General features: G+C 44.4%; 181 protein-coding genes, 1 other RNA gene and 1 pseudogene. 60 read left to right on the forward strand and 123 right to left on the reverse strand.

All coding sequences use genetic code 11. The features are described from left to right. Positions 1 to 218: 218 nt before the first annotated feature. The 10 genes from ACWI_RS13735 to ACWI_RS13780 all read right to left on the reverse strand — a co-directional run bounded on the left by ACWI_RS13735 (position 219) and on the right by ACWI_RS13780 (position 9,670). A complete protein-coding gene (locus ACWI_RS13735) occupies positions 219 to 506 on the reverse strand; it encodes a VRR-NUC domain-containing protein (protein ID WP_070372013.1) in 288 nt (95 codons plus the stop codon). A 166-nt stretch (positions 507 to 672) separates the two neighbouring features. Beyond that, complete coding sequence (locus tag ACWI_RS13740; RefSeq protein WP_070372014.1) at positions 673 to 3,018, reverse strand: virulence-associated E family protein; 2,346 nt, start codon at positions 3,016 to 3,018, stop codon at positions 673 to 675. After that, the gene (locus tag ACWI_RS13745; RefSeq protein WP_070372015.1) at positions 3,011 to 3,442 is read right to left on the reverse strand and encodes a DUF7768 domain-containing protein; all 432 of its coding nucleotides are present in this window, start codon (positions 3,440 to 3,442) and stop codon (positions 3,011 to 3,013) included. Before ACWI_RS13745 ends, ACWI_RS13740 begins: the two co-directional genes overlap by 8 nt. Next, entirely contained in the window at positions 3,423 to 3,647 is a 225-nt protein-coding gene (locus ACWI_RS13750; RefSeq protein WP_070372016.1) for a hypothetical protein, read from the reverse strand. The genes ACWI_RS13745 and ACWI_RS13750 overlap by 20 nt, the downstream gene beginning before the upstream one ends. Before the next feature lies 1 nt (position 3,648). Continuing rightward, positions 3,649 to 4,314 (reverse strand): Rha family transcriptional regulator, encoded by a 666-nt coding sequence (locus tag ACWI_RS13755; protein WP_070372017.1) that lies wholly within the window; start codon positions 4,312 to 4,314, stop codon positions 3,649 to 3,651. A gap of 293 nt (positions 4,315 to 4,607) precedes the next feature. Continuing rightward, positions 4,608 to 6,602, reverse strand: coding sequence for a DNA polymerase (locus ACWI_RS13760; RefSeq protein WP_070372018.1), 1,995 nt, complete (start codon positions 6,600 to 6,602; stop codon positions 4,608 to 4,610). 222 nt (positions 6,603 to 6,824) lie between these two features. Then, positions 6,825 to 7,391 carry a DUF2815 family protein gene (locus ACWI_RS13765; protein WP_139142378.1) on the reverse strand — a complete coding sequence of 189 codons (567 nt, stop codon included), beginning with the start codon at positions 7,389 to 7,391 and terminating at the stop codon, positions 6,825 to 6,827. Position 7,392: 1 nt separating this feature from the next. Beyond that, positions 7,393 to 8,520, reverse strand: coding sequence for a DUF2800 domain-containing protein (locus ACWI_RS13770; RefSeq protein WP_070372020.1), 1,128 nt, complete (start codon positions 8,518 to 8,520; stop codon positions 7,393 to 7,395). Continuing rightward, entirely contained in the window at positions 8,510 to 8,851 is a 342-nt protein-coding gene (locus ACWI_RS13775; RefSeq protein WP_070372021.1) for a DNA ligase, read from the reverse strand. The genes ACWI_RS13770 and ACWI_RS13775 overlap by 11 nt, the downstream gene beginning before the upstream one ends. 309 nt (positions 8,852 to 9,160) lie before the next feature. After that, positions 9,161 to 9,670: an RNA polymerase sigma factor gene (locus ACWI_RS13780; RefSeq protein ID WP_070372022.1), complete on the reverse strand. Its 510-nt coding sequence runs from the start codon at positions 9,668 to 9,670 to the stop codon at positions 9,161 to 9,163. A 689-nt stretch (positions 9,671 to 10,359) separates the two neighbouring features. Here ACWI_RS13780 and ACWI_RS13790 point away from each other — a divergent pair. The 3 genes from ACWI_RS13790 to ACWI_RS13800 all read left to right on the forward strand — a co-directional run bounded on the left by ACWI_RS13790 (position 10,360) and on the right by ACWI_RS13800 (position 15,018). Further along, complete coding sequence (locus tag ACWI_RS13790; RefSeq protein WP_070372023.1) at positions 10,360 to 11,295, forward strand: hypothetical protein; 936 nt, start codon at positions 10,360 to 10,362, stop codon at positions 11,293 to 11,295. 157 nt (positions 11,296 to 11,452) lie between these two features. After that, positions 11,453 to 12,388 (forward strand): HamA C-terminal domain-containing protein, encoded by a 936-nt coding sequence (locus ACWI_RS13795; RefSeq protein WP_070372024.1) that lies wholly within the window; start codon positions 11,453 to 11,455, stop codon positions 12,386 to 12,388. Next, on the forward strand, positions 12,385 to 15,018 hold the full coding sequence (locus ACWI_RS13800; RefSeq protein WP_070372025.1) for a DEAD/DEAH box helicase: 2,634 nt from the start codon (positions 12,385 to 12,387) through the stop codon (positions 15,016 to 15,018). The genes ACWI_RS13795 and ACWI_RS13800 overlap by 4 nt, the downstream gene beginning before the upstream one ends. Before the next feature lie 44 nt (positions 15,019 to 15,062). On the opposite strand, the gene ACWI_RS13805 is transcribed toward ACWI_RS13800, so the two are convergent. From ACWI_RS13805 to ACWI_RS13865, 13 genes are all read right to left on the reverse strand, one after another. Then, the gene (locus ACWI_RS13805; RefSeq protein ID WP_070372026.1) at positions 15,063 to 15,296 is read right to left on the reverse strand and encodes a hypothetical protein; all 234 of its coding nucleotides are present in this window, start codon (positions 15,294 to 15,296) and stop codon (positions 15,063 to 15,065) included. A gap of 187 nt (positions 15,297 to 15,483) precedes the next feature. Next, positions 15,484 to 15,882, reverse strand: a transfer-messenger RNA (tmRNA) gene (gene ssrA, locus ACWI_RS13810). Between the two features lie 9 nt (positions 15,883 to 15,891). After that, positions 15,892 to 16,350, reverse strand: a complete 459-nt coding sequence (smpB, locus tag ACWI_RS13815; RefSeq protein ID WP_070372027.1) for an SsrA-binding protein SmpB — start codon at positions 16,348 to 16,350, stop codon at positions 15,892 to 15,894. Positions 16,351 to 16,403: 53 nt separating this feature from the next. Next, entirely contained in the window at positions 16,404 to 18,536 is a 2,133-nt protein-coding gene (rnr, locus tag ACWI_RS13820) for a ribonuclease R (protein WP_070372028.1), read from the reverse strand. Positions 18,537 to 18,550: 14 nt separating this feature from the next. Continuing rightward, positions 18,551 to 21,196: a DNA mismatch repair protein MutS gene (gene mutS / locus ACWI_RS13825; protein ID WP_070372029.1), complete on the reverse strand. Its 2,646-nt coding sequence runs from the start codon at positions 21,194 to 21,196 to the stop codon at positions 18,551 to 18,553. Next, entirely contained in the window at positions 21,150 to 22,568 is a 1,419-nt protein-coding gene (miaB, locus tag ACWI_RS13830; RefSeq protein ID WP_070372030.1) for a tRNA (N6-isopentenyl adenosine(37)-C2)-methylthiotransferase MiaB, read from the reverse strand. The genes mutS and miaB overlap by 47 nt, the downstream gene beginning before the upstream one ends. A 243-nt stretch (positions 22,569 to 22,811) precedes the next feature. After that, the gene (locus tag ACWI_RS13835) at positions 22,812 to 24,005 is read right to left on the reverse strand and encodes a cation diffusion facilitator family transporter (RefSeq protein WP_070372031.1); all 1,194 of its coding nucleotides are present in this window, start codon (positions 24,003 to 24,005) and stop codon (positions 22,812 to 22,814) included. Positions 24,006 to 24,196: 191 nt separating this feature from the next. Beyond that, positions 24,197 to 25,690, reverse strand: a complete 1,494-nt coding sequence (locus ACWI_RS13840; RefSeq protein WP_070372032.1) for a bifunctional ADP-dependent NAD(P)H-hydrate dehydratase/NAD(P)H-hydrate epimerase — start codon at positions 25,688 to 25,690, stop codon at positions 24,197 to 24,199. 132 nt (positions 25,691 to 25,822) lie between these two features. Continuing rightward, complete coding sequence (locus ACWI_RS13845; RefSeq protein ID WP_070372033.1) at positions 25,823 to 26,506, reverse strand: peptidoglycan-binding domain-containing protein; 684 nt, start codon at positions 26,504 to 26,506, stop codon at positions 25,823 to 25,825. After that, positions 26,499 to 27,236 carry a YebC/PmpR family DNA-binding transcriptional regulator gene (locus ACWI_RS13850; RefSeq protein ID WP_070372034.1) on the reverse strand — a complete coding sequence of 246 codons (738 nt, stop codon included), beginning with the start codon at positions 27,234 to 27,236 and terminating at the stop codon, positions 26,499 to 26,501. The genes ACWI_RS13845 and ACWI_RS13850 overlap by 8 nt, the downstream gene beginning before the upstream one ends. A gap of 82 nt (positions 27,237 to 27,318) precedes the next feature. Continuing rightward, positions 27,319 to 28,122 carry a GTP pyrophosphokinase gene (locus tag ACWI_RS13855; protein ID WP_070372035.1) on the reverse strand — a complete coding sequence of 268 codons (804 nt, stop codon included), beginning with the start codon at positions 28,120 to 28,122 and terminating at the stop codon, positions 27,319 to 27,321. A 5-nt stretch (positions 28,123 to 28,127) separates the two neighbouring features. Next, entirely contained in the window at positions 28,128 to 29,063 is a 936-nt protein-coding gene (gene mnmL / locus ACWI_RS13860; protein WP_070372036.1) for a tRNA modification radical SAM protein MnmL/YtqA, read from the reverse strand. Between the two features lie 73 nt (positions 29,064 to 29,136). Next, on the reverse strand, positions 29,137 to 29,547 hold the full coding sequence (locus ACWI_RS13865) for a hypothetical protein (protein WP_070372037.1): 411 nt from the start codon (positions 29,545 to 29,547) through the stop codon (positions 29,137 to 29,139). Between the two features lie 139 nt (positions 29,548 to 29,686). Here ACWI_RS13865 and ACWI_RS13870 point away from each other — a divergent pair, with 139 nt between their 5' ends. The 3 genes from ACWI_RS13870 to ACWI_RS13880 all read left to right on the forward strand — a co-directional run bounded on the left by ACWI_RS13870 (position 29,687) and on the right by ACWI_RS13880 (position 32,685). Then, entirely contained in the window at positions 29,687 to 30,469 is a 783-nt protein-coding gene (locus ACWI_RS13870; protein ID WP_070372038.1) for a PP2C family protein-serine/threonine phosphatase, read from the forward strand. A gap of 93 nt (positions 30,470 to 30,562) precedes the next feature. Next, positions 30,563 to 31,699 carry an MGDG synthase family glycosyltransferase gene (locus ACWI_RS13875; RefSeq protein ID WP_070372181.1) on the forward strand — a complete coding sequence of 379 codons (1,137 nt, stop codon included), beginning with the start codon at positions 30,563 to 30,565 and terminating at the stop codon, positions 31,697 to 31,699. Positions 31,700 to 31,839: 140 nt separating this feature from the next. Beyond that, positions 31,840 to 32,685, forward strand: a complete 846-nt coding sequence (locus tag ACWI_RS13880) for a DegV family protein (RefSeq protein WP_070372039.1) — start codon at positions 31,840 to 31,842, stop codon at positions 32,683 to 32,685. A gap of 80 nt (positions 32,686 to 32,765) precedes the next feature. On the opposite strand, the gene ACWI_RS13885 is transcribed toward ACWI_RS13880, so the two are convergent. Next, positions 32,766 to 33,230 (reverse strand): ribonuclease H family protein, encoded by a 465-nt coding sequence (locus ACWI_RS13885; protein ID WP_070372040.1) that lies wholly within the window; start codon positions 33,228 to 33,230, stop codon positions 32,766 to 32,768. 5 nt (positions 33,231 to 33,235) lie between these two features. Beyond that, positions 33,236 to 35,647 (reverse strand): leucine--tRNA ligase, encoded by a 2,412-nt coding sequence (leuS, locus tag ACWI_RS13890; RefSeq protein WP_070372041.1) that lies wholly within the window; start codon positions 35,645 to 35,647, stop codon positions 33,236 to 33,238. Positions 35,648 to 35,952: 305 nt separating this feature from the next. Between leuS and ACWI_RS13895 the strand changes: the two genes are divergently transcribed. Beyond that, positions 35,953 to 37,071: an alanine/ornithine racemase family PLP-dependent enzyme gene (locus ACWI_RS13895; RefSeq protein ID WP_070372042.1), complete on the forward strand. Its 1,119-nt coding sequence runs from the start codon at positions 35,953 to 35,955 to the stop codon at positions 37,069 to 37,071. 32 nt (positions 37,072 to 37,103) lie between these two features. After that, positions 37,104 to 38,222 (forward strand): Ldh family oxidoreductase, encoded by a 1,119-nt coding sequence (locus ACWI_RS13900; RefSeq protein WP_070372043.1) that lies wholly within the window; start codon positions 37,104 to 37,106, stop codon positions 38,220 to 38,222. 73 nt (positions 38,223 to 38,295) lie between these two features. On the opposite strand, the gene rbr is transcribed toward ACWI_RS13900, so the two are convergent. The 3 genes from rbr to ACWI_RS13915 form a co-directional block, all read right to left on the reverse strand. After that, positions 38,296 to 38,892, reverse strand: coding sequence for a rubrerythrin (gene rbr / locus ACWI_RS13905; RefSeq protein WP_070372044.1), 597 nt, complete (start codon positions 38,890 to 38,892; stop codon positions 38,296 to 38,298). Between the two features lie 73 nt (positions 38,893 to 38,965). Beyond that, a complete protein-coding gene (locus ACWI_RS13910) occupies positions 38,966 to 40,747 on the reverse strand; it encodes a phosphoenolpyruvate carboxykinase (ATP) (protein ID WP_084633709.1) in 1,782 nt (593 codons plus the stop codon). A gap of 9 nt (positions 40,748 to 40,756) precedes the next feature. After that, positions 40,757 to 41,410, reverse strand: a complete 654-nt coding sequence (locus tag ACWI_RS13915; protein ID WP_070372045.1) for an HAD hydrolase-like protein — start codon at positions 41,408 to 41,410, stop codon at positions 40,757 to 40,759. A gap of 236 nt (positions 41,411 to 41,646) precedes the next feature. Here ACWI_RS13915 and ACWI_RS13920 point away from each other — a divergent pair, with 236 nt between their 5' ends. Then, positions 41,647 to 42,204 (forward strand): LemA family protein, encoded by a 558-nt coding sequence (locus ACWI_RS13920; protein ID WP_070372046.1) that lies wholly within the window; start codon positions 41,647 to 41,649, stop codon positions 42,202 to 42,204. A gap of 260 nt (positions 42,205 to 42,464) precedes the next feature. Further along, positions 42,465 to 44,390, forward strand: a complete 1,926-nt coding sequence (locus ACWI_RS13925; RefSeq protein ID WP_070372047.1) for a DUF2207 domain-containing protein — start codon at positions 42,465 to 42,467, stop codon at positions 44,388 to 44,390. Positions 44,391 to 44,478: 88 nt separating this feature from the next. Here the strand turns inward: ACWI_RS13925 and ACWI_RS13930 are convergent, their stop codons facing one another. From ACWI_RS13930 to ACWI_RS13940, 3 genes are all read right to left on the reverse strand, one after another. Next, complete coding sequence (locus ACWI_RS13930) at positions 44,479 to 45,411, reverse strand: sugar-binding transcriptional regulator (RefSeq protein WP_070372048.1); 933 nt, start codon at positions 45,409 to 45,411, stop codon at positions 44,479 to 44,481. Positions 45,412 to 45,525: 114 nt separating this feature from the next. Beyond that, a complete protein-coding gene (locus tag ACWI_RS13935) occupies positions 45,526 to 46,386 on the reverse strand; it encodes a sensor histidine kinase (protein WP_070372049.1) in 861 nt (286 codons plus the stop codon). After that, positions 46,383 to 47,096, reverse strand: a complete 714-nt coding sequence (locus ACWI_RS13940; protein ID WP_070372050.1) for a LytR/AlgR family response regulator transcription factor — start codon at positions 47,094 to 47,096, stop codon at positions 46,383 to 46,385. Before ACWI_RS13940 ends, ACWI_RS13935 begins: the two co-directional genes overlap by 4 nt. A 276-nt stretch (positions 47,097 to 47,372) precedes the next feature. On the opposite strand from ACWI_RS13940, the gene ACWI_RS13945 reads away from it, so the two are divergent. Next, the gene (locus ACWI_RS13945) at positions 47,373 to 48,371 is read left to right on the forward strand and encodes a dihydroxyacetone kinase subunit DhaK (RefSeq protein WP_070372051.1); all 999 of its coding nucleotides are present in this window, start codon (positions 47,373 to 47,375) and stop codon (positions 48,369 to 48,371) included. A 255-nt stretch (positions 48,372 to 48,626) separates the two neighbouring features. Here ACWI_RS13945 and ACWI_RS13950 read toward each other — a convergent pair whose 3' ends face one another. From ACWI_RS13950 to ACWI_RS13975, 6 genes are all read right to left on the reverse strand, one after another. Next, entirely contained in the window at positions 48,627 to 50,114 is a 1,488-nt protein-coding gene (locus tag ACWI_RS13950; protein ID WP_070372052.1) for an FGGY family carbohydrate kinase, read from the reverse strand. Between the two features lie 297 nt (positions 50,115 to 50,411). Beyond that, complete coding sequence (locus tag ACWI_RS13955; protein ID WP_070372053.1) at positions 50,412 to 51,224, reverse strand: methyltetrahydrofolate cobalamin methyltransferase; 813 nt, start codon at positions 51,222 to 51,224, stop codon at positions 50,412 to 50,414. Between the two features lie 96 nt (positions 51,225 to 51,320). Continuing rightward, positions 51,321 to 51,953, reverse strand: coding sequence for a cobalamin B12-binding domain-containing protein (locus ACWI_RS13960; protein ID WP_070372054.1), 633 nt, complete (start codon positions 51,951 to 51,953; stop codon positions 51,321 to 51,323). 28 nt (positions 51,954 to 51,981) lie between these two features. After that, positions 51,982 to 53,136, reverse strand: coding sequence for a uroporphyrinogen decarboxylase family protein (locus ACWI_RS13965; RefSeq protein WP_070372055.1), 1,155 nt, complete (start codon positions 53,134 to 53,136; stop codon positions 51,982 to 51,984). Between the two features lie 367 nt (positions 53,137 to 53,503). Continuing rightward, complete coding sequence (locus tag ACWI_RS13970) at positions 53,504 to 54,271, reverse strand: DeoR/GlpR family DNA-binding transcription regulator (RefSeq protein ID WP_070372056.1); 768 nt, start codon at positions 54,269 to 54,271, stop codon at positions 53,504 to 53,506. A gap of 176 nt (positions 54,272 to 54,447) precedes the next feature. After that, positions 54,448 to 55,371: a sugar-binding transcriptional regulator gene (locus tag ACWI_RS13975; protein ID WP_070372057.1), complete on the reverse strand. Its 924-nt coding sequence runs from the start codon at positions 55,369 to 55,371 to the stop codon at positions 54,448 to 54,450. 206 nt (positions 55,372 to 55,577) lie between these two features. Between ACWI_RS13975 and ACWI_RS13980 the strand changes: the two genes are divergently transcribed. From ACWI_RS13980 to lsrF, 4 genes are read left to right on the forward strand one after another with little or no spacing between them, the layout of a single operon-like run. Continuing rightward, positions 55,578 to 56,204 carry a DAK2 domain-containing protein gene (locus tag ACWI_RS13980; RefSeq protein ID WP_070372058.1) on the forward strand — a complete coding sequence of 209 codons (627 nt, stop codon included), beginning with the start codon at positions 55,578 to 55,580 and terminating at the stop codon, positions 56,202 to 56,204. Between the two features lie 26 nt (positions 56,205 to 56,230). Then, positions 56,231 to 56,551, forward strand: coding sequence for a VOC family protein (locus tag ACWI_RS13985; protein WP_070372059.1), 321 nt, complete (start codon positions 56,231 to 56,233; stop codon positions 56,549 to 56,551). A 43-nt stretch (positions 56,552 to 56,594) separates the two neighbouring features. Beyond that, on the forward strand, positions 56,595 to 57,593 hold the full coding sequence (locus ACWI_RS13990) for a dihydroxyacetone kinase subunit DhaK (RefSeq protein ID WP_070372060.1): 999 nt from the start codon (positions 56,595 to 56,597) through the stop codon (positions 57,591 to 57,593). 2 nt (positions 57,594 to 57,595) lie between these two features. Next, complete coding sequence (gene lsrF / locus ACWI_RS13995; protein ID WP_070372061.1) at positions 57,596 to 58,474, forward strand: 3-hydroxy-5-phosphonooxypentane-2,4-dione thiolase; 879 nt, start codon at positions 57,596 to 57,598, stop codon at positions 58,472 to 58,474. A gap of 62 nt (positions 58,475 to 58,536) precedes the next feature. Here the strand turns inward: lsrF and lepA are convergent, their stop codons facing one another. Then, the gene (gene lepA, locus ACWI_RS14000; protein WP_070372183.1) at positions 58,537 to 60,342 is read right to left on the reverse strand and encodes a translation elongation factor 4; all 1,806 of its coding nucleotides are present in this window, start codon (positions 60,340 to 60,342) and stop codon (positions 58,537 to 58,539) included. Positions 60,343 to 60,518: 176 nt separating this feature from the next. On the opposite strand from lepA, the gene rpsT reads away from it, so the two are divergent. Then, positions 60,519 to 60,785: a 30S ribosomal protein S20 gene (rpsT, locus tag ACWI_RS14005; RefSeq protein ID WP_070372062.1), complete on the forward strand. Its 267-nt coding sequence runs from the start codon at positions 60,519 to 60,521 to the stop codon at positions 60,783 to 60,785. 222 nt (positions 60,786 to 61,007) lie between these two features. On the opposite strand, the gene holA is transcribed toward rpsT, so the two are convergent. Beyond that, complete coding sequence (holA, locus tag ACWI_RS14010; RefSeq protein ID WP_070372063.1) at positions 61,008 to 62,024, reverse strand: DNA polymerase III subunit delta; 1,017 nt, start codon at positions 62,022 to 62,024, stop codon at positions 61,008 to 61,010. Between the two features lie 58 nt (positions 62,025 to 62,082). After that, a complete protein-coding gene (locus tag ACWI_RS14015) occupies positions 62,083 to 64,503 on the reverse strand; it encodes a DNA internalization-related competence protein ComEC/Rec2 (RefSeq protein ID WP_070372064.1) in 2,421 nt (806 codons plus the stop codon). Between the two features lie 191 nt (positions 64,504 to 64,694). Between ACWI_RS14015 and ACWI_RS14020 the strand changes: the two genes are divergently transcribed. The 4 genes from ACWI_RS14020 (at position 64,695) to ACWI_RS14035 (ending at position 68,639) form a co-directional block, all read left to right on the forward strand. Next, on the forward strand, positions 64,695 to 65,633 hold the full coding sequence (locus tag ACWI_RS14020) for an alpha/beta fold hydrolase (protein ID WP_070372065.1): 939 nt from the start codon (positions 64,695 to 64,697) through the stop codon (positions 65,631 to 65,633). A gap of 16 nt (positions 65,634 to 65,649) precedes the next feature. Continuing rightward, the gene (locus tag ACWI_RS14025; RefSeq protein WP_070372066.1) at positions 65,650 to 67,272 is read left to right on the forward strand and encodes a putative manganese-dependent inorganic diphosphatase; all 1,623 of its coding nucleotides are present in this window, start codon (positions 65,650 to 65,652) and stop codon (positions 67,270 to 67,272) included. Positions 67,273 to 67,295: 23 nt separating this feature from the next. Next, on the forward strand, positions 67,296 to 68,129 hold the full coding sequence (locus ACWI_RS14030; RefSeq protein WP_207648658.1) for an FMN-binding protein: 834 nt from the start codon (positions 67,296 to 67,298) through the stop codon (positions 68,127 to 68,129). Positions 68,130 to 68,258: 129 nt separating this feature from the next. Next, positions 68,259 to 68,639 carry a helix-turn-helix domain-containing protein gene (locus ACWI_RS14035; protein ID WP_026394608.1) on the forward strand — a complete coding sequence of 127 codons (381 nt, stop codon included), beginning with the start codon at positions 68,259 to 68,261 and terminating at the stop codon, positions 68,637 to 68,639. 176 nt (positions 68,640 to 68,815) lie between these two features. Here ACWI_RS14035 and ACWI_RS14040 read toward each other — a convergent pair whose 3' ends face one another. Beyond that, entirely contained in the window at positions 68,816 to 69,445 is a 630-nt protein-coding gene (locus ACWI_RS14040; protein ID WP_070372068.1) for a redox-sensing transcriptional repressor Rex, read from the reverse strand. Positions 69,446 to 69,593: 148 nt separating this feature from the next. Here ACWI_RS14040 and ACWI_RS14045 point away from each other — a divergent pair, with 148 nt between their 5' ends. Both ACWI_RS14045 and ACWI_RS14050 read left to right on the forward strand, forming a co-directional pair. Continuing rightward, positions 69,594 to 71,522, forward strand: a complete 1,929-nt coding sequence (locus ACWI_RS14045; RefSeq protein ID WP_070372069.1) for an ABC-F family ATP-binding cassette domain-containing protein — start codon at positions 69,594 to 69,596, stop codon at positions 71,520 to 71,522. A gap of 41 nt (positions 71,523 to 71,563) precedes the next feature. Then, positions 71,564 to 71,797, forward strand: coding sequence for a hypothetical protein (locus tag ACWI_RS14050; RefSeq protein ID WP_070372070.1), 234 nt, complete (start codon positions 71,564 to 71,566; stop codon positions 71,795 to 71,797). 101 nt (positions 71,798 to 71,898) lie between these two features. Here the strand turns inward: ACWI_RS14050 and groL are convergent, their stop codons facing one another. The 16 genes from groL to ACWI_RS14130 form a co-directional block, all read right to left on the reverse strand. Next, on the reverse strand, positions 71,899 to 73,530 hold the full coding sequence (gene groL / locus ACWI_RS14055) for a chaperonin GroEL (RefSeq protein ID WP_070372071.1): 1,632 nt from the start codon (positions 73,528 to 73,530) through the stop codon (positions 71,899 to 71,901). A gap of 30 nt (positions 73,531 to 73,560) precedes the next feature. Next, the gene (gene groES / locus ACWI_RS14060; protein ID WP_070372072.1) at positions 73,561 to 73,845 is read right to left on the reverse strand and encodes a co-chaperone GroES; all 285 of its coding nucleotides are present in this window, start codon (positions 73,843 to 73,845) and stop codon (positions 73,561 to 73,563) included. Positions 73,846 to 74,081: 236 nt separating this feature from the next. Continuing rightward, complete coding sequence (gene tsaD, locus ACWI_RS14065) at positions 74,082 to 75,095, reverse strand: tRNA (adenosine(37)-N6)-threonylcarbamoyltransferase complex transferase subunit TsaD (RefSeq protein WP_070372073.1); 1,014 nt, start codon at positions 75,093 to 75,095, stop codon at positions 74,082 to 74,084. Between the two features lie 33 nt (positions 75,096 to 75,128). After that, positions 75,129 to 75,821: a TIGR01906 family membrane protein gene (locus tag ACWI_RS14070; RefSeq protein ID WP_070372074.1), complete on the reverse strand. Its 693-nt coding sequence runs from the start codon at positions 75,819 to 75,821 to the stop codon at positions 75,129 to 75,131. Then, the gene (gene rimI, locus ACWI_RS14075; RefSeq protein WP_070372075.1) at positions 75,814 to 76,257 is read right to left on the reverse strand and encodes a ribosomal protein S18-alanine N-acetyltransferase; all 444 of its coding nucleotides are present in this window, start codon (positions 76,255 to 76,257) and stop codon (positions 75,814 to 75,816) included. Before rimI ends, ACWI_RS14070 begins: the two co-directional genes overlap by 8 nt. Continuing rightward, positions 76,254 to 76,940 (reverse strand): tRNA (adenosine(37)-N6)-threonylcarbamoyltransferase complex dimerization subunit type 1 TsaB, encoded by a 687-nt coding sequence (tsaB, locus tag ACWI_RS14080; RefSeq protein WP_070372076.1) that lies wholly within the window; start codon positions 76,938 to 76,940, stop codon positions 76,254 to 76,256. Before tsaB ends, rimI begins: the two co-directional genes overlap by 4 nt. A 119-nt stretch (positions 76,941 to 77,059) precedes the next feature. Next, complete coding sequence (locus tag ACWI_RS14085; protein ID WP_070372077.1) at positions 77,060 to 79,663, reverse strand: glycoside hydrolase family 3 C-terminal domain-containing protein; 2,604 nt, start codon at positions 79,661 to 79,663, stop codon at positions 77,060 to 77,062. 240 nt (positions 79,664 to 79,903) lie between these two features. Next, the gene (gene proC, locus ACWI_RS14090; RefSeq protein WP_084633713.1) at positions 79,904 to 80,719 is read right to left on the reverse strand and encodes a pyrroline-5-carboxylate reductase; all 816 of its coding nucleotides are present in this window, start codon (positions 80,717 to 80,719) and stop codon (positions 79,904 to 79,906) included. 270 nt (positions 80,720 to 80,989) lie between these two features. Then, entirely contained in the window at positions 80,990 to 82,246 is a 1,257-nt protein-coding gene (gene purD, locus ACWI_RS14095; RefSeq protein ID WP_070372078.1) for a phosphoribosylamine--glycine ligase, read from the reverse strand. A 167-nt stretch (positions 82,247 to 82,413) separates the two neighbouring features. After that, a complete protein-coding gene (purH, locus tag ACWI_RS14100; RefSeq protein WP_070372079.1) occupies positions 82,414 to 83,943 on the reverse strand; it encodes a bifunctional phosphoribosylaminoimidazolecarboxamide formyltransferase/IMP cyclohydrolase in 1,530 nt (509 codons plus the stop codon). Between the two features lie 219 nt (positions 83,944 to 84,162). After that, entirely contained in the window at positions 84,163 to 84,801 is a 639-nt protein-coding gene (purN, locus tag ACWI_RS14105) for a phosphoribosylglycinamide formyltransferase (protein WP_070372080.1), read from the reverse strand. Next, positions 84,792 to 85,838: a phosphoribosylformylglycinamidine cyclo-ligase gene (gene purM, locus ACWI_RS14110; RefSeq protein WP_070372081.1), complete on the reverse strand. Its 1,047-nt coding sequence runs from the start codon at positions 85,836 to 85,838 to the stop codon at positions 84,792 to 84,794. Before purM ends, purN begins: the two co-directional genes overlap by 10 nt. A gap of 47 nt (positions 85,839 to 85,885) precedes the next feature. Next, complete coding sequence (gene purF, locus ACWI_RS14115) at positions 85,886 to 87,274, reverse strand: amidophosphoribosyltransferase (protein ID WP_070372082.1); 1,389 nt, start codon at positions 87,272 to 87,274, stop codon at positions 85,886 to 85,888. Positions 87,275 to 87,347: 73 nt separating this feature from the next. Next, the gene (purC, locus tag ACWI_RS14120; protein WP_070372083.1) at positions 87,348 to 88,055 is read right to left on the reverse strand and encodes a phosphoribosylaminoimidazolesuccinocarboxamide synthase; all 708 of its coding nucleotides are present in this window, start codon (positions 88,053 to 88,055) and stop codon (positions 87,348 to 87,350) included. A gap of 50 nt (positions 88,056 to 88,105) precedes the next feature. Next, a complete protein-coding gene (gene purE / locus ACWI_RS14125) occupies positions 88,106 to 88,600 on the reverse strand; it encodes a 5-(carboxyamino)imidazole ribonucleotide mutase (RefSeq protein ID WP_070372084.1) in 495 nt (164 codons plus the stop codon). 61 nt (positions 88,601 to 88,661) lie between these two features. Beyond that, positions 88,662 to 92,411, reverse strand: a complete 3,750-nt coding sequence (locus tag ACWI_RS14130) for a phosphoribosylformylglycinamidine synthase (RefSeq protein WP_070372085.1) — start codon at positions 92,409 to 92,411, stop codon at positions 88,662 to 88,664. A gap of 235 nt (positions 92,412 to 92,646) precedes the next feature. On the opposite strand from ACWI_RS14130, the gene ACWI_RS14135 reads away from it, so the two are divergent. Next, positions 92,647 to 93,345, forward strand: coding sequence for an MBL fold metallo-hydrolase (locus ACWI_RS14135; protein WP_070372086.1), 699 nt, complete (start codon positions 92,647 to 92,649; stop codon positions 93,343 to 93,345). 37 nt (positions 93,346 to 93,382) lie between these two features. Further along, entirely contained in the window at positions 93,383 to 95,518 is a 2,136-nt protein-coding gene (locus ACWI_RS18565) for a diguanylate cyclase domain-containing protein (RefSeq protein ID WP_084633714.1), read from the forward strand. A gap of 55 nt (positions 95,519 to 95,573) precedes the next feature. On the opposite strand, the gene ACWI_RS14145 is transcribed toward ACWI_RS18565, so the two are convergent. Both ACWI_RS14145 and ACWI_RS14150 read right to left on the reverse strand, forming a co-directional pair. Continuing rightward, positions 95,574 to 96,176, reverse strand: coding sequence for a protein-L-isoaspartate(D-aspartate) O-methyltransferase (locus ACWI_RS14145; RefSeq protein WP_084633715.1), 603 nt, complete (start codon positions 96,174 to 96,176; stop codon positions 95,574 to 95,576). Positions 96,177 to 96,215: 39 nt separating this feature from the next. Further along, complete coding sequence (locus tag ACWI_RS14150; protein ID WP_139142379.1) at positions 96,216 to 97,157, reverse strand: EFR1 family ferrodoxin; 942 nt, start codon at positions 97,155 to 97,157, stop codon at positions 96,216 to 96,218. 239 nt (positions 97,158 to 97,396) lie between these two features. On the opposite strand from ACWI_RS14150, the gene ACWI_RS14155 reads away from it, so the two are divergent. The 3 genes from ACWI_RS14155 to ACWI_RS14165 all read left to right on the forward strand — a co-directional run bounded on the left by ACWI_RS14155 (position 97,397) and on the right by ACWI_RS14165 (position 104,642). After that, on the forward strand, positions 97,397 to 97,969 hold the full coding sequence (locus tag ACWI_RS14155; protein WP_139142380.1) for a GGDEF domain-containing protein: 573 nt from the start codon (positions 97,397 to 97,399) through the stop codon (positions 97,967 to 97,969). A gap of 289 nt (positions 97,970 to 98,258) precedes the next feature. Further along, complete coding sequence (locus ACWI_RS14160; RefSeq protein ID WP_070372089.1) at positions 98,259 to 101,375, forward strand: methyl-accepting chemotaxis protein; 3,117 nt, start codon at positions 98,259 to 98,261, stop codon at positions 101,373 to 101,375. Positions 101,376 to 101,921: 546 nt separating this feature from the next. Beyond that, positions 101,922 to 104,642 carry a methyl-accepting chemotaxis protein gene (locus tag ACWI_RS14165; RefSeq protein WP_070372090.1) on the forward strand — a complete coding sequence of 907 codons (2,721 nt, stop codon included), beginning with the start codon at positions 101,922 to 101,924 and terminating at the stop codon, positions 104,640 to 104,642. Between the two features lie 118 nt (positions 104,643 to 104,760). Here the strand turns inward: ACWI_RS14165 and ACWI_RS14170 are convergent, their stop codons facing one another. From ACWI_RS14170 to ACWI_RS19490, 3 genes and pseudogenes are all read right to left on the reverse strand, one after another. Continuing rightward, entirely contained in the window at positions 104,761 to 106,014 is a 1,254-nt protein-coding gene (locus tag ACWI_RS14170) for an HD domain-containing phosphohydrolase (RefSeq protein WP_175440954.1), read from the reverse strand. A 183-nt stretch (positions 106,015 to 106,197) separates the two neighbouring features. Next, complete coding sequence (locus tag ACWI_RS19485) at positions 106,198 to 106,788, reverse strand: HD-GYP domain-containing protein (RefSeq protein ID WP_341465161.1); 591 nt, start codon at positions 106,786 to 106,788, stop codon at positions 106,198 to 106,200. Continuing rightward, positions 106,762 to 107,139: pseudogene (locus tag ACWI_RS19490) on the reverse strand (GGDEF domain-containing protein); the annotation flags it as partial. The pseudogene ACWI_RS19490 and the gene ACWI_RS19485, both read right to left, overlap by 27 nt. A gap of 407 nt (positions 107,140 to 107,546) precedes the next feature. Between ACWI_RS19490 and ltaE the strand changes: the two are divergent. From ltaE to ACWI_RS14195, 4 genes are all read left to right on the forward strand, one after another. Continuing rightward, entirely contained in the window at positions 107,547 to 108,578 is a 1,032-nt protein-coding gene (gene ltaE / locus ACWI_RS14180) for a low-specificity L-threonine aldolase (RefSeq protein WP_070372093.1), read from the forward strand. A 96-nt stretch (positions 108,579 to 108,674) separates the two neighbouring features. Beyond that, entirely contained in the window at positions 108,675 to 109,793 is a 1,119-nt protein-coding gene (locus tag ACWI_RS14185; RefSeq protein WP_070372094.1) for a hypothetical protein, read from the forward strand. Between the two features lie 244 nt (positions 109,794 to 110,037). Continuing rightward, positions 110,038 to 112,794 (forward strand): methyl-accepting chemotaxis protein, encoded by a 2,757-nt coding sequence (locus tag ACWI_RS14190; protein ID WP_070372095.1) that lies wholly within the window; start codon positions 110,038 to 110,040, stop codon positions 112,792 to 112,794. 71 nt (positions 112,795 to 112,865) lie between these two features. After that, on the forward strand, positions 112,866 to 114,218 hold the full coding sequence (locus ACWI_RS14195; RefSeq protein WP_070372096.1) for a diguanylate cyclase domain-containing protein: 1,353 nt from the start codon (positions 112,866 to 112,868) through the stop codon (positions 114,216 to 114,218). Between the two features lie 139 nt (positions 114,219 to 114,357). Here the strand turns inward: ACWI_RS14195 and ACWI_RS14200 are convergent, their stop codons facing one another. Genes ACWI_RS14200 through pyrB form a run of 8 tightly spaced genes read right to left on the reverse strand, consistent with a single transcriptional unit; the run spans position 114,358 to position 120,482 of the window. Further along, positions 114,358 to 114,879: a type 1 glutamine amidotransferase domain-containing protein gene (locus ACWI_RS14200; RefSeq protein WP_070372097.1), complete on the reverse strand. Its 522-nt coding sequence runs from the start codon at positions 114,877 to 114,879 to the stop codon at positions 114,358 to 114,360. Between the two features lie 32 nt (positions 114,880 to 114,911). Further along, a complete protein-coding gene (gene pyrE, locus ACWI_RS14205; RefSeq protein ID WP_070372098.1) occupies positions 114,912 to 115,487 on the reverse strand; it encodes an orotate phosphoribosyltransferase in 576 nt (191 codons plus the stop codon). 26 nt (positions 115,488 to 115,513) lie between these two features. Then, positions 115,514 to 116,419 carry a dihydroorotate dehydrogenase gene (locus tag ACWI_RS14210; protein ID WP_070372099.1) on the reverse strand — a complete coding sequence of 302 codons (906 nt, stop codon included), beginning with the start codon at positions 116,417 to 116,419 and terminating at the stop codon, positions 115,514 to 115,516. After that, positions 116,412 to 117,113: a dihydroorotate dehydrogenase electron transfer subunit gene (locus tag ACWI_RS14215; RefSeq protein ID WP_070372100.1), complete on the reverse strand. Its 702-nt coding sequence runs from the start codon at positions 117,111 to 117,113 to the stop codon at positions 116,412 to 116,414. Before ACWI_RS14215 ends, ACWI_RS14210 begins: the two co-directional genes overlap by 8 nt. After that, on the reverse strand, positions 117,104 to 117,964 hold the full coding sequence (gene pyrF / locus ACWI_RS14220; RefSeq protein ID WP_084633717.1) for an orotidine-5'-phosphate decarboxylase: 861 nt from the start codon (positions 117,962 to 117,964) through the stop codon (positions 117,104 to 117,106). Before pyrF ends, ACWI_RS14215 begins: the two co-directional genes overlap by 10 nt. Beyond that, a complete protein-coding gene (locus ACWI_RS14225) occupies positions 117,939 to 119,111 on the reverse strand; it encodes a dihydroorotase (RefSeq protein ID WP_070372101.1) in 1,173 nt (390 codons plus the stop codon). Before ACWI_RS14225 ends, pyrF begins: the two co-directional genes overlap by 26 nt. 13 nt (positions 119,112 to 119,124) lie before the next feature. Beyond that, positions 119,125 to 119,559, reverse strand: a complete 435-nt coding sequence (locus ACWI_RS14230; protein ID WP_070372102.1) for an aspartate carbamoyltransferase regulatory subunit — start codon at positions 119,557 to 119,559, stop codon at positions 119,125 to 119,127. Then, complete coding sequence (gene pyrB, locus ACWI_RS14235; RefSeq protein WP_070372103.1) at positions 119,556 to 120,482, reverse strand: aspartate carbamoyltransferase; 927 nt, start codon at positions 120,480 to 120,482, stop codon at positions 119,556 to 119,558. The genes ACWI_RS14230 and pyrB overlap by 4 nt, the downstream gene beginning before the upstream one ends. A 385-nt stretch (positions 120,483 to 120,867) precedes the next feature. Here pyrB and ACWI_RS14240 point away from each other — a divergent pair, with 385 nt between their 5' ends. Continuing rightward, complete coding sequence (locus ACWI_RS14240; RefSeq protein ID WP_070372104.1) at positions 120,868 to 121,761, forward strand: fumarylacetoacetate hydrolase family protein; 894 nt, start codon at positions 120,868 to 120,870, stop codon at positions 121,759 to 121,761. Between the two features lie 118 nt (positions 121,762 to 121,879). On the opposite strand, the gene ACWI_RS14245 is transcribed toward ACWI_RS14240, so the two are convergent. The 3 genes from ACWI_RS14245 to rsmA are packed head-to-tail and all read right to left on the reverse strand — an operon-like array spanning position 121,880 to position 124,636. Then, positions 121,880 to 122,680, reverse strand: a complete 801-nt coding sequence (locus ACWI_RS14245; RefSeq protein WP_070372105.1) for a hypothetical protein — start codon at positions 122,678 to 122,680, stop codon at positions 121,880 to 121,882. Then, positions 122,677 to 123,723 (reverse strand): ABC transporter ATP-binding protein, encoded by a 1,047-nt coding sequence (locus tag ACWI_RS14250; RefSeq protein WP_070372106.1) that lies wholly within the window; start codon positions 123,721 to 123,723, stop codon positions 122,677 to 122,679. Before ACWI_RS14250 ends, ACWI_RS14245 begins: the two co-directional genes overlap by 4 nt. Before the next feature lie 19 nt (positions 123,724 to 123,742). After that, on the reverse strand, positions 123,743 to 124,636 hold the full coding sequence (gene rsmA, locus ACWI_RS14255) for a 16S rRNA (adenine(1518)-N(6)/adenine(1519)-N(6))-dimethyltransferase RsmA (RefSeq protein ID WP_070372107.1): 894 nt from the start codon (positions 124,634 to 124,636) through the stop codon (positions 123,743 to 123,745). Between the two features lie 800 nt (positions 124,637 to 125,436). Between rsmA and ACWI_RS14260 the strand changes: the two genes are divergently transcribed. The 3 genes from ACWI_RS14260 to ACWI_RS14270 all read left to right on the forward strand — a co-directional run bounded on the left by ACWI_RS14260 (position 125,437) and on the right by ACWI_RS14270 (position 128,036). After that, on the forward strand, positions 125,437 to 126,375 hold the full coding sequence (locus ACWI_RS14260) for a CHAP domain-containing protein (RefSeq protein ID WP_070372108.1): 939 nt from the start codon (positions 125,437 to 125,439) through the stop codon (positions 126,373 to 126,375). A 269-nt stretch (positions 126,376 to 126,644) separates the two neighbouring features. Then, positions 126,645 to 126,977, forward strand: coding sequence for a hypothetical protein (locus ACWI_RS14265; protein ID WP_070372109.1), 333 nt, complete (start codon positions 126,645 to 126,647; stop codon positions 126,975 to 126,977). Positions 126,978 to 127,046: 69 nt separating this feature from the next. After that, positions 127,047 to 128,036, forward strand: a complete 990-nt coding sequence (locus ACWI_RS14270) for a 2-hydroxyacid dehydrogenase (protein WP_070372110.1) — start codon at positions 127,047 to 127,049, stop codon at positions 128,034 to 128,036. Positions 128,037 to 128,130: 94 nt separating this feature from the next. Here the strand turns inward: ACWI_RS14270 and ACWI_RS14275 are convergent, their stop codons facing one another. The 5 genes from ACWI_RS14275 to ACWI_RS14295 form a co-directional block, all read right to left on the reverse strand. Then, positions 128,131 to 128,541, reverse strand: coding sequence for a DUF3592 domain-containing protein (locus ACWI_RS14275; RefSeq protein ID WP_070372111.1), 411 nt, complete (start codon positions 128,539 to 128,541; stop codon positions 128,131 to 128,133). 99 nt (positions 128,542 to 128,640) lie between these two features. After that, positions 128,641 to 129,402, reverse strand: coding sequence for an NAD(P)H-dependent oxidoreductase (locus tag ACWI_RS14280; protein WP_070372112.1), 762 nt, complete (start codon positions 129,400 to 129,402; stop codon positions 128,641 to 128,643). 19 nt (positions 129,403 to 129,421) lie between these two features. Beyond that, positions 129,422 to 129,679, reverse strand: coding sequence for a hypothetical protein (locus ACWI_RS14285; protein WP_070372113.1), 258 nt, complete (start codon positions 129,677 to 129,679; stop codon positions 129,422 to 129,424). A gap of 159 nt (positions 129,680 to 129,838) precedes the next feature. Next, a complete protein-coding gene (locus ACWI_RS14290; protein ID WP_070372114.1) occupies positions 129,839 to 130,849 on the reverse strand; it encodes an ABC transporter permease in 1,011 nt (336 codons plus the stop codon). Continuing rightward, entirely contained in the window at positions 130,843 to 131,574 is a 732-nt protein-coding gene (locus tag ACWI_RS14295) for an ABC transporter ATP-binding protein (protein WP_070372115.1), read from the reverse strand. The genes ACWI_RS14290 and ACWI_RS14295 overlap by 7 nt, the downstream gene beginning before the upstream one ends. A gap of 158 nt (positions 131,575 to 131,732) precedes the next feature. On the opposite strand from ACWI_RS14295, the gene ACWI_RS14300 reads away from it, so the two are divergent. After that, a complete protein-coding gene (locus tag ACWI_RS14300; protein ID WP_070372116.1) occupies positions 131,733 to 132,332 on the forward strand; it encodes a TetR/AcrR family transcriptional regulator in 600 nt (199 codons plus the stop codon). 76 nt (positions 132,333 to 132,408) lie between these two features. On the opposite strand, the gene ACWI_RS14305 is transcribed toward ACWI_RS14300, so the two are convergent. From ACWI_RS14305 to ACWI_RS14315, 3 genes are all read right to left on the reverse strand, one after another. Then, the gene (locus ACWI_RS14305; protein WP_139142381.1) at positions 132,409 to 133,155 is read right to left on the reverse strand and encodes a thymidylate synthase; all 747 of its coding nucleotides are present in this window, start codon (positions 133,153 to 133,155) and stop codon (positions 132,409 to 132,411) included. A gap of 198 nt (positions 133,156 to 133,353) precedes the next feature. Next, a complete protein-coding gene (locus ACWI_RS14310; RefSeq protein ID WP_070372118.1) occupies positions 133,354 to 134,637 on the reverse strand; it encodes a carbohydrate-binding domain-containing protein in 1,284 nt (427 codons plus the stop codon). A gap of 278 nt (positions 134,638 to 134,915) precedes the next feature. Next, positions 134,916 to 136,865, reverse strand: coding sequence for an oxidoreductase (locus tag ACWI_RS14315; protein WP_070372119.1), 1,950 nt, complete (start codon positions 136,863 to 136,865; stop codon positions 134,916 to 134,918). Between the two features lie 306 nt (positions 136,866 to 137,171). Here ACWI_RS14315 and ACWI_RS14320 point away from each other — a divergent pair, with 306 nt between their 5' ends. Together ACWI_RS14320 and rsmH are read left to right on the forward strand one after the other, a co-directional pair. After that, positions 137,172 to 137,546, forward strand: coding sequence for a hypothetical protein (locus ACWI_RS14320; protein ID WP_070372120.1), 375 nt, complete (start codon positions 137,172 to 137,174; stop codon positions 137,544 to 137,546). A gap of 18 nt (positions 137,547 to 137,564) precedes the next feature. Further along, entirely contained in the window at positions 137,565 to 138,614 is a 1,050-nt protein-coding gene (gene rsmH / locus ACWI_RS14325) for a 16S rRNA (cytosine(1402)-N(4))-methyltransferase RsmH (protein ID WP_070372121.1), read from the forward strand. A gap of 219 nt (positions 138,615 to 138,833) precedes the next feature. On the opposite strand, the gene ftsH is transcribed toward rsmH, so the two are convergent. From ftsH to ACWI_RS14380, 12 genes are all read right to left on the reverse strand, one after another. Further along, a complete protein-coding gene (ftsH, locus tag ACWI_RS14330; protein ID WP_070372122.1) occupies positions 138,834 to 140,648 on the reverse strand; it encodes an ATP-dependent zinc metalloprotease FtsH in 1,815 nt (604 codons plus the stop codon). Positions 140,649 to 140,843: 195 nt separating this feature from the next. After that, positions 140,844 to 141,416 (reverse strand): TetR/AcrR family transcriptional regulator, encoded by a 573-nt coding sequence (locus tag ACWI_RS14335; protein WP_070372123.1) that lies wholly within the window; start codon positions 141,414 to 141,416, stop codon positions 140,844 to 140,846. A 95-nt stretch (positions 141,417 to 141,511) separates the two neighbouring features. Then, the gene (locus ACWI_RS14340; RefSeq protein WP_070372124.1) at positions 141,512 to 143,068 is read right to left on the reverse strand and encodes an ABC-F family ATP-binding cassette domain-containing protein; all 1,557 of its coding nucleotides are present in this window, start codon (positions 143,066 to 143,068) and stop codon (positions 141,512 to 141,514) included. Between the two features lie 171 nt (positions 143,069 to 143,239). Next, the gene (locus tag ACWI_RS14345; RefSeq protein ID WP_084633720.1) at positions 143,240 to 145,627 is read right to left on the reverse strand and encodes an MFS transporter; all 2,388 of its coding nucleotides are present in this window, start codon (positions 145,625 to 145,627) and stop codon (positions 143,240 to 143,242) included. Positions 145,628 to 145,649: 22 nt separating this feature from the next. After that, complete coding sequence (locus ACWI_RS14350; protein WP_070372126.1) at positions 145,650 to 146,087, reverse strand: MarR family winged helix-turn-helix transcriptional regulator; 438 nt, start codon at positions 146,085 to 146,087, stop codon at positions 145,650 to 145,652. Between the two features lie 244 nt (positions 146,088 to 146,331). After that, on the reverse strand, positions 146,332 to 146,889 hold the full coding sequence (locus ACWI_RS19395; RefSeq protein WP_070372127.1) for a uroporphyrinogen decarboxylase/cobalamine-independent methonine synthase family protein: 558 nt from the start codon (positions 146,887 to 146,889) through the stop codon (positions 146,332 to 146,334). Beyond that, positions 146,855 to 147,412, reverse strand: a complete 558-nt coding sequence (locus ACWI_RS19400; protein WP_070372128.1) for a uroporphyrinogen decarboxylase/cobalamine-independent methonine synthase family protein — start codon at positions 147,410 to 147,412, stop codon at positions 146,855 to 146,857. The genes ACWI_RS19395 and ACWI_RS19400 overlap by 35 nt, the downstream gene beginning before the upstream one ends. 348 nt (positions 147,413 to 147,760) lie before the next feature. Further along, complete coding sequence (locus ACWI_RS19060) at positions 147,761 to 147,901, reverse strand: hypothetical protein (protein WP_175440955.1); 141 nt, start codon at positions 147,899 to 147,901, stop codon at positions 147,761 to 147,763. Positions 147,902 to 147,981: 80 nt separating this feature from the next. Then, positions 147,982 to 148,542 carry a hypothetical protein gene (locus tag ACWI_RS14365; protein WP_070372129.1) on the reverse strand — a complete coding sequence of 187 codons (561 nt, stop codon included), beginning with the start codon at positions 148,540 to 148,542 and terminating at the stop codon, positions 147,982 to 147,984. 123 nt (positions 148,543 to 148,665) lie between these two features. Next, on the reverse strand, positions 148,666 to 149,994 hold the full coding sequence (locus tag ACWI_RS19405) for a GNAT family N-acetyltransferase (protein WP_070372130.1): 1,329 nt from the start codon (positions 149,992 to 149,994) through the stop codon (positions 148,666 to 148,668). A gap of 21 nt (positions 149,995 to 150,015) precedes the next feature. After that, complete coding sequence (locus ACWI_RS14375) at positions 150,016 to 150,594, reverse strand: GDSL-type esterase/lipase family protein (protein WP_084633721.1); 579 nt, start codon at positions 150,592 to 150,594, stop codon at positions 150,016 to 150,018. A gap of 141 nt (positions 150,595 to 150,735) precedes the next feature. Next, complete coding sequence (locus tag ACWI_RS14380) at positions 150,736 to 153,813, reverse strand: methyl-accepting chemotaxis protein (RefSeq protein ID WP_070372132.1); 3,078 nt, start codon at positions 153,811 to 153,813, stop codon at positions 150,736 to 150,738. Between the two features lie 542 nt (positions 153,814 to 154,355). Between ACWI_RS14380 and ACWI_RS14385 the strand changes: the two genes are divergently transcribed. The 7 genes from ACWI_RS14385 (at position 154,356) to ACWI_RS14415 (ending at position 160,474) form a co-directional block, all read left to right on the forward strand. Then, complete coding sequence (locus tag ACWI_RS14385; protein WP_070372133.1) at positions 154,356 to 154,763, forward strand: Rid family hydrolase; 408 nt, start codon at positions 154,356 to 154,358, stop codon at positions 154,761 to 154,763. Beyond that, complete coding sequence (locus ACWI_RS14390; protein WP_070372134.1) at positions 154,763 to 155,092, forward strand: (2Fe-2S)-binding protein; 330 nt, start codon at positions 154,763 to 154,765, stop codon at positions 155,090 to 155,092. Before ACWI_RS14385 ends, ACWI_RS14390 begins: the two co-directional genes overlap by 1 nt. Beyond that, a complete protein-coding gene (locus ACWI_RS14395) occupies positions 155,079 to 156,686 on the forward strand; it encodes an FAD-dependent oxidoreductase (RefSeq protein WP_070372135.1) in 1,608 nt (535 codons plus the stop codon). Before ACWI_RS14390 ends, ACWI_RS14395 begins: the two co-directional genes overlap by 14 nt. Before the next feature lie 17 nt (positions 156,687 to 156,703). After that, a complete protein-coding gene (locus ACWI_RS14400; RefSeq protein WP_070372136.1) occupies positions 156,704 to 157,033 on the forward strand; it encodes a (2Fe-2S)-binding protein in 330 nt (109 codons plus the stop codon). Beyond that, the gene (locus ACWI_RS14405; RefSeq protein WP_070372137.1) at positions 157,026 to 158,153 is read left to right on the forward strand and encodes an NAD(P)/FAD-dependent oxidoreductase; all 1,128 of its coding nucleotides are present in this window, start codon (positions 157,026 to 157,028) and stop codon (positions 158,151 to 158,153) included. The genes ACWI_RS14400 and ACWI_RS14405 overlap by 8 nt, the downstream gene beginning before the upstream one ends. A gap of 247 nt (positions 158,154 to 158,400) precedes the next feature. Next, positions 158,401 to 159,264, forward strand: a complete 864-nt coding sequence (locus ACWI_RS14410; protein ID WP_070372138.1) for a helix-turn-helix domain-containing protein — start codon at positions 158,401 to 158,403, stop codon at positions 159,262 to 159,264. A gap of 67 nt (positions 159,265 to 159,331) precedes the next feature. Next, entirely contained in the window at positions 159,332 to 160,474 is a 1,143-nt protein-coding gene (locus ACWI_RS14415; RefSeq protein WP_070372139.1) for a tyramine oxidase subunit B, read from the forward strand. A gap of 136 nt (positions 160,475 to 160,610) precedes the next feature. On the opposite strand, the gene ACWI_RS14420 is transcribed toward ACWI_RS14415, so the two are convergent. From ACWI_RS14420 to ACWI_RS14440, 5 genes are all read right to left on the reverse strand, one after another. After that, positions 160,611 to 161,135 carry a GNAT family N-acetyltransferase gene (locus ACWI_RS14420; RefSeq protein ID WP_070372140.1) on the reverse strand — a complete coding sequence of 175 codons (525 nt, stop codon included), beginning with the start codon at positions 161,133 to 161,135 and terminating at the stop codon, positions 160,611 to 160,613. A gap of 1 nt (position 161,136) precedes the next feature. Beyond that, positions 161,137 to 161,985: a prenyltransferase/squalene oxidase repeat-containing protein gene (locus ACWI_RS14425; protein ID WP_070372141.1), complete on the reverse strand. Its 849-nt coding sequence runs from the start codon at positions 161,983 to 161,985 to the stop codon at positions 161,137 to 161,139. Between the two features lie 45 nt (positions 161,986 to 162,030). Beyond that, the gene (locus tag ACWI_RS14430; protein ID WP_070372142.1) at positions 162,031 to 162,663 is read right to left on the reverse strand and encodes a class I SAM-dependent methyltransferase; all 633 of its coding nucleotides are present in this window, start codon (positions 162,661 to 162,663) and stop codon (positions 162,031 to 162,033) included. A 76-nt stretch (positions 162,664 to 162,739) separates the two neighbouring features. Beyond that, positions 162,740 to 164,203 (reverse strand): helix-turn-helix domain-containing protein, encoded by a 1,464-nt coding sequence (locus ACWI_RS14435; protein WP_070372143.1) that lies wholly within the window; start codon positions 164,201 to 164,203, stop codon positions 162,740 to 162,742. Between the two features lie 108 nt (positions 164,204 to 164,311). Further along, entirely contained in the window at positions 164,312 to 164,662 is a 351-nt protein-coding gene (locus ACWI_RS14440; RefSeq protein ID WP_338078303.1) for a MerR family transcriptional regulator, read from the reverse strand. Between the two features lie 82 nt (positions 164,663 to 164,744). On the opposite strand from ACWI_RS14440, the gene ACWI_RS14445 reads away from it, so the two are divergent. The 6 genes from ACWI_RS14445 to ACWI_RS14470 all read left to right on the forward strand — a co-directional run bounded on the left by ACWI_RS14445 (position 164,745) and on the right by ACWI_RS14470 (position 169,643). After that, complete coding sequence (locus ACWI_RS14445) at positions 164,745 to 165,131, forward strand: carboxymuconolactone decarboxylase family protein (protein WP_070372144.1); 387 nt, start codon at positions 164,745 to 164,747, stop codon at positions 165,129 to 165,131. Between the two features lie 427 nt (positions 165,132 to 165,558). After that, on the forward strand, positions 165,559 to 166,365 hold the full coding sequence (locus ACWI_RS14450; RefSeq protein WP_084633722.1) for an alpha/beta fold hydrolase: 807 nt from the start codon (positions 165,559 to 165,561) through the stop codon (positions 166,363 to 166,365). Positions 166,366 to 166,385: 20 nt separating this feature from the next. Then, positions 166,386 to 167,249 carry a MerR family transcriptional regulator gene (locus ACWI_RS14455; protein ID WP_070372145.1) on the forward strand — a complete coding sequence of 288 codons (864 nt, stop codon included), beginning with the start codon at positions 166,386 to 166,388 and terminating at the stop codon, positions 167,247 to 167,249. A 75-nt stretch (positions 167,250 to 167,324) separates the two neighbouring features. Continuing rightward, positions 167,325 to 167,792 carry a hypothetical protein gene (locus tag ACWI_RS14460; RefSeq protein ID WP_070372146.1) on the forward strand — a complete coding sequence of 156 codons (468 nt, stop codon included), beginning with the start codon at positions 167,325 to 167,327 and terminating at the stop codon, positions 167,790 to 167,792. Next, on the forward strand, positions 167,789 to 168,430 hold the full coding sequence (locus tag ACWI_RS14465; RefSeq protein WP_070372147.1) for an NAD(P)H-dependent oxidoreductase: 642 nt from the start codon (positions 167,789 to 167,791) through the stop codon (positions 168,428 to 168,430). The genes ACWI_RS14460 and ACWI_RS14465 overlap by 4 nt, the downstream gene beginning before the upstream one ends. 199 nt (positions 168,431 to 168,629) lie before the next feature. Further along, positions 168,630 to 169,643, forward strand: coding sequence for a 4Fe-4S binding protein (locus ACWI_RS14470; protein WP_070372148.1), 1,014 nt, complete (start codon positions 168,630 to 168,632; stop codon positions 169,641 to 169,643). A gap of 555 nt (positions 169,644 to 170,198) precedes the next feature. Here ACWI_RS14470 and ACWI_RS14475 read toward each other — a convergent pair. Next, the gene (locus ACWI_RS14475) at positions 170,199 to 170,879 is read right to left on the reverse strand and encodes a Crp/Fnr family transcriptional regulator (protein WP_070372149.1); all 681 of its coding nucleotides are present in this window, start codon (positions 170,877 to 170,879) and stop codon (positions 170,199 to 170,201) included. A gap of 115 nt (positions 170,880 to 170,994) precedes the next feature. Here ACWI_RS14475 and ACWI_RS14480 point away from each other — a divergent pair, with 115 nt between their 5' ends. After that, positions 170,995 to 171,477, forward strand: coding sequence for a permease (locus ACWI_RS14480; protein WP_070372150.1), 483 nt, complete (start codon positions 170,995 to 170,997; stop codon positions 171,475 to 171,477). Beyond that, complete coding sequence (locus ACWI_RS14485) at positions 171,474 to 172,202, forward strand: permease (RefSeq protein WP_070372151.1); 729 nt, start codon at positions 171,474 to 171,476, stop codon at positions 172,200 to 172,202. The genes ACWI_RS14480 and ACWI_RS14485 overlap by 4 nt, the downstream gene beginning before the upstream one ends. Before the next feature lie 140 nt (positions 172,203 to 172,342). On the opposite strand, the gene ACWI_RS14490 is transcribed toward ACWI_RS14485, so the two are convergent. Beyond that, a complete protein-coding gene (locus ACWI_RS14490) occupies positions 172,343 to 172,753 on the reverse strand; it encodes a hypothetical protein (RefSeq protein WP_070372152.1) in 411 nt (136 codons plus the stop codon). 264 nt (positions 172,754 to 173,017) lie between these two features. On the opposite strand from ACWI_RS14490, the gene ACWI_RS14495 reads away from it, so the two are divergent. Further along, positions 173,018 to 173,938, forward strand: a complete 921-nt coding sequence (locus ACWI_RS14495) for a chitobiase/beta-hexosaminidase C-terminal domain-containing protein (RefSeq protein ID WP_070372153.1) — start codon at positions 173,018 to 173,020, stop codon at positions 173,936 to 173,938. Positions 173,939 to 174,247: 309 nt separating this feature from the next. Beyond that, entirely contained in the window at positions 174,248 to 175,294 is a 1,047-nt protein-coding gene (locus ACWI_RS14500) for an alpha/beta fold hydrolase (RefSeq protein WP_228878799.1), read from the forward strand. 48 nt (positions 175,295 to 175,342) lie between these two features. Here the strand turns inward: ACWI_RS14500 and ACWI_RS14505 are convergent, their stop codons facing one another. Next, positions 175,343 to 178,492 carry a methyl-accepting chemotaxis protein gene (locus ACWI_RS14505; RefSeq protein WP_070372155.1) on the reverse strand — a complete coding sequence of 1,050 codons (3,150 nt, stop codon included), beginning with the start codon at positions 178,490 to 178,492 and terminating at the stop codon, positions 175,343 to 175,345. A gap of 249 nt (positions 178,493 to 178,741) precedes the next feature. Between ACWI_RS14505 and ACWI_RS14510 the strand changes: the two genes are divergently transcribed. Further along, positions 178,742 to 180,010 (forward strand): PAS domain S-box protein, encoded by a 1,269-nt coding sequence (locus ACWI_RS14510; protein WP_070372156.1) that lies wholly within the window; start codon positions 178,742 to 178,744, stop codon positions 180,008 to 180,010. Between the two features lie 112 nt (positions 180,011 to 180,122). Here ACWI_RS14510 and ACWI_RS14515 read toward each other — a convergent pair whose 3' ends face one another. Further along, a complete protein-coding gene (locus ACWI_RS14515; protein WP_070372157.1) occupies positions 180,123 to 180,644 on the reverse strand; it encodes a 3-isopropylmalate dehydratase small subunit in 522 nt (173 codons plus the stop codon). 15 nt (positions 180,645 to 180,659) lie between these two features. Beyond that, on the reverse strand, positions 180,660 to 181,946 hold the full coding sequence (locus tag ACWI_RS14520) for a 3-isopropylmalate dehydratase large subunit (RefSeq protein WP_070372158.1): 1,287 nt from the start codon (positions 181,944 to 181,946) through the stop codon (positions 180,660 to 180,662). A gap of 410 nt (positions 181,947 to 182,356) precedes the next feature. Between ACWI_RS14520 and ACWI_RS14525 the strand changes: the two genes are divergently transcribed. Continuing rightward, positions 182,357 to 183,094, forward strand: coding sequence for a MerR family transcriptional regulator (locus tag ACWI_RS14525; RefSeq protein WP_139142384.1), 738 nt, complete (start codon positions 182,357 to 182,359; stop codon positions 183,092 to 183,094). 368 nt (positions 183,095 to 183,462) lie between these two features. Beyond that, positions 183,463 to 183,855: a hypothetical protein gene (locus tag ACWI_RS14530; RefSeq protein ID WP_070372159.1), complete on the forward strand. Its 393-nt coding sequence runs from the start codon at positions 183,463 to 183,465 to the stop codon at positions 183,853 to 183,855. Positions 183,856 to 183,874: 19 nt separating this feature from the next. Here ACWI_RS14530 and ACWI_RS14535 read toward each other — a convergent pair whose 3' ends face one another. Both ACWI_RS14535 and ACWI_RS14540 read right to left on the reverse strand, forming a co-directional pair. Beyond that, positions 183,875 to 185,506 carry a leucine-rich repeat protein gene (locus ACWI_RS14535; protein WP_070372160.1) on the reverse strand — a complete coding sequence of 544 codons (1,632 nt, stop codon included), beginning with the start codon at positions 185,504 to 185,506 and terminating at the stop codon, positions 183,875 to 183,877. Between the two features lie 394 nt (positions 185,507 to 185,900). Next, positions 185,901 to 187,091: an MFS transporter gene (locus tag ACWI_RS14540; protein ID WP_070372161.1), complete on the reverse strand. Its 1,191-nt coding sequence runs from the start codon at positions 187,089 to 187,091 to the stop codon at positions 185,901 to 185,903. 568 nt (positions 187,092 to 187,659) lie between these two features. Between ACWI_RS14540 and ACWI_RS14545 the strand changes: the two genes are divergently transcribed. Next, on the forward strand, positions 187,660 to 188,319 hold the full coding sequence (locus tag ACWI_RS14545) for a TetR/AcrR family transcriptional regulator (protein WP_070372162.1): 660 nt from the start codon (positions 187,660 to 187,662) through the stop codon (positions 188,317 to 188,319). A 71-nt stretch (positions 188,320 to 188,390) separates the two neighbouring features. On the opposite strand, the gene ACWI_RS14550 is transcribed toward ACWI_RS14545, so the two are convergent. The 3 genes from ACWI_RS14550 to ACWI_RS19075 form a co-directional block, all read right to left on the reverse strand. Continuing rightward, a complete protein-coding gene (locus ACWI_RS14550) occupies positions 188,391 to 189,554 on the reverse strand; it encodes an MFS transporter (RefSeq protein WP_070372163.1) in 1,164 nt (387 codons plus the stop codon). Positions 189,555 to 189,710: 156 nt separating this feature from the next. After that, a complete protein-coding gene (locus ACWI_RS14555) occupies positions 189,711 to 190,820 on the reverse strand; it encodes a GGDEF domain-containing protein (RefSeq protein WP_070372164.1) in 1,110 nt (369 codons plus the stop codon). Continuing rightward, positions 190,805 to 190,948 (reverse strand): hypothetical protein, encoded by a 144-nt coding sequence (locus ACWI_RS19075; RefSeq protein WP_175440956.1) that lies wholly within the window; start codon positions 190,946 to 190,948, stop codon positions 190,805 to 190,807. The genes ACWI_RS14555 and ACWI_RS19075 overlap by 16 nt, the downstream gene beginning before the upstream one ends. Before the next feature lie 159 nt (positions 190,949 to 191,107). Between ACWI_RS19075 and ACWI_RS14560 the strand changes: the two genes are divergently transcribed. Further along, complete coding sequence (locus tag ACWI_RS14560) at positions 191,108 to 192,400, forward strand: metallophosphoesterase (RefSeq protein WP_070372165.1); 1,293 nt, start codon at positions 191,108 to 191,110, stop codon at positions 192,398 to 192,400. Between the two features lie 112 nt (positions 192,401 to 192,512). On the opposite strand, the gene ACWI_RS14565 is transcribed toward ACWI_RS14560, so the two are convergent. The 15 genes from ACWI_RS14565 to ACWI_RS14635 form a co-directional block, all read right to left on the reverse strand. Continuing rightward, positions 192,513 to 192,899, reverse strand: a complete 387-nt coding sequence (locus ACWI_RS14565) for a DUF3795 domain-containing protein (RefSeq protein WP_070372166.1) — start codon at positions 192,897 to 192,899, stop codon at positions 192,513 to 192,515. A 31-nt stretch (positions 192,900 to 192,930) separates the two neighbouring features. After that, the gene (locus ACWI_RS14570; RefSeq protein ID WP_070372167.1) at positions 192,931 to 193,767 is read right to left on the reverse strand and encodes a lipase family protein; all 837 of its coding nucleotides are present in this window, start codon (positions 193,765 to 193,767) and stop codon (positions 192,931 to 192,933) included. 137 nt (positions 193,768 to 193,904) lie between these two features. Then, a complete protein-coding gene (locus ACWI_RS19270; protein WP_207648659.1) occupies positions 193,905 to 195,059 on the reverse strand; it encodes a DUF924 family protein in 1,155 nt (384 codons plus the stop codon). Between the two features lie 501 nt (positions 195,060 to 195,560). Next, positions 195,561 to 196,088 (reverse strand): DUF2284 domain-containing protein, encoded by a 528-nt coding sequence (locus tag ACWI_RS14580; protein WP_070372168.1) that lies wholly within the window; start codon positions 196,086 to 196,088, stop codon positions 195,561 to 195,563. Between the two features lie 105 nt (positions 196,089 to 196,193). After that, on the reverse strand, positions 196,194 to 196,919 hold the full coding sequence (locus ACWI_RS14585; RefSeq protein ID WP_070372169.1) for a GntR family transcriptional regulator: 726 nt from the start codon (positions 196,917 to 196,919) through the stop codon (positions 196,194 to 196,196). Continuing rightward, positions 196,916 to 197,566 carry a cobalamin B12-binding domain-containing protein gene (locus ACWI_RS14590; protein WP_070372170.1) on the reverse strand — a complete coding sequence of 217 codons (651 nt, stop codon included), beginning with the start codon at positions 197,564 to 197,566 and terminating at the stop codon, positions 196,916 to 196,918. The genes ACWI_RS14585 and ACWI_RS14590 overlap by 4 nt, the downstream gene beginning before the upstream one ends. A 141-nt stretch (positions 197,567 to 197,707) precedes the next feature. Beyond that, the gene (locus tag ACWI_RS14595; RefSeq protein ID WP_070372171.1) at positions 197,708 to 198,511 is read right to left on the reverse strand and encodes a dihydropteroate synthase; all 804 of its coding nucleotides are present in this window, start codon (positions 198,509 to 198,511) and stop codon (positions 197,708 to 197,710) included. Between the two features lie 16 nt (positions 198,512 to 198,527). Then, on the reverse strand, positions 198,528 to 199,652 hold the full coding sequence (locus tag ACWI_RS14600; protein WP_242871626.1) for a uroporphyrinogen decarboxylase family protein: 1,125 nt from the start codon (positions 199,650 to 199,652) through the stop codon (positions 198,528 to 198,530). Next, a complete protein-coding gene (locus ACWI_RS14605; protein ID WP_070372173.1) occupies positions 199,649 to 200,266 on the reverse strand; it encodes a cobalamin B12-binding domain-containing protein in 618 nt (205 codons plus the stop codon). Before ACWI_RS14605 ends, ACWI_RS14600 begins: the two co-directional genes overlap by 4 nt. 259 nt (positions 200,267 to 200,525) lie before the next feature. Then, complete coding sequence (locus tag ACWI_RS14610; protein ID WP_070372174.1) at positions 200,526 to 201,005, reverse strand: hypothetical protein; 480 nt, start codon at positions 201,003 to 201,005, stop codon at positions 200,526 to 200,528. Positions 201,006 to 201,020: 15 nt separating this feature from the next. Then, positions 201,021 to 201,617 (reverse strand): GTP-binding protein, encoded by a 597-nt coding sequence (locus ACWI_RS14615; RefSeq protein WP_070372175.1) that lies wholly within the window; start codon positions 201,615 to 201,617, stop codon positions 201,021 to 201,023. Between the two features lie 175 nt (positions 201,618 to 201,792). Next, positions 201,793 to 202,086 (reverse strand): type II toxin-antitoxin system RelE/ParE family toxin, encoded by a 294-nt coding sequence (locus tag ACWI_RS14620; RefSeq protein ID WP_070372176.1) that lies wholly within the window; start codon positions 202,084 to 202,086, stop codon positions 201,793 to 201,795. 2 nt (positions 202,087 to 202,088) lie between these two features. Next, positions 202,089 to 202,430 carry an AbrB family transcriptional regulator gene (locus tag ACWI_RS14625; RefSeq protein ID WP_070372177.1) on the reverse strand — a complete coding sequence of 114 codons (342 nt, stop codon included), beginning with the start codon at positions 202,428 to 202,430 and terminating at the stop codon, positions 202,089 to 202,091. A gap of 215 nt (positions 202,431 to 202,645) precedes the next feature. Continuing rightward, positions 202,646 to 204,781 carry an acetyl-CoA decarbonylase/synthase complex subunit alpha/beta gene (gene acsB / locus ACWI_RS14630; protein WP_070372178.1) on the reverse strand — a complete coding sequence of 712 codons (2,136 nt, stop codon included), beginning with the start codon at positions 204,779 to 204,781 and terminating at the stop codon, positions 202,646 to 202,648. A gap of 219 nt (positions 204,782 to 205,000) precedes the next feature. Then, the gene (locus tag ACWI_RS14635; protein WP_070372179.1) at positions 205,001 to 206,929 is read right to left on the reverse strand and encodes a sigma 54-interacting transcriptional regulator; all 1,929 of its coding nucleotides are present in this window, start codon (positions 206,927 to 206,929) and stop codon (positions 205,001 to 205,003) included. Positions 206,930 to 207,145: the final 216 nt, after the last annotated feature.

The raw sequence follows: 207,145 nt of genomic DNA on the forward strand, positions 1-207,145 counted from the left end.
ACATATCATGGACTTTTCCCGTGAGATCAGTTATCGGATGGAGGATACCATCGCCTGGCTAAAGAGCACCAACTAGTGGACCACTTTTGAAATAAAAATCTGGACCATTTTTCACTTGACGAAAGCATAACCTAAGCCCATATTCAATAGAATCGCTGCAATCCGATGTTTTTCGATGTATCGGACTGCAAATTTCTGATAATCATGTGGTATGAACTTCATAAGGCATCACCTCCAATTTCTCTAATTATTCCTTCTATCTGTTCCTCATCATCCAACACAAACACTCGAAAGCCGATCCGCTGTAACATACCATGCCTTGCCAGCTGCAGTGGTCTCGGTTTTTCTCCCGGCGCTTTCACTTCTACAAATGCAAACTTTCCAAAGGGAAGGAGCACCAAGCGGTCTGGCATACCATCAAATCCGGGAGATGTGAATTTTGGACAGATACCACCGTGCTTTTTGACTGCCATTACAAGTTTTTGTTCAATCGCTTTTTCTTTCATTTGCTCTCCTGAGAAATGACAATGTGACAAATATGACAGCGTATCCTATATAATCCTTACGTGCGTACAGACATACACCTATATCCATATAACATAATATTTAATCTATATATAATAGTTGTCATAATTGTCATGAGAAGTCAAAAAGTCCTTTGTTAAAGCCAATTTATGACAATGACAGCTTTTCATACATTCTCTGCTGACCATACAATGAAATCTTTTTTCGTTTGCTGCTTTTTTCCCACCCATCGATTTTTATCATAATTGCAGCTATCGCATAGGAATCCGCAGATTTAATGGCAGACAAATTGTTGCCGAAACATTCACACCATATTTCCGCATTGCAGACCTGCTTTCTTTCCACCGTGCCTATCTTAGATCCGCCGAAATCATCGCCACTTAAAAAGTTCTTTCGCTCAAAGAGGCTCATGGACTCCCAGTTTTCCGGGAGCAGGGTGTTTAAGTAATCCTCCACTAAACCCTGTCTTTCATCAGTTTCCATTGCCTGCTTCTGCTGTTCTTCAGCAATTATTAAATCTTTGCCTTCCAGGTATAAATTCTCACCCTGATTGTATAAATAAAGCGTTTCTGCCCATATTTGCGATACCTCATTCTCCGTCAGCTGCCATGATTTTTTAGCGGATTCACTGTGTACATTCACAGGCCAAAAACGTCTATTCCCTGTAATATCGCGCAGGAAACCATTTTCTGCATTGGTAGAGCCCACTACAATACACTGCCTTGGATGACTTTCGACAACTCTCCCATAAGACGGACGGTAAATATCATCTGTACGACTTAGGAATGATTTTATGATTTCAATATCTACCTTTTTCATCCCCGCCATTTCGCCCAATTCCAAAATCAAAAATCCCTGCAGCTTTTCCGCTCCCGATTTATCCTTCATATCGGTAAGAGTCAAGCTGTCAGAAAACCAGCTGCCTGCCAATTTTGAAAAGAAGGTTGATTTGCCGATTCCCTGTGTCCCCACTAAAATAAGGGCACTGTCAAATTTAACACCGGGATGGTATGTTCTTGCCACTGCCGCAATTAGAGTTTTTCTCATAGTTGCTTTCGTATAGGTGTTGTCCTCTGCACCGAAATAATCAATGAGAAGGCTTTCGATTCTCTGAACTTTGTCCCATTCAGGCAGACTGTCAAAATAATCTCGGGCAGGATGAAAGTGGCGATCCTCAACCGCCTTCGTAAAAGCCACATCATGGTTTCGGCTGGAAAAAGATTGATATTTGATGTCGATAAGCGCTTTCATTTGAGCTGTATCCGCATCTCGCCAGAACCGGTTGTCCACAGGGCGTTCCCACGGAACACTGCCTGTAATTTCAATTCTGCCCGCCATCTCATTAAATGCGATATTAGCAAAATCGGTATCATTATTTAGGATCAGCATCAAATTCCACACACTGTTTTCAAGGCACTTACTCCTTGGCATATATCTGAGCTTCGATCGCCAATCACCATCATCCGAAAAATCATCATCAATCTGTGACTGTCTTTCCTCCAACACACGCAGTTTTACCTTTTCCTGCTTCATTGCGAACTCACACATGCTTTTAAACGATTTGTTATCATCATCGTTACCAAATTTGTGAATACGGACAATATCAAATGCATTACAAAGTTTGAGATATGCTGGGTCTTTGGCATGGTGGCTGTAAACAAATTTACCGTTTTCCTTTATCTCAACACCTGCCATACTACTTGATGCAATAAGGTGGAAACGACTGTCGCTGTCGGTTGGTTCATATACATCAGAGAGAAATGTATCAATGGCAAGTGTAACCGGGAAGAATACTCTGTTGAATAAACCAACCACACCTTCTTTTTCAAGCGGATCCTGCACCTTTTGGAAATTTGCAGTATTTGCCTTACTCTCCCTTGAAGATGTAGGCAGTCTAGTGGGATCAGTCCATTCCGGGTGTGCCAATAAAATATCATCGGGATTAATCCAGTCACCATCTATCTCTTTATACAGAAAAGTTCCATTTGCCGGAGTGCTAGGCCAGTACATCAGCTGATTCGGCTGATAGGAGCATTCGTCAAAATAATCCATCCCCAGCATCTGTGCCAGATATCTTGCTACCGCAACATACTCTTCCTGATTGACATCCCTTGTAAGTGGAAATACTAAACGAACTCTCGGATTTTCATCCGTATGGCTGTGGGTTGTATATAAAACAGAGGTATAGGCGGTATTCTTCTCATAGTCCAATAAAAACGCTTCATCTATTCTGTCACCATCCAGTGCTACCATAGAACGGGACTCCACCGAATCAATTCTTCGTCTGCCGCCCTTTAGTACACCTGCTACAAACCCGCCGTGGTCTTTCGCATCATCTCTTTTTGCTTTGGAGAACTTTGCATATTCCTCTGCTGACTCTGATGTTCTGATTGTAACTTTCAGCCGCTCCTTCAGTTCATCGAAGCGAATGTTCTTATTGCTCCATTGTTTTGCCGCGCGGCTGTTTCCATAAGCAATATTCAAATCACGCATGATCAATAACCTCCTGCAAATCGCTGCAAAAATATCGCAGTTTGATATTTTTTCTCCTGGCTCTCTTTATTTCAGCAACCATCCCTGCTGATATGATTTCTCCAAACACCCACACCTCACTGCAGTAGCTCATTAAAACATTTCCAAAATGAACCCCCAGTTCTCGCTCCATCAAAGCATTATCATTAAGAAACTTCGGAAACAGCAAATGCGGAGTAATTGGGATACATCCCTGCTCAACAACAAACCGGCTGTACTTTCGTGCATTTTCATCGTTCCCGGCAACATCCCCTGAAAAAGGGGAGCATACATATACCATTGGTCTGTACGCTCTTATTGCTTTTGTTTCCTTTTCAAGATTGGATGTAAAACAGCAAGTGATTGGATCAGGATAGCCTTCGCAGTTATACTTGCTCACAGCCACTGTCCTTACCTCCCATCAATTTTTTGCTGCAGCTGCCACATAGTACCGATGTACCAAAAAGGTCAATCTCTCCATCATCAAACACATCCGCCAAGTCGACCTGAACCTCCGAGCCACAGTGCGGACAGCGACAGAAAACATTCTCATCGTCAATTTCGATGGAAACTTCCATTGCATCATTTAACTGTTCTTTTACATAAAACATTTTATTTGTCCTCCTCCAATTTGGTTTTGTACCATTCCAGACGGCGTTTGCGATCTTCATAATTCGGAAAAGCAACGAGCAATCCCACGTCGACCTTCTGCAAAGTTTCCAGCATATCAATCTGTTCTTTGGATAGGTATGGTCTGATGCTAATTCCTTTTTCAATGTTATTTGCAAGTCTGAACTGCTTTGCAGTCATTCCAATTACAATACGATTTAACATATCGCATTCATTGCTGAAGTGATACGGCTTTGGATTGTCATGGAGCAGCTTGATATTTCCAGTCAAAAGTGGGAACTCTTTTCTAGCTGAAACCATATTCTTAATAAAGTCATCCATCTCATTAAATCTGCGAATATACAATTCCTTAAATTTCATAGCTTTTTTGCCAGTGTATCCCATTGCCAGCATTGTAAATCCGTCACGAGTCAAGCAGTAGCATGGTTGTTTTTTATTCTGGAAATTCGTGTATGAGGACGGCGCAAAATTGCGCTGTCGAAAATCCGCACTCAATCCAGATTCAGAGTCAACGATCTTTCGAATATCACGCAGTACCTCTTTATGATTTTTCTCAAAAAAGTCTGCCACATACAAGCTGTCAACCCTCGCAACGTCATGGGTGTCTGCAAAAATTCCGAATTCGTCTTTGGGTATCAATTCTTTCATTGAAATACCTCCGTTCCTAAAAGTAGGGCTTTGCCCTCTAATAGTCAAAGGACAAAACCCTATGTTTTAAGAACCATATTTCTAATCTTTTTGTAAAAATATCCTTCTGTATCCTGAAATCCAATTTTGGCCATGTGCTTTATCAGCAGATGAGCATATTTCTTTTACAGCCTTTTTGTACCATCTTCACGGATCACATTTTTGTGATTCGTTACCTCCCGATTTTTTCAAAGTGAAATAATCCCCCTACCTCATAGCCTTGGGAGGTGCCAAAAGTTGAGGATTTTTTAAAATTAATCTTTTTGATAAAATTGACAGGTATAGCCATCGGCTCGCAGTAACAGGCCTTTTGCCCAGGTTGGTGTTCTTGCCATTTGCTCACAAACAACAGAAAGTGACATGCGCATATCCGCCTCAATTATCACTTCATCATGGACATGGGCCACGATCATACAATTCTTTAAAGTCTCCATGGCAAAACACAAAATATCTCGGCTGATTGCCTGAACGATATTCTCGACAAATTTCGGTCCGTAACTCTCAATACGTTCCCATTTCTTTGTACCGCCCACCCCTTCATAGGTCACCGACTCACCACCAAAACGGTTCTCCCCAATTCGGGGTTTGACATAAGCCAGTTTTCTGCCAGAAGGAAGGGTGATAAATAAAAAACCGCTCTGATAAGAAAAATAAATACCATGAGTTTTTGTTGACGTTTTTTGTTTGATACATTCTTTTACGGCACGATCCACCGCCCACCAGAAACGAACGATGTTTGGATTAGCCTGACGCCAGGCATCAACCAGCGGCTTTAGCTCATCTTCCTGCATCCCGGATTCTAGAGCACCCATTGCTTTTAATGCACCGACTGATCCGCCATAACCACAGCTAAGTTCGCATTGCTTCCCTTTCTGTCTGAGATCTCTATTTTCGCCATGTTTGACCACGTTGCAGTGAAACATCTTTGATGCGGTCGCACAGTAGATGTCCCCGTTATCTGCAAAAACATCCATCCGCCAGCTTTCACCCGCAAGCCACGAAAGCACTCTTGCCTCAATCGCTGAAAAATCGGCAACAATAAACTTCATGCCATCACGTGGGACAAAAGCAGTACGAATCAGCTGCGACAGGGTGTCCGGGATATCATCATATAAAAGTTCCATTGCAGCATAATTGCCAGACTCCACAAGACCCCGCGCCAGCTCCAAATCTGGCATATGGTTCTGCCTAAGGTTTTGTAATTGGATGAGCCTTCCAGAATACCGACCCGTTCTATTACCGCCATAAAATTGAAACATTCCTCTCGCTCTGCCGTCCGCACAGACAGCGTTATTCATAGCTTGATATTTTTTTACGGAGGATTTAGCAAGCTGCTGCCGAAGGTTTAAAACTTCTGCCAGCTCCTTTGGAGCAGTTTTAACCGCCTGTGCTACTTCTTTTTTGCCAATGCTGTCCATTTCCAGTCCGTTATCTGCAAGCCAAAGTTTCATCTGCATTACAGAGTTTGGGTTCTCAAGACTGGTCAACTCCTGCATTTTATGCAACAGTTCTGACTTAGATTTTGCATCAAAATCAAGGGCGTTCTCAACCACTGCCATATCAAGGGCAATCCCACGGTCATTGATTTCCTGGTCAAGGTGGTATTCCTCCCAAACAAAATCCGGCACCGGATATTGTTTCAGCTTTTCCTGAATGGATATCTCCACTTCAACATCACGTTTGTTATAGAATTTAAACAGATTCCATTTTTCTTCATTATGCACCGGTAAATTACGCGTTCTTCCTCCGTTAACTTTGGTCGGCTTGCAGGGAACACAAAAATAGCGAATGAGTTCTTTGCCTTCCTTCAGTTTCTGTTCCGCCAAACCAAGGACTGCACCAACACCTGCAAGAGACAACGGCAGTCCCATGTATGCAGACCATATCATGGAGCATTTCCAGGCCGATGGGTCAAGATAGTCTCCGACTGTGTCTTCTTCAATGCTGTAGCTGCTAAAATATTCTGAATAATTCCGACGAAGCCATACTGATAAACAGATCCTCTCGAATGCACAGTTAAAACTCCATTTAATGACAGAATCATCAGTTAATGCTTCTATAATTTCCTGTGGAATTTTCTCCCCAAAGGAAAGGTCAATCACATGTATCTCACCACCATCGACAGCATATCCAAACAGGAGTATTTCGAAATTGGGAGATTGGGCATATTTATATAAGCCGCATTTTTGCAAATCCACATCAGAAAAAGTTTCTAGATCTAAATTTATGCACTTAATCTTTTTTTTCATTTAGTCACATCCTTTCAATCAGCAAAGCGGCGAAGGATTACCTACGCCGCCCACCGATTCTGATCACGCTTCTTATTCCGCAGAGTCTTCCTTTTTCTTTTTAAACTTTTTAACTGCACTGCAGATAAGATATATCACATCTGCGAGAAGGTAACCCATCACTGATCCGAAGCAGAATGCAAGCATTAAACTCTGAACTGTTGTCATATTCTATTGCCCTCCTTATGCGAGAAAATCATCATCGATATCTGTTGCAAAATCGTCCTCAGCACGGCTTTTTCCACCAAGAGGATCTCCATCTTTAATTTTCTGAAGATTGTTTAATCCACAGGCGATACCCTTATTGCCATTGGAATTAAAGGCATAGAAATTGATCGACGCACGGCCATATACCCCACTGTATACTTCACTGCGGTCAAGGATAGGTTGACGGTCGGCATCGACAACACCGGGAGCGGCCACACTGTTTGCATTGACAAAAAAGCAATTTTCATAGGCTTCATCGTCTGGACGTTCCAAATCGCCATCCCTCATTGGTGTTTTAAGAACTGAAAGTGCAGGCACGGTCTTTCCGCTACCCTTCAACTTGGATTCGCCCTCCTCATATGCCGCCTGAATGGCTGCTTTAATCTTGTTCACGGTTACGGTATCGTCCTTCGATATAATAAGGCTGACGCTATATTTCGGGGTTCCTCCCGCGATACTTTTTGCATCCCAAATGTTAGCATATGACCATCTCGTGTTTACTCCAGTGATTACCTTGGTTGGGTTCGTATAATTCATTGACATATTAATTGTCCTCCTTAAAATCATTTGCTGCTGTATTCATAGCCGGACGTTTGTCCGAAATTGGTACTAAAGTTGCCTTGCCCTGCGGTTTCTGTGTTAACCCGTAGAGCAGTTCTTCGAATTTTTTCTTGCCGAGCAGTTTAGTCATTTCAGTAATTCCGAAAACTTTGTGTTCATACGGATCATAACCTGCTTCCCTGACCGTATCTGCCACGGCATCCTCATTTACATATTTCCGATTGGAGCGGCCTTCGACGATCTTCCAATCTTTCCATTCTTTGCCGTTGACTGCCTGCTGTAAAGCATATTCTTTAATATCGCCTGCCCAGGATACCAGCACGTCAACTTTTGATAAAATGGCCTCAATCTCGTCATCTTCAAGGGTGGAAGGCATTTCAAAATCATAACGCGCTAGTTCAAGGATATATTCGGCTCGTTTACGGCAGGTCGCTTTAATCTTACAGAATTGACAATGGTTACCAGCTTTGTATTCGCCTTCGCCCTTGGCCGCAAGCTGTGCTGTAGGTGCAAGCACTTCATCAGCCCATTTCAGAAGTTCTTCTTTTGAAAGTGTATAGATGCTAACACTTTCACGTCTTGGCTGAAAGATGGTCATAGAAATAGAATTAATATCGTAAATACCATCAAACAGCTGTAAGGCTCCCAACGCATAACACATCATTTGCGGATTTTTCTCTGCATCTACTAAAATGCCGACACCATATTTAAAGTCAATGACTGTGAGCATTTCATCCGCAACAATCACGCAGTCCCCAGTCCCAAATCCCTCCGAAACCCATTTGGAAAAATCAAGACGCTGTTCAATCAGAACAATCGGGTCATTACATTTTTCCTTTGCCGCAGCAAGCTGCTCCAGCACATACTGAGTATACATATCCGAGCAGTCAGCCATTTCCTCATCGAAATACTGTAACTCTGCTGTTGGGTCGTCTGACTTCTGACCCAGTGCGATTTTTAGCTTATATTCACAAAGGACGTGGGCATCAGTACCCTGTAGTGCAAACTCACTTGCAGTATCGCCAATCTTGGAGCAAAGCAGTGCTGATGGAGGACACAGTAACCACCTGTGACTGGAGGATGCTGATAATACTGCGTGCTTATTCGGCATTGCCAAGTACCTCCACTTCCGCAAGTAGTGCCTTATATTCTGCCGGGTCTACCGATGACAGTTTCTCTGCTCCATGTTTGGTGAGAATTTCCTTTACCTCTTCTGTAAATCCATTTCGGGATTTATCAGCACATATTGCTCTAACATCTTCAAGGGTCAGAGCCTTTTCTTCTTGCGGCTTAGTCTCCTTAGCAATTTTCTTTTTTGCAGGCTGTTTTTCTACATCTGAACCACTAAACATTTCTGCCAGTTCCTGTGAGATATCTACCAAAGTTTCGCCGCATTTTCTAAGTTCAAGGGTGAGCATGGATAATTCGCTTACTTTGCCCATTTTGATTGCCTCCTTCCCCGGTTTTTTCGTCGCCGCTGACTTTAGAAATCCTGTCAGCGATTCGTCTTGACACGACACTAATTGCAATCAGTACGTCAGATAACTCACGGTCGAGTTCCTGACTGATATTTGCTTTTGTGCCTGATCTGCATCGGTTGCCCATAGTTGACACCGTCCTTTCCGAGTTGCTATCTTGCCCCTCTGAGAGTAAAAGGACATCTGCAGATGTTTTAAGAACCAAAATTTTTTAAAAAAACTAAAAAAACCTGCGCCATCACATTTTGCGGTGGCGCAGGCGGTTCTTACTTCTTATTTATAATCGTTTAGCCTAGTTTTAAGTTTTAGCAGCGCCTTGTGTTTGCGCTTATTAACGCCTTTTTGGCTCATACCGATAGCTTTTCCAATTTCTGCTTCACTGTGGTCATGGCTGTACATTTCCATAATGGTTCGGTCAATTTCTTCTAACTCATCAAGCGCCTTATGCAGTTCATCAATCATGACCCGTTTTAAAATATCCGCTTCAAGGTCAGAGTTATCGGCTGTTTCGTACTCGGTTTCCTCATACATTTTATCTAGCGAAACCATCGGCTCCTGACGCTGTTCACGCTTGTCCTCACGCCACAGTGGACGCATATACTCGTAATACTGTTCCTTCGTTACGGAAACCATAATAACTCTCTTGAGTTTGTTCCCGATTTTAGTCCAGACCACATCCGCCGAGTTAAGACCGAAATCTTTAATTGTTTCTGATGTCACTTCCATCGGGATATAATACTGTTTGCTGCCGTCGTTTGTCTGTAGATTTTCAATTTTTTCCATTGTGGAGACCCTCCTTCGGTCTGAAAACCGAAGTGAGAATCCACGCAGGACTTCCCATAATAATTGGCCATAAAAAATGAATCCTCACTTCTTGAATGGCCAACCGCTCCCAGTGGGTTGACTGTATTTACTTGTTTCCGTTTCGCCGCTCTGGGCACCGCTGATCAGGCAGTGAACATTGAAACGGGTCTAAATCATGGGTATATGAATGTTTGCAAGTCCGGTATCAAAGGTCTTATCACCTTTCATGATTTTATTTTACGTTTTTTTTCGATTAAATTTTATGCCCTGACTCTGCCTGTTTCATGCCTCGTTTTATGCCCGAATGTTGCCTGCTTTCAAATATATTCTTTTTTATATATAAATTAAGCTTTTAATCATTAAATGTTTTCTTGCACAGAGATCAACTTGCTACTTGTGTATTTTTATGCTATGCTGAAATCTATTCATTTAAATCGTTATCAGAATATGGAATTTTGTTGCAAAAAATTATGTAAACTATTAGTAGCAAATGGGATGATGAAAAAAGAATTTAAGTTCAAAGCCAATATCACATTCACCTCTATGACGAAAATGGGAAACAATCAATCTGCGGGCAAGGAAATTCTCGAAAGAATCTGTGTTCCACTTCAATGCAAGATTAGAAATAAAGTAGATGTTTTTTTAGAAAAATCAAAGGAGGCATCGGTTTGATACGCTTTACTTCTGGCTCTGTATTCAAAGCCATTTCATTATGTAAAACAGGACGAAGGTACTCCGATGATTTAATTGCGAGTACACTTTTTCCTGAAACATATACAACTAACTATATTGCTCATGTAAAAAACTGCACAAAAAATCTGCCTGATGAAATTTCTCAATTTATGAAAGAGAATCAACAGACAGATATTGCTGAAATTTTGTACAATAATGTAAATGAAGTGTTCAGTAAGATGATAAGCACCGAAAAGCAACCGTATCTAATTGCTGCATTACAGCAAATCTTAGAGGACGACAGCAATTTATCCGATACTGTTCAAATAGGTTTTGACAGCAAATATACGAAAAAACGTATGATATCAGCAACTTCTATTTCTCCCGTGGAGTTCATTGCTAATGTTTTGTTCTGTGTTTGCAGTCAGCAAAATAACCCCGAAGGGAAAGATGGAATTGCAGCTATAGATGTGACTTATATAGATAATGTAAAAGACCGTGCAAGTAAAATAACTTTTTTGGCGTGGGTGGCTCCTCTGTTGAAAGAAGCCGAGCATATTTCATCTCCTACTATTTCCGGAGATGATTATCAAATTATATATGAAAAACCGGAAGGTGAACAAACCGTAGTTATTTATGAAAGATTTACACACTCATGGAGAATAAAGAACACAGGATTGGTGGAATGGTCAAATCGTTTTATCATACTGACAAACAGTGATTCTACACGAATAAAACAATTGGAACAGCCTATACTTATATCAGACTTAAAACCGGGTGAAAATACTACAATTATCGCAAGATTTGATGCACGATACTTTGAAGGAAAACACAAACTTGAATTGGACATTCAAACTGAAGACGGCATAAGCTGTTTTCCTAACAAAACGGATGACCTTTCATTTGAAGTGACAGTAAAAAATAATTTATAAAACTCCCTTGTATGGCCCAGTTATGAAATATATTGTATGAAACATTTGCATCGGTGTCAGAAATATTCATCATTTAATATGAATTGCCTGAACTAGAACTTTTAATTGTAGCTGTATTACATGAATATGTTGTGAAAAAAATCAACAGGAGGTAACTATGAAAAATGATATAACCGGAACAATAAAAAAGAAATCCTTGGATGGTGTTTTTAACGAACTCAACCATTCAGAAGTTCTTGGAATAAGTAATAATGAGCAGTTATGCTTATTTCATCTTAAGGTGCGGGGCAAAAAGTTTTATACAGATGATCTTCAGACTGCTCTTTATCGGAATATTGGAAAGTATGTATTTTCTCGCGCTGCCTTAGAAGACTTTCATATTAATGGAGATGAAGACACTATTATCTCACAGGCTTTAAAAGTAATGAATGAAAATGGTGCCGCTGATACCAAAGGAACAGGAAACGAACTTGGAGAAATGCTAGTTTATACTCTTCTCGAGGAAAAACTTGATGCTCCTAAAATATTAAGCCGTGTAGAAATCGCGACTGATGCTGTTACATATGCAAGTGAATGTGAAAGCATACACTTACTTACGCTTGGCGATTCCAATAGTGGTTTAACATACGAAATGGTATTTGGTGCTTCAGATACTGTGGGTGACATAAAAGATGCCATTGACCATGCTTTTGAAGCAATAGATCGCATTGAGCAACGCAGTTCTAAAGAAATCAAAATGGTGGAAAAAACCGCTCTCAACCGCTTTTACAATCCTCATGAAATTGATTTTATAAAACAGCTTATTATTCCACAACCAAGAAATAGCGGAATTTATGAAATTGCATATGGTGTTTTCCTTGGTTACACTCTTGGCATAGACCCAACAGGTTACACAAATGATCAATATGCAGAAATGATGGAAAAAAGGCTTGCACTTGACATTACACATCACACAGATTACATTGCTCAAAAAATAAAAGATTATAACCTTGATGGGCATTCTTTTTATTTTTACATTCTTCCCTTCGATAACGCTGAAGACAATAAAAAAGAGATTATGACAAATGTTATGAAGGGAGATGTTACTTTATGAATAATAATTTAATAAATCTTGGCGAATCGATTTTTAATGAAATAGATAATAATGACTTTTTAAATAGTAATTATGATAATTTGCTTTACAACTATGCTCTCATAAAATTTCACTTAATTGACAAGCGTCAAAATAGAGAGGTTGATACGGATGCAGTCCTACGTTTTGCTGATTTGCTTTCTAAATCGACACATTCTACAAAAAAAGATCAGCATAAAATGTGGGCACAGGAAATCATATCATTGCTACTTGAATTAGAACCAGACAACAATAATATAAAATATTATGCGGGTTCTATTTTATCCAATGTTGGAAATTTTCGTGGAAGGGACTTAGTTGATTCTCAATATAAAGAAATAACCCTGCAAGAAAAAGCTTTTGCTGCATTTTGCAAAAATTATCTAACAATTCCATCAGATAAGACAAAGACTTTTTTTCTCCAACAGAAAAACATCTACGATAGAATGGGTGGAGATTTTCTGAGTTACTCTGCTCCAACTTCAATGGGAAAATCATTTATAATGCATATGTTCATTCAAGAACAAATTTTGAACGGCAAAAAGTTAAACTTTGCACGAATTGTCCCTTCAAAGGCTCTTATTAACGAGGTGCGCAGTGATACAATCAACGATTTAAAAAACATTCTAGAGGAGAAGAACTACCGCGTTGTTACTGCAGCCAGTGACATTTCTCTCGAAGAAGAACACAATTTTATTTTGATAATGACTCCTGAAAGACTGTTATATCTGCTCATAAACAATCCAGATTTTGAAATTGACTATATATTTGTTGATGAGGCTCATAAGATTTCCGGAAGAAACAGTCGTGGTCCATTTTACTATAAAGTGATAGATATGCTTGCCAGAAAAAATCCAATGCCACACTTTATTTTCGCATCACCTAATATACCCAACCCCGAAGTTTATCTTAAATTGGTAACTGAAGCTGAACGAGGAACAGAGAATGCTGTAACCTCATCCTTTGCGCCTGTTACACAATTCAAGTTTTTAATAAACTGCGAAGAACAATCCATAAGCATTTATAATGACCATACTAAAAATCCGGTCTTCGTGTGTAAAATCAATCAATCAGGAACAACTGTGATGGATTATATTCTTTTGATGGAGCAGTACGATACCCAGCATAAGCAAAAAACACTTGCATATTTCAACAGCAAAAGTGCCGCTATTGCAAAAGCACTAGAATTCTCACAATATCGACAAAAGCAAGATATACCCGAATTAAAAAAACTTGCAGCTGACATAAAGCGGGAGGTTCATGGTGATTATTTCCTTACAGAAATTATTGAGAAAGGTGTAGCTTATCACATTGGATATCTTCCATCTTCAATCAGACAAAGAATAGAACAACTTTTTAAAGAAGGAAAAATTACAGCTATGTTTTGCACTAGCACATTGATTGAAGGTGTTAATCTTCCCGCAGATAATCTTTTTATTGCAAATAATTATAACGGCAGACCTAAAATGAGTGGTGTCGAATTTAAGAACCTTATAGGTCGTGTTGGCAGGATAAAATTTAATCTGTATGGAAATGTATTCTTTGTAACTGATGGCAAACGCACTACAGAAAAAGATTATCTGGGGTTGCTACAGGAACCGGTAAAAGAACAAAAGCTTTCTGTTGTTCAGGACCTAAAACCAAAATTAAAGAAACATATCATTGAAACACTTCTTGCAGGCGACTCGGTTATTGATAAGTATAATGATCACCAGCCCGAAGAAGAATATGTCATGATGCGGAAATTCGGTATGATTTTGCTTCAAGATATCATGGATGAAAGGGACAGCTTAGTCAGTAGGGAATTTTCAAAATACCTTCCAGATGGTGGCGTTGAGCAAATACGAGCGTCATTTAGCAACAGTAGAAAATACATAGATAATGATATAAATATTTCTGTTGACCAAACCAGGAGACTAGCAAATGCCATTAGAAATGGAAGCAGCTTTCCAGAAATTACTGATGGTAAATTCAATCATAGTGTCGTCTTAGGTTTTCTCCAAGAGTTATGTTCTATTTTTGATTGGGATAGATATGAGTTTTCTACCCTCGGAAAAAGAGACAATGACGGAAATTACCGCAAGCTTTCATGGTATGCTGTCATCTTAGCACAATGGATGGAGGGACACGGTCTAAATTATATTATGCGTCAGGCTATCCGATTCAGGCAGAATAATACCTACCCATTCTATTTGAATAGCTATACAGTTGTAAATTATGATGATTCTCCGGAGCATAGAAATGTTGTGTTTTCTGACACATTGGAGGTCATAGAAAACATCATTCTTTTCAGCATATCAAATTATTTATTGCGATATGCCAATATGTACAAAAGTATTCATGGTGAAACCTCCCTAGACAAAAACAACTGGTATGAATACGTGGAGTATGGAACAACTAATGAAATGACAATTTTTTTACAGAGAAATGGTTTCTCAAGAGAATCTGCCACATACATTAAAGAGTATTTAGATGACTACGTTATTTTAACTGAAAATCAGGAGTATAAACTCCAAAGGAATCTTCTCGAATGTGAAAATGCAAATGTAAGAGAAGAAGCGAATTCTATAATATATAATATCCCGCAGCTTTTCTATAGCGAAACTATTTAATCTTACAATTTAGTCCGAACATGACATTAAGACTGCTCGGACTTTTACGTCAATACCTCTGTAATAATAGCTTGAATAGTTTCCACCACACCACGATCAGTCGCAGCCCGACGTGCAGTTCCTTGCAACAGGTATCGGAGAAGGTAGTCGTATAACATTTGCATTCTTGAACTTTTTTCTTTTATAGCATTTGCTGAATTGCCAACAAAATTATTATAAGAAGTAGAATACCCAACCAGAAAATGCACACCCCTGTCAAAAAATGCACCCTTTTGCACACCCCTACTCTTGTAAAAACTTTTCTACACTTTAGCAATCATTCCCAATTTCCGACTAACAACCTTTTTAATTCCGTCAAATTTACATCAGCTATCAAACCGCTATATAAAGCCATTTCTTTCAAAAAATACAAAAGCCACCTCATCACAAGGTGGCCTTAATTGTATTAATTTTTACGTGCGAATTTGGTGGAGGTGAGGGGAGTCGAACCCCTGTCCGAAAGTCCATTCACAGGAGCTTCTCCGAGTGCAGTCATTGTTTATTTTCTTATTCCCCTCTTTCTCCAATGACATAGAAAAAGTGGAACCAGCCTCTTGATCGTTAATGGTGCGAGACACTACCAAAAACGGTTCCCTGCTTCAATGAACGCCGAAACCCAAAACCACAGGTTGAGTTGGGAGGCGTGCAGCATTAATTATGCTGCGAAGTCTTAGTATTAAACTTTAGAGCGAATTACGCTGCTAAAGCTAACCCGTAACTTTTTTCTGTTTTTGCGTTTATATTTATGCGCCATTTTTAACGATGATTGGCAACATCGACTCGCTACTCAAGCTTCAAAACCCCCGTCGAAACCAGTACACCCCCAAATAATAACTAGCCATTATGCCGCATGCTTTTTTGAATCCGCCGGTCGGAATCCCGCTCGGCAATGGCATGTCGCTTGTCATAAAGCTTCTTACCTTTAGCCAGGGCCAGTTCCATTTTAACCCGGCCATCCTTAAAGTACAGTCTCAGTGGTACCAGAGTATAGCCTTCCCGTTGCTTCAGCCCGATCAGTTTTCGGATCTGCTGTTTGTGAAGCAAGAGCTTTCGGATGCGCAGCGGGTCTTTATTGTAAATATTCCCCTGCTCATAGGGATCGATATGCATCTGATAAACGAAAACCTCGCCGTTGTGGATATCGGCAAAACTTTCCTTCAGGCTGACTTTTCCGGCCCGGATCGATTTCACTTCCGTCCCTGATAAAACCAGGCCCACCTCATAGGTATCTTCGATGGTAAAATCATGACGTGCTTTTCTATTTTTGGCCACAATTTTAATAGTCTCACCCATACGCAACTCCTCTGTTTCTTCTCTAGCATCACATTATAACACGGATTCCTTAATTAATCCATAGGTACAAAATCAATTTGTTTGGAACTCACGTCAGCTTTTGCCACTTTTATTTTGATTTCCTGGCCCAATCTAAATATCTTTCCCCGATGTTCCCCAATATGCTGATGCAGATCCGGGTCATAGTTATAATAATCATCCTTTAAATCTGCCAGCCGCACCAGACCTTCGATGGTATTTTCCAGTTCAACAAAAAAGCCAAAGGAGGTAACCCCACTAATCCGCCCGGTAAATTCATCACCAAGATGGCGGGTCATGTACTCGGTCATCTTGAGCTTGGTGATTTCCCGTTCGATGTTCTCCGCCCGGCGCTCTGTTTCAGATGCGTGGCTGGCCACCGCATCAATATTTTTCTCCAGATAATCCAATGATTTTTTATTGATTTTTCCAGTCATCGCCTTGGCCAGATAGCGGTGGACAAAAAGATCCGGGTAGCGACGGATCGGTGAAGTAAAGTGGGTGTAAAAGCTTGCCCCGAGGGCATAGTGACCCAGATTACGGCCTTCATAAACGGCCTGTTGCATGGTCCTTAGCATCAGCAGGGTAATCACCCGTTCTTCATTTTTACCTTCAATATCTACTACCAACTGCTGAAAGTCGTGACCGGAAGGTACCTGATCGTCGTTTTTCCCCAGCTTAAAGCCGTAGCGATTGATAAAGGTGCGAAAGGCGACCAGCTTTTCAGGGTGAGGTTCGGGATGGTTCCTAAAAATAAACGGTGCATCCAGTTTGGAGACGTGCTCGGCGATGGTTTCATTGCAGACCAGCATAAACTCTTCAATGATGCGGTGAGAAATCAACCGCTCATCAATGATCACTTCTTCAGGAAACCCATGATTATCCAGTAATATCTTGGCTTCAGGGAAATCAAAATTAATTGCCCCCCGGTTTAAGCGGCGCTTGACCCGCAGAATTTCATGCAGCTCCTCCATTAACACCAGTTCACTGCGAAAGGGTTTTAGCTCAGCGGCTTCATCGATCCGGTCGGCCAGCAGCGCATTAACCTTTTTATAGGTCATCCGTGCCTTGGAACAGATCACCGATTTAAAAATATCATAGCGCACTACCTGGCCATCTTTATTGATTTCCATTTCACAACTGAAAGTCAGTCGGTCCTTGTTGGGCACCAGACTGCAGACATCATTGGAAAGCTTAAACGGCAACATCGGCACTACCCGATCGACCACATAGACGCTGGTGCCCCGTTCCAGGGCGGACTCATCAATGGCACTGCCCGGCCGGACATAGTGGCTGACATCAGCAATGTGCACCCCCAGCAAAAAATTACCATCTTTTGTTTGGGTTAGCGAAACGGCATCATCAAAGTCCTTGGCATCATCTCCATCGATGGTAAAAATCTGCTGGTCCCGCAGATCCCGCCGTTTTTCCAGTTCACTCTCCGATATCCGGTCGCTTAACTGATTGGTTTCCCGCTCCACGTCATTGGAGAAATCCATCGGGATGTCATATTCTTTAATGACTGAGAGGATATCAATCCCCGGTTCGCTTTCATTACCAAGAATTTCCAGGATCTCGCCTTCGGGATTTTTACCAGTCTCCGACCAGGAGACGATCTGGGTGACCACCTTATCGCCGGTTACAGCTTTTCGACCCCGCCGTTCGGGAATAAAAATATCCTTACAAAGGCGATCATTATCCGGTACCACAAAACCAAAGCCCTTGCCTTTTTGATAACGGCCAATAATTTTCTGATGTCCTCGGGCAATGATTTCGACCACTTCTCCTTCTGGTCGTTTATCTCCCGGTTTAGACGTTAGGCGCACCCAGACAGTATCCATGTCCAGAGCGCCATGGAGGGCCTTCTCGGGAATAAAAACATCTTCCGAGAAAATCGAGTAATCCGGAATAACAAAACCAAAGCCCCGCTGGTTGCCCCGCAGCACCCCAACGATTTTAGGAGCACCATTGCCCTTTTTGTAAGTGCCGTTGCCGTCTTTCTCGACCTTACATTTGACTTCCAGTTCTTTTAACACATGGGACAGCATCTGGCGATCCTTCTTTTTAGACAAACCGATAAAATCCGATAATTGATCGAACGTCATATTTCGATATTTTTTATCATTCATCAAACGCTTGACAATGCGTTTTAATTCTTTGGTTTTCATCTTTACTCCGATCACTATAGTTTTTTTCGTAATTGGTCGATCACAATCATGACTTCCAGGGGGCTCATTTTTTCAATTTGCATTTCCCGAATGGTTTCGAGTGCTTCTGCTTCGGCATCGGTCATCGTCTGAGCAACATCAAAGAAATTCAACTGGTTGCCGCTGTCACCGTATAGAACCGTCGGTTCGGCCACCAGCAGCTCCTGGCGGTAGGTATCTTCGCCCGATTCCAGATGGCCAAGAATTTCCTGAGCCCGCCGGGTGACTCCGGCCGGAAAACCGGCCAGCTTGGCGACTTCAATGCCATAACTCTGATCAGCTGGACCGGGAATGATTTTTCTTAAAAAGATCACTCCATCGGGGGTATCCTTAAGCCGGATAGAAAAATTCTTAATCCCCGGTTTTAAGGTTTCCAGCTCAGTCAGTTCATGATAATGGGTGGCAAACAAGGTTTTGGCCCCGATGCTGTCCGGATTGTGGAGATATTCCACCACCGCCCAGGCAATGCTGATGCCGTCAAAAGTAGAGGTGCCCCGACCGATTTCATCAAGGATTACCAGACTGCGGGCGCTGGCATTTTTTAAGATATTGGCCACCTCGGTCATTTCCACCATAAAAGTACTCTGACCACTGGCCAGATCGTCACTGGCTCCGACCCGGGTAAAAATCCGGTCGACGACGCCGATGCTGGCCGCATCGGCAGGAACAAAGGAACCAATCTGAGCCATCAGGGTAATAATCGCCACCTGGCGGATAAAGGTCGATTTCCCGGCCATATTTGGTCCGGTAATAATCAGCATCCGCTGATCATCCTGATTGAGTAGACAATCGTTACCAATAAAATGGTTGGTTCCAATCATATCCTCCACCACCGGATGGCGACCGTTTTTGATCAGTATCGTACTGTCTTCCCGAATCTCCGGACAGACAAAACGGTTTTGAAGCGCCACTGCCGCCAACGCATAGATGGCATCGAGTTCCGCCACTTCCCGGGCTTTTTGCTGAATCCGGGGGATTTCTTTGAGCAGACCATCACGGATTTCCTGAAACACCTGGGTTTCGCAGCGGAGCAACCCTTCCTGGGCTCCGAGAATCCGACTTTCCATTTCTTTTAGCTCCGGCGTAAAATAGCGCTCGGCATTGGCCAAGGTCTGTTTACGAATATAGTCCTCCGGTACCTGGTCAAAATTACTTTTGGTCACCTCAATAAAATAGCCAAAGACCCGGTTATATTTCACCTTCAAATTTTTTATCCCGGTGCGCTCCCGCTCCTGGCATTCCAGATCGCAAATCCAGTCCTGACCCTTCTCAGCAGCTTCCCGAAACGCATCGATTTCTGGATGGAAGCCGGTTTTAATCACGTGTCCGTCTTTTAGAACCAGTGGGGCCTGATCATCGATCGCCTGCTCAATTTGTTCCCATATATCAGTAAGCAGCTCATCCGGATCAAACAGTGCAGTAAGTGGTTCTGCGTCCAGCTGCACCACAAAATCCCGGATTAATGGCAGCGCCCCCAGTGATTGTTTGAGGGCCAGCAGATCCCGGGGATTGACGGTGCCAAAAGCCAGCTTGCCACAGAGCCGTTCCAGATCATAAACCCTAGTCATAATCGTTTTAAACGATGGTAGATCGGCGGCATGATTAAAAAAAGCTGCCACCCCACCCTGACGCTTAAGAATCGCATCACGATTTAAAAGCGGCGCCTCGACCCAGCGGCGTAGGGTGCGTCCGCCCATGGCGGTAACAGTCTTATCCAGAACCCCAAGCAGACTGCCTTTTTTTTCCAAGGTTCTAAGGGTCTGGGTCAGCTCCAGATTGCGCCGGGTCGACAAATCCAGCACCATATAGTCCCTACTGTTATAATAGCGGATCGTTTTAATATGGGTCAGGGCCCGTTTCTGAGTTTCATCGAGATAAAGTAGCAGTGCCCCGGCGGCAGCAATGGCATGATCCCGGCGCTCCAGATCAAGCGCCCCCAGAGCAAAAACCTGAAACTGTTCAGTAATCCGCTGGCTGCCGTTTTTGACCGAGAAGTATTTTTCCGGATAAAGACTGGCCAGTATTCCAAAACGGTTTTCGATCAGGGTCAATGCCTGACCGTCTTTAAACAGTGCCCCATTAAGAATCACCTCAGCCGGTAATAACCGCCCGATTTCATCGGACAGCTGGGACAGCCACTGATCGCGACTTCTGGCTTCGATCTGGGTGACGTAAAAATCCCCGGTTGAAACATCCAGACTGGCTATCCCGAGGCTATTGTTTTCCAGAAATAGGGCCATCAGATAATTGTTTTTCTTGGATTCCAGCAATTTTCCTTCAGAGATGGTACCCGGCGAAATCACCCGAATAATTTCCCGACGGACAATCCCCTTGGCTTCTTTGGGGTCTTCAACCTGTTCGCAGATGGCTACCTTATAACCTTTTTCGACCAGCCGGGTAATATAGTTCTGGGCCGCATGATGGGGCACCCCACACATCGGCGCCCGTTCTTCCAGCCCGCAATCCCGGCCAGTCAGGGCAATTTCCAGCTCCCGGGAAGCAGTCAGGGCATCATCGAAAAACATCTCATAGAAGTCACCAAGCCGAAAGAAAAGCAGGGCCTCCGGTACCTCCTCATGAATTTGCAGGTATTGGGTCATCATTGGAGTGAGCTGCGCCATCGGTGTCCTCCTGTGGAATTTTTTCACCATCCAGACTAAAGGTTTTGGCCTGGGTAATCTTAACCATCAGCTGTTTGCCAATATCGCCGGGTTCACCGGGAAAATTGACCACCTTCCCGGTTCGGGTCCGGCCAGTCAGCCGTTCGGGGTTGTTGCGGCTGGTTTCTTCCACCAGCACTTCCACCACCTGATTTTGATAAGTCTGATTGATGTCGTGGCTGATCCGATGGAGCACTTCCAGGCAGCGGTTGATCCGTTCATGCTTAACCGAGTCGGGAATCTGATCGGCCATGGTTGCTGCCGGAGTGCCAGTGCGGATCGAATATAAAAAGGTAAAGGCTGAGTCAAAGTGACACAACTCAATCACTTTGAGGGTCTCTAAAAAATCTTCTTCCGTTTCCCCAGGAAAGCCGACAATCAGATCGGTGGTGATGGCCACCCCGGGAATTTTTTTGCGGATCGCGTCAACCCGATTGAGAATATCATCCTGGGTATATTTGCGGTTCATCGCTTTTAAGACCCGGCTGCTGCCGGATTGGATCGGCAGATGGATATAATTACAAACCTTGTCACACTCGGCGATGGCATCAATCACCGCATCGGTGAGATCTTTTGGGTGGGAGGTCATAAATCGGATCCGTTTGAGTTTTTCAATGGTATTAAGCTGTCGCAATAAATTGGCAAAATTTACCTCATCCCCCAGATCATTGCCGTAAGAATTGACGTTTTGGCCCAGCAGTGTCACCTCCACACAACCATCGGCCACCAAGGCGGCGACCTCGGAAAAAATACGCTCCGGCTGGCGGCTGACTTCCCGGCCCCGGGTATAGGGCACAATGCAGTAGGTGCAGAAATTGTTGCAGCCATTCATAATGGTCACAAAGCCCTTAAAGGGATATTTGCGGTCCACCGGCAGATCTTCAATGATCGTATCGGAATCTTCCCAGACCTCCACCAGCCGCTTGCCATTGACCATGTAGTTGTTAAGCATCTGCGGCAACTGATGAAAATTATGGGTCCCAAAAACCAGATCAACCTGGGGATATTTGGTGACAATCTGATTGACGATTTCGGGCTGCTGCATCATGCAGCCGCAGACCGCCAGAATTAAATCAGGATTATTTTTCTTAACCGTCTTATAGGCGCCAATATTGCCAAAGACCCGCTCGTCGGCGTTTTCCCGAACCGAGCAGGTGTTAAGAATGACCAGACCGGCCTTGTTGACATCCATTTCTTCGACGTAGCCCAGGGCTTTTAACATTCCCGAAATTTTTTCGGAGTCATTTTCATTCATCTGACATCCGAAGGTAAAAATACGAAAACTGCGGGACGCATTGTTTAAGATTCGTTGTGCAGGTTTTTTCTTGCTCATGCTATTTTGTTTCTCCTAAGATCTGAATAAATTAGGCAATTGCGAAACTGCCGTGAGCTTTGCGCCCAGTTTCGCACGAAACAATTTTTACACTGTACGGCGGACAGTTCTCTGAACTGTTCGCCTACACGTTACAAAATTGTTTGTGGAAACTGCACCCAAAGCAACCATTGTTCAGTGCTTTTTATTTCTCAATTACCTATCTGAATAAATTAATCGGGACTTGCTTGCCCGGCTACCGATTTAAACACAAAACTCGTCCTGATTGGGGACATAGTGATTATAATCAACCGTAATCACGGCGTGATAGGTCGGGTTTATTTTGTATATTTCATTGGCAATCATCATGCTCAGCTCCTCATCACTCCACGGTGCATCGTAGGGAACCACCACATCAAAAATCAGGTTGGAATGGTTATACCCCCACACCACTCGAAAATCGTGGATGTGAATCTCCGGTGAAAGTCCGGCAATGGTCTGTTCCACCTGTTCTTTCAGCGCCGTCGTTTTTTCATCGTTAGTTATAACCGGATCAAGATGAATAATCAGATGAATGTTCAGATCTTTAAGAAAATCCCGTTCAATCTGATCGATGACACTGTGGCTGATCAGGCAGTCGAGTTCCGCCGGTACCTCACAGTGCACTGAGGCATAGGTTTGGGTTTCCCCATAGCTATGAATCATCAGATCATGAAGACCAATGATGTGTTCGTAACTACGGATTTTTTCATAAATCTGATCGACCAGTTCATTCGACGGCGCTGTGCCCAGAAGCGGGCTGATGGTTTCACGAACCAGATTGATGCCACTGATGATAATGAAAATGGCCACCACCACCCCCATATAACCATCGAGGTCAAAGCCGGTCAAATAGGTAATGATGGTTGCCACCAATACGGCCGAGGTTGCCAGAATATCGTTGCGGCTGTCAATGGCAGTCGCCATCAGCGTCAGCGAGTTGATGGTTTTCCCGATTTTTCGATAAAACAGGCATTGCCACAGCTTAATCAAAATCGCAATGATCAAAACCACCACCGTAATCATGCTAAACTGGGGCAATTCCGGATGGAGAATTTTATCAAACGAACTCTCAATCAGCTGTAACCCTAAAAAAAGAATAATAAAGGAAACCACCAATCCGGAAATATATTCCATCCGCTGATGACCAAAGGGATGGTCGGCATCGGCCGGTTTGCCGGACAGTTTAAAACCCAGCAGGGTCACCAGTGATGAGCCGGAGTCGGACAGATTGTTGACCGCATCGGCGGTGATCGAAATGCTGTTAAAAACCAGTCCGATAGTTATTTTAATGAAAAATAGCAACAGATTTGAAGCAATCCCCATGATACTGGCCAATTTTCCGTAGTTTTCCCGCACCCGGGAATTTCCGGTATTCTCATAATTTTTGATCAGCTTTCTTACTAATATATTTGTCACAACGCTATTCCTTCCCAGATCATTCACTCCAGTTATCCCAAATTCAATTATCCGATACCACTAAATTCCTGGCCACGTTTTTAAAAAACTGGTAAATTTAGCCATTAACTTCATCTGATTATTATAACCCAAAATCTTCAAATCACCAAACAAAGAGAAAAAATCCCGGTAATTCCGGGATTTTGAACAACTTACTTTAAAACATATTTTAAGGATTCAATAATGCTATGTGCGGTTAGGGTACTCTGGCCAAAATGCTCGGCATAATAGTCCCCAGCCTTGCCGTGATAAAAAACGCCAGCCCGGGCAGCTTCAAAAAGATTGACGTTTTGTCCGGCAATTCCGGCAATCATCCCGGCCAGAACATCGCCACTGCCACCCGTGGCCATTCCCGGATTTCCTGTGGAATTAAACCAGATTTCGCCATTGGTTCCAAAGATCATCGTCCGATATCCTTTTAATACCACCACGACCTGATATTCCATCGCAAATTTCTGACCGTACCCAATAGGATCTTTTAAGATGTCTTCCCGAGGCACGTCAATAAGCTTGGAAAACTCAGCAAAATGAGGGGTAATAACCACCGGAGTTTTTGATTCTTTTAAAGAATCCACCACCACGGCCAGATGATGAATCCCATCGGCATCAATCACCACCGGCAGACTGCCTTCCAGTAAATGCTCCAGAATAAAGCTATAATTCTTGGCCCGGCCAATCCCCGGTCCAATTAAAATTACCTTTTTGCGGTCATGCTTGATGTCGTCCGAGGTAATATTACAGTCATAGGTCTTAATCAAAGCTTCAGCCGGGGCCCGGGCCACCACCGGAATATAAATATCCTGGGGCACATAGCAAGTCACCAGACCGCCACCGCTTTTCAGGGCCCCTTCGATTGAGAGGATTCCAGCCCCGCTCATCCCCTTGGAACCGGCAATCACAACCACTGAGCCGTAATCGTATTTATGGGTATTCTTTTTTCGTTTCTGCGGAAATTTAAGATCACTTTCCTGAGTATAGTATTTTTCATTGGGAATGCTGTTTTCATCAATCCCGATATCAATCAGAATGGTATCACCAGTATAATCAGGTCCATCATTTAACAGACAACCGGTTTTATAATTCTGGATCACAATGGTCTTATCGGCAAAAATCCCATTTCCAATGGTCAAACCAATATCGCCCCTGAGGCCAGACGGAATATCAATGGCAATTTTCTCCCGATCAAAATCATTAACCAGATCAAAGATGCGATTGTAACTGGCCGGAATTTCTTTATCCGCCAGGCCAGTACCAAAGATGGCATCAACCACATGGGTAGCCCGTTTCATAATCAGACTCAGATCTTCCAAATCAGCGTCATCCTGCAGGGTGCGGATGGGAATATTTTTATCTTCCAGCCGCTTAAGACTGATCTGACTGTCTTCCGACAATTTTTCCCGATCTGCAGTCAAGAATAAATGGACGGTATAACCATCCTCAATCAATGACCGGCCGATGACCAGTCCATCACCACCGTTGTTGCCTGGTCCGCACAAAATGATAATCTGAGCCTTTTCATCAAGATCTACCTTGATAACTTCGGCGCAAGCATGCCCCGCCCGTTCCATCAATTCAATGCTGGGTGTCCCGGCAGCTACGGCATGGCGATCCATAACCGCCATTTCTTTTGGTGTGACAACTTTCATTTCTTTCCTCTTTTCCCATCCATGAAAAATAATCCTATGTGTATTGTCATTATATCAAATAGACGGTTTTTGTAAACCATCAAACGAATAAAGCCGCCAATTCTGACGGCTTTATGATAATCCTATTTAATTTTATCTTAATGCATCAAGTGCTTTGATGGTTTTAGCATCAATTTTTCCGGTTTCGGTGAGCCCATTAGCTTTTTGGAAAGCCTTCACCGCCGTCTCAGTGGCGTCATCAAAGGTTCCCGTGGCCGACTCGGCGGCCAGATATTTCTGGGCCACTAAAATCTGCTGATAGGTTTGCAGCACTTTTCCGCTGTCGCCTTTTTCAAATTTAACGTCTTCGGCAACCAAAGAGATAATGGTGGAGCGATCCAGCTTCCCGGTTTGCTCCAGACCCTTCATCGCCTGATAGGTTTTAATCGCCGTCTGCACCTCTTCTGTCAGCTCACTGGAGGGTTGACTGATCAGAAAACCCAGTGAATATAAGATCTGTTGATATTCAAGAATCTCTTCATTTTTATCACCCAACGTGTATTCGGTTATAACGATGGTAGTACCATCGTCGGTTTTAATTTCTGTTGTCTTATCTTCGCTCTCCGCTTCACCATTATTGATGGTCAGCATTTCGGGTTCCATCCCGACGGCAATGGAATAAACATCAGAAATCCCCTTTTCGGTCATGGTCAACTGATCCGCAGCCGAATAGACATCCTCAATCACAAAGGATGAAGTCAAAAAAATCAAAAATATGGTCATCACGATATAAAGAAAAACATCTTTAAATCGTTTGAACGGGGTATTTTTATTCATCTTCCTCACCTGTCCAGTTATGCCAAACTGCCTGAACATCTTCATTATCATCAAACATATCGATCATTTTTAACATTTTTTTAATTTCAGTGGCATCGATCAGTTCGACTTCGGTGGATGGGATCATGGCAATTTCAGCCGAAGCCAATTCGTAGCCTTCCTGTTTCAGGGCATCACAAACCTGGCCAAAATCCACCGGCTCGGTGCTGATTTCATAACCTTCTTCAGCAGTTTCAATATCTTCGGCACCGGCATCAAGAGCCAGCATCATCAGTGCCTCTTCATCCAGACCATCAGCTTTTTCGATCATGATCTGGCCTTTTTTAGTAAACAGAAAACCCACACAACCACTGGTACCGAGATTTCCGCCATTTTTATCAAAGGCATGACGAACATCGCCAGCAGTCCGGTTTTTGTTGTCCGTTAGGGTCTCAACAATCACCGCAACGCCACCCGGTCCGTAACCTTCATAGGTAATTTCTTCATAGACACTACCCTGCAATTCACCGGCACCTTTTTTGATCGCCCGGTCAATGTTGTCATTGGGCATATTGGCAGCCTTCGCTTTGGCGATGGCTTCTTTTAATTTTGCATTCATATCCGGATCGCTGCCACCCTCCCGGGATGCCACCGCAATATATTTTGCTAACTTGGTAAAGATTTGACCGCGTTTCGCGTCTGCTTTTCCTTTTTTGTGTTTAATAGTCGACCATTTTGAATGTCCAGACATCGACAACCTCCTCGTTTATATATGTTTTACAATGTGTTATTATAACATACTGTTCTTTTTTAACAAGCATGTTTTTTGATTCTTAAACCTCTGCCTCAATCTTATTGACTTCCGACTCCAGTTCTTTTCGCAGTAAGATCAACTGGATAATGTCCTCCTGAGCAAACAGGTCATCAAATATTTTTTCGTAGTGGGAGGCCTTATCACCATGATTGAGTTTGTATAAATGGCCAATATTATCGAGTATGCTGGTAACCAGACTGGATTTAATACCAAACAGCCGCTGGGCACTTTGGATCTCCTCACGGATCGATGACATTTCCCGATCCACTTCGTTGACGGCATTGGCCGCATTGATTAGCCGCATTTTAATGGCTTCCGGGATGTTTTCTTTATATTTATAGTTTAAGGAATGCTCGATGATCGACCAGAAGTTCATGGCCAGGGTACGAATCTGAATTTCCACGAGGATGGACTGCTTACCGGACACACAAAAAACCGGGTAACGGATAATCAGATGATAGCTTTTATAGCCGCTTGGCTTGGCTTCGTTCAGATAATCCTTAACCTTGACAACATCCATATCGCAGTTTGTCCGTTTGCGAATCAACTCAACGACCTCGTAAATGTCTTCTTCAAACTGGCACATAATACGAATACCGGCAATGTCCTGAATGGTTTCCTCCAGGGCTTCAATATCAACGCCATACTTATTAATTTTTTCCAGAATACTGGCCACGCTCTTAACCCGGCCATAAACCGATTCAATCGGGGAGTATTCACCAATTTTCTCATACTGCTCTTTTAAACTTGTGAATTTTAATACGATCTCATCCACTGCCTGATGATAAGGGATGAGAAATTCTTGCCAATATTTTGTTCCCAAGGACTTTACCTCTTTTTATTTTTCCCAGAGAATTTTCGTCCCTGGTAATTATTTTCCTGCTCCATGCGAGCGTCAAGCTCATCTTTAATTTTCCACCAGCTGGTATTCCAGTTGGTAATAACAGAGTCCTCTTTGGGCACCCGGCCAATTAGCCGCTGTACCACAATTTTGGGGTCAAGATACTCCAAAAATAAAATTCCCCGGGTGATATAGTCATCCTTCGGGAGAAGTGTCAGCTTTCTGTCTTGATACCACTGTTCCAATAGCGTGTCTTTTTCGATGTATAAACTATGACACTTAACAAAATCAGTTTTTTTGCGGGATAAAAGCTTCGCACCGCTGATCACATCAGCTTCGCTATCCCAGGGTAAATCCAGAATCATATGGGTGCAGGTTAACAGACCGGCTGCTTTAATCCGATCGATGGCCTGTTCGTAGTCAGCCAGGGTATGCCCCCGCTTAATGATTTTCAGGGTTTCTTCGTTAGCGCTCTGCAATCCCAACTCAATTGTTACCTCAACGCCCTGTTCGGCTTTAACTGTTTCCAGAAAATAAAGCTGCTCGTCGGTGATACAATCCGGCCGGGTTGAAACCGAAATCTCCACTACATCCGGGCGAAGCGCTGCCAGAATCCATTTCTTAAAGTCTGAAAATTCACAATAGGTGTTTGAAAAGCTCTGAAAATAGGCTATAAACTTTTTTGCGTGATAGCGTTTGCCAATATAGGCAATATTTTTTTCCAGCTGTTCGCTGACGGACAACTGATCCGACAAGGTTTCGTTGCCTCCACCCTTGGCACCGCAATAGACACAGCCACCGCTCCCCCGGGTACCGTCGCGGTTGGGGCAGGTCACCGGGATATTGATTGGAATCTTATATACTTTTTCGCCATAGCGTTCTTTGAGCCAAATCGAATAGATGTTATATCGATAGTCTGTCATGGGTTTTATTTATTTCCTCAATAAGATTAAACAGACGAACCGTTTTATTGCTAATCAGGTTCGTCTGAAACGTTTATATTAATTTAGTGACACATTCTGGCAATTCTTCTTTTTCACAGCTTAAGCTGAGAACGAATTTTATATCATGTTTTTCTGTAAGTTGTTGAATTTTTTGAACAATTTTACAAATGTCCTCTGGTGACTGATAATCAATCAGCCGTAAGGTATTATCAATAAAAACAATTTTTACATCATAATTCTCTGCAATAACCCCGCTAATGAAGCCAAAAAGCTGATCTGTTCCAACGATGCCAAACTCCTCCAGGTTTGTGAATCTGATTTTAGTATCTACTTTTACTCGATATTTGTCTCTGTCATTAAGAAAAATGATATCCCCTTCGCAGGTCTCCAGCGCAGTGTTTGCCATGTCAATCATTTTTTTTGTTTTGCCGCTTCCTTTTGAACCGTATACAAATTCAATCATTTTAGACACCTCATTTCATATTGATAACTTCATTATAAGGGTAAGTATCAATAATTTCAATCATTTTTAAAGAAATCAGCATTACATTTCAAAATAATATGCTATAATAAAAAAAATTGAACCTTACGGAGGTCACCGTTTGAATACCTCAGATCACTATGAATCGCTTGTGTCACTTTTTGATAAACAATTACAATTTGCACAAAACCTACAAAAGAAGATTATTCCGTCCCCGGGCTCATTTGTGTCCGATCACTATCATTTTTACAGTTATTTAAAACCCTTTCGCAAAGTCGGTGGGGATTTCTATGATTTTCATTTTATGGATAATGGCAAGATCAGTCTTTTGATCGCTGATGCCACCGGTCACGGTATCGATGCGGCAATGATTACCAGCATGATCAAACTCAGCTATTCCTATACCATGAAAGACAGTCGCATCAACCAGTCTCCCAGCCTGGTGTTAAAGCAGATTGAGTCCGATATCAGCCAGCAAATGGACAACACCTTCTTTACCGCCATCGCTCTGGTCTTGGATCCCAGTGAAGAGGTTTTATATTTTGCCAACGCTGGACATCCCGATGCAGTGCTTTTAAAAGCCAATCACAAGATCGAGCTGCTTAAACCCAACCTGCCGATGCTGGGATTGCAGCAATTTATGAAAACCATGCACTATTTTGATATGCGCATCAATTTTTCCCGAAACGATAAACTGCTGCTCTTTACCGACGGTCTCGTCGATGCCAAAAATCCTGAGCGGGAAGAGTTCTCAATGGACCGGATCATCTCAGTTGTCAAACAGAACCCGGATCTGCCGATCAACCTTCTGGGCAGCCATATCATTGATGCCTGTGCCAAATTCAAACAGGGTCAGCCCCCATCCGATGATATCTGCATTTTAGGGATCGAGGTCGATGACTAGTTTTCTAATGGAAATCTAATCCTTTCTGACTAAACTAATGGTATACGTTATTTGGAGGTTTTCGCCAAAAATCTCATGAAAGGACGGATTACCATGTTAGAACCTAAACGAATATTAATCTTAACCTGCTCCCACGGGTCGGGCCATAAAATGGTAGCCCAAACCCTTAAAGAAAGCTTTGAAGCCCGGGGTCATCTTGTCTCGGTTGAGGATCTGTTCGATAAAACCAATCCCACGCTCAACCGGATGATTGAAAAATCCTATCTGCTTTCCTATTCGATTGGTAGCAGCTTTTACGAACGGGTTTATTACGATGTCGAAGAATATGCCCATAATAAACTGATGTACAACCTCTGGAATTTTACCAGCAAAGCCTTATTAAAAATGGTTGACGCATTTAAACCGGACTGTATTATCAATACTTATGGCTATACCATCTCAGCCATTCTAAAAAAAGATAATTACCCCCATATCAAGCTTTTTACCGTTGTCACTGATTTTTGTATTCCTAAACCCTGGATTCATCAGGAAACCGATCGTTATTATGTCGCCTGCGAAAACGTTGAAGAGACGCTGATCGGCGAGAGCATTCCTCGGGAAAGAATCTTAAAAACCGGGATTCCCATCCGGGACGCTTTCTATGCCAGGGAAAACCGTCAGGCCATTCTAAAAAAATATAATCTCAATCCCCATAAAAAAATCCTGATCATTTTTGCTGGAACCTATGGGGTACTGAAAAACATCAAGGAAATTTGTCAACGGACTGATCGGATGAATAATCTCCAGACCATTGTCATCTGCGGCAAAAATCAACATCTCCAACGGGAACTTGAAATGGAAAACCTGCAAAATACCCGGATCTTCGGTTTTGTTCCGGATATCCATGAATTTTATACTGCTGGTGATCTGATGGTCACCAAACCTGGCGGCATCACCCTGAGTGAGGTGGTAGCCAAAAAAATTCCGGTTATTCTTTATAATCCCACCCCTGGTCAGGAAGGCGAAAATGCCTGTTGGTTTAAACGACAGGGGGCCGCAGTTGTTGCCAATAATTTTAATGAACTGATCCTTGCCATTGATGCACTCAAGGAAAACGAAATTAAACGTTTTTCAATAAAAAACAGTCTGAGCAAAATTTATTATGGTCATGCAGCCAACCTGATCACCCAGGACGTTCTAACTCAGTTAACACTAGCAGATGGCGTTCCATATCTGACAGAATCCATTTAAACTAACGAAAGCTCTTTTTAAGCATATTCGTTTACCATTGGCTTGTTTACTGACAGGTGAATGTGAACTTTAGCTGCTCTGCTGATCAGCATCGTAAAGATAAATCTCTAAAGATAAATGATTGAAAAGAGGAATTAAATGTGAAACCACGAATAATCAGTGATAGCTCATGTGATTTACCTAAAGATTTTCTGGAAAAGGACGGGATTGATTTTTCGCTGGTTCCTTTAAAAATAATCGTTGGCAATCACGAATTTATCGATGATGAAACCCTCAATCCCAAAGAACTGATTGCCGCAATGAAAGCTGAAAAAACAGCGACCTCCTCGTCATGCCCCTCCCCCGAGGATTTTGCGGCTGAACTGCGAAAAAATAAGGAAAGTTATGTGATTACCATGACTTCTGGATTAAGCGGCACCTACAACAGTGCCCGGGTTGCTAAAAATATGGTTCTTGAAGAAGATGATTCCCTAAAAATCAGCCTCTTCGATACCCACGCCACCTCCCCGGTGATGATTTTAATGGTGATGAAACTCCGGGATCTGATCAAAACCGGCGATATGGATTTTGACACCATCAGTGAAAAATTATCCCTTTATCTGGAGACTCTGAATCTACGGTTTTTACTCCAGGATCTTTCTAATCTGGTTAAGAGCGGCCGGATGAATCGAGTGGCTGGCGCAGTCGCTTCAGCACTCTCAATCATGCCCATTTTCAGATCTGATGATAAAGGCGAAATTCAGCTGGTCACTAAGGCCCGGGGCATCAAAAAAGCCCTGTCCAGTCTTGCCAGCATGGTTGAAGAAAAAATCAAGACCCAACCCCAGTTTCCGGTGGTCATTACCCATTGCAATAATCTCAGTCAGGCTGAAATTCTCAAGGATCTGCTGGAAAAACGCTTTGATCTCAAAGAAATTTACATCTTTCCGATGCACGGCTTAACCACCTACTATTCCAACGATAAAGGCCTGCTCATGGCTTTTTAATAAACGCTTAAAATCACATAAATAAAAGGACTTAAGCCAGATTTGGTTTAAGTCCTTTATTTTTAACTAAATTATTAGCATTATTCCGTCAGTCGGTACTCATCCATGGCCTGATTTACCAGCAAATCAGCCCGGTTGTTGTAGGGATTGTCAGCATGGCCTTTAACTTTGTGAAAAATGACCTTATGGCGGTTGACCAGCTGATCCAGCTCGATCCAGATTTCCCGGTTTTTTAACGCCCCGGCTTTACCCCGACTCCAGTTCTTGGCCTTCCAGCTGCCAATCCAGTTCTGCAGATAGGCATTGACGACATAGGCTGAATCGCTGTAAATATGCACCTCACAGGACTCCTTTAATAGTTTCAGGCCTTCAATCACCGCCAACAACTCCATCTGATTGTTGGTGGTATTTTCATAGGCCCGCTTATACTCTTTGGTCACATTCTTTTCGGGATAAATCAGCACCCCGCCAATGGCGCCCAGATTCTCACCTTCCTTGCCATTACCCCGGCAACCCCCATCGGTATAGAGATGAATCACTTTCATCGTTGCTATTTTACCACGATGTTGAAAATTTTTCCGGGTACGTAAATCTCTTTGACAACCGTTTTCCCCTGGGTATACGCCTGGATATTTTCCTGAGCCAGAGCAATCGCTTTGGCTTCGTCTTTATCGGCAGCCACTGGAATGGTAATCGTTCCCCGCACCTTGCCATTGATCTGAACTGCCATTTCAATGACATCATCGACCGTTTTAGCTTCATCATATTGCGGCCAGACGGCATCATCAAGAGTTCCACCGAAGTCCATAATCTGCCAGATTTCCGAAGTGATATGGGGCGCGACCGGATAGAGCAATTGCAGAAAAGTCTTAAAGGCGTCGCGGGTAATTGAACCTTCCCGGTTGAATTCATTAAGCAGGGTCATCAACGCCGCAATCGCGGTATTGTATTTCATTTCTTCATAATCATCGCTGACTTTTTTAATGGTTTTATGAATGGCTGTTTCCAACACCTGACCATAGCCCGCTTCATCAGTCACAATCTCCTGAAGTTTCCAGACCCGATCAAGAAAGCGGCGACAGCCTTTTGCACCATTATCGGACCAGGGCGCCGCTTTTTCATAATCCCCGATAAACATAATGTAGGTTCTCAGGGTATCGGCCCCAAACTCCTCAATGATAACATTGGGGTTGACCACGTTGCCCTTGGATTTGGACATTTTTTCACCATCGTTGCCAAGAATCAACCCTTGAGCGGTTCGTTTGGTATAGGGCTCCCGCACCGGTACACAGCCAATGTCAAACAAAAACTGATGCCAGAAGCGTGAGTAAAGCAAATGTCTTGTAACGTGTTCCATCCCGCCGTTATACCAGTCCACCGGCATCCAGTATTTCAGTTTTTCCGGGGAGGCAAAGGCTTCATCGTTCTTGTTATCAAAATAACGCAGGAAATACCAACTGGAACCGGCCCACTGGGGCATGGTATCGGTTTCCCGTTCGGCCGGGCCACCACACTCGGGACAAGTGGTTTGATACCATTCGGGGATATTGGCCAGTGGCGACTTACCGGTATCAGTGGGGGTATAACTTTCCACCATCGGCAATTCCAACGGCAGCTGATCTTCAGGCACCGGTACCATTCCGCATTTGGGACAGTGGACAATCGGTATCGGTTCACCCCAATAACGTTGTCGGTTAAAAGCCCAGTCCTTCATTTTATAATTGATGGTGCGTTTACCCAATTTTTCCTTTTCCAGGAAGTCGATGGTTTTCTGGATCGCCTCTTTGACTTCCAAGCCGTTTAAAAAGCCGGAGTTAACCATTTCGCCCGAATCGGTATTGGTATATGCCGCTTCGGTAACATCGCCACCTTTGATAACTTCAATAATTGGCAGCTTAAATTTTCTGGCAAAATCCCAGTCTCTTGTATCATGGCCAGGCACAGCCATGATCGCACCGGTACCGTAGCCCATCATGACATAGTCGGCAATAAAAATCGGGATCTCAGTATTTGTCACCGGATTGATCGCCTGGATGCCCAGGATCCGCACCCCAGTTTTATCCTTAGCCAACTGCACCCGTTCAAATTCAGTTTTGCGTTTAGCCTGTTCCTGATAATCAACCAGCTCATCCATATTGGTAATCGCTTCGGACAGCTCGTTAATCAGTGGATGTTCGGGCGCAATAACCATAAAGGTGGCGCCAAACAGGGTGTCCGGCCGGGTAGTAAAGACCCGCAGCGCTTTGTCATAACCGGCGATGGTAAAGTCAACTTCAGCACCCACCGATTTACCAATCCAGTTTTCCTGTTCCAGGCGGATCCGCGGCAGATAATCGACGTCATCCAATCCTTTTAGCAGTTCTTCGGCATAGTTTCTGATTTTTAAGAACCAAACGTCTTTTTCCAGCTGCACCACTTCGCTACCGCAACGGTCACACTTGCCGTCCCGGAAGTCTTCGTTAGCCAGTACCACCTTGCAACCATTGCAGAAATTGACATAGGTTCGATCCCGAAAAGCCAGGCCATGTTTAAACAATTGTAAAAAAATCCATTGCGTCCATTTATAATAGCTGGGATCAGTGGTATCAATTTCTTTATCCCAGTCAAAGGCATAGCCAATCCGTTTTAACTGATTGGTAAAGACTGCAATATTCTCATCAGTCACTTCCCGGGGATGACGGCCGGTTTGAATGGCATAGTTTTCAGTCGGTAAGCCAAAGGCATCCCAGCCAATCGGAAAGAGGACGTTAAAGCCTTCCATCCGACGTTTTCGGGCAATCACTTCCAGGGATGTGTAGGCACGTACGTGACCGACGTGAAGCCCGACGCCAGAGGGATAGGGAAATTCAACCAGTCCGTAAAATTTTTCCTTATCTGAGTTTTCTTCCATCCGGAAGGTTTCATTTTCTTCCCAATGCTTCTGCCAGCGCTCTTCTATTCTTTTATGCTCGTATGTTGACATATTTCCTCCATTTACTCGCCTGCCTGTATCTCCCTGCTTAAATCAGAACAACAGTAAGCTTTTGCTTTTATTATTTTTGACGACCTGTTCAATAGCCTATTAAACATCTTTAAAAGATAAAAAATCCTTTATTTTATCCGCCGCTGCGAAAAAAAAATCCGCTCCCCCGAAAAGGGACGAACTTTTTCCGGTCTCCTAATGATCTTCAACCCTCATTATAAATAAGGGCGGAACAGCTGTCAATCATTTGTGCTTTTTTTTCGCTTATGATATACTAAACTCCAGAAAACTGCAAAGGAGCATTTATGTATCCCTTACTTAAAATCAATAAGCAAAAAATAGTTGAAAATACGCAAGCCATTATCCAGCGCACCAATAAATTAGGGGTCGCTGTCACTGCTGTCACTAAATGTACCGGCGGCAACCTGGAAATTGCCCAGGCTTTTCTGGATGGAGGCGCCACCACAATCGGTGATTCCCGGATAAAAAACCTTAAAAATTTGGCCCCACTACCCTGTGAAAAATGGCTGATCCGGGTGCCGATGCCCAGTGAGGTTAATCATGCCGTTGCCTATGCGACACTATCTTTAAACAGCGAAATAACAACCATCCGGCTGTTAAATCAGGCGGCCCAGGCTCAGGGCAAAATCCATGGCATCCTCTACATGCTTGACCTGGGGGATCTGCGTGAAGGTCTATTTATTGGTGACGGAAATCCCGCTAAACCAGAAATTGAAGCCTTAATCGCAGCCGCTTTTGCGAAACTGGATCAGGATATTAAAGAAATTGCCGCTATGAAAAATATCAAACTCCGTGGTATTGCCACCAATGCCACCTGCGTTGGTGCCACCATCCCCACTCCCCAAACCTTTGGGGCTTTTTTTAAGGTTAAAGCCCGGATTGAAGAAAATTATCAGCTTCCCTGCGAGATTGTTTCCGGTGGGAATTCCAGCGCCTATTATCTGGTCGACAATGAAACGCTTCCTGGGGAAATCAACAACCTGCGACTGGGCGATGTGATCCTGTTTGGACGGGAGTCGGCCTATTATCACTGCTATGATTATCTCCATCAGGATGCCTTTATTCTGGATGTTGAGATCCTTGAGTTGCAGGATAAACCCACCTATCCCGTTGGTGAAATCGGGCGCAATGCCTTCGGCGAAATCCCCACCTTTGAGGATAAAGGAATCCGTCGTCGAGCCATCTGCGGTCTGGGTCGCCAGGACACCGATACTGACCATATCTTTCCCCTTTTGCCGGGACTGACCATCGAAGGTTCCAGTTCCGATCATCTGGTGATTGACGTCAGCGATGCCAAAACCACCTATCAGGTCGGCGACATCATCAGCCTGCGCTGCGATTACGTCGGGGCGCTTCACGCTGCCACTTCATCTTATGTTGACAAAATTGTTATCACCCAATAAATATATAGCGAATTAGACAAGGAGAATTATTAATGAAAGACGAAACCACCTACCGCATCCCCTTTGACATTCTGGAAGCATTCATGACCGATGCCTTAAAAGGGATTGGCGTACCTGAAGAAGACGCCAAGATCTGTGCCGACATCCTGATTAGCTCCGATAAACGGGGAATTGATTCCCACGGCATCGGCCGTTTAAAACCAATCTACTACGACCGAATCAAGCAGGGCATCCAAAATCCGGTGACGGAATTTGAAGTCGTCAAAGAAACGTTTACCACTGCGGTCATCGACGGTCACGATGGCATGGGCCATGTCATTGCTAAAAAAGCCATGCAGATGGCGATTGATAAAGCCAAGATCTACGGCATGGGAATGACTGTCGTCCGAAATTCCACCCATTATGGTTTTGCCGGTTACTATCCGCTGATGGCCATCGAAAACAATATGATCGGGATGACCGGCACCAATGCCCGTCCGTCGATTGCACCAACCTTTGGGGTCGAAAACATGCTCGGCACCAACCCCATCACCGTCGGGGTACCCAGTGATGAGCCCTTCCCCTTTGTGCTGGACTGCGCCACCTCAGTTTCCCAGCGAGGTAAAATTGAAGTTTATGACCGGGAAAACAAGGATCTCCCCGATGGCTGGGTCATTGACCGCCAGGGACGAAGCCGTACCGATACTAAACAGATCCTGATCGATTTAGTCAAAGGTGAGGCTGCCCTGACACCGCTGGGCGGCATCGGCGAAGACACCGGTGGCTATAAGGGTTATGGTTATGCCACCTTCGTGGAAATCCTCTCGGCGGCCCTCCAGAGCGGGTCTTTCTTAAAAGGCCTACTTGGTTTTGACGCCAATGGCAAGGCTCAGCCCTACCATCTTGGCCATTTCTTTATTGCTATTAACATCGAAAACTTTACCGAACCAGAATCCTTCAAGAAAATCACCGGCGACATCTTAAGAGACCTTCGGGCCTCAGAGAAAATGCCCGGTCAGGAACGAATCTATACCGCCGGTGAAAAGGAGTATGAAGTCTGGCTCGATCGCAAAGACAAAGGCACCCCGGTAAATGAAGCGCTGATTAAAGACATTCTCGATATTAAAGCCGAATTGGGACTTAAACAATACCACTTCCCATTTGAAAAATAACGAAAGCTTTCTTAATAGAAAGCAAAAAGAAACGGATTAAACCCCGTTTCTTTTTACTTTTACAATTATATTTTTAATAGGTTTCGACAAATAATTCAAAATAGGCCTGGGCATGTTTGCAGGCTGGACATTCATCAGGTGCTTCAGCACCTTCATAAATATAACCACAGTTGCCGCATTTCCATTTGACATCACTGAACCGTTTGAAAGTACGGCCTAACTCAATGTTCGCCGCCAGTTTCAGATAACGGGTTTCATGGGCCTTTTCAGCGACACAAACCTGAAGCCAGGTTTCGGCTATTTCGTCAAAGCCTTCCTGTTTGGCGATTTCCGCAAATTTCGGATAAAGCTCGTTCCATTCTTCGTTTTCTCCGGAAGCTGCATGCAATAAATTGTTTTTGGTATCCCCCAGGGCAACTGGGAAAGTAGCACTTACTGGAATTTCAACCGCATTGCCCAATGTGTATTCATTGGCCGCAATGTGCTTGTAGAACAACTCACCATGTTCTTTTTCATTGTTGGCTGTTTCTGTGAAGATCTCACTGATCTGAACATAACCTTCTTTTTTGGCGATGGATGCAAAATACGTATAGCGCATTCTTGCCTGAGATTCACCTGCAAAAGATGTCATTAAATTAACTAACGTCTGTGTTCCTTGTAATTTACCCATTTTTTCCTCCCTTATAATGATTATAAACTTACTCTAATTATATACCAGATTTGGCAAAAATGAAACATCTAAATTATTCTGATTTATTTAGCATATCTATAAACTGAATCAGTGCCTGAGCAGCCTGGAACGGTCCATTCTGTTCATAGCCAGGAATGCCCAACTGGGTCCGGATCATACCGATTTGTACCCCTGTTTCCTGCATTTTTTTGAATGTTTTCTTGGCAATTTTTTCATGCTCGTCTTTTAACTGCACCGCGCCAAAGGGGTTTGCAAAGTAGGTTGTCGTAATCCCCACTTCTCCAGTGGTACCCTTGGCCATCCGCTTGCCCTCAGAAAAGACAGCGTAGGCCTGATCCAGATCATTAAACAGTTCGATGGCGGGGGCCGACTCTGAGATTTCTTCATAGTTATTTATGTAAAAAACAAAGTCCACCCGGGTCGATCTGGAAATTTCTTCATAGGACATCTGCGGTACAATGACCCGGGCATTGACGATATTGGGGTTCATAAAAATACTCCGGTCCATGGTACTGTAGGCGTAGCCCGGCTGGAGGTCATCGAGTCGGACAAAGGCGCCTATTTCGGTACCTACGGCCATCAGCTCGCCTTCTTTATTAAAATGAAGGGAACCCATATCATCGATCAAAATATCAAAGTCACAGGCCAGCTCTTTGGGAAGCTTATTGATGGCTTCCAGGGTTTCCGATTTACCGGCCCCGCTATCGCCAATCAGCATGATGTTGGCTGACTTCCGGCCACCAACCCGAATCTTGGCAAATGCGCCATGAACCGGCATGGCCTTCTTTTCAATCTGAATAACATTATGCAGGGTCAGCATCATTTTTTTCATATAACCAAAGTAGTCAATCTCTGCAGTATCTGGCAAGAGTCCATAATAGACGTCATCTTCTTTTGCAACAAAGCCCAATTTTTCATCATCCTCAAAAAGCGCTCCGTCCAATCCAAAAAATACCACCGCATCTGGTTTTTGTTTGGTAAATTCTTCTGGAGTAGCCATTTCAAAAAGATTAAATAAGCCTGCTCCCAGGGCTAAAAATTCTTTTTGAACATAAACAATCGACAATAAACGGCCGACCTTTACGGGAATGGCGAACCATTCATCGCAATCCAGGTAGAATTTTTGTAAAATCCGTTTATCCTTCACCGGAAAAATCCCATCACGCTTGCTGGACTGCGTATAAAAAATCACTGGTGGTTCAAAAATTGCCTCCCAGACGTAGGGTACCTTGTACAGTGAATCATTTTTGCTCTTAACCCCCCGATCAAACTCAAATTTGTCGGTTAGAAAAGCTACCTGAGCACCACTGGGCAACTGCCGGTAAATGCTGACGCTTTTCCCGGTGACGTTGAAGTGGATATTGCGATAAAGATCCAACACCATTTTTTTGAAGGCATCATTGTTGGAGGCTAGGGAATAAGCCTTGGATCGTTTGGTATTTTCGTCCGGACTGTATTCATCGGTTTTAATCATAAAACGTTGAATACTGCGCCAATAGTTGTAAAACCCTTCCAGAAATCCCAGAAACAGCTGGGAATATTCTTCATAGGTAAACTGGATATCAAAATATCCGGATTGGATAATCTCATCCAGCGAATTAATATTCAGTAGATAAACAAAATCAATGAAGGCCGTTTCATTAAACTCGCCCTTGCTATTTTTAAATGGCTCCAAGGTCCGCAACAGATAGGACTTTTTTACAGTCAATTCATCAATGAAGGTTCTGACCAATTTTTTGAACAGGGTGGACTTAATAATCTGGCCAAAATTGGTGAATTTGAGATCACCCTTTATCAAAGCTGTCCGTTCCAAATTAATATTTTTTGATTCCATGTTTTCCTCCTAGATATTTACTATCTCCAATAGTTCGATAATACTGCTAACCAGGTGGGTGGCTCCAGCCTGTCGTAGTTCATCTTCACTGCCGCAACCATAAGTAACCCCCACTGAATCAATTCCTACTTCTTTGGCACCAATGATGTCAAAGTGACGATCCCCAACCATCACTACATCGGCTAAATCCTTGACTCCATTGTCGTCTAAAAGATTCGTAATGATTTCTTTCTTGTTACTGCGAGTTCCATCATTATATGTTCCATAAACTCGATTAATTGAAATATCAAGCTTCAAACGCTCAACGATTTTCCGTGCATTGGTTTCGTTTTTTGTTGTCGCTACGGCCAGGAAACAGCCTTTTTCGCAGAGTGTGGCAATGGTCTCTTTAACGCCCTGGTAAAGCTTGGCCTGGTACATCTGGCCATTACCTACATATTCTTCCAAGTAAAATTCGTAGCCTTTTCTAGCCTCATCCAATGAAAAGCCATAAATATCCTGAAACGTCTTAAGCATCGGTGGACCAATCAAAGCATCAACATTTGTGACTTTCGGATCAGGAACATTCATTTTTTTCAGGGCATATTCAAACGAACAACGGATTGTTTCTTTCGAATCGATCAGGGTTCCATCCAGATCGAATAGTATATGTGAATAACTCATCGTTTCTCCTTGTCAACTTTTTATAATTCATTCAGAATTTTTGTTCGTATTAATTATAATATAGAAGCTACCTTCCAACAAGGCAAAATATTACTCTAAACTGGATAAAATCGTCAAAGAAGGATACTATTTAACGACTTTCTCCCCAATCAAAAGTATCCCTTAATTATATTGTGGCCCGTATGGTGACGTGATATAATAATACCAGTAAAATTGTTTAAGGAGGATTATAAAAAATGATTGCTATTCCAATTATTCTCGGTCTTTTTGTGATCATCGGTCTATGGCTTATTTTATCACGAAATAGCTTTGTCAGTATTAAAAATCAGGTGGAAGAAGCCTTTTCCACCATGGATGTTTATCTTAAAAAGAGATATGATCTGATTCCCAACCTGGTCGAAACGGTTAAAGGTTATGCCACCCATGAATCAGAAACCTTCACCAAGGTCACGGCAGCCCGAACAGCCGCCATGAATTCAACCAGCATTGATGAAAAAATTGCCAATGAAAACGCGTTATCCGGCTCCTTAAAAAGCCTTTTCGCAGTTGCTGAAGCCTATCCCCAACTGCAGGCAAACAGCAATTTTCTGGATTTACAGCAGCAGTTAAAAATGCTGGAAGATGAAATTGCCAACTCACGAAAATACTATAATGCCGTTGTCCGCACCATGAACACCAAGGTTGAATCCTTCCCCAGTAATTTGGTTGCCAGTATCTTTGGATTCAAAAAACAACCCTTCTTTGAAGTCGGGTCTGCTTCCGAACGGGAAAACGTTCAGGTTAAATTTAACTAAGCTAAGCTGGTTTAACGGGTTATTCATGTATTACAACAAAACTGACGGTGCTTTTACAACACCGTCTCAGACTGTCAAAAAAGCTAACCCAGTACCGACAATTGTTAGATCATGTTGTACGCATCGGAGCGGACACGGCAGAGCCTGTCCGATTCCGCAGCGTACAACAGATTACCAATTGGTCGGTACGGTAGTTTATCGACAACCTCTGACGGTGCTTTTACAGCACCGTCTTTATAAACTTTTGGGAGGTAAACCATGTGAAAAAGCAAATCAAACCGATCATTCTGACACTTCTTGTCTTTCTTGTTTTAGGAAGTATTTTTCCGGGAAGCACCTTTGCCCAGGAATATTTTGATATCAACCAGTATGATGTTACCATGAACGTTCAGGAAAACCACGCCTATCAGGTTCAGGAAAACATCACGGTCACCTTTACAGAGCCCCGCCACGGCATCTATCGCTATATTCCTTATAGCGGGACATTTTATCGGGAGATCAACGGACAGCCGGTAGAAACATCCTACAATGCCCGGTTAATTGATGTCACTGTGGATAATTTTAATTATGAGACCTCCACAGAAAATGGCAATGTCGTGATTCAAATTGGGGATGGCGACAAATATGTCAGCGGCACCCAAACGTATCCGATTTCCTACGTCTGGAATCCCGGCGATGACAAAATTGACAGTATGGATGATGTGTACTTTAACATTATTCCCCAGAATTGGGATACCAGCATTGAAAACGCCCATTTCAAAATTATCATGCCAAAGCCCTTTGATCCAACTCAGGTAGAATTTATCTCCGGCGGCTACGGCAGCAACATCACCGATGCTGTTGATTTTACCGTCAGCGGAAACACCATTGAGGGCACTTTAAACCGGCCCCTTTCCAATTATCAAGGAGTCACCCTTAAAATCAATCTGCCAAACGGGTATTTTGTCGGTGCCTTTACAGGCGATGAGTTTCTCCCCTTTATGTATCTTATTTTTGGCCTGTCCCTGCTTGGCGGTGCCTTGATTTGGCTCTTCACCGGACGGGATAAAAAACCGGTGGAAACCGTAGAATTCTATCCGCCACAGAATTTTACCCCCTCCCAAATCGGTTTTATTGTCGATGGTGCCCTGGATAAACCAGAGGTTATGTCTCTACTGATGTATTGGGCCGATAAGGGTTATATGACCATTGAACAGGTTGACAAGAAAAAATTCATCTTCCATAAGGTTAAAAATCTTCCCGAAAACGCTGAAGATTTTGAGCATACCTTGTTCAATAATCTTTTTGATCAAAAAGACAGTTTTTCAACCGTCAGTGTTCCAGCCAGTTTTTACGACACCATCGTGGCCACCAAAGAACAGATTAAAAGTTATTTTGATCTCCCTGATCATCAAATCTTTACTCCAGCTTCAAAAATCGGTCTGGCGGTCATCAGTATTTTTATGACGCTGCCGCTTTTAGCTTATGTCATTAATGGCGCCTATAAACTTGGCATGCTGACCTCATTTTTTGAAGGTCTGATTTTTATCGGGATTGTCGCCTGTTTTGCCGCTGCTCCCACGATTGTCGGCGCTAATATTATCACCTCTGCCCTGCGCAATCGCAAGGGTGTAGCCCGAAAAAAAACAGTGGGACGCCTGATCCTGGGAATTATAATCCTGTTTGTAGCGATGCTCCTGTTACTCGTTGTTAATTTTCTCTTGGAATACAATTCACTTCTGCCAGCACTGTTGGCACTTGGAGCTACCTTCGGCACCGCCTTTTTTCAAATTATTGCTACCCAGCGAACAGAAACGGGTCGGTTATGGTTGGGTCAGGTACTTGGCTTTAAAAACTTTATTGAGAAAGCTGAAAAAGACCGGATTCTGGCCCTGGTCAATGAAAACCCCCAGTATTTTTTCAATATTTTGCCCTACGCCTATGTATTGGGGGTAACCGACAAATGGGCCAAAAATTTTGAGTCGATTGCCATTGAGCAGCCCAACTGGTATTATGGCACCACTTACGGCAACAATTTTACTTCAGTGTTATTCGTATCGAGTTTAATGCGAAGCATGAACACAATCACATCGGATATTATTGTTCCGCCCAACTCCGGATCCGGAGGATTTGGCAGTGGCGGCTTCTCCGGCGGCGGTGGTTTCTCCGGCGGCGGTGGCGGCGGTGGCGGCGGTGGCAGCTGGTAAGGCGCTTTCTTTCACCGAGTATAATCAACAAAATATCATGCTTTAAAAAAACGCCAGAGCATATCACATTGCTCCGGCGTTTTTTGTATTAGACGTTTTTTTGTTCATCCATTTGTTTGATTACGTCACTTGCCAACGCTTCAGTGATCACCAAATGCTTAATATACCCAGTTTTTAAACCACTGATTACTGAAAAAACGTTGGCTTCCTGGGGTACAAATCCAATCACATCGCGTACTCGGGCCAACAGATCAAGCGGAATTTGGATCGAATAGTCCTCATCACTCCGTATCTGTTTCCCCTGGGGATTAAAAAAATATGAAAGCAGGCAGCCCACCGCTTTTTCATCGATCAGTTTTTTTCCAAACCGCATCGCCGACCCATGATCCGGTACGGAAGGATAGCTGCCCAGGGTTATAAACGCCGTCGTAAGTCGTCGCCAATAATCCTCAACTTGTTTAAAATCGTCCGACTCCATCACTTCCAGTTGTTCCTCTGCCGTGGCAGAGATAGCCGGGCAATTAAGATACTCCCCGTGATAGCCGGTTTTATCGGCAAGCTCTTTGACCAGTTCATCGGGATGGTATCCCTGTTGCGGTGCTGTTATTGCACCGATTAATGGGCAGATTATTCCAACGCTGATCCCCCCCCGTTTTTGCTGGGGTAAAGCAGAAATTACTTTGTTGGTATTATAACCCCAACCCAGCCCCAACAGCTTCGCTTTGGGTAAGAATTCCAGTAAAACTTCAGCACCGGTCTGATAAAGATCCTCCGGGAGTGAGACCACGTGACAACTTTTGAGATTAAAACGGTCACACAACTCGTTACCGAGTCCTCTGATTGTGCGATAGTAGGATAAGACATCAATTTTTACAATACCTGCTTTTCTGGCCTTATTCAGAAGATAGCTAACCGCAGGTCGGGATATCGCCAATTCGTTGGCAATCTCCGACTGGGTTTTATTTTGCTCATAATACAATTGAGCGACATGGATTAAACGGGACAATTCTTTTTCTTTCAACAAACCACCTCAACCTAACGCTATAAATGCCTGTATAATATATCGCATCCACTGGCTTTTGTCAATTTTACAAAGACCATTTTTCACTGCTTGTATGGTTGTGATCAGAGTACACTAATCCAGCGGAATCAGAATTGTGCATTTAAAGCGGTCATCAAGAATTTGATAAACCATATTTCCTTGGTAACTTTTTAAGACTTGTTTAACATTAGAAATCCCGTATCCATAATGATCTGCGTCATTCCGCTTGCTGCTTACAATATTGTTTCCTGACTTTTGAATCGTTTTTTCATCAACCGTGTTTTCGATATCAATCAGTAAGCTCTCCCGCTTATAATACATATTAAACTTAATGATTTTTTCCTGATTCCGTCGGCAATCCCGCATACACCCCTCAATGGCATTATCGAGGAGATTTCCCAAAATGATGGATAAATCAATGCTGTTAATCTTCAGTTTTTCTGGAATGGCAATGTAGTGGACAAAATTAATCTGATGATCGGCGGCAACCTTAATCTTATAATTCAGCAGTGCATCCACCACATGATTTCCTGATCGGTTCAGATCTGCAGAATTTTGGAGCAGTTCGTGAAATTGCCGCAGATAATTTTCAATTTCATCACTGGCATGGTTTTTGATCAAATACTCCAGCGTAATCAGATGATTATTCATATCATGCCACAATCCCCGTACTTCGTGGTTCTTTTCGAGCATTTCTTTGTAGTGCTTCTGTTGCAGTTCCAATTGGGCATTAGCATTTTTATATTGATTGATCTTTTCCGATTCATGCTCGAGAACATTTAAGATCACAAAAATAACGACGTTGATGTAGACCAGGGCCCCTAGAGAAACAATCCCCAGCAGATGCCGGTTATCAGCATGAACATCAATAAAGTAGAGGTTCAAACCGATAATGAAACTGATAAACGGAATACTAAAGAGCATCATATTCCGAATGATTAATGAAGCTTTCATTCGATTAATCCTGCCATGTACCGGGTAAAAGCATCGTATACTTTCTGATTTCGTTTGGGACTAATCGGAATCATCGTACCATTTTTCAAAATTGCAGTTTTTGTTTTGATGCTCTTGACATTTTTCAAATGAATAATATAAGATCGGTGGCACAAGACAAACCGCAACGAATCCAATTCTTTTTCCAGTGCTGAAATCGTATAATAGTATTCATATTCGGACTCGAAGGTTGCTACTTTAATTTTTCGACCGAGACTCTCAAAATATAAAATCTCATCACATTTTATAAATACGCGTTCATTATTTATTTCGATTTCATGATAATTATTCTTTGACAACCTGATATCATGCTCAAGTTTCTCCAAAACATGAAACACCTTTTCTTCCGGCAGTGGCTTTAATAAAAAATCACTGGCATTAACCGAATAGCCTTGGATGGCATATTCAATTAATGAGGTTGTAATAATAATCCGCACTGTTGCATTGGTTTTTCTGATTTCATTAGCAACATCTATTCCATCCTCGTTATCCAACCGCATATCAAGAAAAATAATGTCAAATTTTATGCCCGTGCGATTGGCTTCAACAAGTTCATAGCCATGCTTAAATGTGGTCAAACAATACTCTGCTTCAAATGGATACCGTCCAATTAAATCTACCAGAATTTTTTTATGTTGTTCCTCATCTTCGCAAATCGCAATTTTCAACATTCTTTCACCTTTTTCTATCCATAATCTTATCTTAATTAATTAATATATTATATCTTATAACCGTCCGGGTTACAATCTTTTACGTTCATTTAAACCATAGTTTTGATTTTGGTGACATTAGATTTAGTTTTCATGACATCGATATTGTTTTAATCAACAATATTTGCTAATATTTTATCAATCCAATACCGTGCTGATTTTATCCCAGTTCTGGATACTTACCCAGGATCAGTTTTGGGGCACCACCATTCAAACTCTAATAAAGGAACCTCTGTCATGAATCTGAAAAAGTTTATTAATAAACCAGAAAATATCACTTCCGAATTACTTGAAGGCCTTGCTCTTGCCAATCCCTTTCTACTTGAGGTAAAACCAAATAACCTTGTTATCAACAAGGGCCTAAAAACCGCTAACCGGGTTACCATCGTCGCCTTGGGAGGATCGGGTAATGAGCCAGCACTGGAGGGATTTGTTGGTGAAGGAATGATTGACATTGCTGTTGTTGGCGATATTTTTGCAGCACCAGGGCATAAGGCAGTCCTCGAGGCGCTTCAACTTGCAGACAAGGGCAAGGGGACTCTTTTAGTTGTGTTAAATCATGCCGCCGACATGCTGGTTGGCACCCGTACCATGGAAGAGGCAAACAGAATCGGTATGAAGGTATCAATGGTTGTAACCCGAGAAGACGTGGCCTATGCACCACGTTGTGATGCCGACAGACGCCGGGGGCTGGTGGGCTGTGTCCCACTTTATAAAATTGTTGGTGCTGCTGCTGCTCTGGGAAAATCACTCCATGAGATTACCGCTATTGCTCAGAATTTTGCCGATAACATGGCAACCATTGCGGTAGCCAATAAAACTGCGACCCATCCCCAAAATGGTTCAGCTTTTGCCATCCTCGGTACCGATGAAATGGAAATTGGGATGGGCCAGCATGGCGAAGGCGGCGGTGGTCGACACAAAATGAAAACTGCCGATGAAACAGCCATCCTGATGACAGATTTACTGATTGACGATTTAAGCCTATGTGCTGGTGAAGAGATCATGGTTATTGTCAATGGAACCGGAGCCACCACCGTTATGGAAATGTTGATTATTTTCAGATGTGTGCACAAATATCTGAGCTCCAAGGGCATCCGGATTGTGGCCAATTGGGTTGAAGAAGTTCTGACGGTTCAGGAACAAGCAGGCTTTCAGTTATTTTTTGCTCGCATGAATGAACAGTACCTCGAATATTGGAACGCCCCGGCACGCACGCCCTATTTGGTGCGATAGCCGATATGTATTCTACTAGAAGTACCCACAGCGAACTTTGCGATTGTTAATCGTTCACAGAAAATAATTTCATTTTTGTCTCCCACTTTTTTATCAATCGGTGTCTTAATCAAAATTAGCCCCTGCAAATTATCTGAATTTGCAGGGGCTATGATTTCATAATACTCTATTTTTTTGGAACAAACATCAAATCATTATGTTCCGATCAGTAAGACTAACCATAAACCTTCTGTCATGATGCTATTTTGATTACCCCTAGTAGTTCCAGTTCATTGAACGCTTAATGGCTTCCTGCCATCCATCATATGCTTTGTTGCGTTTCTCAGCAACGATTTCCGGGGTAAAGCTTGCTTCAATCGTCAGGGCTGCATCAAAATCTGCTTCTTTCCATAACCCAACATAAAGTCCTGCCATTTCTGCCGCACCTAAACTGGTTGCCTCTACCGAGAATGGACGGTCTACCTGAACATCCATCATATCCGCCATCATTTGCGCCAATAGGTTGTTTTTTGAGGCTCCGCCGTCAATCCGTATCGCTTTCATCTTTATGCCAGCTTCATTAGCCACAACATCCATAATATCTTTTAGTCTAAAGGCGATCCCTTCCAGGGTGGCACGGATCAGATGGGCTTTCTTCGTTCCCCGGGTGATGCCAAATATCGTTCCCCGGGCAAAAGGATCATGATAAGGAGCGCTCAATCCTGCCAGGGCTGGAACAAAGTACACCCCATTGGTATCTTCTACGGATCGGGCCAGGGCTTCAGTATCACTGGACTCGGCAATCACTTCCAAGCCGTCTCTCAACCATTGAACGGCAGAACCAGTCACCGATTCATATCCTTCCAGGGCATACGTCATCACATTTCCAAGTTTCCAGGCAATAACCGTATTCAGTCCCTGATCAGAAATGACGCATTCGGTACCAACGTTGATATCCAAAAATGAGCCCGTACCATTGGTGATTTTTCCGGTGCCTGCCGTTCGGCATCCCTGGGCAAATAAGGCCGCATGTTGGTCAGCAATCACACCGGTAATCGGAATTTCTGCACCCAGAATATCTTTCTGCACGACTCCATAATCTCCGGAGTCCGTAATGATTTCTGGAAATATTTTTGTATCAATGCCAAGAAAAGCAAGGAATTCCTCATACCATTTCCCGGTTCTTAAATCAAGGCTGCCCATAACCGAGGCATTGGAATAACTGACGGCATGTTTTTTTCCACCGGTTAATTTCCAGATCAGCCAGGTATCGATGGTACCAAAGAGGGCTTCGCCAGTCGCAATTTTTTCTTTGATCAGAGGCACATTATTAATGTACCAATTCAGCATCATCGAAGAATAAACCGGTCCCAATGTCCAACCGGTGGTCTTTCTTGCTTTTTCGCCCCATTCGCCAGCATTTAATTCCTGACAGAAGGCGGCGGTTCGGGTATCCTGCCAAACGATGGCATTGTATAAGGGTTCACCGGTTAGCTTATCCCATACCAAACATGTTGCCCGCTGATTGGTAATCCCGATGCAGGCAATTTCTTCCGGTGAAATCATGGCCTCGCCAATCGCCTTTTGACACATAGCCACGCTTTTTTCGTAAATTTCCACGGCGTCATGCTCGACCTTGTCTTCACTGGGGGTGTACTGGGTGAATTCTTCATAACTCTGAGCTACAATTTGCAGTTTTTGATTGAAAATCAAAGCTCGCGTACCGGAGGTTCCTTCATCAATGACGAGTACATACTTTTTCATTTCTTACTCCTTTTAAATTTAATTTATGTAATTCCTAACATGATTTACTAAAATGTCTGTGTGTATTCATTGGTCCTAATCGCAAACAAACGTTTACATCTTCGTTTCGATAAGTCAATCCCTGACGTTGCCTTAGAATGAAAAATAATGGTTTGTTTTGATTGCAAAATAGGGAATGCAAACAAATAAATTGGAGGGCATGGGCTAACTGAATTAACACTTTGATTTTTAGCATCCAATCTATTCCAAGGCAACTTCAGAGATTGACATGATTCATTTCGTTAAAACGTACGTCCGTCAGACTTTCTTTTTATTTGGACTAATGATCCCGGTACGAAATGCTTTACTGTACCTTCGGCAATTCCGGTCTTGTCCAAGTAGCGCATCGGTCGCAAAAATTGTTGCCATCATATCTTTGTTCGTTGGATCCATTACCGCTGAATCCATTCCCGCTTGAATTGCCAGTGCCATGAAGGTTCGATTAACCTGAGCCCGTCCTGGCAACCCAAATGAAATGTTACTTAATCCTGACGTAATATGTATGTCCGGGTACACAGCTCTGATCGCTCTGATTTCCGCCATGAAATTTATAAACGATTCGTTATCAGTCGCCAGTGCCAATAAACAGGGATCAAGATGAATCCGATCCGGTGCAATGCCGTATTTTGCTGCTTTTTCAACCATTATTTCGGTGATCTTTACCTTCGTTTCAACATCTTTGGGAATTCCATGATCATCGCAGGTTAAGCCGACTATTTCCCATGCGGTTCCTGCCAGCAACGCCAACAACACGTCACATTTATCTCCCTCCCCCGAAATTGAATTCAGCAATCCTGGTTGTTTCGCATATTTAAAAACAGCTTCAATAACCCGGGGGTTGGGGCTGTCAATGCACAGTGGTGTCTCAGTGGCCTCCTGAACAACATCCATGAGCCATTTCAGGGCTTCGATCTCCAGTTCCGGTGCGGTACTGGCGCAAACATCAAGATAATCTGCACCCGCCTCTGCCTGCGTGATCGCCAGGTTAGCGATAAAAGCGGAATCTCTTTTTTCAATAGCGTCTTTGACCAACGGAATGGTTCCGTTAATTTTTTCTCCGATAATTATCATGTCTTCTCCTGTGTACTGGTTGTTGCATTTTTACTTTACAAAAGTGATTTATGCAACAACCACAATTGGTTTTCTTTATTCTGATTTAGCTAGTTGTTATTTTAGGCACAGTTCAACAGCCAGAGCAGCTGCACCACCAGCATCCTTCGCAAAGGCATCACATCCCATTCGATCACAGAAATCCTGTGTGATGGGTGCGCCACCAATCATAATTTTGACATTGTCGCGAATGCCCGCATCGACAAACGCTTTAACAACCTTTGGAGTTTCCGGCATGGTAGTGGTGAGCAAGATCGAACAGGCGACAATGTCAGCGTGATGCTCAATGGCCGCTTCAACAAATTTTTCGGCTGGCACATCAATGCCGATGTCAATTACTTTTAAGCCCCTACCTTCGAGCATCATCCCCACCAGGTTTTTCCCGATATCATGCATATCTCCCTGAACACTGCCCAGAATAACAGTTCCCAGCGACTTCGAGTCCTGATCGGTTAATAAAGGTTTTAATACTTTCGATCCTTCCATCATCGCATGACATGAACACAATACTTCCGGGATATAAAGTTCATCACGACTGAATTCTTCGCCAACAATCGCCATCCCCGCCATCATCGCATCAAGAACTTCCTGAGCATCACAACCGACATCAATGGCTTCCTGAACTAAACCCGGCATGGCCCGTTCGTCGCCGTCATAAAGCGTCTCTGCTATTTTTTTTAAAATCTCCACTTTTTTCACCTGTCCTTTTTTATACGTTTTATTCTAAATTGATGGGGTAATTTCCGAATTCATGAACACATTTTACCATGTGCACCAGATTTTCTGCACTGACATCACCCTGTACATTGTGTGCCGGGGATAATAAAAATCCACCGCCAGGTGCTAAAGCTCTAATCGCATCACGAACCTCGTGGGTAATCTCTTCTTTTGTACCAAAAGGCAAAATCTTTTGAATATCAATATTGCCATGAAAAACAATGTCGTTCCCAAATTCCTTTTTCAATTCATAACGATTCATATTAGCTGCTGCTGGTTGAACCGGGTCAAGCACATCCACACCGCAATCAATCAAATCTGCGATAAATGGTTTGATAGCTCCACAGGAATGCAGCATAATCTTGGCTTGCGGATTGTATTGATGCAAGGTCTTTTTGGCATGTTCAAAATGTTCTTTTAAATGGGGTTTTACAACTTTTTTAAATGTTTTTGGCGACATCAGTGGACGATCCTGCATCCCCAGATCTTCTCCGCTGAGTCTTAAAATGTCAACGTATTCACCGACCTCAGCCATAATAACTTCATTGGTGCGTTTTTGAATCTGACAGATTTTATCCATTAGAGCATGGGCGAATTCCTGATTATTGACGATATCCCGATACCAAAGCTCGTGGCCCCGCATATAGGTTGCAAGTTCAAAGACCGCTCCGGCAAATTTTGCCAGAATTGCGAGATCCGTCGTTTCCCGAACCTCGTTCATTTCTTCCTTTAGTCCGGCGTAACGTTTTGGATCTTCAGGATCCGGCCAGATATAGTTCTCCAAGTCTTCAATAGATGTTGCATGTGCCAATGGTGGATTAACCAGTTCAAAGTAGAAATGTCCGCCATCAATGGCAGTTTTTTTCCAGTAACAACCCCATTCATCAGTAAAACTGCCGTCTTCAAAACTCTTGGTATGAACCGAAACACCGGATCGCGGGGAAATGTAATACATATCAATCCCGAGTTTTTTGATCATCTCAATTGGCATCTGAACTTCAGTCCATCGACCCATCCTGGGGTTCTCTGGCAAATATTCCATATCCAATAACTTTTTCATATCGCGGTACACATCAATCGTCAGTACCATATCAACTGGCACCCGGTCTGGTTCCTGGTGATTGGCTGCTGCCATCACTCTTTCTCTTGAATTCATTATTTCCTCTCTTTCTACACATAATTAATTCGCAGTTTTCTTAGATATTTTCGAGGCCTCGATTTTTTATTTCGTAAAATATTTTACTTTACCGCTTATTTCAACTACAATATAACACGATGTCATCTTCTTGTCAATATTATATAATAGTTTTATATTAACATTATATTAACTTTATGTTAATATGTTTGATTTAATCGAACAAATATGCTTTTTTTTAATTAATTTAATGTTTATTTTTTACGAATTTATAGCATCTTATTTGACTGTCGTTTTCCAAAAATCCTTTCATCAAATAAAAAAACGCATCGTCATTTTCGATGCGTCCCAAAGCATTAATACAATACCATAATTGAAACTATTATCTTTATATTATTTCGATGTTATTGCTCTTACAATATTCCCGATAAATTTCCGGAGTTTTATCATCAAGAATAAAACCGTCAAAAACATTTAAATCAACCATTTTTGTCAGTGCAACCTTATCAAACTTCGAATAGTCTGCCAACAGATAACATTTACTGCTGATTTCATAAATAGTTTGATTGATTTCTACCTCTTCAAACGCCCCATGGGTAATCCCCTTGTCAATCGATACTGCCATGACGCCCATAAAGGCCTTATCAATATTAAATGTTTTTAGGAACTCATTCGCCTCTTTCCCATAAAAGGCACCAGAAAAACTACGTAGCTTTCCTCCCGGCATATAGACTGTTATTCCAGAAATGGCCGAGGCTTTTAAGGCCACATTCAGTGAAAGCGTTATTAAATTGACATCCTGAATATCTTCGATATAGTCAAGAATCAGCTCGACTGTGCTACCGGCATTAAGCGCAATGGTATCACCATTATCAATGATCTTTGCCGCTTTTTGAGCAATTAACCGCTTCTCTTCAATATTCTGGGTCCGTTTTTTATAAATATCCATTTCCGAGGTCGTCTGATAGTTTATTTTTTCTTTTCTAAACGCCCCACCATAAGATAATGTAATCCCATATTCCTCCGCCAGATATTTTAAATCCCGACGGATTGTCGCCTCACCCACACCATATTTTTCCGAAAGACTGGCAACTTTAACCGAACCTTTGTTCATAATTGTATTTAAAATTTCTTTTCTACGATCAATATGCAACATCTCAGTTTCTCCTCATATGTGTTCTTTTTTATATTTATCAAGCTCATGGTTATTCTGATCATCGAGAACACATTTCTCAAAATTTATCTGAAATCAAATTCGAAAATTGATCTCTATACTAAATTGTACCCACAAATCCTCATTATTGCAAGACTAACCTATTAGAATTGACCTTATCAATTGCTTTGATTTTGATCGATCACGTCCTTGGCAGTTTGCTCAGCAATCACCAGATGTTTGATGTAGCCAGTTCGCAAGCAGCTGATGACCGCACTTGTGTTGGACTCCGGCGGAACAATACCAATAACATGTTTGATCCGAGCCAAAAGCCGTAAGGGAATCTGGATGGCGTAATCATCATCCCCTTCGATCCGCTCGCCCTGCAAATTAAAAAAGTAAGACAGCAGACTCCCGACCGCTTTCTCTTGCGTCAGTTTCTTGCCAAACCGCAGCGCTGTTCCATGATCCGGTACCAGGGGAAAACTGCCCAGGGTAATAATAGCGGTATCGGTTTTTCGCCACCGCTCAAGAATAGTATGATAATTGGTGGTATTCATAAACAATTCCTGATCCTGTTCGGTGGTGGGAAAGGCTGGGCTGATCAGGTATTCCGCCTGAAACCCAGTCTTACGAGACAAGTCGGTGGACAATTCATTGGGGTGATAACCGCGATGCGGTACTGTTGCTGTTCCTATCAGCGGACAGACGATACCCTGGGCGGTTTCGCCAGTCTTTGCCTGGGGCAAAGCCTCGATCACTCTATTGATGTTATAACCCCATCCCAAACCCAACACTCTGGCATTAGCAAGATACTCCATCAAGACCCTTGCTGCCGTTTGGTGAAAATCTTCGCCAGACTCCATTACATGACAGGTTTTCAGATTGAATCGTTGACACAGTGACTGACTCAAGCCCATTTGGGAGTGATCATAGGACATGATATCAATCTTCACGACCCCTGCTTTTCTGGCCTTCGTTAATAGATTGCTCACTGACGGGCGGGAAATATTCATGATCCGGGCGATTTCTGCCTGAGTTTTATTCTCTTCATAATATAACTTTGAAATTTGGATCAGTCGCAATAACTCTTTCTCTTTCATCTCGTTGCTTCACTTTCTTTACAAATGTTAGTTTTTATATTGTTTAATATATAACAATAGTTATCATATGTCAATATATTTCGATTTTTTGTTACTTGTTAAATATTTATCTACTTTAATGCTAACATATGCTATTTTTGATTGACTTGCCTCCTGACACTTGTTATACTGATGGCGAAGATGTAAACGATTGTGGAGGTGAACCAATGCCACTTGAACCATTAAAAATCAAAACGATGCTCCTTACTGCCGCCCGGGAAATAGCCGATCATGTTGATATCCTCACTGATCTGGACTGTGCTCTGGGCGATGGAGATCATGGTACGACCATGAAAAAGCTGACCCAGGTGATGTTTGACCAGATTGAGCCCTGGAATGAAACCACCAACCTGAAAGACGGCCTGGAATCCCTCACGGATGCCCTGGAAGATGTCAGCGGTGGTTCCGCCGGGCCATTGTTTGCAGCTTTTGTCTATGGCATGGCAGAAGCTGCTGAATCCGATGCGCCAACTACCGATGATTTTATCAGGCAGATTCTACTTGGTGCCTATGACGAGTTCTTCACAACTTCGAAGGCAGTAATTGGGGATAAAACGATGATGGATGCCATCGCTCCGGCTACTGAAGTGATCCGCAATTCCACTACCGATATGAAAACAACGCTGGAAGAAGCTGCCCGGGCAGCCCGAAGCGGTTCTGATAACACCGCCGGAATGCTGGCAAAATATGGACGCGCCCGCTACATTGGCGACCGCTGTTTAGGTCATAAAGATCCCGGTTCAGTCACCTTCGCCTATTTCTATGAAGGACTGGCCACAGGATATTTTGTATAATATTTATTATCTGAAGGGAGAAAAAAATGTACGAAATCATGCACGTCGGGGTTCCCGTTAAGGAACCGGTTTTAGAGGAGTTTTATGCCGAGGGTTTAAAGGTTCACATCTCCGGACCGGATAACAATCCTTTCAAATTTGAGTATCTGCGATTTGAAGAGGGTACTCCGTTTCATCCGGATGTGGTTAATTTTACCCACATCGCCTATAAAGTCCCCAACATCGATGCTTTTATCAAGGATCACCAGGCGACTGTTCTAAATGAACGGATGACGGTTGATGACCATCTGGATATTGCTTTTGTCAAAGTTAACGGTACCGTTCTTGAACTGATGGAAATGAAATAACCATTCTCACTCATCAAATTTAAATAAATAAGGGGGAAAAACCATGACGATGAAAAAATTTATTAACAATCCAGATAATATTACGGCGGAATTATTAGAGGGCCTGGCCCTGGCAAACCCCAGCATTCTTGAGGTGACTGACCACAACCTGATCATCAACAAAGGACTGGCCACTGCCGATCGGGTTACCATTGTCACCATCGGTGGCGCCGGTCATGAACCAGCTCTGGAAGGCTTTGTCGGCGAAGGGATGATCGATATCTCGGTTGTTGGCGATATTTTTGCGGCCCCCGGTTATAAAGCCGTGGTGGAAGCCTTAAAACTGGCTGACAAGGGCAAAGGCGTGCTGTTGGTGGTCTTAAACCATGCCGGTGATATGCTAGCCGGTGACCGAACCATGAAAGAGGTCGAAAAACTGGGACTAAATGTTATAAAAGTAGTCACCCAGGAAGATATTGCCAATGCCCCCCGCTCTGACGCCGCCAACCGTCGTGGTCTGGTGGGCTGTGTGCCTCTTTATAAGATCTGTGGCGCCGCTGCCGCACAGGGTAAATCGCTGACCGAAGTGGCGGCTCTGGCTCAGGATTTTGCCGACAATATGGCGACCATTGCAGTGGCCTGCAAAACGGCTACCCATCCACAAAATGGCGCATCCTTTGCGGATCTCGGCGAGGATGAAATGGAAGTTGGGATGGGTCAGCATGGTGAAGGCGGCGGCGGTCGCCAAAAAATGGCCAGCGCTGATGAAACTGCGGTGATCATGGCCGATGCCCTCCTTAACGATCTCGATCTGAAAGCGGGAGAAGAGGTGATGGTGATCGTTAACGGTACCGGCGCCACCACCATCATGGAAATGCTACTGGTCTTCCGACGGGTTCACAAATACCTCAGCGAAAAAGGTATCAAGATTGTGGCCAGCTGGGTTGAAGAGGTTTTAACGGTTCAGGAACAGGCCGGTTTCCAGCTTTTCTTTGCCCGGATGGATCCGGAAAAACTTGCCTTTTGGGAAGCTCCGGCTAAAACGCCTTATTTGAGTCGATAACTATGGCAGATCAGGATTCAATCAAAAAGGCCAAAGATTTTGGTTTTGACCACCCCATGGAAAAACGGAGTTTCCACGTTAAAGGGATGGACGATGTCGACTGGGGGATGAAAACCCGGCTATCAAAAATTTTTGATCCTGTCAGCAGTCATACCGTCATGCTGGCCTTCGATCATGGCTATATCATGGGCCCCACTCAGGGATTGGAGCGAATGGACCTGGCCATCCCCCCTCTACAGGACTATGCGGACGTGCTGATGGCCACCCGGGGAGCCCTGCGTACCTGTATCCGACCGGATCATAACAAAGCAATTGCCCTGCGCTGTTCCGCTGGTAGTTCAGTGCTCAAAGAAGATATGAGTAAAGAAATCATCGGCGTCAATATCGAAGATGCGATTCGGATGAACGCCACCTGTATGGCGATTCAAGCCTTTATCGGGTCGGAACACGAATGCCAGAGCATTGAAAACATCATCAGAACTGTCGATGCTGGCAACCGTTATGGCATCCCGACCCTGGGCGTCGTGGCGGTGGGCAAAGAGATGGAACGCACTACCAAATACTTTTCCCTGGCCACCCGGATGCTGGCAGAATTCGGGGTTCAGATTGTCAAAGTCTACTACTGCGATAATTTTGAAGAAGTGACTGCTGCCTGTCCGGTACCGATTGTCATTGCTGGTGGCAAAAAGGTTCCTGAGCAGGAAGCTCTTGAAATCACCTACCAAGCCCTTCAAAAAGGCGCTGCTGGGGTGGATATGGGCCGAAATGTCTTCCAGGCCGCCAACCCGGTGGCAATGATTCAGAGCATCCGCAAGGTTGTTCACGAAAAGTTCACTGGCGCCGAAGCCTTTGAATACTATCGTGATCTTTCTTCCCGTTGACAAAAATATAAAAAATCGGATTGGACGAGCTCTTCATCCAATCCGGTTTTTCTTTCATTAAATCAGGAATCCAGTTTAAGAACCGCCATAAAGGCTTCCTGGGGTACTTCCACGTTACCAACCTGACGCATCCGCTTCTTACCTTCTTTTTGTTTTTCCAGCAGTTTTCGTTTTCGACTGATGTCGCCGCCATAGCACTTGGCCAAAACATCTTTTCGCATCGCCCGAATCGTTTCCCGGGCCACCACCTTGGTGCCAATGGCTGCCTGAACCGGAATTTCAAACATCTGTCGGGGGATTTCTTCTTTTAATTTTTTGGCAATCCCCCGTCCCCGGTTTGCTGCCTTATCCCGATGGACAATAAAGGACAGGGCATCCACCAGTTCCCCATTTAACAGAATGTCAAGTTTAACCAGATCCGAGGGCCGATATTCCTTGATGTCATAGTCAAAAGAAGCATAGCCCCGGGTTCGGGATTTCAGGGCATCAAAGAAATCATAAATGATTTCATTCAGGGGCAGTTCATATTTCAGGATCACCCGGTTTTCTTCGACATAATCCATAGTCAGATAAACACCCCGACGTTCCTGACACAATTCCATAATCGCCCCCAGGTATTCAGAGGGCACCATGATGTCAGCATTGACAATCGGTTCTTCCATGGTTTTAATCTCAACCGGATTGGGCAGGTTGGTGGGATTATCCACCCATAACTCAGTACCGTCGGTTTTGATGACTTTGTAAATAACACTGGGGGCCGTCGTCACCAGATCCAGATTGAATTCCCGTTCCAGTCGTTCCTGGATAATTTCCATATGCAGCAATCCGAGGAATCCGCAACGAAAGCCAAACCCAAGAGCCATTGAGGTTTCGGCCTCATAAAGCAGTGAGGCATCGTTAAGCTGTAGCTTAGCCAGGGCCTCTTTTAAATCTTCATAACGGGAGCCGTCAGCCGGATAAATTCCACAGAAAACCATGGAGGTTACTTTTTTGTAACCCGGCAAGGGTTCCTTGGCCCGATTATTAGTTTCGGTGATGGTATCCCCTACCCGGGTGTCCCGGACATTTTTAATCCCGGCGTTGACATAACCAACATCACCAGCACAAAGCTCATCCATGGGAAACAGACCTTTTCCAAAGACGCCAACCTCATTAACTTCAAAGCTTTTACCGACAGCCATCATATCAATTTTCATGCCTTTGCGGATTTTCCCCTGGACGACCCGTACCGAAGCAATCACCCCCAGATACTGATCATAATAAGAGTCAAAAATCAGCGCTTGCAACGGTGCATCCACATCACCATCAGGTGGCGGTACTTTTTTGACAATCGCCTCCAGCACTTCCCGGATGTTGAGCCCGGCTTTGGCCGAAATCAGCGGCGCATCCTGAGCTTCAATGCCTATCACATGCTCAATCTCGTCCTTGACCCGCTGCGGGTCAGCACTGAGCAGGTCGATCTTATTGATAACCGGGATGACCTCCAGATTATTCTCCATGGCCAGATAAACATTGGCAATGGTTTGGGCTTCAATGCCCTGGGAACCGTCGACAATCAGCAATGCCCCTTCACAGGCAGCCAGACTACGGGACACCTCGTAGGTGAAATCCACATGACCAGGAGTATCAATCAGGTTTAAAATATACTCTTCGCCATCATCAGCAGTATACAGCAAGCGGACAGCCTGCAGCTTGATGGTGATGCCCCGCTCCCGCTCAATATCCATATTATCCAGAAACTGTTCTTCCATGTCCCGTTTGCTCATCAGCCCGGTGTCTTCAATCAGCCGATCCGCCAGCGTTGACTTGCCATGATCAATATGGGCAATAATCGAAAAATTTCGGGTATGTTTTTGTTTGTTTGTCAATTTTTTGTCCTCACCTTTCAAATCTATATCAATGGTTAAATTATGTTTTAATTCCTGTTTTTATACCTAGATCAATATTCTATCAAGAAATATTTTTTTTGTCACGTTTTTTCTTGATAAGTCACTGTAAATGTGTTAGAATTGCTATGTTATAAATAAATGAGGGGGGTGAACCCATGGCTAACATTAAATCGGCTATGAAACGAGCTAAAACAAATGAAATCAGTCGTCTGCGAAACAAGATGGTGAAAACTAATCTTAAGACAACCGTGAAGAAATTTGAACTTGCAGTTACTGAAGGTAACGTCGAAGCAGCGCAGGAAGCTTTTCGTTTAGCAACAAAGAAATTTGATATGGCTGTTACAAAAGGTGTTTTACATAAAAACACAGCAGCGCGTAAAAAAAGTACTTTGGCTAGAATCTTAAACAAGATGACTGCTTAATTACCTCATTTATATATTCCCAAAACCCGTGTCTCTAGGGTCTATCCAAAGATGTACTTACTCAGGTACATCTTTTTTATTGTTTAAAAACAACCAAACTTCCTGTCGGTGCAAAACAAGCGCTTATTGCAATCCTACCCTACCACCAACGACCAAGGGAGTATTGGTGGTACTCATCTTTCCTTTTAATACGCCAACGCATCGGTACGAGGCGTTTGGGTTTTATCCAATCTTCATTAAAAATAATTCCAGGGCAAAATTTTGATCGATTTCCCCCAGTTTCATCTGAGCATCAAGGTCTGCTCCAAGTAGCATAATTTCCCATAAATTGTCGATTGGATAATTTTTTCCGTTTTTTAACAGCTTATTGACAATAAATGGGGCCAACTTCATTTCTGTCGCCACTGTTTTGGCCGGCAATCCCCGGGCACTGTATATTTTAACCATCAGCAGCATCCGAATTTGCCGAAGCAATAGACTAAAGACACCAAAAGGGGATTCCCCTTCCAGATAAAAGTGATTCAACATCAGCAGGGCTTGATCTTTTTGCCCGCTGACGGCATAGTCAATCAATTTGAAAATCCCCTCTTCAATCGACTGCGGTAAGATCAGCAGGATATCTTCTTTGGTGATTTCATTGCGATCCCCGGTATAGTCAATCAGACTGTTGAGTTCATTGTCGACCATCTCCATGGTTTTTTTCTCATTCATCAAATACATCGAACGCTGAATAAACAGCTCCAATTCACTGCGACTGATTTTTTTATTGGCATTTTTAACCCGCCGGGTAATCCAGGCCTTAAGGTCGCTGGCATCCAGTTTTTCAAACACAACCAGGGTACCTGTCTTGATCAAACTTTTGTACAGTTTTTTACGCTTGTCCGGTTGTTCCCAGTAGATAATTAAGAGCGTCGATGGACAGGGTTTTTCCAGGTAGGCTGCGATCCGATCCAAATCCTTTTTATCGGAAATCTTATCCAACTGGGCCTCTTCCCGGACAATCACCATCCGCTTACTGCTCATCATCGGCAGTGTTTCACAGGTAGCCAACAATTCCGAGACATCCAAATTTTTATCGCTATAGGTGGTCAAATTCAAGGGTTCCAAGCCCTTGGCCAATTCTGTACCGATCAGTGTTTTTTCCATCATATGGCCAATGTACTGTTCTGGACCGGTAAACAGATAGACTGAACTGATTTCTTTATTTTTTAAGCTTTTATTAAGTTCTTTGTAATTCACATTGTTTCTCCAATAATTTAGGTTGAGTTTTGCTTTTTTTATAATTGTTTTAAACTTTTTAATTTACATAGCTTTTAATGCGAATGAATTCACCATTGCTGGTAATTTCCACAGCGCCCTTTTGATCGGTTCGCAGTGCTGCGATAGCTTCTTCCTCCAAACGATTCATTACTTCATCACTGGGATGATTAAAGGAATTATTGGCACCCACTGAAATCACTGCAGTTTCCGGCTCCACCACCTGTAAAAAAGCCAGCGAAGATGAGGTTTTACTGCCATGGTGAGGAATTTTGATCACTTGAAAGTCCCGTTCATCGCTTTCGGCCTGCAATTCGGCAATCAACTGTTTTTCGACCTCGGTTTCTACATCTCCACACAATAATAGATTAAAATTTTGATAGGAAAGAGCCATCACCAGCGACGCGTTATTCTGCTCTTCATCTGCTACCGGACGGATCGAACCGTCTGGATTATACACCGTAATGGTTACGCCGTCACGCCCTTTTACCACTGATCCTTTTTTTAATAAGGACACTGGAACCAGCTGTTGATTGAGAAGTTCGTCATTGTTGGTCTGGACACTCATAAAGAGATTCTCGACCGGATAACCGTCAAAGATCAATTCTTCAACCCCCTGACTATGATCAACATGGTTATGCGTTAAAAAGATGGCATCCAGTCCCCTGATGTTTTTAGCATAAAGAACCGGGTAGAGTACCCGATCTGCGACCCGATTGCTTCGTTCAAAAAGATAGCCGCCCCCATCAACCAGATAATTCTGACCACCCGGAGTCTCAATTAAAATGCTGTCGCCCTGACCCACATCCAAAACAGTAACGACCAGATTTCTGGGCAACAGCGGTGCTGCTGCCACAATCAGCACCAACACCAGTGCAAAACTTAACACTGTATTTCGAACATAGGGTTGCCGGAGATAAAAATAGCCGGAAAACAGAAAGACCAGCAACAACGCCAGTGCCATTTCAGCCAGGGATAATCCGCCCCGACTGATTCTCACAAAATTTACGGCATTTCCCAGATCATTAATTCCTTTGAGCACCACTACGATGGATTCCCCTAAAAATTCGATCGGCACTGATATGATGGGGGCTAACCCGGGAACAATCGCAACGATTGCCAAAAAAACCATCCCCACCAACAAAAACGCACCAACCAGCGGCACCACCAGCAAATTAGACAAGAAACTCATCAGTGTAAAGCTCTTAAAGTGGTAAAGCACAATCGGCAGGGTTCCCACCGTGGCGCAAAAAGTCAGCACCAGACCTTGAATCACCGGTCCCGCTTTGATTTTTGGGTTAACCCGTTTTTTATTTCGGTGTTTTTCATAAGCATACAACAACGGGAGATAAAAAAGAATGATCCCCAACATTGCACCCATGGAAAGTTGAAACCCGGCCTGAAAAAGCTGGGCAGGCCAGATAAAAAGAATTATTATTCCCGCCAAACACAGCTGATTCAGGGCATCCCGCTCTCGGTGCAGTCTCTGGCCGCCAGTGAGACAAAGAAGCATGATGGCAGCTCGGATCACCGGTGCCGCAAAACCGGTGAGGGCAACATAAAATAACAAAGCAGGAACTAAAAATAAAATCCAGTACTGCTTTTTAATCTTCAAAATGAACAGCAGAGAAGAAATCATCAAGAACACATAGCCCACATGGAGTCCGGAAACCGATAAAACATGGGTCACTCCAGCGTCCTGAAAGCTCTGACCAAGTTCCTCATTGATATTTTTCTCACCAAAAACAACGCCCTTGAGCAAATCTGCCACATCGTTTGAAAAATTGAGCTCCGCCTGGTGTTCCAGGTGGTGTTTAATACCCAAGATTCGATCATACAGACGCACTTGATGACCAATTTGGCGGATATTTTCCGGTTTAACCGTCAGCAATCCCTCAATTGACAGGGCTTTAAGATAGAGTCCATAATCAAATCCGCCTGGGTTTCTTTGACCTGATGGTTGAGATAATTTTCCCTTCATTAACACCAGATCTCCAGGTGCCAGATCGAATTGCGGCTCTTCGTTGGTCGTTAATGAAACATGCTCCTCTGCGTTATCTTCATCACTTTGATAGTAGACGGTTGCTCTGATCCCAGCAGTCTTGTTAAAACGATTGTTTTCATCGCCAGCATCTACTATTTCACGAGCTGTCAGATTGATCATTAACCGATTTTCGGTGCGAATCGGATAATCATTAACGACTCCGATCAGGGATACCTCCCGTTCATAAAAGCTGCCTAGAATATCCGTCTCCGGGAAGGCTCCGGAGCCCAAAACTACCCCAAAACCGAACAAGCCAAGAACAAATGCCACCTGGCTTATTTTGGTATCTTTAAGCAAAAACGGCATTATTGCCAGCAAAACAGCTGCGCCAAGCAACAACCACACTGGCCAGTGGTCAAAAACCCCAATAATGCCCAGGCTCAGGGTAAAAAAGCCCCATAATAACGGTCGTTTCATTGATTCTGGCTGAGTCGTCTATTCGTGCTCAGTACCGTTAATTTCATTGTCAATACCCCTTATCCCATGATATTATCTCAATTATACACTGATTACCGCTTTTTTAGTACGGGAAACCTGTTTTTTTTAAGATATTTTGTTTATAATGTGACAATAGATTTAAGAAGACCAAATGAAAGAGGGGACCGCAAATGATTGATTTAACAACCAATGGTTTTTATGCATCTGATGAGGTCAAACTGACCTATTACGAAACCCCCTGCCCCGCAAAACCAAAGGGTATTGTTCAGATTGTTCATGGCATGGCTGAACATGCCCAACGCTATCATGAGTTAATGAATTTTTTATTTCGCAATCACTACCTGGCAGTGACCCACGATCAAAGGGGCCATGGCCAAACCGGCAAAGACGCTGGTAACCTGGGCTTTTTTTCCAGTGGCAACGGCTGGGAGCGGGTTGTTTCCGATGTCAAAGAAATTTCTGGTGCGCTTAAAGAAGCCTATCCAGAACTGCCGCTGTTTATCACTGGTCATAGTATGGGGTCGGTGGTTACCCGCACAACCATCATTGATTATTCAGAATTATATGAAGGGGCAATCATCATTGGCACAACTGTCGGTATCAACAACTTAATGCGCAAAACCGCCAGCATCATTGCCCGCCGGGAGATCCGCAAAAATGGTGAAACCACCCCCTCCAAACTATTATCCAAGCTATCCTTTGGTAGCTATAATAAAAAGTTTAAACCCAACCGAACTGAATATGATTGGATCTCCCTGAGTAAATCCAACGTCGATGCCTATTTAAGCGATGATCTCTGTGGTTTTACCTGTAGTGCCGGGTTTTACCGAGATTTATTTTATGGTCTTGATTACACCACCAAAACGTCGAATCTCAAAAAAATTCCCAGCGAATTTCCCTTGCTTTTTTTAGCTGGCCGGGATGACCCCGTTAGTGGCATGGGCAAAGAAGTAATGCAGCTAACTCAGCAGCTAAGAAAACTCGGTGTCGCAAACGTCGAGTCGATTCTCTATCCGCTGATGCGACATGAAATTCTAAACGAAGATAAACGAGAATTAGTCTATAAAGATATCCTACGATTTTTAAATACGCATTCATTATCTAAATAAATAAGGAGATCCACCGATGACCCCAAAAATATATGTCTTCGGACACCGCAATCCGGATACCGATTCCATCTGTTCAGCCATTGCCTATGCTCATTTAAAACAAACCCTGGGACATACTCTGGTCTTTCCCGCCCGGCTGGGCCCCGTTAATAAGGAAACCCAGTTTGTTCTCGATACCTTTGGCGTCAGCTTACCCGAACTGATCAAAGATGTCAAACCCCAGGTTTCAGACCTGGTGCTGACTGATTTTTCGATGGCCTATGAAAAAGACTCCGTTTCAAAAACCATGGGCCAGATTATTGATCATCCTGGCCGCTCCTTACCTGTAATCAGCGATGAAGAGCAGCTCATTGGGATGGTTTCCCTGTCCGATATTATTCCCGCCTACACCGATGCTTTTTCAAAATCGCTGCTGCGGGACAGCGAAACCCCACTGGATAACATCATTGATTTACTTGAAGCTCAGGTTTATGGCTCAATCAAATCCGAACTAGTGCGGGGCGATGTTTATACCATTACCGAAATCGAGGATGGTCAAACCTTAAGCAGTCGAGACATTTTAGTTACCGTTTCACAGGATATCTATCTCAACCGGGCCTTTGCCACTGGTGCCGGAATTATTATTGTTTCCAATGCATCTCCAGATATCGTTTTTGATATTCCCAAAAATTACCAGGGGGCCGTATTGATTGTCGCCTTTGGTCCCTTCGAAGTCATCCGGTTACTCTGTCAGGGAATTCCGATCAAAAAATATTACCAGAAACACCATCTGGAATATTTCATGACTTACGAAACCATCGATGATGTCAAAAAAAACATGCTAACCTCAGATCATGAGCGTTTCCCCGTGGTGGATGTCGACGGAAGGGTTCTTTCAACCATTTCCCGTAGCAACCTGATTGACTTTAGCCGGAAAAAAGTGATTCTGGTCGACCACAACGAACGCAACCAGTCGATCGTTGGCGTTGAAGAAGCTGAAATCATTGAAGTGATTGACCATCATCGGGTCGCTGAAATCCAAACTGCTACACCACTGTATCTGCGAATTGAACCAGTTGGCTGCACCGCCACCATTGTCGCCAAAATGTACCATGAGCATCAGGTTGCCATCCCCAAAGATATGGCCGGACTGATGCTCAGCGCAATTATCTCGGATACGCTGCTTTTTAATTCTCCCACCTGCACTGAAGAAGACCGGGTTATTGCCCTGGAATTAGGGAAAATTTTGAATCTCGATGTTAAGAGTTACGGCGAAAAAATGTTAGTGGCTGGCAGTAATTTAAAAGAAATGCACCCCTTTGAAATTATCTCCACCGATCGGAAGCTATTCACCATGGGAGCCTATAAAATTGGGGTTTCACAAATCAATACTGGAGATTTCCGGGGTATCTTTGACAAACTGGATGGGGTTCTGCAGGAAATGAATAAATTGTGTGCAGAAGAAAGCCTGGATCTGGCTATTTTAATGGTTACCGACATTATATTAGGGGGCTCCGAACTAATCATCGCCGGTGAAGCTAAAAATCTCGCCCAGCTGGCTTTTGGCTTTCAACCCGGTGAATTCAGCAAATACATGAATGGTGTTTTTTCCCGAAAAAAACAGATTGTGCCGCCGCTGATGAACGCCTCCTCTTTTTAAAACAAATCCAGATTTTGGTGAAAATGATGCAAAAAAATGAATCCAAAAAATATATCGGACTTCGACTGGTGATTATCTTTCTGGTCTCAGGTTTGCTATCGCTTTTATTGACTGGCTGCGTTGAAAAAGAACTGATCAATGATCCCGCAACTGGTTCAATTTTTTCGGCAGATATTTCTGGCGCCCTGATCGATGGTCAGTATTCCGCAAGCACAAAATATTATGACACTCGGGGCTATGGCCAACAATTGAACATTTTAATAAAAAACGGCCTAATTACACGGGTAACCTTAAACGAAATCGACAAAAACAAGTCTGATCGCCTGTCTGTCGAGGGTTCTGACAAAACCTGGCCCAATCTGGCTGTGGCAAATTTAAGTGCTCTCTATCTCCGCCTTTATAGCGAATTGCTGATGTCGCAAAATCCTGATGAAACTGACGCTATATCCGGTGCGACACAAACATCCGAAAAATTTATCAGTTTGTCCAAGGCAATTCTGGATCTGGCCAGCAAAGGTGATCATGAACCAATAAAAATTGACACCCTCGATACTTATTCAATCACCAGCAACCCCGACCATGATGGCTATCAGGGATTTCTTCAGGCAACCTTTAACGGATCAACGCTGGTCTCTCTGAGTTACGATGAAATTATAACCGAAGACGGAAAATCAAAACGCAAATCAACTGATCCTCCTGCCAATACGGACTTTAATGCATTATTTGACACAATAACGAAGACTGCTCTTAGCAGTCAGTCTCTGGAAAGTCCATTTCCAGCCAATGAAGCATCTCCAGAAAAAGTCAAATACGGAGAATGTCTACGACTCTTAAGAGAAGCAAGAGCGCCTTTTTGATGCTTTATCCCTTTAAGATTTATTCCTTTAATTCAACCGTAAATCTTGACAAATGTTAAAGACGTGGTATAATTACGCTATAGGCAGTGCATTTATGCCAACAATTCTAAACTGAAAGAAGGTGAAAAAATGGAAAACAATACTTTTGGCAGCCGATTAAAAGCGTTGCGGATTTCAAAACGATTAACACAGGAGAATTTTGCCAATCTTTTCTATCTAAATAAAAGCTCTATCTCCAAGTATGAAAAAGATAAAAACTTACCTGAAAACCAATTACTGATAAAAATTGCAGATTTCTTTGAAGTTTCTGTGGACTATTTATTATGTAGAACCGATCAGCCAAAGCTTTTACCAAGCAACCCGAAACCGATGACATGTGAAGAATTTTTGAAATCTTACGTTTTTTCCAACGAAGAAGTGGATTCTTTTTCTTCGTACTTCTCTTTCCCGGAAAGCTATAAGCAAGAGGTTCTGGATTTTATTAATTTTAAGAGCTCCAGTGGGAAGTAAATCAAAAACTACGAAAATCATGTTTAAATAACTTGTTATAAAACAAAAGAAACACAAAGAAAGTGTTTCTTTTTTAATTCACCGATATATCCGCAGTTGTGTTTTCTTTTTTGAACAAAATATAAAGAGCCTGATTAAAGAAAATCAAACTCTTCCCATACTCTACAACTAATCTTTTACTCACCCAGCAGATAAGTTAACGTGAATAAACTATCTGTAATGTTAACATTCTCAACCACTACATCACTGGGAACATCCAAATCCAATGGGCTAAAATTGAGGATACCTTTCACACCCAGTTCTGTAATCTGGGTTGCAACTTTCTGACCGACTTCCCGGGGCACACACAAAATGGCGATGTCAATTTCATTCGCTTTGACAAATTCATCAAGTTCATCCATATGTTTTACTACTACACTGCCAACGACTGTACCTACAGTCAATGGATCAACATCGAAGACGCCTTTTAAAATCACACCTTCCCGCTTAAATCGTTCGTAGTTTGCGATGGCATGACCCATATTCCCGCCACCAATGATAATACAATTATATTCACTATCAAGACCCAAAATTTCCTTGATAGCCTCCTTTAATTCTCCCACATTATAGCCGTACCCCTGTTGTCCATACCCCCCGAAAGAATTCAAATCCTGTCTAATTTGAGAAGCTGTCAGGCCCATCAGACTTGCTAATTCCCGGGATGATATTTTTTCGATATCATTGAGTTGTAAATCACTTAAATATTGATAATATTTCGGTAACCGTTTTACGACGGTCATTGATACTTTTTTTGAGAAGCGATGCATGATTACTTCTCCTTTCTTTCGGATAGTCAACTAATTATATCAATATGAACCAATTACGTCAAATTATTCATTTTAATTTGCCGTTTTTTTTGATAGAATAGTAAAAGTGAACTCAAATAACTGAACAAAAACGAAAACAGGTGAAATAATGTTAATCAATATCGAAAATTTGCATTTTAGTTATGGCATTCATGAAATTTTTAATAATCTTAATCTATCCATTAATGAAAAAAAACAAATCGGTCTGGTCGGCCGCAATGGTACCGGAAAATCGACGCTGCTTAAGCTGATTACTGGCGAACTGATCCCTGATACCGGACGAATCAGCAAAAAAAACGGACTAACCATCAGCTATTTATCTCAGGAGTCCACTATTGCCGAGAACACAACCCTACTCGAAATGCTCACTGATGTATTTAAACCGCTGATTGACATGGAAAAGCGAATCAAACAAATTGGCGCTGCCATTGCCGACAGCACCGGGGCAGAGCAGGAAAAACTGATGCTGGAGTTTGGGGAATTGCAAGAAAGTTTTGCCGAACAACACGGTTATGAATACCCCAGCCGAATTCGGGGTGTCATCAATGGCCTCGGTTTTAAGCCCGAAGATCAAACTAAAGCCTTCTCGATGCTTAGCGGCGGTGAAAAAACCCGTGCTACGTTGGGCCAGATCCTACTTCAGGAACCGGAACTGCTCTTATTGGATGAGCCCACCAACTACCTCGATATCGATGCCCTGCAGTGGTTGGAACAATATCTGAAGAATTACCCCGGTACTTTTGTCATCGTGTCCCATGACCGCTATTTTATCGATAAAGTCTGTACTTCAATTATCGAAGTATCCCAGAAAAACATCAAAGAATATCAAGGCAATTATACCCAGTATGCACTAAAAAAGCGACAGGATATGATGGAACAAAATCATCAGTATCAACAACAACTTAAAGAAATCAAACACCAGCAGGAAGTCATCGACCGGTTCCGGGCTTATAACTCCATCAAAAGCTCAAAACGGGCTTCAAGCCGGGAAAAAGCCCTCAGTAAGATTGAGTTGCTCGACAAGGTCGAAACTGCTCATAACAGCCATTTCAGCTTTGTCCCCCGGGTTAAAAGCGGCAATGACGTTTTGGCGGTGACAGGGATTAAAAAATCCTTTGGCGATCGTCTGCTTTTTCAGAATATGAATTTTGAAATTCATCGCGGTGATAAAATCGGCATCATTGGACCCAATGGTGCCGGAAAAACAACCCTTTTTCGCATTTTGCAGAAAAAGTTGGCCGCCGATGCCGGCGAAATCCGACTGGGTCAGAAGGTCCATATCGGTTATTTCGATCAGGAACATCAGGCTCTGAAGCAATTCTACAATGAAAATCTGCTGGAAGCCCTGTGGGATGTCGATTCGAAACTGACTGAAGGCGAATTGCGCAATATCCTGGCGGCCTTTTTATTTGTCGGCGATGAGGTCTTTAAACCGATTGGCACCCTATCTGGCGGTGAAAAGGCCCGGTTGCTGTTGGCCCGCTTGATGATTTCTCAGTCCAACTTCTTATTGATGGATGAGCCGACCAATCACATTGACATGGACACCAAAGAAATCCTTGAAAATGCCTTGAGCCAATATGAGGGCACCTTACTGTTTATCTCCCATGACCGGTATTTTTTAAATCGAATTTCAACCCAGATCTACCAGTTCTCAGCTGATGGGATGGAAATCCATCTGGGCAACTATGATGACTATTTAAAACAAAAGGCGGATGCTTCCGCCCGGGCAGCTGTTCTGGCCGAAGAGAATAAAACAATTGTAACCAAAACACAGCAGCGAACGGATCGCAAAAAGCAAAAAGAAGAAGAAGCCCGTATTCGGCTCTTGAAGAAGCAGGTTAAGGAAATTGAAGAAACCATACTAGTGACTGAACAGAAAATCGAATCCATTGAAACTGCCATGTGTGCTCCGGATTTCTATGATAACCTGGCTTTGGCAGCTGATATCAATCTGTCCTATGAAGCACTCAAACAGCAATTATCTGAGTTAACGGATTCCTGGGAAGTCGCCTTACTGGCTCTGGAAACCGAGTAACAATCGTTTAATAAAGCAATAATATATTATTGGAGGAAGAAATGGAACTGACTAAAAATGAAAAAAAGGTATTAAATACCCTGTTTAAAGAAGTGAAAGGAACCACCCGCAACACCATGCTGGTTGCCCTTTATGCTGCCAAACCGATCGATGATGAATCTCCCGATGCCCAAGCCCTGATCACTTTAATCAATGGTCTCATTATCAAACTGGCAGAGCTGGAACAACCGGAGATGGAAGTGCTATTCGCCGGGATCCCCTACAATGTCGACTAAATGCTTCTAAAACCGCAATTAAAAAGGCAGCCTCGCGAGAGACTGCCTTTTTGGTTGCTTATATTAATTATTTTAGTTTATCTACTGATGCAGCCGGAGGCTTACATCATTGGCATTCCGCCCATGCCACCTGGCATTCCGCCCATACCGGCATCTTCGCTTGGAAGATCAGCAACCGCTACTTCAGTGGTTAAGAACATTGCCGAAACACTGGCGGCATTTTGAATCGCTGAACGGGTAACCTTGGTCGGGTCAATAATGCCCGCTTTGAACATATCAACAAATTCGCCTTTAGAAGCATCATAGCCAACGCCAACAGCTTTCCCCGCCATTTGTGAAACAATAACCGATCCTTCAAGACCAGCATTTTCAGCAATTTGTCGCATTGGTTCTTCAATCGCCCGACGGATGATACCAGCGCCGGTTTTTTCGTCGCCTTCCAGGGTTTCAATTAAAGCGTCAACCTTTGGAATCGCATTAATATAAGCGGTACCGCCACCGGATACAACGCCTTCTTCAACCGCTGCCCGAGTCGCATTTAATGCATCTTCGATACGGTATTTGATTTCTTTCAGTTCAGTTTCAGTGGCTGCACCAACTTGGATAACTGCTACGCCGCCGGATAATTTAGCCAAACGTTCCTGAAGTTTTTCTTTATCATATTCGGAAGAAGTTTCTGGAATCTGCGCTTTGATCTGACGGATTCGTTCTTCAACAGCCTCTTTATTTCCGCTACCTTCAACAATAATGGTATCTTCTTTGTCAACTTTTACCTGACGGGCACGGCCTAATTGTTCAATGGTTGTGGTTTTTAATTCTAAGCCTAATTCGTCCGAGATCACTTCTCCACCAGTTAATGCGGCAATATCAGCCAGCATTGCTTTACGACGATCGCCAAAGCCAGGAGCTTTTACTGCGACACAGTTAAAGGTTCCCCGTAATTTATTAACAACCAATGTTGCCAGAGCTTCTCCTTCTACATCTTCAGCAATGATTAACAGCTTGCTGCCGGTTTGAACAATTTGTTCTAAAACTGGTAAAATTTCCTGGATGTTGGAGATTTTTTTGTCGGTGATTAAGATATAGGGATTATCCAGGATGGCAACCATTTTTTCGGTGTCAGTGACCATATAAGCTGATAAGTAGCCCCGGTCGAATTGCATCCCTTCGGTAAATTCCAGTTCAGTACCCATTCCTTTGCCTTCTTCAACGGTGATAACGCCGTCATCACCGACTTTGTCCATAGCTTCGGAAATCAGTTTTCCAATTTCGGCATCGGCTGCCGAAATGGATGCAACCTGAGCGATTGCTTCTTTGCTTTCAATTTTTTTACTGTTTGCTTTTAATTCTTCGACAACAGTCGCAACTGCTTTTTCAATCCCTTTTTTAAGAACCATTGGGTTTGCACCAGCAACAACATTGCGGTTACCTTCACGAACAATTGCCTGAGCCAATAAAGTAGCTGTGGTTGTTCCGTCCCCTGCGACGTCGTTTGTTTTAGTAGCGACTTCTTTAACCAGCTGCGCACCCATGTTTTCAAAGGCATCTTCCAGTTCAATTTCTTTGGCAATGGTTACCCCATCATTTGTGATGGTTGGAGAACCGTATGATTTAGCTAAAATAACATTTCTTCCTTTTGGTCCTAATGTCACCTTAACGGTATTTGCTAATTTATCTACACCAGTGATCAGAGATGCTCTGGCGTCTTCACGAAATTTAATCTCTTTAGCCATATTATTTTCCTCCTGTTTTTCTAAATTTTATTATTCTACAATTGCTAAAATATCAGCCTGACGGATGATTAAAAACTCTTCATCGCCAATTTTTACTTCATTGCCGGAATATTTGGAATAGATAACTTCATCATCTACCTTAACATCCAATGGCACTTTTTTACCATCGATAATTTCGCCAGTTCCGACAGCCACTACTTTACCCTGCTGTGGTTTTTCCTGGGCTGATCCTGGTAAAACAATTCCACCAACAGTTTTTACTTCTTCAGCTTTAACTTTAATTACTACTTTGTCACCTAAAGGTCTTAAACTCATTTTTTCCTCCATTTGATTATATTGGGTACGCTGTACCTTTTATTTCATTTATTAGCACTCATTCATCTTGAGTGCTAATAGTATTTTAAATGATTTGCAGGTTGATTGCAAGTATTTTTTCCCTTTTCGTTCATCTTAATTTTTTTTAAGATTGTTTTAATTTTTAAAGAGGGTACACTTCTCTTTATATAAACGTGTTTACCCTTTTATCGTCAGGCCGTATTTCCTGTCTGCCTTTATTGACGGGTTCCGATTTTTAAACCCGGAATGCCATTGAGACTCAGGTCGCTTTCTTCCCCATTAATATAATTATAATAAGCCATCGAACCAATCATGGCAGCGTTATCGGTGCAGAGAATGGGATCGGGATAGTACAAGGTCATGCCCGCATCAGCGGCTGCCTGTCCCATCATTTTTCGCAGCAACGAATTACAGGACACCCCGCCCGCCATACAGATGGTCTTAATCCCAATGCTGTTAGCGCAGGCAATGGTTTTACTGACCAGTACTTCAATAACGGCCAGCTGAAACGATGCGGCCACATCATCGGGATTGACCGCTTCATTTTTCATTTTCTTGCCGTTGAGGTAATTGAGCACCGCCGATTTCAAACCGCTGAAGCTAAAATTATACTCAGTTTTATCCAGCATCACCCTGGGAAAAGCGATCGCCTCGGGGTTGCCATTTTTGGCCGCAGCATCAATGGCCGGACCGCCGGGATATCCCAAGCCCAAAACCCGGGAAATTTTGTCAAAGGCTTCTCCGGCCGCATCATCGATGGTTCGCCCCAGTACCTTGAAGGTCTGATAATCTTCCACCAGGACCAGATGACTGTGGCCGCCGGATACCACCAATGTCAAAAATGGCGGTGCAAGCTCCGGAAACTGCAAAAAATTAGCGGCAATATGGCCTTCAATATGGTGTACCCCGATTAACGGTTTTCCGAGACTGTAAGCCATTGCTTTGGCTGTGGAGAGCCCAATCAGCAGCGCTCCCACCAGACCGGGACCGTTGGTCACGGCAATGGCGTCCACCTCGGCCAGAGATAGTTTACTTTCTGCCAGGGCTTCGTCGATAATGTAGGGCAGTTTGGTGACATGGTTGCGGGAGGCAATCTCTGGTACCACGCCCCCATATTTCTGATGAATATCAATCTGGGAATAAATCCGGTTGCTCAATATGTTCCGGCCATCTTCAACAATGGCCACGGATGTTTCGTCACAGGATGTCTCAATACTAAGAATTTTCATGTTTACCTCGATTAGAATTTCTCGTTATTTATTTTATATGTTTTTCTTTTTCAAAACCAGCCCCGTTCCCAGGGTGATGAGTCCCAGGGGTACCAGAATATAGATGACCATTCGGCCGATCATGGCGAAGAAGAAGGGCTCGGGGACAATCCAGATCAGTCGGTCGGTGGAAGGATCCATAATCCATAAGTCGTTGGAAAAAAATAACTGATGGAAGAGGATAAAGGTGTTATTGAAATTAAAAATAAAACTCGCACCAACAATTAGCAAGATCACCAAAAACGTGGCCGATCCATAGAACAAGGCCTTGATAATGGCCTGGCGATCGTATTTTAACAGCACCAGAAAAGCGATCAGCGCCAGAATCAGAGCGGCGTCCCGAAGACCGAGAAAGAAAAGCAACAAGTCTCTGACATCGTCCATATGGGTGATTTCTTTGTCATTAAAAATTGAAACACTGTCGACAACGTTTTTGGCACTTCCAATGGCTAAACGGGCCTGGATGTCAAAATCCTTCCGGTCGCCCTTGAGGTAGCTGATGATTTCATCGACCACCAGTTCCATATCTGGGGGATAGATACCAGTGTTATCAGTGACCTGATTTTTTTCCATCTGATCCATGTAAAACGCTTTGTCAAACACCGCTGCTTCAATGCCGCTGATAAAAATAATAACCGGAAAAAGGATTCCCAGCAACACTGTAACTATTTTGATGGTTTTATTCAAGTTTGTACCTCCACATGATGATTCCGTCCATTCCCGTGCCATAGTAATCTTTGCGTCGTCCTTGCCGGGTAAATTGGTTTTTTAAATAAAAATTGATAGCCGGCTGATTATCCGCTCGGACTTCCAGCGTCATCGCCACACAACCTTGCTCCAGTGCCAGGGCCAGCATTGCATTGATAATATTTTGCCCCACCCCGGTCTGGCGATAGGCTGCCAGTACTGCGATATTGGTAATGTGGGCTTCATCAATCACCTGCCAGAAGCCACCAAAACCAATAATTTCGCCATCTAATTCAGCGACAATATAATTGGAGAGGATATTGTTAGTTTCTGCCTTATAGGAATCCTCGGTCCAATTGTGTGAAAAGCAGGCCTGATCCACCTTAAAAACGCCGGGGACATCCCGGGACTCCATCAGTCGATAATGGATCATCATTTTTTATGCTCTTCGGCGTAGGAAGGCCGGATATAAAAGGGTTCCACTTCCCGATAATGGCTGGTCGCCCCCTTTAAGGCCCGCTTAAGGACCAGGGCAGCGGCTGACGAGGCCCGGTTCATGTTGAGATAATTGGGAACGATCCGGGCGGTGGGGATCGCTTCCTGCAGGACTTGTGAAAAACGAGGCAAGCCATCACCTAAAAAATAGATGGTCTCATTTCGTTCTTGTAAAAAAGTAATGAGCTCGTCAATTTCCATCACCGCATCGGCCAGATCCCGAACCAGTTGGCCGTCTTCAAAATGAAAAACACCAGTATAGGTCTGGTTACGCTGGGCATCCAGAATCGGACAGATCAGACCATTGGCAAAGGGAATATTCATGGCCAGGCTTTCCAGGGCGGATACTCCTACTACCGGTTTATTCAGAGCCTGAGCAAAGCCCTTGACGGTCGCCATACCAATGCGCAAGCCGGTAAAGGAACCGGGGCCGGAGACAATGCCGAAAACATCAATATCCTGAATCGAAAGACCCCCATCACTGAGCAAATGATCGATGGCTATCATCAGTTTTTCGGAATGTTTTTTTTGATGATTGATAATCATTTCGCCGACTAGTTTTTCTTCATTTAATATGGCAACCGTTGCCACAATAGTGGATGTATCAATGGTGAGTGTATTCATCTTTTGCTTTCCTTCTTAATTATTATTTGCTGAACTATTTTAAAATAATACCCCAGCCCGACAAAGAGAAGGTACCGATTTTAGATTGTAACAAATCGGTACGCTTTTTCTTAATCATCTTACTTCTTTTTTAGCTTTGCCAGTACTTTGAGATCCCGATCGATATCCTTAAGCTTTTCGTCGGAAAAAAAGTCATCGGGCAGTAATTTCTGAGCCTTATCAAAGCAGATTCCCATTTTGATGGCCATTTGCAGATAGTCACTTTCAAAAGTTTCGTCACCAAAATAATTTCGGAGAATCTGCATAACATCCTCATCCTCGACCAGATCCCGAACTTTAGAATGGATACAGAGGTACTCTTCCTCATTACCACCGAAAAGACTTTTGAAAAAACCCTTTTTCTTTTCGGTACAATTAACCAACTTTTCGAAGGTAATCCCTTCCAGTGACTGATCTGAATTGACCAGTTCAATAATCTTATCAATACATTCTTCGGTGAAGATGCCATTGGAAAACTCAACCAGTTTGCGCAAGGGGGTGTTGGCCAGCATCGTCATAAAAAAGTCATCTTCTCTGGTCTGGTCATCCCCCATGATTTCTTCAAAGCCCGAGAGCAGTAGTTTTAAGATCGTCTGTCCCCGCTCGGTTTTTTCAAAATCGCTGAGATAGGATAAGGGGTTGATCGGATGGATCAGATCTTTGGTAATCTGAACCGGATAGACAATCGGTAAATCCCGGCTGGATGACCCGATATAGATCTGGTGACTGCCCGACTCATGCTCCCAGGATTTGGTGGTGGGATTATAATAGCAAAAATCACTGAGTCCCAACTCAAAGCTGACCTCGGCCGAACGCCCCGCCGGGATGAAGACTTTTTTAAAGGCCCTCAGTTCCCGCAGTGGCCGTAGGATGGCGGTATCTGATTTTCCCGTGTATAACTGAACAATTTCCTTACCGTTCATTACGCCGGAATTGGTAACACGGCATCTAACGGTAACCATTTTTTCTGCATCGATTGTTAACGCTGGCTCATCAATCGGTTCATAGTTAAAATCGGTGTAGCTGAGCCCAAATCCAAAGGGAAAACGGACCTTCTTCTTCGTAAAGTCGTAATAACGGTAGCCGACAAAAATACTTTCGCCGTAAACAACCTCATCATGGATTCCCGGAAAATTAATATAAGCCGGGGTGTCTTCCAGCCGCATTGGAATGGTTTCCGCCAGCTTGCCGCAGAAATTATTTTCGCCAAATAAAAGCTTGGCAATGGCATCACCGCCCGCCTGACCGCCTAAAAACATCTCGACGATGGCCTGGGGTTGGTGTTCCCAGCTCATATCAACAACGCCGCCATTCTGAACAATCACCACCGTCTTAGGTTGAACCTTGCAGATCTTACGGATCAGGGCAAGCTGTTTTTGGGGCAGATGCAAATGGGTCCGGTCATAACCTTCTGACTCATCGTGATCCGGCAAACCCACGAATAACAAGGCCATTTCGGAGTTTTTTGCGACTTCCTCTGCCTGCTCGGCCAAATGAATCTGCTCCACCACCTCATCATGAATATAGCCCTGATGCGGAAACAACTGGATTTCATCGCCCACCAATTTTTTAATCCGTTCATAAGGTGAATCGATATGGTAGGGATTTATTTTTGAGCTGCCGCTGCCCTGATAGCGGGGATCAAAAGCCATGCTTCCGATAATCGCCAGCTTCTTGATTTTGGTCCGATCAATGGGCAGAATACACGCTTCATTTTTAAGCAGCACCATACTTTCAACCGCCGCCAGTTGGGCGATTTTGTGATGACCTTTTGGTTCAATTTCCAGATTAGTAGCATAATTGCGACGGTTTTCCTTAGCCTGAAAGGAAAACCGAATCAGCCGTTCCACCATCTCATTGAGAATGGTGACTTTCAGTTTCCCTTCTTTGATCCGGTCAAATATCTTTTGATTATTGACACCGCCATTGCCGGGCATTTCCAGATCCATTCCCGCCAATACCCCTCGAACCCGATCATAGACAGCCCCCCAATCGGAGATGACGATCCCATCGAACCCCCACTCATTACGGAGCAGTTGGGTCAGAAAATAATTGCTCTGGGAGACAAACTTGCCATTGATGCTGTTATAGGAACACATCACCGCCATCGGTTTTCCTTCTTTGATGGCGATCTCAAAGGGTTTTAAATAGATTTCCCGCAGCGCCCGGATATCAATCTTTTCGTCCACCGTCATGCGCCGGGTTTCCTGATTGTTGGCCAGATAATGCTTGACTGTCGTTCCCACGCCATGATCTTTTGCGCCGAGAATAAAACTTTTCCCCAACCGGCCTGACAACAGCGGATCTTCTGAAAAATATTCAAAATTACGTCCGCACAAAGGCGATCGCTTAATATTGATGCCGGGCCCCAAAATTAGATCAACGCCCAGACTGCGGGCCTCCAAGGCAATGGTTCGGCCCACAAATTCAAGCAGTCCTTCGTCCCAGGAACAGGCCGATAGTACTGCTGGCGGAAAACAGGTGGCTGGTTTTCCCTGGGGAATCCCCAGGGCTCCGTCATTCTCAATCACCCGCATGCCATGGGGGCCGTCGGCCATAAATACCGGCTCGATGCCGTATTTGGAATAGCCCATGGTTTCCCAGTCGGTTCGGCCGGAACAGAGCGAGACCATCTCTTCGAGACTCATATTTCGTCGTATTTTTTTAATTAATCCTTCATCCATGATAAATCATCTCCTTAATGGATTAACCAAACTTCCGCAATAACCTTTGATTTTATTAAAGGGTTCAGACTGTCAAAAAAGATAACCCAGTACCGACAATTGTTACATCATGTTGTACGCATCGGAGCGGACACGGCAGAGCCTGTCCGATTCCGCAGCGAACAACGGATTAACAATTGGTCGGTACGGTAGTTTATTGACAACCTCTAACTAAAGGGTTAGTTTTATGCTATTTGTACATTAATCTTGTTTCTTACTCATTGCCAATGATTTTCTGGCGCAGGCGTCAACTGCTGAAATGACAGCGTCTCTGAAGCCTTTGGCTTCCAGAACCCGGACGGCTTCGATGGTGGTTCCCCCGGGGGTACAGATCTGATCTTTCAGTTTTCCGGGATGTTCGCCGGATTCCAGAACCAGTTTGGCGGCACCATAAACTGCCTGGGCTGACAAGCGATAGGCCTGATCCCGGGGGAAGCCATGAAGAACCCCACCATCGGCCATGGCCTCAATCAGCAGCATCGTATAGGCCGGTGCTGAGCTGGCGATTCCGGGCACCACGTCCATCAGCTTCTCACTAATAATTTCAGCTTTACCAAAGCTCTCAAAAATCGTGATGATATCCTGAATGTCCTCTTGCGTCATGATATCATCTGGACACAGAGTTGAATCGGATTCTCCGACAAATGCCGGAGTGCTAGGCTGGGTTCTGATTACTTTAACATCGCTGCCCAAAAATTCCTTGATGTCATCAAAGCCAACACCGACTGCAATCGAGACGATAATTACCGACGGTTTGATACTCCCGGCAATTTCCGCCAGCACCTTGCCATATAAAAAGGGTTTCACTGCCAAAACCAGATAGTCTGCCTGGGCTGCCACGGCTATATTGGAATCCTGAATCGTAACCCCATATTCTTCCGCCACCTGAGCTCTGGCGGCGTCTTCAGGATCATAACAGTGAATATTTTCCGGCCGGAATAATTCACCCTTTACCAAACCACCAATCATAGCCTTTGCCATGTTTCCGCAACCGATAAAACCAATATTATTTTTCACGTTAACTCCTCATGCTTATGCTAATCAGCTGTGTTTATCAGCTGCGAGCGACCGGTTCATCTTCAAATGATCGGAGTCGTCGTGCCAACCAACGCTAAGCTGATTGATTTTTTTGTACCAGGATTTTTTAATTTTATACCCTCTATTTTAGACTTTAATTCAACCCAGTGCAAACCTAAAATGGAAAAACCCACTAATTCTTAAATTAATGGGTTGGATTATCCATAACCAAGTCACTATGCTCAGTTTCAAATTTAGTATGAATTTCCGCTAGTTAAACTTTGCAATATCAGTTCGGTATTGGGCGCCTTCAAAGTGGATTTTGCCGATGTTGGCGTAAACGGTTTTTCTGGAGGCTTCACGGGTTTCGCCCAGCGCTGTGACACAGAGGACCCGGCCGCCGTTGGTTTGTAGTTCGCCGTTGACCAGCTTGGTTCCTGCGTGGAAAACGACGCAGTCTTGCACATCTTCAATGCCGGTGATAACCTTGCCTTTTTCGTAAGTGCCGGGGTAGCCGCCGGAAGCGATGACTACGCAAACAGCTTCTTTACTACTCCATTTGATCTCACAATCAGCCAGCTTGCCATCAATGACAGATTCCATGATTTCGACCAGATCCGATTCCAACCGCATCAGAACGCTCTGGGCTTCAGGATCACCAAAGCGAACGTTAAATTCAAGAACCTTCGGGACACCATTATCAATCATCAGGCCAATAAACAGAACACCTTTAAAATCCATCCCATCGGCAATAAAACCATTGATAATCGGATCCAGAATCTCTGCTTTGATGCGCTTGTTCAGGGTTTCATCGGCAAACAGCACATTGGGGGAATAGGTTCCCATGCCGCCGGTATTTAAGCCTTCATCATTGTCATAGGCCCGTTTGTAGTCCTGAGCACTTTCCATCGGGACAATCGTTTTACCATCGACAAAACAGAGCATCGAGGCTTCCTGTCCGGTTAAGAATTCTTCGATCACGACCTTATCGCCAGCTTCTCCGAATTCCCTTTTTTTCATGATCATTTCCATGCCGGCTCGGGCATCGGTTTCATTTTCGGGGATCAGTACCCCTTTACCGGCGGCCAGACCATCAGCCTTGATTACCATTGGATAGCCATAAACACCCAGATCTTTGATAATTTCATCAAAATCGGTATATTCTTTATAGGCCGCCGTGGGAATATTGTGACGGAATAAAAATTCCTTGGTAAAGGCTTTGCTGCCCTCAAACTGAGCACAATGTTTGTTAGGACCAAAAACTTTTAAACCAGCCGCTTCAAAAGCGTCGACCATTCCCATAACTAGGGGGACTTCGGGACCGACAACGGTAAGATCAATCTGATGTTCTTTGGCAAAAGCCAAACAGCCGGGAATATCTTCCACCGACAAATCCACACATTCGGCCAATTCTGCCATGCCGCCGTTGCCCGGGGCGGCATATATTTTTTCAACCCGGGGGCTTTGGGCAAGCTTCCATGTCAACACATGCTCCCGACCACCGGATCCAATCATTAATATTTTCATCTGTCTCTCCTCGTTTTGCTTTCATTTTTTATAACACCTCGTTTTGCAAAGAGAATTGTTCGAATTCAAGGCGGAGACGGTTTTGGCCGACGGGAGCGTATCTATTAATACGTGACCAAGGCCAAAACCGTCTCCAACGCAGAAGTCGGGCAATTATCGACGCAAAACTAGTGTTTGAAGTGGCGCATGCCAGTAAACACCATCGCAATCCCCGCCTCATCACAGGCTTTGATTGAATCTGCATCTTTTCCAGCCCCACCGGGTTGGATGATGGCGGTAATACCGGCTGCGGCGGCAGCCTTGACACTGTCGTCAAAGGGGAAGAAGGCGTCCGATGCCATCACTGCGCCTCTGACGTTTTCACCGGCCTGACGGATGGCGTTTTCCAGAGCGCCGACCCGATTGACCTGGCCCGGTCCGTTGGCAATCAGACATTTATTTTTAGTCAGACTGATGGCGTTGGATTTGGTGTTTTTAACCGCTTTCCAGGCAAACAGCAATTCGGCCATTTCGGCTTCGCTGGGCTGACGTTTGGTGACGACTTTTAACTCATCATACAAGCTGGTATCACGTTCCTGAACCAGCAGACCACCCATCACTTTTTTGACTTCATAACTGGGTTCGTTGTGAATGATGTCGGCCAGCTCCAATAAGCGCAGATTTGGTTTCGCGGCCAGCACTGTCAAAGCTTCTGGTGTAAATCCCGGTGCAACGATTACTTCCAGGAATGTTTCCACCATTTCTTTGGCGGCGGCCTCATCAATCAAGCGATTCGAGGCAATAATGCCACCAAAAATCGAAACCGGATCGCTGTCATGGGCTTTTTTGTAAGCCACCGCAATTTTTTCGTCACTGGCAATGCCACAGGGATTGGCATGTTTTACTGCGACAATGGTGGGTTCATCCCCATATTCCTTTAGGATTTCCAGAGCCCCATTGGTGTCGTTGATATTATTATAGGAAAGTTCTTTGCCCTGGAGTTGTTTGGCGGCGGTGAGGGCGCCTTTAACCGGCACGACTTCGCCATAGAAAGCAGCTTTTTGGTGGGGATTTTCACCGTATCGCAGATCCTGAACCTTCTCAAAGGTCATCGTGATGGTGTCTTGTAAGACTTCCCCGTCGATTCGTTTTCTTAAGTAGTCAGCAATCATCGTATCATAGTTGGAGGTCGTTTCAAACACTTTTAAGGCCAGCTTATAGCGGGTTTGATAGTTTGTTTGACCGTTTGCTTCCAGTTCTGCGAGCACTACAGCATAGTCTTCCGGATCGACTACGACAGTTACGTCATTGAAGTTTTTGGCTGCCGAGCGCAACATCGTTGGTCCGCCGATATCGATGTTTTCGACCGCATCTTCAAAGGCAACCCCTTCTTTCAGAATCGTATTCTTAAATGGGTAGAGGTTAATGACCAACAGATCAATGGGAGTAATCTCAAGCTCTGCCATCTGTTTCTGATGATCGGGATTATTGCGGATACCCAGAATCCCACCGTGGATCTTCGGATGCAGGGTTTTGACCCGTCCGTCCAGACATTCCGGAAAGCCGGTCACTTCGGAAACGCCGGTAATTGTCAATCCTGCTTCTCGTAGAGCTTTGGCGGTTCCCCCGGTAGACAGGATTTCCCATCCCATTTCTGCCAGTTTTTTTGCAAATTCGACAATCCCACGTTTATCCGATACACTTAACAATGCTCTCATTTTATTCCTCCAAATTTATTACTTTAGGCAATTGTGAAAGTGCCGTGAGCTTTGTGCCCAGTTTCGCACGAAACAATTTCTACACTGTACGACGTACAGGCTACCGCTTGTTCGTCTACACGTTACGAAATTGTTTGTGGAAACTGCACACAAAGCAATCATTGTTCGGCATTTATTAATTTCGAGTTACCTATTTTTCTTAACAAGTTCCCTCACAATCTAATTTGACGCTTGACAATTTTTAACGAGCCGGCCTTCCACTGACAATTGGTCAAGACAAAAAGCCTTCACCGCCTTTGGTAAAAGCTCGTGTTCAATTTTAAGAACTTTCTGCTGGATCGATTCCGGGGTGTCGTCTTCGGCAATAATAACAGTTTCCTGCATAATTACCGGGCCGCCATCTGCCACTTTGTTAACAAAGTGAACCGTTGCCCCGGTGACCTTCACGCCATAATCGATGACGGCTTGATGAACACGCATCCCATAAAACCCGGCTCCGCAAAAAGATGGAATCAGGGCCGGATGAATGTTAATAATGGCATTGGGGTAAGCTTCCACAAAGGCCGGGGTAATAATTTTCATATAGCCGGCCAGCACCACCAGATCGACATCATAGCCTCTTAAAATCTCGACAATTTTTTGATCAAAGGCTTCATTACTGGGATAACCCTTGGGATTGACGGCCACTGCCGGAATCCCGGCGGCTTCTCCCCGTTCCAGACCAAAGGCATGGCGGTTATTGGAAATAACGACCACAATTTCACCATATTTGTGATGAATGGTATCAATCAGGGACTGAAAATTTGTTCCGCCGCCGGAAACCAGCACGCCGATTTTTTTTAAAGCTTTTACAGACATAGCTCGATTTTTTCCTCTCCTTTAACAATGGAACCAAGAATTACCGGCTTTTCGCCCTTGGCAGTTAAACCGGATAGAAAGGCTTCAACCTGGTCAGCTGGCAGAACAGCCACCAGGCCAATCCCCATATTAAAGGTGGCATACATGCTTTCAGCGGCAATTTTTCCCGCTTCCTGGATAAATTTAAAAATCGGCAGGGTTTCAATCACACTGGCATCGACCTTGGCGCAAAGTCCATCAGGAATCATCCGGGGTATGTTTTCATAGAAACCGCCGCCAGTGATATGGCTCATGCCCTTAATTTTGCATGGTTTGATCAGATCGGCCAAGGCTTTTACATAAATTCGGGTCGGTGTCAGCAGGGCTTCACCCAGGGTCATACCGAGATCCTCCACATAGGTATTGATGTCCAGCGACAGATCTTTGAATAAAACCTTTCGAACCAGCGAAAAACCATTACTGTGAACCCCGGAGGATGGTAGCCCCACCAACACATCCCCTTCAGCAATATTCGCACCAGTGACAATATCATCTTTTTCAACAATGCCCACCGCAAAACCGGCCAGATCATACTCATCCAGGCCATACATGTCAGGCATTTCCGCCGTTTCGCCACCGATTAAGGCCATATTCCCCTGAATACAACCTTCAGCAATCCCTTTAACAATGGTGGCAATTTTTTCCGGATAGTTTTTGCCGCAGGCAATGTAGTCCAAAAAGAACATTGGTTGGGCGCCCTGACACAAGATATCATTAACACACATCGCTACACAGTCGATGCCAATGGTATCATGGCGATCCATCATAAAGGCCAGCCGTAGTTTGGTACCAACGCCATCGGTTCCGGAAACCAGGACTGGTTTCTGATAACCTGCGGGCAGTTCGAACAGCCCGCCAAATCCGCCCAGGTGCGAAAGAACCCGATCGTTAAAGGTCCGCTTGACATCGGCCTTCATTAGTTTAACCGATTCGTAACCCGCTTCAACGTCCACTCCGGCTTGTCGATAGGCATCTGTTTTTATCTGATTTTCTGACATGTTTCCTCCATCTATTTTTAGTTCCAGTTTCTAGCATCACTTGCCAATTAGTCGTTGGCATTTAAAATTGGCACTTCCATCGGATATTCCCCGTCAAAGCAGGCCCGGCAGAAGGTTGTTTTACCGCCGACAGATTCGGTTAAGCCCTCCAATGAAATATAGGCCAGCGAATCGGCACCGAGAATTTCTCTGATTTCTTCGACCGTTTTCTTGGCACCAATCAAGTATTTTCGCCGCGGTGTATCAATTCCAAAGTGACAAGTATGGGCGACTGGCGGACTGGTAACCCGGAAATGAACCTCGGTTGCGCCAGCCTGTCTTAAAATCTCAACCAATCGTTTAGAGGTAGTCCCCCGAACGATGGAATCGTCGATAATAATGACCCGTTTGCCTTTAATGGTTTCTTTTAATGGGTTGAGTTTTATCCGTACCCCTTCTTCCCGCAACTTCTGATTGGGTTGAATAAAGGTTCGGCCAATGTATTTATTTTTAATCAAGCCGACACCATAGGGAATCCCTGATGCTTCAGCATAACCGATGGCTGCGCCAATTCCTGAATCCGGCACCCCAATGACTACATCGGCTTCAACTGGTGACTCTTTGGCAAGAATTTCGCCAGCTTTATGACGAGCCGCATAAACAGATGTTTCATCCATCACCGAATCGGGACGGGCAAAATAAATCAACTCGAAAATACAGGCTTTCTTTTTAACCCAGTTGTTTTGGCCATAACTGGTTAAGCCATTTTCGTCAATGACAACAATTTCGCCGGGTTCAACATCGCGAACCAGTTCCGCCCCAATCGCATCCAGGGCACAGCTTTCCGATGTCAGAAAATAATCTTCATCCTTCTTACCAATACAAAGCGGCCGCAAACCATAGGGATCACGAACGCCCACCAGTTTATCGCCAACCGTGATTACCAGAGCATAGGCCCCCTTGATGATTTCGACCATTCGTTGAATCGCTTCAATCATCCCGTGGCGCAGGCCTCTGGCTAAAATGTTGACCATTACCTCGGTATCAATAGTCGTCTGAAAAACAACGCCAGAGTCTTCCAGCATGTTCCGTAAAGCACTATCATTGATGAGATTTCCATTATGTGCCAAAGCTATTTGGCCCATACTGTGATTAACCGTTAATGGTTGAGCATTTGTGACCCCATCTTCGCCTGAAGTGGAATAACGAACGTGACCGATTCCGATATTACCTTTAAGCTGTTTTAATACGTTGCCTTTAAATGCATCACAGACCAGGCCCGTTTCTTTGTGGGTCGAAATCTTTCCGTCTTTGTTAACTGATATACCAGCGCTTTCCTGACCGCGGTGCTGAAGCGCATAAAGTCCATAATAGATATAGGAAGAACAATTATTCTCTTTCGATTTGAGATAGGCCCCCATTATTCCACATTCATCGCGAAACTTGTCATTTATCATTGGTGTGTGTATCCTCCAGGTATTTGATTTTATTTTTCCCGCACTCGAATTTTTATATGATACGAGTGATTTTTTATGCCTGAACCCGTTTTAGCATTTCTTCGTAGGCTTCTTCGATATGGCCAAGGTTTCTACGGAAGCGGTCTTTATCCAGTTTTTCATTGGTTTTTACATCCCAAAAACGACAGGTATCAGGTGAGATTTCATCAGCCAGAACAATTTGTCCGTCGTTGGTTTTACCAAACTCAATTTTAAAGTCAACCAGGTTGATCCCTCTTTCCAGAAAATACGCTTTTAAGATCTCATTAATTTTAAAGGTCATGTCGCGAATCACTGCAATTTCATCAGCGGTGGCCAATTCCATGGCGATGGCGTGATCATCGTTGATAACCGGATCGCCAAAATCATCATTTTTATAGCAGAATTCAAAAATCGGTGATTTTAATTTCAAACCTTCTTCCAGACCAAGGCGTTTACAAATAGAACCAGCGGCGGTGTTACGGATAATCACTTCCAATGGAAAAATCGTCACCGCTTTAACCAATTGTTCGTTTTCGGAGAGAACTTTGACAAAATGAGTGGGGATACCTTTTTCTTCCAACATTGTAAAGATAACACCGGTCATTTTATTATTGATGACCCCTTTACCTCCAATGCTACCTTTAACCTCGCCGTTAAAAGCAGTCGCGTCATCCTTATACTCAATAATAAATTCGTTGGGATTATCGGTTTTAAAAACTTTCTTGGCTTTACCTTCGTATAACTGTTCTAATTTTTCCATTTTAATCTCCTTAAAATTTGATTTAAATCAATGCTGTGCTTGTAAATGTCTTATAAGATTTCCTGAACCTTTTCATTTTTCGCAATTACTTCGTCGTTGAGCTGAACTTTGAAGGCCTTCATCTTTTCGCGAATCGCCGGGTACTTAATTGACAGCATTTGAGCTGCTAAAATCCCGGCATTTTCGGCGCCGTTGACAGCTACCGTGGCCACTGGTACGCCGGATGGCATCTGAACGATTGACAAGAGCGAATCCAGTCCACCTTGAAAAGAGGTTTGAATCGGAATGCCAATGACCGGAAGTGGTGTGATCCCAGCGATAACTCCCGGCAAGTGGGCCGCTTTTCCCGCTGCCGCAATGAAAACTTCAATCCCCCGATCTTCGGCAGTAGTGGCATAGTCAAAGATTTTGTGGGGATTGCGGTGGGCTGAGATAACCTGAACATCATATTCAATGCCAAATTTCTCCAGCGCAATCAGACATTTTTTGACAATCTCAAAATCAGAATCACTGCCCATGATAACCGCAACTTTTGGTGTACTCATTTTTTAATCTCCTTCGTGTTTGCTTCTTAAATTTTCTAACACTAGTTTTCTTATTTATAATTTATTTAAAATAATTGACGCCAGCTTTAAAGATCTGCTGATCCATATTGCCGGGAATATTTTTATAGAGATTCTTGCCGATTCGTTCGGAGTGACCCATTTTCCCAAGGACCCGGCCATCCTGGCTGGTGATGCCTTCAACCGCATAAACAGAACCGTTGGGATTGAAGCGGCCATCAAGGGTGGCGGCACCCTCAAAATCCACATATTGGGTAGCAATCTGACCGTTTTCGATGAGGATTTTCAGCACCGCATCACTGGCGACAAAACGACCTTCGCCATGCGACATGGGCATCCGATGAATATCCCCGACCTTGGTATTGGCCAACCAGGGCGACAGATTGGAGCTGATTCGAGTCATCGGAATGGTGGACACATGGCGGCCGATGGTGTTAAAGGTTAAGGTCGGCATCTCCTCGGTAATTTCACAGATTTCACCATTGGGAACCAGTCCCAGCTTAATCAGGGCCTGGAAGCCATTACAGATCCCCAATACCAACCCATCCCGGTTATTGAGCAAATCCATGACGGCATCCATCATCTTGGGATTTCTAAAAACCGAGGCAATAAATTTACCGGAACCGTTCGGTTGATCCCCAGCACTAAACCCACCAGGAATCATTATCATCTGGGATGCTCTGATCTGCGCCGCCATTTCGTCAATGGAGTTGATTATATCCTGCGCTGACTGATTTCTGAAAATCGTCGTCACCGCTTTTGCACCGGCATTCTCAAAGGCTTTGACCGAGTCGTATTCACAGTTAGTTCCCGGGAAGACCGGGATAAATACCTGAGGTTTGGCTAGTTTATCTTTGTGGTATACAATCGGTGTGACCTTAAAGCTTAAGGTTTCCACGGCCCCACTGATTTCTGCTTTTTCAGGATAAACTGACCGCAGTGGTGCTTCCCAGACTTCGATCAATTCATTAATTGCGATGGCATCACTGCCAAATACAATTTTATTATTATCAGTGGTCTTGCCAATGGGGGTTGAGCCCTCCAGAATTTCAAAACTTTCGATCAAGATACTGCCATACAGTGGTTTAAACAAGAAGGCGGGATCGATCCGATCATTGATGTCAACCCCGATGCCGTTACCAAATGCCATTTTTGTCACTGCTTCAGCCAAACCGCCATAACCGATTGTTTTGGCGCTCAATATTTTGCCTTCCCGATTCGCTTTAATGATGACATCATAAACAGCTTTCACCGCAACTAAGTCCGGTACTCCATTTTTATCTAACGGTAAACTAAACAATTGTAACAATGACTCACTGGACTTGAGTTCACTGGTTATCACTGATTCCACGTGAGTTGTCACCACTGCAAAAGAAATCAGGGTTGGTGGAACGGTCAGTTCGCCAAAGCTGCCTGACATACTATCCTTGCCACCAATGGCTGGCGTTCCCATGGCTGTCTGAACCTGATGGGCCCCTAAGAGCGCCGCAAAAGGGCGGCCCCATTTAATTGGTTCTTTGCCCAACCGTTCAAAATATTCCTGGAAACTGAGGCGGGCCTTTTTATAATCGCCCCCCATCGCAACCAGTTTGGACAGCGATTCAAGCACTCCCATCATCCCGCCTAGAAAGGGACTGCTTTTGGCGATGGTCGGATTGTAACCAAAGGTCATCATGCTGCAGGTGGTAGTGTCGCCATGAATCATCGGAATCTTGGCGATCATCCCGTCCATTGGTGACAAAGCGTTTTTGCCGCCATAGGGCATCGCCACAGTGCCAGCGCCAATGGTTGAGTCAAACATTTCCACCATACCTCGCTGACTGGCTACATTCAGATCTTTTAGCGTCTCTTTCATTTGATTGATAAAATCGAATTGTTCATCTTTTTTCGGGTCTTGATCCGCTGTTTTTATTGCGCTATCTATTTCTATTGGTGACTCAACTACCACATCAATAAATTGTGGTGCACCGTTGGTTTCAAGAAAGGATCGGGAAATATTCAAGATTTCTGCACCCCGCCATTTCATGATCAACCGACCTGAATCGGTGACAACGGCAACTGGGGTAATCTCCAGGTTTTCAGCTTTTCCCATAGAAATAAAGGTATCCACATCTTTAGGATCGACCACCACAGCCATTCGTTCCTGGGATTCAGAAATGGCCAGTTCGGTGCCATCCAAGCCTTCATATTTTTTTGGCACCTTATCCAAATCGATTTCCAGACTATCTGCCAGTTCGCCAATGGCCACCGATACCCCGCCAGCACCAAAGTCGTTACAACGTTTAATGAGATTCGCCAGTTCTTTACTGCGGAATAAGCGTTGGATTTTTCTTTCTTCGACGGGATTTCCTTTTTGAACCTCAGCCCCACTTTCCAGAATCGATTCTTCAGTATGGGCCTTAGATGAACCGGTGGCACCACCGCAACCATCCCGGCCAGTCCGACCACCAACTAGCAACACCACATCGCCAGGAGCTGGGCGTTCCCGGATGACATTTTCTTTGGGTGCCGCAGCAATCACGGCCCCGACTTCCATCCGCTTGGCCAGAAAACCGGGATCATAAACTTCCGTTACCTGACCAGTTGCCAAACCGATCTGATTCCCATATGAACTGTATCCATGGGCCGCTTCCGTCGAAATTTTACGTTGCGGCAATTTGCCCGGTAAGGTATCTTCAATGGCCGCCCGGGGATCCCAGGCACCAGTTACCCGCATTGCCTGATAAACATAACTTCGACCGGAAAGTGGATCCCGGATAGCCCCACCCAGACAAGTCGCAGCCCCGCCAAACGGTTCGATTTCGGTGGGATGGTTATGGGTTTCATTTTTAAACATCAGTAGCCATTCTTCGTCGACACCATCATGATCGACAACCATGTTGATGCTACAGGCATTGATTTCTTCTGATTCATCCAGATCTGGAATCCGCCCCGCTTTTTTAAGTGCTTTGGTACCAATAACCGCCAGATCCATCAGACTCATTGGTCGTTCGGAATTTTCGCCGTATAGATCCGTTCTGGCCTGACAATAATCAGCATAGGCCCGTTTCATCGCCTGTGAAATGGGGTCATCGCCCAGAAACTGCACCTGCTTAATCTGAGTTAAAAAAGTCGTATGACGACAATGATCCGACCAATAGGTATCAATTACCTTTAATTCCGTAATGGTCGGATTCCGCTGTTCTTCTTTATTAAAATAATTCTGAACAAATATAATGTCCTCAGTTGTCATGGCAAATCCGTGATCCAGACGAAACGCTTCTAATTGATCACCATTTAGCGTGATAAAACGATCCAGCGGTTTGATATCATTTGGCTCACGAACCTCATCAGCCAGGGTTGTAAAAGGTTCTAAACTGGCTTCCTGAGAATCCACTGGATTAATCATGTAGTGCTTAATACTCTCAAATTCATTTTGAGTTAATTCCCCTGTGAGTACAACAATTTTTGCGACTTTAACTAAAGCCCGTTCACCGGATACGATCTGAATGCACTGAATCGCGGAATCGGCATGCTGATCGTATTGCCCAGGTAGATACGAAATTCCAAATATTTTTTCATCAACTCTCGTTTCAAGACAGTCTTCAAATACCTGATCAACATTGGGTTCGGATAAAATAGTGCTAATAATCTGATCAAACAACTCATCTGCCACGTCTTGGACATCATATCGATATACTATACGCATGGATTCAAGCTTTTGAATCTTTAGAATCCGTTGAAAGGTATGTGTCAACGACTTGGCTTCTACTTCAAATTCGTCTTTTTTTTCTACAAAAATTCGTTTTATCACAATTTTTCCACCTTTTTAAATGATAAACTTATTTTACTATTTCCGAACAATAATATCAATAGAATTTAAAACGTTCGGATTATTTTTTTATTTTCCCGAATATTTTTCAAGTTTATCCGTTTATTTTCAAATTTTTAATCGATTCCGGTATAATTTGAAGTATAATTGCATTATATTTGGGTAATATAGTACTAACCAATTACTCGATATAAAAAAGATCCAAGAGAGGTAACATATGAAAATTTTCCATTTGCATCATAGCGGCTTTTTAATTCAATTAGCAGATAAAACACTGATCTTTGATTGTTTTACCCATATCCCAACCAGTCTCCTTCGCAAGGGACTTCCTCATTATTTTTTTGTGTCTCATGGTCACGGCGACCACTACACCGCTGATATTTTTTCAACCGAACGGGTTTATCACCCTACCTATATATTAAGTGATGATATCCCCAAAGCCTCTACTCATAAAACCCATACTATTGGCCCCTACCAGCACATGTCGCTGGGTGGGATGGACATCAAAACTTTTGGTTCCACTGATCAAGGTATCTCATTTTATATTGCTACCAATTCCCATCGGATTTTCCACGCCGGGGATCTCAATTGGTGGGACTGGGACACCAATGAAAAACCAAATATCGATCCGATACAGGAAGAAAAGGACTATAAAGCTGAACTGGAAAAAATGAAGAACCTGCCCATGGAATTCGCCTTTGTTCCGGTGGATCCCCGTCTGGGCGACTCCTTCTACAAAGCGGGCGAATATTTTATCGAAACCTTTCATCCCAAGGTACTCATTCCCATGCATTTTCGTGATGATTTCGAAATTATCCAGCGTTTCAAAGACAAAATCGGGAACACCAAAACGATTATTCCTGAATTTAAAGAACGGAATGTCAAAATCAAAAACACCTGGTCACCTGGCGTCTGAATTATCGAATCTTCTTACTTGCTGAAGGAGTATTGCTATGAACAATCTATTTTCGCTTAGTAAACAAAGTCGTCAACTCCTTGACTTATTTTTTACCATCAGTACAGAATTTCTTTGCATTGCCGATGAACGAGGGGCTATTTTACAAACAAATCAGGTTTGGGAAACGAAGCTGGGCTACCTGAATCCAGATCTTTATGACAAAAATCTCATTGATCTTGTTCATCCCAACGATGTGCCCAACTTGATTCTTGGCCTAAAAAAATTGACTGGAGAAAAGGAATCACTGACGCTTACCACTCGTCTACACTCCAATTTTGACTCCTATCTTTTTGTAACCTGGCAGTTTAAATGGGTCGATGGACTTATCTTTTGTTGTGGTAAAGATTTGACTGAACTCTATCAGGCAAAAAAAGATGCTGAGAGCGCCAACTTTTTAAAAAATCAATTGATATCGATTTTATCAAATGAACTAAAGGAACCTCTGGAAAGTCTGTTCCTGTTTTTTGAGTTAATGAGCAAAGCCAATTCCAGATCAGATCAGAAAACCTGTCTGGAGAATATCCATCTTTCCTCTTCACTTCTGGGAAATCTGATTGATGGGCTTCTGACAAACGATAGCAAGACTGGCCATGATGTGATTGTTTTTGATTTTCACACTACCGTCGAGGATGCAATCATCCCCTTGATCGCCAGCGCCAAGCGTCATAACATTGCCATCGAATTGTCAATTCATCCCAAGATTCCAACGACTGTCGTTGGTGATCCTCAACGACTCAAGCAAATCATCTCCTATTTAATTCTTAACGCCATGAAATGCCTGGAGCAAGGTAAGATTTTCCTTGAAGCTACCCCGGAAAATACCGACAAATCAGTTTTTAAGATTTATTTTAATGTTAAAACGTCTGGAATTTCGCCCTTAAAAAATGGCTTGGCAGACCCCTTTTTATTTACCGATGCCACCGGCGTCACAATGGCAAACAATCTCAGTTTTGGCCTGGAACTAGTGAAAACGCTGGTTGAAACCATGAACGGCAAATTTTCTGCTGCCTGGGACAATGAGAACAACTATGATTTTTCATTTCATGTTCTCTTGCTCAGAGATGAGTCTCAGAAACTCAAAAACGGACGTAGTGTGTCCCAACATATATTACCGATGTATAATAAAAACCTTCGCCTCAAAGATGACGAACTAACAGCATTAGAGCAAATCGTAAATGATCAGACTCAATTAACCAGCTCTGGCGTTCTAGATCAGAGACCGAAAATCCTGGTGGTTGATGATTCAACCAAGAACACCCAAATGCTTGCTGAGGCTCTGGTAGAAAAATATGATATCACTGTTGCCAACAGCGGAAAAGCTGCCTTAGCTATGGCTACACAAAAACCTGTCCCCGACTTAATTCTGTTGGATCTCAGTATGCCGGAAATGAATGGCTTTGAAGTCAGTAAACAAATTCAGCTGGAAGAAAGTACGATGGGTATTCCGATCATTTTTTTAACGACTCTGAGTGACAAAGAAAACAAAGCCCATGGCGCCCAAACTGGTGCTGTTGATTTTATTTCCAAGCCCTTTGATCTGCCCAATGTCGAGCAAAAAATAAAATACCAGCTGGCGCTCAAGCATTATCGGGAAATTCTCAGTAACACAACCGATACCGACGCTTTAACCCAACTCGCCAACCGTCGCCGTTTCGAAGAAATGCTGACTATCGAAATTCGCAAAGCCAGACGAAATAACACCCCACTCTCGATGATCAGAATTGATATTGATTATTTTAAATTATATAATGAGACTTATGGCCGCGCTGAAGGGGATGCTTGTCTCCAGGAAGTTGCCGGTACAATCAAAAAAACATTAAAACGTGCCGGTGATCTGGCCGCCCGCTGGGAAGGTGAGGAATTTATCTGTCTACTCCCGGACACTAATTTAAAGGGAGCCGCCCATATCGCTGAAATCATCAGAAAAACTGTAGTAAATTTGAGCATTCCTCACCAAACCTCACCAATTAATACAATCATCACTTTATCACTGGGAGTGGCTACCGGCGTTTATTTAGACAAAAGCACTTCCGAAAACTCCTTAACGACCCTTTTCACCCGCTCGGAAACCGCTCTAATCAGAGCCAAAAAAGCCGGTCGCAACCAGCTTTTTGTATTCCATAACGACTAAAAATTTAAAACCCCTATCCTCTTTTAAAAAAGGGTTCAGGGGTTTTAAAAACATCCTATTTAACTGCTGCTTTATTTTTCCAACCATATTTCCCTTTCATTTCAACAAAACGTACCAGATCAACGGTCTGCTGCCTAAGCTGCCCATCATCATCTTTACATATAAGCTTTAACTCCTGTAATTCCGGCGGCCCCACAGGGATAATCATTTTTCCACCTCTGGCCAACTGATCAATGAGTTCCTTGGGAATTCTCTCTGCCGCTGCCGTGACGATTATTCGATTGAAGGGGGCAAATTCTGCCCATCCCTCACTGCCATCGCCAATTTTATAAACAATATTTTTGTAACCCAAATTATTAAGTCTCTTTTGGGCTGTTTCCGATAATTCCGGAATTCGTTCAATCGTATAAACCATTTTCGAAAATCTAGCCAGAAGTGCTGTTTGGTAACCTGAACCCGTTCCAATTTCCAACACACAACTGTTTTTCTCTGGGGCGAGAATCTGAGTCATTTCAAGCACCAGAGAAGGTTGAGAAATTGTTTGTTCATAACCGATTGACAGGGGTTGATCCCGATCTGCAAATTCTTTCATTTCATTGTCAATAAAATAAGAACGATCCAGATGCACAAAAAAATCACTGAGTTCCTGATAATCCATTGCTGTTTCTCACTTTCAATTCCTTAACACCCAATTCTTTTATTGTCTAAAACAATCACTTTCAATCAGATAATCCCGTACACCTCGAAGTGACGAATGGCTGGTGGCACTGCTGATACGGGGATATACGGTCAGATGATCCATGCGGTCTTCGACTTTATTCAAATCAAAGCCTTCTGAAAGCACCACAAATTTTCCAATTCCCGGTTCAATAGCCTTTTGAGGGCAGCCATAAATACAACGCATACAGATGACGCACTCATTGCCAAAATGGTGCCTACCTTCACTAATTTTAATATTTTCTTGAGGACACAATTTTTCACACAATCCGCATTCAATACATTTCTCGTTGACTTTAAGTCGCCGACCAAAAATCCTTCCCCCAATCATCTCAAAATATCCCAGTTTTGATGCGATTCGATCGATGCCATAGGGCTGCGTTCGATGCCGTTCTCCTACCATAATTTCAGTCACCACCTTTTCAACAATTACTGGTGTTGCATGAAGAACCATGGCGCAAAGGCTTTCATCGTAACCGATCAAAAAATTAGATGGCATAACCATCATTTTTTCGTATATTACATCATAACCTTTTCTTTCAAGATGACGAATTGTTGCCCATCGACACGCTGTATTGGGCGAAATTTCGCCTCCACCTGAAACAGAAATGACCACCGCCGGTCGATCTTTGGCAGGCGGAATTTTTTTTAACCACTCCGTAATGGGTTTTGGTGCATTAAATGCATACACCGGAAACAACAGCACCAATACATCGCCAAACACAACTGGCTCAGTTATACCCCTTAACTCGGTGCGTTGAACCGCAATTGCTCTTTTTTTTAACGAATGTTCGAACGCATCAGCAACTCGAGCTGTTCCTCCAGTACCTGTAAAATACACCAGATTTGCGTTTTTAAAATCCATTCTTTCCTCACTAACCGTACAGTTGTCTATTGCTTTTTGAATTTGAATGTCGCTCAATCTGTACACCTTATTTTTATTACCCGTTCTCCATTCTTTCAATAATCAAATGCGTATGATTATTGTGGCTGTCTTTGTCAATTTGCAGGTCTTCGTTCTACCATATTTTACCCTTTATTGTTAATTATAAACATATTCACGAGCGCTTGATTTTGATTAAAAAGCTTTACATTCCGCCCAAATCAAGTATAAAATACTATCAGGTCAATATTTTTTATGATCAGAAAGGAATTCTGAAAATGAGTAAATTTTGCGTTCCCCCAGATGACGCTTTTGCAAATGAAGACGTTTCTAAGCGATACGGCTGCGTCACGGATATCCCTACTCCAATTGGCAATCGTCAAGAATTTGATTCAATGCTCGTTGAGGCCATCAACAAAGCAAAGACTACCGTACGTTATCTATCAATCCTTCTGATCAAATTTAACACTTTAGAGAAACCTACTCGTTGTCAAGAACAATTATCCAACACTGACTGTCATCGCCGGATTGCCACCATACTGAATAAAACCTTGAAACGTTCCGGGGATCTGGTTACCCAATGGGATGATTGCACATTCGCCTGTATTCTCTCAGATACGGATCCCGCCGGTGCTGCAGAAATGGCTGAAAAATTCAGACGAAAAATCTTAAACACCGCTTTTTTCCACGCAACCACTCCCCAGATTTGCTATTACACAGTTTCCATTGGTGTGGTTACTGCCATTCTCACTGATGATATTTCCTACGAAATACTGATTAAAAAAGTAACTCAGGCCCTGTCGGCAGCCGATGCAATGGGCCAAAACCAAATTGTTATCAATATAAATTAAAACCAGGCACTCTGTCTGGTTTTAATTTATATTGCATGTTTTTAGCGATTAAACTAACAGACAGCAACCAAGCTGCAACCAGCCACAACCTGTTCGGCAATGATAATTATTAGTTATGAAGTGGTAGATTTTTGTTATAAATAGTTATATAATGATAACACTGGTGTCTTTTGCGATGTCAGTATGCACTTGTCCTAAATCAACTTACATCCTGCTAAAATCATTGCGGCCGTATCTTGGCCCCTGATTTTCTGGATAACCTGCAAAACGATATTTGAAAGGGGTTATTATGAACAAAAATCTAGAACCGCTGCTGGATCTGGAACCAACCAAGCAAACCGATCTGACACCACAAACTGCTGCAAATACAGCTGACTATATCCCGGATAAAGCCATTCGCAAATCCCGAATATCCACCAAACTGCTGTTGTTTACAGTTGTCCTTATGGCCTTGGCCGTGTTTTCTCTGGGAATCATCACAGTTAACCTGGGTGCTGCTGCGTTAACCAACCAGGCCAATACCGATGCTCAAAAGTACACCACGGAAGGCGCTTCCCATGTTGGCGCCATCATTGATGGTAACTTATCGACCCTTAGTGAAGTGGCTTCCCGGGCCCGGGTAACCACCATGGACTGGCAAACTCAAGTTGATGCCATTGCTGGCGATGTGGAACGATTGGGTTATCAGGACATTGCCGTAATGAACCAGGACGGTCATGCCAAATATATCAAAGGCGGTGGCGAGTTTGATTCTTGGGGAGAATTTTGGTATGAAAACGGCTTCAAGGGTGAATTATCTATTTCTGATGTTGCCATCAGTAAAGTTACCAAAGAACCCGTGGTATTTGACGTCGCACCGATAAAAAGCAACGGTCAGGTTGTTGGCTTATTGGTTGGCCGAAGAGATCCAACCTTCTTAAAGGATATCATCAATGCCATGGGCGATGGCGACCGCCAGTTCGGTTTTGTTGTCAATGAAACTGGAGCGATGATGGCCCATCCCGATGATCAGATGATATTGGATCAGGTTAACGTCTTTGACGCTATCGACAACGATGGCATTTGGAAGAGTTTTGGTTTAGCGTTAAAGAAACTGGGAACCCAAACCACCGGGATGTTAACCTATACTTTAAACGGAGAAACCAAAATTGGTTCCACAGCTCCCATTCCTGGTACAAACTGGACCCTGATTGTCGCCCAATATGAAGATGATGTACTAGCTCCGATCAATAATCTCCGCAATCTGATTATCATGATTTCATTGTTTATTCTCCTGATTGGCGGTGCTGCAGCCTTTATAATGGCCCAAAAGCTGTCGAAACCGATTGTAAAACTTAAAGAAATCGCCGATCAGGTGGCTGTGGGCAAGGTGGATGTAAACATTGAAATCACCACCCATGACGAGATTGGCGATTTGATGCGATCTTTTGAAACCATGATTCAAAACAACAAAGGTCTCTCCGAAGCGGCTCAACAGATGTCAAAGGGTGATTTTGACGTTGCAATCATCCCCCGTTCTGACGATGATGTAATCGCCTATTCCATGGTTGCTGTTTTAACAGAAATGAACAGAATCCATGATGCCATTGTAAAATTTGGAAACGCTGCTTTAGCTGGACAACTTAACTACCGGGGAAATACCAATGAATACGCCGGGGCCTACAAAGATATGATCATTTCTTTAAACAATGTGATCAACACCTTTGTCAAACCCCTCAAAGTTGCCAATAAAGCCATTGAACGGATTGGCAACGGCGTGATCCCGCCTAAAATCACCACTGAATACAAGGGTGATTTTAATGATCTGAAAAATAATATCAACGCCTGCATCGATGGTTTAGGGGCTTTAACCGAGACTGGTGAAGTGCTTCATCGACTATTTATCAATGATTTTACGGCCCAAATGGAGGGAACCTATTTAGGCGTCTTTGGCGATTTGGCAACCTCTGTCAATGAAATTCACTGGAAATTAAACTACATCCATGCCATTGTCAATAATGTTGCCAACGGCAATATGAGTGATTACGATGAACTGGTTAACATCGGAAAACGAAGTGAAGCGGATGAATTTATTCCCAGCCTGATTCAAATGATTGAAAATATCCATTCCCTGGTTAGCGAAGCCGATGAAATGACCCGGCTGGCTGTTGAAGGCGATCTTGATCATCGGGGGGACCCTGCTAAATTCAAAGGCGAGTATGCCAAAGTTATTGCTGGCTTTAACCAAACCCTGGATGCTGTCATTGAGCCGATCCAGGCAGCTTCTGCCGCCTTGGACGAGCTGGCCAAAGGTAACCTGAAGACGTATATGGATGGTGATTACAAAGGCCAGCACGGAAAAATAAAAGAGGATATGAACCGAACCATTGATTTCCTCAAAAACTATGTTGACGAAATCACAATCACCCTCCAACGCATTGGAGAGGGCGACCTCAGCCAGGAAATTAAAACCTATTATCATGGCGATTTTGTCGCCATTAAACTGGCTATTAATGGGATCACTACCCATTTAAGTGAAGTCATGAAAGAAATTGATGACGCTGCCGGACAAGTCGAAGCCGGTGCCATTCAAATCTCTGACGGCGGTCAAGCCTTATCACAAGGTACAACCGAACAGGCTAGTGCCATCCAGGAACTTACCGCTTCCATTGAAGAAGTGGCCGCAGAAACCAAGCGAAACGCCCAAAACGCCAATGAAGCCAATGAACGGGCCATTGAAGTGCGAACCAATGCTGAAGTAGGTAATTCTCAGATGTCAAAAATGGTCACTGCCATGGTTGAAATCAACGAATCGTCAAACAATATTTCAAAGATTATCAAGGTCATTGATGACATCGCCTTCCAAACCAATATTCTCGCTCTTAATGCGGCTGTCGAAGCCGCCCGGGCCGGACAACATGGCAAAGGCTTTGCCGTCGTTGCTGAAGAAGTGCGAACCCTGGCAGCCCGCAGTGCCGAAGCCGCCAAGGAAACCACGGGTCTCATTGAAGGCTCGATTGATAAGGTTGCAGCTGGCACCAAGATTGCTGATGAAACCGCTGAAAGTCTGGTTGAAATTCTTAATGAGATTGAAAAAGTAACCGGATTGGTTGGCAATATCGCCCGGGCCTCCAATGATCAGGCTTCAGAAATTGCACAAATCACCAAGGGTATTGAACAAGTTTCCAATGTAGTCCAAACCAACTCAGCTACTGCCGAAGAAAGTGCAGCTTCCAGCCAGGAGCTTTCCGGCCAGGCTGAGGTTCTTAAACAGATGATGCGCACTTTCAAACTCAAAAACCAATACAGCAACGATGTCGAAAGAACAATGCCGATTAACAAAAAGGTATCTGCGGTTCCCTTTGTCGCACCACCCCAACCTGAACCCCGGATCACTTTGGATGATTCAGAACGTGATAAGTACTGATATCTAAACAAGTCATATCCATATACTCCATGCTCTAAGTAAAAATCCTGAAGACTGTCAAATCCGATTGTCTTCAGGATTTTTTTTGAATACTCATGTATTCTTTCATTTTACGATTTTATAACGGATGTCAATATCGATTCATTATCGTCCAGAATATAACAATAAACAACTGTCTATTTTCTATTTCTGCTAACATTATTGACATTTGATTAAAATTTTGATCGAGTTATACTATATTTGGAGCACTTTTTAGAAAATAATGCGATATTATGTTATTTTTTTGTTTCATTTTACAAGATTATCCCTTATAATTTACAGGAAATTAAAAAATGAAATTATATTAATTTGAATGACTATCTATTCATTCAGTCAGGTGGTGTTTCAGAAAATAAATCCCGCATCAATCCGTCCAATCACCAGAATAGCAATTATTTATTCCGCAGCGATAAGCTAATCTCATAAGACTTTTTTTTGCATCAATACTGGTGAGTAAGGACACCGTCCGCAATTTGCCCCCTCAGATTAAACTAACGGAGGTCTAACTTGAATTGGTTTAAAAATTTAAAAATTAAAACGAAACTGCTGACATCGTTTATTCTTATTGCTCTGCTTGTTGGCGTTGTTGGTTTCATTGGTATCATAAATACCTGGTCGCTACAAGAGTCTGATCAGGAGTTATATGAAAACATGACAGTGCCCATCTCCCAAGTTGGTCAAATGTCAACCACCTTTCAGAAGATGCGTGTAAACCTGCGGGACATGATTCTAGCCAACGATCCTGCCCTGATTCAGTCGATTGAAAAGAGCATTGCTGAAGACCAACAAAAAATCGATACCTTGGCTGACGATTACCAGAAAACGATTCAAACCGATGAAATGCAAGAAGCCTTTGACAGCTTTGAAGCTGCTCGGACAGAATACAACAAACATCTTGACGTGGTGAAGACCCAAGCTGCCCTAAACCAGGACACTGAAGCGTTTAACTTAATGAGTCCAGATGGTGCTGCCGGGAAAGCCACGGCCGCCCTGCAAACGGCAATCGATAATCTCTCTGACTTAAAACTTGCCGATGGTTTGACCAAATCTGAAGAAAATTTTGCCCAGGCGGCTGGTGTCACCACCACAATGACCATTATCATGATTATTAGTATGATTATCGCTGTCGCTTTGGGATTAGTACTGACCTCCCTGATCTGTGGGCCACTCCGCAAGGCTAACCATATGATCCAGGAAATGAGTAAAGGTCACCTGAGCAACCGTCTTAATATTGATACCACCGACGAGGTCGGCGAAATGGCGACAACCATGGACAAAATGGCTGATTCTCTCCAGTTTCTGGTTATTGGCACAATCAACCGCATTTCTGAAGGGGATGTTTCCATGAATGTGGAAATCACCGATCCCCAGGATGAAATCGGGCCCGCGCTGAAAAAAACCATCGAAACCATCCGAGCCCTGATTACCGAGGCAAATGCACTGTCTCAGGCAGCCGTCGAAGGACGTCTGGACACCCGGGGCCATGCTGATGCATTCAGCGGTGGTTTTCGGGAAATCGTTGCCGGTGTAAACAGTACTCTGGATGCCGTTGTCGGTCCCCTTAACGTCGCTGCCGAATACATTGAGCGAATTGGCAAGGGTGAAATTCCACCGAAGATTACTGATGAATATTATGGCGACTTCCGCGAAATTAAAAATAATCTTAATGCCTGCCTGGATGGATTAGGTGCCTTATCGGTGGCTGACCACACTTTGAAATTGATGAATAAAAACGATTTAACTCAAGCTATTGACGGCGATTTTGACGGTATTTTCGGTGAAATTGCCCGATCCATCAATGGGGTTCATGCCCAGCTTGGTCGGATTGTCAGTATTTCCACCAATATCCGTAACGGTGATCTAAGTGATCTGGACTTTCTTCGCAGCATTGGCAAACGCAGTGAGAACGACCGTCTGGTACCAGCACTGCTGGGCATGACCGAAACGATTTTGATGCTGGTTGAAGAAACCAGAAACATGGCTCAGATCGCCATTTCCGGAGATCTCAACAACCGTGGCGATGTAACAAAGTTCCAAGGTGAATATGCCACCGTCATTGAAGGATTCAACCAGACCCTGGATGCGATCATTGATCCGATTCAAGCTGCTTCGGCCACGCTCAATGAACTGGCTGAGGGAAATCTCAAAATTACCATGGACGGTGATTTCAAAGGTCAACATGGAAAAATCAAACATGATATGAACCAGACCATTGAATTTTTAAGAGCCTACGTGGAAGAAATCACTCACACTCTGGAAGAAATGAGTCGGGGAAATTTTGACCTGGAGATTACCAACCTCTACTGTGGCGATTTCCTGGCAATCAAAAAAGCCCTAAATCAAATTGCTGCCAGCTTAAGCACTACCCTTTACGACATCAATGTCGCTGCCAGTCAGGTGGATATCGGTGCTCAACAAATTTCTGATAGTGGTCAAGCATTATCACATGGAACTACTGAACAGGCCAGCTCGATTCAGGAGTTGACAGCATCCATTGAAGAAGTCGCTGCCGAAACAAAGCGCAACGCCCAAAATGCCAATGAAGCGAATGAACTGGCCATCAATGTTCGTTCTAATGCTGAAGTTGGCAATTCTCAAATGGTTAAGATGGTCGCTGCGATGAGCGAAATCAACGACTCCTCACACAATATTTCTAAAATCATTAAAGTCATTGATGACATTGCCTTTCAGACTAATATTCTGGCTCTTAATGCCGCTGTGGAAGCAGCCCGGGCTGGTCAGCACGGCAAAGGTTTTGCCGTCGTTGCTGAAGAAGTCCGTACTCTGGCTGCCCGCAGTGCTGAAGCTGCCAAGGAAACCACCGGGCTGATTGAAGGCTCCATCGATAAGGTAGAAGTCGGCACTAAAATCGCTGATGAAACCGCTCTGGGGCTTGCCGAAATTCTTAAGCAAATTGAAAAAGTTACCGATCTGGTCGGTCGAATTGCCCGGGCCTCCAATGACCAGGCTTCAGAAATTGCCCAGATCAATCAAGGCATTGAAGCCGTTTCCCAAGTAGTTCAAACGAATTCAGCAACAGCCGAACAAAGCGCTGCTGCCAGTGAAGAACTTTCCGGACAAGCCGAGATGCTTAAACAAATGGTTGATGCCTTTAAACTCAAGAACACAAAAAATCAGCCTGCCAGACCTGTTACCGATTATTCAGAGTCATTGGTACTTCCTCAATCAGAAATAATCCTTGATAATCTGGATTTTGACAAATATTAAGCGTTCTAAAAAATCCAGGCTGAACAGAAATATTCAGCCTGGATTTTTATTGTACTATTTTTTTATTAATTTCTTTACACTTCCATTTTTTCACAAAAACCTAAAACCTGAATAGCTTTTATGATGTCAATAGTTTAGCAAAATCATTGTACCGTATTCTTGCCTTTTTCTGGGCCCTGATCCGGGCTTTGTTTACATCTTGATAATTCGAAATTAGAATTTCTACAATGTGTGGATCAATTTTATGATCCGTCACCATTTGCTTTAAAATCTCGATCACTTTTTCTTTTTCCATTCCCTTACGATAGGGTCTATTCTCAGATACTGCGGTAAAAATATCTGCCACCGCCATGATCCTGGCTCCCAGCGAAAGCTCTGACGCTGTCTTTTTAAAGGGATAGCCGGTTCCATCCAGCCGTTCATGATGCATCGAGGCAAATTCATTTATTTCTTCAAAACCGGCAATCTGAAACAACAACACATAAGTATGATAGGTATGCTCTTTCATGACAGCAAATTCGGCTTGGGTAAGTCCCGCCGGTTTCTCCAGGATTTCCGTGGAAACTGTCAGTTTGCCAATATCATGGATGTAGCCAGCGGCCTGAATTTTCTTACAGGTCAGCTCATCACATTTTAAATGCTGTGCCAACCGTTTGGCTACTGCTGAAACTCCTTCGCTGTGAACTGCAGTAAAGTTGCTCCGAAAATCAATGACCCGGGCAAACAGTTTGGTAATTCCGATTAATTCGTCGATATCCAGTCTCTGGTCCTGGAATTTTATTTTTTTATAATATCGCCGACCATTGGAAATAGACTCCAGATCATACCAGAAAAACTCTTTTTCTTTTAAGCGTTCAAAAGCTTTGATGAACTCAGGGTTAAATTTTCGTCCCGAGGCACTTACTATTTTTTCAAAAATTCGGTCTTTTTGATTGATCATCTTATCGTCCCGAGAGATGAGGGTAGCAATCCGGTCAGCCAAGTGGATGAGATGACTTTCGGACATGACCGTTTCCCCCAAAAATCTGAGACCTTCCCCATCGTTCCAATCCACATGATGAAATTTGATGATTCTGGCTATATTTTTGAATTCTCGGTAATCCTTCAGAAGCAGCCAACCAATTCGGGCATGCTGATGGGGATTAATGGCTTCAAACTTCAGCACATTGATTCGTTCCTGCATACTTAAACCACCAATATCATGCAGCACAGCGGCGACACAGACTTCATTTAGTTTCTTTTCATCAAAGTTCAACTCTTCCCCTAGGTTGTTGGTAATATAGGCGACAAGACGTTGATGATGATTCAGTTCCGGGCTTACCATATCCGAAGCTCTTGATAGTTGGAGAGTTAACTCTAATAAAGAGACCATCTTTTCTTTTCCTTTCCACATAAGACATGAGTTACACATAATTATTTTGTTATGATACCATACTTTTGTTAGCATTGTAACACAATCTCATCGCACTTTTTGACTTTAGGGGTTTTTTTTATAATTTGGGACTGAAATGAAAAAGACCATCACAAAATTTGACTTTGCTGATGATCGATTTTTTTATAATGTGTTTGCCACCCGATTCACAAAAAGTGATACAATCTGGGGATCAAATTGGGTTCCAGCATAATTCTGAAGCTCCTGCAGCGCTTCGCTTTTGGTTTTTGCTTTTTTATAGGTTCGTTCAGATAATATCGTATCATAAGACGCTCCAACCGCCATAATTCTTGATAAAATCGGAATCTCTTCACCTACCAGGCCTTTTGGATACCCTTTTCCATCCCACCGTTCATGATGACACAAAATTGCGGTAGCAATTCCAACCATTTCAGGGGCTGAATTGATAATATGATAGCCTGTTTCTGGATGCTTTTTTATTACATTCCATTCCTCCGGGGTTAATTCTCCCTTTTTTTCAAGAATTTCTTTATCGATTGTTACTTTGCCGATGTCATGAAGCATTCCTGTCCACCTGAGCTGTTCTAATTCTATTTCTTTCATATTCATTTCTTTAGCAATACGCATACAATAATAACAAACCCGCTCCGCATGAATTTTTTCAACTGCGCTTTTTTCATATAAAGTATACATAATTGACTGAATTGTATTTTGTCGAACTTCAGATTTCATTTTTAGTTTATTTTTATACATCATGCTTTCTGCTTTTTTAAACAATTCAGTAAATGGTTCTGTCTTTGAATGCTTAGTTGCCCATCCAAATGATATCGATAGAATCCCTTGGTCAACTTTACAAGACACCACTGCATCGATCATATTGCTCATCCGTTTTTTAACGGTTTCTTCATCGGTATTTGGGAGGAGCATAACAAATTCATCACCGCCCCATCGCACGACCACATCGGTGGAACGACAACAATGAGTCAGAACCTGACTGGCTGCTATCAATAATGAATCACCGGCCAGATGTCCGAATGCATCATTTGTCATCTTTAATCCGTTTACATCTCCCATAATAATAGAAAGTGGATATTGAGACCCATCCTCAAATCTTTCCCGGGCTTCTTCATATTGTCTAGGTCAACAACGATAATACCATCTCTCACGCTTTTTAGAAATTGATGGTAATTTGAATCTTCTCCAAAACTATTCCCCCATACTTTCACATATGGGCAAATTATAACATGACCTCGATTTATTTCAACTATTTTTTATCGTAATTAACCATTATCTTACTGTATATTTATACAATTAAGACAGTGCTCTAATTTAAATCTCATTTATTGACAAATTTTTATATTTTTACAATCTCATCAGTCGTTCTGTAATAAGCCTTGCATAAATACATTTAGATCTTTTCCCGATCAAAAACTTATTTGTCGATCAGATCTTTTCGCGCTATAATAATGAAAACTGAAATAATTATTAAAACAATCAAAGGAGTTTTAATTATGTTGATCGACTTAAGAAGTGATACTGTAACCCAACCAACCCAAACCATGCGAACCGCTATGGCCAATGCAACCGTGGGTGATGATGTCTACGGGGATGACCCAACTGTCAACCAGTTAGAAAAGCTAGCTGCTGAACTTTTAGGCAAGGAAGCGGCTCTGTTTGTACCCTCCGGTACTTTTGGCAATCAACTGGCGATCATGACCCACACGACAAGAGGAAATGAAGTCCTGGTCGGTGATGATTGCCATATCCTGATGCATGAGGTCGGCGCAGCCGCGGTCCTTTCGGGCGTTCAAATCAGAACCTTTCCGGTTCTCGATGACGGCGTCGATGTGGAAAAACTGGCGCTGATGCTCCGGGGTGAAGACATTCATTTCCCGGATACTGGACTGATCTGTATGGAAAACGCCCAGTCATCGGGAAAAACTGTTCCCTTGGCCAATATGGAAGCGGTTTATACCCTGGCCCAATCCCAAAACATCCCAGTGCACATTGATGGCGCCCGAATATTTAATGCCGCTCTTGCATTAGGGGTTGATGTCAAAGAAATTGCCGCCCAAGGGGATTCAGTAAACGTCTGTCTGTCCAAAGGCCTCTGTGCACCGGTGGGGTCGTTACTACTGGGAACCGAAATATTTATAAAAAAAGCCCGTAAAAACAGAAAACTGATGGGCGGTGGCCTCCGACAGGCCGGAATCCTGGCCGCGGCCGGGATTATCAGTCTGACGGAAATGATCTCCCGGCTGGAAGAAGACCACCGGAATGCCCGCTATCTGGCCACCCGGCTGGAAGAGATCGATTCCTGCTCGGTTCTTAGAAACCGTTTGGATATCAACATGGTCTTTTTTACCCTTCCAGAATCTGTGATAACTGAATCTGCGCTTATTGAAGGTCTGCTAAAAAAGAATATTAAAATTAGTGGAACAGAAAATGGTGAGTACCGTTTTGTAACCAATCATGGTGTCAACTCTGATGACATCGACTGGGTCATTGAAAGTATGAAGACCCTTGTTTCCCATTATTCCTGATTTTTACCCCTGATTTTCACGGACTCATGCATCAAAATCCTTTTATAGTTGGGCTTGACGTGGTATACTAAACTCACTAAAAATGGAGGATTCTTTATGACAACCACATTCTACGGTAACCAAGGTGTTGTGAACAGCATCATACTCGATATGGAAACCGATTTTGAAAAACAATTGAGATTTTTAAACACTATTAAATTTACTGATGACTTCAAGCCAGAGTGGCTGCCGGATATTGTCAAAATTACTTTTATTATCGAACCGTCACTGGGACAGTTTGGCAGGCCCAATCTGATCATTATAGCCGAAGAAAAAAGCCTCCAGCGGCATGTTATTTTTGTTGAATCAAAAATTTCGGCCTATGATGATGCATCAGAAAAATTAAATATAAAACTATTTCCCAATAAATACAAAGACATTGGCGACAAGCTAAATATCCGACTGGCTCTAATGTATCGTTTGGCCAAAGCTTATCATTATCAAAAAGATGGCGGATTTATTGAAGATGTGGATGAAGCATACAAGCTCTACCACGATGTCCCCAAGGTACTTAAAAAACCCGTCATGATCAAACTCTGTATTGATAAATTCGGATACAATCCGGATTTTTTATTTGTTGCTCTGACTAATGATCCGGTTGATATCCAGCCCTTTAAAAATGCCAACTTTTTGCCCCCCATCGGCGTCAGCGGTTGGCGGGCCGAAAAACAATCCTTTGGTTTAATTTCGTTTGCCATGCTTGAAGAGCAAAACCTGGTTGATCCCCAAAAAGGATATTATGCCCTGTCGAAAGACAATGTCTTACATCTGCCTGCAGAAACCGGCTCCAGCAATAATGACCCGACCATTCGAACCATTGTTTTGGATCAGTGGCACCCGGATTTGAAATTAAATCTGGAGGAGTTTTTAGTATCCTTGGGAGATCGGCTCACCACCAGCAAGGTTATCACCTTTAATGGTTCTTACAGCATCAAAGCCGAAGATGGACGAACCCTGGTAAAACTTTTTGCTGACAAAGAGAAAATGTATATTACTCTGCGAAACGATAATATTCCCATCGCTTTCAAAGATAAACCCCGGATAAAAATAGGGGTTGGACTCAATGCCAAGTCCTTTGTATTAATTTATTCAGGTACTGATTACCTTACCGGAGATCATTATAATCAATTAGCCATGGATCTCATTGAAATCATCGTAGATTTTGTGGAACAATAAAGCACCTGATAGCGTTCCACCATTATACAAGTCTGTTTACGCCATTAAAAGCAATTGTTTGCAACTTCCTCCTGATCGGACGTTCGCAACGATTGCTTTTTTCTATTGATTGGACTATATTTGACAGAATAATTATTTTGACTTAAAAGAAACCTGCCTGTATAATTAAGCTAATCCAGGCAACCAGAATTAAGTGTCTAGTTTTTCAAATCCAAACGCCCATAATTAAAGGAGCATCATGAGAATGAATAATCAAAGGACGCAAACCAAAAAAACCGATTCGATACGTTTTAAACTACTGATTATGCCCCTTTTCTGCGTTTTTTTGGGCATTTTTGCCATTGGTCTAATTTCTTCGTATTTGATCCGAAACAGCCTCTTGGATCAATTAAAAGATCATGGCTATACAACTTCTCAACGATTTGTAACACAGCTTGAAAACAACGCCAATGCCATTGAAGCCCTGACTGAAGCTACTGCTGGGGCAACATCCCAAGAAAGTAAAGAAATTAAAGATGAATTCAGCTATCAAGCCCAGATTGATAAAATGGCCAATGATGAAAACATAGTCTATATCGCCATCATTGACAAAAATGTCATCGACATCGCTGACAGTATTGCAGAAGACATCGGTAACGATTATTCTGACGACGAAACAATGAAGGCTGCCGCTCAGGAAGGCATTGCCTCCGCCTCAGAATACTACTATGAATTAAAGGATGTAACCGTTTATGATGTGCTCTATCCGCTGACAATTAATGGCGAACTGGTTGGCGCAATTGACATTGGCTACTCTATGGAAAATGTTTATGCTGCGGTTACCAACAATATCCTGTTGATTGCCGGTGTTGGCTTACTGATTTTCGTAATTCTGGCATTGATCCTCTATCGAATTTCACTATCAATTACCAAGCCCATCACAAACGTCAATCAGATGATTCAGGAAATGAACCAGGGTTATCTGGGTACCCGGTTGAATATGAAAGAAAGCAATGAGATTGGTGAAATGGCTGTTGCCCTTGATAACTTCGCTGACAACCTCCAATTTGTTTTGATCAAAACCCTGAACCAAATAGCGGCTGGTGATCTTTCTGCCGAAATTCAATCTCAGGGGGATCGGGATGAAATCACACCGGCTCTCAAACAGACCATTGAGAACATTCGTCACCTGATTGCCGAGGCTAATTTTCTCTCGGCAGCGGCCATCGAGGGGCGTCTGGAAACCCGGGGAAATGCCGAGAACTTTCAGGGTGGATTTAAAGAAATCGTACAAGGTGTCAATGAAACGCTGAATGCCGTTATCCTACCCCTCAATGTGGCTGCCGATTATATCCAACGCATTGGCCATGGTGAAATTCCCCCGCAGATTACTGATACCTATCACGGTGATTTCAATACCATCAAGAACAATATCAATTCCTGTATCGATGGTCTCGGGGCGCTGGAAGATGGTAATCGGGTTCTGGCCCGCATGAGTGTCAATGACTTCTCACAAACTATTGATGAAAGCTGTTGCGGTATATTTAGCGAAATTTCTCACTCCATCAACCGCATCAATAACAAAATGATTCACATCATGGATATCGTCAATCGGATCGCAAACGGTGATATGAGTGATCTGGCTGACCTGAAATCCACCGGCAAACGCAGTGATAACGATCAGTTAATTCCCAGTCTGATTGGAATGATTGAGAATATTGTATTACTCGTTGACGAAACTCAGTCGATGACGCAAATTGCCGTTGAAGGAGATCTTGATCATCGGGGTGACGCTTCTAAATTCCCTGGCGAATACGCCCGGGTCATTGAAGGTTTCAATAATACGCTTGATGCGGTAATCGACCCGATTCGTGCTGCTTCAACAACCTTAAACCAATTAGCCCAGGGAAATCTAAAGGTTACCATGGCTGGCGATTTCAAAGGACAACACGGAAAAATCAAAGATGACATGAACCGTACCATTGACTTCCTCAAACAATATGTTGATGAAATCACTGCCACCCTGGAAAAAATTGGCCAGGGTGATCTGACTCAGGAAATCACGAATCACTATCTCGGTGATTTTATTGCTATTAAATACGCTATCAACGATATTACCAGCCATCTCAGCACCGTGATGCGGGAAATTATCGAAGCTGCCGATCAGGTGGATTCTGGTTCCCGACAGATCTCTGACGGCGGTCAGCAGTTATCCCATGGTACCACTGAACAGGCCAGTTCAATTGAGGAGCTCAGTTCTTCCATCGAAGAAGTGGCGGCTGAAACAAAACAGAATGCCGTTAATGCCAATGAAGCCAATGACCGGGCCATTGAGGTGCGAAGTAATGCCCAGATCGGCAATGAACAGATACAGAAAATGGTCACCTCCATGTCCGACATCAATGCCTCATCCCACAATATTTCAAAAGTCATCAAGGTTATTGATGACATCGCCTTCCAGACGAATATACTGGCTTTAAATGCCGCGGTTGAAGCTGCCCGGGCTGGTCAGCACGGTAAAGGTTTTGCCGTCGTTGCCGAGGAAGTTCGCACCCTGGCCGCCCGAAGCGCCGAAGCCGCCAAAGAAACGACCTTCCTGATTGAAGGCTCCATAAGCAAAGTGGAAGCTGGAACAAAAATTGCGGATGAGACCGCTGAGGGATTAAAGGAAATTCTCAATCAAATTGAAAAGGTCTCCGATCTGGTTGCCAATATTGCCCGGGCCTCCAATGACCAGGCCTCAGAAATCGCCCAGATTACCATGGGACTTGATCAGGTTTCGCAGGTCGTTCAGGCAAATTCTGCCACCGCCGAAGAAAGCGCAGCCGCCAGTCAGGAACTGTCCAGCCAGGCCGAAATGCTTAAAGAAATGATGGAAGCTTTTAAACTGAAGCAGCTTTCTACCACTCCCATTAACACTGATTCCCGCCTTGGCTCAAGCTACCCCGCTTTTGAAAAGACGGAATTTGAAAGCATGGAACCGATAATTGATCTTGATGATCGAGAAACAGATAATTATTAATTTTTTTATCCACCTTTGAGTAATGCATGTTATAATTAAACAAATTTACTTATCGATTGGAATCATTGCCCATGGAAGAATTTTTCGCCACCAATACCTCGCAACAAATTCTCAACCGCATTTTTTCCCTGAATCTTGGCCTTTTATGCATCCTCCACACGGATGGACGTATTGAAAAAGTCAATTATACCTGGGAAAAAACCTTTGGTTACAGTGCGGCAGAATTACTCGATACCAACATTATTGATTATGCGCATCCCGATGACCGGGACGCTACCACCTTTGTTTTTTCAGAATTGTTACACACTAACCATCGACTCACCTTTTCGAATCGTTTCCGATCCAAAGACGGCAACTACCGATACGTCGACTGGGAATTTAATTGCCATGATAACTACGCCTATGTGGCGGGAACCGACATCACCCACACAAAACTCTCTGCAGCTGGCCTGAAAGAACTTCGTGGACAGCTCAATAAGCACCAGCTTCAAAACGATCTGGAAGACCTTTGTCCGATTCGTCAGAAAATCCTAGTGGTTGATGACTCACCCCTTAACACCAAAATAATGGAAAGTGCACTGATTGAAGATTACGATGTGCTGATATCTCACAGTGGTAAAGAAGCCCTGTCTATTTGTAATTCCAATGATCCCCCAGATCTTATCCTGTTGGATATTATTATGCCTGAAATTGATGGCTATGAAATCTGCCGACGACTTAGCAGGGGTACAAAAACTAAAGATATACCGGTGATCTTTCTTACCTCTCTCACAGCTGCCAGAGATATCGAGTTCGGCTTAACTCTGGGTGCCATCGATTATATTACTAAACCCTTCAGCATCCCGATTATTAAAGCCAAGATCAAAAACCATCTGGCTGTAAAATACTATCAGGACACCCTAAAAATCAATACGGATGTTGATCAATTGACCCAGATCGCCAACCGCCGACGTTTCGATGATACCATGACCCTGGAAATTAAAAAAGCCAAGCGAACGGGCACCATTTTATCTGTGCTTTTGCTTGACATTGATCATTTTAAGTTTTATAACGATACCTATGGTCATTTGGAAGGGGATGCTTGTCTTAGAAAGGTGGCTAGCGCTCTATCGGTTACACTTAAGCGTCCTAAAGATCTGGCTGCCCGCTGGGGTGGCGAAGAATTCGCCTGTTTGCTCCCCAACACCAATACTCACGGAGCTCAAAACGTTGCCGAATCGCTGCGCAACGCAATTCTGAATTTGAACATTCCTCATGAGTCCTCTCCTGTTAATGATATGGTTACTATATCAGTCGGGGTTGTTTCTTCTAATCCAATGGATGAGAACTCCTTTGACAGCCTGTTGCACCGTGCCGACGAAGCCCTTTATCAGGCCAAAGAAACCGGTCGAAACCGCATTGCCCTGTGGCAAGAGACACTTTAAGCAGAAACTCGATGACTGGCTAACCACGACTGATCTAAGTTGCGGTTAGCCTTTTTTTTACCAAAAAACCGACATCTGGCCACCACGATGGAAGACTCGCGGTCGGCCTGATGCCGGTTTTTTTTAGTAACAGGTCTGATCAATCCTGAGCTTTCAGGACTTTGATATAATCAATCATATATTCTGGCAGATCCGGGGGCCGACGACTGGAAACAATATGGCCGTCGATAATCGAAGGTGTATCATGCCAGATGGCCCCGGCGTTGGTCATGTCATCTTTGATACCAGGGGTACTGGTGACGTTTTTGCCTTTGAGGATGCCAGCAGAAATCAGGACCCAACCGGCATGGCAGATTTGGCCAATGACCCGTTTTCGTTTGTCGAGGTTGCGGATCATCTCCAGCACCACCGGGAAACGACGGATCGCATCGGGCGCCCAACCGCCGGGAACCAGAATCCCGTCATAATCGTCAGGATTGATGTCAGTATAGGCCAGGTCGGAGACACAGGGTACACCGTATTTACCGATGTACTTTTTGTTAGCAATCTCCCCTACAACATGAACGGTAACCCCTTCTTCCCGCAGGCGCAGCACGGGGTACCATAATTCAAGATCCTCAAAATCATTACTGATTAACGCGATAATCTTTTTGTTTTTCATCTTGTTTTCCTCCTGTTATTTTATTTTATTTTTTAGGCATTTCCTCTGGAACCGGGCTTGACCAGAGCGACTTGACCGGCTTTGCAGACGGGACAGTCGTCGGGGTCCCAGGCGGTGATTTCGAGTTTAATTGCAGAGTAAATGGGCATGTTAATTTCAACTCCGGCTGCCCGGCGGTCAGCGATGCAAGCCACACCAAGGACGACCGCACCCAGCTCTTCGAGCACTTTCTTGGTTTCGATGGTGGATTTTCCGGTAGTAACAACATCTTCGGTGATAATGACCCGTTCGCCCGGTTTGATTTCAAAGCCGCGGCGCAGTTCCATCAGGCCGTCTTTACGTTCGGTAAAAATAGATTCTTTGCCCAATTGTCGGCCGATTTCGTAGGAGACGATGACCCCGCCCATGGCCGGGCCCACCACCTTGTCAATTTCCAGGGCTTTTAGCTGCTCGACAACCGGTGCCAGGACCTTGGCGGCAGCATCCGGAAAACGCAGCACCTTGGCGCATTGAACATACTGATCGCTGTGTTTGCCTGATGATAGTAAAAAATGGCCTTCCAAAAAAGCATCGGTTTCTTTTAATATTTCTAATACTTCCTGACTCATATTATTCCTCATTTCTATATTTTAGATTAAACAATTCCCCGGACTTCGCCGATATTGGCCAGTCCTTCGTGAATACAATAAGCTTCTAGCCCATCAATGATCTCAAGGGGCGCCATCGGGTTGTTGAAGTTGATGGTTCCGATTTGAATACAGGTTGCCCCGGCCATAATAAATTCCAGGGCATCTTTCCAGTCGCTGATGCCACCCATGGCCATCACCGGTATTTTCACCGCCTGACAGACCTGGTGGGTCATTCGCAGGGCAATGGGTTTCACCGCCGGACCGGAAAGACCGGCATAGAGGTTGTCAAAAACAACCTTTTTCTTTTTATAATCAATAGCCATTCCCTGTAGCGTATTAATCAGCGATATCCCCTGAGCACCGGCTGCCTCGCAGGCCCGGGCAATGTCGGCGACCGCTTCACCATTAGGCGACAATTTGACCATAATCGGATGACGGGAGATTTCCACCACTTTTCTGGTGATCTCCCCGGCGGTTTCAGCTTTGATCCCATAGGCCATGCCCCCCGCTTTAACATTGGGACAGGAAATATTCAGCTCAATCAGCTGGGCATCAATGGCGTTAAGTTTTTCGATGGCGGTGAGGTACGAATCTTCATCTTTACCGCCGACGTTGACAATCGTTACCGTATCAATTGCTTTTAGATGGGGCCATTCATTTTCGATAAAGGCATCGATTCCCGGGTTTTCCAGACCGATGCTGTTCATCAGACCGGCTGGGGTTTCCCAAAGCCGCATCCCGGTGTTTCCCGATTTGGGTTCTAAGGTCAGTCCCTTGGAGCAAAGGCCGCCCAGTTTAGCCAGATCATAAAAGGCTTCATACTCCCGGCCAAAACCAAAGGTTCCGGAAGCCGGAATCACCGGGTTTTTAAAGCGGATGTCATTAAATTTTGTTTCCAGATAATTAGACATTAAAGACCTCCTCCCGAAGAAACACCGGGCCATCTTTACAGACTTTTTTATTACCGGAACGGGTTTCGCAGGTACAACCCAGACAAGCACCAATCCCGCAGGCCATATGGGCTTCCAGCGAAACGTAGACGGTATTTTCAGTCGGTACGGCACTAGCCACCGCGGCCATCATAATTTCCGGCCCGCAGGTTACCACCGTTTCGCTGGGTATAACCGAAAGTTTGTCAGTGATAATGCCCCCGACATCAAGCACCACTTCATCGGCTAGGGCGGCAAAAGCCTCAACACCGTAGTCGATATCCCGAAAACCCAAATAGACCCGACACTTACCGGTGGGGTTCTGGTCACGATAGTGTCGCAGCAAATAATAAAGCGGCGCTGTTCCGATACCGCCGCCAACCACGCAGAGGTCACCGGTGATTTCCGGAAAACCATTGCCGTAGGGACCCTGGATGGTCACCTCATCATCAACCTGCAGTCGCGCTAAAATTTCGGTCCCTTTTCCCACCACCTGGTATAAAAAGGTGAGTTGACCGGCTTCGTAATTGTGAACACTGATCGGTCGGGACAGTAGCGGGTCTTTGTCCCAGGCACGCAGCATAAAGAATTGACCTGGCTTAACGTCGCCGGTAAACGCCACAGTCATTTTAAAAATCCCTGCTGACACAAGAGAATTACTTAGGATTACAGCCATTTAAGAATATCCTCCTGCATTGCCAGAGTGGCCTTTCGGATATGCTCAGCAAAGCCCTCATCTTCACAGCCAGCCTTTTGATGACCGGTGATCAGTCCCCGGGATGAGTTAACCACCGCACACCGGGATTTTTTGAGAATATTTGCGATATCTTCGCCAGTTCCGCCCTGGGCACCGTAACCTGGCACTAAAAAGAAGGTATGGGGGCAACGGGCCCGAATCGCTTCGAATTCATCCGGACGGGTCAGTCCGACTACCGATCCGATAGCCGAAAAGCCATTTTCACCCCGGAAAGCACTGCCCCAGCCTTCGATTTTATCGCCCATAATTTCGTAAATGGTGTCAGCCCCAACCTCCAGATTCTGGAGATCCACCGCTGACGGGTTGGATGTGCGTTGCAGGATAAAAATACCCTTGTTGTTTTCTTTAATATATTGATAGTAAGGTGATACCGCATCTTCACCCATATAAGCGTTAACGGTCATGATATCGACTTCGAAATCACCTGTGAAATGACCCTTGGCATACTGGTCGCCAGTGGACGAAATGTCGCCCCGCTTGACATCACCAATCACGACAATGCCTTTACTCCGGGCATATTTAACCGTTTCGCTATAGGCTTTCATGCCGTCCAGTCCCAGTGACTCATAGCAGGCAATTTGCACCTTGTAGGCAGCTGCCAGATCCTCGGTGGCATCGATAATTTTTTTATTGAATTCGGTTATTTTCTCACCATCAGACCAGTCCTTATCAAGCAGGTATTTTGGTAAAAATTTCAAGGTTGTATCCAGACCTACGCAAATCGGTCCTTTTTTTACAGCTTCATTATAGAGCCGGTCCATTATTATCATATTTAATTTCTCCCTTCACCATGGTCATCATTACTTTTCCTTTTAGGGTCTCGCCGCCAAAGGGATTGTTTTTACTTTTTGAAACGAATTCTTTGGGATTGATTTTCCCTTCCCAGTTTGGATCCACCAGAACCAGATCCGCCGGATATCGTTCTTTGATGAGTCCCGCCTTTATGCCCAGGCGTTTAGCCGGAGCGTCGCTAAGCATCTCGCTGAGCTTTTCCAGACTGATGCCGTTCTGTTCAAAAACCGTATAATACATGGCAAAAGCCATTTCGAAGTTATTGATTCCCGGAGCCCCTTTTTGTTTGTCAGCTTCAGAATGGGGGGCATGATCGGTGCCACACATATCAATGATGCCAGCTTTAATCCCTTCGATTAAGGCGCGGCGGTCGGGATAAGTCCGGAACGGCGGATTGACCTTGTAGTCCATCGCCGAGGCAAAGATGTGATGGGGAGTTACTTCGCAGGTGATATCAAGGCCCTTTGCTTTAGCTTCCACAATCAGATCCAGAGTGTCTTTTTTGCTGATATGGCAGATATGCAGATGACCGCCGATTTCTTCCAGTAGGTCTACATCGCGCTGCACCAGTTCAGTTTCTGGCTGGCAATGGGTTAAAAGAATAAAATCATGTGCGGTTGAAGCCTTTAGCCCTGCTACCATAATGTCTGGATTCACAATTGAAACCCCGTCGTTGGAAAAGACATTGGTCAGCGGCCGCAAGGATTGAACCTCGACTAGATTCGAATCATTAAACTCTTTAGTCAGTGCCGCCACCTGAATCAGGTTGCAAAGGTGCAAATTTTTGGCCTTATCCAGATTGGCTTTAACAAGTGCCGCCTCATCCATGCAGGGCTTGGTATTTGCCATTGCCACCAGTGTCGTAAAGCCGCCTTTCAGCGCCGCCTGCATCCCAGTTTCCATGGTTTCTTTATATTCAAAGCCCGGATCCCGCAAATGACAGTGCATATCAATAAATCCTGGCATCAACAAATAACCCTGACCATCGATTTCCTGATCATATTCAGACTTGACATTCCCTTTTTCTTTATAGACTTTTTTTATTTTTCCGTCTTCAATTAATACCTTGCCAAACCGTCTTCCCTCGGCATCTACCATTTCAACGTTCTTGATTAAGGTTTTCATCGTTCCTCCTTTGTTATTCTTCGTCAATAAAAGTGGTGTAGGCGTCGCAGTACTCACAGCGGTATTGTTTTTTCTCTTCATTGACCAAAAAGAATTTAATATCCTTCACATCCTCATATTGGGTAATACAACGGGGATTTTTGCAGGTCATAATGCCATTAACAACTGTTGGTAGGGTCAAGCTTATTTTTTTGTACAACTCACCATTCTTGACAAAGTTAATGGTCACATTGGGATCAATCAGACCCAGAACGGTCATATCAATCTGCAAATCGGTTTCAATTTTAATTAAATCTTTCTGTTTCATTTTTTTACTGGGAATGTTCTTAAGTAACACCACCACATCGTCAATATCATTGAGATGGAGTTCCTTGTAAATTTCAAAACCATGTCCCGCTTCAATGTGGTCGATGATGATACCCTTTTTCAATTTCGATACGTTGATCATTTTTTATCCTCCACTCCCAGAAGTTTGGCAATCAGAGCCATCCGAACATACATCCCATATTTAGCCTGGGCAAAATAAACTGCCCGGGGATCCTCGTCCACCTCGGTGGCGATTTCATTAACCCGCGGCAAAGGATGCATGACAATCATATCCGGTTTGGCGCCCTTCATTTTCTTTTTATCCAGAATATAATAGTTTTTCAATCGCAGATACTCTTCCTCACTGACAAACCGCTCCCGTTGAACCCGGGACATATAAAGAATATCCAATTCACCAATGACCTCATCCAGACTGGTCGTTTCCTTATAGGTTTGCGGATCCAGTTGATTAAGAATATGGGCTGGCATTTTTAGCTCAGTGGGCGATATAAATACAAACCGGATGCCCTGATAACGGCTCAGAGTTTTAACCAGCGAATGGATGGTTCGACCAAAAAGTAAATCGCCGCATACGCCCACCACATGGTTATCACAGCCTCCCTTGAACTTCCTGATCGTCAGCAAATCGGTCAGAGTCTGGGTGGGGTGCTCATGACCGCCGTCCCCGGCATTGATAATCGGCATTTCGTTGGCAAATTTGGAAACCAGCCGGGCGGTTCCCTCTCGGGGATGCCGGATCACAGCGATATCCGAATAGCACTCGATGGTCCGGATCGTATCACCCAGACTTTCCCCCTTGGACACCGAGGAGTTATTGGGATCATCAAACCCGATGATTTCTCCCCCTAAACGAAGCATGGCAGCTTCAAAACTGAACCGTGTCCGTGTGGAAGGCTCATAAAAAAGGCTGGCCAATAATTTTCCCTTGCAAACCAAAGAATAACCCTCGGGGTCTGCAATAATATTATCAGCCAGCTGCATAATCGATTCAATTTCATTTAGTTGAAAGTCTCCAGGCTCGATTAAATGTCTTCCTTTTAACATAATGTTCCTCCTATCATAAACACAATTATGGGCAAAAAACAAGCCGCTTTATAAAATAGCGGCATACTTTCTAACAGGCATCTTCCCTCATTAAATGTATCGTTCCTTTTGCACCTTTATGCCTCGCTTACTAAAGCTCGCATACTTAATTATGATAATCATAATTTAATTAGACCTAATTGTCAATGGACTTTGATTAAAAGAAACCGTTATCTTAAGATAATATTTGAGCTTAAAGATCGACAGGATCATGCTGAATGATTTGACTGGAATTTCGAAGCAGATAATGGTATGATGTTAACATAAATAATTGCAAAAATGACACCAGTATTAAGATCAGTTTTGTAATTTTCAATACTTATATTATTTAAAGGGAGGGATTTTTATGTATTTCGTAACTTATCAATATAACGCATTTAGCGAAGGTGGCATTTTGACCGCCGATGAAACCAGGGTTTTACCAATTACAACCATCGGTAAACTAATGGGTCTCAAATTTCCCGAACGTCTGATCGATTTTATTCCTCTGGCAACCGATGAATTGCTGGCCGACATCAAACAAGTCATGGCTGAACATCAGAACCTGGGTATCAATCTGGATCTGGTCAAGCTGTTGGCGCCGATTCCCAAACCCCCAAGAAATATTTTCTGTCTGGGGAAAAACTATGCGGATCACGCCAAGGAAATCAAGAATATCCCCACCATGGGCGACGTCCCAGAAAATCCGATCTATTTTTCCAAACTGCCCACCTCAGTTACTGGACCAGATACGGTAATTCTTTCCCATGCCAAGGCCACCAAGCAGATCGACTATGAAGTGGAGCTGGCCATTGTGATTGGCAAAGAAGGTGCCGATATTCCCAAAGAAGACGCTGAAGATTATATTTTTGGCTACACCATTGCCAACGATATAACCGCCCGGGATCTCCAAAAAAAGCATTCTCAATGGTACAAGGGTAAATCTCTTGACACTTTTTGTCCCTTGGGTCCTCGGATTCTGCACAAAAACGATTTAAGAATTCCCTTTGATCTGGATATCACCTGTCGAGTCAACGGTGAAGTTCGGCAACACTCTAAAACTGGTCGGATGATTTTTGACATTCCATCCATTATCAGTGATCTATCTCAGGGGATGACCCTATTACCAGGCGATATTATTCTCACCGGAACCCCTGCCGGGGTAGGCTTTGCCCTGGATCCGCCACAATTCCTAAAACACGGGGATCAGATTGAAGCGGAAATTGAAAAAATCGGAGTCCTACGAAATACCATCGAATAATCAAAAAGCCAGAATTATCTTGGGATCTAACCCAAGACCATTCTGGCTTTTTTAACGTTAAAATATTACGATTTAGTCCAATAACGCAAAATCCGATCTGCATCACGATGATGAGCGTTTAAACTGGCAACCGTTTCAGACTGAATACCCCAACCGCCGCCGCAAACAATAATCCAATAAAGACTGCAAAACCACCACTGATTAAACTGATACTGCTCTGCCCTGTGACAATGGCCAAACCATCAAAGGCATTATACAGCGAAAACTTTCCTAAAAAAGCAGTTCGTTCAGATAACTTGCTGAGGGTATTCAAGATAAAGAAGCCGACTGGAATCAGGGCTCCAAAAAATAGTGCTGGTTTGGTACTGTTGAACAAACAGGAAAAGAAAAAGCAAAACATCCCGATGGTCATTGTCATCAGGCAAGCCCCTAAATTCAGTTTTAAAAACACTTTAACATCCAGCATTCCCGGAAAAAAATGTTCACTCATGCCGTACCCAACCAAAAAGAGAATCGTAAACAAAACCCCAATCGACGCCAGCAGATAAATTCCCTGGGTTACAATGATTTTTATACGACTATTGGGGGTGCACAGCAGGCTGGTAAATGAGCCTTCATAGACCCACTTGGCCACCAGACGATTGGCCAGAATGATGCAATATACCATCGGAAACAGATAAATCAGAAAACCGTAAAACAAGCTGGCAATAAATCCGGTCAGTCCGCTGTCAATGGTGCCAAAGCCCAGGGCATTAACCAGTTTGGTCGGCAGGATCGACATCATATCGACCATTGCGCCAATCCCATTAGGATCATAGATATAGATAATAACCGCTAAATAAATAGACATCAACGCTGCAAAAACCAGCAACAGCAAGGTATTATTTTTAATATTCTTCAGAAACAATGGAATGCTCATGCTTTTTTCACCTCTCTTACTGTTTCTTCCGGATCCGGCAGGGTTCTATTCTTCTCCGTTTTTTTAGGCATTAATTTCGGCTTTCTTTCGCTTCTTTTTATTTTACCTTCGTTTTCCTGGGTGTTGTTTTCTTCATTTTTAAATTCCGTCTGTTTTATTTCTTTTTTATAATGCTGTTGGAAAATTTCTTCCAACGATTGATTTTTCGAATTAAACACTAATACTTTTTCATGGGATAAAACTTTCATCAGCACATCAATCCGATCACCCGGTGAGAAGATCTCATAATCGCTCTGCGAAAACTGCTGATAGCCGAAACCATATTTTTTTATCTGTTCCAGATTCGGGGGAGCCGCAAATTTAACCAGATAGGCCTTGGTTTCTTCGGCTCGAAGACTGACAATATCCATATTTTCCACGAGACGGCCTTCTCTTAGCACCCCGACACGATCACAGGTTCTTTCCACTTCCTCAAACTTATGCGTTGATAACAGTACCGTTTTACCCCGCCGTTTCTCCTCCAAAATAAGATCGAGAAACCGGGACTGCATCAGGGGATCCAATCCACTGGTGGGTTCGTCCAATACCAGCGTTTGGGGATCATGCATCAAAGCTGTGACAATGGTCAGTCTTTTTTTCATGCCACTTGACATATTTTCGATTTTTCCCCGGGTTTCAACCTCAAAGCGTTCAATCAGCATATCTCTGAGTCTGGTATTCTTCTGACCAAAAATCCCCCGCATTTGAGTAACGAAGTTCAAATACTCTTTGACCCGCATGTTTTCAAAAAGAGCGACATCTTCGGGCACATATCCGGTATTTTTTTGAATCGCAGATGCTCTGGAAAAGCAATTTAATCCATCGATGGTGGCGCTACCACGTCCAGCCCTGATCAGTCCCATCAGCATCCGAATGGTGGTCGTTTTCCCGGCATCGTTTGGTCCAACGTATCCGAAAACCTGGCCTTTTTCAACGCTAAAATTTAAGTTGAAAATACCTTTCGTGCTTGAATATTTAAGGGTTACGTCCTTTAATTCAATCATTTTTTTCTCCTTAAAAACCTTATTCGTTCATTGCTTCGGATTCAACTGATTGGCTGATCCGGCTGTTCAATTCATTGGCGATTCGGCCAAAATCTGATCCGGTGAGGGTTTCTCCGCGGATTCCCGGTGCAATATTACACACCTCCAGAACCTCCATTAAAACCGCTTTATCAAATGGGGTGTTCATGGTCAGCCCATTGATCAGCGTTTTTCGTCGATTTAGAAAACTGGCTTTCACAACTGACAAAAACAATTCCTTGTTTTCCAGTGCTATTTTGGGCACCGTCAGTTTTTTTAGGGTGACTACAATCGAGTCAACCTTAGGCTTGGGAATAAATACATGCGCTGGCACTTCGAAATCAATCGAAATATCCGCATAAAATTGTGCCACGATACTCAGTGATCCGTAAGCTTTGGTCCCTGGAACGCCACATAGACGCTCGCCCACCTCTTTTTGAATTAAGAAAGTCATGCTTTCAATCGGCAGATCCGATTCCAGAAACCCCATAATGATGGGGGTAGTAATATAATAGGGTAAGTTTGCCACAATCTTAAGCGGCATTGTGACAAGTTGATCTCCCAGAATCTCCCGGACGTTGGTTTTTAAGATGTCACCCTGGACAATCTCAACATTGTCACAGTCATTCAGGGTTTCATGAAGAACCGGTATCAGTTTTTTATCGATTTCTACTGAAATAACCTTGCCAGCATGATCACTGAGAGCCTGCGTCATGGTGCCAATCCCCGGTCCGATTTCCAGCACCAAGTCCCTTTCGCTCACGTCTCCGGCTTTAACAATTTTTTGAACAATATTCTCATCAATTAAAAAATTCTGTCCAAATCGTTTATTGAAGTGAAGATCATACTTTTTTAACAGTGCTTCGATGACCCGTGGTGATGTTAATTTTTCCATTCATATCCTTCCATTTTGCAACTATTTAGGCTTATATGTGAATCTTTAATGTTCCATCTATAACTTAACTATTATACACTTTATTTAATCCCGCGGGAAGACCTTATCTCGGTTTCGAATTAAAACTCTCCCTCCCTGTTATTTTGAATCTTTTATCAGAGCGGCCAGAATTTTCTAAATAGGTAGATACGTGATATGCTGTTTCTATTGAATTAAGCTGCTGAATTCGCATTATCAAGAAATTTTTATTGAATCAAAAGGCGCTATGTAAATTTCATATTCACATCTACTTACTTTTGGGCTTCTAAACGTAGTCAACCCATTTGTTTTACTTTATTGCCGGAGATGCTTCTTCACCCCATTTTAGGCTATCTAAGCGGCAACTTTTCTGAAAACTATCGTTTTTTATTTCTGTTGGCCCGGAAAAAAATGGCATTTGCATAAAAAAGAAAACGCAATCACGACTCATTCTCAGACCTTAATTTTACTTTTTAGGAAGCTATTTCATTTTAACTTAAATTAAAATTAATCGTATTTGCAGTTAATTTCAATGTCAATTTACTTCGAACTGCTCATTGTCATGAAAACCCTGTATTTAAAGCCATTTATTCTCGTCTTACTTTTATTTATCTGAGCTGACTCCAAAGATTTCTTAAATGGTTTTTATCAGACCCTTGCTAAATATCAAACCATCATGTATTATACGCTTTGCCAATTTGTAAATAATTTGCAACTATCAATGATGCATTTCAGTCACACACAACACCGTGACACCATCATGTTTTGACATTGGAGGTCAAATGAAAAAAAACTCAATAAAAAATACTTGCGTAAGTCTTGCCTTGGCATTATGCCTGGGCCTATTACCAGGAACTGTAATGGCTGAAGAAGCCGAGCTCGATTTAACAGAAATCGCTCAGGCTGTGGAAACAACTGAAACCTCGGCAGCTCTGCCCAGCTTATTCACAGCCAGAACTACTGCACCAGGTGCTGATAACACCTATTTCTTTGCCAGCAATCCATATTCCCAAGGTGGATATGGACTACCTAACTGTACCGCCTATGCCTTTGGCCGAGCGTACGAAATTTTAGGAACCACGCCAAATTTAGCAATGGGCAATGCAAATTCCTGGTGGGCTTATAATCAAAACACTGGTTATTATCCCTCAGGTTCCACACCAAAACTTGGCGCTGTAATCTGTTGGGGTGGCAGTTCAGATGGACATGTGGCAATCGTTGAGGCGATCAATGGTGATACGGTTACGCTCTCAGAATCCACCTATAGTGGCATCTACTTTCAAAATTACACCTATACAATTGGAGCTGAAGATGCCACCTCGGTCGGCGGCTTTCAGGGTTATATCTACATCGGTGATTATATTGATGCCGCATCAGACGTAACCCCCCCATCCTTGTCAGATGTACTGGTTACTGACTATCAGGATGAAGGAATCAAGGTCACTGCGCTGGTTTCAGATGACCTTAGCGGAATCGGATCGGTCTACTTTCCTGTCTGGACCGAAAACAACGGACAGGATGATTTAATCTGGCATGAAGGAACTGTTGACGGCAATGTGGCCAGCTGTTTTATTCCATACAGTGATCACAACACTGAACTTGGTGACTACAATGTCCATATTTATGCTTACGATAATGCCGGTCACTACACGATGACTGGTACCACCATCACGAAGGCCGATACCTTTACCAGTCTGGGCAAAGTTGCTCTTGAAAGCTAGTTAATTACATCCATCAAAAAGCCTTCCAATCGACGTTTAAACGTCAATGGAAGGCTTTTTGATTTCAATCTAGGCAGCAACTTTTCAGGGACGTTTGCGGTTCACCACCCTATCATACAAAATTTTTTCTGCCGCATTTAGGGGAAATCGTTGTCGTGATCGGTGATCTTTTTAATTATTGGAATTTTTCTTGTCACATTGGTTAAAACAATATAAGATAGAGCTATTAAGATAATATTCAACCATACTAAAATTCCAGGAGGTCGTATATGAAAACCCTTGAAACTCAATTTGGCCATTCAAATCTTCTTAATGATGACGGTTCGGTGATTGGTATTCAAGATGATCTTGATTTGATCAGAAATTATTTTACGCCTGCATTTATGAAAACACACACCGTTTTCTCCTGCCTTGATGACTTCTTACAATCAGCTGGATTTTTAGTTGCCACCCAGCAGGATTTTGAACAGATTCCACTTTCTACAATGAATGCCTGGGTTCAGCAAAACAGCCAGTATCTGGATTGGACAGAAATAGTTGCTGCTGCTGGTGATTTCTACTTTGACAATCAAATGAAAGCCATAAAATTTAAATATATCTAAACAAACTTGGTTGTACTTAAATCGCTGTCATTATATAATGAAGATAATTTATCCAACGGAGGTATCCCTGTGACCAAGATTCTGATCCTGACATCAACAAAGCGTGTCGAAAAATTTTCTGATTTATCTGTCCTCCCCAAAGACTGGGAATTCGTTTTCGGTGAAAGCCTGAATACCGATGATGCAATACTAAACGTTGCCAGTGATGCTGATTTTATTTTTGCGGATGCTGTCCGGGAAGTCAGCAAAACCCTGATCGATAACATGCCGAATCTCAAACTTATCCATTCCGAAGGTGTGGGATATAATAAAATCGACATCCTGGCCGCTAAAGAAAAAAGCATCTATGTCTGTAACAATACCGCCGCCAACTCTGCTGCGGTGGCAGAGCAAACGATTCTACTAATATTAGGCCTGCAGCGAAGGCTTCTAGAAGGCGATCAGCTGGTACGTAGTGGTCAGCAGATCCAGGCCAAAGGTTCGTTTATTCTCGATGGTATTCCGGAACTGGGTTCCTGTCATGTGGGACTGGTCGGTATGGGTTCCATTGCCCTTGAAACAGCCAAACGGTTACAGCCATTTGGTGCGCAGTTCAGTTATTTCAATCGTTCCCGAAAAAGCACGGTTGAGAACGAATTAGGCCTTTGCTATCTGCCGCTGGAAGAACTCTGCAAGCAGTGCGATATTATCAGTCTCCATTTGCCGGTAACTCCAGAAACCACTGGTCTGATCAATGCAGACCTGCTGTCTCTGATGAAACCGACCACCCTACTTATCAACACAGCCCGGGGCGAGCTGGTCGTTCAAGAAGATCTGGTTGCTGCATTAGCAGCTGGGCAGATCGCCGGGGCTGGTCTTGATACCCTGTACCCGGAACCGGTAATGTTGGATAACCCACTGCTTAATCTGCCGGAAAGCTGTCATTATAAACTGCTATTTAGCCCACATATTGGCGGAACCACTAAACCGGCTTTTGAAAAAATGCATAAAACGGTCTGGGCGAATATTCTAGCCGTTTCAAAAGGAACCTGCCCAATAAATATTGTTAATGGTTTATAATCCATGCAAAATGAACAGGTCGTCATCAAATGTCCTGACGACCTGTTCATATAGAAATCACCCGATCTTCAGTTTCTTAAACGATATCTAGTTTTTAAAGAAATCGCTGTGTCAATAAAACCAGAATTTCGATCATAATTCCTGCGATACCAAATAAAGCCGGATTAAAATAATAGCGATGATCACCAGGAATCATAATTTCTTCAGGCCTATCCGATTTGTAACGGATTTTGACGATGTCTCCCAAATCATAGCGCTTATCCCCCTGAGAAGCCAATGCGGCCGTTCGATACACTTTTTCAGCAATCATGTATTCCAGAATTGGAGTATACTCATCATATACCTGCCGTCCAGTACGCACCTTATTTTCGCGCATTCCTACTACCACCGCTTCAACTTGAATTCCACTCTTTTCAATTATTTTCAATTTCATAAGTTTTAGGATTGAAAAAATAATGAGCACAATTCCCACAATTCTAATAATTACCAAGATCAGTGATATCATTGAACGTCACAACCTTTCATCCACTAGTTCGGGGATTCTTGCGATAGGATAAATGCATTGTCCATCGTTACTAGCGATTTAATCTTTCCGCATTAACACCTATTTAAATTCGACCTGCTTTTTCATGGTGGCCACCCCCATATTGGCGATAATCCCTGCCACACCGTTTTTTATGGGATTCACTCGAGTTGGATAAAAATAATTGGTTTTTGTTCGATAATATTCGTAATCTGCTGGCAGGTTCTGCTCAAAAAGACTGGCCATTTTTTTAAACATCCGGAACCAGATCAGGTTCCCCAGCGATGGTGAAGCAAGCTTTTTATTCTTCATCGATCGATAGAGACGATCAGCAGCTTTTTCAATATCGTTTTGTACCCGCTCCTCATAAGATTTTGTGGTTTCCCATGGGGTGGTGGTGATTTTTAATTCGCAAACCTTGTTGCTGCCGCCCAAGGTCATCCCCATGGATGCATTAACCTTGGACAAACCAGAGCCGCCATTTGCAACCAGCATCAGGGATTGATTAAAAAACTTCGGTCGATGCAAACTGTGGGCAAAACGATCAATAAAATTTTTCATCAGCGCACTGACATTCATGGCATAACCCGGGGTACTGAGAATGACACCGTCGGCACTTAATATTTCTGCTTCAATGCTGTTTTTATCATCCTTAAGGGGACATAGCTGCTCCCCTTTGCCAATGCAGGCAAAACAACCCCGACAGAGTTTTAAATCTGCGTCCTTTAAAAAAACATATGAAAATTCAACCGAATCCAAACGAGAGAGCTCACCCTCAATCTTCCGCACAATCTCAAAACCCTTCCCTTTGTGGGGACTTCCCATAATTGCAATAACTTTCATGCTGATCTCACTTCCAATCTTATTTTAAGTTTTCTTTGTTTTTCTTGATCAGATTGACAAACAGTTTTTCATTTGGAGACAAGGCTTCGATTTTTGCTGTTTTTAAATGATTATAGTACGCATCCATGCTTTTTAATTGATCAATCAGCTTTAATAAACTGTGATGCGCTTCCTGGTCTTCTGGTGTTTGTGGTTTAGCTTGGTCAAAAATGGATTCCAGCTCTTTTTTGGCCTGATTCATAATCGTTTGTGCTTCAATGTATTCCTGATTTAACATACTATTCTTCTTTCTGATTTTATTTTGGGTTGTTATATAATGCTATTTAAAACTATTACACGTGAATGATATCATAAAATCAGGATGGTTGTGAACTAAATCGAACTCTCCCATTAAAAAAAGCGTATCAAACTCAGCTTTGATACGCTTGTCACCAATTTAGAGTCGGCGATATTTCTTTAGCGCAGTCACATTTGCTAAAAAAAGCACCCCAATAAAAACGACTGAGCCCGCTAACCAGGGCCATATCTCGACAACCCCCTTACCCTGAATCATAATCATTTCCAGGGCCGTGCAACCATAGTAAATTGGCGTCAGGTAACACAGGTTTCCCAGCCCAAAGGGAATGGTGTCAATCGGGATCAGCCCTGAGAAAAAGATCTGCGGAATGATGATTACCGGAATAAATTGAACCAATTGTAATTCATTGTTGGCAAAAATCGATACCAACGCCCCCACCGAAACTGCCGAAAAAGCCATTAGGATCATAACAAAGGTACATAGCGCCACCGATCCTTCCACCTGAAGCTGCAGCACATACACTGCGTACAGGATAATCACCACACTTTGAACTGCAGCCAGCAAACCATACCCCAGGGTATAGCCCCCAATGACATCGACTCGTCTGATCGGAGTCATCAGCATCCGCTCCAAAGTCTGCCCAAACCGCTCCCGGACAAATGACATTCCCGAAAGAATAAAGACAAAGAAAAATGAAATCACGCCCAAAAAAACATAGGAAAGCGAATCCAGTTGATTATCCCCAGCTGTTTCATATACATAGTCAACAATCAACTCATTTTGCGTTGGTTGCAAGGCTTGAGTGGTATCCTGAATGGCTTCCAGAGCAGCAACGGATTTGGAATTTTTCTCCAGCAATTCAATGTGTGTCCCCGCACTGTCAGCCCAGATCAACGCATCGACATCATTGGCCTCCAGATAATCTGCAGCCTCTGGTTTTTCGGTTTCTAAAATAACTGTGGCATGGTTCTCAAGCTCAGCAACAAATTTTTCATTCATATCGTATACAGCAATTTGCGGTATATAATTTGAATCTCCGAGAATAAAAAATAGCAGGGTTAGAATCAGCAGTGGTGCAAATAAGAGTAGTCCCAATGATCGCTTATCATTTTTCATCTGACCAAGGATCCGTTTAATAATGCTTAACATGATATGACCTCCTTTTCAGGATGCTTATCCATAAAAAATAATTCTTCAATATTACCATCGGGAGTCTGATCGATCAAATTCTTAACGGTATCCTTCGCAATGATATGACCATTACGAAGCAAAGCGGCATCGTCACATTGAGAAACCTCATCCATGACATGGGTGGTCACCAAAATGGTCGTGCCCTGATTTCGCAGCTGCTTGAGATAAAGCCATATTTTACGCCGCAGCACCGGGTCAACTCCCACTGTTGGTTCATCCAGTAACAGGAGCTTGGGTTTATGAATCAGCGCTACTGCCAATGAGATTCTTTTTTTCATCCCGCCGGAGCAGTCACGCACCAACTTATTTTTACACGCTGCCATATCAACAATCTGGAGCAGTACTTCGGCTTCGGCAGCAAATGTTTTCCAGTTTAGCCGTTGCAAACCCGAAAAAAATTTCAGATTTTCCCAGACTGACAACTCTTCATATAATGCTTCATTTTGCGGCATATAGCCGATCAGCGCCAACAGTTGGCGATTTGGTACGGCAATGCCGCCGATTGTTACGCTCCCGCCATCAGCGGGGATAGCCCCCATCATGATGCGTAACAAGGTGGTCTTACCTGAACCGGATGCACCCAGCAGACAGAAGATCCGGCCCGCCTCGATTGTCAAACTGATCTGATTGAGAACCTGCTGTTGTTTAAATGATTTGCTCACTTCACAGACGATTGTTTCCATTTTTAATTCCCTCTTTATTGTATTTGATTATTCTCATTTTAATCCCGATTCCTGTTTATTTCAACCAACAGAGTTCCGTAACCTGTTGGATTTTCTTGTTAATCCCAGTGGCTTCGGATATAATCAAGAAGACTGATTCCGACAATGAGGTAACCAATATGAATATGACTTTATCAGCAACTGCTACAGTGACCCGCCAGAACCTGATCGATTCCTTTTGGCTGTTATATTGCCAAAAGAACATTGAAAAGATTACTGTCAAGGAAATTTGTGAAATTGCGGGCTACAATCGCTCAACTTTTTATGTGTATTTTAACGATGTCTATGAAATTTTAGAAGAAATTGAAGAACAGACCATTACGGTTGAGGATTTTAGAAGCATTGTTATAAAGAATCTTTTTTATGGCAATCTTTTTCGAGATCATCGAAAAAAAGTTATTCTCAAATCAATTCTTGAATTTTTTGAAAAAAATAAAACCTATCTTCCGGTTTTGCTGGGAGAAAACGGTGATCCCCACTTCAGACAAAAAGTCTTAAAGAAACTCACCCCGACGGTGCTGTCAATGTATAAAAAACTGTCTCCGAATGAACTGCTGGAGGTAAGCTATTTAATGGAATACCAGAGTGCCGCAATGCTTAGCACCATTGCCAAATGGTATGCCAACGACAAAGACCTGCCGACGGAACAATTTCTGGAATTGCTTTTGGCCGTGACAACCAACGGCATTCAATCCGAGTTATCAAAATACCGGCGCTAAATTCAGTCCAGCTCATCGGACTTAAAACAGCCCCTAGATAGTCGAAACTATTTAAGGGCTGTTACGTTAAATGATTTTAATGACTCTTTTTCTCCTGGGCATTTTTTAGGCTCATTGCTTTTTCTCGACATTCGTCCGCATAGTCGTCATAGGCTTCCCGATAATCTTCATAATCGATGGTACAATCGCGGTCATTAAAAGATTTGCAGTAGCCTTCCAGGGCTTTCCAATCCCGGCTGTAGGCATGAAAACTCAGGGCATGATGGGTATAGGAACCCAGTTGGCTGATCCCGGCTTCTCGGGCAATCATTCTTGAAAGTTCAATCAGGGCGAAAATATTCATCGCGACGGCCTTAACCCCATCATTACTTCTAAATACCACGTCGGTATTTAATTTGCCGTCCTTAACAGTATAATGAATCAGCTGCAGACAGGGTGGATGATTGAGTCTGGCGGCCTCCTGATTGGCGACATGCAGCGTCGCCTGTCTGGTTCCCGGATCTTCTTTTAGTTTATTGATCACAAAGTCAATGTTTTGGGAAAACAGATCATGATAGGTATAACCATACATATCCTTTTCAAAATCTTTGGTGCCTTCAACTATTTCCAGGACGTAGTCCACCAGGGTTTCCAGCCCAGTTGGCATCGCCATGGTAATTTTTATATCCTGGACGCTGTCGATATCCATCAGTAGGTGAATTTCTTTTAAACTGTCTTCCCGATCCTGATTCTTCCCAATGACGACATCAGCTTGATTTAAAGCCTTCATTGCCGCCTCAATGCCCTTATGCAGTTCGGTTTCGTGAATGTAAGTAACCATCATTTTCACATCGCATCAGCTAATCATTAAATCTGAAACTGCTGACACGAGATCCTTTCATTATAATAACAACGTCATCGTTTAACGGTTGCAAAAATGATCATATCATATTTTGAAACAAATATCATCCTGGCAAAGTCAAATTTGAGTCGCCAAACCGCTGATAATTTATTGCAACTTCAGTCGTCACCCCACAAAATTTCAGGCCTGTGCCCCACGTTTGCTTACCGTCCAAGCAAGTCCGATCAGCATAATCAGGGCTGCTCCCGCTACGGCAGCTTCCGATGTGGAAGGATCCACCCCGGTTTTGGGATTGGCTGAACTGTTATGATGTTTTTTGAATGTTTGCGTCGAAAGTGGTTCGAGATATAAACAGGCTGCATCACGGTCAACATCCCCATAAATTGCACTGATATCAATGCTGCCTTCGGCCACAAGTGCCTTGGCAACCGCTCCGGATGTGCATAAATCAAGAATGCCATTGTTTAAAATAATCTTATTATAGGAGAACAATGCACCGGCATCACCATGATCAGCAATCGACTCGACGACTGTATAGCCGCCATTAAAGATCAGTTTCTCATAAGCTCCGATACCACGGCTGTAACTCGTTGGACTATCAGTAAAAGCTCTAATATTTCCACCATTAACGACCAGATCGCCAAAAGCAAATAAACCAAAAGCCCCGGCATAATCACTATTATAAGCGGTCACATCGATGTTCCCGCCGTTAATGCTGAGATTACCCATTGTCATAGCTTCGGCATTATCACCGGCCAGGATTCCGACCGCTGAGCTGGAATTTTCATATCCGACCGCGGCAATATCATAGGTCCCACTGTCAATGACCAGATTTCCAACCACGTTGATCCCGCCGCCCATTGAATCAGGGGTCGCCTGTCCTTCGGCAATCAGCGTGCCAGTCCCACTGGCATTCATGTCACCTTCCACTTTAACAGCAAAACCATTATCAGTTTTAATACGATTAGTACCCACCAGGACCAATTTAAACGGAACTGCTGCTGATTTGACATCCAGCTTTTCGCCTATAAAATTATTTAAAGTCAATTCGTTGGCGGCTACATCATATGCATAATCCGATCCAGTATTGGTGGCCAGAACATCGATGATCACACCATTCTGAATTAAGCACAAATATGTAGCTGCCTGAGTTTCAATTGTTTCCGGTTCAATCGTTGAGATAACCGGCTGTTCTGAAACAACCTCGGTTTCCAAACGATTATCAATCGGTACTATTATTTCTTCAGTAACCGGCAACGCAACAGTATCAGTATTAATCACCATTTTTTCTGATAAAGCGGTCTCCGTATCAGCCGCTTGCGTTGTTACTAAAACCAAACTTAATTCGTTGGCTGATTCTTGATCATCGACAGCTTCTCCAGCAGCCATAGCAGAAACCGGAATCAGCATCGACACCATCGCCACTACCATCAGCAACGATAAGAACTTTGATATTCGCTTCATTATTATTCTCCATTTCTAACTGTGATGTTCGTTTGCGATTAGCAGCGTTCCTTAAAACAACTGTTACTCAGTTCTTCTTTATAGTCGTTTACATCATCAGATATGCTTAAGATAACACAACCCAAGAATAATGTCGATAAATTATTCCAACTTTCTTCCATGGCAACTGCTATCTTATTTATAATAAATGCAAAAAACCGCCAAATGGCGGTTTTTCTTAATATCAGATGCAACTTTATTTTGTTTACGCTTGGGTTCTTTGTTCAAGTCTGGTCGAATTAGATATCCAGCGCTGCGTGGTAGCCCTGATAAATAGCCGTTGTGATAGTGGAGGCCTTAACGCAATCACCAATTTCAATAACATAGGGGGCACAGTCAACCAGGCTTTCGGCAAGATTGCGGAGCGGTTTTTGGCCCAGCGCACAGATCACGGTTGTTCCGGGAACCAGTACTTCCTTACCAGCAAGATCTTCACAGACAACACCCTGATCAGTAACTTTTAGCCCTTTTAATTCGGTATGAACGGTAATGCCGCATTTTTCGATTTCGTTCATCATCAGCGGACGATGACGAAGATTAGCATCCGGTGCCAGTTCTGAACGCATTTCCACCAGATGAACCGGTTTACCTTCCCGGGCAAAATGGATCGCCGCTTCACAACCAGCCAGACCACCACCTAAAACAACCACGGACTCGCCAACCTGATCTTTTTTCTTATAGTAGTCGTTAACGATAATCACATTATCGCCATCCAGACCGGGAATAGCTGGCACGATCGGTTCCGAACCCACAGCGACTATCAGAGCATCAACATTTTGCTGATCGACATAGTCTTTGCTTACCGGCGTGTTTAAACGAATTTCAACGCCAGCGTCTCTGGCCAATTTTTCCAGGGTAACACCCAGTTCGTACATTTCATATTTGAATGGGATCGCCTGTTCGCCTTTGAGGATTCCACCCAAGGCATCGCCTTTCTCGCAAAGAATAACCTGGTGGCCACGTTTAGCTGCCGTTAGCGCTGCTTCCAGTCCGGCTGGTCCACCACCGGCGACCAATACTTTTACCGGATTGGCGGTGGGAATAATTTCAGTCCCATCCATTTCCCGACCAATTAGAGGATTAACCGTACAACGTCGAGTTGATGTCACGGCCCGTTCCGCCATACAGGTGAAGCATCGGAGACATTTAATAATATCAGCATCCTGATTGCTCATAACTTTTCTTGGCAGGAAGGGATCTGCCAGCAGTGCCCGAGCCATTTCAACGATATCAGCCTGACCAGAGGCAATAATTTCTTCCATCATTGCAGGGTCATTCAGTCCTCCCAGGGTTGCTACCGGAACCGAGACATGTTTCTTGATTTCAGCCGCCAGATAAACATTTCGGCCATGTGGCTCGAACATGGATGGATGGGTCAGGCCAAAGCCGGTTTGATAGGTGCCAGCGGTTATGTGCAGTAAATCAACCTTTGATTCGACCATCTTGGCAATTTCCACCCCATCTTCCAGGGTGTAGCCACCTTCAAAGAATTCTGAGCCACTCATACGGAATTCGATCGGGAAACCGGGCCCAACTGCTGCACGGACACTGTCCAGCACTTCTAAGGCCAGACGGGCCCGATTTTCTAATGGGCCGCCGTATTTGTCAGTTCGGTGGTTGAAAAAGGGCGACAAAAACTGGTTCAACAGCCAGCCGTGACCACCATGAACCATGATCATTTCAAACCCGGCTCGTTTAGCTAGCCCAGCTACCCGTCCGTAAGCGGCAACAATATCATCAATCAGTTCCTGGGTCAGTTCTTTAACCGGTTTCCCATCCGGACGGGTTCCAGCGCTGGGTCCCCATTGGGCCATACCGCCTTTTTTATCCTTGTCAGTCAGATAGGTGCCAGCATACTGTCCGGAATGAGATAATTCGACACTGGGAATGGCCCCATGACGGCGGATTGCATCGGCTGTATAAGTAAAGCTGGCCAGTGAATCAACCGTTTGCAGATCAAGATGATACATATGGGATCCTTCGGTTTCAGGATGAACCACGCATTCGCTGACTGTGACGGTAGCCGCACCGCCTTTAGCCCGCAGTTCATAAAAAGCTTTTGATTTAGGGCCAATGGTACAATCGGCAGTTATATCAGTGCCTCCCATGGGTGCGCCAAACATTCTGTTTCTGAAAGTTACATTACCAATTTTAATTGGTTTACAAAGATTTGGATATTTTCGTTGCATTGTCAGTTCTCCTTTAATTTTTCGTTGGTTCCGTCAACAATAAGCGGTCAATTTGATAAAATTTTAACATGATCTTTTGCTGATGTCAATAAAATCATGTAAGTATTTACATGTTTAAGATACATTTATTTTAATTGTGTGTAAACGTTGCCGATCGATAGCTGTTAACTATCAGTTTAATAGCCATATGATCATTCCTACCCAAATAAATCAACTTTGCTCGGATCTGCGCCAAAATCACAACGTTTTATCCTTGACGTTTACTGTAAAGATGGGTATCATTAAAAAAACGAAACGAGGCGCCTTATGATCCCAGAACAAATGCTAGAAAAAATCCGTAAGCTCTGTAAAGACCTCGACGGTCTTTCTCAAGAGAGCTTTGCAAAAGGAATTAAAATGTATGCCGCCCAAAAAGCTGAATCTCAAACAATTAAAGTAAGTGGTGGCATCAGCAAAAAAGAATATGATCGACTTTCAAAAGTCCCGGAATATTGCCAGGCAACGGAGATCATCGCCGATACGCTAACCCTGTTGGAAGCTCTGGATAATCTGGAATGGGTTTATAACGACCTGATTCGGAAACTGTATCATATCCGACCAGAAATCCCTCAGACTCCCGATGATGAAGAAAACGTATATTCGTTGGAGCCACCGTTTACACGATCAAAGTTTTTAAATTAATGATTTTAGGAGTACTCCATGGATAGTCAAGAACCGAAACATCAGCGACGACCGCGCTATAAAGGTACACACCCAAAAGCATATAGAGATAAGTATAAAGAGCTGCAGCCCGAGAAATACGCAGATACAATCGAAAAAGTAATGCAAAAGGGCAGCACCCCGGCTGGAATGCATCGCTCCATTTGTGTTGATGAAATATTGGATTTCCTACAAATTACTCCCGGTCAAACGGGATTGGATGCAACCCTTGGTTTTGGCGGTCATACCCAGGCAATGCTTAGATGTTTAGGTGGTAAGGGACATTTATATGCCCTGGATGTGGATCCCATTGAATTGCCCCGCACCCAAAAGCGTCTGGAAGACCTGGGTTACGGTTCCGAGCTTCTAACCGTCCGGCAAATGAATTTCTCCGGTATTGATCAAATTGCTTTAGAATCAGGGCCCATAGATTTTGTTTTGGCCGATTTAGGGGTTTCATCGATGCAAATCGATAATCCGGAACGAGGCTTTTCATTTAAGTTCGAAGGGCCGCTGGATCTACGCCTGAATCCTGAAAAAGGTATTTCTGCCGCCGATCGACTAAAAACCATTTCTGAATATGAACTGGAAGGTATGTTTATTGAAAACGCTGACGAACCCAATGCCGCAGCAATCGCACAAGCTGTTATTTCCCAACGGAACAAAGGCATCGACATCAGAACAACAACTCAACTCCAGGAAATTATCAAAGATGCCGTGAAGTTCATTCCCGGTAGTAACAGCAAAGATGCCATAAAAAAGTCCTGTCAACGCTGCTTTCAAGCCTTACGGATTGATGTTAATGATGAATATGAAGTATTATATGAATTTTTAGAAAAACTTCCTTCGGTGCTGGCACCAGGTGGACGGGTGGCCATTCTTGCTTTTCATTCCGGCGAAGATCGCCTCGTTAAAAAATCCTTTCAACGTCTTTTTCGTGAAGGGATCTATCGTGAAGTCGCTCCCGGTCCAATTCGACCATCTGCTGTAGAGTGCAATACCAATAGCCGCGCCCGTTCAGCAAAATTGCGGTGGGCTATTAAAGCGTAGTTTATGAATCTGGCCTGGTTTGTTTAAAAAAATTTACCCCAGTTATAATCACGCTTCAGATTATAACTGGGGTTTTAAGTTGTGGGATAAGTAAAATTTAATTTTTTCGGCATAACGCTAAACCGTCTTAATGAGCTGTTTTGGCTTAAATTACTGCAGAAATAACAAGACCCTGCCGGACACAACTGTCAGACAAGGTCTTTCGACGCATAATTTTATCTAGGCCGCCTGGAAAATCGACTCAAATTCCGGACCATCAACTTTTTCTTTCTCAAGCAGCACTTCACCCAGCCGGTTTAGCTTGGTAATATTTTCATTAAGCAGCATCAGGGTTCGCTGATAAGCGTGATCAATAATCTCTTTGACTTCAGTGTCAATAATGCTGGCTATCTCATTGCTGCAATTTTTTGAGCCATAATCCTGGCCATCATAGGCCCCATCATTTTCAAAAATCATATTGGTTAGCTTTTCACTCATCCCATATTTGGTTATCATATTCCGCGCAATCTGATTCACCCGTTTCAAATCATTAGACGCACCGGTGCTGATCTCATTCAGAACAATTTCTTCCGCAGCACGACCACCTAAAGCGATGATAATTTCCTCGAGCAGTTGCGACTTGGTGTGATAGCTCTGATCTTCCGTTGGTCTGCTGGCGGTATAGCCACCAGCCATTCCCGATGGAATAATTGTAACCCGATCAACATTTCGACTTGAAGAAACCAGCTTGATGGCAATGGCATGCCCTGCCTCGTGATAAGCCGTTACTTTTTTGTCACGGTCACTCATCACATGGCTTTTCTTTTCCGGCCCCATCATCACCTTGAAAGCCGCTTCCTTAATGGCCTCATTGCCAATCTTTTTTTGGTGACCTCTGGCAGTTAACAAGGCCGCTTCATTGAGCAGGTTTTCCAGATCAGCACCGGTAAAGCCCGGAGTCAGTCTGGCCACTTCACCCAACTTCACATCTTCTGCCAGCGGTTTACCTTTAGCATGGACATTGAGAATCTGTTCTCTGCCGTTAATATCCGGTAAGCCAACTGTTACCCGCCGATCAAATCGGCCGGGTCGCAAAAGCGCCGGATCAAGTACATCCGGTCGGTTGGTAGCCGCCAGGATAATCACCCCTTCGTTGATGCCAAAACCATCCATTTCGACCAGCAACTGATTTAAGGTCTGCTCACGCTCATCATTTCCGCCACCGACGTTAGCCCCACGCTGCCTGCCAACTGCATCAATTTCGTCTATGAAGACAATACAGGGTGCATGTTTTTTTGCCTGTGCAAACAAATCACGAACCCGGGATGCCCCAACGCCGACATAAATTTCGACAAAATCTGAACCACTGATACTAAAAAACGGTACCTTGGCTTCCCCAGATATGGCTTTTGCCAAAAGCGTTTTACCGGTACCCGGCGGTCCGATTAGCAGAACACCTTTAGGAATTCTGGCCCCCAAATCAACAAATCGTTCCGGAGCCTTAAGAAATTCAACAATTTCTTCCAGTTCTTCCTTGACCTCATCAGCGCCAGCAACACAGGTAAAATTGACGTTTTTATGATCATCCTCAAGCAATTTAGCCCGACTCTTTCCCATTGCTGTCACCCGATTGCCACCCATTCCACCTTGCTGCCGCTGATTTACCCCGAACCAGATTACCATCAGAAGTACCAAGCCAATGGTCGTCACGGCTGAAAACCACCAAGGGATTTCCATTGGCTTTGAAATACTAAATGACTGGATCAGTTGTGCATCCAATGCCTGGGTAAAGCGTTCGGAAGCTGAAGTGATGTCCGGTGGAACAACGACCTCATAAGTAGTGACGCCGCTGTTTTCATCTACAGCTGCATTGAGCTGAACTTTAGCCATCTCCCCTTCTAATACAATACTACCGACATTGCCCGCTTGAATTTCTGTCAACAACTCTGAATAACTCATGCTTTGAGGTTCATTTTTCACGGTGCTAAAAACAATTAATCCGGCAATAATCGTAAAAACAATCAAAAATATGCCTTGTTTTTTAAGATATTTCAACGTTCAGCCTCCATTAATCTGATTGTCATCAACGACCTTTTGACGATTAAACTGATGCGATCATTTTTCGTATTTCCCTGAAACTTCACTTTCGTTTGACCTGCTTTCTTTATTTTTAAATGATTGATCATTTAATTAATTTTTAAGAAATAGCGTAATTGTTATTGTAGTATTGTTAACAATCACGCTTCTTTTTTATTTTTCGTTTACTAATAAGGTACTCTTGATCATTTCGATCATTTCCTGTAACAGTTCGGATCGTTCCGTTCTGGTTATATTATTATTTGCTGCAATCGCCTTGACTGGCTGGACAATCATCGCCAAAATATTTTCATGGTGATAATCTTTTATAATTTCCCGATGCTTCAAGTCGGCAACCAACTGCTTAATTTTTGTGTAACCATCGATTTCTGAACAACTCCCCACTAATGATGGTGAATTGGAAAACTGGTCAACAAAACTGAAAATTTCCTGATTGGCCTCAATATAGGCATAATAGCTTCCAATTAGTCCTTCAATGAGTTGATGATTGCTCATTCCATAATGAACCCGACTTAAGACAAAGCGACAGATTTCTTCGGCATATTCCCGGTAAATCACCTGAAGCATTATTTCCTTGCTGTCAAAATAAGTATAGACCGTCGCTGGTGAAACTCCGGCTGCCTTGGCAATTTTCGAAATCGACGTCCCATGAAACCCCTCCTCTAACGTGAGTTTTACGACCGCCTCCTTAATGCTTTTCTCTTTTTCATCATCTCTTTTTCGCAAGTGCCACCTCCTCCAGACTGTTTTAATAGTAAATGACCATTCGGCTATTGTCAATCTTATTACACAGAGATTTAAAAAATTAATTTTCTTTTAAATTAAATTGTTTTGGTGGTCCACTGGGAACAATCCCAGACTTCATTGACAAAGCTCTGATAGAATTCCGGTTCATGACAAACCATCAGAATCCCGCCGTTATAAGCTGCTAGTGCCCGCTGCAACTCGGCCTTGGCATCGGCATCAAGATGATTGGTGGGCTCATCCAATACCAGGATATTGGTTTCCCGGTTAATCAGTTTACAGAGGCGAACCTTGGCCTGTTCGCCACCACTTAAGACCTTGACCATGCTTTCGATATGCTTACGGGTCAGACCACATTGGGCCAGGGCTGAACGCACTTCGTTCTGATTCAGCGACGGAAACTCGTTCCAGACCTCTTCAATGCAGCTGGTGCGGATGTCCTGATCCATTTCCTGTTCAAAATAGCCAATTTTCAGTTTTTCACCCTGTTCAACGGTTCCGGCAACTGGAGGAATCAAGCCCAGAATGCTTTTTAACAGCGTCGTTTTACCGATGCCGTTAGTACCCTTTAAGACGATTTTCTGTTTCCGCTCCATCACCAGATTCAGAGGCTTGGACAGTGGTTCATCATAACCGATAACCAGATCTTCAGTTTCAAACACCCGGCGGCCAGTAGCTCCGGCTTCTTTAAAATGGAAGCGGGGTTTTGGCTTTTCCGAGGCCAGCTCAATGATATCCATCTTATCCAGTTTTTTCTGACGTGACATGGCCATGTTCCGGGTGGCCACCCGGGCTTTGTTTCGAGCGACAAAATCTTTAAGCTCAGCAATTTCATTTTGCTGTTTATTGTAAGCGGCCTGTTCCTGGGCTTTTTTTGCTTCCAGTACTTCCTGGAATTTGGCATAATTTCCTACATAGCGGGTCAGCTTCTGATTATCCATATGATAAATCAGATTAATAACTGAATCAACGAAGGGCAGATCGTGAGAAATCAGAATAAAGGCATTTTCATACTCATTAAGATAACGCTTTAACCATTCAATGTGCTGTTCATCGAGGTAATTTGTCGGCTCATCCAATAACAGAATATCCGGTTTTTCCAGCAACAGCTTACCTAACAGTACCTTAGTACGCTGACCGCCACTGAGCTCAGTGATATCCTTGTCCATGCCAATATCGTTAAGACCCAGAGCATTTCCCACTTCTTCCACCTTGGAATCAACCAGATAAAAGTCATGAAATTCCAGTAAGTCCTGAAGATCGCCCACCTCTTCCAGACTTTTTTCCACTTCTTCGGGGCTGTCTTCCGCCATTTTTTCATAAAGCAAACCGATCCGGCTTTCAATCTCCAGCAGAAAATCGAAAGCTGAGGTCAACACATCCCGAACGGTCATCCCAGGCTGTAACACGGCATGTTGATCGAGGTATCCAATCCGGACATTTTTGGCCCATTCCACCTTGCCCTCATCCGGCATCAGCCGATTCGTAACAATATTCATGAAGGTTGACTTGCCTTCGCCGTTTGGCCCAATCAAACCGATGTGCTCTCCCTTTAACAACCGGAACGAGACCTGATTAAAAATCGCCCGGTCGCCAAATCCATGAGAAAGATTCTCGACATTTAAAATACTCATTCATTCTCCATTTCTTTTTTTCGCAATTAAAAACACTTCCAGATGTGTGTTGCGATCAGGAAGTGTTGATATTTATCCTTAGATTCTAACTTTATAATTATAACATAATCGTCTTTATTATTCCATAGTTGAAAATATTGTTCTCATCTCTAAAATATTTTCTGAAAAATTTTAAAGTTCAACAACGGATTCCCATTGAACTTCCTCAGGCATCGACTTTTTTTGATAAAATCCCAGTAGCATCAATGCCAGCACCGAAGCAATGGCAACGGTCCAGTACACCTGTTTGAAGCCATAATTGAGGGTTTTCTGAAACTCATTTTCAAGCTCCGTTTTTTTGCTGTCAATCGCTGCCAGATAATCATTCTTAGAACTTTCAAAGGCTTCCGGCACGGCGTTCTTCATGATTGTCATCTGATTTACCATGGTCGTTAACTGGTTTTTTACATCCGCCATCGCATCAATGGCTATTCCCATCTGAGCCTGATTTGCCTGAGCCGAATCGCGTTGCTCTGACAAGCTCGCAATGGCGCTCTCCAACACCCAGATCTTGCCATCAAGATCGTCAATGGTTTTTACGTCGCTGAGCTCATCCAGTACAGTTTGCGGTAGCTGGTTGCGTACACTTTCCGGAATCATGCTGACCACATCCATCGGAGCTGCACTCATGGTTGCTGCTGGTGGCGGACCGGCCACTCCTGGTGGCATCCCGGCTGGTGTCGACACTGCCATTTGCGCCGCTGCTGCGGCCATCATTTCTGCCATCGTCACACGCAGACTTTCGAGCTGGTGAAGGGCCTCTTGCTGGGCCGCAAGCGCCGCTTCCATGCCATCGATGCCAGCGCTAATGCCATCATAACCAGTTCGCAGTTCGGCAATGTTGCCATCCAGTTGAGTAATCCCGGTATTAAGCCCATTGATGCCATTGTCGATGCCGCTATTAATCTCGGCAATGGTATCCGGCATCATAATTGCAAACATCCGGGCTGCAAAGGTTTTGCTGTTTTCGGTAATGGTGGTGACGTCCGACTCCTTCATCAGGGCCACCAGCTCCTCAGGAATATCGTTACCACTGTTTTCATTCATATTGATTTCAATCGTCTGCTTGGCCGTTAAATCCGGCAAGCTTACAGTCGCCAGCTGATCACCAATATTTTCGTTGCTTTTTAGCTGATTAAATTCATCTGTTAGCTCCTGAGCATAGGGTAAGGTTGGTACGCTCACCTCCGTTGGTAATAGATTCATGACGTTTGACTGCACCGACAACCCGGCATGGGCAATAAAACCGACCATAATCGCCGGGGCCACTGCCGTTCCAATCGATCGGATCAATGAGACTGTGGCCAGCGCCGAATTGGCCTCCGCCGCTTCGGTGTTGTCCAGCATCATATAGTTAATCGGGGTTCCCATGGTAAAGCCAATCCCCAACCCCATCAAAATCAGACTGACCACCACCGTCAGGATGCTGGGATAATTAGTTGTCACAAAAATCAAAAAAAGTGAACCGATACATGAAACCAGAAAACCAAATCCGAGGGTTATTTTTACTCCAAATTTATCGATAAGCTTGCCCGAGAACGGAGCCCCGACGCCAGCAAAAAGACCGAGAATAATGACATAGTAACCACCTTTTCCAGCTGGTGTTTTCATCGCATTTTCACAAAACTGGGGAACAAAAATCATCCCCATGATAACCATCCCGGTGATAAATGACAAGACCAGGGTGATCAGAATATTGCTGTTTTTAAAATAGGCTAAGTTGATGACCGGATCTTCAGCTTTTTTCTCCACCAGAATAAAAATCGGCAGCAACAGCATAAAAATGATCAAGAATGGATAGACTGCCGTGCTGAGAAAGGTATTGGCAAAATCAAAGAAATCGATGTTCTTCAAACCATAAAGGACACAGAGAACCATGATGGTGACGATGGTGATTCCGCCGATATCGATTTTTTTGACATTTTCAATCCGGGTATTTGGCAGACAAATGAGTCCTGCCGCCAAAATAAAAATCGTAATCGGTACATTAATATAAAAAATATACTGCCAGTTGGTAGTTCCAGCCAAATCCAGAATGGCACTGCCAGCGGATGCACCAAATATATTGGCAATCCCATAAACGCCACCAACCAAACCTAAGGCCATGCCCCGCTTCTCTTTGGGAAAGGTGGTGCCAAATTCGGCAGTTGCCACCGGGACGATGCCACCACCACCGATGGCCTGAACTGCTCTCGCCACCAGCAGCATCGGAAAACTGGCGAAATTCTGAGCTAAACCACAAAATAATGAACCCAGACCAAAAAGCAAGATACTGAGAAGATAAATGTATTTTCTGCCAAAACGGTCAGCCAGCTTGCCCATTACCGGGATACTGGCCGCATAAGCCAGTGTATATATCGTTATCATCCAGATTCCGGTTTTATCGTCGACCATTAAGTTGGTTTGAATCACCGTTCTGGCCGGGGTAACAATGCCGGTATCCAGGGCGCCCATAAAAATCCCCAAAAGATATACGACCATGACCATGCCGTAGCTGATTTTTTTATTCTGATTTGTCATTTGATTTGCAGTCCTTCCTTTTTTACTGGTGGTCGATCGAGTCTTTTTCATTAATCCTGGCCACATTGTCAGCGATTTTTTTTGTGATCCTGCGATATTGTTGAATTTCTTCATCACTTAAGCCTTCAAAAAAAGACTGATTCCACTCCTCCAGTGCTGCTCCCATTTCTCCCAGGATACTTTGCCCCGCCGGGGCAATCGATATCAGGTTTTCCCGTTTATTCTCAGGATTCTGATGGCGCTCAATCAGGCCTTTCTCCTCCAGTTTTCGCAAAGTTTTGGCGATTGCGCCTTTATCCAGCATAAAATGCTGGGCAATGGCATCCTGATTAACCCCATTGTTTGAAGCTAAATACATCAGAATTACCTGTTCAGGAAAACCCACCCCAGAATTATGCAAGCGCCGTTCACAAAACACCTTGCTATGACGCACGATGATCGAAAGATTGTTCATTAACATTGATTACCTCACTCAGATATTTAATCTGTTGTCGTTGCAACTGTTGAATTGGCAACTATATTAACACAATAACCTGAGCCTGTCAACGATAAGATGATTTCATTTTTCAAATCATTATCTATCATTTCAAGTATGTGTTTTACAAAGAATCCTTTAGATATCCATTTCTAAAATAAAAATACTCCTTCCACAGCGTTATGATTAATAATTTAATCACCACACTGTAGAAGGAACATGATCCCATTTAGTTGCTATAAAGAATTCGAGAATGTTTATATAATTCTTCTCTAAACGTTGGTGTCATGATCCCACCCAAAACTGCATAAACACTGATAAACGAGGATTTACCCGGTATACATACTTTGTCTGCAAATGTTCTTGCATATTCCCGCTGTTTATCCTCGCTGGTTGTGGCTGGATCAAAAATTTCTGGTATCATTCCTAAACATATCCGATCACCATACTTTTCAAAAAGCTGTAGGGTATCATTCATGTTTTGTGGACTCCATGAGTCCCATCCGGCATCGAGAATACACTGAATGCGGGATTCGATATGACCACAGCTATGAAGATCAGCCCACAGTCCTTTCGCATGAATATGGTCAGTCAGTTTTCTCATGTAAGGAACAATCATTTCCTGAGCGGTTGCTTCAGAAAAAAACGGCGATCGTTGTGACCCCCAATCATCATGTACGGTAAAACCATCAATGTGATCATAATATTCTACAAATTTATCCACAATGCGACACGCCAGATCAGTGGTCGCCTCAAAAATCTCTGACGGCCTCTGTCTGATCTTCATCAATCAGAGCTTCTGCCGCTCTTTCAAATCCCATAAACGAAATAAGTCGTTCAAACCACCATCCGTTAATCTGCCATGCCAGCACAAACCCGTTGCCATTCAAAAAAGTACCATTGTTAGCTTTGGCACTGCCTTCCCAATCCCAGCTATCAATGTCGGGAAACTGTAATACTTCTTTCCAGTCGTTGGCATCGTTTAAAATATGATTTCCGGGTCTCACCATGGAACCCTGGGCATCAGGAACATATTCCCATGGTATCCCGAACATGTCAATACCATCCTGAGGCGGCATCATATTCGCTTCAAATACAAAGGCTCTGGCAATATTATCCGGGATCACACTGGGACAAAACAAGGCCGACTCGTTTCCCAGACTTTCCCAGACCGGTTCTTTTTTCATGGTTCGTAAGTAATTTTCTTTCATCGATACTGGCGAATTGTAAACGGGGTCTGTGGTACCAAAGAAATTTGGTATTTCTGCAACAACCTGCAGTTCTTTCGAATCAAATGGTATTTTATTCATTGTTATTTTGCCTCCAGTTTCTAATAAATTTTATTGTCATTAATTTTACCCGGTTCGGGATGTTGAGTGATGCGCCAAACGATTAGCTTTCTTGCGAAGATCATGATGATAAGAAGGGTAATAAACGTTTTCACAGCAAACAAACCTACCTGAGTGTCGTCATCATGGTGCCGAGTTTACGAAATACTCGTATAATAACTACTACCTCAGTTGGTAATTCATCTTTAAAATCTAATTGAATGCGTTTAATTATTTTGCAACTTAACCGGTTAAATTTATATCATTGTATAATTTTACGATTTTAATGTCAATATATTTCCTATTAATTCTGTTTTATTCGTAATATTATTAATAATACTCTTCTTTACTATTTTTTTTGCAAGCTATAATATTAATTAAATTTATATAAAAAATAGTTGCCGTTACCTCGGCCGTAACGACAACTACTGCATTTTTTCTTTTCGGTATTTTGATTGCTGCTGTTCCCAACTGTAATCTTCTGACCAACGAACTTACTAATCAACTGACAATTGATTCAACGATTTGATTTTACCGGTAGTTACAGTTCACTACCCTTTTCGATGCTTGCGTTTAGGGTTACTTCGGGCCAGATAAAAATAAAGAATCGCCTGAATCAGGGTGACCAGACCCATAATGATTTTTTCAAACCAGGTGCTTCCGAATAGATTACCCAGGGTATTTAAACAAGCAAAGAAAAAAGACAGCCAAAGATATATTTTTGAAGCCAAATTAAACTGCCGATATTCAATCACCCCTGCAGCTACAGCAATTAACGGTAAGCCAAAGCTTACCACAATCACGCCGATGATCGACGCTTCAAAAAAGAGTACTGCCATTAAGATCAGTGCAAAAATCAACCAGCCGATATAAAATTTTTTATAGGCTTTGACCCGAACCAGCCCGGAAGCGGCCGCAACTACCGGAATGCCATAGATTATCATGACAATGCTGGTAGTCGCCGTGCGAACCGCCGCTTCATAGCTATCCAGCTGACCGCCGCTGATTGATTCATAAGGTAGAATTTTGAGAATGACGAGTAAAAATACCGCAATTGTAAACAGATTCAGAATAATAATGCCTTTACCCGCCGTTTTTCTGTTGAATTTCATCGTACCCTCCCTTGTGATTGTGACTTTAGGTAATTGCGTAATGAAAAAACATCGAACACTGCATTGTTTTACGCCCAGTTTTGCAATAACCTCGATTGTGATTTTGCGTACTGAACCGTACCGTCAAAAGTAATCTGGAAGCAGTGCTACCGAAACGTCCTTTAGTTGCTCCCAGCTTGCCTCACCGCACTTGACCATGCAGGGGCTTGTAAGGCTTTTCTGGAGATGTTCCGGGAGTAGTCGGAATCCCATTTTTTTATAAAAATCAGGATTGATATCTGAAAAGAGGAAGATGAACACCTCACCGTCTTTTTCAAGCTGTTGAATACATCTTTTTAGCAGAATCCCGGCATAGCCCTTACTGGTGTGCGGCTCGGGTGTCAACACCGAACCTAGGCCATAGGTAGAAATCCCCAGCACGGGTTCCAGCGTCAGAACAATCAATGAACTGACCAAATCACCCTCACGATCGATGACATAGCGTTTTCCAAAAGCATCTTCTTTAGCGTTGTCATGAATGTACTCTGCCAGGGTTCTATTTTTATGCCAGACCCGGTAGGCTTCTTTGAATAATAGCGTCCGCTCCGCTTCGGTTGCTTCCCGGATTATCATCTGTCGGGGTCCGGTTTTAAGATAAGCTTGCCACTCATCATAAATCTGACAAAGCTCTGCATCCAAATAGGTAAGAGCCTTTTCTTTAAGCGCATGGGGCACCCCATAATATGCTTCTGCAATGGCCCCGGTGATCGCAGCCAGGGTGTCACTGTCTCCCCCGACGGAGATGGCCGTCCGGATGGCATCCTCAAAAGATGCGGATTCCAAAAAAGCCTGAATAGCCTGAGGCACCGTTTCCTGACAGGTTTCATTAAACTGGTAGCTGTCCCGAATTTCATCAATGGTAAAATTCCAGTGATAGAAATAACCATCAATCCGTTCCCGAATGGCTGCTTTGCTGGCTCCATTGCGGGCCATGTAAATGGCTAAAACAGTCGCTTCCGCACCTTTTAAACCTTCCGGATGATTATGGGTAACCCGGGTAATTACTTCCGCAAGTATCCGGGCTTCGGTTTCGGATCGCGCCGCAAAGGCCGCCGGACTGATCCGCATGGCGGCGCCATTGCCGTAACTGTTGTAGGGCTGGGGATTATCACAAAAAACCCATTGCCCAAATCGACCACCATAACCACAATGAGGGTATTTCTGACCAATTTTCTGCATCCATTGCACGGTTAATCGTTCTACCCACTGATAGTATTCGCGATTTCCCAGCCCATTATCCAGGGGGAAACAGCCAGCTTGACCTGCTTCCATGATCGCTTTGGCAACCGCCAACGTCATGATGCTATCGTCAGTAACCTCACAGGCTCTGGTAAACAGGTCAAAGTCCTTGCTCCGATGATTATTAAATTCAAAACGGGAACCGACAATGTCCCCAATAATCGCACCCAGCATATTGCTCTCCTTGTTCCGTATTTATTTTGCGATGCCTGTTTTATCTAAAAAATCAATGACCTGATCCGCCATCAGACGGTGCCCGGCCGGACTCTGGTGAATTCCATCCAGATACAGATCGTTGTCACGCCAGTCGCCAGCAGCACTGAAATCCAGGGTGAAAAGTTGGGACGAGGTGGTATAATCCCGCAACCACTGACAATAGTCTGCGATCATCACCGCAGCTTTTTCAAAGTCAACCATCTCCCCGCCTTCTTTAAAGGTTACCGGCAGATGAATCGGTGGTGGTATCGCCACAAAAACCTGAATCCCCTTCGCTCTGGACTGATCAACCATGGCGGCCAAATTCTCAGCCGCCTGTTCCCAGCTGCGGTTAAAAAAGATATCGTTATAGCCACCCATCAGGATCATCCCATCGGGTTTTGCCTGAAATACCTGTCGTTGAATCCGTTTTAGCATTCCGACGGTGGTATCGCCACTGACGCCCCGATTGACCAGTTGAATTCCCGTCTTTGTTGCTGCGATCACATGCCATTTATCTTCCCGGGACACCTGATAGCCAAAGGTCAGGCTGTCACCAAAACATATTATCTTCACCATTTTCTCCTTAGCCGCGTACTGCTCTTGCAGTTGTTATAGACTCAGTTTATCACAGCGCAATCGGTTTTACAATTACAGAGACCACCTTTTTCCAGGTGGTCTCTGAGGATTTATTATTTGATTGACGATATAACTATTTTGCTAAACCTTCCTGATTTTAAATTGATCAATCATCTGTTTCAGTAACACGGATTGTCCGGAAAGCTCCTGACTGGCAGCCGCACTTTGTTCGGCGGTAGCCGAATTCTGCGAAACAACCTGAGCAATCTGTTCAACCCCGGTGTTAATTTGGGCAATACCTGTGGCCTGTTCATTGGAAGCACCAGCAATATTCCCAATTAAGCTGGTAACCTTGCCGATGCCGGTGACGATTTCGTCCAGTGCTCCAGCGGTATCATTGGCTATTTTGGTGCCCTCCTGGACATTACTAATTGAACTTTCTATCAGAATGGTCGTCTCTTTGGCAGCTTCGGCACTTCTGGCGGCCAGGGTTCGAACTTCTTCGGCTACCACCGCAAAACCCTTGCCATGCTGGCCAGCCCGGGCGGCTTCGACGGCGGCGTTAAGGGCCAGGATATTGGTCTGAAACGCAATGTCATCAATGACTTTGATAATTTTAGAAATATCCTCAGATGATTTATTGATTTCCACCATTGAACGCTGCATCTCGGTCATCTGTTGATTGCCTTTTTCAGCATTGCCCATCACATCAGCAGCCAATTCTCTGGCCTTGTTGGCATCCACGGCGTTATTCTTGGTCTGATCGGCAATTTCGGCAATTGAAGCGGTCAGTTCCTGTATCGAGCTGGCCTGTTCGGTGGAGCCCTGAGCCAATGCCTGACTGCTGTCAGACACCTGATTGGCGCCAACATTGACCTGGTCAGCGGCGATGTTTATGTCACCCATGACCGCATTGAGTGAATCGATAATCACATTAAGGGCATTGGAAATGGTTACAAAATCGCCCCGGAAGGCTTGCGCATTTGCAATATCCAGATTTCCCAGCGACAATTGTTCGATCTTCTCAGTGATTTCGCCAACAACCTCCTCCAGTAGTGTGGCCGTGGAATTGACACTCTGCTTAAGTAAGGCCACATCGCCACGATAATCACCACTGATTCGAACCCGCAGATTTCCATTGGAAATTGCTGACATGATGTCTCTCACTTCGCCCAAGGGTTTGTTCAATTCTTCGAGAATGGCATTCATACCGCCAACCACTTCCCGCCAGGCGCCCTGGAAGGTGGTGGCATCGGCTCTGGCCTGAAGATTTCCATCAATGACAGCATTGGTAATCATATTGGCATCATCAATCAAGGTACCAATGGATTCCTTAACCAACATCAGGCTGTTATTGATCTCACTAAACTGAGCGCTGACTTCTTTGGTATATTCATCAGCGGCGATACAATTCATATCAAAATCAAGATCACCTTCGGCCAATCGCATCAGATTGGCACCAAGACGGGTGACTTCCGCTTTGGTATAGTCACTGACGCGAATCATCGGTGTGATATCCGTGATCACTTCGATAAAACCGATGTTCTCACCATTTTTGTTTTTTAAGTAGGCAGTCGCCTGTTTATTGCTGCGACCAACCCATTCAGAATAGCTTTCGGAGTCGCTCTGATCCACCAGTTGCCGGATTCCACAGCCTTGAGACTGACAAATACTGGTTCCGGCATTGAAACAATCCATCCCACAGGCCGAATTTCGATCCTTAATTACCCCATTTTTAATCATCAGCTCTTCAAATACATGATTCATAAAGGTCCATTTCATGTCGTTGTCTGTGACGTGAACCGGAATGGGAATCCCATCGATGATCGCCTCATACCAGAACATCTTGTCTACAACCGTGTCCAGAGTCTGATTAACACCAGCAATCACCTGTGCATACTCGCCGGAGTGATTTTCCACCCTTGCCCGCCGGGTGAAATCTCCCTGGATGGCTGCGTCGGAGAGCATAATGGTATCAGAAACCAGGTTGCCGATCGATTCCTTAATTGAAACCATGCTGCTACCCAGCACATCTTCTGAGGATTTTGGCTGGATGTTAATCGATAAATCGCCTTTGGCAATCGCTTGGGCTGTCTCAGACTGTTCCTTGATGTTCTCAGCCATATTTACAAAGGAACGGGTCAGCTCACCAATTTCATCATCTTTGGCACCTTCAGCCATGGTTTTATCAATATTGACGTCACCCAACGCCAGACAGTCAGCCGCTGCCACCAGCCGGGTAATCGGCCGGATGAAATTTCGGGTAGAAACTACAATGATTGCCAGAATCACGATCAGTCCCAGACCAAAAATCAGTAACATCATTGTACGAATTCCTGAGAAGGTTTTACTAAACTCTGACGTTGGAAGCCCAGTCGCCAGTACCCAACCGGTATTACCGATTTCGGTGACATACCCCCGGCTTTCGATGCCCCCCGTTGTATAGGTGATCGGGCCGGTGGTCTTATCCATCAGTGCCGCAATGATATTTTCTGACATATCCGTATCGGCAAGCATGCCATTGCTGTACTCTTTATTGGGATGATCAAAAACCATCCCGCTATTGGTTGAAACCACAAAAAATCCGTCTTCGCCAATTTTATTTTCAGCGATGATCTCTTTGATCCGGTCAATGGAAACATCCACACAGGTGGCCCCCATCAGTTCCTGAGTTCCTGGTTTAAATACCGGGGCAACCACACTGACAATGATCTTCTGGGTTGTGATATCCACGTATGGTTCCGAGATAAAAACTTTTTTTTGCGCTACCAGTTCTTTAAACCAGGGCCGGGCATTAATGTCATAGGACGGATCAGATACGACTCCGTCAGACTGGGTAAACTGACTGGAGTCGACGTCAGCAATCCAGGCCACCTGAATATTTTGGGGATCTGACGCTGCAACGTTGACCAGATGCTGCTTGATTTCCAGAAAATTGGCTGTTGAAGTAATGCCCACCCCCGGTGTGACCTGATCGAACAGACTCTGAATTTCCGGACTTGCTGACAATTGACTGGCATCCTCCAGATATTTTGTAAAATATGTTTCGATTTGATTTGAAACCGATTCAGACTGGGCTGATAATTCATTAACCTTAATTTCTGCAATCGACTGATCCACCACATACAGGGCAATCCCAGCGACAACTGCGAAAATAACCGCAACTGGTACTCCAATCCCCAGTAGCATCCGAACAAGTAAACCTCTCTTATGATTCATACTCTTTTCCTTATGATATCCTCGATATCATTTTCGTCCTTTCTTCGTTGATATATTTTTGTAGTGTGACCGACCTAAAACCTTTTGTCATGATGTTACCATAAAATTGAAGGGTTGATTCTTCTCCAAACATTTTTTACATCCATTTAACATTTACTCGATTTATTTCTTCCAGTTCCTTTCAAAAAAGACAAAAATGAGCGCAACAAAGCCGCGTTAACGGCTTCATCGCACTCATCTAATGTCGGTTATTATTTTATTGAACTTATTCTATAACAGATCAAATAAAAAGGCAACTAAACTTTTTGCCAGAGCCAGACGACAGACCACCAATGAACTGCAAATTATTTCCCTGAAAATCGCTGTAAATTGTTCCGATTGTTACTATTTCTGTTTGTTTTGCTGTGATATATTATGTTCAACCTAGAAAAACCACAGAAAAATCGAGACAAAGACGTCGAAAAAAATCTTCGGCGTCTTTGTCATTTTTTGAAGGCAAGACAAAAAATCTATTTGAATTCATTGCGAAAGGAAGTAATACCATGTCACGAATTAATTATTCATCAGGAGCACCTTTAGAAGAAAAAGTCGGCTATTCACGGATGGTAAAAATCGGCAATCTGATTATGATCGGTGGCACCACCTCGGTTCAGCCGGACGGCAGTGTTTACGGCGAAGGCGATCCCTATGCACAGGCCAAATACATTTTTGAAAAACACGTTAAACTCTTAGAACAGGCTGGCGCAAGCCCAGCCGATGTTGTCAAAGTCATGTGTTATGCTACCCGGATGTCCGATTGCGGTGAAATTGGCCGGGCTTATTCGGAGTTTTTTAAAGAGTATCGGCCGCTTTTTACCGCAGTGGGAACAACGGAGCTCAACCGCCCCACCCAACTATGTGAGATTGAAATGACGGCGATTATCATTTCCGATGAAGGTGGGTGTGAGTGATGAACCGGATCAACGAACATCCCATTCTTGGCGAACCTGAAAAAGGCCAGCTGGTGTCCTTTTATATGGATGGCAAGCCGATGGAAGGTTATGCTGGTGAACCCATTGCCGTCGCCCTGAAAGCCGCCGGCGTGATGACTCACCGCTACACCCAGAAAAATCATGAGCCCCGGGGGATTTTTTGTGCCATTGGCCGCTGCACCGACTGTGTCATGATCGTTGATGGTGTGCCCAATATCCGCACCTGTATTACCCCATTAGTTTCCGGGATGCAGATTCAGACCCAGGATGGGGTCACAGCACTGGAGGTAAGCGATGAAACGTTATGATTTAATCGTCGTGGGAGCCGGTCCTGCCGGACTCTCAGCGGCTATTGAAGCCGCCCGATGCGGCATGAAGGTTGCCGTTTTTGATGAAAATGCCAAACCCGGCGGACAATTATTTAAGCAAATCCATAAATTTTTCGGTTCAAAAGAACACCAGGCCAAGATTCGCGGTTACAAAATTGGTGAAACACTACTCGCCGAGGCTGATGAATCCGGGGTTGAAGTATTTCTCAATGCCACCGTCGCAGGCATTTATCTGGACAAAGAAGTGCTGGTTCAAATCGGTGAAGCAATGACGCACTTCAAGGCCGATACCATCATTATCGCTACTGGGGCAGCGGAAAACATGGTCACCTTTGATGGCTGGACCCTACCTGGGGTGATTGGTGCCGGAGCCGCCCAGACGATGATGAATCTTTACGGCATCAAGCCCGGTCAACGGGTACTGATGCTGGGCAGCGGCAATGTCGGTCTGGTGGTCAGCTTCCAGCTGATGCAGGCTGGCTGTGAAGTAGTGGCCCTGGTGGATGCTGCTCCCAGGATAGGCGGCTATGGCGTTCACGCCGCCAAAATCGCCCGCAGTGGGGTGCCTTTTTATCTATCTCATACCATTACTAAAGCTGATGGGACTGATTGCGTCACAGGCGTGACGATTGCCGAGGTTGATGAAGCGTTCACTCCGATCCCCGGCACCGAGAAACACTTTGATGTGGATACCATCTGTCTGGCCGTCGGTCTCTCGCCAATGTCGCAGCTACTGAAAATGGCTGGTTGCAATATGGTTGATGATCCCCGGCGCGGCGGTCAGGTACCCTTGGTTTCTGAAAATGGTCAAACCTCAATTCCCGGTCTCTTTGCTGCTGGGGATGTTTCTGGCATCGAAGAAGCCAGCTCAGCCATGATTGGTGGCCGGATGTCCGGTCTGGCAGCCGCAGCTTATCTGGGCTTTCTCAGTGAGCAGGATAAAGATAAGCGTCTGGCTGACCTGGAAATCGCCCTCGATAGCCTGCACCAGGGGATGTTTGCCCCCGGCAGCAAGGGCCAAGCCTTCGCCAAAACCGATGAAGGGATTGCCGTGTCCCAGAGTCTGCTTAAAAAAGGCTATCTTGATGATACTGATCTTGAGCGCTTTTTTCATCGATCTGATCAAACTGATAAAAAATCCGGTATCCATCCGGTGATCGAATGTACTCAGAACATTCCCTGCAATCCCTGTCAGGATGCCTGTACCAGGGGTTGCATAAAAATTGGTAAAACCATCACCGCCCTGCCCCGAATTGATGCCGCCAACAGCTGCACCGGCTGTGGTCTGTGTATCGCTTCCTGTTCCGGTCAGGCCATCTTTCTGGTGGATGAAGACTACGCTCCGGGCTACGCCAGCATTACCCTACCCTATGAATTTTTACCCCTGCCCCAAAAGGGCCAACTGGGAACAGCCCTGAGCCGCAGCGGTCAACCACTGAGCACCGCCGAAATCATCGATGTTCGCAGTGCCAAGGCCTTTGACCACACCACCCTGGTCACCATCAAGGTACCGGTAGCTCAAGCCATGACCGCCCGGTTTTTTAAACCCGCAACCCATGCGGCCGGACAATAAGAAAAGGAGAAACGACGATGAAATCTATTAATGATCGTTCACAAAATATCGGTTCCTTCGTTTCCCAGGCTGACGACACCATCATCATCTGCCGCTGCGAAGAAATCACCAAGGGCGAAATTCGCCAAGCGATTCACGACGGAATGTTTACTGTTAATGAAATCCGGCGTTACCTGCGGGCTGGGATGGGGCTTTGTCAGGGCCAAACCTGCGGTAAGCTGGTTAAAAACCTGATTGCCCGGGAGCTTTGCGTCATCCCCGATCAATTGGATCCGGCCACCAGCCGATCACCCATGCGGCCGGTGGAAATGAAAGTATTAGGAAATGAAGAGGTGACCCATGTCTAAACATACTGACGTGATTATTATTGGCGCAGGTATCATCGGTAATGCCACCGCCTACTATCTGGCTAGAAAAGGCCTGTCGGTGACGGTTCTTGAAGCCAGCAAGGATATTGGCATTGGTGGTTCGTCCCGAAATGGTGGCGGTGTCCGCCAGTCCGGCCGGGATACCCGGGAACTGCCGCTGGCGATGTGGGGGATTAAAAACCTCTGGCCGGGACTGTCCGAAGAACTGGGTGTGGATGTGGAATACACCCAAAAAGGTAATCTGCGACTGGGGAAAACGGAGGCCCATCAAAAAATTCTTCAGGGCTTAACGGATAAGGCCGTAGCCTGCGGGTTGGATGTCCGGATGATCAACGGCGATGAAATTCGGGCCATTAATCCCTACCTTTCCGACGAAGTCACCTGTGCCAGCTGGTGTCCCACCGACGGCCATGCCAATCCGCTGACAGCAACCCTCGGTTACTATAAAAAAGCCCGGGAATTGGGCGTCCGCTTTATTACCGAAGCACCCTGTTTCGAACTGCGAAAAATTAAGGGTGTGATCCGTCAGGTTGTCACCCCGGATGCCATCTATGAAGCCGACAAGGTGCTGGTGGCGGCCGGTTTTGACAGCCGCAAAATATTAGCGACTGTCGGCATCGATGTGCCAATGATGCCGCTTAAAATGGAATGTCTGGTTACCGAAGCCGAACCGCCGATGTTTCTGCAAATGCTGGGGACAGCTGATGCCGATTTTTACGGCCATCAGTCCAAGCATGGTTCCTTTGTTTTTGGTGGATCCTCTGGTTTTGAACACCTCAACAAAGACAATGGCAGCCCCATTTCCAGTAGCATCGGCGCCTCCTGTACCTGCCGGGGGATTATTAAATACTTCCCTGCACTTGCCGATGCCAAGATCGTCCGGGCCTGGGCTGGCTGGCTGGATGACTGTGCCGACCATGTTCCTGTGATCAGCCCGGTGGCAGAAGTGCCCGGTTTGTATATCGCCTGCGCTTTTTCTGGCCACGGCTTTGGGATTGCTCCGGCGGTGGGCTACAACGTCGCCGAAATGATTGCTGACGGTCACTCCACTATCGATTTGTCAGCCCTCCGATACGACCGCTTTCAACCCAAACAATAAGCCTGGACTAGGCTCAATACGAAAATTAGAATTTTCTTAACTATGATTGCAAATGTAATTTAGTGCCGATTTTTACTATTCTTTTCTTTCGAACTATGGTATATTGTATACATAATAAGCAGTGAACCAACAACTACTCAGACAAGGATGTCGAAATCGAAATTTCGGCGTCCTTGTTTTTTTATGTCGGTTCTTGCCAATTATCCAGTTTGTTCAGAAAGGAAAGCGCACGCTTCAGGTTTTAGCTATGATTGATCTATTGCAACGGTATGGCTCTTATGCATCATCCCCACAAGAAAAGGAAAGTATCATCATCCCTAAACAACCCTTGATGGTCAAGCACGCCCAGGGTTATGAGTACTTTGACTACCGGGCTTATGGTATCTCCCACTTTTATCGCTTCCAGGTTACCCAGGAAATGTTAGAAACCGCCACCATCGTTCCCGATGGCACCGTCGACATCGTCTTCCGCTGCGGCCAGGATCATCTGGATGCAACCTGCTATGGTGCCGTTCTGAAAATGCATTCGATTGAATATGCATCGGTTTTTCATCTCAACGATACTATTTTTGGCATCCGCTTTCTGCCTGGCAAAGCGTTTTTACCTAAGGGCTATCCGATTGGCAGCCTGACCGAGAGCTCTGTGCCACTCCCGGAAATCTGCGAGGATCAAGCTATGATGGAAGGCATTACCCGCAGTAACGATTTTAAGGAACAGATTGAGTTGTTTCTCGATGCCTATATTCCTGACTATCAGAACTATTACAGCCCCGGCGTTCGTCCTTTCAGTTATCGGATGGTGGATGAGATCACCAAGGTCGTCGGGATTATCAATGTTAATGAATTAAGCCAAAAAGTCGGCTATACACCCCGTTATATCAACCAGCTTTTTAATAAAGAAATTGGCTTGCCACCCAAGACCTTCTCCAAAATCATCCGTTTCCAGAATGTGTTGCTGGCGCTGGGGAAAGATCAGCATATTTCAACCATCGCCGCAGACATGGGCTATTTTGATCAGTCCCACCTGCTTAAGGAATTCAAGCAATTCACGGGAATCTCTCCCGGAAATTACCGTAAATCCCTGACTAAAGGCACTGCTATCCGAATTTGAACAAAAAACTTTATTCATCCTGTTTATTCAAGAACACTAAAATAAAAATTATTTGGAGGTTTATATTATGACATTACCAGGAATTGATTTTTTGTATTTAAATGAAGTCGATATGATTAAGGCGGGGGTCAACAATGTTGTGGCCTGTACTGACTGTATGGAAGAGTTGTTAAAGCTGCTCGATATGGGTGACTACCGGATGGGTGGTGATAATGGCAATTCCCACGGTTGTATGATTACCTTCCCGGAAGATCCCGAATTCCCCAATATGCCAAAGAACGGCCCAGACCGTCGCTTTATGGCGATGCCCGCCTATGTCGGCGGCAAGTTTGACGTCGCCGGAATGAAATGGTACGGTTCCAATGTAGCGAACCGGGATAAAAATCTGCCCCGTTCGATTTTGATGATGATGCTTAACGATAAGGACACCAGCGCACCACTGGCCTTAATGTCCGCCAACCTGCTCAGTGCTTACCGGACTGCGGCCGTTCCTGGTGTCGGCGTCAAAAATCTGGCCCTTAAAGATGCCAAAGTGCTGGCAATTATCGGTCCGGGCGTCATCAACTCCACTGCCATCGAAACCTTTGCCGCCCTACGACCAAGTCTGACGACCCTTAAAATAAAAGGCCGGGGCCAGGCCTCCATCGACCGTTGTATTGAATTCGTTAAGGAAAAATGCCCGCAGTTTACCGAAATTATAGTTTGCGAAACCCTGGAAGAATGTGTTCGGGGATCTGATATTCTTAGCTTTGCCACCTCAACTCCAATGGGTGCTGGTCCTTCGGCCTATCCTTTTGTAGATGCCGAGTGGATTAAGCCCGGTGCCCTGTTCTGTCTGCCTGGAGCGGCTGATTTTACCGATGAATTTATCCAAAGCGATAAAACCAAGCTGGTGGTTGACAACATTTCCCTATATGAAGCCTGGGCCGAAGAATATCCCTACCCGACCTATAATATCGTTTATATCCTCGGTTCCAAATTTATGGACATGATCCATGATGGCAAACTGGCCAAAACCGATATCCACGATTTAGGAGCCATCTTAAACGGCAAGGTGCCCGGCCGGGAAAGCGACGACCAGATTATCCTCTACTCGGTCGGTGGGATGCCGGTGGAAGATGTCGCCTGGGGTAAAGAGGTTTATGACTATGCCCGTAAGCATAATATCGGGGTTAATCTGAATCTTTGGGATAAACCATCTTTATACTAAGATCAAAACGATCCCGAATCTCGACTGGACAAAACACCTAAGCATATAAATAAACCCTTTACCATTTGCTTATAATTGGTAAAGGGTTTTCGTTCGTCGATAAATTGTCAGCACTGGCGTTACCGTAGCACTGGCGTTACCGGAATTCTGCTCTGGTGATCGAATAAGCTTTGACATCCAGGATTTCACCGGTGTAGATCTTGTCCGCCTGCCGGATTGTTCCTTCATAATGAAAACCACATTTTTCAATCACCCGCTGGGATCCGAAGTTTTCCGGATAATGCACCACTGAGATCAGACCCAGACCCAGGGTATCAAAGCCATAGGCCAGCACGGCTCTGGCCGCTTCGGTCATGATGCCCTGCCCCCAGAAATCCTCACTGAGCGCGTAGCCGAGCATCCGGGCCTGGTCATTCTGACGATGAGGGTCCTCGATTAATCCGATTGAGCCGATAATCTGGTAGTCTTTTTCAATTCCCCAGATATTTTCCTGGCCCACAAAGATCGTCTTCATAATTTCTTGTGTTTCTTCAATGCTTTCATGAGGTTTCCAGCCAGCCCGCGGGCCAACATTCGGGCTTTTTGAATAAGTAAAAACATCATCTGTGTCAGCCATGGTTAACGGTCGCAATTTCAGGTTTTTGGTAATAATGTAATTCATTTTAGTCCAACTCCATATTTTTAATAATCTCTTGATATCGTGCCGTGGCAGCTTCCGATGGTTTGCCTTTTTGACAGATCGTAAGCCCCCTCAGTTTGCGATTGGGACGCTCGACAATCATCCGGCCCTGACTATCCAGCTTCTGCTGTAACGCTACCAAGGCTTCGCTAAAGCGTTTGTCTTGCCGGGCTTTTTCGTAGAAAGACAGCACATAGACATAATAAAACAGGTTGTAGCGCAAAAACGGATATTCCACCTGCATAAATAATTTGCCAATGCCATAGTGACAGGGCCCCACCGGCATCTTCACAGTCCAGTGATCCAGCAGGGTTTCAACTGCCCGGTCAAGATCAACGATGCGAGCCGCTCCCGCATGAAAACCGGCCAGACGAAAAGCATCCAAGGCCAGCAGAGTCACATTAGGATTTGACGCATCAGTTTCGGGGCCATGACCATAGATAAATTTGTTGCAGCGCCAGCCACCGTCATCGTAGCGGTCAGCAAGCAGATAATTCAGTGCGTCCTGAACCCGGGGATGACTGGCGTAACCATTGCGACACAGACCGGCCACCCCATGGGCGGTATGACAGGGATAGATTGCACCTTTGGGGGCAATCCGCACCCGACCGTCGGCTCTTATGGCTTTCAGAACCAGCTCCGCCGCCCCTTGCAGGGCTTCATGATCCCGAGGCACGTTAAGTTCACTGATGATCATCAGTGCGGTCAGGGTACTGATCGGTTTTTCAATCCCCAGGCGGCCGTCCGGGGTTGCCCAGAAATCGGCGCCATTATCATGGCGGGTGGCCAGGATCTGCTCCCAATCCGTTTGACTTTTATTTTTAATTATCATCGCTGGACTCTCCTTCTAATTATGATTTTAGAGCTAAGTTTTATTTTAAATGTGCTCATTCTTGCTCAATACCATTACCTGACTGTAATCACAATGAATTGTTTGTATCATTTCAAAACCAAAGCGAAAAAGATACTGATCCATCTCAGTTTTAAGAAAATCCTCAAATCCTGCGGGTTCGGTTTTTTTAACGAGATAAAACAAAATCCGTTGAACCAGGCTGACTGGTTCCTCCCATTCCACGACAATCAGTTTTCCGGTATTTTTCAAGACTCTTCTGGCCTCCCCAAGCAGCTTGCCCGCCAGAGCCAGGCTTAACTCGTGCAGCACCAGCGATATCAGCACCACATCAAATTCCTCGTTTGAAAATTGCAGGTTGGCCGCATCCATCTGAAGTAGCTTGACGTTGGATATCTCTGCTTGCTCCCATTTTGCTACGGCTTTTTTAAGCATCGCAGTCGAAAGATCAATCCCGATCACTTTGGCATTTCTTCTGGCCCCGGCAATGGCAAAGGCATTAGTCCCGGTGCCGGTACACATGTCCAGAACTTTTAATGGTTCTTCTCCTAATACGGAAATGACGGCATTGCGGGGACTGGAGGCCGCCTTTCTAAAGTAAGTCCGATCTAATATATCGTAGACCTTGGCATTAAATTGGTAGTTTTCATCTGCCCCCATTTTTTCTCACTTTCATTCACAAGTATGTGTTCTGCCTAACTGACACAGTCAAGCAGTTTTTTTATGTTTCACTTCATCAACTTTCATCGCTGCTGTATTCCCTGATTATGGACTCGATCCCGGCAATGGTTTCCTCTCTGCCAAGAACATAATCGCTGGTGGGCAGACTGTTAAAGAACTCTTCAAAGGCATTGATGATGTTGACTTCGTTAATTGCCAGGTGCTTAAAGATGGTTTCGTTACCCCGTTGATAATGAAGAATCAGCCGGAGCGTCGGGTCTTCATTGGAAAATTCCACTGCCGAATTCATAAACAGCCGGTCCTCGTTGATGGCATAGCATTTTCTTTCACTGGCAACCAAATCAGCATGCAGTTGCTTAATCAGCTGCAGCCTTTCTGCAGGCGCAAAAGGGTAAACCATCTCTTCCGGCAGATAGATGTAGCCATCCTCCATGAATTGCCGCAAATATTTCAGGGAAAAGACATCCACCATCCCCTTATTATCGGCCCGGAATTTATCATAAAAAGGAAGCACCGCCGCAAGCAGGGCCTCAAAATAAGGGAAATCACGGTTTAGCTGTTTTTCGATCATCTCATCGGTGAAATAACGGGAAAAACAGGGGATCGGTTGCATCACAAGTTTGGTGGGAAGAGCGTCCTCCAGGGCGTAAATCTCAAAAAGATCCCGACTGCCATGAATAAACGGAGCACTATTGTCTAAAAGATCTGAAAAATATCCATCATAGACCTGATAAAGCCCCGCATCCTGGTATACAACTGCGGTGGCGAGATCCTTTGACAGGGTGATCAATCGATTTGAGGTTAGCAGATAATACGGGAACACCCCACCATCAACTGGATGCCAGTCGGATGGTCGGTAATAGAAACGGGATTGGTAATCGACATTGTCAAGCAGCGAAAGCGCCGCCAGTTTTTTAAAGGCCAGCAGACTTTGATCGGCCTCCGATTGACTACAATTTTTGGGGAAACTAACGATATCCTGTAACACCAGATTTTTTCCGGAGCCCATCATTTGCTGAAAAATGTAATCATAGACGACATCCCAGTCATAGGGAATGACCTGCCGGATTTGTGGCGTCGAACTGGCAAAAATTTCGCAGTCAATGGCGCTTTCCACCAGTCGTAGTACATTGGCATGTCCACTCACAATCTCCATGCCATCGATTAACGAACTTTTTACAACTGCACCATTTTTTAAACCGATTTCTTTAGAAAAGGGAATGGTATGTTCGGTTAGTTCAGCAATCGTTTCGATCAGGTCGACGATGGCTTTCCGGTTATAATAGTTTCGTTGGCCAATGGTTTCCATTTCCAGGACATTTTTCAGTTCCTCTTCTTCCGCTGCCGACAGCCGTAACGCTTTGCACAGGCCACTAAAAATCTTTTTAGAAGGCAGGCGCTCGCCAGATTTTACCCGCTGCAGGGTTGTCCGGTCGATCTTGCCGATCTCCGCCAAAGCCTGTACCGTTTCGCCGCTATCGACAATCAATTCTTCTATTCTTTGCGCAAATAATAACATGCTAAACGCTCCTTAATCTTTTTAAGCTGATAAAGTTAATTTTTAATCTAAACTTTCTTTTTCCGAACACAAATAATTTTCCCCAAGGCAATACGACTTGAACCAGCCTTAATCTTTTTTTCGATAATACTCGATTTTGGCATCAAGGTTATAAAGATTTTGGGCCCATTTCTGCTGTTCCGCAACAACGAATATGCGGTGGGCTTCAAGCATTTCCAGTCGTTCGTGGACGGTCTGATCGCCTTTGGCTCTCAAATCGGCGTATTTTTTAATATTCCGCAATGGCATCCCGGTCTCTTTCAATCGCTGGATGAAACGAATCCATTCAATGTCGTTCTCGTCATAGTTACGTCGTCCCCGGGCATCACGGGAAACGGCGATCAATTCCTTCTTTTCATAGTATCTCAGGGTATATTCACTGATCTGAGTCAGTTGGGCCATTTCGCTAATAATCATCATAAAACCTTTCAAAAATAGGGTTGACTTAGACCATAGTCTAAGCACTATACTGGGATTATAAAGAATTTGGAGGTAATCACAAATGGATCAAACACGTTATCAAATTGGTGTCGCACAGTTAAAAAAAATTGATGGAGTTGGCGGCGAAAAGGTGATCGAATCGCTGAAAACAATCGCTCCCGACTTGGGCAACTACATTATTGAATTTGCTTTTGGCGATATCTACCCCCGGGAAGGTCTCTCCCTTCAGGAACGGGAACTAATCACCATCACCAGCCTATTGACCACCGGTGGCTGCGAACCGCAATTGGATGTTCATATCAATGGCGCTTTGAATGTCGGGATTTTGCCAGAGAAAATTATTGAAGCCTTTATTCAATGTATCCCCTACACCGGATTTCCAAAAGTTTTAAACGCCGTTGCCGTTGCCAAAGAGGTCTTTGCCGCACGTGACGCCCATAACCAGTAGACTACTGGCATGAGCTGAGCTATAACCGTTTTTGAGGCGACTGAAATGACCTCTTCTTATAAGCTTTATTTTACGGCAAAAAAGACCGCAAAGTTTAGATATTTGAAAATACAATCAGCTTTGGAAAAACCTTCTGCAAGGAGCCAGGCCATCTGGTCATTGAGCGGGGCGGTTTGATTAAAGGAGATGCGGTGATTGGCATCGTAATCCTGACTGTATTAGTTGAAAACATCTTATAAATGCATTGCTTAGCCTCTTTTCGTTTACCTATCATTATACGCCTTTTAATGAAAAATGGCTATGTAAATCAGGTTCTTTCGGCCATCCTTTACAATTCTGCCATTGACGAACCTCCTTTTTATCGGTACACTTTAAAAAAGACCCATTCCACCAAGAATGGGAAAATCTGCGAAAGAAGGTCGTCGTCGTGCTGGAAAAAATAATCACCTCCCCCCGGGGCACCGTTTTCTACTGGATCGCCCGGCATCAGGATCCCCAGGCAACTTGTCTGGTCTTTACCCATGGTCTTACTGCCAATCATCGGATGTTTGATCACCAGGTGGCTTCTTTCAGAAAGCATTACACCGTCATCAGCTGGGATCTACCCCTCCATGGGGCTTCCCGTCCCTATACGGATTTTTCATTTCACCATGCCGCTGCCGATCTGGATGCTATTTTGAATCAGGAAAAGATCCCGGCGGCGGTGCTGATCGGTCAGTCACTGGGAGGCTATGCCTGTCAGCAGTATGCCCTGGATTTTCCGGACAAGGTGCTGGCTTTTGTGGGAGTCGATACCTCGCCCTTTGGCCCTTCCTACTATTCCCGGTCAGACCGCTTCTGGGTCCGGCAGGTGGAATGGCTGTCCCGCTGCTACCCCCACGACAAACTGGTGACAGCCATTGCCAAAGGAGCCACCCATACCAAACGGGGCTTTGACAACATGATGGCAATGCTGGCTCCCTATGGCAAAGCGGAACTCTGCCGAATCATGGGAACCGCCTATACCAGCTTTCTCCGGGAAAACTGCGATACGGCCTTTTATTTCCCGGTGCTGCTGACCCTGGGCGAATATGACCGCTTCGGCAAGGTGCCCCAATACAACTGGGCCTGGACGGCCAAAACCGGTTATCCCCTAAAAATCATTCCCGGGGCCGGCCATAATGCCAATGTCGATAATCCGGTGGTTTTTAATGCCGTGGTTGAGGATTTTCTTGATAGCCATCATCTGGTTTAATAAAGGCAAGGAGCAAGGCCATGACAAACGACTCACAAAAACATATCGACGACTTTGACCGTAATAACCAGAGCAATACCTTTCTAACCGGCGAACTGTTCCGTTACCTTGGTTTTACCCGGGATACCTTACGGCATTATGAGGCCATGGGGTTGATCAAACCGGGACATGACCAGAGTAACAACTATCGCCAGTATGGTTTTGATGAAATTTATAAGTTGCTGATTATTGAATTTTATAAAAAAAGAGGTTTCGCCCTGGCGGAAATCAATCAGCTGATTGACCAGGATCAGCTCTCCGGCATAACAGAGAATCTGATTGAAAAGCAGGCGGCCATTGAGCTGGCGATTAAAAAACAGCAACAGATGCTGCTAAAATTAGCTGACACCCAGGCCTTTTGTCAGTCACTGCCGCACCACCTGAATCAGTTTTCCATCCGGAACTTTCCACTGTACGAGATTATCAGTTCCTTTTCGGCGATCTCCGCCTTTGATGAATATCAGGAAAAGGTTCTTGCTCATCTTAATCTGGCCGATGAGGATCTGCTGACCAATATGATCCGCTGTGTCACCTTTGATACCACCCAGTATCAGGAAACCCAGATGCATCTCGTCGTACCGGCTACCGCTCGGGAAAGCGGCAAAGACTATCTCGATGACGGTCCCTGTCTCCACATTGTGGTTGAAAGCGGCCGTTACAGCGATGCGGCCAATCAGGTCATAGACAAAACCCGACTGGCCGCTTATCAATGGGCGGCAGAAAACCAGCTCCAGCTAAAGGGCTGCGTTTATCTGCATGTCCGCCTGATTCTCTTTCACGACAATCTGGAACAGGCCTTCGTGGAAGCCTGGGCGCCAATTGATCAAAATAATCGAACAGAATAATTTCAAAAATAATGATTGACCTGGGGGCTGCCCCCGGCTTTATACTCGAGACATATCATTACTAAGGAGTCAAAAATGAAAACCATGATTGTCCGAGAATATAATACTGTTATGCTGCCGGATTCGTATTTACTGGATTTGAACACGCACCAGATAAAAGGCTGCTGTGGCTGTTGGACCTGCTGGTGGAAAACTCCAGGGCGCTGTATCCATCATGATCTGGATTGCTTTTATCATCATTATATCACCGCTGAAAAGGTCACTTTTTATCTCACTGTGTCCCAGGGTTTTATCAGCGCCAATCTAAAAACTTTGTTTGACCGGATGATTCCCCTGTTTCTGCCCTATACCAATTATGGTTCGGGTGAATCGATGCACGACCCCCGCTATGAGCGGTATCCGGATATCGAAATTTATTATCAGGATACTTTTTTTAATACGGCAGAAAAACAAATCTTCGAAGATTATCTGCAGCGAACCTTCTACCAGTTTCACAGCAAAACTATCCACCTGACTGGGGAAACACCCGGGGTGCGATCATGAAAACTCTGATGCTAAACGGCTCCCCCCGGGCCGATCACGGGAATACCCAATTATTTATTGACCATTTTCAATCAGGTCTGACCACACCACTGCCGGTTCGCTACCTGCTCCGGGAAAACCCGACAACCTTGGCGCTGGCGATGAAAGAGTATGACACCATTCTGCTGGTGATGCCACTGTATATTCATGCCATGCCCGGGCTGGTGATGAAGCTTTTTGAAGAACTGAAACCCCAATCCAGCCATCATCAAAAAATCGGTTTTATTGTCCAGGCAGGTTTTATTGAAAGTGCCACCGCCCGCTATCTGGAAAACTATCTGTCCGCTTTGGCCCACCGCTTGAATTATACCTACCTCGGCACCGTCATCAAGGGCGATGCGGCGGCCTGTTCGATCCTGCCGCATTTTTTCTTTGGCAGACTGTTTAAACAGCTTAAAGCGCTGGGTGTCGCGTATGAAAAAACCGGGAGCTTCGATCCGCTCCTCGTCAAAAAGCTGGGTAATCCCGTTTATTTATCAAAATTTCAGGTACGGTTATTGGAATCCCGCCTGGTCAGCCGACTCAATCAGGTTGGTTGGAACTGGATTCTTAAGAGAAATGGTTGTTTTGAAAATCGTTATGATCGACCCTTTCTTTGATGGATGCCAATGATTATCATAAAACGATTATAGCAGGATTTTCTGTTAAAAAATTCGCCATTTTCAGCAAACTCTAGCACCTATTTCCGATTATTATTTAAATCTGCCAAGTGATCAGTAAAACCCTTCAAATTTCTGACACCATTTTGACATAATTAAAGTTTAACATAATGGGCATACAATTATTGGAGGTATCATCATGGCAAAACCTAAAAAATTCAACCTGCGGCTGATGGTGCAAGTCTTTTTCTTTGCGCTGATCGCCCTGATTTCGGTCAATAAAACCCTGGCCGCTGTGGGCATCGGGATTCCTTTTTTATCTACGGCATCCCTGCATGCCCTGTGTCCTTTTGGCGGGGTAGAAACCTTTTTCTCCCTGGTAACAACCGGATTTTTTGTCCCCAAAACCCAGATCTCTTCAGTGATTTTAATGAGTCTGGTATTTCTGCTGGCGCTGCTTTTTGGTCCGGTTTTCTGTGGCTGGATCTGCCCCTTTGGCGCCTTTCAGGAATGGATCGGCAAAATCGGGAAACGCCTTTTTAAGAAACGCTATAATCAGTTTATCCCCGCAAAGTTGGACCGGGTGCTGCGCTATTTACGCTATGGCGTACTGGTCTGGGTCCTGACAGTGACCGCCGTCTCCGGGGCCCTGCTGTTTGCCAATCTCGATCCCTATCATGCCTTATTCAAATTTTGGACCGGGACGGTGGCCCTGCCGGCCCTGATCCTTTTAGTCGTGATCACCATCGGTGCCTTGTTTCTGGAACGACCTTGGTGTAAATATGCCTGTCCCTACGGGGCCCTGCTGGGTCTTTTCAATAAGATCCGAATCTTTAAAATCCGCCGGAAAACCGCTACCTGTGTCAGCTGTCAGAAATGTAGCCGCAGTTGTCCGATGAATATTGATGTTTGTCGCACTGAGACAGTCACCAGTCTCAGTTGCATCAGCTGTTATGAATGCACCTCGGACCGAAATTGTCCTAAAGCTGAAACCCTGGTGGTTCAGGCCACCAAAAAAAGCCCCCAGGTTTCCATTACCGTGGTGGCCATTGTGATGCTGACCGTCTTTATCGGCGGAATTTTCGGAACAATAGCCCTGGGCGTCTGGGATTCAAAAACCCAAGAACCAGGATCGGGGGGCAAAAACAACGGCGGCGGACAAAAACAACAAGTGGAAATGCAAGAAGAAGACCAGGACAAGATTTCGGATTAACTTGAAACGATCGATTTTCTACCCGCTGATTTAACAACTGTCACAAGACGGATTAGCTTAAATATAAATTGTTTATAAGCGTATACGAATTTTATACAAACGTTTACAGCTTGTCTATTTACTTCCTGATAAATGGTGATATAATGAGTCTATATCAAAGATCAACTCAATCATTTTCAGTAACAGGTGTTACGAATCATTTGTGTCAATCACTTGAAAAAATTACGACACTGGCAATAAGATCAATGTACCGACCCGAGGTTGAAGGTGAAAATTTGACCATGATGAAATAAGTTGATTAAACGGCCGGGAAAACAATCTGCAACGAGTCAGATCTTCCAACTATTAAAAAGCGAAATCTTTTTTATAGAAGGATATCCCCTAATAAGTGTGTAATATTTACACTGAAAAGTGAAAAAGAAGGTTTTTGATAAAATCAAAAGAAGGAGTCCAAACGGATGACGACTGAGATTGTGAGCTAAGCCGGTTTTGCAGGTGAAATGGCAGAATCGGCTTAAGCTCTTTTTTGGGTTGGCAACAGATCCGCTTGTGGCCTTAAGACGATTCATTTAAGTTATTTATGTTTCTGATGGTAATAGTTTTAGCATCGAAATCGATCAAGCCATCCTGCCGCATTTTATTGAGTTCCCGACTCAGGGAGGACCGTTGAATGCCAAACCGCTGGGCCAGCTCTTTTTTTGATGACGGCAATCGAACGATCTGACTTTTCTGAATCCGGGACTCATACCGTAAAAAATCGATGATGCACTGGCGGATTGTTTTCATCGAGATGGCATTGATCTTATCGGAAAGTATCAGGGTCTTATCTGAGATGACTTTCATCAGGCCAATCATAAAGGTGCGGTTCATCTGGCACAGTTCGAGAATCAGCTCCTGATGAAGATGGAGGATCACCGCTAGTGACTGAGCCAAGACGATCATCGGATAAGTATTGCGGCTGGAAAAAATCAGATTGGCTCCCAGCACGTCGCCATCCTGAAAAATGCTGATGGTCAGCACATTCCCCTCGCTGTCGAGATTCTGCACGGCGACCCGGCCGCTGAGAATCAGATCCATGGTGCGGCAACATTCGTTCTGAAAATGGATCACCTGATCTTTTTGATATTCCCGTTTCTCATAGTAGTGGGCTCTAAAAACCTGGTTCAGGGCTTGATTTGAAAAATCCGCAAAAAGGCTATGACTGGATAAGACTGCCATAAAATCCTGATGATTCATAAAATAACCTCCAAAGTGTGACCGTGGTAACATTTTATTTTACTGATTTACAGTATACTATAGAAAATTTGAATTTTGAAGCAGAAATTCGGATCATCAACTTGGAGGTTAAAACATGGATGTTTTTACACTGATTTTCTGGGTGATTACCCTGGTATGGCTGGGGTTTTCGCTGAAAAAAGACAAGGGCAAAACCCTGCAGGCCATTAAAATGTCCGGAGGGCTGATGAAAGGGATCGCCGGCGATATTCTCGGCATCTTGCTGCTGATTGGTCTGATCCTTACCTTTGTGCCACCGGAGACGATTAAAGCCACCATCGGCCAGGCCAATGAGGTTGTTTCCACGGTGCTGTTTGCGCTGCTGGGTAGCATCACCCTGATTCCCGCCTTTGTCGCCTTTCCGCTGGTGGCCTCGCTGGTGGATGCCGGTGCCAGCATCGTTCCGATTGTCGCTTTTCTGACCACGCTGACGATGGTGGGGGTGGTAACCTTTCCCCTGGAAAAAAGAGAGTTCGGACTGAAATTCACGCTGATCCGCAACTCGCTGAGCTTTGCTTTTGCCCTGGTAATTGCCCTGGCGATGGGGGTAATCCTATGACCTTTTTGAAAAGCCAACTCAAAAACAACCGCTTTCTGATCATTGTACTCCTGGCATATGTAGCCGTTGGCATTTTCGCCCCGGACAAATTTCTGCCGTCGCTGGGCAACACCTGGTATTATGTCAAGGAAATGCTGCTGATCATGCCGGTAATCCTGCTGTTAACCTCATTGATATCCGCCTGGGTACCCAAAGAAACCATCGAAAATGCCTTTGGCCAGAACTCGGGGATCAAAGGTTCACTGTTTGCTTTTTTACTGGGCAGTTTTTCAGCCGGCCCCATTTACGCCGCCTTTCCGGTTTGTAAAATGCTCTTGAGCAAGGGCGCCAGTATTGCCAACATCGTCATCATCCTGTCCACCTGGGCGGTGATCAAAATTCCGATGCTGATCACCGAAAGCAAATTTCTCGGTCCCGAATTCATGGTCGTCCGGTGGATTCTGACCACCCTGGCGATTTTTCTGATGGGCTATCTTACCTCGCGGTTTGTCAAACCGGAGGATTTACCCGCCGATGATGAAGCCGCCGCTACAGATGGTCCCCTCGCTCTGAATGCAGACTATTGTGTGGGCTGTGGCCTGTGCGCCAAAATCGCCCCCAACCATTTTAAGATGGTCGGTAAAAAAGCGTCGATCATCAGCCAGACTCTGTCGCCCGGGGACGGCTTGACCATCACGGATGCCGTGGCCAAATGTCCCGCCCGGATTATCCGGTTTTATAACTGAAAAAATCTCCCTGACACCGTTACGTGTCAGGGAGATTTTTTGCTTTTTTCAGCTGAAATCAACAGCATCTGTTAGCGCTATGAATGACGCTTTTCTTTGTTTATTTCGACATTTTTTCTGTTTTCGCTACCCTTGACAACTTAGGCCGTTTTAAGCAATCCTTTTTCGCCACACAGCCGGGTCAACTCTTCCCCGATGATCCGGGTCATCTGATTGAGATCAATGTTTTCACCATTTAGCACGTCATACCAGCCACCGGTCACGGCATCACCAACCGTTTCTTTAAGGATGCCGCCGACACCATTGTAGATTTTGGTGATCGTCACGGTGGTTCCGCTTAAAGCCACCTGAATCACATACTTATCCACCGGTGGAAACTGAATGCAATGCATGATCCCTTTTCCGGTTAATTGAGGTTCCCCGCAGGGATAAGTTCCTGTTTTCATGATCTCATGCAGTTCTTCATAACTCAGTTTTTGATTGAGTTTGACCTTATCATAGCTTTTAATCATATCCTTTGAACCCTGTTTAAACTTGTCAAAAAATCCCATTATTGAACTCCTTGCTAATTGAAATGGTTAGACGTATCTTATAAATACGTTTCTATTCAAATTTTAACCCTTTCATCGGCCATCCACAATCGCAGTTCACACCGAAAATCAGCCATTCACGAAGTCCTGTCGGGGAAAATCGCAGCCATGCATAATTCTTATTTTTTGTCGAATGCGATAATGATATATTCCCGGCTGTTCGGGTATTAAGTTTATATAGATGACCGCCAAAAGCTTTCACACTGTGGAAGGGAGGTGAAATTCATGAAAGATTCAGAATTTTGTCCAAAGTGCGGAGCAACGCTGGAACCTGGCGAACCATTCTGCGGGAACTGCGGTTTTAATACCGAATCAACGGAGCCGAACATGCTGGTTCCTCAAGATCCTATTCAACCGGCTCAGATTGTTTCAGCCCCACTGTCCGGGCCGCCGAAACCATCATCGAGCGGATCACAGAAGACGGTGATTATCATTCTGTCCGTGCTGCTGGGGGTGATTGTCTTAATCGGCGGCGCCTCATTTTTATGGTTTGCGCTCAAGGATAGCGTCAATCCGCCCAACACCAGTCAGGGATTAACCGGAGAAAAAAAGACCACCATCGATCTGCCTACCTATTCCTTAAACGAAGGCAGTTATACCTCATCGCAGCAGGTCACGATTAACAAACCCGCTGGTGAGGATATTGTTGTCTACTTTACCATTGACGGAACCGATCCCACTGACAAATCCAGTCGTTATGACAGCGCCATTGTGCTCAATGCGACCACCACCCTGAAGAGTATTGCCATTGACAAGTATGGCAATCAAAGTGGTATTAAAACTGGTACCTACACCATCACCATTCCGCAACAGGCCACGACCCAGCCAAACACCACCACACCACCGGCAACCGTCGATCCGGCTATATCCGAATGGCAGCAATTTGAAGACAACATCAGCGGCACCTGGAAATGGACCGATGGTAGTGGCTTTACTCTTTATTACCAGTTCAGCAATGGCATGCTCCTGGTAACTGACGGCGGCAGCGACTATTATTATGATTACTATTCATCAACGGTTACAACCGGCACCAACGGCACCATCGGTACCATCTATACCGGCGGCGACCTGATTTACATTGACTGTAACCCATTGGGTGACAATGCCATCTATATCAATGGTTATCTCTGTAGCTATGTCCCCTGAACAAAAATTGTTGCGAGCACCGGAAGGGAGTTAAAATTATGACAATCGGAAAACAAAACTGAGGCTGAGGCTGCATCAGGATGCAGAATCAGCCTCAGTTTTGTTTTGATAACCGCCGTTGTCGCATTGCTAGAATACCGGCTTCCCGCTTGACGTCATCAAATTGTTTGGCTATAATCGAAATAGCCTGTCTTTCAAAAGGCGCAAGGTGCAAGGCAACCAAAACGATATCGGCGCTTGCAAAACTGGATGCAAAAAACACACGGCACATTTACAGCCACTAAAGCGATTAGGAAGGAGGAACAAGGATTGGCGTTATTTTTTATTCTGCTGCTGGCTTTTGTCAGTCTTGTCAGCACCCTGCTAATGGTTTTTGGTTCCGGTAAAATGATTCCTTTCACCGATGCCAGTGGTCGAGTACTGCCTGGCAGTTTATCGGAAAAATCCTGGGTACCCATCAACGGCATTGAAATGGGGATGATCATCAAATCCCGGGACTTACGAAAACCGGTGCTACTGTTTGTTCACGGCGGTCCGGGGATGCCGGAGTATTGGCTGAATCACACCTATCCCGCCCGGCTGGAAGAATTGTTTACGGTAGTGTGGTGGGATCAGCGGGGCGCCGGTCTGTCCTTCAACACTCAGATTCCCCCAGCCACGATGACCACCGAGCAACTGGTAGCAGATACCCTTTCGGTAACCCACTATCTGCGCCAGCGCTTTCGTCAGGATAAAATCTATCTGATGGCCCATTCCTTTGGCAGCTATATCGGGATTCAGGCGGCGGCTCGAGCCCCACAGCTCTACCATGCCTATATCGGGGTGGCCCAGTCGGTCAATCTGGCCTTGTCGGAAGAACTGGCTTATGAATGGCTGCTGGACTTTTATGTAGATGACCAAAAAACACTGGCCCAACTGAAAAAAGCCCCCTATGGCACTGCCGCATACGAAAAGCTGCGGGATCGGGTCATGCACGAAGCGGGCATCGGCACCACCCACACGATGTATTCGGTGATCTCCGGCATTTTTCTGGCAGTGATGAAACACCAGGAATATATGATAAAAGAAAAGTTACATATCTGGCAGGGCAAAGCTTTTAGTCAACAATCAATCGTCAATGAAGAATTCCGGCAAGCCAACCTCAGCGACATCGTCACCCGGCTGGACATCCCGGTGCTGTTTTTTTCCGGCGCCTACGATTATACCGTCAACCGATTTCTGTCTGAGGTCTATCTGGAAGAATTGCAGGCCCCGGAAAAGCATTTCTATCTTTTTGAAGACTCGGCCCACAGCCCTATTTTTGAGGAACCGGAAGCGGTACTGGCCATTCTAAATGAATTAATCTGCCAACGATAAAAGCAACCTGGATGCAATTGCACCGAGGTTGCTTTGTTTTTGCTTATATTAATACTTATCCATCTCTGCCTCATTCAGGAAGATGTCAATCTGTGGTGTTTCAAAACTTACCGGCTTTGATTCCGGTTGCATTGGATTTCTTATACTGCTTTCCGAGCGCTTCCCTTTGAGACGGAAAGCACCGACCATCTGCTTAAGGATTTCGGCCTGACCCGAGAGTTCCTCACTGGCAGCAGCACTTTGTTCGGCAGTGGCAGAGTTGGTCTGAACAACCTGGGAAACCTGTTCAATCCCCTGATTGATCTGGGCAATTTCTGAGGCCTGATCATTGGAGGCCCGGGCAATATCACCCACCAGACCCGTTACCTTCTCAATTTGATTGAGGATTTCTTTTAAGCTGTCGGCGGTTTGTCCGGCTATTTTTGAACCAGCTTCTGTTTTGGTGATAGACCCCTCAATCAAAGCAGTGGTTTCCTTGGCGGCTTCGGCACTCCGTGCTGCCAGGGTTCGTACTTCTTCAGCAACCACTGCAAAGCCCTTGCCATGTTGTCCCGCCCGGGCCGCTTCAACGGCGGCATTCAGCGCCAGGATATTAGTCTGGAAGGCAATGTCATCAATCACCTTGATGATTTTTGAAATATTACTGGACGCCTCATTGATTTCCACCATTGCCGCAACCATTTCAGCCATTTGGGTGTTGCCCACCTCGGCATTGGTTTTCACCTCCGTGGCCAGTTCATTGGCATTGTTGGCATTTTGGGCATTGCGCTTGGTTTCGCTGGCGACTTCCTCAATCGATGCGGTCAGTTCCTGAATCGAACTGGCCTGTTCGGTGGTTCCTTGAGAGAGAGCCTGTCCGCCATCAGAAATTTGAATGGCCCCAGCTTCCACCTGACCCGCTGCCTCATTAATATCGGACATGGTCTGACTCAACGTTGTGGTGATTCCATTAAGGGCTGATTTAATGGCCTGGAAGTCGCCCAGATAGTCGTCGGTAATTTCCAGATCCAGATTGCCCGAACCGACTTCTTTTAAGGTATATGCAATTTCATCCACATAGCGTTTCAGGAATGCGACGGTCTGATTCATATCCTCTTTGATCCGGGTATAATCACCGTTGTAATTCCCCACCATTCCGGTGTTAAGATTCCCCTGGGCCAGTTCTTTAAGGGTTGCCGAAGCTTCCTGTACTGGTGCGACCACAGCGTCCAGAGTCGCATTGACACCGTCCACAATTTTAGCAAAGTCACCCTGATGACGACTGGCATCAGCCCGGGTATCGAGTTGGCCTTCAATCCCGGCCTGGGCCAGCATCGTGGCATCGGCAATCAGATTGTCAACCGAATCTTTAACCTCGGATAAACTGTTGCGAATTTCAGCAAACTGTGCACTGACATCCGAAGTATACTCATCAGCCTGACCGATTTCCAGATCAAAAGCCAGATTGCCCTGAGACAGGCAGGTCAGATTGTTTGCCAGTCTGGCAACCTCGTTGCTGGTATAATTGCTGACCCGGATCATCGGGGTCAGATCAGTTATGATTTCCACAAAACCAACATTTTCGCCCTGGGCATTTTTAAGATACGCAGTATCCTGCTTATTATTCTTACCGCACCATTCAAAATAGGTTTCCCCAATACCCTGATCAACCAGACGACGGATACCGCAGCCTTCTGTCTGACAAATATTGGCCCCGGCATGGTGGCAGTCCATCCCCACGGCTGCTTTCCGATCGGTAATAACATTGCCCTCAACCATCAGCGTTTCAAACGCCTTGTTCATAAAGGCCCATTTCATGTCATTATCAGTGACATGCAGGGGAAATGGCACCGAGTCAATGATGGCCTCATACCAGACCATCTTATCGACCACCGTATCCATGGTGCCATTAACCCCCTCGATAATTTCTTTAAAGCCGCCGTTAAAGGCATCAACATTCCCGCGGGTCTGCCATTGCCCCTGGATCGCCGATAAAGCCAGCATCGTGGTTTCATTGATCAGATCCCGGATCGTCTCGATCGTACGTTTCAGGGCCGGTGAGATTTCATCATCGGGATCATCCACCGCAACATTGGCTGAAACATCACCATTGGAAATCTGGTTCATCGTGGCGATGACGACATTCTGAAGATCATCGGCCAGCTGGTTCATCGAGGCGGTCATTTCACCGACCTCATCGTGGGAGGCTATTTCCAGCCGGGTACTGAGATGTCCCCGGGTCATTTCCCGGATCATCTCGTTGAGATCAATAATCGGTTTTGAGATCCTCCGGGCCAGGACAAAGGTGACGACAGCACCGACCAGTAAAATAATCAGCGAAGCAATCAGAATGACGTTTCTCAGATTATTAAGGGGTGCCAGCACATCGTCTTCAAATTTTGTGACAATCAGGGCCCAGTCGGTTCCGGGGATAGGGGCCGTGTAGGCCAGTTTGGCATCGCCCTGAAAATCGTAGGTAATGCTGCCGGGTTGACCGACCCCCAATTCCTGAATCGCCAGCCCCAATTCTTTATTGGGGCCGTTGGTTTCAATCTCATCAAAAACGTTGGTCTGATCCAGTAGCAGTTGTTCGTTGGGATGGGCCATCATATCGCCTTGTGCGTTAATGATCATCCCGTACTTGCGTTCACCATCGCCCATGGCATTGGTGATCTCCAGCATAAAGCCGGGATCTCTTCGCCCCACCAGAATACCGACGACCTGACCATTGTTTTTGATCGGGGCGACCTCAAGAACGACCGGCTGATTGGTAGCCGCACTGATGGTAATATCGGAAATTGCCGTTTTACCGGCAAAACCGTCTTCATACCAGGATTGGCCCTCGGTCTTAAATTCCTGACCGCCAAGAATATATCGGGCATTGCGGTTCAGATCGACAACGGCGATATCCTGGTAGCCTAAACGCTCCACATCAACGGAAATGGTGGTAACCTGAGTATTCCAGTCCATCGTCGCAGTCCGGGACCGGAGGGCTACTTCTTCCAGCCTCCCCAGATTGGCGTCGATGACAGAACCAAGATAATCGGCACCCTGGTTGACGAAGGCCTCCTCCTGGGTACTGGCTTCATTGGAGAGGGCCGTGGACCCAAAATTAATGGCAATCAACCCCAGGGTTATTAAGGTTGCTGCCAGAATCAGGGTCGTGAAAGCCATTAATTTGGTCGATAAATGGATTTTTCTGGTTTGTGTTTCTTTCATGATCATACTCCTTTTTTGGATATCGTCGATTATTTTATTCATCTTCAACGCCTGATTCCCCCTTAAGCACGGCTACCTTTAATCTGCTTAAACGACTGGATTTATTCGTTAAAGATAATTATAAATATATAGGAATTATTTTGATTTAACGCTTGAAAAACGCACTTTTTAGAATTATACTAAATGAGTCTCAACAATTTCTCAACAAAATAGAGCAATCCAATTCAGCGCTTCTCTGGAGGTAGATACATGAAAAAAAACAGCGTCAACAATTCAACAATCGATTTTCAGCAACTGGTTGATCAACTGATGGAATGTGTCTGGGTTTTTGATCTCAGCACCAAAAAATTTCTCTATATCAGCCCGTCCATTTTCCAGCTCCGGGGTCTGACTGTCGAAGAGGCGATGAAGGAAAAACTGGAAGATTGTTTAACCGTTAGGTCGCTACAGAAACTGAAAAACGATAGTTTGCGCCGTTATCAACGTTTTATTGACGGTGATCGCAGCAACTCGATTGTATACCATCTTGGCGACTATGAGCAGTATTGCAAAGACGGCTCCATCAAGTATATTGAAATATCCACCCGGCTGGAATTAGACACTGCCACTGAACATGTCTTAGTTGTTGGCGTATCCCGGGATATTACCCAACGTAAACTTCATGAGAAAAATCTGATCAAAACGATCCGAACCCAGCATAAACTTATGAACGTCGAACCCACTGGAAACAATGGTGAGTTTCAATTATTTGTTTACTTTTTTGGAAAATTCAGAGTCTGCACCAAACCTCACGAAAACCCAATCAAATGGCGAACCAGCAAGACTGAAGAACTTTTTGCTTTTTTGTTGCAAAAAGAGAATCAGTATATTTCGAGAGATGAAATCCTTGAAGCTCTCTGGCCGGAAGCAGCGATGGAGAAAGCGATCAAACTCCTGCATACGACAATCTATAATCTTAAAACTGATCTAAAAAAAACCAATGTTTGTTTTAACCTGAATCTGACGAATGGCTTTTATTTTTTTGATTCTCAGCACTTTTATTCCGATCTCAGTGAAGTACGAAAACTGCTAAACACTTCCGTTAATCCCTATGCTGAAATCGATGAAAAATCTGCCCGAGACATCGAATATGCCGTAATTTTGTATCAAGGCGACTATCTGTCCGAAAATGATTACAGCTGGGCGTCTGCCCAAAGAGCTTTTTATCGGCGGCAATTTGAAAAGTACACCTTTATGCTTGCCCGCTATTATTTTTTGCGGCGGGACTATCGCTCCACCCGGCGTATATTGGACATGCTGATTGCGCTTGACAACCTCAATGAAGACTATCACGAGCTGCTTTTAAATGTATTTCTTTTTGATGATGATTATGCCGGTTTCATTAAGCATTATAACGATCTACTAGAAATGCTTCAACGAGAGCTGAATCAGCCCCCCACCCAGTCCATTCAAACCCTCTATCAGCAATATCGTGATTATGCCCAAATCTGTATTAAAAAAAAGCGTGCACACTTTTAACGTTTGCCCTGATCCCTATCATATTCGACACATATCCAAAAAAAGACTGCAAACCGAAGGATGCAGTCTTTTTAACGTGCTGATCTTTATGTCTTTGTTATTTGAATCGAGTTTAGTAATTTTTATCGGCGTAGCCAACCCAGCCGCCTTCTTTGACCAGGGTTTTGTCAAATTCGCCGACGGCAAAATCAATGGTTTCGGATTTGCCATCAGCCTGGATCACAATTTGGCTGCCATCGACATCAATTTCCATGGTCACGGCTTTCCCGGCATAGTCTTTAAAGAGTCCATCGATGGTTGCTTTGGGTAATTCAATGGCAAACATCCCACAATTATACATGTTCTGTCTAAAAATCCGGGCAAAACTTTCGGCAATCACGACGTTGATGCCATTGACTTCCAGGGCCCAGGGGGCATGTTCACGGGACGAACCGCAACCAAAGTTTTCCCGGGTCACAATGACCGCCTTATCCTCGGTATCAGCCCGGGAAAAGCCGGGCAAGACCAGATCCTCCAGCAGATTGGGCTTTAAGGCCTCTTTGGTAATTTCGGTCAGATATTTGGCCGGGATGATCTCATCGGTGTTAATATCACTACGATCTAAAAATAATACATTTCCTTTAAATGTCTTCATGTCCTTCCCCCTTTTCTAAGCTTTGTATAAGTCGGAATTTTCAATGGTTCCGCTAATGGCTGCCGCTGCTGCCGAGGCCGGACTCATCAAATGAACCATGCCGCCCTTACCCATCCGGCCGTTGAAATTACGGTTGGTGGTGGAGGCGCAGGCTTCGCCTTCGGCCAGCACCCCGTTGCTCATCCCCAGACAGGCGCCGCAGGTCGGGTTGGTCACACAGAAACCGGCATCCTGGAAGATTTCGATGATGCCTTCTTTTAATGCCTGCGAATAAATAGCCGGGGTCGCCGGGCTGACAATGGCGCGGACAGTATCGCTGATTTTTTTGCCCTTGAGGACTTCAGCCGCGATCCGCAGATCTTCAATCCGGCCATTGGTGCAGCTGCCGATATAGATCTGATCGACTTTGGTACCGGACACTTCGGCCACGGTTTTGACCTGATCGGGTTTGTAACCGACCGTAACCATCGGTTGCAGTTGTGAGACATTGTAAGTAAGCACCCGTTCGTAGTCGGCATCCGCATCGGAAACCCATTTAGAATAATCGGCCAGAGCGTCTTCTTTGGTAGCGAATTCGTCCTGGATGAAGTCCCAGAGATAATCGACGGTGGTCATATCCGGATAGCAGATCCCGCAGGTGCCACCGGCTTCAATGGCCATATTGCACAAAGTCATCCGGGATTCCATCGACATCGCATCGACAACGGGACCGGTAAATTCAATGACCATATTGGTTGCACCGTTCACAGTCAGCTCTTTAATGATAAAGAGGATCAGATCCTTAGCATAAACGCCTGGTTGCAGGGACCCGGTTAAAACAATTTTAATGGTTTTAGGAAAATGAAAGGCGCAAACTCCTTTTAGAATCCCAACTTCCAGATCGGTGGTACCGATTCCGGCGGCAAAAGCCCCAAAGGCCCCATGGGTACAGGTGTGTGAATCGCCCATGATGATGGTGTAGCCGGGTCGGACAAATCCCTTTTCCGGGAAGATGGCGTGACAGACGCCGTTTCTGCCCACATCAAAAAAGTCCTTTATGTCATGTCTCCGGGCCCAATCCCGGAGGATTTTGCCCTGTTCGGCGGTTTTGGAATCCTTGGCGGGGGTGACATGGTCGATAACGGCCTTAATCTTTTCGGGATCGAAAACCCGATCCATCCCCCGGGCCATCAGATCGGTGATGGCAATTGGTGTGGTGATTTCATGACAGAAAACCCGGTCCAGTTTTAACACATGTGTATCTGGAAACGGCTCATCTACCCGATGTGCATCAAATATTTTTTCAGCTATTGTCTTACCCATTTTAATCTCCTTCTTTTTGTCACTTTCTTAATCTCAATAAACTCTTCTCTATTATGACATAAACCTGTAAATAGATCAATAAACCATAACAAATCAATCCCGCTGGCTGCAAATATTTTCAGACTGACGAAAACTTTTTTTATTTCCCGCTTGACTCTAACCTTAGGTCATAGCTTATGATAGAAGCAGGTCAGGGAAAACCAGACCGAAGAAACATCGATCGATTGTTACAAGCTTTCAGTACGAACAATTATTGCTTTGATGTTGGTTTCCGCAAACAATTTTGTAACGTGTAGGCGAACAGTTCGTAGAACTGTACGCCGTACAGTGTAGAAATTGTTTAGCGCAAACCAGCAGCAAAGCTCACGGCACTTTAGAACAAGCCGACAAATACCAGTAAGGAGAAGCCAATGAAAATGACGGTTAAGGAAGTGGCGACGCTTACCGGGGTCAGTGTGCGCACCCTTCACTACTACCATCGTGAAGGAATTCTGATTCCCTGTGAGATCACCGAAAATAAGTATCGATACTACGACACGGCCAATCTGGCCCAGCTCCAGAATATTCTGTTCTTACGGGAACTGGATTTTTCGATCCAGGAAATCAAAGGGATTCTGGCCGACCCCAACTATGACGAAATGGATGCCTTTAAAAAGCAACGCCACCTGCTGCTGCTCAAACGACACCGTCTGGACAAACTGATTGCCTTGCTGGACCAAAAATTAGAAGGAGAAAAAACCATGAATTTTAAACCATTTGATATGAGTGAAATTGAAGCGAACAAGAAACAATACGAAACCGAGGTAAAAACACGTTGGGGCAAAACAGACGCCTACCGCCAAAGCCAGCAAAAAACCAATGGCTATAGCCCGGATCAGTGGGAAGCCATCCACAATGAAACAGAAGCCATCTATGCCGGCTTTGTTGCCAATATGAATAAAGATGCCGCTGACCCGGTGGTTCAGGAGCTGGTTGCCCAGTGGCAAGACAACATTACCCGACACTACTATGACTGTACAAAAGAAATCCTGGCTGGATTGGGGCTGATGTATGTTCACGATGAGCGCTTCAAAGAAAACATCGACAGCCATGCCGAGGGCCTGGCCCAGTTCATGAGCGATGCCATTGCAATTTTTTCCAGTAAATAAGGAATAATCCCCATTATTTATATTTTTACATCAAAAATTAAGAACCATTTGGGCAATTCTACCACGAACTTCCCAAATGGTTCTTTTTATTTATCCCTTTGCGTTTACAACTTTGCTCACCCGCCAATAATCTGGGGGTACTTAGAAGATTTCTTACAACACATACCAGTTGCCGCTTAAATCTTCATAAAATCGTAATCTGTTGTTAACATAAAGTTCATATTCATCTGCTATGATTAAGATACCAATCAGGCAACATGACAATACGGAGTTGCTGATGATTGAAAAAAATAACTTGGCCACTGACTGATCAGTGTCCCTTATCCTGATTTAGCCGCTTGGTTAATCACATATTTTAGGAGAATAACATGAACCAATATACTTTAAATAATGCTTTTACCCTGTCTGATCTGGAAAAGACGATGACCAAAATCACTCAGCATATTAATCCCTCTCAGCTAAAATACCTTTTTGAACAGCCCCAGAAAAGCTGCCTGAAATATTTAAAGAGCCTCTGGACGGAGATTAACATCGAAAACCACTGTAATCTGACCGGCATCGATTTTAGCCAGGTTCACAAAACGGCGGATATTGAAATTCCCGAAACCCTCGACAATCAGTGCCGGGAATGTCTCAATACCAGCAAAAACAAACTTTCAGCCTATGAGCAGCTGTTTCTTTCCAACTATAATCTGGCCATGAATGACTTTGCCGATGACACCATTAAGGGCACCTATTCCAGCTACGACCACTATTTATAATCAGCAAAATTTAGCTGTATTAGAATCCGAAATCCGTAAAATTATTATCCAGATGATATTTGATGTTGCTGTCATGAAGCTTGGCATTGGTGGTTTCAAGCAACTCCCCGAACATCACATTGGGAAATTCATAAAGATCCCCACCAAGGGGTTTTGCGGCGGTCCACTCGTTGGTGCTGCTAATATCATAGGGGGCATCACTGGCACCGCTCTCAGTGACCATAATTCTGTTATCCCCGGGTGTACCAAAGTCAAATGCTAAGATCATTGGATCTTTGGGATGATAATCCCAGACTGTTGATTTCCAGAGATGACAGGCATTGATCTTAATCGTCCCGCCATTTTGAGTTGTTTCGATCACCTCATAATAACCGCCAAGGTTCTGACCCAGCGATGCGGCAAAAGTTCGATCGATGCAATAGCGATCGGTGAAATAAAGAATGTGGGTTGTCGGTTCAATGTAAGCATACCAGAGCCCATCCATTTTACTGATAAAATCTTCACTGGTCAGATTCCCGATAAAGGGTCTGGCAGTGGAACCCGGTGCTGCCGCACCTTTATCGACGATAACGATCCGGATCCCTTCCAGTCGATAGGATAAACCCGAGGTGCCAGCACTTTCACCGTTTTTAGCCCAATCCAGCCAGCCGACATTCTGGGCGTGAACATGATAGTAAACATCATAATCTTCCGCATCGGCACCGGTTAGGCGAATCCCGATCCCTTCGAGACGCAAAGACCGCCCCGAAGTACCGCTCATCTCGCCATCACTGACCCAGTCCTGCCAACCGACATTCTGGACATGGGTACGATACTCAATCCCCACATCGACGGTCTCGTCATTCTGCTTAATCTCAATCCCTTCCAGCCGCAACGACTGTCCCGAGGTACCACTCATCTCACCATCACTGACCCAGCCCTGCCAGCCGACATTCTGAACGTGGGTGCGATATGAACAATTCAGGTCGCTGTCGACAAAAGGTAACTGATGGGCAGTTGCATACTGCTGGGCGAAGCTGTCTTTTTCGCCAAAAATAATAATATTAGGCGAGGATTCAAAAGCGTTGTCGGCAATGCTGACCACCGTATTTGGTATGGTGACCTTAAACAAATTGCGACAGGAACCAAAAGTATAGTTATCAATGGTGCTAACCTGCTCTGGTACGGCAATGCTGGTCAGCAAATCGCAACGGGCAAAGGCACCATAACCGATGCTAGTAACCGTTTCTGGAATGTTGATGCTTTCTAGCACACTACATTCCCAGAAAGCATTGGCACCGATGGTCTCAAGTTTTTGTGGCAGTTCAATGCTTTTCAGCCCGGTACATCCCCAGAAGGCATCGCCACCGATGGATACAACCCCTTCCGGCAAAACAAGACTTTTCAGATTGACACAATGGGAAAAGGCAAAATCGCCGATACTGTTCACCGTTTTTCCATCCAACGTCGACGGAATGATCACCTCACCGCCACCGCCTAGATATTTAACAATTCTCACCCCGGTCTGGTTTTCCTCAAATTGAAAATCTGCTTCAATTGCCTTCACCGGGACAACTATGGTTTCATTTTGGGCCAGTACCATAACGGGTAATAACCCAATTAAGAGTAAACTTGTCAGTAGGCAAATCGCTTTTCTCAGATACCTTTTCATAATCATTTCCTCCTTGTATTTTGAACCATTTGTTAAGTCCATCACCAATTGGAAACAGCAAATCCCTGAGTTCTGAAACTGTAATGCAAGTTGCTTCTTTCTATTTTTCTACCCTTTATAAAGACGCTAAAACTCGAATCCCAGTCAATTTCTAAATTTTCCCAATAATACCGGGTCTGTGAATGACAAATAGAATCATGTTTTTGATTGATTCAGGGTTTGATTTAATTTCTGGATTCTACCATCGCGATACCTGTTTTGGGAATAATCCCCATTTTATCTAATAAAATACCATTCTTTCCTGATTCAATTCCAAACCAAATAAGAAAAGCCACTCATTTTTTATTTAAAATGGGTGGCTATCTTTTCTCTTATTTTGGAGATATTGTCTTTTCTAAGACTGTTGCGGTGCCTCAGGCATTGGTGCCCCACCTTTTAATGGATTGACAATCAGGAAGATCACAAAGAATACGGTTGTCACAGCGACACTAACGGCAATTGGCGCTGTTACCGCATCACCGGTAATACCAGCAATGGCGCCAATCCAATAGGTTGACAGGAAACCGAAGAGGTTCATCCCGGCCATAAAGAAGGATACTCCCAAAGCCATCTGCGATGGTTTAACGGTCATTGAAATCAGCATCATACTGGCCGGAATCAACGTTGACATGGCAAAGCCTTCAATGAAAACACCGACTGACAACAGCGCAATATTGCTGGCAAAAACAACCAGGGCGAAACCGATTGCCGCCAGAGCATAACCAACCGCCATGATAAAGCGGCCGGAGATTTTAAACAGTTTGCCAAAAACCGAACCAGCGACCATGCCGCCGATGGTTAGAAGGGCCAGAACAATACCGGCGGTGGCAGTCGTTCCCATGCCACGTTCGACAATCAGGGTCGACATGTTAACCAGCATCGGATAAACTGACAGGGTATAGATCCCATATACCAGAACGATAATAAACAATTTAACCGGCAGTTTTTCTTTAGGTGCTTTCTGGGTTTCCGCGGTAACCGGTGCTTGCGCAGGCTCCGGCAGGAAAAAAATAACCAGCAGTAGTGAGATTATACCCAGCGCATGAGGCAGGAAGCTGTAATTCCATCCAATCCCGGCAAAATAGCCGCCCATAAATTGAAGAACCATCCCGCCGATATTCATGGCCAGGGTGACCATACCCGTCATGGTTGCGACCTTATCGCCTTCATAAACACCCATAACCAGTGAATTGGCCAGTGGTGACATGATCCCCAGACCGATCCCAAAGACGGCCCGCTCAATCAGGATAACGGAGAAGTCGGTGGCAAAATAGGGAGCGACCCCACCGAGGACGAAGAGTGTCATCCCCAGTACTGCCAGGGTTCGGTATTTAACCTTGCTACCAGCGACCGACCCAGCAATCAGGGTTGCGGGAATTACGGTTAATGAGGGCAGTGTTGATACCAGCAAAAGCGTGGTAATCGGAAGATCTGAGAATTGTACAAAAATTGCATTCAGAGCCGGAGTAATGGTTCCGACACCCATTCCGAAAAACGCCATGGCCAAAATTGTAAAGGTAGAGATTGGTTTTACTTGTTGTTTCATTTTTTCCTCCTTTTAATTTTATTTGTGATTTAAGTGATTAAAAACAACCACAAATTTACGTGTTTACGATTTCCGTGATGTCAACTTGACTGAAATCTATTTTGTCGGTGAACGTTATGCTGTTACCAGTTCTTTTTCTTTTGCAGCGGCACTGTCAGCATCCGGAGCGTAACCATCAGCACCAACGTCAACAGCCTCTTCCGGTGTAACCGGGGCACACCCACAATCACCTTAACATCTCCCTTCCTCCCGTTAAATGAATTCAATGTTCTTACGAAATAAGCAGATCTGAATAATTTTGGCCGTTTTTATGACAATCTAATCATTTCTGTCGAAACGCATAATAACGGCTTCCATCTCATGTTAATGAGGTTTTTATAAGACTTACCGTCCCAGATCGTTTGATTTAACCGGTTCAATAAATGTATTGTAATCGGTTTTTTACGAAAAGTCAATACATTTTACATTTATTTAATTTTAACTGGTTAAATATAATTTATTTGCATCTATTTATTAAAAGTGTTAGAATAAAATGATACCCCAAAATACCATTATGAAAGAGATGACCATGAATAACCAAAAAGAACAGATCCTCCAGGTAGCCAGCCAGTTATTTTATGAACAGGGCTATAAAAAAACCTATCTGGATCAGATTGCCGCAATCTGTGAAATTACCAAGCCCCTGATTTCCTATTACTATAAATCGAAATCCAGTCTGGCCCGGGCCGTCAGCGATACCTTTCTCTTTGAACTTAAGAATAAAGTGGCTCTGAAACTTTATACCGACTATTTTAAAGAACGAAAAGCAGATCTGCAGGTCAGCACCGCCGTAGAAATTCGGCTCTATAACCAGATGTTTCTGGCCGATCCCAAAGCGATGCGCTTTTTAAAAGAATTAGCCGATGACAAATATGAAGATCTCTTCAGTCAGGAAAGTATCCGCCTCTATAAAATCCATGATCGCCGTTATCATCTGAACGTTAATGCCGATACGGATGAACTTGCAATGATTGCCAATGCAGCCAGAGGTGCCTCTTTTTCCGTTTTGTGGGCCTATGACCGGGGCGAATTTAATTGTACCCAGGAAGACTGTCTGGATTATATCGCACGGCTCAATTTTGTCCTGATGAATGTAGATAAAGAACGTATCGATGCCATTCTGGCCGAAAGTAAAGAAGTGCTCAAACAGGTGCCCTTTACCTTTAAACCTTATTTCCAAATTGAATAATGTTACACAACAAAAACCTCCTGGATTAACAATCAAATCCAGGAGGTTTTTATGGTCACTATGAACGTTACTTAGGCTTCTTTTTTATCCATGATCGCATTGCCAACAAACGACATCAATCCCACTGCCGCCAGCCCGACAGCCGCCAGCAAAAACTTGATCTCAATGCCACCGCCAGTCAGATTGGCCACCCCATTGGACAGAATCGGCGAGACAAAAATGCCGACACTAGTGGATGCCGTGACGACGGCAATGGCCAGCGAACTGATGGAGGGATGGACGGCGTTGGCGGCCTGAAAGGTTCCCGCCGGATTAATGGTAGCCAGACAAAAACCACAGCACATGGCACCAATAAACAGCGATGGCAGACTACCCAGCATAAAGATCAGCAGCATCCCCAAACCGCCAACCAGTAAGGATACCGGAATAACCAGTTTTTTAAGTACCTGCTGCATCCGGCCAAACAAAATTCCGGTGAGCATTCCGGCAGCTGACATGGCGGTGTTGATCAGTCCACTGGTAGAAGCATCCCCCAACCCATTCCCGACCACAAACATGGCCACATTGGTTTGAAACACAAAAAGGAAAACCCCAAACAAAAACATGGTCAGCGCCGTAAAATAGACCCGGCCATTCAGCCTGGCACTTTTTTCCTGAAGGGTGTCGGCAGCATGTGCCGGAGCATGATCCCGGGGCAGATTTTTGATGACGATGACGATCACCGGAATAAAAACCAGATAGACCAGATAGGACATCTGCCAGGAAATCCCGGCCAGCATCCCCGAGCTAAACAACAGAACCATGCTGCCACCATTAACAAAGGCTGACTGCAGCCCCATCAACGCACCACTTTCCTCGGCCACAAAATAATCGGCAATCAGGGCCATCGACATGGTCGAGTTCATCCCCTGAGCGATCCCCAGCAGCAAACTGCAAGCCAAGAGTACATAAATACTGGTTGACCCGAACAGCAGAGCAATCATCCCGCCAGCCAGGCCGCAGACCAGACCAAAAATGACCAGGCTTTTCTTGGGCAGTCGCAACGACAAGGGCCCTGATGCAAAGGCAAACACCAGGCCCATCAAGGCGGGAATGGTCAATACCATCGAAATCAGGGATGGATCGACCCCCACAAAGTAGGCCTGAATATCGGCCAGAATGGCTGAAGCAGTCATCGATATCATCAATAGTGATGATATCGACAAAATCGCAATTTTAATTCTTTTCTTTTCCAAGACGCTCTCCTACACTCTTTTCTTTTTATCCGCAGCTTTTTATTCTCGCAAATTAAATTAAGAATCTAAAAACTTTACCGGTTAAATTTAGTGTATTATATTACATCCTGATTTTTGTGTCAACGCTTTCAGCACCAAGACGGCAATAAAGTTCGTTCAGACCTCATTCTGCCGGGCTCTTGCCACTTCCTGACGCAGTTTTTCATCCAGTGCTTCATAGCTGACCACCTGATTACGACCCTGTCGCTTGGCAACATAAAGGGCACTGTCAGCTTGGTTAATGGTCTCAAAGCAGTCACCCCCGGCATAGATGGCCACCCCTAAGGAAATGGTAATGGCACAAACACCATTGACCGATTTTTCCACCGACTTGCGAATCCGCTCCGCCACCGCCATCGCCTGATCAGCCGGACAGTCAAACAGAATCACCACAAATTCTTCGCCGCCCCAACGCATCACCATATCCGGCCCCCGCAAACTGTTACGGATACAGTCCGCCACAAACTGCAAAATTCGATCTCCCTCGTCATGGCCGTAGCGGTCATTGACCAGTTTGAAATGATCAATATCCATAATCAGGATTGCAATGGCGTCACTCAAAAAGGTCAGATCATGACCTTCTCCCATAATCTTGTGTAACTGACGGCGGTTGAAGACCTGGGTTAAGGGATCGTGAAAAAGGGCAAATTCCAGCTTGCGCTGGGTGATGTAGTGGTCGTAATAAAAACCTGCAATGATAAAATCAACCAGACAGAGCAGCACAATGACCTGGATATTAAAGGTCAAAATGGCATTGATGTTTTCAAAATGATAGAGATGATCTGCCAGCAAAATATCCCCGATCAGCCCCAGCTGGCCAATGATAGCCACAAATGGCGGTGCCGCAAAAGAGACCAGTAGTAGCACCAGACTCATGATCAGAAAGCCCTCATTGACATAGGACTGATCCGCCAGATACGACCCCGCCCAGATGTTGCCCCAGATCATCGCATGAACCATCAGGTAGGTCAGTATCCCCATAATTTTGTAGTTGTTAATTTTCTGATAGGCCCAAAAAACAACCAACATCGGCACCACCACCGAGCTGCGAATCAGGAAAGAACGCCCCAATGCCGCCCCATCAACCTGCCAGTCGGCCACAAACAGAATCAGAAACATAAAGGCCGAGGCAAACAATACTCCCAAATTGAACCGTTTGTAATAATCGTACTTGGCCTGATAAAAATCATCCCGGGCCTTACCCTCTAGTTTTAAAAATCCTCCCATTGTGTTACTCCGCCTTCCTTGATGTCTGCCATTATGGTATTGTAAAACGCACCTTTATCCGTATTATAGCGCAACAGCCAAACAAGGGCTACTGCTTTTACGGCTTTTCTCTTTAATTCTGGTGACATGATCGTAAACAACCTGGCTCGATATAACAATCAATGACTTTTCAACTGTTCCCATTTCTGTTATAATTCAACAAACAATTGCGTATTTTTCGCTGCCGGGGTTTATATTTTAAGAGCAATGAGCGAAGAGGATGCAAAATAAAAAAGGGAGAATTCTTTATGAAATCATTAAAGTCCGGACTGTTACTGTCCCTTGTTCCTGTGCTGATTGTGTCACTGGCCGCCTGTGCCGCCAAACCCACTAATCAGGCTGATTCGCTGCCCCTCTGGGAGAATGATGCCGCCCATACCGCCAGCCGGGTTGTCGTCATCAGCGATCTCCATCTGGGGATTGATGACAGCTTTTCTGAAACAACCAAAAACAAAGCGGCGCTGGTGTCCTTTCTGGGACAATTAAACAGCAGCGAGATTGATGAACTGGTCATTGATGGCGACCTTTTTGATCAATGGTTTGTTCCGGTAAGCTATACCGGCCCCACCGAACTGAAGGCCTTCTTTAAAAAAGTTGCCGAAAATAATGCTGAGATCGTTGCTGCCCTCGAAACACTGATCAAGAGCGGCGTCACGGTGACCTATGTTCCCGGCAATCACGACCTGCTGTTAACCGATGAACTGCTGGCCGAACTGATCCCCGGGATTAAACAGATCCGGGATGTGGCTGGTCTGGGCACCTATCGAACCGGCGCCCGTTCGGAAATTGTCATTGAGCATGGCCACCGCTATAACACCTTCTGTGCCCCGGATACCCTGTCCAATAAAGAATTCACCGGTTCTTATCCCTCGATTCTGCCACCAGGCTATTTCTTTACCCGGGTCGCTGCCACCTCGGTAGCCGAAGGTAAGTCCGCTCCCCAGCTTACGCTGCCCGAGGTAGCAAAACCAGCATCTGATAACATTGATCAGCTGGGTGCCTATGCCTATTACCAGACCTGGGCTGGTACCATCGAAACCTTCCCGATCAACGCCGGTTTTACTGAGCCGGTTATCAACCTTGATGTCGATGGCTACAACGACAGCTTTGCCCTTTCCGATTTGCTGCCAACGCTTCAGGCTGACGGCACCATCAGTGCCGCTTTATACGCCAACGTTCAACGACGCTGGGATGCCCTCCAGGATGCCAACGGCGTTGCCGTCAAACTCCCCTATGCCGAAGCTACTGCCCGGGCTCAGGATCCCACCTTCTGTGATGAGCAGGCGGTGACCCAGTATTTCAATGTCGATCCTACGGTTGATATCGTTGTCTTTGGACACACCCATGTGCCGGTGTACAACACCTTTAGCCAAGGGTACAACCGGGAGAAAACCTATGTTAACAGCGGCACCTGGATTGATAAAAATCTGCTGGGGGCCGATATGACCTTTGTGGTGATTGAATCCGGTCAGGATACCTCAGCCGTGCGTCTGATGCAATATGCTGCCGATGGGACGATTACCGATATCAGCCAGCCGTAAACTGGTTACTTTAGATCGGCAGCGTATCGTTTTAAGCCCCGGGGTTAAAACGATACAGCCAGTGAATAAAAACCGCCCATGGCGCGCAAAGCAGCACCATGGGCGGTTTTAGTTAATTATCCTTTTTACTTAAATTGATGTGCTTTTTGAAAAAGGCTTTTTCCAGCACAGCGTATTCCTGATCATTGCAAATTTCCTGACAGATGGTTTTGTATTTTCGGGATTTTGTCAGCATGGCTTCAATCTTCTGACAGGGGTACTCTACACACTGCAGGCAGTGTCTGACCCCATGTTCCCAGGTACAGTCGATGAGACCGTAGGCACATTGTTTGTCGGGATTGCAACCCGGACATTTCATTTCCGCGGCTGGAACCACCCGGTCCCGCCATCCCAGGTAATGCCACAGTTCGGCCACCTGCTTCAGTTCTTCTTCGGTATCAGCATTGAAGCGGGGACAATAGGTACAATTATCACCGCATAAGGTAATTCGATCCTGCATGTGTTTTTCCCTTCCTTTTTAAAGCCTTATCCTAATTATTAGCCATTGCCGCAGCCAATGCCGACAAGTCAATGGCCTCCGGACCAAAACCCGGGCTGCTGCTTTGCAGTTGCCGGAAATAATTGTGATCCTGTTCGCCCAGCTTCTGGAAATAATAATTGATCCGATGATTTAAAAACAGATTGTTCATCTGGAAAGCAATCGGCACTGCAACATCCACGTGCTCATAAACCAGACCGGTTTCGGTAAAGGGCGGCGGATATTCGGCTGCTGGCAGGGTTGGGATAAAATCATGGACATTATAAATCCGGAAACTGTTTTTAACCTGGGCCTTGTAAGCCGCTGCAAAATCCCGATCACCCGGTCTGCCAGCGGCATAAGTATAGGCAATGATGGCCTTTCGGTTGCTATTGACAGCCAAGTCCAGGGCCGCCATAATGGCCAGATCACCACCCAGACTATGGCCGGTGATATAGAATTTTTTGTCCTGAGGCAATTGGCTGAGCTGATCAAGCACTTCCTCCCGGAGTGACTGATAGATCCGGGTGATCCCCCGGTGACAGAGTCCGGCATTTTTTACATAAGGAAAGGGAATCTGAAAAAGATCCAGATCAGAATCCAGGTTGGGGGTTGAATCGGTTCCCCGAAAAGCCAGCACTAAGGAGTCTTTCGACTCCGCAATATAACCAAAATTCTCTTGCGTTTTTTCCGTCACACCAGCCATCCCCTTAAATGAAGATCGCAGTTCAAAACCAACTGGCAGCACCAGTTGCTGTTGATCATAAAAAAGGTAGGTCTGGTAACAAAAACCGGCCATTAAAATCGCATCCTGATTACTGTAAATTTCAGGTAAATCGCATTGCTTCATAAATATTCTCCATTCCGCCGCTATTTTTCGCAGCATCGTAATTGTCAAAATGGCCTGGAATTAGTGCCATCTATTTTTGTCATTGGCTAAATCACAGCGGGGTGCGACCGCTGCTAATAGCTGATCCGCTAAAGCGCCTAAAAACTGCTGCCTGGTTGTTTGAGGAAGGCCATTTCAGCCGCTGTAGACTCCCGCTTAAGGACCTCATTGCGATGGGGATAACGGCCAAACTGAGCAATGATCTGCTGATGCCGGATTTCATATTCCAGGGTTTTGGGATCGCCCAGGGCTTCAAAGAGCGGCAGCCCCAGCTGATGAATGCCAGCCGACTCCGAATGCATAAAGGGCATCAGCACAAACCGCTGCCGGAGCGGATCCAGTCGCTGATAATCCGGATGGCGGACGGCTTCCTGGGCCAGCGTCAGGGCCATGGCATCCTGGGCAAAGGCCCTGGAATCGTCACGGTTTAAGTTTCTGGAAAACTGATCCAGCAGGATAATCTCGGCCAGCCGTCCCTCGATGGTGTCCCGCCAGTCCGCTAAAAGACCCTTACCAGCCGCCACCCAACAATCGTAAAACTGCCTTCTGATCACCATATCGAAGGCCTCATTTTTCAAAAACCAGTAGGGCTGATTGGCGGGGTCAAACCAGAAATCCAGCACCGCTTTGGCCTCAGGCTGAAGATCTGCCGAAGACCCTGAAAAAACCTGACCAAGAATCTCCACTTTCAGGCTGACACAGGCCTGATAAAGAGCTTTCGCTTCAGTCTGATAGCGGCTTTGATAGGCGCGATCACCAATCAGCATCAGATTGACATCAATGCCTGACTTGGATGCCGCTGCTGCCGCCTCAGCCAGATAGGCCCCGCCAACCAAATCCCCCAGCACTCTGGAAAAACTGCCTTTGATCACTTTTTCAATCTGCCCGAGGAGGCGGTGACAGTGCCTGAGAATCGCCATGAAGGGCTCGGTGGCACCTTTCATGGCCGTTTCATAAGCTTCCCGGTCAGTGGCTTTATTTTTGGCGGCGGTGATCACCCGGCCATAAGCGGCCATATCCACATCAGCCAAGTTTAAACCGGCCTGACGAAGCTCGGCCGCCAGGGCAATGGATTCTGCCAGCAGCGGATTATCGCCGTTTTTTCTGAGACTGCCATCACAAGACATTTCCAGCAGGGCTGCTGCCATGGCCACGGCCGTTGCCGCCGCACTCCCGGCTGCTGGCCCCGGGAAATCACACACTGCCATTTTTTTCAGATAATCGTCGACTGTTAACTCGCTTATTTTATACATCTTTTTCTCCCCTCGCTCGTAACCTGAGCGTTATCCTTTTGAATCCCTTCGCCAGATTTGCGCACTGTCGAGCTTTATAACGTTTAACAAAATTTAATTCTTATTATATCACGGTCGCAGTATTTTGTAACGAACCGGACATCAAAATCTGACGGGCTGGATAATAAGTCAAGTGTGTCATTTTTTCTTATTTTCATCCCAACTGTGTTACCATGGTAACAGCTTTTCTTATTTATATCGATTATACTAAATCATATCATGAACAAAGCTGAGCCACTGATCCTTCAAACCGCCTCATCATCAAACGATCACAAAAAGCAAGAAAGACCCGGTTAAACCAGATCTTTCTTGCTTTTGATTTACTCATACTTTTTCCTCCATCCTTTTACTAGGCTTATCATCGCATGGTTTTTTAGTTTTATCAATCATTTTCGTCGTCAGCCTGACGGCTCAGGGCCTCTACAAAAGACTGGGGCGTGATCCCGCCAGTCAAAGTTCCCGCTACCGATACAAAACCAGGCCGAAATAGGTCACCTTGTCGGCGCCGTTATTATACTTCATCCCCAGATCCCGACTCAGTCCCACCACATCAATTCCGGCCGCTTCCAGCGAGGGAATGGCCTGATCCGGGAACCGGCAGGGTTTGTCATCGAGGATGGCACATTTTTTACAGATACCGCAGGTTCCGGCCGTAAAAAAAAGACAATCCTGATGATCGGCTTTAGCTTGCCGGTTAATATCCTGAATGATCTCCCGAAAGGCCATTCCGGCAGCCAGCATCCCCTGGTAATCGTTTCGGGACGTCACCGGATAGGCTTTGGAAAAGACCAGTCCCTGGTCGTAGCTGGCAATCAGCTGGCGGTAATAATCAAGATCGCCCACTGCCGGCGGACACATGTGGTTTTTGCCGTAAAACCCGCAGTAATTGTCGGCACAGCGATCCCGGACCTCTTCAGTGATCTGAATGTCACCCCGATCTCTCAGTGCTGCAATTTCAGTAAATTCACCCTGTTTAAGATATTCTTTCATTTCATTCCTCCTGATTCGATTCTAAATTACTGCCGTGTTTGCCGCATTTAAAGCGCAGGCCAGACTACTGGCCAGCATGCGGCCGCAGCCAGTTGCTGATACTACCTAAAATATCCGTTTGTCTTCGCTGTCTTTGGGAGTAGCCGCCTTGATGCTCAAGTATCGGGGACTCACATAAAACCAGGCATACTGCAACATTTGCTGGGTCGCCTCATTGCGAATCAGCTCCGTGATTTCAAAGACCGGTTCATTTTGCCCCAGATTCAGGGTTTCCCGGACTTCGTCACTAGGCATAACCACGGTGATGTCAAGGGATTTATCCAGCACGAAGGCCAGCTTTTCTTCCACCGGCTTCATATAATTGGCAAATTTCAGCATGTCTTCAATAACCGGCTGGTGATGAACGTAGGGCAGGTAAATAATCTCCATGGCAATTTCCCGGTCATCCGAATAGAGTATCCGCTTAACTTCCACCGCTTTCTGATTGTCCTCCAGCTTCAAAATCCGGTCGATCTGTTTGGCTGGCAGCAGCACCTTAACCGAAATCAGCTTGACATTGTCAATGTGGATATTGAGGCCATCGTACTTGTTGAACTTGAACTGAAAAATATCCACTTCCGGCTTACAGACAAAATTACCCTTGCCGGGAACCGAATAAATATAACCTTCGTTGGAAAGCAGTGACAGGCTTTTGCGGATGGTCATCCGACTGGCCGAATATTCCTGCATCAGGGCTGTTTCGGAATTGAGCATGTCACCCGGTTTGAGCTGACTTTTTAAAATTTTGTCTTTTAAACTGGCCACGATCGCCAGATACAAAACATCACTCATACCTCCATCGCTCCCTTTTTCGCCTTCAGGTAGACCTCACAATACTGGATGCCCTCATAGAAGTTATTGGTCATGAAATCAATCTGCGGAATTTTGACATAATCCTGATTGACCACCGCTCCGCCCAACAAAAACCGACGATTGGCAAGCAGGTTTTCCGCTTCCAGGGCCTTGCCCAACTCCTGCAGATAGGGGATCGAATTAGTCATGACGCAGCTGACGGCAATGATATCCGGCTGATGCCGTTTGACTGCTTCCACAAATTTTGACACCCGCACATCGACCCCCAGATCGATAACGTGAATACTCCGGTTTTCCAGGGCATCGATCATCAGATCCTTGCCAATGTCGTGGATGTCGTCAAAAATCGTTCCAAACAGAACCGTGCCCAGCGATTTGTCTGCTGGACCGGTCCCCTGCTTGAGATTCGCCGCCGCAAAAATATTTTTGGCAATCATCCCCGAAACAATCAGATCGGCAATATAACATTCACCATTTTCATACTTCTTTCCGATTTCAGCCAGACCTTCCATCACCAGATCATATAGCTCCTGGACGGCAATCCCCTCTTTGATCAGTTGGTCAGCCAGCTCTTCGGCCTCATTTAGTTTTAAGTCGGCAATCAGTTCAATCAGTTTTTCCTTCATTTCTTCCCCTCAACGCTTCTGTTCCACTTTGTATTCATGATTATATCACATTTACTTTTATCAGCCTACCGGCATTTGCTGGCCCGCTTAAGCAGTTTGGCCCTCTTCCTGTAACCAGGAAAAGGGCCAGGCTCTGCCTATTTATTTTTTACTGAATTCAACTTTTGCTGCAATGGTGTAGTGTCGGCAGAAACGATCCCGACCCAGCAGCAGTTCGGTCGCTTTTAGCGATTCGATCAGTGCCACGTTTTCCGGGTTGACCACCGCCGAGTTCATGCCAGCGGCTACCGCCAGAGTCAAAAAGGTGCGATTGATCAGGGCCCGGTTGGGCAGACCAAAGGAAATATTGCTCAGCCCCCCGGTGATATGCGCTTGCGGATAGGTTTCCCGGATGGCCCGGATCGATTCAAAGGCCACCAGACCCGCCTGCTGATCGGTGGCCACGGCCATAATCAACGGATCGACATAGACTTTATCATCGGCGATCCCGGCTGCCCGGGTGGCCTCAAAAATCCGTTCCAAAACTGCCATCCGTTCGGCCACGGTTTTTGGCATCCCGGATTGTGATTCATCCAATGCCAGTGCGATGACATCGCAATCCCGTTCCCGAATAAACGGAATAAAACTCTTCAGACGAGCAGGATCACCATTGATGGAATTAATCATTGGCGTCTTGTTAACGACGTGAATGGCTTCTTTGATCACTTCCGGGGTTGAACTGTCAATGCAGATGGGAGTATCCGTGACGGACTGGACGACCTCCAGCAGCCACAGCATGTCCTCTTGCTCCCGGGAGGGGTCGGTGCCGGCGTTCACATCCAGATAGTCAGCCCCGGCATTGGCCTGATCCAGGGCTGTTTTTTTGATGAAGTCGGCATCCCGGTTTAAGATAGCTTCCTGGATGGCTTTGCGGGTGCCGTTTATTTTTTCTCCGATAAATATCATAGGATCTCCTTAATTTTTAATATTCTTGCGCAACCTCGTGTATTGCCACAAGATTTTCAAACTTTGAACCAGTCGGAGCATCACAACCTGCTGCTAAAATCACCCCTTTCACACCAATGTCATCGAGTAATCGACGAATATAATCCTTGACTTCATCAGGAGTGGATACGGTTAACATTTGTGACGGAACATCTCCCATAAATGCAACGTGATTACCTAAAACTTTCCGGGCTTTTCTTAAGTCAGTCATACCATCTGTATTGATGATACATTTATTTTCCGGCAATTCTAAAAATCGTTCTAAATCGCGATCCCAATTCTGGTCTAAATGTAAAATCGGTGTAATTCCACGTTCAATTAAAGCTAACGCAAGTTTATACATGTAAGGCCATACCAAATTATCCCAAATTTTAGGACTGACGAGTCCTGAAGCACCCCGCCATCCGCCAATCCATTCACCGATGACATAATCCCGATCAGGTCGTGTGGCGATCATTTTCAACTGTTCTTCCAGCATGACATTTTGTGCTTCTTTGATTAAGTCCGGTTTTTTATAGCAATCCATAAAAAAAGCTGTCATCGAACGTCCACCACATAACGTTTCAAACGGAGGACAGATTAATCCACTATTTAAAACCGGATAGCCAGCATCAATATATTGTTGCGCTATCATTTCATCTTTTGCATGATATTCAAAGAATTGTTCAATCTTTTTCATATCAATGATTTGAGGTAAAATGCGATTCATTACCGCTGCTGATCCTTCTTTAATGATGAGTTCGTAATCGCCATCTTGTATTAATTTTTTCTCATCAACCTGCCAGATATCATTTTCACCTAATTCCTCACCTGGCATTTTAACTTTAGACCACCATATTAGGCTTAAAGCCGCTTGATGCGCACCTGGATAAGCAAAATTAATACAATCAACCGGTGCAATAGTATTTATACGATTTACAAATTCTATATAATATTTTAAACCAACTTCTGTATCTGACATATATTTAGCCAATGAAATATCAGAATAGGTTGGCGGTACCGCTTGCCCCATATAGCAGCCAACAACATGTTCGTTTTCATGATTTATACACGCTTGAACTTTTTTTAATCGTTCATCATATATTGGGTTCGTTTTCATCATAACATCTCCTTACATAATCTTACGGCTGACTGGGCATCGTCGCCAACTGCATCTGCGCCGGTGTATCTGACCACCGATTCGTCGGTGGGTCCGCCACCGATGATAATTTTGACCTTATCTCTGAATCCGGCTTCTTCAACGGCTTTGACGGTGTTTGAGATGGAATCATAAGCGGTGGTTAATAAACAGGATAATGCCAGAATCGGCGCTCCGGATTCCTTTAAGGCGTCCACAAAAACTTCCGGTTTGGCGTCCACCCCCACATCAATGACATCAAAGCCGCCGGATTTAAGCATGACATAGACCAGATCTTTACCGATATCGTGGATATCGCCTTCAACTGTGCCCAATACGACCTTGCCCAAAACATCACCGGTTTTGCCCGACAGATGCGGTTCCAGCATTATGCCCACTTCTTTAAACATTTCGCCGGACATCATTAGATCAGAAACAAAATAGTCCCCGGCACTAAACATCTCCCCAACTTTAACCATTCCGGCTTCGCACTCCTTTAGAATCTCGACCGGATCCCGTCCATTGTCCAAATCAAGCTGTACGCTTTCCATCAGTTCATCCATTTCCAGATTTGCCAGCAATTCACTTATCTTTGCCATTTTTACATTCCTCCAACTATTTTTGAATCAATAATCTTTGGAGAATACCCATCAAAATACAATCGTTATATACAAGTAAAAAATCTATTATCATTTACTCAGATTTATGGTAAAATTCTGATGAGATCTCCTTTTTTCCGTGAATACCAATTAAGGGCCGCAATCCCTGTATGCCTGGAATTAAGGAGTCTTTTGTTTTTTTGACATCGCATCTACCTCCTGTTTTAATTTATAACATCGATGTTACTCGATTATTATGCTAATGCCCACAGGCCTCATCATGTTCATGATTGTCGTGACAAACCGGACAGTCAACTTCACCACAGCTATGGTTTGTTGCTTCAGGTTGATTGCTTTCCCGATAGTCAGTCAGCATTTCATACACACTACAGGTTCGTGCCAGGGCCAGATGAAAATTTTGCAGATTCCTTTTTTTATCGACCCCGGATACAATGGCATTAAAGGTCAGGTGGCCTTTGCTATTTTGTCTGTCGGTTCCATTGAACTCACAGTTTACCGGTTTATTCAAAGCGACACTGCTGAGACGAATAAAACGATCATCTCCCAATTCAATAATCGCTTTGATATGTCCAATCATGAAATTTTCGGTCTTGCTTAACTGCTCAAGATAATTTTCTAAAAAAAAGCAGCCGATTTCCTGCCATTTTTTACTCGACCCCGCCTGTCGTAACGTCAGCGTTGTCTCAATGGCCAGTGTTTCAAAAATATTCTGATACATCGTCGTTCTCCTTTTTTACCCACCAATGATTTTTTGGATCTGTTCATTAACTAAGTGCTTCACATTAATTTGCACCGTGGGCAGATCCTGGTGATACTGTTTGATCACCTCTTCTGTTTTTTTGATTTCATCTGCCGCAGCGACATCAATTTTGTTGATAACGGCAAAATCTGCCAGCGGTACCGACGCCGCCAAATACGGTTCCAACACCGCTTCAAACATCTCAATTCGCGTCGGATCAAGAATCATCACGTTTCTGATTTGCTCTTTTGAAAAACCACTGTGGGAAAGGGCCGGATAGATTGCCGCAGGATCGGCTGCTCCCGAGGGTTCAATTAAGATATAATCCAGTTCATAATTCGCCATTAACTGAGTGAGGGTATCTTCCAAACTGATGGCCAGGGTACAGCAGATACAGCCGCCAAATATTTCCCAGACTGCATACCCCATTTTTTTCATTTGCAGATTGTCAATACCAATCTCGCCCACCTCATTGACAATGATGGCACTGCGTTTTTTTGTTTCAGCCAGGTTTTTTGCACAGCGTAACAATAGCGACGTTTTGCCGGAACCAAGAAATCCGGTAAATAAAACGATTTTGGGTCCATCCATGATCATTCTCCATTCTTAACTTATACGTACAAGTAAGTATGGATTTAATATAAACCACTGTAAACGTTTTGTCAAGCTACTTTCGCAAATTTGTTTTTATTTACAATATGGGTTGATTGAAAAATTTCGCATTAAATAACGCCATCAAAACAATCGTTTCTGATGGCGTTATTTCTTACTTTTTCATGTAACGTTTGAGCTGTTGATAGAAATTTTCACGGGTACCGGCCATGATCACAATAATTATTTTATCATCTTGATACTCGATCCGATAGGCAAGTTCATAATTCGTTTGGTTATAATAAATATCATAACCAAATATGCCAGACAAATCACCTGTTTTTGCCGTGCCCAGGGTGTGATCAATTAAAAGCTGGTCCATTGCTTTTTGATAAGCCAGCTTTAAATGCTTATCGTTTAATTTTTTTAAATACCTGGCTGCGGGTAGCAGAATAATCAGTTTTGCCATACTTATTCCTCTGGGCCAAAAATTTCATCGTATGTGTAAAACTCGCCTTTTCCTTCGGCTGCCTCTTTTGCTTTTTCCATCATTTTTTCAACAGCGGGACGAACCTTTTTTTGTTCTTCCTTAAATTTTTTGAGTAATGTCTCCCCGCTGTATCCCTGTGCAATCAGATCGGCCAAAATCTGCTCAGCAAATTCTCCGCCGCTATTTTCTCTAACCGGCTTAATTAAAATCATATTATTCTGAAGAATACATTCCGCTTCTTTGCCAAACCCCAGTGCTTCAAAATATTTTTGCGGGATTGTAATCTGTCGCTTTCCTGAAATGCGAATGGTTTTTCGTTCCATTTTGGCGCCTCCTATCCTCTTAAGCAATTTTTAAATAATTTCCTAGTTTCTTTGATTTTATTATATCACGGATTCCAGTCAGCTGCAATTGATTATCACCACTTAGCCATCATCAACATTAATATCATATCACAAGGATCCGAATCAAAAAAACGCACCTCAAAATGAGATGCGTTTTTGCTTGTCTTTTTTAAATAAATGTATTGGTAAAATGCCTACATAATCGGATCCATCGCCAAAGCGGGATGGTTTTTGGTTTCCAGGAATTCCAGAACCGCTTCGGAGTCGGTGGCAATGGTTTCATCACAAACCATGTCGGCAAAGTTTTCCGGTCCACCCATGGCTACAACGGCTTTGTTCAAGCGGTCAGCCACATCGTCTTTTAATTCTTTGGGCATCCAGACAATTCGTTGTAGTCCGCCTTCAGCCGACATAAACTTTTTAGAACCAATCAGGAACCGACCGTGACCCATAAAGCCGGGGGTCTGCACACCACCACCGGTCATGGAGGCCAACTCGCCAAAGGTCATCCCAACCGGAGAAGTCTGACTGAATTCACGGTTGACAATGATAACGCCATTGGCTTCAGGCATGATTCCACAGATACATTCAAAGCAACCACAGGAAGTCATTGGATCTTCAAGGATTGAATACAGAGTGACGCTTTCAACTGCGCCTTGTGATGCGCTGGCAACAGCCTTGTTAACCGAATCCCAACGACCAACCCGTTCATCACTGGCAGTTCCTTTGATGACCGGCTGATTAGGTCCTTCGGGATCGAGTTCTTTGGTCGCCTTGGCATCCAACCAGGAAACCGCGCCACACAGACCCAGACGTTCCGGGGTCACGATGCAGACATGGCTGGGCGCAAAAGACTGACATAATAAACAGGTATAGAATTCATCAACACTCTCATCGGTCAGGGCATTCATTCGGGCATCCCGCTCGGCGTAAATCGGTTTAACCATTTCTTCGCCCAAACGTTTAACGTCGTCAGCGTTTGTGTAGATGGTGATTTCACATTTATCAACCACCTTTTCAAAATCAGAACGCATTTTGGCATACAGCACTTCACCGATGTGTTTTAAGCGGAATCCTTTTGCAAAGGCTTCTTTGGTCAGACGAATCCAGGCGATGTTACGTTGGCCCACATGCATGGCTCCATCGATGTAGTTAGTGAAATAGTGGATACGACGTTCCAGAACGGTTTCGAAATCTTTTTGCATAGCTTTACCGCCAACCGTAACAACAATCCCCAGTGGCAGACGGACGACATCGGCGTCGGCAAAGCTCGGATCATCGATATCCGGTCCGATAACAGTGATTTTGTGATCTTCCATGGTTGCCGGATCACCGGTAGTGACCAGTTCCCAACACTCGGTTTTGTTGCCGCCAAATTCAGCAAACATGGTGTCTTTCCGAACACGTTCCCCTTCAAAAGCCGAGGCCACGGAAACCGGTACATCGATTTTGGTGACTTTAATTTTAATTTCCCGGGCTTCCAGAGAAAATTCGACGGTTTTGGCGTGGTCGGCCTGAGTCATCAGGGCTCCAGGAACTTCAGGTACAGGTACATCAGCAATGACTGGGAAACCAAGCGCAATGGCACCCGCACCTACGGAGACAATCACTTCGTTGAGTTCACCAAAGGTATTGACAAAGGCCGGTACCCGTTCTTTGGTGTAAGTTAAAAACTCCGGCAGTTTGCCCGGTTCGATGCCGCCAAAAATCAGAGCCGCCCGAATCGCCACGGAGACCACGTGAATAACAGAGGTCACTTCATGACCCAACGGGATCACCCGATAATCCAGCCCCATCTTGACGCCGCCTTCTAAGGCCTGCTCAATAATGTTACCAACCATAAAGGTCAGCAGTCCTTTTTCCTGATAGTCCTTAACAATCGCAGCCAGAGCCGCAGGATCAGCAGCTTCGCCCAGCAGGACGGCAATCCCGGGGATATCACCGGTTACCAGAGGCACACCCAATGATCGGATAATCGGATCCGGCACAAAACCGATGCCGGAATCATTGGCATAGGGGTCACCATCCAGATAGCGGATCGCTTCAATAATTTCGGCCCCAACAGCGGTCGCCAGACCGGCATTTAAAGCCTCGCCCAGATCTTCCTTGTTGGTGATCAGGCTTTTAAGAATGCCCACAGCCGCTGGTAAATCGCCCAGGGTCTTAATTTTAACCCCGGTAGCGGCGTAGATAATCGGCAAACAATAAGCGGTATCGGGATAACCCACGGCATGATCCGCACCAAATTTTTCAATGGCGTCATTCACTGCGCCTTCGGTTAATCCGGCAACTGCATTGGAACCGGCGTAAATTAAATCTGTCAAACTCATAATTTTTCACTCTTCCTTTTCAAAGAAATATTTTTTATTAATCATACTACCAATTTATTATTGCAAGTTTTGTGCCAACCCCATAAAATGCCGCCAAGCCCGGTTTGATGGGATTTTTATCCGCCTGCCCCGATTTGATAGTGTCTATTATTTTGACACTGTCAAAATACAGTTGACACTTTTTGACATCACTTGACACTCGTCCCGGCCACCGGCTGTCTAACTAATCTGATACTTTTTAATCTTATTATAAAGGGTCTGGCGGGTGATGCCGAGTTTTTCGGCTGCCGCCGACTTGTTATAATGGCAGTTTTCCAACACCCGGATGATCAGCTCACGTTCATTTTCCCGGATTTCACTGGCAGCGCCCCCGACCCCGCCATTTAAGGTCGCCGCCGTATGCAGCTCCATCATTATCGCCTGGCTTGTAATCACTCCGTCATCGACCAGAAAGGTAAGGCGCTTGAGTAGATTTTCCAGCTCCCGGATATTGCCGGGCCAATCATAGCCCATCAGCGCCTGAAGGCCAGACGCATCAATCCGTTTAAGCCCGGTTTTGCTTTCTTCACTGATCTGACTAAGAATCTTTGCGGCTAAGACCGGGATTTCATCCCGCCGCTGTCGCAGCGGCGGCAGAACAATATTGATCACATTGAGGCGGTAGTAAAGATCCTTGCGAAATAAGCCATCCCGGATCATCGCTTCGAGGTTTTGACTGGTGGCGGCAATGACCCGGGTGTCAACCTGCTGGGTTTTGACGGCGCCCATTTTTTCAAACTTCTTTTCCTGCAGAAAACGTAGTAACTTTGACTGGATTTCAATGGGAATCTCGGCGATTTCATCTAAGAAAACCGTCCCGCCCTGAGCCATTTCCAGTTTACCGGCTTTGCCGTTTCTGCTGGCGCCGGTAAAGGCCCCGGGAGTGTAGCCAAACAATTCGGTTTCAAAAAAATTCTTGGGAATGGTAGTGCAGTCAATGTAGATAAAAGGCTTATGACGACGGGGACTTTCCTGATGAACCACCTCGGCAAACAGCGTTTTGCCGGTGCCGCTTTCGCCTCGGATTAAGATCGAGGCATCGGTTTTAGCAACTTTCCGGATGTAGTTTACCTGACTGATCATCACATCGCTGACCACAACAACACGATCATCTTTGAGTTTAAGCTGCTGCTGGCTGGCTTTTTTGTTGCTGTCAATCCGCTCTTCCAGGTCGGATATTTTATCAAGCAGCAGTTTAATAAAATCCGATTCCACCGGAATCACCTGCCGCAGGACTGCCTGGGATTTTAGAATCGGGCTTTCAAAAACAATGTGCTCCTTGCCGGAAATTATCTGCTGCCAGATGGCCGGTTTGCCGGTCGCTAGCACCTCGGTATACTTTGTTTCCCAGGCCAGCGAAATAATGCTGGTGTCTTTTTCAAAGGCCAGCGACAAAAATTCCTGATACTTTTTGTTGATCCGCACCACCATCCCAGAGCTGTCGATTACCGCCAGATAGTTGGGAATGCTGTCGATGATGTTCTGATTAAAATTATCGGCTTCCAGGGCATTTTCCAGGGCATCATTGAGCTTCTTATTGGCCCAGCTGGAGCGCTGACTTTGGGATTGGATCTGATTTTTGCTTTTAGCCAGCTTGAGTGAATTGATGGTCAGATAAAGCATGTTGATATCGGGTTTTTCATCATCGCCGACGGCCTGAAAGTTCTTTTTATTGCCCTTGGCCGGGGTGATTTCAAATTCACAATAGTCGTCACCCAGAGCGTTGCACCGCACTTCCTCGGCATCCATATCCTGATTGCTGATAGTACTGACGGCCCCGGCCAGAATCCCAGCTTCAAAATAACAAACCGGTTTGCCGATGTTTTCCATGTCACTGCAGGTAAAACAGTCGTAGAGCCGAAAAACAATTTTGTTATCGGACATGTTGGTCATCACAATCTGGCCAATCCCCAGGGCCATGATCTTTTCCGCTAAACTGTTATAATCAGTAACATTGAGGCTGCGGCCAACATTTTTGGCTGTATTATAATAGATTTCTTCCTCAACTGCCTTGGAGGCCCCACTGCTATTGGCCAGATTCAGGACATTTTTTAAATTTTTTTCAACGTGGTTATAATTTTCGTAGTTCACAATGCCGTTATTAAACATCGCACCGCTCCTTTTAGATCATCGAGAATAGCTCTATTATAATGCAAAAGCGACAAAATAGCCATCTTGTCGCTTGATTGTTTTTATTTACTCAAACTTCGCACATTAAAAACCCCCTAAACCATTGAAGCAAAGGGACTTTCCCTGAAAAATATACCATTCAAGCGCAGGGTTTCAGGCTATTATTTATCATAGCCGGTAAATGCTGAAGGAATT

This window comes from Acetobacterium wieringae (assembly GCF_001766835.1).
Taxonomy (GTDB): domain Bacteria; phylum Bacillota; class Clostridia; order Eubacteriales; family Eubacteriaceae; genus Acetobacterium; species Acetobacterium wieringae.

Coding starts and splice junctions, on each gene's coding strand:
- ACWI_RS13735 (WP_070372013.1), bottom strand. CDS start 506: ATGAAAGAAAAAGCGATTGAACAAAAACTTGTAATGGCAGTCAAAAAG.
- ACWI_RS13740 (WP_070372014.1), bottom strand. CDS start 3,018: ATGCGTGATTTGAATATTGCTTATGGAAACAGCCGCGCGGCAAAACAA.
- ACWI_RS13750 (WP_070372016.1), bottom strand. CDS start 3,647: ATGTTTTATGTAAAAGAACAGTTAAATGATGCAATGGAAGTTTCCATC.
- ACWI_RS13755 (WP_070372017.1), bottom strand. CDS start 4,314: ATGAAAGAATTGATACCCAAAGACGAATTCGGAATTTTTGCAGACACC.
- ACWI_RS13760 (WP_070372018.1), bottom strand. CDS start 6,602: ATGAAAAAAAAGATTAAGTGCATAAATTTAGATCTAGAAACTTTTTCT.
- ACWI_RS13765 (WP_139142378.1), bottom strand. CDS start 7,391: ATGTCAATGAATTATACGAACCCAACCAAGGTAATCACTGGAGTAAAC.
- ACWI_RS13770 (WP_070372020.1), bottom strand. CDS start 8,520: ATGCCGAATAAGCACGCAGTATTATCAGCATCCTCCAGTCACAGGTGG.
- ACWI_RS13775 (WP_070372021.1), bottom strand. CDS start 8,851: ATGGGCAAAGTAAGCGAATTATCCATGCTCACCCTTGAACTTAGAAAA.
- ACWI_RS13780 (WP_070372022.1), bottom strand. CDS start 9,670: ATGGAAAAAATTGAAAATCTACAGACAAACGACGGCAGCAAACAGTAT.
- ACWI_RS13795 (WP_070372024.1), top strand. CDS start 11,453: ATGAAAAATGATATAACCGGAACAATAAAAAAGAAATCCTTGGATGGT.
- ACWI_RS13800 (WP_070372025.1), top strand. CDS start 12,385: ATGAATAATAATTTAATAAATCTTGGCGAATCGATTTTTAATGAAATA.
- smpB (WP_070372027.1), bottom strand. CDS start 16,350: ATGGGTGAGACTATTAAAATTGTGGCCAAAAATAGAAAAGCACGTCAT.
- rnr (WP_070372028.1), bottom strand. CDS start 18,536: ATGAAAACCAAAGAATTAAAACGCATTGTCAAGCGTTTGATGAATGAT.
- mutS (WP_070372029.1), bottom strand. CDS start 21,196: ATGGCGCAGCTCACTCCAATGATGACCCAATACCTGCAAATTCATGAG.
- miaB (WP_070372030.1), bottom strand. CDS start 22,568: ATGAGCAAGAAAAAACCTGCACAACGAATCTTAAACAATGCGTCCCGC.
- ACWI_RS13840 (WP_070372032.1), bottom strand. CDS start 25,690: ATGAAAGTTGTCACACCAAAAGAAATGGCGGTTATGGATCGCCATGCC.
- ACWI_RS13845 (WP_070372033.1), bottom strand. CDS start 26,506: ATGAATAAAAATACCCCGTTCAAACGATTTAAAGATGTTTTTCTTTAT.
- ACWI_RS13850 (WP_070372034.1), bottom strand. CDS start 27,236: ATGTCTGGACATTCAAAATGGTCGACTATTAAACACAAAAAAGGAAAA.
- mnmL (WP_070372036.1), bottom strand. CDS start 29,063: ATGACAGACTATCGATATAACATCTATTCGATTTGGCTCAAAGAACGC.
- ACWI_RS13865 (WP_070372037.1), bottom strand. CDS start 29,547: ATGATTGAATTTGTATACGGTTCAAAAGGAAGCGGCAAAACAAAAAAA.
- ACWI_RS13875 (WP_070372181.1), top strand. CDS start 30,563: ATGTTAGAACCTAAACGAATATTAATCTTAACCTGCTCCCACGGGTCG.
- ACWI_RS13885 (WP_070372040.1), bottom strand. CDS start 33,230: ATGAAAGTGATTCATCTCTATACCGATGGGGGTTGCCGGGGTAATGGC.
- leuS (WP_070372041.1), bottom strand. CDS start 35,647: ATGTCAACATACGAGCATAAAAGAATAGAAGAGCGCTGGCAGAAGCAT.
- ACWI_RS13895 (WP_070372042.1), top strand. CDS start 35,953: ATGTATCCCTTACTTAAAATCAATAAGCAAAAAATAGTTGAAAATACG.
- ACWI_RS13900 (WP_070372043.1), top strand. CDS start 37,104: ATGAAAGACGAAACCACCTACCGCATCCCCTTTGACATTCTGGAAGCA.
- rbr (WP_070372044.1), bottom strand. CDS start 38,892: ATGGGTAAATTACAAGGAACACAGACGTTAGTTAATTTAATGACATCT.
- ACWI_RS13910 (WP_084633709.1), bottom strand. CDS start 40,747: ATGGAATCAAAAAATATTAATTTGGAACGGACAGCTTTGATAAAGGGT.
- ACWI_RS13915 (WP_070372045.1), bottom strand. CDS start 41,410: ATGAGTTATTCACATATACTATTCGATCTGGATGGAACCCTGATCGAT.
- ACWI_RS13920 (WP_070372046.1), top strand. CDS start 41,647: ATGATTGCTATTCCAATTATTCTCGGTCTTTTTGTGATCATCGGTCTA.
- ACWI_RS13935 (WP_070372049.1), bottom strand. CDS start 46,386: ATGAAAGCTTCATTAATCATTCGGAATATGATGCTCTTTAGTATTCCG.
- ACWI_RS13940 (WP_070372050.1), bottom strand. CDS start 47,096: ATGTTGAAAATTGCGATTTGCGAAGATGAGGAACAACATAAAAAAATT.
- ACWI_RS13945 (WP_070372051.1), top strand. CDS start 47,373: ATGAATCTGAAAAAGTTTATTAATAAACCAGAAAATATCACTTCCGAA.
- ACWI_RS13950 (WP_070372052.1), bottom strand. CDS start 50,114: ATGAAAAAGTATGTACTCGTCATTGATGAAGGAACCTCCGGTACGCGA.
- ACWI_RS13955 (WP_070372053.1), bottom strand. CDS start 51,224: ATGATAATTATCGGAGAAAAAATTAACGGAACCATTCCGTTGGTCAAA.
- ACWI_RS13965 (WP_070372055.1), bottom strand. CDS start 53,136: ATGAATTCAAGAGAAAGAGTGATGGCAGCAGCCAATCACCAGGAACCA.
- ACWI_RS13970 (WP_070372056.1), bottom strand. CDS start 54,271: ATGTTGCATATTGATCGTAGAAAAGAAATTTTAAATACAATTATGAAC.
- ACWI_RS13975 (WP_070372057.1), bottom strand. CDS start 55,371: ATGAAAGAGAAAGAGTTATTGCGACTGATCCAAATTTCAAAGTTATAT.
- ACWI_RS13980 (WP_070372058.1), top strand. CDS start 55,578: ATGCCACTTGAACCATTAAAAATCAAAACGATGCTCCTTACTGCCGCC.
- ACWI_RS13985 (WP_070372059.1), top strand. CDS start 56,231: ATGTACGAAATCATGCACGTCGGGGTTCCCGTTAAGGAACCGGTTTTA.
- ACWI_RS13990 (WP_070372060.1), top strand. CDS start 56,595: ATGACGATGAAAAAATTTATTAACAATCCAGATAATATTACGGCGGAA.
- lsrF (WP_070372061.1), top strand. CDS start 57,596: ATGGCAGATCAGGATTCAATCAAAAAGGCCAAAGATTTTGGTTTTGAC.
- rpsT (WP_070372062.1), top strand. CDS start 60,519: ATGGCTAACATTAAATCGGCTATGAAACGAGCTAAAACAAATGAAATC.
- ACWI_RS14015 (WP_070372064.1), bottom strand. CDS start 64,503: ATGAAACGACCGTTATTATGGGGCTTTTTTACCCTGAGCCTGGGCATT.
- ACWI_RS14020 (WP_070372065.1), top strand. CDS start 64,695: ATGATTGATTTAACAACCAATGGTTTTTATGCATCTGATGAGGTCAAA.
- ACWI_RS14025 (WP_070372066.1), top strand. CDS start 65,650: ATGACCCCAAAAATATATGTCTTCGGACACCGCAATCCGGATACCGAT.
- ACWI_RS14030 (WP_207648658.1), top strand. CDS start 67,296: ATGATGCAAAAAAATGAATCCAAAAAATATATCGGACTTCGACTGGTG.
- ACWI_RS14035 (WP_026394608.1), top strand. CDS start 68,259: ATGGAAAACAATACTTTTGGCAGCCGATTAAAAGCGTTGCGGATTTCA.
- ACWI_RS14040 (WP_070372068.1), bottom strand. CDS start 69,445: ATGCATCGCTTCTCAAAAAAAGTATCAATGACCGTCGTAAAACGGTTA.
- ACWI_RS14045 (WP_070372069.1), top strand. CDS start 69,594: ATGTTAATCAATATCGAAAATTTGCATTTTAGTTATGGCATTCATGAA.
- ACWI_RS14050 (WP_070372070.1), top strand. CDS start 71,564: ATGGAACTGACTAAAAATGAAAAAAAGGTATTAAATACCCTGTTTAAA.
- groL (WP_070372071.1), bottom strand. CDS start 73,530: ATGGCTAAAGAGATTAAATTTCGTGAAGACGCCAGAGCATCTCTGATC.
- groES (WP_070372072.1), bottom strand. CDS start 73,845: ATGAGTTTAAGACCTTTAGGTGACAAAGTAGTAATTAAAGTTAAAGCT.
- tsaD (WP_070372073.1), bottom strand. CDS start 75,095: ATGAAAATTCTTAGTATTGAGACATCCTGTGACGAAACATCCGTGGCC.
- rimI (WP_070372075.1), bottom strand. CDS start 76,257: ATGATGATCCATTATCGACTGATGGAGTCCCGGGATGTCCCCGGCGTT.
- tsaB (WP_070372076.1), bottom strand. CDS start 76,940: ATGAATACACTCACCATTGATACATCCACTATTGTGGCAACGGTTGCC.
- ACWI_RS14085 (WP_070372077.1), bottom strand. CDS start 79,663: ATGGATGAAGGATTAATTAAAAAAATACGACGAAATATGAGTCTCGAA.
- purD (WP_070372078.1), bottom strand. CDS start 82,246: ATGAAAATATTAATGATTGGATCCGGTGGTCGGGAGCATGTGTTGACA.
- purH (WP_070372079.1), bottom strand. CDS start 83,943: ATGAGAGCATTGTTAAGTGTATCGGATAAACGTGGGATTGTCGAATTT.
- purN (WP_070372080.1), bottom strand. CDS start 84,801: ATGTCTGTAAAAGCTTTAAAAAAAATCGGCGTGCTGGTTTCCGGCGGC.
- purM (WP_070372081.1), bottom strand. CDS start 85,838: ATGTCAGAAAATCAGATAAAAACAGATGCCTATCGACAAGCCGGAGTG.
- purF (WP_070372082.1), bottom strand. CDS start 87,274: ATGATAAATGACAAGTTTCGCGATGAATGTGGAATAATGGGGGCCTAT.
- purC (WP_070372083.1), bottom strand. CDS start 88,055: ATGGAAAAATTAGAACAGTTATACGAAGGTAAAGCCAAGAAAGTTTTT.
- purE (WP_070372084.1), bottom strand. CDS start 88,600: ATGAGTACACCAAAAGTTGCGGTTATCATGGGCAGTGATTCTGATTTT.
- ACWI_RS14135 (WP_070372086.1), top strand. CDS start 92,647: ATGAAAATTTTCCATTTGCATCATAGCGGCTTTTTAATTCAATTAGCA.
- ACWI_RS18565 (WP_084633714.1), top strand. CDS start 93,383: ATGAACAATCTATTTTCGCTTAGTAAACAAAGTCGTCAACTCCTTGAC.
- ACWI_RS14145 (WP_084633715.1), bottom strand. CDS start 96,176: ATGGATTATCAGGAACTCAGTGATTTTTTTGTGCATCTGGATCGTTCT.
- ACWI_RS14155 (WP_139142380.1), top strand. CDS start 97,397: ATGAGTAAATTTTGCGTTCCCCCAGATGACGCTTTTGCAAATGAAGAC.
- ACWI_RS14160 (WP_070372089.1), top strand. CDS start 98,259: ATGAACAAAAATCTAGAACCGCTGCTGGATCTGGAACCAACCAAGCAA.
- ACWI_RS14170 (WP_175440954.1), bottom strand. CDS start 106,014: ATGGTCTCTTTATTAGAGTTAACTCTCCAACTATCAAGAGCTTCGGAT.
- ACWI_RS19485 (WP_341465161.1), bottom strand. CDS start 106,788: ATGTATAAAAATAAACTAAAAATGAAATCTGAAGTTCGACAAAATACA.
- ltaE (WP_070372093.1), top strand. CDS start 107,547: ATGTTGATCGACTTAAGAAGTGATACTGTAACCCAACCAACCCAAACC.
- ACWI_RS14185 (WP_070372094.1), top strand. CDS start 108,675: ATGACAACCACATTCTACGGTAACCAAGGTGTTGTGAACAGCATCATA.
- ACWI_RS14190 (WP_070372095.1), top strand. CDS start 110,038: ATGAATAATCAAAGGACGCAAACCAAAAAAACCGATTCGATACGTTTT.
- ACWI_RS14195 (WP_070372096.1), top strand. CDS start 112,866: ATGGAAGAATTTTTCGCCACCAATACCTCGCAACAAATTCTCAACCGC.
- ACWI_RS14200 (WP_070372097.1), bottom strand. CDS start 114,879: ATGAAAAACAAAAAGATTATCGCGTTAATCAGTAATGATTTTGAGGAT.
- pyrE (WP_070372098.1), bottom strand. CDS start 115,487: ATGAGTCAGGAAGTATTAGAAATATTAAAAGAAACCGATGCTTTTTTG.
- ACWI_RS14210 (WP_070372099.1), bottom strand. CDS start 116,419: ATGTCTAATTATCTGGAAACAAAATTTAATGACATCCGCTTTAAAAAC.
- ACWI_RS14215 (WP_070372100.1), bottom strand. CDS start 117,113: ATGGCTGTAATCCTAAGTAATTCTCTTGTGTCAGCAGGGATTTTTAAA.
- pyrF (WP_084633717.1), bottom strand. CDS start 117,964: ATGATAATAATGGACCGGCTCTATAATGAAGCTGTAAAAAAAGGACCG.
- ACWI_RS14225 (WP_070372101.1), bottom strand. CDS start 119,111: ATGAAAACCTTAATCAAGAACGTTGAAATGGTAGATGCCGAGGGAAGA.
- ACWI_RS14230 (WP_070372102.1), bottom strand. CDS start 119,559: ATGATCAACGTATCGAAATTGAAAAAGGGTATCATCATCGACCACATT.
- pyrB (WP_070372103.1), bottom strand. CDS start 120,482: ATGTTAAAAGGAAGACATTTAATCGAGCCTGGAGACTTTCAACTAAAT.
- ACWI_RS14240 (WP_070372104.1), top strand. CDS start 120,868: ATGTATTTCGTAACTTATCAATATAACGCATTTAGCGAAGGTGGCATT.
- ACWI_RS14245 (WP_070372105.1), bottom strand. CDS start 122,680: ATGAGCATTCCATTGTTTCTGAAGAATATTAAAAATAATACCTTGCTG.
- ACWI_RS14250 (WP_070372106.1), bottom strand. CDS start 123,723: ATGATTGAATTAAAGGACGTAACCCTTAAATATTCAAGCACGAAAGGT.
- rsmA (WP_070372107.1), bottom strand. CDS start 124,636: ATGGAAAAATTAACATCACCACGGGTCATCGAAGCACTGTTAAAAAAG.
- ACWI_RS14260 (WP_070372108.1), top strand. CDS start 125,437: ATGAAAAAAAACTCAATAAAAAATACTTGCGTAAGTCTTGCCTTGGCA.
- ACWI_RS14265 (WP_070372109.1), top strand. CDS start 126,645: ATGAAAACCCTTGAAACTCAATTTGGCCATTCAAATCTTCTTAATGAT.
- ACWI_RS14275 (WP_070372111.1), bottom strand. CDS start 128,541: ATGATATCACTGATCTTGGTAATTATTAGAATTGTGGGAATTGTGCTC.
- ACWI_RS14280 (WP_070372112.1), bottom strand. CDS start 129,402: ATGAAAGTTATTGCAATTATGGGAAGTCCCCACAAAGGGAAGGGTTTT.
- ACWI_RS14285 (WP_070372113.1), bottom strand. CDS start 129,679: ATGTTAAATCAGGAATACATTGAAGCACAAACGATTATGAATCAGGCC.
- ACWI_RS14290 (WP_070372114.1), bottom strand. CDS start 130,849: ATGTTAAGCATTATTAAACGGATCCTTGGTCAGATGAAAAATGATAAG.
- ACWI_RS14295 (WP_070372115.1), bottom strand. CDS start 131,574: ATGGAAACAATCGTCTGTGAAGTGAGCAAATCATTTAAACAACAGCAG.
- ACWI_RS14300 (WP_070372116.1), top strand. CDS start 131,733: ATGAATATGACTTTATCAGCAACTGCTACAGTGACCCGCCAGAACCTG.
- ACWI_RS14305 (WP_139142381.1), bottom strand. CDS start 133,155: ATGATGGTTACTTACATTCACGAAACCGAACTGCATAAGGGCATTGAG.
- ACWI_RS14310 (WP_070372118.1), bottom strand. CDS start 134,637: ATGAAGCGAATATCAAAGTTCTTATCGTTGCTGATGGTAGTGGCGATG.
- ACWI_RS14315 (WP_070372119.1), bottom strand. CDS start 136,865: ATGCAACGAAAATATCCAAATCTTTGTAAACCAATTAAAATTGGTAAT.
- ACWI_RS14320 (WP_070372120.1), top strand. CDS start 137,172: ATGATCCCAGAACAAATGCTAGAAAAAATCCGTAAGCTCTGTAAAGAC.
- rsmH (WP_070372121.1), top strand. CDS start 137,565: ATGGATAGTCAAGAACCGAAACATCAGCGACGACCGCGCTATAAAGGT.
- ACWI_RS14340 (WP_070372124.1), bottom strand. CDS start 143,068: ATGAGTATTTTAAATGTCGAGAATCTTTCTCATGGATTTGGCGACCGG.
- ACWI_RS14345 (WP_084633720.1), bottom strand. CDS start 145,627: ATGACAAATCAGAATAAAAAAATCAGCTACGGCATGGTCATGGTCGTA.
- ACWI_RS14350 (WP_070372126.1), bottom strand. CDS start 146,087: ATGTTAATGAACAATCTTTCGATCATCGTGCGTCATAGCAAGGTGTTT.
- ACWI_RS19395 (WP_070372127.1), bottom strand. CDS start 146,889: ATGAAGATCAGACAGAGGCCGTCAGAGATTTTTGAGGCGACCACTGAT.
- ACWI_RS19400 (WP_070372128.1), bottom strand. CDS start 147,412: ATGAATAAAATACCATTTGATTCGAAAGAACTGCAGGTTGTTGCAGAA.
- ACWI_RS14365 (WP_070372129.1), bottom strand. CDS start 148,542: ATGAAATTCAACAGAAAAACGGCGGGTAAAGGCATTATTATTCTGAAT.
- ACWI_RS19405 (WP_070372130.1), bottom strand. CDS start 149,994: ATGCTGGGTGCGATTATTGGGGACATTGTCGGTTCCCGTTTTGAATTT.
- ACWI_RS14375 (WP_084633721.1), bottom strand. CDS start 150,594: ATGGTGAAGATAATATGTTTTGGTGACAGCCTGACCTTTGGCTATCAG.
- ACWI_RS14380 (WP_070372132.1), bottom strand. CDS start 153,813: ATGAATCATAAGAGAGGTTTACTTGTTCGGATGCTACTGGGGATTGGA.
- ACWI_RS14385 (WP_070372133.1), top strand. CDS start 154,356: ATGTCACGAATTAATTATTCATCAGGAGCACCTTTAGAAGAAAAAGTC.
- ACWI_RS14390 (WP_070372134.1), top strand. CDS start 154,763: ATGAACCGGATCAACGAACATCCCATTCTTGGCGAACCTGAAAAAGGC.
- ACWI_RS14395 (WP_070372135.1), top strand. CDS start 155,079: ATGAAACGTTATGATTTAATCGTCGTGGGAGCCGGTCCTGCCGGACTC.
- ACWI_RS14400 (WP_070372136.1), top strand. CDS start 156,704: ATGAAATCTATTAATGATCGTTCACAAAATATCGGTTCCTTCGTTTCC.
- ACWI_RS14405 (WP_070372137.1), top strand. CDS start 157,026: ATGTCTAAACATACTGACGTGATTATTATTGGCGCAGGTATCATCGGT.
- ACWI_RS14410 (WP_070372138.1), top strand. CDS start 158,401: ATGATTGATCTATTGCAACGGTATGGCTCTTATGCATCATCCCCACAA.
- ACWI_RS14415 (WP_070372139.1), top strand. CDS start 159,332: ATGACATTACCAGGAATTGATTTTTTGTATTTAAATGAAGTCGATATG.
- ACWI_RS14420 (WP_070372140.1), bottom strand. CDS start 161,135: ATGAATTACATTATTACCAAAAACCTGAAATTGCGACCGTTAACCATG.
- ACWI_RS14425 (WP_070372141.1), bottom strand. CDS start 161,985: ATGATAATTAAAAATAAAAGTCAAACGGATTGGGAGCAGATCCTGGCC.
- ACWI_RS14430 (WP_070372142.1), bottom strand. CDS start 162,663: ATGGGGGCAGATGAAAACTACCAATTTAATGCCAAGGTCTACGATATA.
- ACWI_RS14435 (WP_070372143.1), bottom strand. CDS start 164,203: ATGTTATTATTTGCGCAAAGAATAGAAGAATTGATTGTCGATAGCGGC.
- ACWI_RS14440 (WP_338078303.1), bottom strand. CDS start 164,662: ATGATGATTATTAGCGAAATGGCCCAACTGACTCAGATCAGTGAATAT.
- ACWI_RS14445 (WP_070372144.1), top strand. CDS start 164,745: ATGGATCAAACACGTTATCAAATTGGTGTCGCACAGTTAAAAAAAATT.
- ACWI_RS14455 (WP_070372145.1), top strand. CDS start 166,386: ATGACAAACGACTCACAAAAACATATCGACGACTTTGACCGTAATAAC.
- ACWI_RS14460 (WP_070372146.1), top strand. CDS start 167,325: ATGAAAACCATGATTGTCCGAGAATATAATACTGTTATGCTGCCGGAT.
- ACWI_RS14465 (WP_070372147.1), top strand. CDS start 167,789: ATGAAAACTCTGATGCTAAACGGCTCCCCCCGGGCCGATCACGGGAAT.
- ACWI_RS14470 (WP_070372148.1), top strand. CDS start 168,630: ATGGCAAAACCTAAAAAATTCAACCTGCGGCTGATGGTGCAAGTCTTT.
- ACWI_RS14475 (WP_070372149.1), bottom strand. CDS start 170,879: ATGAATCATCAGGATTTTATGGCAGTCTTATCCAGTCATAGCCTTTTT.
- ACWI_RS14480 (WP_070372150.1), top strand. CDS start 170,995: ATGGATGTTTTTACACTGATTTTCTGGGTGATTACCCTGGTATGGCTG.
- ACWI_RS14485 (WP_070372151.1), top strand. CDS start 171,474: ATGACCTTTTTGAAAAGCCAACTCAAAAACAACCGCTTTCTGATCATT.
- ACWI_RS14490 (WP_070372152.1), bottom strand. CDS start 172,753: ATGGGATTTTTTGACAAGTTTAAACAGGGTTCAAAGGATATGATTAAA.
- ACWI_RS14495 (WP_070372153.1), top strand. CDS start 173,018: ATGAAAGATTCAGAATTTTGTCCAAAGTGCGGAGCAACGCTGGAACCT.
- ACWI_RS14505 (WP_070372155.1), bottom strand. CDS start 178,492: ATGAAAGAAACACAAACCAGAAAAATCCATTTATCGACCAAATTAATG.
- ACWI_RS14510 (WP_070372156.1), top strand. CDS start 178,742: ATGAAAAAAAACAGCGTCAACAATTCAACAATCGATTTTCAGCAACTG.
- ACWI_RS14515 (WP_070372157.1), bottom strand. CDS start 180,644: ATGAAGACATTTAAAGGAAATGTATTATTTTTAGATCGTAGTGATATT.
- ACWI_RS14520 (WP_070372158.1), bottom strand. CDS start 181,946: ATGGGTAAGACAATAGCTGAAAAAATATTTGATGCACATCGGGTAGAT.
- ACWI_RS14525 (WP_139142384.1), top strand. CDS start 182,357: ATGAAAATGACGGTTAAGGAAGTGGCGACGCTTACCGGGGTCAGTGTG.
- ACWI_RS14530 (WP_070372159.1), top strand. CDS start 183,463: ATGAACCAATATACTTTAAATAATGCTTTTACCCTGTCTGATCTGGAA.
- ACWI_RS14535 (WP_070372160.1), bottom strand. CDS start 185,506: ATGAAAAGGTATCTGAGAAAAGCGATTTGCCTACTGACAAGTTTACTC.
- ACWI_RS14540 (WP_070372161.1), bottom strand. CDS start 187,091: ATGAAACAACAAGTAAAACCAATCTCTACCTTTACAATTTTGGCCATG.
- ACWI_RS14545 (WP_070372162.1), top strand. CDS start 187,660: ATGAATAACCAAAAAGAACAGATCCTCCAGGTAGCCAGCCAGTTATTT.
- ACWI_RS14555 (WP_070372164.1), bottom strand. CDS start 190,820: ATGGGAGGATTTTTAAAACTAGAGGGTAAGGCCCGGGATGATTTTTAT.
- ACWI_RS19075 (WP_175440956.1), bottom strand. CDS start 190,948: ATGTCACCAGAATTAAAGAGAAAAGCCGTAAAAGCAGTAGCCCTTGTT.
- ACWI_RS14560 (WP_070372165.1), top strand. CDS start 191,108: ATGAAATCATTAAAGTCCGGACTGTTACTGTCCCTTGTTCCTGTGCTG.
- ACWI_RS14565 (WP_070372166.1), bottom strand. CDS start 192,899: ATGCAGGATCGAATTACCTTATGCGGTGATAATTGTACCTATTGTCCC.
- ACWI_RS14570 (WP_070372167.1), bottom strand. CDS start 193,767: ATGAAGCAATGCGATTTACCTGAAATTTACAGTAATCAGGATGCGATT.
- ACWI_RS19270 (WP_207648659.1), bottom strand. CDS start 195,059: ATGTATAAAATAAGCGAGTTAACAGTCGACGATTATCTGAAAAAAATG.
- ACWI_RS14580 (WP_070372168.1), bottom strand. CDS start 196,088: ATGAAAGAATATCTTAAACAGGGTGAATTTACTGAAATTGCAGCACTG.
- ACWI_RS14585 (WP_070372169.1), bottom strand. CDS start 196,919: ATGAGTGATGTTTTGTATCTGGCGATCGTGGCCAGTTTAAAAGACAAA.
- ACWI_RS14590 (WP_070372170.1), bottom strand. CDS start 197,566: ATGAAGGAAAAACTGATTGAACTGATTGCCGACTTAAAACTAAATGAG.
- ACWI_RS14595 (WP_070372171.1), bottom strand. CDS start 198,511: ATGATATTTATCGGAGAAAAAATAAACGGCACCCGCAAAGCCATCCAG.
- ACWI_RS14600 (WP_242871626.1), bottom strand. CDS start 199,652: ATGATGAAAACGAACCCAATATATGATGAACGATTAAAAAAAGTTCAA.
- ACWI_RS14605 (WP_070372173.1), bottom strand. CDS start 200,266: ATGGCAAAGATAAGTGAATTGCTGGCAAATCTGGAAATGGATGAACTG.
- ACWI_RS14610 (WP_070372174.1), bottom strand. CDS start 201,005: ATGTATCAGAATATTTTTGAAACACTGGCCATTGAGACAACGCTGACG.
- ACWI_RS14615 (WP_070372175.1), bottom strand. CDS start 201,617: ATGGATGGACCCAAAATCGTTTTATTTACCGGATTTCTTGGTTCCGGC.
- ACWI_RS14620 (WP_070372176.1), bottom strand. CDS start 202,086: ATGGCAAAACTGATTATTCTGCTACCCGCAGCCAGGTATTTAAAAAAA.
- ACWI_RS14625 (WP_070372177.1), bottom strand. CDS start 202,430: ATGGAACGAAAAACCATTCGCATTTCAGGAAAGCGACAGATTACAATC.
- acsB (WP_070372178.1), bottom strand. CDS start 204,781: ATGAGTTTGACAGATTTAATTTACGCCGGTTCCAATGCAGTTGCCGGA.
- ACWI_RS14635 (WP_070372179.1), bottom strand. CDS start 206,929: ATGTTTAATAACGGCATTGTGAACTACGAAAATTATAACCACGTTGAA.